Source organism: Duganella sp. SG902 (assembly GCF_013376005.1).
Lineage (GTDB): Bacteria > Pseudomonadota > Gammaproteobacteria > Burkholderiales > Burkholderiaceae_D > Rugamonas.
In genome coordinates, this window is record NZ_JABMJK010000001.1 from 114,462 (window position 1) to 345,147 (window position 230,686).

Annotated in this window: 179 protein-coding genes, 5 tRNA genes and 2 pseudogenes (2 of these 186 only partly in view); 66 read left to right on the forward strand and 120 right to left on the reverse strand. The window is 65.7% G+C overall.

All coding sequences use genetic code 11. The annotated features are described in order from the left end of the window. From FHW83_RS00485 to FHW83_RS00525, 9 genes are all read right to left on the reverse strand, one after another. Nucleotides 1-1,950, reverse strand: the 5' portion of a protein-coding gene (locus FHW83_RS00485; protein ID WP_176644421.1) for a glycoside hydrolase family 3 N-terminal domain-containing protein. Its footprint begins 429 nt before the window's first position; only the first 1,950 of its 2,379 coding nucleotides appear in the window; the start codon lies at nucleotides 1,948-1,950; its stop codon lies beyond the left edge, outside the window. 27 nt (nucleotides 1,951-1,977) lie between these two features. Continuing rightward, a complete protein-coding gene (locus FHW83_RS00490; protein WP_176644422.1) occupies nucleotides 1,978-3,117 on the reverse strand; it encodes a sugar ABC transporter permease in 1,140 nt (379 codons plus the stop codon). A 14-nt stretch (nucleotides 3,118-3,131) separates the two neighbouring features. Further along, nucleotides 3,132-4,658 carry a D-xylose ABC transporter ATP-binding protein gene (gene xylG / locus FHW83_RS00495; protein WP_176644423.1) on the reverse strand — a complete coding sequence of 509 codons (1,527 nt, stop codon included), beginning with the start codon at nucleotides 4,656-4,658 and terminating at the stop codon, nucleotides 3,132-3,134. A 9-nt stretch (nucleotides 4,659-4,667) separates the two neighbouring features. Next, nucleotides 4,668-5,672: a D-xylose ABC transporter substrate-binding protein gene (xylF, locus tag FHW83_RS00500; RefSeq protein WP_176644424.1), complete on the reverse strand. Its 1,005-nt coding sequence runs from the start codon at nucleotides 5,670-5,672 to the stop codon at nucleotides 4,668-4,670. 146 nt (nucleotides 5,673-5,818) lie between these two features. Continuing rightward, the gene (locus FHW83_RS00505; protein WP_176644425.1) at nucleotides 5,819-7,594 is read right to left on the reverse strand and encodes an IlvD/Edd family dehydratase; all 1,776 of its coding nucleotides are present in this window, start codon (nucleotides 7,592-7,594) and stop codon (nucleotides 5,819-5,821) included. An 8-nt stretch (nucleotides 7,595-7,602) separates the two neighbouring features. After that, nucleotides 7,603-8,478 carry an SMP-30/gluconolactonase/LRE family protein gene (locus tag FHW83_RS00510; RefSeq protein ID WP_176644426.1) on the reverse strand — a complete coding sequence of 292 codons (876 nt, stop codon included), beginning with the start codon at nucleotides 8,476-8,478 and terminating at the stop codon, nucleotides 7,603-7,605. Next, nucleotides 8,475-9,242 (reverse strand): SDR family NAD(P)-dependent oxidoreductase, encoded by a 768-nt coding sequence (locus FHW83_RS00515; protein WP_176644937.1) that lies wholly within the window; start codon nucleotides 9,240-9,242, stop codon nucleotides 8,475-8,477. The genes FHW83_RS00510 and FHW83_RS00515 overlap by 4 nt, the downstream gene beginning before the upstream one ends. A gap of 30 nt (nucleotides 9,243-9,272) precedes the next feature. Beyond that, on the reverse strand, nucleotides 9,273-10,460 hold the full coding sequence (locus FHW83_RS00520) for a fumarylacetoacetate hydrolase family protein (RefSeq protein WP_176644427.1): 1,188 nt from the start codon (nucleotides 10,458-10,460) through the stop codon (nucleotides 9,273-9,275). A 13-nt stretch (nucleotides 10,461-10,473) separates the two neighbouring features. Next, nucleotides 10,474-11,847, reverse strand: coding sequence for an enolase C-terminal domain-like protein (locus FHW83_RS00525; protein ID WP_218105901.1), 1,374 nt, complete (start codon nucleotides 11,845-11,847; stop codon nucleotides 10,474-10,476). A 111-nt stretch (nucleotides 11,848-11,958) separates the two neighbouring features. On the opposite strand from FHW83_RS00525, the gene FHW83_RS00530 reads away from it, so the two are divergent. From FHW83_RS00530 to FHW83_RS00540, 3 genes are read left to right on the forward strand one after another with little or no spacing between them, the layout of a single operon-like run. After that, a complete protein-coding gene (locus FHW83_RS00530; RefSeq protein WP_176644429.1) occupies nucleotides 11,959-13,170 on the forward strand; it encodes an SGNH/GDSL hydrolase family protein in 1,212 nt (403 codons plus the stop codon). Beyond that, nucleotides 13,167-14,873, forward strand: coding sequence for a glycoside hydrolase family 43 protein (locus tag FHW83_RS00535; RefSeq protein ID WP_176644430.1), 1,707 nt, complete (start codon nucleotides 13,167-13,169; stop codon nucleotides 14,871-14,873). Before FHW83_RS00530 ends, FHW83_RS00535 begins: the two co-directional genes overlap by 4 nt. A 36-nt stretch (nucleotides 14,874-14,909) precedes the next feature. Beyond that, nucleotides 14,910-17,744 (forward strand): glycosyl hydrolase 115 family protein, encoded by a 2,835-nt coding sequence (locus FHW83_RS00540; RefSeq protein ID WP_229223958.1) that lies wholly within the window; start codon nucleotides 14,910-14,912, stop codon nucleotides 17,742-17,744. 23 nt (nucleotides 17,745-17,767) lie between these two features. Here FHW83_RS00540 and FHW83_RS00545 read toward each other — a convergent pair whose 3' ends face one another. Further along, nucleotides 17,768-18,874 (reverse strand): endo-1,4-beta-xylanase, encoded by a 1,107-nt coding sequence (locus FHW83_RS00545; RefSeq protein WP_176644432.1) that lies wholly within the window; start codon nucleotides 18,872-18,874, stop codon nucleotides 17,768-17,770. Between the two features lie 77 nt (nucleotides 18,875-18,951). On the opposite strand from FHW83_RS00545, the gene FHW83_RS00550 reads away from it, so the two are divergent. From FHW83_RS00550 to FHW83_RS00575, 6 genes are all read left to right on the forward strand, one after another. Next, nucleotides 18,952-21,090, forward strand: a complete 2,139-nt coding sequence (locus FHW83_RS00550; RefSeq protein WP_218105902.1) for an alpha-glucuronidase family glycosyl hydrolase — start codon at nucleotides 18,952-18,954, stop codon at nucleotides 21,088-21,090. Between the two features lie 56 nt (nucleotides 21,091-21,146). Continuing rightward, entirely contained in the window at nucleotides 21,147-22,232 is a 1,086-nt protein-coding gene (locus FHW83_RS00555; protein ID WP_176644433.1) for a LacI family DNA-binding transcriptional regulator, read from the forward strand. Between the two features lie 15 nt (nucleotides 22,233-22,247). After that, a complete protein-coding gene (locus tag FHW83_RS00560; protein WP_176644434.1) occupies nucleotides 22,248-23,783 on the forward strand; it encodes a carboxylesterase/lipase family protein in 1,536 nt (511 codons plus the stop codon). A gap of 98 nt (nucleotides 23,784-23,881) precedes the next feature. Then, the gene (locus FHW83_RS00565) at nucleotides 23,882-26,227 is read left to right on the forward strand and encodes a M1 family metallopeptidase (protein ID WP_176644435.1); all 2,346 of its coding nucleotides are present in this window, start codon (nucleotides 23,882-23,884) and stop codon (nucleotides 26,225-26,227) included. Continuing rightward, the gene (locus FHW83_RS00570; protein ID WP_176644436.1) at nucleotides 26,227-26,706 is read left to right on the forward strand and encodes a DUF6702 family protein; all 480 of its coding nucleotides are present in this window, start codon (nucleotides 26,227-26,229) and stop codon (nucleotides 26,704-26,706) included. The genes FHW83_RS00565 and FHW83_RS00570 overlap by 1 nt, the downstream gene beginning before the upstream one ends. Next, nucleotides 26,648-28,720, forward strand: a complete 2,073-nt coding sequence (locus FHW83_RS00575) for a TonB-dependent receptor (protein ID WP_176644437.1) — start codon at nucleotides 26,648-26,650, stop codon at nucleotides 28,718-28,720. Before FHW83_RS00570 ends, FHW83_RS00575 begins: the two co-directional genes overlap by 59 nt. On the opposite strand, the gene FHW83_RS00580 is transcribed toward FHW83_RS00575, so the two are convergent. The 20 genes from FHW83_RS00580 to FHW83_RS00675 all read right to left on the reverse strand — a co-directional run bounded on the left by FHW83_RS00580 (nucleotide 28,717) and on the right by FHW83_RS00675 (nucleotide 52,949). Further along, entirely contained in the window at nucleotides 28,717-29,742 is a 1,026-nt protein-coding gene (locus tag FHW83_RS00580; protein ID WP_176644438.1) for an aldo/keto reductase, read from the reverse strand. The two genes, FHW83_RS00575 and FHW83_RS00580, sit on opposite strands and share 4 nt — an antisense overlap. 21 nt (nucleotides 29,743-29,763) lie before the next feature. Next, nucleotides 29,764-31,473, reverse strand: a complete 1,710-nt coding sequence (locus tag FHW83_RS00585) for a methyl-accepting chemotaxis protein (RefSeq protein ID WP_176644439.1) — start codon at nucleotides 31,471-31,473, stop codon at nucleotides 29,764-29,766. A gap of 85 nt (nucleotides 31,474-31,558) precedes the next feature. Beyond that, entirely contained in the window at nucleotides 31,559-33,142 is a 1,584-nt protein-coding gene (locus tag FHW83_RS00590; protein ID WP_373997160.1) for a rhodanese-related sulfurtransferase, read from the reverse strand. 569 nt (nucleotides 33,143-33,711) lie between these two features. Beyond that, the gene (locus tag FHW83_RS00595; protein WP_176644441.1) at nucleotides 33,712-35,040 is read right to left on the reverse strand and encodes an LLM class flavin-dependent oxidoreductase; all 1,329 of its coding nucleotides are present in this window, start codon (nucleotides 35,038-35,040) and stop codon (nucleotides 33,712-33,714) included. Nucleotides 35,041-35,052: 12 nt separating this feature from the next. Beyond that, nucleotides 35,053-36,054 carry an ABC transporter substrate-binding protein gene (locus FHW83_RS00600; RefSeq protein WP_176644442.1) on the reverse strand — a complete coding sequence of 334 codons (1,002 nt, stop codon included), beginning with the start codon at nucleotides 36,052-36,054 and terminating at the stop codon, nucleotides 35,053-35,055. Then, entirely contained in the window at nucleotides 36,044-38,533 is a 2,490-nt protein-coding gene (locus tag FHW83_RS00605; RefSeq protein ID WP_176644443.1) for a TonB-dependent siderophore receptor, read from the reverse strand. Before FHW83_RS00605 ends, FHW83_RS00600 begins: the two co-directional genes overlap by 11 nt. A gap of 18 nt (nucleotides 38,534-38,551) precedes the next feature. Then, complete coding sequence (locus FHW83_RS00610; protein WP_176644444.1) at nucleotides 38,552-39,544, reverse strand: ABC transporter substrate-binding protein; 993 nt, start codon at nucleotides 39,542-39,544, stop codon at nucleotides 38,552-38,554. Nucleotides 39,545-39,568: 24 nt separating this feature from the next. Further along, complete coding sequence (gene tolR / locus FHW83_RS00615; RefSeq protein WP_176644445.1) at nucleotides 39,569-39,991, reverse strand: protein TolR; 423 nt, start codon at nucleotides 39,989-39,991, stop codon at nucleotides 39,569-39,571. Between the two features lies 1 nt (nucleotide 39,992). Beyond that, nucleotides 39,993-40,772 carry a protein TolQ gene (gene tolQ, locus FHW83_RS00620; RefSeq protein ID WP_176644446.1) on the reverse strand — a complete coding sequence of 260 codons (780 nt, stop codon included), beginning with the start codon at nucleotides 40,770-40,772 and terminating at the stop codon, nucleotides 39,993-39,995. A 12-nt stretch (nucleotides 40,773-40,784) separates the two neighbouring features. Then, on the reverse strand, nucleotides 40,785-41,597 hold the full coding sequence (locus FHW83_RS00625; RefSeq protein WP_176644447.1) for a TonB family protein: 813 nt from the start codon (nucleotides 41,595-41,597) through the stop codon (nucleotides 40,785-40,787). 11 nt (nucleotides 41,598-41,608) lie between these two features. Further along, nucleotides 41,609-42,478, reverse strand: coding sequence for a class II aldolase/adducin family protein (locus tag FHW83_RS00630; RefSeq protein ID WP_176644448.1), 870 nt, complete (start codon nucleotides 42,476-42,478; stop codon nucleotides 41,609-41,611). 14 nt (nucleotides 42,479-42,492) lie between these two features. Beyond that, nucleotides 42,493-43,428 (reverse strand): D-isomer specific 2-hydroxyacid dehydrogenase family protein, encoded by a 936-nt coding sequence (locus FHW83_RS00635; protein ID WP_229223959.1) that lies wholly within the window; start codon nucleotides 43,426-43,428, stop codon nucleotides 42,493-42,495. A gap of 39 nt (nucleotides 43,429-43,467) precedes the next feature. After that, the gene (locus FHW83_RS00640) at nucleotides 43,468-44,571 is read right to left on the reverse strand and encodes an LLM class flavin-dependent oxidoreductase (protein WP_176644450.1); all 1,104 of its coding nucleotides are present in this window, start codon (nucleotides 44,569-44,571) and stop codon (nucleotides 43,468-43,470) included. Then, nucleotides 44,568-45,803, reverse strand: coding sequence for an acyl-CoA dehydrogenase family protein (locus tag FHW83_RS00645; RefSeq protein ID WP_176644451.1), 1,236 nt, complete (start codon nucleotides 45,801-45,803; stop codon nucleotides 44,568-44,570). Before FHW83_RS00645 ends, FHW83_RS00640 begins: the two co-directional genes overlap by 4 nt. Before the next feature lie 2 nt (nucleotides 45,804-45,805). Next, on the reverse strand, nucleotides 45,806-46,642 hold the full coding sequence (locus tag FHW83_RS00650; RefSeq protein ID WP_176644452.1) for an ABC transporter ATP-binding protein: 837 nt from the start codon (nucleotides 46,640-46,642) through the stop codon (nucleotides 45,806-45,808). A 3-nt stretch (nucleotides 46,643-46,645) separates the two neighbouring features. Then, nucleotides 46,646-47,422 (reverse strand): ABC transporter permease, encoded by a 777-nt coding sequence (locus tag FHW83_RS00655; protein WP_176644453.1) that lies wholly within the window; start codon nucleotides 47,420-47,422, stop codon nucleotides 46,646-46,648. A 109-nt stretch (nucleotides 47,423-47,531) separates the two neighbouring features. After that, nucleotides 47,532-48,446: a LysR family transcriptional regulator gene (locus tag FHW83_RS00660; RefSeq protein ID WP_176644454.1), complete on the reverse strand. Its 915-nt coding sequence runs from the start codon at nucleotides 48,444-48,446 to the stop codon at nucleotides 47,532-47,534. Nucleotides 48,447-48,495: 49 nt separating this feature from the next. Next, entirely contained in the window at nucleotides 48,496-50,856 is a 2,361-nt protein-coding gene (locus FHW83_RS00665; RefSeq protein ID WP_229223960.1) for a TonB-dependent siderophore receptor, read from the reverse strand. Nucleotides 50,857-50,884: 28 nt separating this feature from the next. Beyond that, nucleotides 50,885-51,346 (reverse strand): RidA family protein, encoded by a 462-nt coding sequence (locus tag FHW83_RS00670; protein WP_176644455.1) that lies wholly within the window; start codon nucleotides 51,344-51,346, stop codon nucleotides 50,885-50,887. 40 nt (nucleotides 51,347-51,386) lie between these two features. Further along, nucleotides 51,387-52,949 (reverse strand): flavin monoamine oxidase family protein, encoded by a 1,563-nt coding sequence (locus FHW83_RS00675; RefSeq protein ID WP_176644456.1) that lies wholly within the window; start codon nucleotides 52,947-52,949, stop codon nucleotides 51,387-51,389. Between the two features lie 213 nt (nucleotides 52,950-53,162). Here FHW83_RS00675 and FHW83_RS00680 point away from each other — a divergent pair, with 213 nt between their 5' ends. Further along, nucleotides 53,163-54,101, forward strand: a complete 939-nt coding sequence (locus FHW83_RS00680) for an aliphatic sulfonate ABC transporter substrate-binding protein (RefSeq protein WP_218105905.1) — start codon at nucleotides 53,163-53,165, stop codon at nucleotides 54,099-54,101. Nucleotides 54,102-54,370: 269 nt separating this feature from the next. On the opposite strand, the gene FHW83_RS00685 is transcribed toward FHW83_RS00680, so the two are convergent. Together FHW83_RS00685 and FHW83_RS00690 are read right to left on the reverse strand one after the other, a co-directional pair. Beyond that, a complete protein-coding gene (locus FHW83_RS00685) occupies nucleotides 54,371-55,195 on the reverse strand; it encodes a phosphate/phosphite/phosphonate ABC transporter substrate-binding protein (RefSeq protein WP_176644457.1) in 825 nt (274 codons plus the stop codon). Next, nucleotides 55,192-56,136: a fatty acid desaturase gene (locus FHW83_RS00690; RefSeq protein WP_176644458.1), complete on the reverse strand. Its 945-nt coding sequence runs from the start codon at nucleotides 56,134-56,136 to the stop codon at nucleotides 55,192-55,194. The genes FHW83_RS00685 and FHW83_RS00690 overlap by 4 nt, the downstream gene beginning before the upstream one ends. A gap of 139 nt (nucleotides 56,137-56,275) precedes the next feature. Here FHW83_RS00690 and FHW83_RS00695 point away from each other — a divergent pair, with 139 nt between their 5' ends. From FHW83_RS00695 to aroQ, 3 genes are read left to right on the forward strand one after another with little or no spacing between them, the layout of a single operon-like run. Continuing rightward, a complete protein-coding gene (locus FHW83_RS00695) occupies nucleotides 56,276-57,877 on the forward strand; it encodes a carboxylesterase/lipase family protein (protein WP_176644459.1) in 1,602 nt (533 codons plus the stop codon). Nucleotides 57,878-57,896: 19 nt separating this feature from the next. Then, entirely contained in the window at nucleotides 57,897-59,204 is a 1,308-nt protein-coding gene (locus FHW83_RS00700; RefSeq protein WP_176644460.1) for an MFS transporter, read from the forward strand. A gap of 2 nt (nucleotides 59,205-59,206) precedes the next feature. Next, a complete protein-coding gene (gene aroQ / locus FHW83_RS00705) occupies nucleotides 59,207-59,638 on the forward strand; it encodes a type II 3-dehydroquinate dehydratase (RefSeq protein WP_176644461.1) in 432 nt (143 codons plus the stop codon). A 139-nt stretch (nucleotides 59,639-59,777) separates the two neighbouring features. Here the strand turns inward: aroQ and FHW83_RS00710 are convergent, their stop codons facing one another. The 9 genes from FHW83_RS00710 to FHW83_RS00750 all read right to left on the reverse strand — a co-directional run bounded on the left by FHW83_RS00710 (nucleotide 59,778) and on the right by FHW83_RS00750 (nucleotide 70,551). Continuing rightward, nucleotides 59,778-60,647 carry a sugar phosphate isomerase/epimerase gene (locus FHW83_RS00710; RefSeq protein WP_176644462.1) on the reverse strand — a complete coding sequence of 290 codons (870 nt, stop codon included), beginning with the start codon at nucleotides 60,645-60,647 and terminating at the stop codon, nucleotides 59,778-59,780. Next, nucleotides 60,644-61,513, reverse strand: a complete 870-nt coding sequence (locus FHW83_RS00715) for a VOC family protein (RefSeq protein ID WP_176644463.1) — start codon at nucleotides 61,511-61,513, stop codon at nucleotides 60,644-60,646. The genes FHW83_RS00710 and FHW83_RS00715 overlap by 4 nt, the downstream gene beginning before the upstream one ends. Next, entirely contained in the window at nucleotides 61,494-62,372 is an 879-nt protein-coding gene (locus FHW83_RS00720; RefSeq protein WP_176644464.1) for a shikimate dehydrogenase, read from the reverse strand. The genes FHW83_RS00715 and FHW83_RS00720 overlap by 20 nt, the downstream gene beginning before the upstream one ends. Before the next feature lie 104 nt (nucleotides 62,373-62,476). After that, nucleotides 62,477-63,154: a TetR/AcrR family transcriptional regulator gene (locus FHW83_RS00725; RefSeq protein WP_176644465.1), complete on the reverse strand. Its 678-nt coding sequence runs from the start codon at nucleotides 63,152-63,154 to the stop codon at nucleotides 62,477-62,479. A gap of 38 nt (nucleotides 63,155-63,192) precedes the next feature. Beyond that, the gene (locus FHW83_RS00730; RefSeq protein ID WP_176644466.1) at nucleotides 63,193-64,254 is read right to left on the reverse strand and encodes an alpha/beta hydrolase; all 1,062 of its coding nucleotides are present in this window, start codon (nucleotides 64,252-64,254) and stop codon (nucleotides 63,193-63,195) included. A gap of 15 nt (nucleotides 64,255-64,269) precedes the next feature. Next, the gene (locus FHW83_RS00735) at nucleotides 64,270-67,206 is read right to left on the reverse strand and encodes a TonB-dependent receptor domain-containing protein (RefSeq protein ID WP_176644467.1); all 2,937 of its coding nucleotides are present in this window, start codon (nucleotides 67,204-67,206) and stop codon (nucleotides 64,270-64,272) included. Nucleotides 67,207-67,359: 153 nt separating this feature from the next. Next, on the reverse strand, nucleotides 67,360-68,544 hold the full coding sequence (locus FHW83_RS00740) for an ABC transporter substrate-binding protein (RefSeq protein WP_176644468.1): 1,185 nt from the start codon (nucleotides 68,542-68,544) through the stop codon (nucleotides 67,360-67,362). Between the two features lie 19 nt (nucleotides 68,545-68,563). Continuing rightward, nucleotides 68,564-69,523, reverse strand: a complete 960-nt coding sequence (locus FHW83_RS00745) for a PDR/VanB family oxidoreductase (RefSeq protein ID WP_176644469.1) — start codon at nucleotides 69,521-69,523, stop codon at nucleotides 68,564-68,566. Next, nucleotides 69,520-70,551, reverse strand: coding sequence for an aromatic ring-hydroxylating dioxygenase subunit alpha (locus FHW83_RS00750; RefSeq protein ID WP_176644470.1), 1,032 nt, complete (start codon nucleotides 70,549-70,551; stop codon nucleotides 69,520-69,522). The genes FHW83_RS00745 and FHW83_RS00750 overlap by 4 nt, the downstream gene beginning before the upstream one ends. Nucleotides 70,552-70,650: 99 nt before the next feature. On the opposite strand from FHW83_RS00750, the gene FHW83_RS00755 reads away from it, so the two are divergent. Genes FHW83_RS00755 through FHW83_RS00765 form a run of 3 tightly spaced genes read left to right on the forward strand, consistent with a single transcriptional unit; the run spans nucleotide 70,651 to nucleotide 72,108 of the window. Next, nucleotides 70,651-71,133: a MarR family winged helix-turn-helix transcriptional regulator gene (locus tag FHW83_RS00755; RefSeq protein WP_176644471.1), complete on the forward strand. Its 483-nt coding sequence runs from the start codon at nucleotides 70,651-70,653 to the stop codon at nucleotides 71,131-71,133. Nucleotides 71,134-71,188: 55 nt separating this feature from the next. Beyond that, nucleotides 71,189-71,644, forward strand: coding sequence for a cache domain-containing protein (locus tag FHW83_RS00760; RefSeq protein ID WP_176644472.1), 456 nt, complete (start codon nucleotides 71,189-71,191; stop codon nucleotides 71,642-71,644). A 14-nt stretch (nucleotides 71,645-71,658) separates the two neighbouring features. Next, a complete protein-coding gene (locus tag FHW83_RS00765) occupies nucleotides 71,659-72,108 on the forward strand; it encodes a cache domain-containing protein (protein ID WP_176644473.1) in 450 nt (149 codons plus the stop codon). A 94-nt stretch (nucleotides 72,109-72,202) separates the two neighbouring features. Here FHW83_RS00765 and FHW83_RS00770 read toward each other — a convergent pair whose 3' ends face one another. The 7 genes from FHW83_RS00770 to FHW83_RS00800 are packed head-to-tail and all read right to left on the reverse strand — an operon-like array spanning nucleotide 72,203 to nucleotide 78,125. Further along, nucleotides 72,203-72,904 (reverse strand): ABC transporter ATP-binding protein, encoded by a 702-nt coding sequence (locus FHW83_RS00770; RefSeq protein ID WP_176644474.1) that lies wholly within the window; start codon nucleotides 72,902-72,904, stop codon nucleotides 72,203-72,205. After that, nucleotides 72,897-73,655, reverse strand: coding sequence for an ABC transporter ATP-binding protein (locus FHW83_RS00775; RefSeq protein WP_176644475.1), 759 nt, complete (start codon nucleotides 73,653-73,655; stop codon nucleotides 72,897-72,899). Before FHW83_RS00775 ends, FHW83_RS00770 begins: the two co-directional genes overlap by 8 nt. Then, entirely contained in the window at nucleotides 73,652-74,683 is a 1,032-nt protein-coding gene (locus tag FHW83_RS00780) for a branched-chain amino acid ABC transporter permease (RefSeq protein WP_176644476.1), read from the reverse strand. Before FHW83_RS00780 ends, FHW83_RS00775 begins: the two co-directional genes overlap by 4 nt. Continuing rightward, complete coding sequence (locus FHW83_RS00785) at nucleotides 74,680-75,546, reverse strand: branched-chain amino acid ABC transporter permease (protein WP_176644477.1); 867 nt, start codon at nucleotides 75,544-75,546, stop codon at nucleotides 74,680-74,682. The genes FHW83_RS00780 and FHW83_RS00785 overlap by 4 nt, the downstream gene beginning before the upstream one ends. 59 nt (nucleotides 75,547-75,605) lie before the next feature. Further along, entirely contained in the window at nucleotides 75,606-76,808 is a 1,203-nt protein-coding gene (gene pcaF, locus FHW83_RS00790; protein ID WP_176644478.1) for a 3-oxoadipyl-CoA thiolase, read from the reverse strand. Between the two features lies 1 nt (nucleotide 76,809). Then, on the reverse strand, nucleotides 76,810-77,463 hold the full coding sequence (locus FHW83_RS00795) for a CoA transferase subunit B (protein ID WP_176644479.1): 654 nt from the start codon (nucleotides 77,461-77,463) through the stop codon (nucleotides 76,810-76,812). Continuing rightward, a complete protein-coding gene (locus FHW83_RS00800; RefSeq protein ID WP_176644480.1) occupies nucleotides 77,460-78,125 on the reverse strand; it encodes a 3-oxoacid CoA-transferase subunit A in 666 nt (221 codons plus the stop codon). Before FHW83_RS00800 ends, FHW83_RS00795 begins: the two co-directional genes overlap by 4 nt. 133 nt (nucleotides 78,126-78,258) lie before the next feature. Between FHW83_RS00800 and FHW83_RS00805 the strand changes: the two genes are divergently transcribed. Further along, nucleotides 78,259-79,086, forward strand: coding sequence for an IclR family transcriptional regulator C-terminal domain-containing protein (locus FHW83_RS00805; protein ID WP_176644481.1), 828 nt, complete (start codon nucleotides 78,259-78,261; stop codon nucleotides 79,084-79,086). A 37-nt stretch (nucleotides 79,087-79,123) separates the two neighbouring features. Here FHW83_RS00805 and FHW83_RS00810 read toward each other — a convergent pair whose 3' ends face one another. Then, nucleotides 79,124-80,215 (reverse strand): porin, encoded by a 1,092-nt coding sequence (locus FHW83_RS00810; RefSeq protein ID WP_176644482.1) that lies wholly within the window; start codon nucleotides 80,213-80,215, stop codon nucleotides 79,124-79,126. Nucleotides 80,216-80,345: 130 nt separating this feature from the next. Between FHW83_RS00810 and FHW83_RS00815 the strand changes: the two genes are divergently transcribed. Both FHW83_RS00815 and FHW83_RS00820 read left to right on the forward strand, forming a co-directional pair. Further along, nucleotides 80,346-81,521 carry an ABC transporter substrate-binding protein gene (locus FHW83_RS00815; protein ID WP_176644483.1) on the forward strand — a complete coding sequence of 392 codons (1,176 nt, stop codon included), beginning with the start codon at nucleotides 80,346-80,348 and terminating at the stop codon, nucleotides 81,519-81,521. 62 nt (nucleotides 81,522-81,583) lie between these two features. After that, a complete protein-coding gene (locus tag FHW83_RS00820; RefSeq protein ID WP_176644484.1) occupies nucleotides 81,584-81,790 on the forward strand; it encodes a hypothetical protein in 207 nt (68 codons plus the stop codon). Here the strand turns inward: FHW83_RS00820 and FHW83_RS00825 are convergent. From FHW83_RS00825 to FHW83_RS00860, 8 genes are all read right to left on the reverse strand, one after another. Continuing rightward, nucleotides 81,787-82,530, reverse strand: coding sequence for a Crp/Fnr family transcriptional regulator (locus FHW83_RS00825; protein WP_176644485.1), 744 nt, complete (start codon nucleotides 82,528-82,530; stop codon nucleotides 81,787-81,789). The two genes, FHW83_RS00820 and FHW83_RS00825, sit on opposite strands and share 4 nt — an antisense overlap. 111 nt (nucleotides 82,531-82,641) lie before the next feature. After that, the gene (locus FHW83_RS00830) at nucleotides 82,642-83,613 is read right to left on the reverse strand and encodes a hypothetical protein (RefSeq protein WP_176644486.1); all 972 of its coding nucleotides are present in this window, start codon (nucleotides 83,611-83,613) and stop codon (nucleotides 82,642-82,644) included. 69 nt (nucleotides 83,614-83,682) lie between these two features. Beyond that, complete coding sequence (locus FHW83_RS00835) at nucleotides 83,683-83,928, reverse strand: hypothetical protein (RefSeq protein WP_176644487.1); 246 nt, start codon at nucleotides 83,926-83,928, stop codon at nucleotides 83,683-83,685. Between the two features lie 92 nt (nucleotides 83,929-84,020). Continuing rightward, nucleotides 84,021-84,893 carry an alpha/beta hydrolase gene (locus FHW83_RS00840; protein ID WP_176644488.1) on the reverse strand — a complete coding sequence of 291 codons (873 nt, stop codon included), beginning with the start codon at nucleotides 84,891-84,893 and terminating at the stop codon, nucleotides 84,021-84,023. Next, a complete protein-coding gene (locus FHW83_RS00845) occupies nucleotides 84,883-87,984 on the reverse strand; it encodes a glycosyl hydrolase family 28-related protein (RefSeq protein ID WP_176644489.1) in 3,102 nt (1,033 codons plus the stop codon). The genes FHW83_RS00840 and FHW83_RS00845 overlap by 11 nt, the downstream gene beginning before the upstream one ends. 4 nt (nucleotides 87,985-87,988) lie before the next feature. Beyond that, on the reverse strand, nucleotides 87,989-89,356 hold the full coding sequence (locus FHW83_RS00850) for a gluconate:H+ symporter (protein WP_176644490.1): 1,368 nt from the start codon (nucleotides 89,354-89,356) through the stop codon (nucleotides 87,989-87,991). A gap of 3 nt (nucleotides 89,357-89,359) precedes the next feature. Then, nucleotides 89,360-92,350 (reverse strand): TonB-dependent siderophore receptor, encoded by a 2,991-nt coding sequence (locus FHW83_RS00855; RefSeq protein WP_229223961.1) that lies wholly within the window; start codon nucleotides 92,348-92,350, stop codon nucleotides 89,360-89,362. A 44-nt stretch (nucleotides 92,351-92,394) separates the two neighbouring features. Beyond that, complete coding sequence (locus tag FHW83_RS00860; RefSeq protein WP_229223962.1) at nucleotides 92,395-92,892, reverse strand: gluconokinase; 498 nt, start codon at nucleotides 92,890-92,892, stop codon at nucleotides 92,395-92,397. A gap of 320 nt (nucleotides 92,893-93,212) precedes the next feature. On the opposite strand from FHW83_RS00860, the gene FHW83_RS00865 reads away from it, so the two are divergent. Continuing rightward, nucleotides 93,213-94,496 (forward strand): MFS transporter, encoded by a 1,284-nt coding sequence (locus tag FHW83_RS00865; RefSeq protein WP_176644491.1) that lies wholly within the window; start codon nucleotides 93,213-93,215, stop codon nucleotides 94,494-94,496. A 171-nt stretch (nucleotides 94,497-94,667) separates the two neighbouring features. Here FHW83_RS00865 and ligK read toward each other — a convergent pair whose 3' ends face one another. From ligK to FHW83_RS00880, 3 genes are read right to left on the reverse strand one after another with little or no spacing between them, the layout of a single operon-like run. Then, nucleotides 94,668-95,351 (reverse strand): 4-carboxy-4-hydroxy-2-oxoadipate aldolase/oxaloacetate decarboxylase, encoded by a 684-nt coding sequence (gene ligK / locus FHW83_RS00870; RefSeq protein ID WP_176644943.1) that lies wholly within the window; start codon nucleotides 95,349-95,351, stop codon nucleotides 94,668-94,670. Between the two features lie 11 nt (nucleotides 95,352-95,362). Continuing rightward, nucleotides 95,363-96,388 carry an amidohydrolase family protein gene (locus FHW83_RS00875; protein WP_176644492.1) on the reverse strand — a complete coding sequence of 342 codons (1,026 nt, stop codon included), beginning with the start codon at nucleotides 96,386-96,388 and terminating at the stop codon, nucleotides 95,363-95,365. A gap of 11 nt (nucleotides 96,389-96,399) precedes the next feature. Further along, nucleotides 96,400-97,512, reverse strand: a complete 1,113-nt coding sequence (locus tag FHW83_RS00880) for a 4-oxalomesaconate tautomerase (RefSeq protein ID WP_176644493.1) — start codon at nucleotides 97,510-97,512, stop codon at nucleotides 96,400-96,402. 118 nt (nucleotides 97,513-97,630) lie between these two features. On the opposite strand from FHW83_RS00880, the gene FHW83_RS00885 reads away from it, so the two are divergent. The 4 genes from FHW83_RS00885 (at nucleotide 97,631) to FHW83_RS00900 (ending at nucleotide 102,704) form a co-directional block, all read left to right on the forward strand. After that, nucleotides 97,631-98,836 carry a LysR family transcriptional regulator gene (locus tag FHW83_RS00885; RefSeq protein ID WP_176644494.1) on the forward strand — a complete coding sequence of 402 codons (1,206 nt, stop codon included), beginning with the start codon at nucleotides 97,631-97,633 and terminating at the stop codon, nucleotides 98,834-98,836. A 131-nt stretch (nucleotides 98,837-98,967) separates the two neighbouring features. Further along, nucleotides 98,968-100,302, forward strand: a complete 1,335-nt coding sequence (locus tag FHW83_RS00890; RefSeq protein WP_176644495.1) for an aromatic acid/H+ symport family MFS transporter — start codon at nucleotides 98,968-98,970, stop codon at nucleotides 100,300-100,302. 12 nt (nucleotides 100,303-100,314) lie between these two features. Further along, nucleotides 100,315-101,598 (forward strand): gallate dioxygenase, encoded by a 1,284-nt coding sequence (locus tag FHW83_RS00895; RefSeq protein WP_176644496.1) that lies wholly within the window; start codon nucleotides 100,315-100,317, stop codon nucleotides 101,596-101,598. 20 nt (nucleotides 101,599-101,618) lie between these two features. After that, complete coding sequence (locus FHW83_RS00900; protein WP_176644497.1) at nucleotides 101,619-102,704, forward strand: porin; 1,086 nt, start codon at nucleotides 101,619-101,621, stop codon at nucleotides 102,702-102,704. Between the two features lie 3 nt (nucleotides 102,705-102,707). Here FHW83_RS00900 and FHW83_RS00905 read toward each other — a convergent pair whose 3' ends face one another. After that, nucleotides 102,708-103,412, reverse strand: a complete 705-nt coding sequence (locus FHW83_RS00905) for a siderophore-interacting protein (protein ID WP_229223963.1) — start codon at nucleotides 103,410-103,412, stop codon at nucleotides 102,708-102,710. Between the two features lie 32 nt (nucleotides 103,413-103,444). Here FHW83_RS00905 and FHW83_RS00910 point away from each other — a divergent pair, with 32 nt between their 5' ends. Then, the gene (locus FHW83_RS00910; protein ID WP_176644499.1) at nucleotides 103,445-103,897 is read left to right on the forward strand and encodes a MarR family winged helix-turn-helix transcriptional regulator; all 453 of its coding nucleotides are present in this window, start codon (nucleotides 103,445-103,447) and stop codon (nucleotides 103,895-103,897) included. A gap of 83 nt (nucleotides 103,898-103,980) precedes the next feature. Here the strand turns inward: FHW83_RS00910 and FHW83_RS00915 are convergent, their stop codons facing one another. After that, on the reverse strand, nucleotides 103,981-105,741 hold the full coding sequence (locus FHW83_RS00915) for a glycoside hydrolase family 2 protein (protein WP_176644500.1): 1,761 nt from the start codon (nucleotides 105,739-105,741) through the stop codon (nucleotides 103,981-103,983). Nucleotides 105,742-105,984: 243 nt separating this feature from the next. Here FHW83_RS00915 and FHW83_RS00920 point away from each other — a divergent pair, with 243 nt between their 5' ends. The 6 genes from FHW83_RS00920 (at nucleotide 105,985) to cphA (ending at nucleotide 116,756) form a co-directional block, all read left to right on the forward strand. After that, the gene (locus FHW83_RS00920; protein ID WP_176644501.1) at nucleotides 105,985-109,788 is read left to right on the forward strand and encodes an NAD(P)-binding protein; all 3,804 of its coding nucleotides are present in this window, start codon (nucleotides 105,985-105,987) and stop codon (nucleotides 109,786-109,788) included. A gap of 123 nt (nucleotides 109,789-109,911) precedes the next feature. After that, the gene (locus FHW83_RS00925; protein WP_176644502.1) at nucleotides 109,912-110,835 is read left to right on the forward strand and encodes a manganese catalase family protein; all 924 of its coding nucleotides are present in this window, start codon (nucleotides 109,912-109,914) and stop codon (nucleotides 110,833-110,835) included. Nucleotides 110,836-110,841: 6 nt separating this feature from the next. Beyond that, complete coding sequence (locus FHW83_RS00930) at nucleotides 110,842-111,762, forward strand: ZIP family metal transporter (protein ID WP_176644503.1); 921 nt, start codon at nucleotides 110,842-110,844, stop codon at nucleotides 111,760-111,762. 110 nt (nucleotides 111,763-111,872) lie between these two features. Then, nucleotides 111,873-113,270, forward strand: a complete 1,398-nt coding sequence (locus FHW83_RS00935; RefSeq protein WP_176644504.1) for an iron-containing redox enzyme family protein — start codon at nucleotides 111,873-111,875, stop codon at nucleotides 113,268-113,270. A gap of 5 nt (nucleotides 113,271-113,275) precedes the next feature. Beyond that, a complete protein-coding gene (locus tag FHW83_RS00940; RefSeq protein ID WP_229223964.1) occupies nucleotides 113,276-114,118 on the forward strand; it encodes a cyanophycinase in 843 nt (280 codons plus the stop codon). Further along, nucleotides 114,105-116,756, forward strand: a complete 2,652-nt coding sequence (gene cphA / locus FHW83_RS00945) for a cyanophycin synthetase (RefSeq protein ID WP_176644505.1) — start codon at nucleotides 114,105-114,107, stop codon at nucleotides 116,754-116,756. The genes FHW83_RS00940 and cphA overlap by 14 nt, the downstream gene beginning before the upstream one ends. A gap of 4 nt (nucleotides 116,757-116,760) precedes the next feature. On the opposite strand, the gene FHW83_RS00950 is transcribed toward cphA, so the two are convergent. From FHW83_RS00950 to FHW83_RS00960, 3 genes are all read right to left on the reverse strand, one after another. Beyond that, entirely contained in the window at nucleotides 116,761-118,812 is a 2,052-nt protein-coding gene (locus FHW83_RS00950; protein ID WP_176644506.1) for a Mur ligase family protein, read from the reverse strand. Beyond that, nucleotides 118,805-119,761 (reverse strand): methyltransferase, encoded by a 957-nt coding sequence (locus tag FHW83_RS00955; protein WP_373997151.1) that lies wholly within the window; start codon nucleotides 119,759-119,761, stop codon nucleotides 118,805-118,807. Before FHW83_RS00955 ends, FHW83_RS00950 begins: the two co-directional genes overlap by 8 nt. Before the next feature lie 63 nt (nucleotides 119,762-119,824). Continuing rightward, nucleotides 119,825-121,348, reverse strand: coding sequence for a PAS domain S-box protein (locus FHW83_RS00960; RefSeq protein WP_176644507.1), 1,524 nt, complete (start codon nucleotides 121,346-121,348; stop codon nucleotides 119,825-119,827). Nucleotides 121,349-121,479: 131 nt separating this feature from the next. Here FHW83_RS00960 and FHW83_RS00965 point away from each other — a divergent pair, with 131 nt between their 5' ends. The 3 genes from FHW83_RS00965 to FHW83_RS00975 are packed head-to-tail and all read left to right on the forward strand — an operon-like array spanning nucleotide 121,480 to nucleotide 125,350. Continuing rightward, entirely contained in the window at nucleotides 121,480-122,496 is a 1,017-nt protein-coding gene (locus FHW83_RS00965; protein ID WP_176644508.1) for a polysaccharide deacetylase, read from the forward strand. Next, on the forward strand, nucleotides 122,493-123,107 hold the full coding sequence (locus FHW83_RS00970; RefSeq protein WP_218105908.1) for a hypothetical protein: 615 nt from the start codon (nucleotides 122,493-122,495) through the stop codon (nucleotides 123,105-123,107). Before FHW83_RS00965 ends, FHW83_RS00970 begins: the two co-directional genes overlap by 4 nt. Then, a complete protein-coding gene (locus FHW83_RS00975) occupies nucleotides 123,107-125,350 on the forward strand; it encodes an acyltransferase family protein (protein ID WP_176644509.1) in 2,244 nt (747 codons plus the stop codon). Before FHW83_RS00970 ends, FHW83_RS00975 begins: the two co-directional genes overlap by 1 nt. A 1-nt stretch (nucleotide 125,351) precedes the next feature. Here FHW83_RS00975 and FHW83_RS00980 read toward each other — a convergent pair whose 3' ends face one another. After that, nucleotides 125,352-127,673, reverse strand: coding sequence for a glycoside hydrolase family 31 protein (locus tag FHW83_RS00980; RefSeq protein ID WP_176644510.1), 2,322 nt, complete (start codon nucleotides 127,671-127,673; stop codon nucleotides 125,352-125,354). A 168-nt stretch (nucleotides 127,674-127,841) separates the two neighbouring features. Here FHW83_RS00980 and FHW83_RS00985 point away from each other — a divergent pair, with 168 nt between their 5' ends. Then, the gene (locus FHW83_RS00985; protein WP_176644511.1) at nucleotides 127,842-128,957 is read left to right on the forward strand and encodes a mechanosensitive ion channel family protein; all 1,116 of its coding nucleotides are present in this window, start codon (nucleotides 127,842-127,844) and stop codon (nucleotides 128,955-128,957) included. Here FHW83_RS00985 and FHW83_RS00990 read toward each other — a convergent pair. Further along, entirely contained in the window at nucleotides 128,954-129,460 is a 507-nt protein-coding gene (locus tag FHW83_RS00990) for a hypothetical protein (protein WP_176644512.1), read from the reverse strand. The genes FHW83_RS00985 and FHW83_RS00990 overlap by 4 nt on opposite strands. Nucleotides 129,461-129,649: 189 nt before the next feature. On the opposite strand from FHW83_RS00990, the gene FHW83_RS00995 reads away from it, so the two are divergent. The 3 genes from FHW83_RS00995 to FHW83_RS01005 all read left to right on the forward strand — a co-directional run bounded on the left by FHW83_RS00995 (nucleotide 129,650) and on the right by FHW83_RS01005 (nucleotide 131,669). Next, nucleotides 129,650-130,102, forward strand: a complete 453-nt coding sequence (locus FHW83_RS00995) for a hemerythrin domain-containing protein (protein WP_176644513.1) — start codon at nucleotides 129,650-129,652, stop codon at nucleotides 130,100-130,102. Between the two features lie 67 nt (nucleotides 130,103-130,169). Continuing rightward, nucleotides 130,170-130,364 (forward strand): hypothetical protein, encoded by a 195-nt coding sequence (locus FHW83_RS01000; RefSeq protein ID WP_176644514.1) that lies wholly within the window; start codon nucleotides 130,170-130,172, stop codon nucleotides 130,362-130,364. A gap of 120 nt (nucleotides 130,365-130,484) precedes the next feature. Continuing rightward, the gene (locus FHW83_RS01005; protein WP_176644515.1) at nucleotides 130,485-131,669 is read left to right on the forward strand and encodes an ABC transporter substrate-binding protein; all 1,185 of its coding nucleotides are present in this window, start codon (nucleotides 130,485-130,487) and stop codon (nucleotides 131,667-131,669) included. 1 nt (nucleotide 131,670) lies between these two features. Here FHW83_RS01005 and FHW83_RS01010 read toward each other — a convergent pair whose 3' ends face one another. The 5 genes from FHW83_RS01010 to FHW83_RS01030 form a co-directional block, all read right to left on the reverse strand. Then, nucleotides 131,671-132,630, reverse strand: coding sequence for an AEC family transporter (locus tag FHW83_RS01010; RefSeq protein WP_373997152.1), 960 nt, complete (start codon nucleotides 132,628-132,630; stop codon nucleotides 131,671-131,673). A 2-nt stretch (nucleotides 132,631-132,632) separates the two neighbouring features. Continuing rightward, nucleotides 132,633-133,004, reverse strand: coding sequence for a cupin domain-containing protein (locus tag FHW83_RS01015; protein WP_176644516.1), 372 nt, complete (start codon nucleotides 133,002-133,004; stop codon nucleotides 132,633-132,635). Nucleotide 133,005: 1 nt separating this feature from the next. Next, nucleotides 133,006-133,461 carry an FKBP-type peptidyl-prolyl cis-trans isomerase gene (locus FHW83_RS01020; RefSeq protein ID WP_176644517.1) on the reverse strand — a complete coding sequence of 152 codons (456 nt, stop codon included), beginning with the start codon at nucleotides 133,459-133,461 and terminating at the stop codon, nucleotides 133,006-133,008. 98 nt (nucleotides 133,462-133,559) lie between these two features. After that, nucleotides 133,560-134,165, reverse strand: coding sequence for a response regulator transcription factor (locus FHW83_RS01025; RefSeq protein WP_176644518.1), 606 nt, complete (start codon nucleotides 134,163-134,165; stop codon nucleotides 133,560-133,562). Nucleotides 134,166-134,258: 93 nt separating this feature from the next. Further along, nucleotides 134,259-137,192 carry a sensor histidine kinase gene (locus FHW83_RS01030; protein ID WP_176644519.1) on the reverse strand — a complete coding sequence of 978 codons (2,934 nt, stop codon included), beginning with the start codon at nucleotides 137,190-137,192 and terminating at the stop codon, nucleotides 134,259-134,261. A gap of 139 nt (nucleotides 137,193-137,331) precedes the next feature. On the opposite strand from FHW83_RS01030, the gene FHW83_RS01035 reads away from it, so the two are divergent. Then, nucleotides 137,332-138,228 (forward strand): alpha/beta fold hydrolase, encoded by an 897-nt coding sequence (locus FHW83_RS01035; protein WP_176644520.1) that lies wholly within the window; start codon nucleotides 137,332-137,334, stop codon nucleotides 138,226-138,228. Here the strand turns inward: FHW83_RS01035 and FHW83_RS01040 are convergent. Together FHW83_RS01040 and FHW83_RS01045 are read right to left on the reverse strand one after the other, a co-directional pair. Continuing rightward, nucleotides 138,221-140,410: an ATP-binding protein gene (locus FHW83_RS01040; protein ID WP_176644521.1), complete on the reverse strand. Its 2,190-nt coding sequence runs from the start codon at nucleotides 140,408-140,410 to the stop codon at nucleotides 138,221-138,223. The two genes, FHW83_RS01035 and FHW83_RS01040, sit on opposite strands and share 8 nt — an antisense overlap. Before the next feature lie 3 nt (nucleotides 140,411-140,413). Continuing rightward, nucleotides 140,414-141,808 carry an amino acid permease gene (locus tag FHW83_RS01045; protein WP_373997153.1) on the reverse strand — a complete coding sequence of 465 codons (1,395 nt, stop codon included), beginning with the start codon at nucleotides 141,806-141,808 and terminating at the stop codon, nucleotides 140,414-140,416. A gap of 212 nt (nucleotides 141,809-142,020) precedes the next feature. Between FHW83_RS01045 and FHW83_RS01050 the strand changes: the two genes are divergently transcribed. Continuing rightward, a complete protein-coding gene (locus FHW83_RS01050; protein ID WP_176644522.1) occupies nucleotides 142,021-143,694 on the forward strand; it encodes a sodium/solute symporter in 1,674 nt (557 codons plus the stop codon). Between the two features lie 54 nt (nucleotides 143,695-143,748). On the opposite strand, the gene FHW83_RS01055 is transcribed toward FHW83_RS01050, so the two are convergent. The 10 genes from FHW83_RS01055 to FHW83_RS01100 all read right to left on the reverse strand — a co-directional run bounded on the left by FHW83_RS01055 (nucleotide 143,749) and on the right by FHW83_RS01100 (nucleotide 159,961). Then, nucleotides 143,749-144,198: a cache domain-containing protein gene (locus FHW83_RS01055; protein ID WP_176644523.1), complete on the reverse strand. Its 450-nt coding sequence runs from the start codon at nucleotides 144,196-144,198 to the stop codon at nucleotides 143,749-143,751. A 66-nt stretch (nucleotides 144,199-144,264) separates the two neighbouring features. After that, nucleotides 144,265-144,684: a bacteriohemerythrin gene (locus FHW83_RS01060; RefSeq protein ID WP_176644524.1), complete on the reverse strand. Its 420-nt coding sequence runs from the start codon at nucleotides 144,682-144,684 to the stop codon at nucleotides 144,265-144,267. 119 nt (nucleotides 144,685-144,803) lie between these two features. Further along, on the reverse strand, nucleotides 144,804-147,011 hold the full coding sequence (locus FHW83_RS01065) for an OsmC domain/YcaO domain-containing protein (protein ID WP_176644525.1): 2,208 nt from the start codon (nucleotides 147,009-147,011) through the stop codon (nucleotides 144,804-144,806). A 142-nt stretch (nucleotides 147,012-147,153) separates the two neighbouring features. Next, entirely contained in the window at nucleotides 147,154-149,091 is a 1,938-nt protein-coding gene (locus FHW83_RS01070) for a glycoside hydrolase family 97 protein (RefSeq protein WP_218105910.1), read from the reverse strand. Between the two features lie 106 nt (nucleotides 149,092-149,197). Then, complete coding sequence (locus tag FHW83_RS01075) at nucleotides 149,198-150,562, reverse strand: alpha-L-fucosidase (RefSeq protein WP_176644527.1); 1,365 nt, start codon at nucleotides 150,560-150,562, stop codon at nucleotides 149,198-149,200. Between the two features lie 9 nt (nucleotides 150,563-150,571). Then, nucleotides 150,572-152,083, reverse strand: coding sequence for a tryptophan halogenase family protein (locus tag FHW83_RS01080; protein WP_176644528.1), 1,512 nt, complete (start codon nucleotides 152,081-152,083; stop codon nucleotides 150,572-150,574). A 9-nt stretch (nucleotides 152,084-152,092) separates the two neighbouring features. Continuing rightward, nucleotides 152,093-155,092 (reverse strand): TonB-dependent receptor, encoded by a 3,000-nt coding sequence (locus tag FHW83_RS01085; protein WP_176644529.1) that lies wholly within the window; start codon nucleotides 155,090-155,092, stop codon nucleotides 152,093-152,095. A gap of 114 nt (nucleotides 155,093-155,206) precedes the next feature. After that, nucleotides 155,207-156,400 carry a DNA-binding transcriptional regulator gene (locus FHW83_RS01090; RefSeq protein WP_176644530.1) on the reverse strand — a complete coding sequence of 398 codons (1,194 nt, stop codon included), beginning with the start codon at nucleotides 156,398-156,400 and terminating at the stop codon, nucleotides 155,207-155,209. A gap of 24 nt (nucleotides 156,401-156,424) precedes the next feature. Then, on the reverse strand, nucleotides 156,425-158,653 hold the full coding sequence (locus FHW83_RS01095) for a glycoside hydrolase family 3 C-terminal domain-containing protein (RefSeq protein ID WP_176644531.1): 2,229 nt from the start codon (nucleotides 158,651-158,653) through the stop codon (nucleotides 156,425-156,427). 123 nt (nucleotides 158,654-158,776) lie between these two features. Beyond that, a complete protein-coding gene (locus FHW83_RS01100; RefSeq protein ID WP_176644532.1) occupies nucleotides 158,777-159,961 on the reverse strand; it encodes an AraC family transcriptional regulator in 1,185 nt (394 codons plus the stop codon). Between the two features lie 399 nt (nucleotides 159,962-160,360). Between FHW83_RS01100 and FHW83_RS01105 the strand changes: the two genes are divergently transcribed. Continuing rightward, entirely contained in the window at nucleotides 160,361-162,463 is a 2,103-nt protein-coding gene (locus FHW83_RS01105) for a beta-galactosidase (RefSeq protein WP_229223967.1), read from the forward strand. Here FHW83_RS01105 and FHW83_RS01110 read toward each other — a convergent pair whose 3' ends face one another. Then, the gene (locus FHW83_RS01110; RefSeq protein WP_176644534.1) at nucleotides 162,464-163,402 is read right to left on the reverse strand and encodes an esterase family protein; all 939 of its coding nucleotides are present in this window, start codon (nucleotides 163,400-163,402) and stop codon (nucleotides 162,464-162,466) included. Nucleotides 163,403-163,435: 33 nt separating this feature from the next. Then, a complete protein-coding gene (locus FHW83_RS01115; protein ID WP_176644535.1) occupies nucleotides 163,436-164,800 on the reverse strand; it encodes a glycoside hydrolase family 27 protein in 1,365 nt (454 codons plus the stop codon). Between the two features lie 175 nt (nucleotides 164,801-164,975). On the opposite strand from FHW83_RS01115, the gene FHW83_RS01120 reads away from it, so the two are divergent. Next, entirely contained in the window at nucleotides 164,976-166,514 is a 1,539-nt protein-coding gene (locus tag FHW83_RS01120; protein ID WP_218105912.1) for an alpha-L-fucosidase, read from the forward strand. Nucleotides 166,515-166,523: 9 nt separating this feature from the next. Here FHW83_RS01120 and FHW83_RS01125 read toward each other — a convergent pair whose 3' ends face one another. The 6 genes from FHW83_RS01125 to FHW83_RS01150 all read right to left on the reverse strand — a co-directional run bounded on the left by FHW83_RS01125 (nucleotide 166,524) and on the right by FHW83_RS01150 (nucleotide 172,024). Beyond that, nucleotides 166,524-167,768, reverse strand: a complete 1,245-nt coding sequence (locus FHW83_RS01125) for a CaiB/BaiF CoA-transferase family protein (protein ID WP_176644536.1) — start codon at nucleotides 167,766-167,768, stop codon at nucleotides 166,524-166,526. Then, a complete protein-coding gene (locus FHW83_RS01130) occupies nucleotides 167,768-168,946 on the reverse strand; it encodes an acyl-CoA dehydrogenase (RefSeq protein ID WP_176644537.1) in 1,179 nt (392 codons plus the stop codon). Before FHW83_RS01130 ends, FHW83_RS01125 begins: the two co-directional genes overlap by 1 nt. A gap of 195 nt (nucleotides 168,947-169,141) precedes the next feature. Beyond that, a complete protein-coding gene (locus FHW83_RS01135; protein ID WP_176644538.1) occupies nucleotides 169,142-169,735 on the reverse strand; it encodes a malonic semialdehyde reductase in 594 nt (197 codons plus the stop codon). Between the two features lies 1 nt (nucleotide 169,736). Beyond that, complete coding sequence (locus FHW83_RS01140) at nucleotides 169,737-170,282, reverse strand: cupin domain-containing protein (RefSeq protein WP_176644539.1); 546 nt, start codon at nucleotides 170,280-170,282, stop codon at nucleotides 169,737-169,739. Between the two features lie 11 nt (nucleotides 170,283-170,293). Beyond that, nucleotides 170,294-171,406 (reverse strand): alcohol dehydrogenase catalytic domain-containing protein, encoded by a 1,113-nt coding sequence (locus tag FHW83_RS01145; RefSeq protein ID WP_176644540.1) that lies wholly within the window; start codon nucleotides 171,404-171,406, stop codon nucleotides 170,294-170,296. 36 nt (nucleotides 171,407-171,442) lie between these two features. Next, nucleotides 171,443-172,024 (reverse strand): amino acid synthesis family protein, encoded by a 582-nt coding sequence (locus tag FHW83_RS01150; RefSeq protein ID WP_176644541.1) that lies wholly within the window; start codon nucleotides 172,022-172,024, stop codon nucleotides 171,443-171,445. Between the two features lie 183 nt (nucleotides 172,025-172,207). On the opposite strand from FHW83_RS01150, the gene FHW83_RS01155 reads away from it, so the two are divergent. From FHW83_RS01155 to FHW83_RS01175, 5 genes are all read left to right on the forward strand, one after another. After that, a complete protein-coding gene (locus FHW83_RS01155) occupies nucleotides 172,208-173,059 on the forward strand; it encodes a fumarylacetoacetate hydrolase family protein (protein ID WP_176644542.1) in 852 nt (283 codons plus the stop codon). A 29-nt stretch (nucleotides 173,060-173,088) separates the two neighbouring features. Beyond that, nucleotides 173,089-173,640: a VOC family protein gene (locus FHW83_RS01160; RefSeq protein WP_176644543.1), complete on the forward strand. Its 552-nt coding sequence runs from the start codon at nucleotides 173,089-173,091 to the stop codon at nucleotides 173,638-173,640. Beyond that, entirely contained in the window at nucleotides 173,637-175,067 is a 1,431-nt protein-coding gene (locus FHW83_RS01165; RefSeq protein WP_176644544.1) for an aldehyde dehydrogenase family protein, read from the forward strand. Before FHW83_RS01160 ends, FHW83_RS01165 begins: the two co-directional genes overlap by 4 nt. A 27-nt stretch (nucleotides 175,068-175,094) precedes the next feature. Beyond that, nucleotides 175,095-176,699 (forward strand): bifunctional 3-(3-hydroxy-phenyl)propionate/3-hydroxycinnamic acid hydroxylase, encoded by a 1,605-nt coding sequence (locus FHW83_RS01170; protein ID WP_218105917.1) that lies wholly within the window; start codon nucleotides 175,095-175,097, stop codon nucleotides 176,697-176,699. A 112-nt stretch (nucleotides 176,700-176,811) separates the two neighbouring features. Next, nucleotides 176,812-177,513 carry a GntR family transcriptional regulator gene (locus FHW83_RS01175; protein WP_176644545.1) on the forward strand — a complete coding sequence of 234 codons (702 nt, stop codon included), beginning with the start codon at nucleotides 176,812-176,814 and terminating at the stop codon, nucleotides 177,511-177,513. 1 nt (nucleotide 177,514) lies between these two features. Here the strand turns inward: FHW83_RS01175 and FHW83_RS01180 are convergent, their stop codons facing one another. The 6 genes from FHW83_RS01180 to FHW83_RS01205 form a co-directional block, all read right to left on the reverse strand. Beyond that, complete coding sequence (locus FHW83_RS01180; protein WP_176644546.1) at nucleotides 177,515-177,958, reverse strand: cache domain-containing protein; 444 nt, start codon at nucleotides 177,956-177,958, stop codon at nucleotides 177,515-177,517. After that, nucleotides 177,955-180,384 carry an RND family transporter gene (locus tag FHW83_RS01185; RefSeq protein ID WP_176644547.1) on the reverse strand — a complete coding sequence of 810 codons (2,430 nt, stop codon included), beginning with the start codon at nucleotides 180,382-180,384 and terminating at the stop codon, nucleotides 177,955-177,957. Before FHW83_RS01185 ends, FHW83_RS01180 begins: the two co-directional genes overlap by 4 nt. Beyond that, nucleotides 180,384-181,472 carry a YCF48-related protein gene (locus FHW83_RS01190; protein ID WP_176644548.1) on the reverse strand — a complete coding sequence of 363 codons (1,089 nt, stop codon included), beginning with the start codon at nucleotides 181,470-181,472 and terminating at the stop codon, nucleotides 180,384-180,386. The genes FHW83_RS01185 and FHW83_RS01190 overlap by 1 nt, the downstream gene beginning before the upstream one ends. A gap of 19 nt (nucleotides 181,473-181,491) precedes the next feature. Next, on the reverse strand, nucleotides 181,492-182,859 hold the full coding sequence (locus tag FHW83_RS01195; protein ID WP_176644549.1) for a DUF1329 domain-containing protein: 1,368 nt from the start codon (nucleotides 182,857-182,859) through the stop codon (nucleotides 181,492-181,494). A gap of 18 nt (nucleotides 182,860-182,877) precedes the next feature. Beyond that, entirely contained in the window at nucleotides 182,878-184,533 is a 1,656-nt protein-coding gene (locus FHW83_RS01200) for a DUF1302 domain-containing protein (protein ID WP_176644550.1), read from the reverse strand. Between the two features lie 179 nt (nucleotides 184,534-184,712). After that, nucleotides 184,713-185,603: a LysR substrate-binding domain-containing protein gene (locus FHW83_RS01205; protein WP_176644551.1), complete on the reverse strand. Its 891-nt coding sequence runs from the start codon at nucleotides 185,601-185,603 to the stop codon at nucleotides 184,713-184,715. 131 nt (nucleotides 185,604-185,734) lie between these two features. Between FHW83_RS01205 and FHW83_RS01210 the strand changes: the two genes are divergently transcribed. Further along, nucleotides 185,735-186,484 carry an electron transfer flavoprotein subunit beta/FixA family protein gene (locus FHW83_RS01210; protein WP_176644552.1) on the forward strand — a complete coding sequence of 250 codons (750 nt, stop codon included), beginning with the start codon at nucleotides 185,735-185,737 and terminating at the stop codon, nucleotides 186,482-186,484. A gap of 30 nt (nucleotides 186,485-186,514) precedes the next feature. Then, nucleotides 186,515-187,447 carry an electron transfer flavoprotein subunit alpha/FixB family protein gene (locus FHW83_RS01215; protein WP_176644553.1) on the forward strand — a complete coding sequence of 311 codons (933 nt, stop codon included), beginning with the start codon at nucleotides 186,515-186,517 and terminating at the stop codon, nucleotides 187,445-187,447. Between the two features lie 38 nt (nucleotides 187,448-187,485). On the opposite strand, the gene FHW83_RS01220 is transcribed toward FHW83_RS01215, so the two are convergent. Further along, nucleotides 187,486-189,408 (reverse strand): NPCBM/NEW2 domain-containing protein, encoded by a 1,923-nt coding sequence (locus FHW83_RS01220; protein ID WP_229223968.1) that lies wholly within the window; start codon nucleotides 189,406-189,408, stop codon nucleotides 187,486-187,488. After that, nucleotides 189,408-191,366 (reverse strand): sialate O-acetylesterase, encoded by a 1,959-nt coding sequence (locus tag FHW83_RS01225; RefSeq protein ID WP_176644554.1) that lies wholly within the window; start codon nucleotides 191,364-191,366, stop codon nucleotides 189,408-189,410. Before FHW83_RS01225 ends, FHW83_RS01220 begins: the two co-directional genes overlap by 1 nt. Nucleotides 191,367-191,548: 182 nt before the next feature. Between FHW83_RS01225 and FHW83_RS01230 the strand changes: the two genes are divergently transcribed. Further along, nucleotides 191,549-193,858, forward strand: a complete 2,310-nt coding sequence (locus FHW83_RS01230) for a glycoside hydrolase family 31 protein (protein WP_176644555.1) — start codon at nucleotides 191,549-191,551, stop codon at nucleotides 193,856-193,858. 6 nt (nucleotides 193,859-193,864) lie between these two features. Here the strand turns inward: FHW83_RS01230 and FHW83_RS01235 are convergent, their stop codons facing one another. Further along, on the reverse strand, nucleotides 193,865-194,788 hold the full coding sequence (locus tag FHW83_RS01235) for a LysR family transcriptional regulator (protein WP_176644556.1): 924 nt from the start codon (nucleotides 194,786-194,788) through the stop codon (nucleotides 193,865-193,867). Nucleotides 194,789-194,897: 109 nt separating this feature from the next. On the opposite strand from FHW83_RS01235, the gene FHW83_RS01240 reads away from it, so the two are divergent. From FHW83_RS01240 to FHW83_RS01255, 4 genes are all read left to right on the forward strand, one after another. Continuing rightward, the gene (locus tag FHW83_RS01240; protein ID WP_176644557.1) at nucleotides 194,898-195,986 is read left to right on the forward strand and encodes a porin; all 1,089 of its coding nucleotides are present in this window, start codon (nucleotides 194,898-194,900) and stop codon (nucleotides 195,984-195,986) included. Between the two features lie 18 nt (nucleotides 195,987-196,004). Next, nucleotides 196,005-196,796: a substrate-binding domain-containing protein gene (locus tag FHW83_RS01245; RefSeq protein WP_176644558.1), complete on the forward strand. Its 792-nt coding sequence runs from the start codon at nucleotides 196,005-196,007 to the stop codon at nucleotides 196,794-196,796. Between the two features lie 22 nt (nucleotides 196,797-196,818). Beyond that, the gene (locus tag FHW83_RS01250; RefSeq protein WP_176644559.1) at nucleotides 196,819-198,099 is read left to right on the forward strand and encodes an MFS transporter; all 1,281 of its coding nucleotides are present in this window, start codon (nucleotides 196,819-196,821) and stop codon (nucleotides 198,097-198,099) included. A 94-nt stretch (nucleotides 198,100-198,193) separates the two neighbouring features. Further along, entirely contained in the window at nucleotides 198,194-200,605 is a 2,412-nt protein-coding gene (locus FHW83_RS01255) for a sialidase family protein (protein WP_229223969.1), read from the forward strand. A 65-nt stretch (nucleotides 200,606-200,670) separates the two neighbouring features. Here FHW83_RS01255 and mqo read toward each other — a convergent pair whose 3' ends face one another. Next, nucleotides 200,671-202,386, reverse strand: coding sequence for a malate dehydrogenase (quinone) (gene mqo / locus FHW83_RS01260; protein WP_176644560.1), 1,716 nt, complete (start codon nucleotides 202,384-202,386; stop codon nucleotides 200,671-200,673). A gap of 396 nt (nucleotides 202,387-202,782) precedes the next feature. Here mqo and FHW83_RS01265 point away from each other — a divergent pair, with 396 nt between their 5' ends. After that, nucleotides 202,783-203,532, forward strand: coding sequence for an SDR family NAD(P)-dependent oxidoreductase (locus FHW83_RS01265; RefSeq protein WP_176644561.1), 750 nt, complete (start codon nucleotides 202,783-202,785; stop codon nucleotides 203,530-203,532). Nucleotides 203,533-203,564: 32 nt separating this feature from the next. Here the strand turns inward: FHW83_RS01265 and FHW83_RS01270 are convergent, their stop codons facing one another. Next, nucleotides 203,565-204,518, reverse strand: a complete 954-nt coding sequence (locus tag FHW83_RS01270; RefSeq protein WP_176644562.1) for a LysR substrate-binding domain-containing protein — start codon at nucleotides 204,516-204,518, stop codon at nucleotides 203,565-203,567. A gap of 86 nt (nucleotides 204,519-204,604) precedes the next feature. Between FHW83_RS01270 and FHW83_RS01275 the strand changes: the two genes are divergently transcribed. From FHW83_RS01275 to FHW83_RS01290, 4 genes are all read left to right on the forward strand, one after another. Next, on the forward strand, nucleotides 204,605-205,444 hold the full coding sequence (locus FHW83_RS01275; protein WP_176644563.1) for a transketolase: 840 nt from the start codon (nucleotides 204,605-204,607) through the stop codon (nucleotides 205,442-205,444). Continuing rightward, nucleotides 205,441-206,439, forward strand: coding sequence for a transketolase family protein (locus FHW83_RS01280; protein ID WP_176644564.1), 999 nt, complete (start codon nucleotides 205,441-205,443; stop codon nucleotides 206,437-206,439). Before FHW83_RS01275 ends, FHW83_RS01280 begins: the two co-directional genes overlap by 4 nt. Before the next feature lie 95 nt (nucleotides 206,440-206,534). Continuing rightward, a complete protein-coding gene (locus FHW83_RS01285) occupies nucleotides 206,535-207,863 on the forward strand; it encodes an MFS transporter (protein WP_176644565.1) in 1,329 nt (442 codons plus the stop codon). Nucleotides 207,864-207,966: 103 nt separating this feature from the next. Next, entirely contained in the window at nucleotides 207,967-209,061 is a 1,095-nt protein-coding gene (locus tag FHW83_RS01290) for a porin (protein ID WP_176644566.1), read from the forward strand. 19 nt (nucleotides 209,062-209,080) lie between these two features. Here FHW83_RS01290 and FHW83_RS01295 read toward each other — a convergent pair whose 3' ends face one another. From FHW83_RS01295 to FHW83_RS01305, 3 genes are all read right to left on the reverse strand, one after another. Next, entirely contained in the window at nucleotides 209,081-210,580 is a 1,500-nt protein-coding gene (locus FHW83_RS01295) for a glycoside hydrolase (RefSeq protein ID WP_176644567.1), read from the reverse strand. Then, nucleotides 210,577-212,097 carry a tryptophan halogenase family protein gene (locus tag FHW83_RS01300; protein WP_176644568.1) on the reverse strand — a complete coding sequence of 507 codons (1,521 nt, stop codon included), beginning with the start codon at nucleotides 212,095-212,097 and terminating at the stop codon, nucleotides 210,577-210,579. The genes FHW83_RS01295 and FHW83_RS01300 overlap by 4 nt, the downstream gene beginning before the upstream one ends. A 132-nt stretch (nucleotides 212,098-212,229) precedes the next feature. Beyond that, the gene (locus tag FHW83_RS01305) at nucleotides 212,230-215,085 is read right to left on the reverse strand and encodes a TonB-dependent receptor (RefSeq protein ID WP_176644569.1); all 2,856 of its coding nucleotides are present in this window, start codon (nucleotides 215,083-215,085) and stop codon (nucleotides 212,230-212,232) included. Nucleotides 215,086-215,410: 325 nt separating this feature from the next. On the opposite strand from FHW83_RS01305, the gene FHW83_RS01310 reads away from it, so the two are divergent. Next, on the forward strand, nucleotides 215,411-216,535 hold the full coding sequence (locus FHW83_RS01310) for an efflux RND transporter periplasmic adaptor subunit (RefSeq protein ID WP_176644570.1): 1,125 nt from the start codon (nucleotides 215,411-215,413) through the stop codon (nucleotides 216,533-216,535). 12 nt (nucleotides 216,536-216,547) lie between these two features. Continuing rightward, nucleotides 216,548-216,694: pseudogene (locus tag FHW83_RS01315) on the forward strand (efflux RND transporter permease subunit); the annotation flags it as partial. An 88-nt stretch (nucleotides 216,695-216,782) separates the two neighbouring features. On the opposite strand, the gene FHW83_RS01320 reads toward FHW83_RS01315, so the two are convergent. The 3 genes and pseudogenes from FHW83_RS01320 to FHW83_RS01330 all read right to left on the reverse strand — a co-directional run. After that, on the reverse strand, nucleotides 216,783-217,289 hold the full coding sequence (locus FHW83_RS01320; protein ID WP_176644572.1) for a hypothetical protein: 507 nt from the start codon (nucleotides 217,287-217,289) through the stop codon (nucleotides 216,783-216,785). A gap of 50 nt (nucleotides 217,290-217,339) precedes the next feature. Next, nucleotides 217,340-217,777 carry a hypothetical protein gene (locus FHW83_RS01325; RefSeq protein ID WP_176644573.1) on the reverse strand — a complete coding sequence of 146 codons (438 nt, stop codon included), beginning with the start codon at nucleotides 217,775-217,777 and terminating at the stop codon, nucleotides 217,340-217,342. Between the two features lie 229 nt (nucleotides 217,778-218,006). Continuing rightward, nucleotides 218,007-218,199, reverse strand: a pseudogene (locus tag FHW83_RS01330) (IS5/IS1182 family transposase); the annotation flags it as partial. Between the two features lie 274 nt (nucleotides 218,200-218,473). Here FHW83_RS01330 and FHW83_RS01335 point away from each other — a divergent pair. The 4 genes from FHW83_RS01335 to FHW83_RS01350 all read left to right on the forward strand — a co-directional run bounded on the left by FHW83_RS01335 (nucleotide 218,474) and on the right by FHW83_RS01350 (nucleotide 224,959). Next, the gene (locus tag FHW83_RS01335; protein ID WP_176644574.1) at nucleotides 218,474-218,881 is read left to right on the forward strand and encodes a hypothetical protein; all 408 of its coding nucleotides are present in this window, start codon (nucleotides 218,474-218,476) and stop codon (nucleotides 218,879-218,881) included. Nucleotides 218,882-218,955: 74 nt separating this feature from the next. Further along, nucleotides 218,956-220,287, forward strand: coding sequence for a TolC family protein (locus FHW83_RS01340; RefSeq protein ID WP_229223970.1), 1,332 nt, complete (start codon nucleotides 218,956-218,958; stop codon nucleotides 220,285-220,287). Continuing rightward, nucleotides 220,284-221,825, forward strand: coding sequence for an efflux RND transporter periplasmic adaptor subunit (locus FHW83_RS01345; RefSeq protein ID WP_176644575.1), 1,542 nt, complete (start codon nucleotides 220,284-220,286; stop codon nucleotides 221,823-221,825). Before FHW83_RS01340 ends, FHW83_RS01345 begins: the two co-directional genes overlap by 4 nt. Continuing rightward, the gene (locus tag FHW83_RS01350) at nucleotides 221,822-224,959 is read left to right on the forward strand and encodes an efflux RND transporter permease subunit (protein WP_176644576.1); all 3,138 of its coding nucleotides are present in this window, start codon (nucleotides 221,822-221,824) and stop codon (nucleotides 224,957-224,959) included. Before FHW83_RS01345 ends, FHW83_RS01350 begins: the two co-directional genes overlap by 4 nt. A 13-nt stretch (nucleotides 224,960-224,972) precedes the next feature. On the opposite strand, the gene FHW83_RS01355 is transcribed toward FHW83_RS01350, so the two are convergent. After that, a complete protein-coding gene (locus FHW83_RS01355) occupies nucleotides 224,973-225,602 on the reverse strand; it encodes a cation transporter (RefSeq protein WP_176644577.1) in 630 nt (209 codons plus the stop codon). Between the two features lie 72 nt (nucleotides 225,603-225,674). Here FHW83_RS01355 and cadR point away from each other — a divergent pair, with 72 nt between their 5' ends. Continuing rightward, on the forward strand, nucleotides 225,675-226,085 hold the full coding sequence (cadR, locus tag FHW83_RS01360; protein ID WP_176644954.1) for a Cd(II)/Pb(II)-responsive transcriptional regulator: 411 nt from the start codon (nucleotides 225,675-225,677) through the stop codon (nucleotides 226,083-226,085). A gap of 78 nt (nucleotides 226,086-226,163) precedes the next feature. On the opposite strand, the gene FHW83_RS01365 is transcribed toward cadR, so the two are convergent. From FHW83_RS01365 to recO, 10 genes are all read right to left on the reverse strand, one after another. Further along, nucleotides 226,164-226,239 (reverse strand) — tRNA-Gly (locus FHW83_RS01365). Nucleotides 226,240-226,249: 10 nt separating this feature from the next. Beyond that, nucleotides 226,250-226,323, reverse strand: a tRNA-Cys gene (locus FHW83_RS01370). 55 nt (nucleotides 226,324-226,378) lie between these two features. Continuing rightward, nucleotides 226,379-226,454 (reverse strand) — tRNA-Gly (locus FHW83_RS01375). Nucleotides 226,455-226,501: 47 nt separating this feature from the next. Beyond that, nucleotides 226,502-226,577, reverse strand: a tRNA-Gly gene (locus FHW83_RS01380). Between the two features lie 70 nt (nucleotides 226,578-226,647). Further along, nucleotides 226,648-226,723: transfer RNA gene (locus FHW83_RS01385), tRNA-Gly, on the reverse strand. An 86-nt stretch (nucleotides 226,724-226,809) separates the two neighbouring features. Then, nucleotides 226,810-227,391 carry a CDP-diacylglycerol--glycerol-3-phosphate 3-phosphatidyltransferase gene (gene pgsA, locus FHW83_RS01390; protein WP_176644578.1) on the reverse strand — a complete coding sequence of 194 codons (582 nt, stop codon included), beginning with the start codon at nucleotides 227,389-227,391 and terminating at the stop codon, nucleotides 226,810-226,812. 96 nt (nucleotides 227,392-227,487) lie between these two features. Then, nucleotides 227,488-229,341: an excinuclease ABC subunit UvrC gene (gene uvrC / locus FHW83_RS01395; RefSeq protein WP_176644579.1), complete on the reverse strand. Its 1,854-nt coding sequence runs from the start codon at nucleotides 229,339-229,341 to the stop codon at nucleotides 227,488-227,490. Nucleotides 229,342-229,443: 102 nt separating this feature from the next. After that, a complete protein-coding gene (gene acpS / locus FHW83_RS01400; RefSeq protein WP_176644580.1) occupies nucleotides 229,444-229,839 on the reverse strand; it encodes a holo-ACP synthase in 396 nt (131 codons plus the stop codon). Beyond that, complete coding sequence (pdxJ, locus tag FHW83_RS01405) at nucleotides 229,836-230,597, reverse strand: pyridoxine 5'-phosphate synthase (protein ID WP_176644581.1); 762 nt, start codon at nucleotides 230,595-230,597, stop codon at nucleotides 229,836-229,838. Before pdxJ ends, acpS begins: the two co-directional genes overlap by 4 nt. 13 nt (nucleotides 230,598-230,610) lie before the next feature. Continuing rightward, nucleotides 230,611-230,686 carry the 3' portion of a DNA repair protein RecO gene (gene recO / locus FHW83_RS01410; RefSeq protein WP_176644582.1) on the reverse strand. 749 nt of this gene lie beyond the right edge of the window, so the window shows 76 of its 825 coding nt (coding positions 750-825); its start codon lies beyond the right edge, outside the window; the stop codon is at nucleotides 230,611-230,613.

A 230,686-nucleotide genomic window follows, 5' to 3' on the forward strand; every position in this document is an offset into this window, starting at 1 on the left:
GTGGTTGTAGAAGATCGGCAGCTGGCCAACGCCGCGCGCGATCGACACCGGCAGTTTGCCGCCCGGGTTGGCGCGGCCGAACAGCAGGTCGGCGGCCGCGTTGCCGGTCTCCTGGCCCATGTACCAGCCTTCGATAATCGCATCGGCCTTTTCCGCCAGCAGGTTGATCGACAGCGGACGGCCGTTCAGCAGGAACACCACGGTCGGTTTGCCCAGCGCGAAGATCGCACGCGCCAAATCGTTCTGCTGGCCCATCAGGTCCAGCGACTCGCGGTCGCCCAGGTGGGTGTCCGCCCAGGCTTCGCGACTGGTCTGCTCGTTGTCGCCCAGGACCATGATGATGGTGTCGGCCGATTTGGCCGCTTCCACCGCGTCAGCAATCAACTTGGCATTGACCGCCGGGTCGGTGAACTTGATTTCATCCTGGCCCCAGATACGGCTTTCGGTGATGCGCACACCTTCCGAATACGCCAGCGTGAAGCCCTGTGCCTTGGCTTCCGCCTGCAGGCCTTCGTAGATGGATACCACGTGGCGCGGAATGTCCGAATACCCGCCGATCGGCGTGTCCTTGGCGTGGGTGCCGAGCAGCAGCACCTTGCCGACCTTCTTGCCGTCCAGCGGCAGCAGGCCCTTGTCGTTCTTCAGCAGCACCGGGGTGCGGGTCGCGGCCAGACGTGCCAGGGCGACGGCGTCCTTGGTGGCGGTGAGGCCGTCGGCGGCCTTGGCGTCCACATAAGGATTCTCGAACAGGCCCGCTTCAAACTTCATGGTCAGCACGCGACGCACCACGGCATCAATTTCGCTTTCGGTGATGCGTCCCTCCTTCACCAGATTGCCCAGTTCCTTGAAGCCCTTGCCGTCCGGCGTCTCGATATCGACACCTGCCTTGAAGGCGCGATAGCCTGCCTCCTTGTCCGAATCCACCAGCTTGTGGCGCGTCACCAGTTCAGCCACGGCCATATAGTCCGACACGGTCAGCCCCTTGAAGCCCCACTCCTCGCGCAGCACCTTGTGCAGCAGCCAGTGGTTGGCGTGCGACGGCACGCCACCGATCTCGTTATACGACGGCATCACGGCGCCGACATTGGACTCCTTGATCGCGCGCTCGAACGGCGGGAAGAACTCCTCGCGCAAAGTGCGCTCGGTGACTTCGGCCGGCCCTGTGTTGGTGCCGTTTTCGGGCTGGCCGTGGCCCGTCATGTGCTTCAGCGTGACGAACACCTTGTCCTTGGCCAGCTTGCGGTCGGTGCCGGCGAAGCCGAGAATCGCCGCCTTGCCCATTTCGCCGCAAACGTAGGGGTCTTCACCAAAAGTCTCCTCGATGCGTCCCCAGCGCGGTTCGCGCGCAACGTCCACCACCGGCGCCAACGCCAGATGGGAACCCGCGGCGCGCATCTCGCGCGCCGCCACGCTAAAGATTTTAGTGGTCAGATCGGTATCGAAGGAGGAGGCGATGCCGATCGCCTGAGGGAAGCTGGTCGCATGGCGGGCGACGTAGCCGTGCAGCGCCTCTTCATGCATGAACATCGGGATGCCGAGGCGGGTCTGTTCCATCGCCCATTTCTGAGCCGCGTTGACATAGGTGGCCGTCTCCAGCGGGGTGCGGTTGAGCACCTGGCCGTCATCGCCGGCGGCGCCGGCGCCCTGCCCCAGACGGCGGTCCGATGGACGCGCCAGCATGCCCATACCGTGCGGGAATTCCTTCTGCGCCTTGGCGGCGACGAACTCGCCCTTGTCATCCTGAATTTTGACCTTGGTCAGCCAGGTGCAATGCAGCTGCATGATCTTCTCTTCCAGCGTCATGCGGCCGAGCAGATCGTCGACGCGCTTTTCTACCGGCAGCGCGGCGTCCTTGTACGGCGCCTTGGCTGGCGCGGCGATCGCCGGCAGCACGGTGAGGCCGGCCAGGCCGGTCATGGAGGTCAGGAACTGCCTGCGATTGTTGGTCATGCATTGTCTCCTTGTAGGATTATTCTCTTATCGTTTGCCTGCGCGGGTGCTGACGTCCACCCATACCGCCAGCGTCAGGATGGCGCCCTTGACGATCATCTGCCAGTAAGTGTCCACGTCCAGCATCGACATGCCGTTGTCCAGCGAGGCCATCACCAGCGCGCCGATCAGCGCGCCGTGCACGGTGCCCGACCCGCCGCGCATCGAGGTGCCGCCGATGAAGCAGGCCGCGATCGCATCCAGCTCGCCGGAGGTACCGGCCGATGGCGAACCGGCCGCCAGGCGCGCCGTGTTCACCAGCCCGGCCAGTGCGCACATCAGGCCCATGATCCCGAAGATCCACAGCTTGATCGATTTGACGTTGATGCCCGACAGGCGGGTCGCCTCCATGTTGGAACCGACCGAGTACACACGGCGGCCGAACACGGTTTGCGTGGTGACGTAGCTGAAGATGCCCAGCAGCGCCAGGAGCAGCAGTACCGGCAGCGGAATGCCCTCGTACGAATTGAAGGTGATGACGAAGGCCGCCAGCACCACGCCCAGCATCGCCAGCTTGGCGGCATCACGCCACATCGGCGCCACCTCCAGCGCGTGCGCGGCGCGGCTGCGGCGCTGCGCGATGATCAGGTACACGGCCACCACGAACAGCAGGAAGCCCAACGCAATGCCCAGCGTCGGCGACAGGTAGGCCTGGCCGATGTAGACCATGTCGTCCGATACCGGCGCGATGGTGGTGCCGCCGGTCACGCCCAGCACGATGCCGCGATACGCCAGCATGCCGCCCAAACCGACGATGAACGATGGGATGCCCAGATAGGCGGTCAGGTAGCCGTTGAACAGGCCAATCACCAGGCCCACCACCAGCACCACGATCAGCGTGAGCGGCAGCGGCAGATGGTGCGTCACATCCAGCACCGCCGCCACGCCGCCCAACAGGCCAAGCAAGGAGCCGACCGACAGGTCGATCTCGCCGGCGATGATCACCAGCGACATGCCGCAGGCGACAATGCCGGTGATCGCCATCTGGCGCATCAGGTTGGATAGGTTGCGCGGCGTGACGAAGCCACCCTCGGTGTGATAGCTGAAGAAAGCCCAGATCAACGCGACCGCGATCAGCAGGGCCAGCATCTTGTACTGCGTGAACAGCTGTTTTAAATTGAATTTCATTGTTCGTCCTAATTTCAGTGCGCCTGGTCCAGCGCAGCCGCCAGTACCGTTTCCTGGCTCAGATTGTCGTTGACGAAATCGCCGCGCAGCTTGCCCTCGCCGATCACCAGCACGCGGTCGGAAATGCCCAGCACCTCGGCCAGTTCCGACGACACCATGATGATCGACATGCCCTCCTTGGCGAGGTTGAAGATCAGCTGATAAATCTCGAACTTGGCGCCGACGTCGACGCCGCGCGTCGGTTCGTCGAGGATCAGGATCTTCGGCTTGGTCAGCAGCATCTTGGACAGCACGGCCTTCTGCTGGTTGCCGCCCGAGAGGCCGGTAATCGGCAGGAAGGGGCTGGAGGTTTTCAGCTTGACGCTCTTGATCTCCTGGCGGATGGTCGCCAGTTCGGCTTCCTGGTCAATACGGGTGGCGCGCGCGAAGTCCTTCAGCACCGTCAGCGTCATGTTGTGGCCAACGCCGAGGTCCGGCACGATGCCGTGATGCTTGCGGTCCTCCGGCACCATGGCCAGGCCGTTGCGGATCGCCTTCACCGGCGTGCTGGTATCGAGCTTGACGCCATTGAGATAGACCTCGGCCTCGCTCGGCCCCGGATAGGCGCCAAAGATGGCCGACACCAGCTCCGTGCGCCCCGCTCCCACCAGGCCGGCGATGCCCAGCACCTCGCCCTTGCGCAGCTGGAAGGAGATATTGTCCACGCGCTTGCGTTCAGGGTTGTCGGCGTCGTAGCAGGTGACGTTGCGGGCTTCGAAAATCACCTCGCCCGGCGTGTGCTCGCGTTGCGGATACAGCTGCGTCATCTCGCGCCCCACCATCTGCGCGATGATGCGGTCGATATTCATCTCCGACATCGGCGTGGTGGCGATATGCTGGCCGTCGCGGATGGTGACGATGGTGTCGCAGATCTCCGCCACCTCATCCAGCTTGTGCGAGATGTAGACGCAGGTGACGCCCTTGGCTTTGAGCGAATGGATAATATTCAGCAGCACCTTGATCTCGGCCGCCGTCAGCGAGGACGAGGGCTCGTCGAGAATCAGCAGACGCGCGTTCTTGTTGAGCGCCTTGGCGATCTCGATCAGCTGCTGGTGGCCGCCGCCGTACTGTTTCACTGGCAGCACCACGTTCACATCGTTGATGTTCAGCTCTTTCAGCAGTTCCTCGGCGCGGCGGTTCATGGCGGCATAGTCCATGCGTCCGCCCGGCAGCGTGATCTCGTTGCCGAGGAAGATATTCTCCGCCACCGACAATTCAGGCACCAGCATCAGCTCCTGGTGGATGATGACGATGCCGGCCGCCTCGGTCTCGCGGATCGACTGCGCCTGCAAAGGCTTGCCGTCCCAGATAATCTCGCCGTCCCAGGTGCCGTGCGGGTACACGGCGGACAGCACTTTCATTAACGTCGACTTGCCGGCGCCGTTCTCGCCGCACAAGCCGGCGCATTCGCCGGCTTTGAGCTTGATGTCGATGCCGTTCAGGGCGCGCACACCGCCAAATTCCTTGACGATGTTGCGCATTTCCAGAAGATATTCGGCCATGCTGATTCCTTAATTGGCGGTCAGCTGGGCCTTGGTGTAGAAACCGTCGTCAGACAGCACGTTCACGTTGGCCTTGGTCAGCGCGATTGGCGCCAGCAGCAGCGTGTTCACGTTCTTCATGCCGTTGTTGTAATTGGCGTTGAAGGCGGGCGTCTCGTTGCGCACCAGCTTGACCGACAGGCGTGCGGCTTCGGTGGCGATCACCTTCAGCGGCTTGTAGACGGTCATGGCCTGGGTGCCGGCGATCACGCGCTTGACGGCGGCGAGGTCGGCGTCCTGGCCGGAGACCGGCACCTTGCCGGCCAGCTTCTGCGCGGCCAGCGCCTGGATCGCGCCGCCGGCGGTGGCGTCGTTCGATGCGACCACAGCGTCGATCTTGTTGCCGTTGGCGGTCAGCGCGTTTTCCACGATGGACAGCGCTTCCGACGCGCTCCAGTCCTTGGTCCATTGCTTGCCGACCACCTTGATGTCGCCCTTGTCGATCAGCGGTTGCAGCACTTTCAGCTGGCCCTCGCGCAGCACCTTGGCGTTGTTGTCGGTCGGCGCGCCACCCAGAAGGTAGTAGTTACCTTTCGGCTTGAGGGCGACCAGGCTGCTGGCTTGCAGTTCGCCGACCTTGGCGTTGTCGAAGGAGATGTAGGCGTCGATATCGGCGTTGAGGATCAGGCGGTCGTAGGACACCACCTTGATCTTGGCCTTCTTCGCTTCGCGCACGGCGTTGTTCAGCACCGTGGCGTTGTAGGGAACGATGACCAGCACGTCCACGCCGCGCGAGATCAGGTTCTCGATCTGGGCGATCTGGCGCTGCTCGCTGGCGTCGGCCGACTGCACGTAGACCTTGGCGCCCAGCTTCTCGGCTTCGGCCGTGAAGTAATCACGGTCGCGCGCCCAGCGTTCCAGGCGCAGGTCGTCGATCGAGAAACCGATCTTCGGGTTCTTGGCGTCGGCCATGGCGCTGCCGGCGCCGAGTGCCATCATGGCGCCGAGTACGGCGCTAACTACAATCTTCTTCATTTAATCGTCTCCTTTTAGTTGTTCTTGCCACCGTCGTCCCGGCGCACGCCGGGACCCATGCTGACTGTGCTTCGCATTCAGCTTTCTATGGATTCCGGCCTGCGCCGGAAGTCATTTCGCCCAGTGGGCGGAATGACCCGGTGGTACTAGTGGTTGTGGCGCGCCAGTTTGTCGCCCACGCCCTGATACTTGAGCGCCAGCTCCATGCAGGCGCCCGTTTCCATCTGCCCAACGGTGGAGCGGTACAACTCCTGCCACGGGGTCTGGCTTTCCGGCACCGGCGGGATGCCCTCCGCCTTGCGCCTGGCCAGTTCCTCGTCGCTGACCAGCATATTGCAGCTGCCTTCGTTCAGGTCCACGCGCACGATGTCGCCGGTGCGGATGTAGGCCAGCCCGCCGCCCACCGCGCTTTCCGGCGAGGCGTTCAGGATCGACGGACTGTCCGAGGTACCGGACTGACGGCCATCGCCCAGCGTCGGCAGCCAGTTGATGCCGCGCTTGATCAGTGCATCCGGCGGTTGCATGTTGACGACTTCCGCCGAACCCGGCCAGCCGATCGGCCCCGCACCGCGAATCACCAGCATGCAGTTCTCATCGATGTTCAGCGACGGATCATTGATGCGGTTGTGGTAATCGCCCGAACCATCGAACACGATGGCGCGCGATTCGAAGATATTCTCCTTGCCCGGCGTGCTCAGATAACGCTGGCGGAATTCCGGCGAAATCACGCTGGTCTTCATGATGGCGAAGTCGAACAGGTTGCCCTTCAGGACGAAGAAACCGGCGTCCTCCTTCAACGGCGCGTTGAACGGATAGATCACTTCCCGGTCGTTGGTCTCGCGGCCGACCAGGTTTTCCTTCATGCTCTTGCCGGTGACGGTCAGACGATTGGAACGCAGCTTGCCGTTCTGCTCCAGTTCCCACATCACGGCCGGCACGCCGCCCGCGCGGTGGAAGCGCTCGCCCAGGAATTTGCCGGACGGTTGCATGTTCAGCAGCAGCGGCACCTTGTGGCCGTATTCCATCCAGTCGCTCGACTTCAGCTCGACGCCGGCGTGGCGCGCCATGGCGACGATGTGCTGCTGGGCGTTGGTGGAACCGCCGATGGCGGCGTTGACCACAATCGCGTCGAGGAAGGCGTCGCGGTTCAGGATCTGCGACGGACGGATGTCCTGCTTCGCCATCTCGACGATGCGCTTGCCGGTTTCGTAGGCCATCTGGCCACGCTCGCGGTACGGCGCCGGAATCGCCGAGCAGCCGGTGAGCGACATGCCCAGCGCTTCCGCGATCGCGTTCATGGTCGATGCGGTGCCCATGGTGTTGCAGTGCCCCGCCGACGGCGCCGAGGCGGCGGCGATCTGCAGGAACTTCTCTTCGTCGATCTTGCCGGCGGCCAGCTGCTTGCGGCCTTTCCAGATCGCCGCGCCGGAACCGACCAGCTCTCCATCGAGCCAGCCGTCCAGCATCGGACCGCCCGACAGCACGATGGCCGGAATGTCGATGGTGGCGGCGGCCATCAGCTGCGACGGCGTGGTCTTGTCGCAGCCGGTGGTCAGCACCACGGCGTCGATCGGATAGCCGTGCAGGATTTCGACCAGGCCCATATACGCCAGGTTGCGGTCGATGGCGGCGGTCGGACGGCGGCAGTTTTCAAAGATCGGGTGCAGCGGGAACTCCATCGCGATGCCGCCGGCGTCGCGGATGCCGTCGCGCACGCGCTTGGCCAGCTCCAGGTGGATGCGGTTGCACGGGCTGATATCGCTGCCCGATTGGGCGATGCCGATGATGGGACGGCCGGAACGCAGTTCCTCCGGCGTGATCCCGTAGTTCATGAAGCGCTCGAGATACAGCGCGGTCATATCGATGTGGTCCGGATTATCGAACCAGTCCTGCGAGCGGTAGCGACGCGATTGGGTGCTCATAGAGTTGCCTATTCTGGTGTATACAGATGTTGCAGTTGTCCCGGCGTGGCCACGCGGAAGCTGAATACGCCGCCGGCCAGCGGCTCGCGGCTCAATTCTTCTTCCGTCAGGCCTTTGCGGGCCGTGGTTACAAAGACGGTGCGCAGATCCGCGCCGCCGAATGCAACCTTGGTGATATTCGAACACGGCATGGCCACGGTGTCCAGCAGCTCGCCCGATGCCGCGTAACGCTCGATGCGGGCGCCGGCGAACAGGCCGACCCACAGCGCGCCGTCGGCGTCCACCGCCGTGCCGTCCGGGTAGCCGCCGCCTTCGATGCGCACGAACACGCGCTTGTTGGACAGGTTGCCGCTGTCGTCGATGTCGAAGGCGTAGATGGTCTTTTCCAGCGTGTCGGTGTGATAGAACGTGCGGCCGTCCGGGCTGACGCAGGGACCGTTGGTGATGACGTAGCCGCCGTCCTTGTGCTGGAGGCCATCGTCGGCGCTCAGGCGGAACAGCGAGCCGCTTGGCGCCACCTCGGCGTTGTCCATGGAGCCGAACCACAGCGCGCCATGGCGGTCCACGTAGCCGTCGTTCAGGCGATTGCCCGGCAGGTCGGCTTCCAGTTCCTGGATGGTGGTCAGCTCGCCGGTCTCGAACGAGAAGCGCTCGATGCGGCCCGGCAGGCCGCACACGAAGTCGCCGCCATGCATGGGCAGGGCGAAGCCCACCTCCGCCGGCACGGTCCAGCTTTGACGGCGGCCGCCATCCTCCGCGCAGCGATGGATCGCGCGCTGCTTGATATCGACGAAGTACAGCGCCTTGTCCTCGGGGTGCCACACCGGGCCTTCACCCAGGGTCGCGCCCAGCGACCAGATGCACTCAGGCTGATAGAGATTCATGCTCCATACCATCCGGCGTCTACGAAGTAATCACGGCCGGAGCAGCGCCGCGCGTTGTCGGAGGACAGGAACAGCACCATGGCGGCGATATCTTCCGATTCCACCGGCTCATGCAGGCACTGTGCGTCGAGGATGGCCTGGCCGCCCTGCTCGTCGTGCCACAGCGCCTTCTGGCGTGGCGTCAGCACCGAACCGGGAATCACGCAGTTGACGCGGATGCCGTCCTTGCCCAGGTCGCGCGCCAGGCCGCGGGTCAGGCCTTCGATGGCCGCCTTGGCGGTCATGTACAGCGTCAGGTCCGGCAAGGCGAGGTGCCACGAGATCGAACCGAAGTTCAGGATTACGCCGCCACCGGCCTTCTTCATGCCCGGCGCCACGGCTTGCGCGCAGAAGAACTGGTGGCGCAGGTTGACGGCGAAGCTGTCGTCCCAGTACTTGGCGGTGACGTCCTGCACCTGGTGACGGTGATCGTTGGCCGCGTTGTTGATCAGGATTTCAATCGCGCCGTGATCCTTCTCGATCTGCGCGATGACCTTTGACAGCGCGTCCAGGTCGGTGAGGTCGCAGTGGAAGAACACCGGCGGGAACTTGGCGTCCTTCATGCTGGCGGCCAGCTCTTTCGAAGCCTCGACCACGATGTCGATGAAGAACACCTGCGCGCCCTGTTTCACGAATGCGTCCACAATGCCCGCGCCAATGCCGGTGCCGCCGCCAGTGATCAGAACTCGCTTGCCGGCGAGGTCCGGGTAGGTGGCGTAGACCAATGGTTGCCCCATCTTTTTCTCCTGTTTATTTTAGTTGAGCAGGCCGCGCTGGGCCAGGTTGCGATACAGTGCACGCACGCCAAACGTCCATGGCGCGACGGCGTCGCTGCGATACACGTGGTTGACCAGCATGCCGAGCGACGGGCTGCTGATGCTGACGCGGTCACCCAGCTTGTGGGTGAAGCCCGCGCCCGGCGCGCCACGGTCCTTGATCGGCGAGAACATGGTGCCGAGGAAGAGCATGAAGCCGTCCGGGTATTGGTGGTGCGCGCCGCTGGTTTGCGCCACCAGATCCAGCGGATCGCGGCTGATTTCGCGCATGCGGCTTTCGCCATCCAGGCGGAAACCATCTTCCGCGCCTTCGATCACCAGGCGCAGTTCCGCGTTGCGCACGGTGTCGATGGTGAAGCGTTCGTCGAACAGGCGGATGAACGGGCCGATGCCGCAGGAGGCGTTGTTGTCCTTGGCTTTACCCAGCAGCAGCGCGCTGCGGCCTTCGATGTCGCGCAGGTTGACGTCGTTGCCGAGCGAGGCGCCGACGGCTTGCGCGCGGCTGTTCACGGCCAGCACGACTTCCGGCTCGGGGTTGTTCCATTTCGATTCCGGGTGCAGGCCGACGTCGGCGCCAAAGCCCACCGCCGACATGGGCTGCGACTTGGAGAACACCTCGGCGTAAGGGCCGATGCCCACTTCCATGTACTGCGACCAGGCGCCGCGCGCGATGAACTGCTGCTTCAGCTTTTCCGCCTCCGGCGAACCTGGCTTGATGGCCGACAGGTCGGCGCCGATATCCTTGAGCAGCGACTTGCGCAGCTCATCGGCCTTGGCCGGGTTGCCGCCGGCCTGTTCCTCGATCACGCGCTCCAGCAGGCTGACGGCGAAGGTCACGCCGCAGGCCTTGATGGCTTGCAGATCATTGGGGGCCAGCAGGCGCACCGGCGCATCCTGGTCGCCGCCGAGGGCGGCCTCGATCAGCTCCTCCACGCGGCCCAGCGATTCGCCTTGCGCGGCATGGGCGAAAGCCACCACGTCGTCGCGGTCCAGCAGGTCGGACACGGTGGGTACATGCGCGGTGATGTCGAATACTTCGCCTTTGCGCACCACCACCACGCTCGGGCCGTTGACGTCGTTGCGCCATACGCGGCCGACCAGCAGTGCGTCGGGCAGATCGGCGGGCAGGTGCGCCAGCGCGGGCGCGTGTTTCAGGGTATTTTTCATGGGGTCTCCTTTTTTAACGTCCCAAGCTTGGCTTCTTAGGGGAGTAGGTCCAGCCGGGTACCAAATAGCGCATCGCCATCGCGTCGTCACGCGCCGTGGTGGCGACTTTCTTGTACAACTCATGTGCCGCTTCGATGCGGTCCATATCGGGTTCGATGCCCAGGCCCGGTGCTTGTGGCACCTTGACTTCACCGCCGATGATTTGCAGCGGCTCGCGGGTCAGGCGTTCCTGCCCTTCTTGCCAGATCCAGTGGGTGTCGATCGCGGTGATCCTGCCCGGCGCGGCGGCGGCGGCGTGGGTGAACATCGCCAGCGACACGTCGAAGTGATTGTTCGAGTGCGAGCCCCAGGTCAGGCCCCAGTCGTGGCACAGCTGCGCCAGGCGCACCGAACCCTCCATGGTCCAGAAGTGCGGATCGGCCAGCGGAATATCGACCGCCCCCAGCAAATGCGAATGCGCCATCTGACGCCAGTCGGTGGCGATCATGTTGGTGGCGGTGGGGATGCCGGTGGCGCGGCGAAATTCCGCCATGATCTCGCGTCCCGAGTAGCCGTCTTCAGGGCCGCACGGATCCTCGGCGTAGGCCAGCAGGTCGCCGCGGCCCTTGCATAGTTCGATGGCTTCGCGCAGCGACCACGCGCCGTTCGGGTCCAGCGTCACGCGCGCATCCGGGAAGCGCGCCTTGATGGCGGCGACGGCTTCCATTTCTTCGGCGCCTCGCATCACGCCACCTTTCAGCTTGAAGTCGCGGAAACCGTATTTTTCCACCGTAGCCTCGGCCAGCTCCGCGATGGCGGCAGGCGTCATGGCCTGTTGATTGCGGCGCGCGTGCCACCCGGTGGCGCCCTGCCCGCTCTGGTATGGCAGGTCGGTGCGATTGCGGTCGCCGATGTAGAACAGGTAGGCCAGCATCGGCACGCTGTCGCGCTGCTGGCCGGCACCCAGCAGTTCGCACACCGGCATATCCAGATGTTGGCCCAGCAGATCGAGCAGCGCCGCCTCGACGGCGGTGACGACGTTTTCCAGCCGCAGATTGATTTCGTGCGGCTGCTTCAAGACGGCCGCCTCGGCGGCGTCGGTGACCTGATGCTGGCCGTTGATCGAGGCGCGCAGGATATTCAGGGTACGGTGATAGCGGCCGATCTCCGAGCCGACCACCAACGGCACGGCGTTTTGCAGCGCGCGCAGGATGCCGGCGCCGCCAGGTACTTCACCCATGCCGGTGCGCCCCGCGCTGTCTTTCAACAGCACCAGATTACGGGTGAAAAACGGCGCGTGCGCGCCGCAGAGATTGAGCAGCATGCTGTCGTGACCTGCCACGGGGATGACGCGCATCTCCGTTATCGCCGGGCTGCCTGCTCCCGGCGTTTTTGTTGCATGTACCATCTCTTTACCCTAAAATGAATAGCGCTAACATTTTATGAGTGTGAAGGATTTATGCGACCAAGTCAACACGCTTTACGCAGCTGTCTGGGCGCCGTGCTTACGGCTTTTCTGATGAATGCCACAGCTGCGAACCCGGGATCGCACTGGGTGGCGAGTTGGGGTGCGGCGCAGCAAATTCCCGAACCGGCGAACCAGTTGGCGGCCGAACACTGGCGCGATGGCAGTATCCGCCAGATCGTGCATCTCACTCTGGGCGGCAAGCAGTTCCGGGTGCGCGTCAGCAACGCATACGGCACTGCACCATTGGTGCTGGAGGCGGCCAGCGTGGCGCTGGCGCAAGCGCCTGGACAAACTGGCGTCAACGCCCCTACCCTGCGCCCGCTGACCTTCGATGGCCGGACCTCCGTGATGATCCCGGCCGGCACGGAATACTATAGCGATACCGTCAGCATGGAACTGAAACCGGCGGCCGACCTGGCGGTTTCCCTCTATTTCAAGGAGGCGCCGGCGCAGCAGACCGGCCACGCGGGCGCGCGCACCACCACTTTCCTCGCCAAGGGCAACCGCGTGAATGACGCGTCGTGGGACGACGCCGGCGATGGCCTCACCAAAATCACGCGCTGGTATGCGCTCAGCGACGTGGAAGTACAGGCCCCACGCGGCGTCGGCGCGCTGGTGGCCATTGGCGACTCCATCACCGACGGTTACGGCGTACCGCCTGATACCAATACCCGCTGGCCGGACGTGCTGGCGGCGCGCCTGCGCAACGAGAAGCTGACGCTGGGCGTGGTCAACGCAGGTATCGGCGGCGGCCGCATGCTGCGTGACGGCCTTGGCCCCAACCTGGCGGCGCGCTTCGATCGCGATGTGCTGGCGCGCGCCGGCGTGACGCACGCGCTGGTGCTGATCGGCGTGAACGACATGGGCAGCCAGCACCGCAATACGCCCGATACGCCGGCCGACCGCCAGCGCCTGCTGGCGGACCTGAAACTGGCGCACCGCCAACTGGCGGAACGCGCGCGGTCGCACGGCGTCTGTCTGATCGGCGCCACGGTAACGCCGTACGTCGGCAGCGATTACTATCATCCAGAACCGGAGAACGAGGCCGATCGGCAGGACCTGAACAACTGGATACGCACTTCGGGCGTGTTCGACGCGGTGGCGGACTTCGACGCGGCGCTGCGCGATCCAGCCCGGCCGGATCGCCTCAAGCCGGTGTATGACTCCGGCGACCATCTGCACCCATCGCTGGCAGGCTACCGCGCGCTGGCGGAAACCGTGCCGCTGGCGGCATTACGAAAACAATGTGGAGACAACAAATGATCGGTTCCCGGCTGGCGGCACATGCCGCCTCGCACATCGCGGCACTCGCAGCGACGCTTCCCGCCACGCGGCCTTCCGCGCCACCCGGGCTGCGGCCCGCCACCTCGCCGCTCTCGCGCGCCGCGCTCTCCGCGTTGCTGGCGGCGGCCTCGCTAAGCGCACCGGCGCTCGCGGCGCCAGCCGCGACCTACACCAATCCGGTGCTGAGCGGCTTCCACGCCGATCCAAGCATTTGCCGCGTTGGCGGCGACTACTACCTCGCGACCAGCAGCTTCGAATACTTCCCGGGCGTGCCGATCTACCATAGCAAGGACCTGGTGCACTGGCTCCAGATCGGCCACGCGCTCACGCGCGCCAGCCAGCTGAATCTGAAGAAGACCCGCAGCTCGCAAGGCATCTACGCTCCCACCCTGCGTTGCCATGACGGCGTGTTCTACATGGTCACCACCAATATGGAGGGCGGAGGCGCCTTCTACGTCCACACCAAGGACCCCGCCGGCGAATGGTCGGAACCGGTATGGCTGAACGATCCAAGCTTCGCCATGGACCCTTCCCTGTTCTTCGATGACGACGGCAAGGTCTATTACACCCGCCACGGCGGCGGCGAACGTGGCGGCGTCTATCAAGCCGAGATCAACCTGAAGGCCGGCAAGCTGCTGGAGCCACCGCGCCTGATCTGGTCCGGCACCGGCGGCGTGTGGCCGGAAGGGCCGCACCTGTACAAGCACGATGGCCAGTACTATCTGATGATCTCCGAGGGCGGAACCTCGTACAATCACAGCCTGACCATGGCGCGCTCCGCATCGCCGTGGGGACCATTCACCGCCAACCCGGCCAATCCCATCCTCACGCACCGGGGGCATCCGGAGCTGCCGCTGCAAGCCACCGGTCATGGCGATCTGGTACAAACGCCGGAAGGCAAATGGTGGATGCCGCTGCTGGGTATCCGTCCGGTCGAACAACGCCATCACCTGGGTCGCGAAACCCTGCTGACGCCAGTCGAATGGAATGAGCAAGGCTGGCTCACCGTGAACAAGGGCCGCCCGCTGGCGGTGGAAATGTCGGCCGAGGGACTGCCACCGCTGACGCCATGGCCTGCGGAACCAGTGCGCGATGACTTCAGCGCGCCCAAGCTAGGCCTGCAATGGACGCAGCTGCGCGGCCCCGGCGATGGCCTGTGGTCGCTGAGCGAACGCCCCGGCTACCTGCGCCTGAAAGGCAGCGGTGTCACCATGAACGACATAGCGCAACCGGCTTTCATCGCGCGCCGCCAGGAGCATATGCGCATGCGCGTATCGACCCAGCTGGAGTTCGAACCAGCGGCCGCCACGCACGCCGCAGGCCTGGTGCTGCGCCAGAACGAAAACAATTACTACGAGCTGCGCGTCACCGGCACGCCTCAACGCAAGCTGGAACTGCTGGCTCGCGCGCGCGGCGTCACCACATTGCAGGCCTCGGCCCCGCTGCCGCCCGGTCCCGTCGTGCTGCAGGTGGAATCATGGGCGGACCGTTATGAATTCAGCTACAGCGGCGCGGGCGTCCCGCTCAAGCAAATCGGCAGCGTGCCAACCGCCGCGCTGTCGTCGGAATCGGCGGGCGGATTCACCGGCGTCTTTATCGGCATGTATGCCGAAGGCGCGCGGCAGCAAGCCATGCCGCCCGCTGATTTCGCATGGTTCGACTACCAGCCACTGGAAAAATAAAACGATATGAGACAACGCATTCTTGCTGCCGGGGCCATGCTATTGGCCCTGCTGACGCACGCCCTGCCCGCCCAGGCGCTGGGCCAGAAGAAACTGGCCTGGTTCGACTCCCCGCCCGCAGATGCGGTGGCGCTGGCCCGCGATGGCCAGGCCGCCAAGCTGTATGTGGATCCAGCCGACTATCCCGGCGTGGTACGCGCGGCCGGCGACCTACAGGCGGATATCGCCCGCGTCAGCGCCGCCAGGCCGGCGCTTGAAACGACAGGCGCGCCGGCCGGCAAGGACGTGGTCATCATTGGCACGCTCGGCAAGAGCGCGTTGATCGATCAGCTGGTGGCGACCGGCAAGCTGGATATTTCGGCCATCAAGGGCAAATGGGAAGGCTGGCAGGTGCAAACCTTGCGCAATCCGCTGCCCGGCGTGGAACGCGCGCTGGTGATCGCGGGCAGCGACAAGCGCGGCACCATCTACGGTATTTATGAAATGTCCGAGCAGATCGGCGTCTCGCCGTGGAACTGGTGGGCCGACGTGCCGGCGGCAAAGCACGCCAGTGTGTACGCATCGGCCGACGCCGCGGTGAGTGACGCGCCGGTGGTCCAGTATCGCGGCATTTTCCTGAACGACGAAGCACCGGCGTTGACCGGCTGGGTCAAGCAGCACTATGGGAGTTTCAATCACCAGTTCTATGCGAAGGTGTTTGAGCTGATCCTGCGCCTGCGCGGCAATTACCTGTGGCCCGCCATGTGGGGCGAAGCCTTCTACGATGACGATAAGCTGAACGGCAAGACCGCCGACGACTACGGTGTCGTTATCGGCACCTCGCACCACGAGCCGATGATGCGCGCGCACGACGAGTGGCGCCGGTACGGCGGCGGCCAGCACTGGGACTACAACCGCAGCGGCGATGCGCTGCGCGAATTCTGGACCCAAGGGCTGCGCGTGACGCAGGGGCAGGAGAAAGTGGTCACGCTGGGCATGCGCGGCGACGGCGATGAACCGATGTCGCGCGACGCCAACGTGTCGCTGCTGGAGCGCATTGTCAGCGACCAGCGTGCCATCATCGCCAAAGAGATCAATCCGGACGTCACCAAGGTGCCGCAGCTGTGGGCACTGTACAAGGAAGTCCAGGACTACTACGAGAAAGGCATGCGTGTGCCGGATGACGTGATGCTGCTGTGGTGCGACGACAACTGGGGCAATATCCGCCGCCTGCCGACGCAGGAGGAACGCAAGCGCGCCGGCGGTGCGGGCATCTATTACCACTTCGATTACGTCGGCGGTCCGCGCTCCTACAAATGGATCAATGTCACGCCGCTGCCCAAGGCGTGGGAGCAGATGCATCTGGCGTGGCGGTATCAGGCCAACCGCATGTGGATCGTCAATGTGGGCGACCTGAAGCCGATGGAAGTACCGATCGAGTTCTTCCTCACGTACGCATGGAACCCCGCCGCCTGGCCGGCGGAGCGCTTGCCGGACTATCTGAAGCTGTGGGCGGCGCGCGAATTCGGCGCCGAGCATGCCGACGACATCGCCGACATCGTCGCCAAATACGCCAAGTACAACGGCCGACGCAAGCCGGAGCAGCTGGAACCGAACACCTACAGCCTGGTGAACTATAACGAGGCCGCCCGCATCGTCGATGAGTACAAGGCGATCGCGGAGCGTGCGGAGAAGATCAATTCCGCCCTGCCGGCGGACAAGCGCGACGCGTTTTATCAGCTGGTGCTGTACCCCGTGAAGGCCAGCGCGGTGGTGGACGAGTTGTACGTCTCGGCCGGCTTTAACCGCCTGTATGGCATGCAGGGCCGCGCATCCACCAATGACCTGGCGGCACGGGCGCGCTCGCTGTTCGCGGAAGACGCGGAGCTGGTGCGCCGCTATCACGAGGATATCAGCGGCGGCAAGTGGAACCACATGATGTCGCAAACCCACCTGGGCTACACCTATTGGAACCAGCCGCCGCGCAATGTGATGCCGCCAGTGACCGAGATACAGGTGCCGAAGGCGGCCGACATGGGTGTGGCGGTGGAAGGCAGCGAACAAGTCTGGCCAGGCCCTGGCGGCGACGCGCTCGCGCTGCCGGCGCTGGATGTATTCGAGCGGCGCGGCCGCTTTATCGACATTTTCAATCGCGGCCAGCAGCCGTTTGACTACCAGGTCACCGCCAGCGAGCCGTGGATCACGCTGGACAAGCCTGCCGGCCAGGTGACACGCGAGCAGCGCGTGGCGGTGAACGTGCGCTGGGCCGACGTGCCGGATGGCGTGCGTACCGCGTCGCTGACCATCTCGGGTGCGGGCGGCAAGACGGTGGTGAAAGTCCCCGTGCGCAAACCGGCCGGCGCGGCGTCGCTGAAGGGCTTCATCGAAACCGGCGGCGTGGTGGCGATGGAGGCGGAGCACTACACGCGCGCGGTGCCGGCCGGCCAGCGCACCTGGTTGAAGGTGCCGGACCATGGCCGCACTTTGTCCGGCATGACGGTGGCGCCGGTGGATGCGCCGGCCGACGCGGCACCCGCGATGCGGCTGGAGTATGAGATGCAGTTGTTCAGCGCGGGCAGGTTCGAGGTGCAGGCCACGCTGGCGCCGACGCAGAAGTTCCAGCCCGGCCAGGGCCTGCGCTACGCGGTTTCATTTGACGATGAGGCGCCGCAGATCGTCAATGTGCATGCGGATGGCAGTGAAAAAGCATGGGAGCGCAGCGTGTCCGACGGCGCGACGGTGCTGGCGTCGCGCCACCAGATCGACAAGCCGGGCAAGCATACACTCAAGTTCTGGGCATTGGATTCGGGGCTGGTGCTGCAAAAACTGGTGGTCAACACCGGCGGCCAGAAGCCGAGTTACCTCGGCCCTCCGGAAAGCCCGCGCCAGTGAGTACATATAAGTGCTAAAAGGCGTCAGGCGCGCGCCGGCATGGCGTTGATGGCGGCGGCGATCGCGTCGCGCAGCGGTTTGGCGCGCAGTTCGGCGTCAAACGGCGTGGGCCGCATTTTCTGCCCATCGGTGCGCGGCGCCTCGTCCCAGCCCTGCAGCCAGCTGACATGGTCCGCCATGCCCCACAGCAGAAAGTCCTTGCACTGCCGGTAGCTGAACGTCACGTCGAGATAATCCTTGGCCAGCGCCGCCACACCGGCGTCGCGGGTCTTCACGTCGGCCGGCAGCTTGCGGTCGTTGACGTCAAACTCCGTGATCAGCAAATCCAGCCCCATGCCCGTGACCTCGTCCAGGAACTTGCGCCAGTCCTGCTGATAGCGCGTGCCGCTGCTCTCGTCCCATGAGCCAATATGGCTCTGCAAACCCAGCGCATGCACCGGCGTGCCGCGCGATTTCAGGTCGTGCAGCAGCTTAAGCACACCGGCGCGGTGCTTGGCGCTACCCTCGTCGCCGCGCATGTAATCGTTGTAGACCAGCTGCGCCTTGGGCGCGCGCTCCGCCGCCAGGCGGAACGACAAATCGATCTGCTCGACCGCGCCCATGCGCTCGGTGAACACGTTCGCGCGCAAGCCGCCGGTTTTCGGATCGACCGCCTCGTTGACCACGTCGTAACTATGAATGGCGCTACCAAAGTGATCGCAGACGGTGACGATATGCTTGCGCAGCAGCGCCTCGGCCGCCTTGCCCGGCTGCGCCCCGAAGTCATACTCATTGACCCACTTCGGCAGCCATTTGGCCTCCTGCCAGACCAGATTATGCCCGCGCACCAGCATGCCCTGCTCCTTCGCCCACGCGTACATGGCGTCCGCCGGGCCGAAGTTGTACTGGCCCTGGCGCGGTTCCAGCGCCTGCCACTTGCCCTCATTCTCCGCCACCAGCATATTGCATTCGCGCGCCATCAGCGCCTTGTAGGCGGGATCGTGGAAGTAGCGGCCGCCGATCGCGTTGCCGACGTTGAGGCCTTTGCGTTTGCCCACTACCTTCAAGGGTTCCGGCATGTCGGCGGCGTGCAGCGGCGCTGCGCTGGCGGCGGCCATCATGGCCATGAAGCTGCGGCGGGAAAATTTCATTTTGTCTGTCTCCTTGTTGGAATTGTTCGCTAACATCGTGGCATAATGAAATGGTTACGCTACCATAAAACGGAGACATGATGCGGTTTTTCCTTCCTGCGGCCCTTGCGGGGTTGCTGCTGTCGCTTGCCGCGACGGTATTCGCGGCCGACGAAGACGGCTATGATTTGTGGCTGCGCTACCGCCCGCTGGAGCGCGCCGCACAGACGACCCTCAAGGCGCAAACGCGCAACATCGTGCTCCCCGGCGCGCCGACACCGACCACCGACGCCGCGCTGGCCGAACTCCAACGCGGCCTGAAAGGCATGCTGGGTCAGGCCCCCGCCACCGCCGCCACGACCGTCGACGGCAGCCTGCTGCTCGCCACGCCCAGCCGCCTGCCTTCGCTGACCGCCGCCGACGCCGCGTTGCGCGCCGACCTGGCCGCGCTGGGCGACGAAGGCTACCTGCTGCGCCAGACCCGCGTGCATGGGCACAAGGTCACGCTGGTCGCCGCCAACAGCGACATCGGCCTGCTCTACGGCGCCTTCGCCTGGCTGCGCGGCGCTGCCATCGGCGGCACGGCGGCGGCCAGCTCCGCGCCCAAGCTGCAACTGCGTCTGCTGAATCACTGGGATAACCTGGACCGCAGCGTGGAGCGCGGCTACTCCGGCCAGTCGATCTGGGACTGGTGGGGCCTGCCCGAGATCAAGGACCAGCGCTACACCGACTACGCGCGCGCCAACGCCTCGCTGGGCATCAACGGCACGGTGCTCAACAACGTCAATTCCAAGCCGGAGGTGCTGACCGCCTCCTTCATCGCCAAGACCGCCGCCGTGGCGGACATCCTGCGCCCTTACGGCATCAAGGTCTACCTGTCGGCGCGCTTCTCCACGCCGCTGGAACTGCACGAGACCAGCACCGCCGATCCATTGGCGCCGGAGGTACAGCAATGGTGGAAGAACAAAGCCGACGAAATCTACAAGGCCATCCCCGACTTCGGCGGCTTCCTCGTCAAAGCCAATTCCGAGGGCCAGCCCGGCCCGCAGGACTATCACCGCACCCACGCCGACGGCGCCAACATGCTGGCCGCCGCGGTAGCGCCGCACAAGGGCATCGTCATGTGGCGCGCCTTCGTGTATGCGCCCAAGGGTGCGCACCTGGCCGACGACCGCGCCAAGCAGGCCTACGAGGAATTCAAGCCGCTGGACGGCAAGTTCGCCGCCAACGTGCTGGTACAGGTGAAGAATGGCGCCATCGACTTCCAGCCGCGCGAGCCGTTCCACCCGCTGTTCGGCGCCATGCCGAAAACGCCGCTGATGATGGAATTCCAGATCACCAAGGAGTACCTCGGCTACTCCACCGACATGGCCTACCTTGGTACCATGTATGAAGAGACGCTGGAATCGGACACCCATACTGGCAAGACCGTTGCGCAAACCCTGAGCGGCATGGCCGGCGTGGCCAACATCGGCAGCGACCGTAACTGGTCCGGCTCCCATTTCGACCAGGCCAACTGGTACGCCTACGGCCGCCTCGCATGGAATCCGCAGGCCAAGGCCAGGGACATCGCCGCCGAATGGGCCGCCCTCACCTTCAGCCCGGACCGGCGTGTGGCAGGCCCCATCGTCGACATGATGATGATCTCGCGCGAAGCGGTGGTGAACTATATGACCCCTCTCGGCCTGCATCACATGATGGGCACCAGCCACCACCACGGCCCGGCGCCATGGGTCGATAATCTTGAGCGGCCCGACTGGAACCCGGTCTACTACCACCGCGCGGACCGCAACGGCATCGGCTTCAATCGCACCGCCAGCGGCAGCAACGCGCTGGAGCAGTACGCACCGGAGATCGCCCGCCAGTACGCCGATCCGCGCACCACGCCAGAACAACTGCTGCTTTGGTTCCACCATCTGCCATGGGACTACGCGATGCCTTCCGGCCGCACCCTGTGGGCCGAATTGTTGGCCCGATACGACAAGGGCGTGGCGGACACCCGGCAGCTGCATGCGCGCTGGGTGGCGCTCAAGCCGCTGATCGACGCGCGTCGTTACGCGGACGTCGAACAGCACCTCACGCGCCAGATCAACAACGCCGTTCTGTGGCGAGACGCCTGCGTGGCCTACTTCCAGTCGGTGTCCGGGCTGCCGCTGCCGCCCGGCGTGCAGCCGCCGGCCCATCCGCTGGAATACTACAAAGCCCTGCGGTATCCTTATGCGCCGGGTCGTGGTTAAGCCCCGCTTGTGGTAAAGTCCGGGACTTAACCCAGCTTTATACTGATTGAGGACAGATGACGAAAACTAAGGTGAAACCGGCGCCAGTACCGGCCGTGCAGAGCCGCTCGCAGGCCCCAACCATGGCCGATGTGGCCAAGCTGGCAGGCGTATCCCCGATGACGGTGTCGCGCGTGATGAACGGCGACACCAACGTCCGCGAAAAAACCCGCAGCCGCGTCGACGCGGCCGTCGCCGCCCTCAACTACGTTCCCAACCAGGCCGCGCGCCGCCTCGCCGGCTCGCGCCCGATCCGCGTCGGCTTCCTGTACTCGAATCCGAGCGCGGGCTACCTGAGTGAATTCCTGGTCGGCCTGCTGAACCAGGCCAGCCCGAATAATGTGCAGCTGGTGGTGGAAAAATGCGAGGCTGATGAACACGGCGTCGAACAGGCGCGCCGCCTGATCGCCAACGGCGTGGACGGCATCATCCTGCCGCCGCCGCTGTGCGACGTGCATAACCTGATCGACCTGATCGCCGCGTCGGGCACGCCGGCCATCACCGTGGCATGCGGCCAGCCCGACCCGCGCGTGGGCGGCGTCAGCATCGACGACTACCAGGCCGCGTATGCCATGACCTGCCACCTGATCGCGCTGGGCCACCAGCGCATCGGCTTCGTCATCGGCCATCCGAACCAGAGCGCCAGCGCGCGCCGCCTGGCCGGCTTCAAGGCCGCCATCGCCGAAAAGAACGCGCAAAATGCGAAGGAGCTGATCGTCCAAGGCCTGTTCACCTATCGTTCCGGCCTGGATGCGGCGGAGCAGCTGCTGGGCATGGAGCAGCGCCCGACCGCCGTCTTCGCCAGCAACGACGACATGGCTGCCGCCGTGGTGGCGATCGCCCATCGCCTCGGCCTGGACGTGCCGGGCGACCTGACCGTGGCGGGCTTCGACGATACCGCGCTGGCCACCACCATCTGGCCCGAACTGACCACCGTGCGCCAGCCGATCGCCGACATGGCCGAAAAAGCCGTGCAGATCCTGGTGCGCCTGATCCGCGCGCAGCGCAACGGCACGCCGGAGGCCCCCGAACACGTCGTCATTGAGCACGCACTGATACGCCGCCAGTCCGATGCTGCCCCACGTTTGCGGCCCAAACATTAAAACCATATCGAGACAATGAACAAACTCCCCGTGCTGTTGATCGCCGCTAGTGTTATTTCCTCTTCCGCCTACGCAGCAACCAGCAGCACGCCGCGCGCCGCCACCGCCACCGGCGTGGTGAGCGGGGTGCAGGAAGCTTCCGGCGTGAAGTCGTTTAAAGGCATTCCCTACGCGGCGGCGCCGGTCGGCAAGCTGCGCTGGGCGGCGCCGCAGGCGGCGGCTAAGTGGAAGGGCACGCGCAAGGCCGATCGCTTCGCGGCGCCCTGCATGCAGCTGCCGCTGTTCAGCGACATGGTGTTCCGTTCCGACGGCGTGAGCGAGGACTGCCTGTATCTCAACGTCTGGACGCCGGCCAGGTCGGCCAAGGAAAAGCTGCCGGTGCTGGTGTACTTCTACGGTGGCGGCTTCGCGGCCGGCGACGGCTCGGAGCCGCGCTACGACGGCGAGAGCATGGCCGCCAAGGGCATCGTCACGCTCACCGTCAACTACCGCCTGAACGTGTTCGGTTTCCTGGCCCATCCCGAGTTGAGCAAGGAATCGCCGAACCAGGCCTCCGGCAACTACGGCCTGATGGACCAGGCGGCGGCGCTGCAATGGGTGAAAAAGAACATCGCGGCCTTCGGCGGCGATCCGTCGCGTGTGACCATCGCCGGCGAATCGGCCGGTTCATTCTCGGTCAGCGCGCAGATGATCAACCCGCAAGCCAAGGGCCTGATCGCGGGCGCCATCGGCGAAAGCGGTTCGCTGCTCAGCGCCATGGGCCTGGCGCCGCTCAGCTTCGCGGAGCAGGTCGGCGCCACCTTTGCGAAAGACGCCGGCGCGCCGACGCTGGCCGAGCTGCGCGCGCTGCCGGCGCAGCTGCTGCTGGACGCCACCAAGAAACCCGGCACCTGGTTCTCCGCCATCGAGGACGGCTACGTGATTCCACGTTCGCCGGCCGCCATGTACGCCGCCGGCGAGCAGGCCAAAGTGCCTTTGCTGGCGGGCTGGAATTCGTACGAAGGCCACTACAAGCAAATCCTGGGCGACGCCGAACCGACCGCCGAGAACTTCGCCGCCGCGCTGCAAAAGCTCTACGGCGACCAAGCGGCCGCCGCGCAGCAAGCCTACAGCGGCGACGTGAAGCAGGCCGCGACCGAACTGGCGAGCGACCGCTTCATCGGCTACGGCACCTGGAAGTGGATCGACACCCACGCCCGCACCAGCGGCAAGCCGACCTACCGCTATTACTACACCCGTCCGCGCCCGGGTCAGGAGGGCGCAGGCCATTCGGTGGAGATCGAGTACGCCATGGGCAACCTGGCCGGGAATAAAGTCTATGCATGGACCGACGATGACCGTGCCCTGTCGGCGCAGATGCAGAACTACTTCGCCAACTTTATCAAGACCGGCAATCCTAACGGCGCCGGCCTGCCGGAATGGCCGCAAGCCAGCGCCGGCGCGGGCTCGCGTCTGATGAAGCTCGACGTGCCGTCCACCGCCATCACCGCGACGGACGATGCACACTACCAGTTCCAGGAGGCGTTCCACGCGGCCCAGGCCAAACGCTGAAACCAGTTTAATTTTGCGTTTGTATTTTATTGTATCCGCAGGTAATCGTATGAAAACCTGCTATACAATTTATCCTCTTATCCAGAGGAAACAGCTACATGCGCAGAAAAATTGGCTTCCTGGCCCTTTGCCTGACGGTGTCCGCCTACGCGGCGGAACCCTTCGACGACAAATTCCGTCAACTCGACGAAATCCTGCCGACGCCTAACGTCTACCGTACCGCCTCCGGCGCGCCGGGCCACGCCTACTGGCAGCAGCGCGCCGACTACACCATCAGCGCCACGCTGGACGAAGCCAGGCGCGCCCTCACCGGCAGCGAGCAAATCACCTATCACAACAACTCGCCCGATACGCTGAGCTATCTGTGGGTACAGCTCGACCAGAACATCTACAAAAAAGACTCCGACGCCCGCATGATGCTCACCCAGCCTTCGCGCGAGGCGTGGGCCAAGGCGACGTCGCCGGAGGATGGCTACAAGTTCGAAGGCATGCGCGGCATCCTGGCCGGCCGCGAGTTCGACGGCGGCTTCAAGATCAAGAGCGTGGCCACCAACGGCCAGCCGCTGAAGCACGTCATCAACCGCACCATGATGCGCATCGACCTTCCGACGCCATTGAAGCCGGGCGAGAAGTTCGTCTTCAATATCGACTGGTCCTACAACATCAACGAGCAGCAGGTGCTGGGCGGCCGTTCCGGCTACGAGCACTTTGAGGAAGACAAGAACGATCTGTTCGAGATCGCGCAATGGTTCCCGCGCATGGCGGCCTATTACGATGTCTACGGCTGGCAGCACAAGCAGTTCCTCGGCACCGGCGAATTCACGCTGGAATTCGGCGACTATGACGTGCAGCTGACCGTCCCCGCCGATCACGTGGTGGCCTCCACCGGCGAGCTGCAAAATCCGAGCGATGTGCTGAGCGCGGCGCAGCGCGAACGTCTGGAAAAGGCGCGCACCGCCAGCGCGCCGGTGCTGATCGTCATGCAGGAGGAAGCCACCAGGGCCGAGAAGTCGCGCAGCAACGCCAGCAAGACCTGGCACTTCAAGGCCAGCAACGTGCGCGATTTCGCCTGGGCCTCCAGCCGCAAATTCATCTGGGATGCGCAAGGCTTCAAGAAGGATTCCACCAACGTGATGGCGATGTCCTACTATCCGAAGGAAGGCAATCCGCTGTGGGGCAAATACAGCACGCAGGCCATCATCCACACCATCGACAAGTACAACAAGTACAGCTTCGACTACCCGTATCCGACCGCGATTTCGGTCAACGGCCCGGTGGGCGGCATGGAGTATCCGATGATCTCCTTTAACGGTCCGCGCCCGACCAAGGACAAAAAGACGGGCGAGCTGACCTGGTCGCAGCAGACCAAATATGGCCTGATCGGTGTGATCATCCACGAGGTGGGCCACAATTACTATCCGATGATTATCAACTCGGACGAACGCCAATGGACCTGGATGGACGAGGGCCTGAACACCTTCGTGCAGTACCTCGCCGAACAGGAATGGGAAGACAAATACCCATCGCGCCGCGGTGAGCCGCGCAACATCGTCGACTACATGCGCAGCCAGGAGCAGGTGCCGATCATGACCAACTCGGAGTCGCTGGTGCAGGTCGGCCCCAACGCCTACGCCAAACCCGCCACCGGCTTGAACATCCTGCGCGAGACGATTCTTGGCCGCGAACTGTTCGACTACGCCTTCCGTGAATACGCGCAGCGCTGGAAATTCAAGCGCCCTACCCCGGCCGACTTCTTCCGCACCATGGAAGACGCCTCCGGCACGGACCTCGACTGGTTCTGGCGCGGCTGGTTCTACACCACCGATCCGGTGGACATCAGCATCGACGGCATCAGCGAATATGGCGTGAGCACCAAGGATCCTGAAAAGGAAAAGGCCTGGAAGAAGGCGCAGAAGGATGCGCAGCCGGTGTCGCTGTCCGACCAGCGCAACAAGGCCCTGCCGAAGCGCGTGGATGCGCATCCCGAGCTGAAGGACTTCTACAACGAGCATGACGAGTTCACCGTCACCAACAAGGACCGTAACAGCTACGCCGAAGCCATCGAGAAGCTGGAGCCGTGGGAGAAAAAGCTGCTGGACCAGGGCAAGCACCTGTACCTGGTGGACTTCTCCAACCTGGGTGGCATGGTGATGCCGCTGATCCTGGAGATTGAACTCAAGAGCGGCAAGAAGTACATCGAGCGTATTCCGGCCGAGGTATGGCGCTACAACTCCAAGAAGATCACCAAGTTGATCGTCACCGACGAGCCCATGGTGGGCCTGACCCAGGACCCATACTGGGAAACCGCCGACATCGACACCTCCAACAACGCGTGGCCACGCAAGGTTACCCAGTCCCGCCTCGAACTGTTCAAGACCGAGCGTGACAAGAATAACCTGATGCGCGACTTTAATACGCCGCTCAAGAAGGACGAGAAGAAGTGATGATGCGCCTCGTTTTAGCTGTGCTGCTGGCATGCGCCGGCGGCGCCCATGCCCACAACTTCCACACCGGAATCGCGGACATCAGCTACAACGAACGCACTGGCGGCACCGAGATCGTGCACACCTATACCTCGCACGATCTCGCCGCGCTGCTGACCAATCTCTATGGCCGCCAATTCGACCTTGGCCGCGCCGACAGCGAGGCGCCGCTGCGCCGTTATGTGGAAAAACAGTTCACCATCGCCGGCCCGGACGGCGCACGCCTGCCCTTGCAGTGGGTCGGCGTGAAGGTGGATGCCGACAGCGTCGTCATCTTCCAGGAACTGCCCAGTGCGAGGCTGGCGAAAGGCAGCCGCATACACAACGCTTTGCTGATAGACTTCCTGCCGTCGCAAAAGAACACCGTTAACCTGCAAACCGATGGCAAGACCAGAACGCTCTTCTTCGATCAAGACCACATCGATCAAATCGCCCCTTAAGTACGCGCTGTTGCTGGCATTGGGTGCCGCGCACGCGGACGACCAGATCCTGCAAAAAGTCCTGGTGGATGGCTCGCGCACCAGCCAACTGGGCGTGGCCGATGCCGCCAGCGCAGGAACGGTCACGCAAGCGGAGCTTGCGGCGCGCACGGTGTATCGTCCCGGCGAGATGCTGGAGGCGGTGCCGGGACTGGTGGTCAGCCAGCATAGTGGCGAAGGAAAGGCCAACCAGTTCTACCTGCGCGGTTTCAATCTCGATCACGGCACCGACCTGCGCACCACGGTGGACGGCATGCCGGTCAACCAGCGCAGCCACGCGCATGGCCAGGGCTGGAGCGACCTGAATTTCCTGATCCCGGAACTGGCAGTGCGGCTCGATTACAAGAAGGGCCCCTACTCCGCCGAGGAAGGCGACTTCGCATCGGCAGGCACGGCGTCGGTGGCGTATGCGAATCGCCTGCTGCAAGGTGTGGCCAGCGTCTCGGCGGGGCAGCATGGCTATGGCCGCGCGCTGCTAGCCAACTCGGTGGAAACGCAACGCGGCAGCCTGCTGTATGCCGTCGAAGCGATGCACAACGACGGCCCGTTCACGCGCCCGGACGATTATCAGAAACTGAACGCTGTGCTGCGCTACAGCGAGGGCTATGCCAATAACGGCTTCAATGTCAGCCTGATGGCCTACAAGGCCGACTGGAACTCCACCGACCAGATTCCACAGCGCGCCGTGCGGGATGGGCAGATCGGCCGCAACGACACCATCGACGATACGGACGGAGGCAAGGCGCACCGTTACAGCCTGTCCGGCGCGTGGCGGCGCACGGCGGAGGACAGCGCGTCCAAGGTCAACGCCTACATCATCGCCAACCAACTGGACTTGTGGTCCAACTTCACCTACTTCATGGACGATCCCGTGCATGGCGATCAGTTCGCGCAGCCGGACAGGCGCGTCACCAGCGGCTTGAATGCATCGCATAGCTGGCACCATCACACCGAAACCGGCAACAGCGAAACCACGGTCGGCGTACAGCTCCAGAACGATAATATCTTCAACGGCTTGTACAGCACACAGGCGCGCCGTACGCTGTCCGTGACGCGGCAGGATCACATCGTGGAATCCAGCGCGGGCCTGTACGTGGAGAACAACACGCGCTGGAACGCGGCCTTCCGTACCATGGCAGGCGTGCGGCTGGACCGCTATCGCTTCGACGTGCAAAGCGGCCTTGCGGCCAATTCCGGCAAGGCTAACGACCATCTGGTGAGCCCGAGCCTGAGCATGATCTACGGGCCATGGCAAACGGCCGAGGTGTACGCCAACTTCGGCAACGGCTTCCATAGCAACGATGCGCGCGGCACCACCATCACCATCGATCCGAAGACCGGGCTGGCGGCCGACAAGGTGACGCCGCTGGCGCGCTCGCGCGGCATGGAGCTGGGCGCGCGCAGCTCGTGGCTGCCCGGTTTGCAAACATCGCTGTCGTTGTACCGGCTGGACTTCGACTCGGAGCTGGTCTACATAGGCGATGCCGGCGCGACCGAAGCCGGCCCGCCAAGCCGCCGCTATGGCGTGGAATTCTCCAATTACTACAAGGCGCTGAAATGGCTGTCGGTCGACCTCGACCTGGCCTACGCGCGGGCCCGTTCACGCGGCTATCAGGAGGCGGGCAGCTACATTCCGGGCGCGATTGAAGGCACCGGCCAGCTGGCGCTGACGGTGGACGATGGGGGCCCGTATTCGGGGTCGCTCAAGCTGCGTTACTTTGGTCCGCGTCCACTGATTGAAGATAACAGCGTGCGGTCCAAATCGAGCATGACGCTGAACGGGCGTTTCGGCTGGAAGATCCGCAAGGATCTTGCGCTGGAGCTGGAGGCCTTCAACATCACCAACCGCCGCGATTCCGCCATCGATTACTACTATGCGTCGCAGCTCAAGGGAGAAGCGGCGGCCGTCGCCGACATCCACTTCCACCCCATCGAATCACGCTCATTGCGGGCGACGCTGATCAGGAACTTCTAGGCGCCGCGCTCGTTCAACATGGCGAAGTCGCGCTGGTGCCATACCGGATATGCCGGCGGCACATCGCTGGCCTGCTCCAGCAGCGCGTTCTGCTCCGGCGTCAGCGACCAGCCGGTGGCGCCGATGTTCTCGATCAGCTGCTTTTCGTCGCGCGCGCCGATGATGACGTTGGAGACGGTTTTCTTCCCCAGCAGCCAGTTGAGCGCAATCTGCGGAATCGACTTGCCGGTCTGTTCGGCCACCACATCCAGCGCGTCAATGATGCGGAACAGGCGATCCTCCTCAAAGTGCGGCCCGGTGCCGGCGATATCATGCGCACGCGTGCCCGGCTTGGCTGGCTGGCCGCGACGGATTTTACCGGTCAGCTTGCCCCACCCCAGCGGGCTCCATACCACCGCGCCCACGCCCTGGTCCTCCGCCAGCGGCGCCAGCTCCCACTCATAATCGCGGTTCAGCAGCGAGTAGTAAATCTGATGCGCGACGTGGCGCGGATAGCCGTAACGATCCGCCGTGGCGAGGGATTTCATCAAGTGCCAGCCGGAGAAATTGGAAGCGCCGATGTAGCGCACCTTGCCGGCGCGGACCAGTTGATCCAGCGTGGACAGGGTTTCCTCGACCGGCGTGTTGTAGTCCTGGCCGTGCAGTTGCAGCAGATCGATGTGATCCACCTGCAAGCGCCGCAGGGACTTGTCGACCGCCTCCACGATGTGCTGGCGCGAGGAGCCATAGTCATTGGGTCCCTGGCCGGTGGGGAAAGTGACCTTGGTCGAAATCAGCAGGCGATTGCGCTTGCCCTGGATGGCCTCACCAAGAATTTGCTCGGCCAGGCCGTCCGAGTACACATCAGCGGTATCGAACATGGAGACGCCATGCTCCAGGCAGACGTCGATCAGCCGCGCGGCGCCATTCGAATCCGTACTGCCCCAAGCCTTAAAGAAGTCGTTGCCGCCGCCAAAAGTCGCCGTGCCAAAACTCAGCTCCGGCACGCGCAAGCCGGATTTTCCAAGACGCTTGAAATTCATCGATAAACTCCGTAGAGGGTATTAAAACTCTTCCCACTCGTCGCCGGAAGAGGCTTCCTTGCGCGTTTGCGGCGCGGGCTTGGCGACCGGCTTGGCGCGCGGGGTCTTCGGCAGCACGGCGACGGCCGCGCGGCGCGGCGCCGCCGCAGGTGCCGGCGCCAGCGCTGGGGCGACATAGGCCGCGTGCGTCGCGTTGATCCTGAATGCGCTGACCACCTGCTCCAGCTTGTCCGCCTGGTCGCGCAACAATGTCGCGGCGCCGGCGGTCTGCTCCACCAGCGATGCATTCTGCTGCGTGGTCTGGTCCATTTCCGTGACCGCGCGATGCACCTGCGCGATGCCGTCGTTCTGCTCCTGCGTCGCGGCGCTGATTTCACCAACGATGTCCGTCACCTGCTTGATGCTGGAGACCACTTCGCGCATGGTGCTGCCGGCCTGCTCCACCAGCTTGGTGCCCGATCCAACCTTCTCCACCGAATCATCGATCAGCGCCTTGATTTCCTTGGCGGCAGCCGCCGAACGTTGCGCCAGATTGCGCACCTCGGTCGCCACCACCGCGAAGCCCCGGCCCTGTTCACCCGCGCGCGCCGCTTCCACCGCGGCATTCAGCGCCAGGATATTGGTCTGGAACGCAATGCCATCGATAACCGAAATGATATCGACAATCTTGCGCGAGGATTCGTTGATGGATCCCATGGTCACCACCACCTGCTCCACCACCGAACCGCCCTGCGTCGCCACCTCGGACGCCGAACGGGCCAGCTGGTTGGCCTGGCGCGCGTTGTCCGCGTTCTGGCCTACGGTGGACGTCAGCTGCTCCATGCTTGCCGCGGTCTGCTCCAGCGCCGCGGCCTGCGACGCGGTGCGCTGCGACAGGTCGCCGGTGCCGGCCGCGATCTGCTGCGAAGCCGCTCCCACCGCGCTGGTGGAAGCGCGCACCGTCTCGATCACACCCGCGATTTGCTCCAGCAGCTTGTTGAACGCCAGCGCCGTGTGGCCGATTTCGTCCATGCGCTCCACCTTGATCTGGTGCGTCAGGTCGAGCGACTGGCTCACGTCTTCCAACGTGCCGCGGATCGATTCCAGGCTGCCCTTGATGGTGACATACAGCTGCCATGCCAGCGCACCGGTCACCAGCACCGCCAGCACAATCACCGTCACCAGCAGACGGAAGGCGAAGTTGTACGCGGCCACGCTCTCCTCGCGCACTTCTTCGATCAGCTTATTGTTATAAGCGATATGGTCGTCAAACGCTTTTTTGACGGCGGCCGCCGACGTGGCCAGCGGCGTTCCGGGCTGCAGCGTCGCGCGCACCGCGTCCATGTCGCCGGCATGCGCGCCGGCCAGGAACGGTATCAGCGCCTGGCGATAAGCCGCCATCGCCGCCTTGTCGGCTTCCAGCATCTTGCGATCGGTATCGTCGACGATGCGCTCCTTCTCGTACAACGCCACCACTTCGTCAAACTTGGCATGCGCATCGTTGTACGCCTTGTCCAACGCGGTTTTATCCGGCAGGTTGGAAAACACCGACAAGCGATAACCAGCCAGACGGCTATCAGCCAGATAGCCCTTGGCCATATTCAAGCCGGCGATGCTGGGAATCAGGTTGGTTTGTACTTTGTCCAGCCGCTGCTGCGCGCGCGACAGCTGGGTGAGGCCGGCGGCGCCGACAAAGATCAGCGCCACCAGGGCCAACGACAGGGTTAATATCAGTCGCTTCGTAATCGTCATTGTGACTTTTCTCATGTAAGTGGAGGAGATTCGGCCGTCTATGCGGCCTCAATCCAGTATAACTTATGAGAAGTCGCCGTCGAAGTCAAACGACGTGAAAACCGTGCGTGCCGTCGCGCCCAAGCTGCTCCACCAGCCCAAACTCCCAATCCAGATACGCCTGCATGGCTTCCGCGCAGTTGTCCGTGCCCTCATACGGCCGACGATAGCGGTCAATCAGCGGTGACGCCAGCCGCGCGGCGCCCGTTTCCACCGGCTTGCCGGTCGCAATCCACGCCGCAGTGCCGCCCGCCAGCACCACCACCGGGAGCTTGGTCAAGGCACGCAGATCGGCCACGACATAACGCGCAAGCAGGCTGCTGCCGCAGGTCAGAACGTAGCGCTGCACGCCTTCCGGCAGTTGCGCCAGCGCCGCCGCCAATTGCGAGCGCAGCGCAAACCACGCGCCGGGAATATGCCGCTTCTGATAATTGACGCCGGACGTGAAGTCCAGCAGCGCGATCTGCTGCGGCGCTTCTTCCAGCCACTGCGCCAGCGTTTCGACACTAATCTCCTCCACTTCCGGCTGCGGCGCCACCTCGTCCTTCCACGCACCGGGGACGCTGAAGTCTTCGGCCTGCAAGCCATCGACCACGTAGACGTCGTTGTTCATCTGCCGCAGCCAGTGCGCGGTGAGATTGGCACGCACGCCGTCGCTGTCGGCCAGCACAATGCGCGCGCCGCGCACCGGTGCGAACTGCTCGGTTTCCTGCACCAGCTGACCACCCGGCGCGGAGCGAAAGTGCGGCAGATGTCCATCACCATACTCGCCCGGGCTGCGCACGTCGAAGAAATAGTTGGTGCGGGCACGGTCCTCATACAGTGCCTTCAGCTGTGAGCGATCCAGGCGTGCCACGCCGGCGCGCTCGGCCAGCGCCCGCGCATCGCGCGCCGCCGTCTGGCGGTTGGTTTCCGACGCCGGCGGATAGCTGCGCGACTGGCCATGTTCCAGTTCCTGTTGCGCCAGCGTCCAGCCGATGGTGCCATTGCGCAGCGCCGAGACGGGATTCGGCACGCCGGCGTTAATCAGCGACTGCGTGCCGATGATGCTGCGCGTACGTCCGGCGCAATTGACGATGATGCGGGTCGACGGGTCCGGTGCAAGCTCGCGCGCGCGCAGTGCCAATTCCGCACCCGGCACGCTGATGCTGCCGGGGATGTTCATGGTCTGATATTCGTCGTAGCGGCGCGCGTCCAGGATGACGATGTTCTCGCCCTTGTCAATCAAAGCTTTCACCTCCGGCGCGGACAGCGATGGCGTGTGGCGTTCATGCTCCACCAATTCGCCAAATGACTTGCTGGGCACATTCACATCGCGGAACAACTCGCCGCCCGCATCGCGCCAACCGGACACGCCACCTTCCAGCAGCGCCACGTTGGTATAGCCCAGTTGATGCAGCCGCAAAGCCGACGGCAGCGCCAGGCCCTCGCCGTCGTCCAGCACCACGATGGGAACGTCCCGGCGCGGCAGCTTGGTGTAGGCATCGATCTCGATGCGGCCGTACGGGAAGTTGGCGGCGAACAGCGGGTGCGCCTGCGCGTGCGGATCCTCCTCTCGCACGTCGAGCAGCGCGATCTCGCGGCCGGCCAGCAGCTCGGCCCTCACCTGCTGGTAGCTGCGATACGGAATCCGCGGCGTGTAGCCGGAGCGGAATGGCTTGACCTGCCCATCCAGCGTGTAAACGCTGCGGTCCACCGCGCCGATATCCGCGCCATACACGTGGATGCCCACCGACACACGGTCGCTATAGGCGTTGTAGACCTGATGGATATCGCCCAATGTCGGCGACACCGCCACCACGTCGCCGGTTTCCAGCCGCTGCGGCTCGCCGTGCCGTTCCAGCTTGCCGTCCGCCGTGCGGCGGAAATCGTGCGAGATCTCCGCACCGCGCAGCAGGCCGATCAAACCCCATACGGTGTGGTCGTGAATCGGCGTGGACTGGCCGGGTCCCCAGACGAAACTGACCACCGAAAAGCGCGCGGCAGGGTCGCGATACAGCAAGTACTGGCGATAGAACTGTGGATGCGGCGCCGCCGCTTCCGGCGGCAGCCAGTCGTCATGCGCAATCAGTTCGCGCAGCAGCGCCGAGCCTTGCTCGACGATCCGCGCCTCCTCCTGCCCGATCACACGTTCCAGCTGGGTGACGAAATGCCGCAGCCGTTGCGGCAAATGCTGTGTTTCACTCATGTGTATCCTCCTTACGCGGCCTGGCGGCGTGCGGCGGTGTTCCGGTTCTCCGGCACCTCGATGCCAAGATTACCACGTAAGGTGCTGTGCTCATACTCGCGCCGGAACAGGCCGCGCTCCTGCAGCACCGGCACCACTTCGGCCACGAAGGCATCCAGCTGGCGCGGCAGCGACTCGAACAGGATGAAGCCGTCGGCCGCGCCGCCGTCGAACCAGCGTTGGATGGCGTCCGCCACCTGCACGCCGGTGCCGACGAATTCGCGGCGCGGGCTGGCGTAGCGCAGCGCGGTTTCGCGCAAGGTCAGGTTCTCCTCACGGGCGACGCGGATAATGCGTTCGGACGAACTGCGGTTACTCTCCGCGCCGTATTGGGCGATGTCCGGGAATGGACCATCCAGCGGGTACTGGGTCAGGTCGTGTTCATTGAACGATCGGGCCAGCGCGACCAGCGCGTCTTCGATGCGGATCAGGCCCACAGCCTCCTTGTACAGGCGTTCAGCATCCTCCTCGGTGCGGCCAATGATGGCGCGCAGGGCGGGCAGCACGTTCAGGCGCTCGGGCGCGCGGCCAAAGGCGGCGGCACGCTTCTTGATGTCGGCGTAATAGGCTTGCGAAGCCTCGAACGACGAGTTCTCGGTGAAGAAGGCGTCCGCGTAACGGGCCGAGAAATTGCGGCCGTCCTCCGACGCGCCGGCCTGGAAGATCACCGGCTGGCCCTGCGGCGAGCGGCTGATGTTGAGCGGGCCGCGCACCGAAAAGAACTCGCCCTTGTGGTTCAGCGTATGCAGCTTGGATGGGTCGAAGAACTGGCCGCTGGCCTTGTCGCGCACCAGCGCATCGTCCTCCCAAGAGTCCCACAGGCCGCGCACCGTTTCAAGATGTTCGGCGGCGATACGGTAGCGCACTTCGTGCGGTGGGTGGGTCGGCTTGCCGTAGTTCTCGGCGCTGCCGGACAGCCACGAGGTCACAACGTTCCAGCCGGCGCGGCCCTTGCTGATGTGGTCCAGCGACGCGAATTGGCGCGCCACGGTGTATGGTTCGCTGTAGCTGACGGTGAGCGTGCCGACCAGGCCAATGTTCTGGGTGGCCGTGGCCAGCGCGGACAGGATGGTCAGCGGTTCGAAGCGGTTCAGGTAGTGCGGACTCGATTTCTCGGTAATGTGCACGCTGTCCGCCACGAACAGAAAATCGAACTTGCCCTGCTCCGCCAATTTCGCCTGGCGCAGGTAGAAGTCGATATTGGTACTGGCCGTTGGATCGGCGTCAGGGTGGCGCCAGTCGCCCCAGCCGGGACCAACGCCGTGCAGGATAAAGCCGAGTTTCAGTTGTCGTTTGCTCATGGTGATGCTCCTTTAAATGGCTGGGCGGAACAGGCTGGCGTCCACCAGCTTGCTCGCGTCTACCCGGCGTGGGAATAATTTAGCTTCGTAAAAGGTGTCCGCGACCTCCTGCAACTGGCGCACGATTTCGCCGTCGACCGCGCGCAGCTGCGGTTTGTCGCGGCTAACCGCGAGTTGCGCCACTTCGGGTGGGAGGCCAGTCAGGCGCTGGAACACGGCGCCATATTCTTTCGGATGAGCGTTGGCCCAGACGTTGGACTGCGCGAGCCGTTGCAGGACGTCGGCCAGCGCCGCGCGCTTGCCCGGGTCGGCCAGCGCGGCGTCCGAGGCGGCGATGACGCCGATGCCGGAGTTGATGCCGACACCGTTGCGCAGCACGCGCGCACCGCGCAGTTCCGCCGCCGCCTGATAGGTGCCAAAGGTGGCCCAGGCCTCCATCTTCCCGCTGGAGAAGGCGACCGCGGCGTCGCTCGGCAGCAGGAAGCCGGTGTTGACTTCATCCGGCTTCAATCCCGCTTCGCGCAATGCGCCGAACAGAAGGAAGTGGGCGACACTGCCACGCGCCGAGGAGACGATGACATTGCGGCCTTTGAGATCGGCCACGGTCCTGACGGGCGAATCGGGCGGCACCAGTATCGCCACCGCCACCGGGGAGGAGACGCTGGCCGCCACCACCTTCACGCGCGCGCCGCCGGCCGCCGCCGCCAACGCCGGCGTGTCGGCCGCCATGGCGGTGTCCACGTCGCCGGAGACCACCGCCTCAAACAACGGTGCGGCGCCCTGGAAGCTGGCCCACTGAATTTTGTACGGCACGTCTTTCAGCACGCCGGCCGCTTCCGCCTTGGTCTGCAGCAGCCGGACCTGATCGCCCAGCACCAGCGTGACTTTCGACAGATCCGGCGTGGCCGCACTGGCGGCCTGCGGCTCGGCCGTCTTGCCGCAAGCCCCCAGCAACGCCGCCGCCGGCAGCATGGCGAGCAGGCGGCGGCGCGCGTGATTGGCGTCAGAAGGCATAGGTCACCTTGCCATAGTAGTACGCGCCGCTGGGTGCGAACGGCGCCGGACCGTACACAAAGCTGTTGCCGCCCGAGTTGGCGTCGCCCGGACCGTTCTTATCCGGCTTGGTGTCAAACAGGTTGGCGGCGCCGATCACCAGCTTGGTCTTTTTGGTGATGGCGTAACTCAGGTCCAGATCCGTCAGCCACTTGGCGCCGAAGTGATAATCCTTCGATCGATCCGCCGTCGTCTGCCACAGGTAAGAATCGTAACGCGTGGTCTGCACGTTCGCCTCGAAATCGCCCAGGAACCAGCGCGCCGACAGAATCACCTTGGTCTTCGGCGTAGCGCTCAAGTCACCAATGCCGCCGCCCGCGGAATAACCAAACCACACCGAGCTGCCGCCCGGGTTCGCACCCAGCGCGGTAATCTGCGACGGCGTGGCATTGATCTTGGTGACCGTGGTGCGGTTCCAGTTGACGGCCGCGCCCCAGCGCACCAGGCCATAGCTGCCGTAATCGCTGGTGATGTCGGCCACCAGGTCGGCGCCACGCGTGCGGGTGTCTACCGCGTTGGCGAAGTATTGCACCCACTCCGTGCCGGTCAAGCCAGCAGCGATCAGCGTCGGAGCAAACGCCGGACCGAACATATAGCCGGTGCGGACGATACGGTCCTTGACCTTGACCTGGTAGCCGTCCAGCGTGACGTTGATGTTATCCGCAGGCTTGAGCACCAGGCCGATGCCGAAGTTGACCGACTTCTCGGGATCCAGGTCGCGCGCGCCGAACTTGTGGGCCAGATCCGAGTTATTGCGCAGCAGCTTGGACAGGCTGGGCCCCACCTCCCCCGTCACGGGATTGATGTTGGTGCGGTTGTCGGTCTGCGAATAGCCGATCTGCGTCAGCGAAGGCGCGCGGAAGCCAGTGCCCGCCGTGCCGCGAATCGCGAACTTCGGCGAGAAATCGTAGCGGCTATTGATCTTGCCGCTGGCCGTATTGCCCGCGCTGTCGTCGTAATGCTCGGCGCGCACCGCGCCATCGACGAACCAGTCCTCGGTCGGGTAGAAGCCAATGTCGTTATAAATCGCCAGCACCGTGCGGCGGATGCTGGTCGCATCGGCAGGCGACAGCGCCACGCCGGCCTGCGCGCCGACAGCCGCCGGTTTTCCGACGTTTGGATTGCCCTCCTGGTCGCCGGCCTTGAAGATATAGCCACCGTTCTTGTAACCCAGCGGATCGCCGGCAAAGGTCTCAAAGCGCTCGACGCGCTGCTCCAGGCCCCACGACCACTGCAGCGGTTTCTTCCAGCCGATATCGACCGCGCGCGTGAAGTCCTCATTGGTGGTCCACTGCTCGAACTGGTAGGTGGCCAGGTTATCGAAGCTGATCGGCGAGGACGGGCCGAGCGAAGGGTTCAACGTCAGGTTGCTGTACTGGCGGGCGCGGTTGCGGCCATAGCCGGTGCTGATATCCCAATTCCAGCCGGCCGCCTTGCCGCGTGCGCCGAGGTTCAACTGGTAATCGTAGGCGCTCATATTATTCAGCGCGAAGTACCCGTCGGGGAAGATCTGTGCGATGGTCGCCAGCCCGTTAGGACGGCGGAAGTTATTCCCCGCCACCGTGTTGCGCGTACCCGCCGTGCCGAAAGCGTACAACGTCACGTCGGCACTGTAGGGCTTTTCAGCGTTGAAAGCCAGATCGTAGGCCTCGATGCCAGGATCGCCGTTGTGGGCGCCGTCGCGGTTCCAGGTCGCGTTTTTGGGATTGGACGCCGGCGAATACGCCACCAGATTGGTCGATGGGAAGTTGTACCATGCCTGCCCGCGCTTGCGCAGCGCCGCGCCGATGTGCAGGAAGCCGTCCTCCCCCAGCGCGAAGCCGGCATCGCCCTCCAGCTTCTTGTTCGACAGATCGCCCTCCGCGTCTTTGAGACGGCCGTAGCTGGCCGAGATTTCGCCGCCATGATTACCGGTCTTGAGGATCACGTTCACCACGCCGGCCACCGCGTCCGAGCCGTATTGAGCGGCGGCGCTGTCCTTCAACACCTCGATATGATCGATGGCGCTGAGCGGAATGGTGTCCAGATCGATGGCGTTGACGCCGCTGGTGTCGCCGCCACCGTTGGTCAGCAACGCGCTGTTGTGGCGCCGCTTGCCGTTCACCAGCACCAGCGTGTAGGCTGGTCCGAGGCCGCGATTGCTCACCGGCCGCACCACCGAGTTCACGCCGGCCTGGTTGGTGCCGAAGTTAAACGACGGTAGCAGGCGCGCCAGCGCTTCCGCCAGTTCGGCGCGGCCGGTGTGGATCAACTGCTCGCCGCTGATGACGTCCACCGGTGCCGGGCTGTCGGCCACGGTGCGGGCCTCGCCACGCACGGCGGTGGTCACCACCACGTCCTGCACCTGGCCGACGCTGGTCTGCGCCAGCGCCGGCGCGCCGATGGCCATCAGCGCCAGGCTCAGTGGCGTCAACGCGATCTTCTTCGAATAGTGCTGCATTCAATATCCCTCTCTTTATCAGGTCAAATATTTTGCGAAACTGGCGTCCCATATCGGGCGCACGTCGATGCGGCGGGCCAGCAGGCCCGCATCCGCGAATACGTCCGCCACTTTTTGCTGTGATTTGATGGCCGCGTCGTCCACCGGTATCAATTTATATGGCTCGCTGCGGTTCTTCACTTGATTGAGGAAGAACTGGGGCGGTACACCGGCGATCTGGCCGCTGCGCGCGGCCCACTTATCCGGATTGCGATTGATCCAGTCATAGACTTTCGCCACGCGCTGCAGGTAGTCGCCGATGGCCTGGTTCTTGGCCGGATCGGCGATCGCCTGGGTCGAGGCGCTGATGACGTAGTTCCCGGACAGGTAGCCCTTGGCGGTGCGCAGCACGCGCGCGCCTTGGCTCTTGGCGAATTCCACCACCAGCCCGTAGATAATCCAGGCATCGAGCTGACCGCTCTTGAAGGCAGCAAGACCGTCCTGCGGCAGCAGCGCCACCGGTTCGATATCCTTGAAGGTCAGCCCGTTCTCCTTCAACAGCTGGATCAGGAAGTAGTGCGAAGTGGTGGAACGCACGTAGCCGATACGCTTGCCCTTGAACTGCGCGGGATTGGTGATGATCGAGTTCTTCGGCACCAGCACCACCTGGTTGTTGACGTCACCGCGCAGCACGGCGATGACTTTCATCGGCGCGCCGCCCGCCACCGCGAAGATGGGGGGAATCTCGCTCATGCCGCCGAAATCGAGCGAACCGGAAGACAAGGCTTCCACGATCAGGTTACCGCCGGCGAATTCCGCCACCGCCGTCTTGTACGGAATGTCGGCCACACCGGCCTCGTTGAAGTAGGCGCTGTCGCCGCCCTTGTAGGTGCCGACACGCAGCGTCACGTCACGCAGCTGCACCGCCGTGGCGCGGGTGGCGTTGCTCCATCCGGCCAGCAAGGCCGCCATGCCGACGCCATTGCGCAGAAACTGGCGGCGAGCGCCGCCCTTCGAAGTGATCGAATCCATCATCCAGCCTTTGTAGAAAGAGGTTTAGTGCGCGGGTTGTTCCGATACCAGCGCGATGCGGGCGTAGCCGGCGTCGTTGAGCGTGCCCATGGTCTGCACTATGCGTCCGTAGGCCAGCGCCTGATCGCCGCGCAGGTGAATGCGGCGCTCCTTGTCGCCTTCCGCTTCCTTCGCCATCAGCGGCAGCAAGGTGTCCGGCGTGGCGGCGGTCTGGTTGACATAGACCGTGCCTTCGGCATTGATGCTGACCACGATCGGCGGCTTCGGTTCCTGCAGCGGCTTGGCGTTGGAGGTCGGCAGGTCCACCTTGACGCCGGCGGTCATCATCGGCGCGGCAACCATGAACACGATCAGCAGCACCAGCATCACGTCCACCAGTGGCGTGACGTTGATGTCGCTGACCGGTGAAGGACGGCTCACAGGGCCGGAGGAAAGACGCACACCCATATCAGCCCCCCTGCGCCGACAGCGGCTTGACGTTGTTGGCGGTACGCTCGGCGTGCGATACATCGACGTTTTCCACCTGGGAGTCGCCCGCCTCCAGCTGTCGCGACAGCTGCACTTCCACCAACCCTACCAGGGTGGCGATGCGGCTGGCGTAGTTATTCAAGTCCCCCGAGGCGCGGTTGTAAGCCACCACGGCGGGAATGGCGGCAACCAGACCCAAGGCGGTGGCGAACAAAGCCTCGGCGATTCCCGGCGCGACCACGGCAAGGCTGGTGTTGTTGCTGGCGGCGATGCCCTGGAAGGCATTCATGATGCCCCACACGGTGCCGAACAGGCCGACGAACGGCGCCACCGAGCCCACCGTCGCCAACACGGACAGGCCGCGCTGCAACTGCTCGATCTCGACGCTGCTGGCGATCTGGCCGACACGGTTGATGCGTTCTTTCAGGCTGTCGCGTCCAGATTCGCTGGTGTGCAGCTGCTGGCGATGCGTGGTATGCCATTCGTCGACAATGGCATGATAGATGCGGGCGAACGGGTCTTGCGCCTGCTGTTTCAGTTCCTGTGCCAGCTTGCCCAGCGAGCGCTGGCCCGCCAGCGCGGCGGTCCAGGTGATGGCGTTGCGGCGCAGGCGGGCGAAGCGCAGCAGTTTGTCGACGATGACGCCCCAGCTGATCAGCGAGGCCAATGTCAGCAGAACGAGGATGGATTTGACGATAATATCGGCCTGCTCGAATAATTCGAGGGGTGTCAGGGTGGCGGCGACTTGGGTGGCACTCATGGCGTTTCCTCTTCAGTTAATTTTGAATACGATGTTCCCGGCCAGCAGATAGCTGCTGCCGCCCAGATCGGGCAGACGCGGGAAAGGCGCGGCGCGGCGGATGGCTTCGCGCGCCGCTTCGTCCAGGGCTTCGACGCCGGATGACTGGATGTCGAAGCCCACCAGCGAGCCGTCCGGGTTGAGCGTGAGGCGGTAGCCGACCTTGCCCTGCTGGCGGCGCATCTTCGCTTCGCGCGGGTAGTCGGCGTTACGGTTGATGCGGGCGTAGACCTGGTTGACGTAGTCGGTCGGGATACCTTCGGTGCTGATCTGCCTTGGCGCTGCCGCTTGCGGCGCGGCCGGCGCTGGCGCCGGTGGAGCCGGCGTCACCGGGCCAGGCGGCGCGGCCTGCACCGGCGGCGTTGGCGGTGTGTAGGCCTCCGCCTGCGCCGCCGAGGTCTCCACCGTTTTTGGAACCGGCAGCGGTTGCGCGGCTGGCTTGGACGGCGCCAGCGCCACCTGCTTGTCCTTTACCGGTTCCGGCTTGGGCGGCGTCAGTTCCTGCTTGGGCTCGGGCTGGATGCGGATCAGCTCCACCACCGGCGGCGTGTGCGGCGGCTTGACTGTGCCGCTCGACCAGCCCCAGATCGCCACCAGCGCCGCGCCGTGAATCGCCAGCGTGGCGACGGCGCCCGGACGGCGCAGCCAATGCCGCCCATCCCCTGCTTCCAGGTATGACGTCGCGCTGCCCGCGCCATAAGCCGCGGCTGCGATGGTTCGGCCGTGTGCGACGCTCAGCGGCGCGGCGACTGCGGTGTCTTTTAGCGATAGCGTGGCGCTGGACATGGCGATTCTCCTCAGTCAAATAAATCCGGCTCTTCACGCGTGATGACGTCCCACAGCGGTTGGAAGCTGAACCAGCCGCCCGCCTCGGAACCCATCTGCGTCGACGTGTGCAGCGCCACCTCGTGCGGAATCGGCCGCGTGACGCCGGCCGCCTCGGACAGCAACTGCGCCTGCGCCGCGTTCTCGAACGCGATGTAGCGCCAGACCGCCGATTCGACCGACGCGCCGACCGTCAGCAGACCGTGGTTTTGCAGGATCACCGCTTTGCGCGGGCCCAGCGTCTCGGCGATGCGTTGGCCTTCGCTGGCATCCAGCACCACGCCGCTGAAATCGGTGAAGATGGCGTGATCCTGGTAGAACGCGCAGGAATCCTGCGTCAGCGGCTCCAGCAAGCGCCCCTGCGCGGCGAACGCCTTGCCGTACAAGCCATGCGAGTGCGCCGCCGCGATCACGTCGGGCCGCGCCTTGTGCAGCTCCGAATGGATGGCGAATGCCGCGCGGTTGAGCAGGCCGTCGCCCTCCACCACCTTGCCGTCATGGCTGACCAGCAGCAGGTCCGAGGTGCGCACATGGCCGAAGTACACGCCGGCCGGGTTGACCCAGAAGTGATCCGGAAATTCCGGATCGCGCGCCGTGATGTGGCCCGCACCTCCCATGTCGAAGCCATAGCGGGCGAACAGGCGGAACGACACCGCCAGCCGCTCCTTGCGGTGGCGCCGCCGCGCCTCGAAACCTTCCGGTTCCGGCGGCTGGGCGAAAATGATGTTGCCGTTGGCATCGCGCGGCGCGCCGTAGATGGCCGGACGCGGATACTGCTTGCCGACCGTGCGCAAATGAGGGCGCGACAAGGGCGCGGAATACAGTGGTGCGGAGCTGCTCATATGAAGTCCTTGTGTCAGTAGCCGCGCGCGGTGTCCACCACGTCGGTCAGTGGTTGGCCGCTGCGGAAGCGGTCCAGGTTCAGCACAAACTTGTCGATCAGTGCGGGCACGATCTGGTCGGTGCTGGGCGAAATATGCGGCGACAGGCGCACGCGGGGATGGCGATAGAACGCATGGCCGGCCGGCAGCGGCTCGGGGTCGGTCACGTCCAGCGTGGCCAGCGCCAGCTTGCCCTCGTCCAGCGCATCCAGCAGCGCCTGATGGTCGACCAGGTTGCCGCGCGCGATGTTGATGAGATGAAGATTCGGTCTGGCGTGCGCCAGCGCAGCGCGGCTGATCGCGTGGTGGGTCTCCGGCGTGGATGGCGCGGCCAGCACCAGGTGGTCGGAACGGGCCACCAGCTGTTCCAGCGTATCCACCCGTTCCACACCCGCCACCTCAAACGGCGCGTCGGAACGGCGCAGCGCGATCACCTTGATGCCGAGCGCCAGCGCGCGCTGCGCGAGCGCCTGACCGATGGAACCGAAGCCGTACAGGCCCAGCGTGGTGGCCTGCACCAGCCCAAGCTGGATGCGGCGCCAGTCGCTGGCCTGCTCCAGCCAGATCTCCGGCACGCGCTTGGCGGCGGTGAAGATCGCCGCCAGCACATATTCAGCGATGGCGATCGACGCCGTGCCGCGTGCCGACGTCACCACCGGGCCGTCGAACAGCCAATCCGGGTAGTAATCGATGCCGACCGACGCCAGTTGCACCCACCGCACATCGCTCCAGCCCCGTGGCGCGGGAACGGTGCGCAGCGACTGGCCTTTCGGCGCGGGCAAGGCAAACAGCACATCCGCGCCCGGTGGCAGCTCGGTCAACGGACCGGGCGCCACGTCGCGCACCGCCAGGCCGGTGCGCTGGGCCAGCAGCGCGTTGACCTTGGGGTCGAACTGGCTGGCTACGATCAAATCACTCTTCACTGCACTCATCGCTGTACTCCGTCGTTCTCAAGCCGCCAGGCGTTTTTCCTGGGTCTCGCGTTCCGCGATCGCGGCGCGCACCAGCGGGATCAGCTCACGGCCGTATTGCAGCGCGTCCGCGATCGGATCGAAGCCGCGAATCAGGAACGTGGTCACGCCCAGTTCCCAATACTTGAGCAGCGCATCGCGCACCTGTTCCGGCGTGCCTACCAGGCCGGTCGAGTTGCCGGCGGCCTTGGTCAGGGCGGCGATGCCGGTCCACAGGCGTTCGTCCACCACATTGCCCTTGGCGACGGTTTCCAGCAGACGTTGCGAACCGGCGTTCTGCGGATTCTGCGGGCGCACGCTGAAGAACTGGTTGCCTTTCACGCGTTCGGTGGCTGCGGCCAGTATGGCGTCCGCCTTGGCCCAGGCCTTTTCCTCGGTCTCCGCCAGCACCGGGCGCAGCGACAGGCTGAAACGGATCTTGTCGGCGCGGCCATGCTTGGCGGCGGCGGCACGCACGCGGCTGATGGTCTCCTCCACCTGCGCCAGCGATTCTCCCCACAGCGCGTAGACATCGGCGTGCTTGCCAGCGACTTCGATCGCGGCTTCCGAGGAGCCGCCGAAGTACACAGGAATATGCTGGTTGTGCAGCGGACGCACGCCGGCGTTCTGTCCCTTGAAGCGGTACAGCGGGCCTTCGTGGTCGAAAGGACCTTCCGAAGTCCAGGTCTTCTTCACCACGTCCAGGTATTCGTCGGTGCGCTTGTAGCGCTGGTCGTGATCGAGGAAATCGCCATCGCGCTGCTGTTCGGTGTCGTCGCCGCCGCTGATAACGTGGACCGCCAGGCGGCCGTCGCTGAAGTGATCCAGCGTGGCGAACTGGCGTGCCGCCAGCGTCGGCGCCACAAAGCCGGGACGGTGCGCCAGCAGGATGCCCAGCTTGTCCGTCTGCGAAGCGATGTACGACGCAACCTGGAAGCCGTCCACCGAAGCGCTGCTGTGCGCCACCAGCACACGGTCGAAACCCGCGTATTCATGGGCACGGGCGACCGCGCCAAGATAGCTCTTGTTGACCACAGGGCCATGCGGCAGCACGGTTTCAGTCACTTCCTGGGTGGCGCTAAAGCCGATAAATTCGATACTCATGATGCGTCCTTTGCAGTAATGGTTGAGATGCCGGCCACGCCGGAGAGAGAAGCTTTTCTGGCGGCGCGTGCGGCGAAGGCGGCGCGCCCGCTGTTAATCAGGATGGTGTCGTTTTGCGGCGTATGGATGCGTGAACACAGCACGTCGCGGTAATGGCGTTCCAGCGGATTGGCGCGCGACAGGCCTGGATTGCCGCTCAGCTCAATCGCCTTTTCCACCACCTGGATCGCGGTGTTAGTGACCAGGTATTTGATGCGGAACGCGTCGGCCGCCGGTACCGCTCCGTTGGCGGCTGAATCGAGCAGCACGCGGTTGGAGAACAGCAGCGCATCCAGCTGCCCCAGCGCCTCCTGAAAGCGCGGCAGGCTGGATAAGGGCGCGCCAAGGTTGGCCGGCACACGATCCTCCAGCCAGCCGGCCAGCCAGTCGCGCGCATTGCGAGCCACCGCGTCGTAGATGGCGGACAGCAGCACGGACATCCACAGCAGCAGCGACGCGTCCAGTTCCGGCGCGGCGCTGGCCGGTGATACTTCCACCGCGTGCTCCAGCGGCACCAGCACGTCGTCGAATACCACCTCGTGACTGCCGGTGGCGCGCATGCCGAGGTGGTCCCAGGTTTCGATGATGCTGATGCCCGGCGTATCGCGGTGCACCAGCCAGCTGCCAACCAACGGCTCGGCATCGTCGCTGCGCGCCCACACGCCCAACCAGGTCAGGCGCGGAATGCCGGTCGAGTAGATCTTGCGTCCGCTGATGCGCCAGCCTTCAGGCGTGCGGCGGGCGACGGTGCCCGGCAGGCCGCCGCGCGCGGGCGTGCCCAGTTCCGGCTCCACGCGCAAGGCGTTGATCAAGGCGCCGTCGCGCAGCGTGTCTTCCACCACGCGGTGCAGCAGGTGCTGCGGCCATTTGGCCTGGCGGCCGGAGGCATGGTGCAGACACTGCATGGTCAGCACCAGGGCGGTGGACGGTTCGCCGCGCGCCACGGCGGCGATCACGCGTGTGGTCTGCGCCAGGTTGGCACCAAGGCCACCCAGCGCGCGCGGCACGGTCAGGCCAAGCAGGCCCAATTCATGCAGGCGCTCGAAATTCCGGTGCGGGAAGCTGCCGTCACGGTCATGCTGTTCGGCGGTGGCGGCAAATTCGGCGGTCAGCGTTTCCAGCAGCGCGGCGAATTCCGGGCTGTCCAGTTGATGGCTGTGTTCTGCGGTGGGCAAGCGGAGGACGGAAGTCATGATCAGATCGAGAAGTTACTGAAGTTGAATGGCGTGACGATGGGCGTGGGCGTCTCCGGCTGCGCCGCAGCCGGCGGTTCGTCGATCTCAACCCCCAGCAATTGCAGCAGCTGCGTGCGCACTTTCTGGAATTGCGGCGATTCGGCGCTGCGCGGCCGCTGCTGCGTGATCGTGATGTCGGCGGCGATACGGCCCTGCTCCAGCACCAGCACGCGGTCCGCCAGCAGCACCGCTTCGTCGACGTCGTGCGTCACCAGCAGGACGGACGGGCGGTGCTGGCGCCACAGCGAAAGGATCAACTGATGCATGCGGATGCGGGTCAGCGCATCCAATGCGGCGAACGGTTCGTCCAGCAACAACAGCTGCGGCTCACGCACCAGCGCGCGCGCCAGCGCCACGCGCTGGGCTTCACCGCCGGAGAGCGTGGTCGGCCAGGCATTCTCGCGGTGCGCCAGCCCCACTTCCGCCAGCGCGGCACGGGCACGCTCACGCGGCCGGTCGATGCTCAACCCCAGGGTGACGTTGCGCCATGCGCGCTTCCATGGCATCAGGCGCGGCTCCTGGAACACGGCAGCGCGCGCGTGCGGCACGTCCAGCGTGCCGGAGCTGATGCGGTCGAGTCCCGCCAGGGCGCGCAGCAGCGTGGTTTTGCCGGAACCGCTGCGGCCCAGCAGGGCCACGAATTCACCGGCGCGGATATCGAGATCCAGGTTATCGAGGATGGTGTTGGCGCCGAAGCGCTTGCTCAGCTGGCGCGCCTGTACAGGGCTGCGCGGCAAGGCCGGCGCGTCATCGCGGTGTGCCTTCTGGCGCGGCAAATTCAAAGTCAGAGAAGGCATGCTTTAATCCTTGATGAAAGTAGGACGCCAGGCCAGCGCGTAGTGTTCGATGCCGCGTACCAGCAGGTCGGTGGCGAGGCCCAGCAGGCTGTAGACCATCAGGCAGACCACGATAACGTCGGTGCGCATGAAATCGCGGGCGTTGTTGATCAGGTAGCCCAGGCCGGCGGTGGCGTTGATCTGCTCCACCACCACCAGCGACAGCCAGCTCACACCCAGCGAGTAGCGCAGGCCTATCAGAAAGGACGGCAAGGCGCCCGGCAGGATCACGTGCACGATCTGCTGCGGGTAACTCAGGCCAAACAGGCGCGCCGCCTCCACCAGCTTGGAATCGACGCCGCGAATGCCGCTGTACAGCGACAGGTACATCGGGAAGGTGGTGGCGTAGGCGATCAGCGTGATCTTGGTGAATTCACCGATGCCGAACCACAGGATGAACAATGGCACCAGGCCAAGGAAAGGCACGGTGCGCGCCATTTGCATGCTGGAGTCCACCGCCACCTCGCCCTGGCGCGACAGGCCGGAGATCAGCGCCAGCGCGGTCCCCAGCGGCAGTGACACGGCCATGCCGGTGAGGACGCGCTGCAGCGACACCAGCACATTGCTGCCGATTTCGCCGTTGGCGGTCAGCTCGCCGAGGGTGATGAAGATTTGCGACGGCGCCGCCAGGATACGTTCCGGCAGCACGCCGGTGCGGGAAGCGATCTCCCACAGCGCCAACAAGACCAGCGGTCCGAAGGCACGGCGGAAGACCTGCGTTTGAAGCGTTGAAACCGACATGTTTGCATCCCTATCGAAGCAGTTAAAGCTAGTATAGGGAGCAAATAATTATGATAAAACTAATCGTTTCAACTATTGATATATGATTTTCAGGAATAATCCTGAGCAATCATCTTGCGACAATTTTGAGGGGAGATTCGGCGAACGCGTGCTGCACCGCCTGCGCGAAGAAGTCGATCGCATGCTGCACCGGGCCCGGTTGCAAAGGCTGCACCAGCCAGATATCCAGCACCGGCTTGAAGTCGGAAACGTTGACAATGTCGAGGTGAGCGCGATGGCGGCTGCGCTCCAGGATGGGGCGCGGCATCAATCCCAGTCCGATACCGCTGGCCGCCAGCCCAAGCTGGAGATCGGTGCCGAAGGTCTCCAGATTGATCTTGAACGACAGTCCCTGCTCCGCCAGCGCGCGGGCCAGACCGGCGCGGAAGCCGCAACCGTCGGGGTTGAGCACAAAACCGGTGCTGTAGATGTCGCGCAGCTTGTAACTACGCTTCGGCATCGAATCCTTCCTGGCCACCACCACCAATTCGATGCGTCCCAAAGCCCGCCCCGTCAAGCCCTCAGGCAGCACCTTGGTGGCCGGGAACAGGGCCACCGCCGCATCGATCTCCGCGTTGGCTACCCGCTCCACCAGTTGCGAGCCCCATCCGGACGACACTTCCGTATGCAGCTCCTTGAAAGTGCGGTTCAGCTTTTGCAGGGTATCGAGCAGCACCACGTCGCCGATGGTCTGGATCACGCCGATGCGGAACACGCCGGTCGGCGCATGGTCCGCCTGCACCATGGCGCGCAGGCGGTCGACTTCCTGCAGCACGCGGCCGCATTGGTCGAACACCTGGCGTCCCATGGCGCTGGGCTTGGGCGGCTTGACCGTGCGGTCCAGCAGCTCCACGCCCAGCGCGTGCTCCAGGTTCTGCACGCGCCGCGTGATGGCCGACTGGGTCAGCCCCAGGGCCTCGGCCGCGGCGCTGACCGACTGGTTGCGCACCACGGCCACGAAGGCGCTGATGTCATCTATTTTCATGTCGTTATCGAGGTAAGCCATACGAAAAACAGACGTCATCTTAACAGCATCAGAACTTGTAGCTGGCGCGGACGTAGTAATACGAGCCGTTGAACGGTATCTGGGCCGACGCCGTGTCGTACTGATACACGCCGAGGTAGCGGCTGATGGCTGGCACCTTGCTGGGATAGACATCAAATAGATTGTTGGCGCCAACGGCCAGTTGCAGCTTCTTGGTCGCCGCATAGCGCACTTCGAGATCCGTGATGGTTTTCGGCGCATTCTCGATGTGGTTGAACACCGAGGTCGAATAGATATTCGGTCCGGAATAGAAGGTCGCCTCGGTGGCGGTCTTGCCGTAGCGGGTGGCGTGCAAGCTGATACTCAGCGCATCCCTGGTCCAGACGCCGCCGACGATCAACTTGTTCTTCGGAGTAGCAGTGGTCAGGTAGCCGATCTGCTGGGCGTTGAGCAGGGTTTTGCCATTGCCATCGATACCGACCTTGGTCACCTTGCTGTTGTTGATATTGGCGCTGGCGTCCCAGTCGATGCGGCCGCCGTTGGCGAAGTTGGTCGGATAGTTCAGCACCAGGTCCACACCCTGCGTGCGGGTGTCGACGCCATTCGCGAAGTAGCTGGCGCTGACGGAGGACAGGCCGCTCGGCAGCGAGATGCCGGCGCCCGTCAGCGCGGCAATCGCCACCGCGCCGCTGTAGGTGCCCCCCTGGACGATACGGTCGCGGATATCGATGCGGTAGGCATCCAGCGTGATGTGCAGGTTATCGACAGGTTCCGCCACCAGACCCAGATTGTAGCTGCGCGATTTTTCAGGGCGCAGCGGCGTGGCGCCCAGCTTGCGCGCCGCATCCGAGTTCACAGCCAACTGGCCGCCGGCGGTGGTTGGCGACACGGCCAGGCTGGTGTAGTACTCCTGCGCCAGCGACGGCGCGCGGAAGCCCGTGCTGGCGGTGGCGCGCAAGGCCACCTTGGGCGTGAACTCATAGCGGGTCGACAGCTTGGCGTTGCGGGTGCTGCCGGCATCGCTGTAATGTTCGTAACGGCCGGCCAGTTCACCCTCCCACTCCTTGGTGAACTTGGTGGAGAAGTCGGCGTAGGCCGCGCCGATATTGCGCGAGTGCTTGCCGGCGCTGACCGGCGACAGGCCTGGCAAGGCCTGCGCACCGCTGCCGTAGTACGAGGCCGGATCGCCGGCGCCAATCTCATAGGTCTCGCGGCGGAACTCCGCGCCCAGCGCCACGCTCAACGGCGCCGCCAGCCCGGCGTCGAAGGAGCGGGCCAGGTCCCCGTTGGCGGCTTGCTGCGTGTTCTGGAACTGCGACAGGTGGAAGCTGGTCGGCGTGGCGCCGGTGGCCGCATACAAATCGGTGTTGGCCGAATCGACCATGCCGATCTTGACGTTGTCGCTGCCGTAGGTGGCGCTCAAGTCCCAGCGCCAGCCGCCGAGATCCGTGCCCTTGATGCCGGCGGTGATGCCGCCGTCGGTCTCGTTGCTGGTCTCCACTGGCGTGAAGCCGTTCGGGTAGATTTTGGGCAGGCGGTTCGGCAGGCGATAGTTCTGGTAGCTGCCGCCGGTGCGGTGCGCCACCGTGCCGAAGGCGTACAGCTCCACGTCCTTGCTGAGCGAGATGCCGGCGTTGGCGCCGAAAGATTCGCGGCGGATGTAGGGGTCGCCCAGCGTCTTGTTGGCGAAGGTGCCGGTGCGTTCGTCCGGGCCGCTGCGGAAGCTGTGCTCATGGCGGCGGTACTCCGCGCTCAGGTGCAGGAAACCGTCTTCGCCCAGCGTAAGGCCGGCGTCGGCCGCGCCACCCAGGGTGAAACCGTCGCCACGCGAGTATTCGCCGCTGGTCGCGGTCACGCCAGCGCCACTGCTGCTGTTTTTCAGGATGATGTTGATCACGCCCGCGATCGCGTCCGAACCGTATTGTGCGGCGGCCCCGTCGCGCAGCACCTCGATGTGATCGACCGCGCTGACTGGAATCAGGTCCACGTCCACTGGCGTAGCGCCCTGCTGCGAGCCAGGATCGGCGGTGATATTGGCCGAGGTGTGGCGGCGCTTGCCGTTCACCAGCAGCAGCACGTGGTTAGGGCTCAGGCCACGCAGCGTCAGGGCGCTGGTCAGGTTGGCGGCATCGCCGGTTTGCGCGAGGCGATTCACGGAAGGCAGCAGCTTGACCAGCGCGTCACGCAGGTCGGTCTGGCCGGTGCGCTGCAAGTCCTTGGCGCTGATGACGTCAATGGGGCTCAGGCTTTCGCCGGCGGAGCGTTGGATGTCACGGGTGCCTGTGACCACCACGTCCTGGATGGCGCCGGCGGCGGCGGGTGTGTTGGAGATGGCATCAGCGTCGACAGCCCATGCGGGCGACGCGGCGTACAGAAGGGAGATGGCGATGGCTATTTTCGTGTGCTTCATGCGGGAGGGCTCCAGTTTCGGTTGAGTTTTATTTTTTGACGCGGGCGGCGATCAGGTCGATTTCCACCAGCGCGCCGGGCAGCGGCAACGCGGCCACCTGCAGCGCGGTGCGCGCCGGTTTGTTCGGTTGTTCGGCGGTGCCGAAGAATTGGCCGAACGAGGCGTTCAAGCCCTTGAAATCGAGCTTGTTATCGAGCTTGGGGTCACCGACCAGGAACACGCGCAGCGACACCACGTCCGCGAAGGTCAGGCCCTCGTTGGCCAACGCGGCTTTCAAGCGCGTGAGCACGGACTGGGTTTGGGTTTGTGTGTCGCCGTCGACCGATTCCGGCAGCACGCCGCTGAAATAGACGGTTTCCGCACCGGCAGGCACTGAGACCGCCACCGAGATCGGGAAGTTGGAGTTGGGGATGGGGGTGCGCTTGATCTGTTGCGCGTGGGCGGAGGAAGCGGCGATCAACAGTGCGGCGAGCAGTAATTTGGTTTTCATGGCAAGTCCTTTCATCAGAGTGCGCGAGGGCGCGGAATCATCAAGCGGCAACGCGGCCGGCGATGGCGGCGACGGCGTGGTGGGCGGACAGCGCGGCGCCCTCCTGCCAGGCGCCGATCTGGCTCAGATATTCGCCGGCGAAGTGCACACGGCCTTCGGGTTGGTTCAAACGGGTATACTCCTTTTCCGCCGGCGTGGCCCAGTGCACCCACGAGCCCAGGCTGTACGGCACCTTGTGCCATGCGACGCTGACCGGATTTTTCAATTCCGCGCCACGGCCAGGATGGACGCGGTCGATCACGCCGCGCGATGACGCGAACTGTGCGCTCAATGGCTGTGCCGTGAAGTCGCGCGCGTTCTGGCCGATGTTGTAGCAGCCCACCAGCACACCGGTCTTCTTGTGGAAGCCGCCGCTCGGATACCAGATCAATGAGGTTTCGTGCTTCACCACCGAGATGCCGCCGTAGATCTGCGCGTCGGTCTCCCAGAAGCGGCGCGACTGCCAAGCGATCTTGCTGGCGGTATCGTAGTGGACGTTACTGATGGCCTGTTTCACCTCGGGCGAGAAGTTGGTTTCCACCTGTGCCAGCACCGGCAACGGGAAAGTGACGATGGCGTAATCGGCCGACAGTGTCCTCAGCTTGCCGCTAGCGCGGTCGCGCACCACTACATCCACGCCCTTGTCCTTGTTGGTGATCGATTTCACCTCGGTGTTCAGGCGCGAGATGTCTTTCAGGCGCTGGTGGAAGGCGTGCGGGATGCGGTCCATGCCGCCCACTGGTTGCAGCATGGTCGGTTGGAAGATCAGCAGCTCGTCAAAGATCAATGCGGTCCACAGGTCGGGATCGAGCAAGGCTTCCAGCGGCAGCGGATCGTTGCGCTCCCCGACTTTCCCGGCGGCGCCGGGATAGACCTTGTAGCCGGAACGTTCGCTGCCCTTGAACTCCGCCTGCGGCGTCAGGTCGCCGTAGACCTTGAGGAATTCCACCAGTTTGGCGCGGTCTTCGACACTCAGTTCCTGATCCAGCGCGCCCTTGCTGGTTGCCTTGGCCAGCAGTTCGGAGATGTGCCCACGCACGTCGTTGACGGCGCGGCGCAGCTGGATCGGCTGGCCGCCCTTGGCCGCATCCGGCAGGAAGTAGGCGCTGCGGCTGGTGTTCACCTCCGCCTCCAGCTCAACGCCGAATTCGCGGCAGTAGCCGAGGATGGTCTGGTGATGGCTCGGCAGACGCGCCGGGCCGGCATTGAAGTAGTGGCCCGGCTCAAAGTCCGCCACCTGTGTGCTGCCATCGTTGAGTTCTATGCGCGTCCCATTGCGGATGGTCCAATTACGGCCACCGACGCGGTCGCGCGCTTCGATCAACTGCACTTGATAGCCAGCCTTGCGTAATTCGTACGCCGACACCAGGCCGGCAATGCCGGCGCCCAGCACCAGCACCTTGATGCCCTTGCCCGAGCCGGGGGCCAGTTGCAGCGCGGGCGCGTCGCCAGCGGCGGCGATGCCAGTGGCGCCAAGGCCTAGTGTGGTCATGGCTGCCGCAGCCGCCGCGTAGCCACTGGTGGCGGCAAGCTGCATCAGGAATGTCCTGCGTGTTACGGTCATAGATCGCTCCATATCGGTGAGTTTGAACCGATCTTATGACGCGCCAACATTATGTATAAACTAATTCTTTATCATATTGAAATATGAAATTTGTGAATAATGTGTTTTCATCGGCGATATGTGCTTGCGCTATATTCAAAGTCGAAAGCATTCGTTTCAATCGCTGGCGGCGGCGTCGTACCATCGTGGGATAACCATCTTCAGGAGCCGATCATGCAACGCCGTACCATGCTGTCCTTGTTATCCCTGCTGCCGATCGCGTCGTGGGCACAAAAAGCGCCCTCCACGCTGCGTATTGGCTATCAGAAGTCATCCACCCTGCTGACGGTGCTGAAAGTACGCGGGCAACTGGAGCAGGACCTGGCGCCGCTGGGTGTGAAAGTGACGTGGCATGAATTCTCCAGCGGCCTGCCGTTGCTGGAGGCCTTGAATGTGGGCGGAGTGGACCTGAGCGCCGACGTGGCCGATACGGTGCCGGTGTTCGCACAGGCGGCCGGCGCGCAGCTGACTTACTTCGCGCAGGAAGCGCCCTCGCCTTCGGCGCAAGCCATCGTGGTGCGCGCGGATTCACCGATCAACAGCGTGGCGGACTTGAAGGGCAAGAAGATTGCCGTCACCAAGGCCGCCGGCAGCCACTATTTGCTGATCTCCGCGCTGGACAAGGCGGGACTGCGCTTCAAGGACATCGAGCCGGCTTACCTGACGCCAGCCGATGGGCGCGCGGCGTTTGAGCGCGGCAGCGTGGCGGCCTGGGTAACGTGGGATCCGTACCTGGCCGGCGTGCAGAACCAGTCGCAAGTGCGTGTGCTGGCCGACGGCCGTAACGTGGCGGATTACCAGCGCTACTATCTGGCGTCGACGGCTTACGCCACCGCACATCCGGAAGTGCTGGCGGTGGTGTTCGAAGCCTTGCGCAAGACCGGCAAATGGGTCAAACAATCGCCCAAGGAAGCGGCGGAGCTGCTGGCGCCAGCGTGGGGCCTGGACGCGAAGACGGTGGAACTGGCCAACAGCCGCCGCAGCTACGCCGTGAGGCTGGTGCTGAAGGATGCGCTGGGCGAACAGCAACGCATTGCGGACGCGTTTTACGGCGAAGGCCTCCTGCCCCGCAAACTCGACGCCACCGCAGTGCCGCTCTGGCGCTTGCGTTGATTCGCGATCAGGAACTCATCAGCCGAGTGGGAACTTGGGGCGTTGTCGCCCCTCCTCGTGGGCTCAAGGCGCAGCGCGATGACAGCGTCCAGGATGTCGTCCCTGGCTTTGAAGTGGTGATAGAAATTCCCCGCGAGATCCAAATGCCGCTAAGTTAAGGCTTATTGGACCGCAAACTGATGAGCCGTCATTCCCGCGCAGGCGGGAATCCATAGGGCGCGTGGTCATAAGTTCAGCATGGATTCCCGCCTTCGCGGGCATGACGACTCTTAACTTGGCGGCATTACCGCGCGATCCCCACTGAATAATGCAGGATACCCCGCTGCGACAGCTTCGGACTCCAACTGGGCGATGCGGTTGTAATCGGCATCGGGACGATGCTGGAAGGCTTTGATGCGAACCGCCGTCATGTGCTCGCGCAGTCGCGGGCTGGGTGAGAGCAAGGCGCGGCGCAGGTGTAACCGCACCTCATCCGGCACGCTGTGCGCGGTAATCAGCGGCAGGCCAGGTGAGGATGCGGAGTATTGCAGGATCTTGATGCCCTGGATGATGTCCGGCAGTTCGCCGCGCAGATAGCCGAAGGTGACGCAGTCGATGGCGGCGATGTCAGCCTCCTCTTCACGTACCGCGCGCAGGCTGGCGACGTGACTGCCAGTCCATTTCACTCTGCCGAAGAAGCGGCCGTCGCGCGCCAGTGGCGCCGCCGCGTGCCGCAGCACGTTCATGCCGCTGTTGGAGTGCTGGTCGTTGACGGCAGCGGTCAGGCCACGCGCTTCGGCCAGCGACTTCACGCCATCCACAGCGCGGGTGACGATGACGCTGGCGTAGTTGCTGCCATCGCAGCCGGGAAAATCAAAACACGGCGTTGCCAGCAAGGTCGTCACGCCGCGCAGGAAGCTCACATAGGGATAACCGCAAGTCTGGCCGACCAGCAGGTCCGGGCGGCGCCACAGGGCCGGCAGCTCCGGTTCGCGCAGCAGCTGCGCTTCATCGCGCACGCCAGCATCGACCAACAAGGTCGCCAGCAACGCCTCGTACTCCCGCTGCAGGCGCGGGGTGACGTTATACATCGGCAGGGATACGGTCCAGTTCATGGCATGCGAGGGTGTACAGGGGCGTCGATGGGATGGAAGCCGTAGCGGCGCATCAGCTCACCGTAACCGTCGATCTGGAAGCCGCCGCTGCGCGCATTATAAGCCTCGCGCCGCGCACCATACACGCGCGGCAGCAGATACCACGGCAGCGATGGCAGATCGTGGTGCACCAGATGCAGGTTATTGTTCAGGAACAGGATGCGGAACACCAGGCCGGCGTCATTCAGCACGATGCGCTGCTTGTGGTCTTCGGCCGGGCGGTGTTCATAATAGGAGCGTATCATCGCCAGCGATTGCGCCGGATACGAGATCGCCAACAGATACCACAGCGCCGACACGCCAAACGCCGCATCGATCCACCACAACAGGGCCGCTAGCATCGACAGGTGGCGCAGCCATACGCCGGCATCGCGCCAGTCGCCGCGCGCAAGCTGGTGTGCCGCACCGCCCCAGGTGGTGGCGATCGCCAGCGCCGGCCCGATCGCCAGCCGGCCCCAGAACGTCTTGTTCAGCCAATGCAGCGCGCGCAGCGGGCGGCTCATGGCCTGCCACTCGGCGAGCGACACATAGGTGCTCTCGGCGTCCAGCTCCGGCAGCGTGAGGTCGAAATCGTTGTGATGGCGCAGATGGCTCTCGCGGTAAATCTCGTACGGATACCACACCGCCAGCGGCGCATAGCCGAACACGCGGTTGAGCCACGGCCACCGCGTGGGATGGCCATGGATCAGCTCATGCTGGAGCGACATGTACCAGGCGCACCACCACACCATCATCAGCGTGGCCGGCACGGCGCCCAGCAGCGGCCAACAGGCCAGCGTAGCGAGCCAGCCGCCATAAATCACCACGATCAGCAGCCATGTGGGCCATTCGCCGCGCCACAATGGGCGGCTGCGTTCCGTCGTCACTTCCTTCCGCTGTGCGTCATCGATCCAAGCTTGCATATACAAATCTCCTACGGCCGAGTATATGCAGGTGCCCAAGCGGTGGAAACGAATTTAAACAAGTTTTCTTATGCAGATTCTGTGGAATTAACTAAATAGTTAGTGTATTCTGTTTTGAAAACCTATAAGGAGACATGGCATGAAATACATGGCGATCGTCGGCATGGCGCTGGCGGGCGTGGCATCGGCGCAAACGGTGACCATCGACAGCGGCAGGATCGAGGGTGTGACGCTGCCCTCCGGCGTGCGGGCCTGGCTGGGCGTGCCCTTCGCCGCGCCGCCGGTGCGCGAACTGCGCTGGCGCGCGCCGCAGCCGGTGACGCCATGGCGCGGCGTCTACCACGCCGACCGCAAGGGACCGGAATGCATCCAACTGTTGCGCCGCAAGGACATCAACCACTACTTTGGCGAAGAAGCCACCAGCGAGGATTGCCTGTACCTCAACGTCTGGTCGCCGGCCAAGGCCAGGGCTTCGGCCAAACTGCCGGTGATCGTCTTCATACACGGCGGCGGCTTCACGGTCGGCTCCAGCGGGATGGCGCTGTACGGCGGCGAGAACGTGGCCGCGCGCGGCGACGCGGTGTTCGTCAACATGAACTACCGGCTCGGCATCCTCGGCTACATGGCGCACCCCGAACTGACCGCCGAATCGCCGCAACACGCCTCCGGCAATTACGGCTTCCTCGACCAGATCGCGGCGCTGCGCTGGATACAGAAGAATATCGCGCGTTTCGGCGGCGATCCCGCGCGCGTGACCATTTCCGGCCAGTCCGCCGGCGCGGCGTCGGTCGGCACCCTGCTCGCCAGCCCGCTGGCCAAGGGCCTGTTCCAGCGCGCGGTGCTGATGAGCGGCGCGGGCGTCAGCAATAACGCGCCATCGCTGGCGGAATCCGAGAAGACCGGGCTGGAAGTACAACAAGCCGTCGGCGCGGCCTCGCTGGACGAAATGCGCCAACTGCCCGCCGATAAAGTCTTCGCCGTGCAGCGCGACTTCCAGTTTGGCGAATCCGGTTCGGTTTCGGTCAAGCCTAACATCGATGGTTACGTCCTGCCCGACACTATCCCCAACATCTACGCCACCGGCAAACAGAATGACGTGCCGGTGATGGCCGGCTTCACCGCCGACGACATCAGTTTCAGCCCGCTGCGCGGCGTCTCCACGCTGGCGCAGTTCCGCGCCACCGCCACCGCGATGTACGGCGACCGCGCGCAGCGGTTCCTCGACCTTTACCCCGCCACCACAGATGCCGAGGCGGCGCACATGAGCCGCCTGTACAGCCGCCAGGCCATGATCGAGAAAGGCACGCGCGCACTGGCGCTGTCGCAGAAGGCTACCGGCAAGGCCCCGTTCTACATGTTCCTGTTCTCGCACGTACAGCCGTTTAATCCGGCGGTGCGGGTGAAGGACAATCCGCAGGGCGCGTATCACACCTCCGATGTGCCTTACTGGTTCCAGACACAGGACGCGCTCAACATGTTTCGCCCTACCCGCAACTGGCAGCCCTATGATCGCGCGCTATCCGCGCGCATGATGGACAGCCTGCTGGCGTTCGCCCGCAAAGGCGATCCCGCAACACCGGCCACGCCGTGGCCCCAATGGCGGCCGGACAGTGCACAATACGTGGAGTTCGGGGCCAGCGTGACCGTGCAGTCAGAAGACACGGCACAGATGGAGTTCCAGAACCAGCCCGTCAACATCACGCCGGGCGGTTCGCCGCTGCCGCGTGGTACGCGCGACTAAAAACTACGGAGACCGCAGTATGAATCACACCACGGCGACCTACGCGGGAAATCCCGCGGCGCGCACCCGCACCCGCTTCACCATGCTCGCCCTGCTGGCCATCGGCACCGTCATCAACTACATGGACCGCACGGTGCTGGGTATCGCCGCGCCGTTGATGACGCAGGATCTGCAGATCAACGCCGCGCTTATGGGGCTGGTGTTCTCGGCCTTCTCATGGACCTACGCGCTGGCGCAGATACCGGGCGGGATCTTCCTCGACCGATTCGGCAGCAAACTGACCTACTTTCTGGCGCTGACATTCTGGTCCATCTTCACAGGACTGCAAGGCGCGGCGGTGGGCTTAAAGTCGCTGCTGCTGGTGCGCTTCGGCCTTGGCGTCAGCGAGGCGCCCTGCTTCCCCGTCAACAGCCGCGTGGTCGCCACATGGTTTCCGCAGCACGAACGGGCGCGCGCCACCGGCATCTACACCGTGGGCGAGTATCTAGGCCTTGCGTGTTTTGCGCCCAGCCTGTTCTGGCTAATGCATAACTTCGGCTGGCGCGCGCTGTTCGTGGTGGTGGGCGCGGTAGGCGTGCTATTCGCGCTGGTGTGGTGGCGCGTGTACCGCGAGCCCAAGGACTCCACCACCGTCAACCAGGCGGAACTCGATTACATCGCGGCGGGCGGCGGGCTGGAAGAGTCCAAGACCGAGAAGACCAAGTTTGCGTGGAGCGATGTGATCAAGCTGCTGCGCATCCGCCAGATCTGGGGCGCCAGCCTTGGGCAGTTCGCGGGCAATACCACGCTGGTGTTTTTCCTGACGTGGTTCCCGACCTATCTTGCGACCGAGCGGCAGATGGGATGGCTCAAGGTCGGCTTCTTCGCGGTGCTGCCATTCCTTGCCGCCGCGGTGGGCGTGATGTTCGGCGGCTGGGTGTCGGATTGGCTGCTCAAGCGCACCGGTTCGGCCAACGTGGCGCGCAAGCTGCCCATCATCTGCGGCTTGATCGGCGCGGCCAGCATCATCGGCGCCAACTACGTTGACAGCGACGTGGCCGTGATCGCGATCCTGTCCTTCGCGTTCTTCGGTCAGGGCATGGTGGGGCTGGGCTGGACGCTGATCTCCGATGTCGCGCCCAAGCACTTGATGGGGCTTACCGGCGGCATCTTCAACACCTGCTCCAACCTGGCGGGCATCGTGACGCCGCTGGTCATTGGCTTCATCATCAGCGCCACTGGATCATTCTTCTACGCGCTGGTGTACGTGTGTGCGGCGGCGGTGGCCGGATTACTGGCGTACGTGTTCGTTGTCGGTGACGTGCACCGGGTACAAATAGAGGACTGAGAATGAAAATTTTGCTGCTACACGGGATCAACCTGAACATGTTCGGCAAGCGCGATCCCGCGCAGTATGGCACCGTCACGCTGGCCGAAATCGACCAGCGAGTGCAGGCGCTGGGCATCGAACTGGGTGCTGAAGTGGAGAGTTTCCAGACCAATCACGAGGGCGAAATGTGCGAACGCATCCACCGTGCGCACGAGGAAGGCTTTGATGCCGTGATGATCAACGCCGGCGCGTGGACCCACTACAGTTACGGCATCCGCGACGCGCTGGCGATTTTGAAGGTGCCGATCGTGGAAGTACACATGTCCAACGTCCACGCCCGCGAGCCATTCCGGCACGTCTCCGTGTTTGCGGACATAGTAAAAGGACAGATATGCGGTTTTGGCGCTGACAGCTACCTGCTGGCACTACGCGCAGCCATCTCCGCCGTCTAAAATTCGGGGTCAGCTCTGACATTCGGACAGTCAGATAGCTTGTTTGATCTGCGTCAAGACGCGATTTTAGACGTTTTGGCGTATTGATCGAGATCAAATAATATGTCTGGTTGTCCGAATGTCAGAGCTGACCCCGAATTTATAGGGTTGCGCCGCGGATCTGGAGGCTGCGGCGCAGCACCTGGTCGGTGACCCATTTGGCCGAGCGGCGGGCGCGTTGGGCTACCAGGTCGGGCGCCATTTGGAGGTAGTCGTCGTTGAAGACTTCGAAGCTGTAGTCGCCGCGATAGCCCGCACGATCAAGGCGGCGCACAAGGTCCGACAGCTCCACCGAATGCTCCCCTTCGCCGGGGAATACACGCAGGTGGCGCGCGGTTTCCAGGCGTTCTTCCGATGAGCGAATTTCGCGCCACATGAAGTCCGAAAGCTGCACCATGGCGATCTTGGACCACGGGATCAGGTCCACCGTGTCATATGCCGCGCCATTGGCCAGCATGTGGAAGGAGTCGATCACCACGCCCAGGTTGGCGTGATCGGCACGTTCCACCGCTTCCCACGCCACTTCGTATTCGCTGACATTGCGCCCCCACGACAAGGCCTCGAAACCCACCCGAACGCCCAGCGGCACCGCCAGCGTCGCCAGCTTGGCCAGGTCGCGCGCGATCTTGTCCAGATCCCCGCTCGCGTGTTTGGAGGTCGATGAACACACCATCAATAGTGGCGATCCCACCGCCTGGCAGATTTGCAGCATGCTCTTGGCGATGTCCACCTTGTAGTCGTGCAGCGTGCCGCTGAGGCCTTCGTAGTCGCGCATGACCTGGATGCCGGTCACGCGGATGCCGCTCTCGCGCACCAGCCTCACCGCCGCCTCCAGCCCGCCCGGATAGTTCACCAGGTCCTTGGCCCATAACATCAGTTGCGAAAAGCCGGCGCTGCGCGAGGCCTCCAGCTTCATCTCCAGCGTGCCGGCCAGCGTGATGGTGTCCATGCCAAAGTTACTCAGGTTCATACGCCCTCGCTGTGGACCAGTTCAAAACTGACGCTGCCCTTGAACAGCTGGGTCAACGCGCCCTTTTCGCACGGCTGCACCGGCGGCCGATCGACAAAGGTCACGCCGCGCTCCTGCAAGGTACGCACCGCGCCCATCACGTCGCGCGTGCCGAAGCCGACGCGTATCAATTCCTCATCCCAGTGACCATCATCGCTGCCGGCCGGCGGTTCGATCAGTTGCAGGTAGAAGCGCTTGCACGGGCTTTCCAGCAGCGTCCCTGATGGCAGCACGCCCTGCACCACGCCTTGCGGAACCACGCGGAAGCTCATCAGGTGCTGGTAGAAGTCGATCCACTGCGCCGTGCGGTCGCGGCGGATGGCTTGCACCACGCCGAAGAAGCCCATGTCCGGCACCACCGGCTTGGGCAAGGGCTGCTCGCTGATCTTGAAGTCGACGTCGTAGATTGAGAAGTCCTGGTAGCGGTCGACGAAGTACAGCACCGAGTCGCCGGCGCCATGCACGCCGGGGATGTTCAGTTCCATCGCGCCGGCCCGCGTGGGAATCGCCCACGCGCCGCGCGCCAGCGCGTGCTGGTAGGCGGCGCCCGCATCGCGCACGCGGAAGGCGATGGCGGACAAGGTGGTGGTGCCGCGGTCGGCGTCGGCCACCGCCCACGCCACCGGATCGGCGTTGACGACGATGTTCATGCCGCCCTGCCGGTACAGCACCACTTCGCGCGAGCGATGGCGGCCGACCTGCACGAAGCCCATGGTCTCCAGCACCGCACCCAATGCCAATGGCTCTGAGGTGGCGTATTCCACGAATTCGATGCCGTCCAAGCCGAGCGGGTTGCTTGGCAGGGGATTATTTTCCTGAGTCTTCATTTGCTTGCAGCTCCTTGAAGTGCTGTTGCATGCGTGAGGCGTCGGGCTGCACGCCGGTGAACAATTCAAATGCTTTCACGGCCTGGAACACGGCCATGCCGCCGCCGGTCATGGTGCGGCAGCCCTTGGCCTGCGCCGCTTGCAGCAGCGCGGTTTGCAGCGGGAAGTAGACAATCTCCGACACCCACTGGCCGGGCCGCAGCAGCTCGGCCGGCAGCGGCAGGCCGGGATGCTTGGCCATGCCGGTTGGTGTGGCGTGGATCAGGCCATCCGCCACGCGCATCGCCGCTTCCAGCTCGGTGCAGGCGACCGCCCGACCTTCACCGAAACGCTTGTTGAGCGACGCAGCAAGCGCCTCGGCGCGGCCTTGGTCGGCGTCGACGAGACGCAGGGTTTTCGCGCCCATCATCAGCGCGGCGTGCGCCGTGGCGGCGCCTGCGCCCCCGGCGCCCAGTTGCACCACTTCGCCCATCGCCACGTCCGGCAGGCTGGCCTTGAAGCTTTCGGCAAAGCCCCACCAGTCGGTGTTGTAGCCGGTACGCTTGCCGTCCTTGAACACCACGGTGTTGACGGCGCCGATCGCGCGCGCGTCGTCACACAGCTCATCCAGCAGCGGGATGACGTGCTGCTTGGCGGGATAGGTGATGTTCAGGCCGGAGAAGCCCAGCAGCTCGGCGGCGTCCAGCAGTTCCGGCAGCTGCTCGACTTTGAGGCCCAGCCGGTCCAGGTCCAGCAGTTGATACAGGCAGTGCATGCCGTTGGCGGCGGCCTCGCGCTCGTGCATGGCCGGCGTGAGCGAGCGGCCGATGCCGGCTCCGATCAGGCCCAGCAAGATACGGCGTGGTGCGGTAAGGGACATAGGTGTTATTCCGATCAGGTCTGGTTGACGATTCATACTACACTAACCAGTTAGTTAAATTCAAGTTAAAAACAGTCTTGTTTCGGCTGTTTTGCGACATCGGGTCAGTGGGCGCGCACGTAGCGCAGGATCATGTCGATCACCGCCTCGCGGCGCTTGGCGTGGACATCGGCCGCCTTGAGGTCGCGGCCGAAGATAAAGCTGAAGGTGTGCTGGTTGGAGACGTTGTAGAACGACAGCGCGCTGATCGACATGTGCAGGTCGACCGGATCCACGTCCGGACGGAACACGCCCTCAGCCACGCCGCGCGCGCACAGGCCTTCCAGCAGGCCGATGGCGGGCTTGTTAATGGCCTTGAGCGCCGGGATCTTGCGTATGTATTCGCCGTTGTGGATATTCTCGGTCATCACCATGCGGATGAACTCCGGATGCTGGGCGTGGTAGTCGAAGGTCGATCCCACCAGCGCGCGCAGCGCCGGCACCGGCGGCAGCTCGTCCAGGTGGAAGCCGTGCTCGATCTGGCGGAAGCGCGTGTAGCTCTCCTCCAGCGCGGCCACGTACAGCCCTTCCTTGTTGCCGAAGTAGTAGTAGATCATGCCCTTGTTGGCGCCCGTCTCCGCCGCGATCTCGTCGATGCGCGCACCGCTTAACCCCAGCCGCGAAAACTCCTGGATCGCGACGTTGAGGATGCGGCTGCGCGTGCCATCTTCGTCGGCTGGCGCCGGCGCCGCCGCTTTCTTGCGCGGCGCCTTGCTTGCAGGTTTGGTTATTTTTGCTGTCATGGCATTATTCTAACCGAACCCCAAGCACGCGCCACACCTCATCGCCCCAGATACCTGTCATAGAACCTTGCGGTGATTTCGTACAGGTCGCGCGCCTCGGGATAGTCCGGATTGGTCATGAAACCATGGCCCAGGCCATCGTAGATCAGCAGCTCGGACGCCACGCCCGCCTTGAGCAGGCGCCGGTGCCCGTAGGCGGCGGAGCTCATGGCGAAGTCGCGCGTGCCGGTGGCGAAGATCGTGGGCGGGAATTTGGCCAGCACCGCCAGGTCGTTGGCCGGCGTGACGGCCGGATCGTCAACGCTGACGTTGTCCAGGTACGATGGTCCCGGCGGCATGGCGATGCTGGCTCCCGTCGCCAGCCCCGCGAATACGGCCGAATCGCCCTCCATGAAGCGCGCGCCCAAACCGGCGCAATACACGCCGATCACGCCGGGCGCCGGCAAGCCGGCCTTCTGGAACGATGCTACGCTTTGCGCCACCAGCGCGCCGCCAGCCGAGCAGCCCACCAGTCCGATGTTGGCCGGCTTGTAATCCTTCAGCACCGCCTGATACACCTTGGTGAAGTCCTCAGTCGCCGCCGGGAAGCGGTACTCCGGTCCCTGCCGGTACAACAGCGAGATGACCTTGAAGCGCCCCACCGCCGACACCGGAATGCTGATCAACAGGCCGTTGGCGCGGATGCCGGTGCGGAAGCCGCCGCCGGGCGCATTGATCATGATGCGGTTGCGGTTAGCTTCCGGCACGCCGCCCTTGGGCGTGATGACGGCCACCGAAATGCCATTCAGCGTGGTTTCCTCCACGTCGACCGGGTACAGCTCGCGCATGTGCCGCACGTTGGGCTGCAGGGCCGCGTTCATGGCCTTGCGCAGCTCCGCCATGTCCGTGGCATCAGGCGGCTTGGCGGCGCCCGGCCCTTCGGTCGGCCGGCTACGCCGGATGATCTCCTGCGAAGCCGGGCTAAGGATGTTGGACAGCTCGATGGCCGCCTCGCGCACATGCGCTGTGCCGGCGGCGTCCACCGTCACCTGTTTCTGCGCCACCGCCGGCAGCGCCATGGTGCAGGCGGCCAGCAGCACCACCAGTCTGGATGATTTCATAAAGTCCCCCATGGATCAGAACTTGGTGCGCACGCCCAGGTAGTACGAGCGGCCGATGATGTCGTAGGTCGACGCCAGCGTCAGGTTCTGGTTACCCGGCACATACGCGGGATCGCGGTTGAACAGGTTGTTGATGCCGGCGCGCAGCGTGACGTTCTTGGTCAGCGAGTAGCGCACGCCAAGGTCGAAGATGTCGTACTTGGCCACGCCGGCGGTCGGGCTGGCGGGACGGGTCACGGTGGTGACGTCGTCCATCGCCGGGATATGGCGCCAGCGCAGATTGCCGGAGAAGGCGCCCAGATCGTAGCGGAAGGTGACGGTCGACTGCCACGCCGGACGAATCACCGTATCCACCGTGCCCTTGAATTCCTTGATGGCGTCACCCGGCAGCGCCTGCGACTGATAGCTGTTGGTGAAGCTGACCGCCGTGTTGATGTTGAAGGTGCCCGCGTCCTTGGACAGGCCGACCGCCGACAGCGGGAAGCGCCAGTCCAGCTGCACATCCACGCCGGAAGTCTTCAGCAGGCCGAGGTTCAGGTACGGCGCCGACACTTGCGTCAGCAGGCCGTTGGCGTCGCGCGAGATCAGCTGGCAGAACGCGTTGGCGGCCGAATAGCTCGGATTGGAACCATCGAGGTTGTAGCATTTGTTGAGCGCCGACGCCGCTGGCACCGCCGAAATGGTGTCCTTGATCTTGATGGTGTAGTAGTCGATCGAGCCGCTCAGCTGCGAGAACAGCGGCCATGGCAGCTGCGGCGTGAACACCAGCCCCAGGGTGCGCGTATCGGCGACCTCCGGCTTCAGGTTCGGATTGCCGGAGGAGACGGTGGACGTGGCCACGGTCGGGAAGGTGTAGCTGTCGACCACATTGGACGGCACGCCGGTGGCCACGCACAAGGCGCGCAGTTGCGCGGCATTGGCGCCGGTGCGGGCGGCGGTGCGCACGTCGCAAGGCTCGCCGCCGTTAGGCGGGCTACCGAACTGCACCTGGTTGCCGCTGGCGGCGCTATACAGCTCCCCGATATTGGGGGCGCGGATGGCGTGCTGGATGCCGCCGCGCACCAGCCAGTTCTTCACCGGCGTCCATTCCAGTTCCACCTTGTAGGTGCCGGCGTTGACGCCGGTATCGTAGTTGGAATGGCGGTAGCCCGGCGTGATGCCCAGCGACTTGGCGAACGGCGCGTCCGCCAGCAGCGGGATGCGCAGCTCCAGCGCCACTTCCTTCACCGAGGTCCGGCCCGACGAGCGCTGCGACGCGATCACCGCCTCGATGTTTTGCGCCGCCAGTTGCGAATCCGGCACGTAGTCGTAGGTGTTCTTGCGGTAGTTGGCCGATGCCGAGAACTGCATCTCGCCGGCCGGCAGCGTGGCCAGCGTGCCTTGCAAACTGGCTTCGGCGATGCGCTGGCTCAGGGTTTCGCGGCTCAGCGCATTGGTGGAGATGTAATTGCGGCACGCGTCCGACAGCGAGCGCGAATTCGCGTCGCCAAAAGGATTGAAGCCGCCCGCGCAGATCGAGGCGCCGCCGTCCTTGGCGTTCAGCAGTTCCTGCACGCGCGAGGTCAGCACCGCGTTGAACTGGGTCTGGTCGTGCACCGTACGGTCAGCCGAGACGTAGGCGTCCCAGCTCCAGTCGCGGAACGGCAGATCGCCGCGCGCGCCGACGATCAACTGGTCGACCGTATAAGCCTCGTCCCACTGCTTGTTCGGCACCCCGACAAAGCGGCTATTCCACAGGAACGGCGCGGTCGGATCGGGACGCGAAGCCAGGATGGTTTTCAGGTCGGCCGGGACGAAGGGATTGGACAACGGCACCAAGGTGTTGGCGCCCTGCCCGAACTGCGTCAGCGTGCGGCCGGAATTGGTGTGCGCCACCGAGCGCGTATGCAGGAACTGGGCATAGCCGGTCAGCTCGGGCGTGAAACGGTAGTCCAGTTTCTCAAACAGGCTTTCGCGGCGCAGGCCATTCAGCAGGTCATTCTGGATCAGCACCGGCATGCGCACGTTGCCGCCGATGATGGCGTAGGCGCCGCTGGTGACGCCCTGGTAGTTGACCGCGCCGCTCTGGCTGAACAGCGTGCCATTGTCGTTGAAGCCGAGGTTATTGGTGCGCGGGACGGTGGCGCTCACGCCGTATTTGGAGAATACGCTGTTGACGGCGGCCTGCGTCGGCAGGTTGTTGGCCGCCGGCAGATAGGTGCTGGTGCCCAGGTAGCTCGACGGCACGCCCAGCGCGAAGAACGGCCGCGCGCGGCCCGGCAGGCTTTCGCGATCGTCATAGCTGACCGAGAACAGCGAGAAGCCCTTGCCCTCATCGAATTCGGTGCCGGCCGTGAGCGACGGGCTGACTTTGCGCAGATCGCCCTTTTGCGAGTTTCCGTACTGGACGTCGAACACGATGCCCTTCATCTTGCGCAGCGATTTGAAGTTGATCACGCCCGACATGGCGTCCGAACCGTAGACAGCGGAGGCGCCGCCGCTGATGGTCTCGATGCCGTCGATCACCGCCTGCGGCACGGTATTGATGTCTACCTGGCCGAAGGCGCTGGCCAGCGGCAGGCGGCGGCCATCCAGCAGCACCAGGTTGCGGTTGTCGCCCAGGCCGCGCAAGTCCAGCGTGGCGCGCGCGCCTGTGCCCTGCCCGCCGGTGGCGGCGGTGCCGGACGGCGTGAACTGCGGCAGCTGGTTCAGCGTCGCTTCCAGCGTGACGTTGCCGCTTTCCTGCAGCACGTCCTTGGTGGTGGCGACGATGGGGCTGGGCGAGGTGTAGTTGCGGGTGGCGATGCGCGAGCCGGTGATCACCACCGATTCCATCTTCGGCATCTCCTCGACCGCCGGCATGGGCGGCGCTTCCGCCGCGGTCTGCGCCTGCGCGCTGATCACGGCGCTAAAACCGAGCACACTGCTCTTCAGGGCGAAGCCTTGCCACGCACCGATGCGAATCTTGTTCATCTGCTGTCTCCGTCGTTGTGGTTGTTTTTTTGATCCTGAGCAGACATTACACTAACTAGATAGTTAACTTCAAATAGATTCTTTGCGCGGGCCATAAAAAAATCGCGCCGCACAGGTGCGGCGCGATGCTTGCGTGTTTATTCCACCACAGATTTATACGCCGGGATCGCGCACTTTCTCGACCTGGTCGAACTCCACGTTGAACCATGCGCCGCCCACCGCTTCCGCCTTGCGGATGTAGACCGTCTGCACGATGTCGCGCGTGGCGGCGTCGATGCTGACCGGGCCGCGCACGCTGGTCCAGGCCATGCCCTTCATCGCCGCCAACAGTTTGTCGCCGTTGCTGTCGCCGCCCGTTTGCTTCAGCGCCTGGTACAGCAGGTGCATGCCGTCGTAGGCGCCGACCGAGTGGAAGTTGGGGCGCATGCCCTTGTTTGCCTTGGTGAAGGCCTCGACGTAAGCCTTGTTCTCCGCCGATGGGTGCGCGGCCGAGTAATGGTGGCTGCTCACCACACCCGCCGCCGCGGGGCCGATGCTGGCCATCAGGTCGTCGTCCAGCACGTCGCCGGTGCAGATCAGGCGAATGCCGGCGGCGGCCAGGCCACGGTCGGTGAACTGCTTGAGCACAGCCGCGCCCTCGCCCGACGGGACGAACACGAACAGCGCGTCCGGCTTCAGGTCCTTCACCTTGGCCAGGAACGGCGCGTAGTCCGGGTTGCGCAGCGGCGCGCGCAGGCTGTCCACCACCTTGCCGCCCGCTTCGGTGAAGTCCTTGACGAAGACCTTCTCGGCGTCCAGACCGGGGCCGTAGTCGCTGACGAAAGTCACCACGTTCTTGATCTTGTTCCTGCCGGCCCATTGCGCCATCGGCGCGGTGACCTGCGCCAGCGTGAAGCCTGTACGCACGATGTAGGGCGAGCGTTGCGGAATCACCGAGGTGGCCGCGGCCATCACGATCATCGGCACCTTGGCCTGGGTGGCCACCGGCGCGGCGGCGAACGCCAGCGGCGTCAGGCCGAAACCGGCCAGCACCTGCACCTTGTCGCGCGAGACCAGTTCCTGCGCCAGCCGCTTGGTGACGTCCGGCGCCACGCCGCCATCGTCCTTCAGGATGATTTCGACCGGACGGCCGCCCGCCACACTGCCGTTCTGCTGCATGTACAGCTTGACGGCGGCCTCGATCTGGCGGCCGGTGGAGGCGAACGGACCGGACATCGGCACGATCAGGCCCACCTTCAGCGGCTCGGCGGCATGGCTGATGGATGGCAGCACGCCCGCCGACAGCGCGGCCGCGCCGAGCAGGATGTGGCGGCGCTGGCTATTGATATGTTCAGTCATGGGGTCTCCTTTTCTCTTTTTATAAATCCAGCAGCAGGGTGGCGCTCCTGGAACGCGAACAGCAAGGGGTAAACTGGTCGTTGGCGGCCTGCTCTTCCTCGGTGAGATACAGGTCGCGGTGGTCCGGCACGCCGTCCAGCACGCGCGTGAGGCAAGTGCCGCACACACCCTGCTCGCAGGATGCGGGCACGAACACGCCGGCGTCGGACAGCACCTGCAGCACGGTGCGGCCGACGGGAACGGTGTAGCACGCGCCGTTCGACGCCAGCTTGACGTCGAACGGCTGGTCGCCCTCCACCGGCGCGCCGGCGGCATCGGCGCCGAAATATTCAAGGTGCAGCTGGTTCTCGGGCCAGCCCAGCGCAGCGGCGCTGGCCTTGACGTAGCTGATGAAGCCCGCCGGCCCGCAGAAGTAGATATGGGTGCCGCGCTCCAGCCCCGCCAGCAGCGCCGGCAGGTCCAGCGGCCGCGCGCTGTCGTGATGGAAGCGCACCTGCGCGGCGTAGGGTGCGTTCAGGATGCGGTCGCGGAAGGCGGTGCGCTCGGGGGAGCGGGTGCAATAATGCATCTCGAACGGCGCCCCCTGCGCCGACAAGGTCTCCGCCATCGCCAGCAGCGGCGTGACGCCGATGCCGCCGGCCAGCAGCAGGCTGCGTGGCGCATCCACCAGCGGAAAGTGGTTGCGCGGCGCGCTGATGGTCAGTTTCGCGCCGGCCTGGATCTGATCGTGCATGGCCCGCGAACCGCCGCGCGAGGAAGGATCGCGCAGCACGCCGATCACGTAGCGGTGGCGCTCATGTGGCGGATTGCACAGCGAGTACTGGCGCACGATGCCGGGCGCCACGTGCACGTCGATGTGCGCGCCCGCCGTGAAAGCTGGAAGCTGCGCACCGTCCACGCTCACCAGCTCATAGCTGCAGATGTCCTCAGCCTCGTTGGCGCGGCGCTCCACGCGCACTTCCAGCAGTTCGGTGCTCATGCCGTCTTCTCCTGCTCCAGCCATTGGTCAAGGATGCGGCGCGACTGCACGCCGCCGGCGTCGATGTTCAGCATCAGCAGCTTGCGCTCCGGGTGGCGCAGGATGTTCTGCTGCTGCTGTTCCAGCATCTCGCGGTCTTCAGCGAAGATCTTACCCTGTCCTTCACGGATGGTGGCGGTCAGTTCCTTGTCTTCCGGCTTGAAGTTGCGCGCCATGCCCCAGAAGTACCAGTGCGAGGTCTCCGTTTCCGGCGTGATGAAGTCCACCACGATGCTGGAAGCCTTGTGTTCCGGCGCGGCGTCGTAGCCGCCCTTGCCCGCGTGCGCCACGCCGACTTCAATCATCACATGGCTGGGCGGCGAGAAGCGGCAGATCTGCCAGCGGTCGACCGGCACGTCGTCCGCCAGGCCGTTGCCGCGCAGGGCCGCGCGCCAGAACGGCGGCGCCATGATGTTTTCCATGTAGCGGCTGGTGATGACCTGCTCGCCCTCGACCCGCGTGTTCACCGGCGCCTCGTCGATCTCCTTCTGGCCGATGCTGGACGCGTGCACATAGGTCTCGTGCGTCAGGTCCATCAGGTTGTCGATCATCAGGCGGTACTCGCAGTTGATGTGATACAGGCCGCCGCCATAGGCCCACTCGGGATTGTCGGCCCATTCCAGGTGATGGATCAGCGCCGGATCGGCCTTCTCCTTGTCGCCGGTCCAGACCCAGATGAAGCCATAGCGCTCCTCCACCGGGTAGCTGCGGATGCACGGGAAGCCGCGCACGCGCTGCCCCGGCATGCTGACCACCTTGCCGTCGCAGCCCATCTCCAGCCCGTGGTAGCCGCACACCAGCTGCCCTTCGCGCACAAAGCCCAGCGACAGCGGCGCGCCGCGATGCGGGCAGAAATCCTCCACCGCGGCCACCTTCCCTTCCGCGCCGCGATAGAACACGATCTTCTCGCCGCAGATGGTGCGGCCCAGCGGCTTGCCGTCGATTTCGTCCGGCGTGCAGGCCACATACCAGGTATTTTTCGGGAACATTCTGTCTCCTTGTGCTTTAATATTCAGTACACTGAATGTAGTACAGTACAGGCGCGAAGTAAACCACTTTAAATGCGGCACCGCACAACCGAGAACCCCATGCCAGAAACCGAAAGCCAATTAATCAACCTGTATGAACATCCGGGCCACTTGCTGCGCCGCGCGCAGCAAATCTCGGTGTCGATTTTTTACGACGAAATGGGCACCGAGCTGACGCCGGTGCAGTACGCGATGCTGCGCAACCTGGCGGCGCAGCCGGGCATCGACCAGGTGTCGCTGGCTGCCGCCACCGGCATCGATACCTCGACCGGCGCCACCGTGTGCGCGCGCCTGGAGGAGAAAGGCCTGTTGGAGCGCAAGGTGATACCGACCAACCGCCGTCAGCGCGCGCTGACCATCACCGCCGAGGGCGAGCAGCTGCTGGAGGCCTTGATCCCCGGCTCGCAGCGTCTGCGCCGGCGCATCCTCGCGCCGCTGACCGGCCCGGAACAATTGCAATTCATGGAACTGTTGACCAAGCTGGTACAAGAAAACAACGAACAAAGCCGCGCACCGCTCGCGCCGCGCGACACAGTGCGCTAGCATAGGTCTTGCCGGAACACCGGCGTGCTGGCCACATAAAACACAGGAGACCATAATGAAATTCACCCAGTTGACCGCTGCCGTTGCGCTGGTGGCGATGTCTGGTGCATACGCCCAGGAAGCCGAACGTGCCGCAGCCATGGCGCTTGCGGACAAGGCGGTTGCCAATATTCAGAAGAAGGGCGTGGAAGAAGCCTGCAAGGACTTTGTCGATCCCAAGGCGGGCTATATCCAGGGCGACGTATATGTCGTGGTGCAGGACATGCAATGCAAGATGGTCTGCCACGCCACCATCCCGCGCATGAACGGCAAGGACATGATCGAGCTGAAAGACGCCAACGGCAAGTACTTCACCAAGGACATGCGCGCCGTGGCCATGTCGGGCAAGCCTGGGTGGGTTGATTATGTGTGGCCGAATCCAACCTCGAAAGTGTTGGAGCCCAAGTCGGCGTATGTCCGCAAGGCGGATGACAAGTACATGGTAAGCGTTGGCATCTACACCAAAAAATAAATCAGGGGGATATCATGAAACTCAGTCATTTGACCGCCGCCCTTGTGCTGGCTGCCGCCCTGCCTGCGTTTGCGCAGGACAAACAGGAAGCCATCGCGCTGGTCGACAAGGCGGTGGCCAACATCCAGAAAAAAAGTATCGAAGACGCGTGCAAGGATTTCGCCGATCCGAAAGGCGGCTATATCCAGGGCGAGCTGTACGTGTTCGTGTACGAGGCGAACGGCTTCATGAAATGCCATGCCACGAATTCCAAGCTGAACAACAAGGACATGAACCAGCTGCGCGACGCCAACGGCAAATACTTCTCGAAAGAGATGCGCGACCTGGCCATGTCGGGCAAGACCGGCTGGGTGGATTATGTGTGGGTCAATCCAGTGAGCAAAGAGCTGGAGCCGAAGTCCTCCTACGTGAAAAAGGTGAACGACAAATATTTCGTTGGCGTGGGCATCTACACCAAGAAGTAAGCCACGTCGTTCCGGCGAAGGCCGGAACCCATGGAACATATGCGCTGTGTTATCGCATACGTTCTATGGGCCCCGGCCTTCGCCGGGGCGACGTTCAGGCGACAGCGACCAGTTTATCGAGCTTATCGCCGTCCGCCAGCAAGCTGGCGCTGTCCGAGTCGTGCACGATGCGGCCGCGATCCAGCACGATGGCGCGCTGCGTCAGCGACAGCGCCAGGCGCGCATGCTGCTCCACCACGATCACCGACATCCCCTCCTCCTGCACCAGCTTGCGAATCACGCGCACCAGCTCCTGCACGATGATCGGCGCCAGGCCCTCCATCGGCTCGTCCAGCAGCAGGATGCGCGGATTGGTCATCAGCGCGCGCGCGATCGCCACCATCTGCTGCTCGCCGCCCGACAACTGATTGCCCATGTTGTTGCGGCGCTCGAACAGGCGCGGGAAGAGCTGATAGATCTTCTGCAGATTCCACGGCCCGGGACGCGCCACCACCGTCAAGTGCTCCTCCACCGTCAACGATGGGAACATATGGCGCTCCTGCGGCACCCATCCCAGCCCCGCGCGCGAACGTTTGTGAGTCGACACCCGCGAGATGTCGCCGCCGGCCCAGCGGATGCTGCCCTTGTGCAGGCGCGTGAGACCCATCAGCGTCACCAGCAAACTGGTTTTGCCAACACCGTTACGGCCCAGCAGCGCCAGCGAATCGCCTTCCTTCAGCGTGAGCGACACGTCTTCCAATACGATGGACTCGCCATATCCGGCGGTGACCTTATCCAACACCAGCAGCTCAGTCATGTTCCGACTCCCCCAGATAAACTTCCTTGACGCGCGGGTCGGCGGCGATTTCCGCCGGCGTGCCCTCGGTCAGCACCTTGCCGCCCACCAGCACCGTGATGCGGTCGGCGAAGCGGAACACCAGTCCCATATCGTGTTCGATGAACAGCACCGTCACATCGCGCGGCAGCTGCGCCAGCACTTCGAACAGCTCCTTGCTCTCGGCCTGCGGGATGCCGGCCGCCGGCTCGTCCAGCAGCAGAATGCGCGGCTTGGTCGCCAGCGCCAGCGCGATCTCCACCAAACGCTGCTTACCGTAAGCCATGCTGCGCGTGATGCTGTTGGCCTGGTCGCTCAACTTCAATGTGGCCAGCAGCTCCATCGCTTCCGAGATCACTTCCGGATGATTGGCCACCGTCTTCCACCACACGTTCTGCAGACCGCGTCGCTCGCTGATGGCCAGAGCCACCGATTCCAGCACCGTCATGCCGGCGAACAGGGTGTTGAGCTGGAAGGTGCGCGTCATGCCGCAGTGGACGCGCTCATGCTGCGGCAGATGCGTGATGTCGTCCCCGCCCAGATACACCTTGCCGCTGCTTGGGCTGAAGGCGCCGGTCAGCAGGTTGATGAAGGTGGTCTTGCCGGCGCCGTTAGGGCCGATCAGCGCGTGGCGCGCGCCCGGCTCGAAGGTCAGCGACACGTCGCTGTTGGCGACGAAGGCGCCCCACTTCTTGCTCAGGCCTTCGGTACGTAAAGTGATATCGCGGCTCATGGCTGCTCCTTGCGTTGAGGTTTCACCAGTTGCAGCAGGCGTTCCAGGCCACCGAGGATGCCGCCGCGCGCGAACAGCACGATCAGCACCAGCAGCAGGCCGATATAGAACTGCCAGTAAGTCGGATTCAGGCCGGCGATGTAATCCTGCGCCAGCATGAACACCGCCGCGCCAACCAGCGCGCCGTACAGGCGGCCGGTACCGCCCAGCACCAGCATGATCACCAGTTCGGCGGAACGCGGGAAGCCCAGCGAATCGAGGCCGACGAACTGCGTGGTCTGCGCCAGCAGCGCGCCGGCCAGGCCGGCGATCACCGCGCCCAGTGTGAACACGGCCACCAGGCGGCGATTCACGTTCACACCCAGCGACGGCATGCGGCGCACGCCTTCGCGGATGCCGATCAGGCTCAAACCGAACGGCGACTTCACCACGCGGCGCAGCACCGCGAACACGATGAACAGCACGGCAAAGCTGTACCAGAAGGCGACGTTGCCGTTCAGGTCAAACTCGAAGGTGCCGAACAGTTTACCGACCATCATGCCGGACAGGCCGTCCACGCCGCCGGTGATGAAGGCGGCCTTGTTGGCCGCTTCGAACAGCATCAGGCCTATGCCCAGCGTGACCATCAAACGGGTCAGGTCCTGGCCACGCACCACCAGGAAGGCGGTCAGCAAACCGGCCACGCCGGCCACCACGCCGCCGGCCAGCAGGCCGCTCAGCGGTTCGCCCCAGCCATGCACCGACAGCAGGCCGGCGGTGTAGGCGCCCAGCCCGAAGAAGGCGGCGTGGCCCAGCGAGACGATGCCCGCGTAGCCGAGGATCAGGTCGAGCGACACCGCGAACAGGCCGACGATCATGATCTGGCTGATCAGCACCAGATAGCCGGGGAAGGCGAAGTACGCCGCGATCGGCAACAGCCAGAAGACGATTTCCAGTGGCTGCCAACGGTCGTTGGGCAGCTTGGGCGCGGGAAGGATGCGGGCAGCTTGGGACACGGTCTTGGTCTCCGTTTCAACAAAGGCGTTCATGCTTTCCTCCGCATCAAGCCAGCGGGGAACAGGATCAGCAGCACCACCATCAGCGCGTAGATCACGAAGGCGCCGATCTCCGGCACATAGTATTTACCGGCGACGTCGAACACGCCGAGGATCGCGGCCGCCAGCAGCGGCCCCTTGATGGTGCCGGCGCCGCCCACCGCCACCACCAGCAGGAAGTAGACCATGTACTTGACCGGGAAGGTCGGATCGAGGCCCAGCACGTCGATACCCAGGCCGCCGCCCAGGCCGGCCAGGCCGGAGCCCAGCGCGAAGGTCAGGCTGAACACCAGGCTGACGTTGATGCCCAGGCCAGCCGCCGCCGTTTGATTGTCCACCGAGGCGCGGATCTGCGCGCCGAAGCGGGTGCGCTCGATCAGCAGGCCCAGTGCGATGGTCACGATCACCACCACGCCGATCAGGAACAAGCGGTACGAACCAACGTCAAGACCCAGCAGCGACACCTGGCCGCGCAGCCAGTCCGGCAGCAGCACCGGCTGCTGCGTCGGGCCGTAGAAGTAAGTGGCGGCGGCCACCGACATGAAGGTCAGGCCGATCGAGAACAGCACCTGATCCAGGTGGCTGGCCTTGTACAGGCGGCGATACAGCAGGCGCTCCAGCACCAGCCCCACCAGCGCCGAGGCGATGAAGGCCAGCGGCAGCGAAGCCAGGAACGGCACGCCAAAGCGCGACAGCAGCGACACGCTCACATACCCGCCCAGCATCGCGAACGCGCCGTGGGCGAGGTTAATGAAGTTCATCATGCCCATCGTGACCGACAGGCCGACACTGATCAGGAACAGCAGACTGCCGTAGGCGATGCCGTCAAACAGCACGCCGGCGAAATTGGCTAGCATGACTGCCTCCCGCTTTGATTATATTTGTTCATATTGTCTCCACTACTCTTCTTTGCAACTTACACTTTTTCGATAATCATCGCAATTCCCTGCCCCACGCCGATACACATGGTGCACAACGCGTAACGGCCACCGCTGCGGTGCAGCTGGTAGGTCGCGGTGGTCACCAGGCGCGCGCCGCTCATGCCAAGCGGATGGCCCAGCGCGATCGCGCCGCCGTTCGGGTTGACGCGCGGGTCGTCATCCTTCAGGCCCAGTTCACGCAGCACGGCCAGCCCCTGCGCGGCGAATGCCTCGTTCAATTCGATCACATCCATCTGGTCCAGCGTCAGGCCGGTCTGGCGCAGCAGCTTTTGCACCGCAGGCACCGGGCCGATGCCCATCACGCGCGGCGCCACGCCGGCGGTGGCCATGCCGACGATGCGCGCCAGCGGCTTCAAGCCGTGCTGTTTCGCTGCCTCGCCGCTGGCGACCAGCACCGCGCAGGCGCCGTCGTTGATGCCGGAGGCGTTGCCGGCGGTGACCGTGCCTTCCGGGCGCACCACGCCTTTCAGCTTGGCCAGCGCCTCGGTGGTGGTGGCGCGCGGATGCTCGTCCTGCGCGAACACCACTGGATCGCCCTTCTTCACCGGCAGCGTCACCGGCACGATCTCCTGCTTGAATACACCGGCCTCGATGGCGGCGGCGGTCTTGCGCTGGCTGGCCAGCGCGAACGCGTCCTGGTCGGCGCGGCTGACGCCATAATCGGCGGCGACGTTTTCGGCCGTCTCCGGCATGGTCTCGGTGCCGTAGACTTCCTTCAACGCCTTGTTGACGAAGCGCCAGCCCATGGTGGTGTCTTCGATCTTGGCGCTGCGCGAAAAGGCGCTATCGGCCTTGCCCATGACGTAAGGCGCGCGCGTCATCGACTCCACGCCGCCGGCGATAATCAGGCTGGCGTCACCGGCCTGGATCGCGCGCGCGGCGGTGCCGATGGCGTCCATGCCCGAGCCGCACAGGCGGTTGATGGTGGTGCCGGGGACTTCCTGCGGCAGGCCGGCCAGCAGCAGCGACATGCGCGCCACGTTGCGGTTGTCCTCACCCGACTGGTTGGCGCAGCCGTAGAACACATCGTCCACCTGGTCCCACTGGACGCCGGGATTGCGTTCCTTCAGCGCGCGCAGCGGAATCGCGCCCAGATCGTCGGCGCGCACGTCCTTCAACGCGCCGCCGTAGCGGCCGATGGGGGTGCGGATGGCGTCACAGATAAATGCTTCGGTCATTTCATTGTCCTTTCAACAGCGGCGCGCCGGTGGCGGCCTGCAATTCCTCAAACGTCAGGCCGGGCGCCATTTCGCGCACGCGCAGGCCGTCGGCGGTGACGTCCAGCACCGCCATGTCGGTGTAGATGCGGTTGACGCACGCCACGCCGGTCAGCGGGTAGCTGCATTCAGCGACGATCTTACTCTCGCCGGTCTTGGTCTGGTGTTCCATCATGACGAACACCTGCTTGGCGCCCAGCGCCAGGTCCATGGCGCCGCCCACCGCCGGAATCGCGTCCGGCGCGCCGGTGTGCCAGTTGGCCAGGTCGCCCTTGCCCGACACCTGGAAGGCGCCCAGCACGCAAACGTCCAGGTGGCCGCCGCGCATCATGGCGAAGGAATCGGCGTGATGGAAGTAGGCGCCGCCGGTCAGCAGGGTCACCGGCTGCTTGCCGGCGTTGATAAGGTCATCGTCCTCCTCGCCCGGCGCCGGCGCGGGGCCCATGCCCAGCAAGCCGTTCTCCGAATGCAGGAAGACTTCGCGGTCGGTCGGCAGGTAGTTGGCGACCTTGGTCGGCAGGCCTATGCCGAGGTTGACGTAGGCGCCTTCCGGGATGTCCTGGGCGACGCGGGCAGCCATCTGGTCGCGGGTATAGCGCGCTGTTTGATTACTCATGCCGATTCCTTCACCACGCGTTGTACAAAAATGCCCGGCGTGACGATCACTTCCGGATCCAGTTCGCCCAGCGCCACCACATCCCGCACCTGGGCGATGGTGACCTTGGCGGCCATGGCCATGATGGGGCCGAAATTGCGCGCGGTCTTGCGGTACACCAGATTGCCCCAGCGGTCGCCGCGCAGGGCCTTGATCAGCGCGAAGTCGGCGTGGATCGGCGACTCCAGCACGTAGTGGCGGCCGTTGATCAGGCGCGTCTCCTTGCCCTCGGCCAGCAGCGTGCCGTAGCCGGTCGGGGTGAAGAAGCCGCCGATGCCGGCGCCGGCGGCGCGGATGCGCTCCGCCAGGTTGCCCTGCGGCGTCAGTTCCAGTTCGATTTCGCCGGCGCGGTACAGCGCGTCGAAGTGATGCGAATCGGTCTGGCGCGGGAACGAACAAATGATCTTGCGCACGCGCTTGGCCTTGAGCAGCGCGGCCAGGCCGGTCTCGCCGTTGCCGGCGTTGTTGTTGACGATGGTGAGTTCTTTCGCGCCCTGCGCGATCAGCGCATCGATCAGCGCCGACGGCATGCCGGCATTGCCGAAGCCGCCGATCATGACGGTGGCGCCGTCATGGATGTCCGCGACCGCCCGCTCCAGTGATTCAAAAGTTTTATCGATCATATCTGCTTTCCAGTGCATGTTGTGCGATAATCGAACTAATGATTGATTACCGCACACCCAGTGTAGAACTTGCGCCAGCCCCGGTCAAGAAAAAAACGCCAATTGAACCTGATGACTGCATTAAAATCACGCCATGTCTAAAGCCACCCCACTTACCGACGCGGACGACGACCGCGAGCCCACCATCGCCGAGCAGATCGACGCGATGACCGACCCCAGCTTCATGACCTCCCTGGCGCGCGGCCTGGCGGTGCTGCGCGCCTTCAGCGACGCGCGCAAGCCCCAGACCATCGCCAGCATCAGCCAGAAGACCGGCATCCCGCGCGCCGCCGTGCGCCGCTGCCTGCACACGCTGCGCGAGCTGGGCTACGTCGACGCGGAACTCAACAACTTCTCGCTGCGGCCCAAGGTGCTGACGCTCGGTTACTCCTACCTGTCGTCGACGCCGTTGACGGTGTCGGCCCAGCCCTACCTGAACAACATCAGCCGCGCGCTCAATGAATCGAGCTCGCTGGCGGTGCTGGAGGATGGCGAAATACTGTACGTGGCGCGCGCCGCGACCTCGCGCGTGATGTCGGTGGCGCTGAATACCGGCAGCCGCCTGCCCGCCTACTGCACCTCGCTGGGCCGGGTGATGCTGGCGCACCTGCCGCCGGACCAGCTGGACGCCTACCTGGAGCACACCCGCCTGCGGCCGATGACGGTCAACACCATCGTCAACCCGAAACGGCTGCGCGAAGTGCTGGCGGGCGTGCGCCGCGACGGCTACGCCATCAACGATGAGGAACTGGAACTGGGGCTGCGTTCGATCGCCGTGCCGGTGCGCGGCGCGTCCGGCACGGTGCTGGCGGCGCTGAACGTGGGCGCGCAGGCGGCGCGCGTCAGCGTGGATCAGCTGCAGCACGAGTTCCTGCCGGTGCTGCAACGCGGCGCGCAGGAGTTGGCGGTCCTGCTGCCATAAACGTCGTCCCGGCCTGCGCCGGAACGACGTGCAAGTATCAGAAGGTGTGGCGAATGCCCGCCATCACGCCATTCTGCGATTTGCCGGCGCCAACCGAACCGCCGGCATCCAGCGCCACCGCCGACAGGCCCGAGTTCTTCATGCGGCCCACGCCACCATACACGGCGGTGCGTTTCGAGAAGTAGTAGGTCGCGCGCGCGACCAGCATGGTGGCATCGTCGCCGCTGCGCTTCACATCCTTGCGCGCCCACTGCGCATCCAGCGTGGTGAACGGCGTCACCGGATAGCTCACGCCGAAGTAGTACAGATCCGACTCGGTCAGGCCGGTGGCCGCGCGCGTGGTGCGGTCGATGACGCCGCCGCCCAGCTTGGCCTCGCCCACCTTCACATAACCATTGGCGGTCACGCGCTTGTCGCTGTTATTGCTGCTGGTCAGACCGGCCGCCGCGCCGGTATTGCCGTACAAAATGTCATACGACATATTCAGGCCGTACGCGGCGGTCTCGTAACCGAACAGGCCGGTCACCTGGCGGCAGGCCTTGGCGTTGCCCGCCACCTCGCCCGGGCAGCCGGTGGCGGCCGGGCCGCCGGCGCTGGAGGCGTCGCGGCCGGTGCTGTAGGTGGCGCCGATCACGAAGTTGTTGAAGTTGCCGAAGTAGCCGATGGCGTTGTCGCTGCGCGCATTCGGCAGGTAAGGGTCGATGCTGCCGATGGCGAACAGGTTGGGGCCCATCACGTCCGACTTCAGACCGGAGATGTAAGTCATGTTGACCTGGCGGCCCAGGGTCACGGTGCCGAAGTCGCCCTTCAGGCCAATGGTGGCCTGGCGCCCGAACAGGCGGTTGCCCTGCCCCATGGTGCCGGTATCGACCGCCAGGCCGGCTTCCAGCGTGAAGATGGCCGACAGGCCGCCGCCCAGGTCTTCCGTGCCGCGGAAACCGATACGCGACGGGAACGAGCCGGTCAGCGACGGCATGCGGGTGACGCTGTCGCCGGCGGCGTTGACATTGGTGACGCGTTCGATGCCGGTATCGAGCAGGCCGTACACGGTTACGTTGGATTGGGCCATGGCGGCCGAGGCGCCGACGGTGCACAGCAGCGCTACGGCGCCACGAATGGTGTTTTTCATTCCTAGTCTCCTGTTGTTTTAATGATGTGCGATTATCGAACAATCGGTTGTTAATCGCACATAGATTGGATACTATGGTTGCCACGGTATATTGTCAATCACCGGACACAGAACAACACAGGAGACAGGCATGAAGATGAAAAAATTAGTGAAAATAGCGACACTTGCAGCATTCACCCTGGCCGCGACGCCGGCCGCGTGGGCGCTGGACACCATCAAGGTCGGGGTGATCGCAGCCTTCTCCGGTCCGTTCGCGGACTACGGCAAGCAAATGGAGGGCGGCATCAAGGCCTACATGGCCCAATACGGCGACACGGTCGCCGGCAAGAAAATCCAGATCATCGTCAAGGACACCACCGGCCCGGCGCCGGAAGTGGCCAAGCGCCTGGCGCAGGAGCTGGTGGTGCGCGACAAGGTCGACTTCCTGGCCGGCTTCGGGCTGACCCCGGAAGCGCTGGCCGTGGCGCCCATCGCCCAGCAGGCCAAGAAACCGATGATCATCATGAACGCGGCCACCTCGGTCATCACCACCAAGTCGGACTACGTGGCGCGCTTCTCGATGACGCTGCCGCAGATTTCCGCGCCCATGGCCACCTGGGCGGTGAAGAACAAGATCAAGAAAGTGGTCACGCTGGTGGCCGACTACGGCCCGGGCATCGACGCCGAGACGGCCTTCAAGAATGAGCTGGTCAAGGGTGGCGGCACGGTCACGGAGGCCATCCGCGTACCGCTGCGCAATCCGGAATTCGCGCCGTTCATCCAGCGCATCAAGGACGCCAAGCCGGACGCGGTGTTCATCTTCGTGCCGGCCGGCGAGCAAAGCATCGCCTTCATGAAGGGCTACCGCGAGCGCGGCCTGGCCGAGGCCGGTATCAAGGTGATCGCCACCGGCGACCTGACCGACGACCACGTGCTGCCGGCCATGGGCGACGCCACGCTGGGCGTGATCACCACCTTCCACTATTCGGCCGCCCACAAGTCGCCGGAGAACGCGGCCTTCCTGAAAAGCTTTGCCGCCACCAATCCGGACGGCGGCCGCCCCAACTTCATGGCGGTGGCGGCTTACGACGGCATGGCCGCCATCTATGAGGTGACGCGCAAGCTGAATGGCAAGATCGACGGCGACAAGGCGATGGAGATCCTCAAGACCATCAAGCTGAATAGCCCGCGCGGTCTGATCGCCATTGACCCGGCCACCCGCGACATCGTGCAGACGGTGTATGTGCGCAAGGTGGAAAAGGTCGGCAACGAGGTCTACAACGTGGAATTCGATCAGTTCGCCAACCAAAAGGACCCAGGCAAATAAAGCCTTCCTGTAGGTGAGACAGCGTACAGCCGCGGCAACGTGCGGCGGGCAGAATCACCTGCATGGATACGCAAACGACAAACCGCCCCCGCCGCAAATTCCACCCCGCCGCCTATGCGATGCACAGGCAGATGCTGGCGGTGCGGCGGACGATGGCGGCGGCTACGGTGGAGGAATCGCAGGCGGCGGCGCGCTGGGCGCAGGCGTGGTATCAGCTGGTGCAGCGCAAGCTGGATCAGCTCCAGCAAGCGCCGCGCTATCTGCATTAGGAGGGGGAATAGCAACCGCCGGCGCGGCGTTCCATGCCGTGGCGGTCGAGGATGATGACGGTGCCGCGGCGGTATTCGATCAAGCCCTCTTCCTGCAGCTTGCCGGCGCAGCAGGTAATCGATTCGCGCCGCACGCCCAGCATGTTGGCGATCATCTCCTGCGTTACTTTCAATTCATTGGACAGCGAACGGTCCAGGCGCTCCAGCAGCCAGCGGCACAGGCGCTGTTCGATGCTGCCGTGGCGCACGCCGGCCACGGTCTGCGCCAGCTGCGCGAACAAGGCGCTGGTGTGGCGCATCAGCTGCTGGGCCAGCGCGCCGCCGCTGAAGAAGGCCTGGCGCAGCACGGCGGACTTGATGCGGTAGCCATAGCCGGCGCTCTGCACCACGGCGCAGCAGTTGGCGCGCTCGTTCTCGTACATGGACACGCCGACCACGCCCTCGCGTCCCACCACGGCCACCTCGGCGGCGCCGCCATCCTCGGTGACGTACTGCAGCGAGACGATGGCGTTGGTCGGGAAGTAGGCGTATTCCATCATGTCGCCGGTATCGAACAGGTGCTTGCCGGCTTCCAGCGGCACCAGGTCGAGGTGGACGAACAAATCGAGCAGTTCTTCACGCGACAGCGCGCGCAGCAGTTCATTCTGTTGGGCGCCGGTCAGGCTGATGGCGGGCGCGGCGGTTTGCTGCATCGCGCGTGGGATGCTGGCGGAAACGGATGTCTGTTTGGCTGCGTACATATCGTGCCTCATCAATATGGGTATCGGATGAACAGCACTATATCGCCGCGATGCGTGGCCGATTATAGGAGCACATACAGGCCTTATGTAGGTTGGGAACATAGTAGTTTGTCAGCCTGATCCTACGCTCAACCATCGCGTCGCCAGCGTCATGCCACGCTCGTACAGGGGCAGGCGGACGCGTCCCGCGCGCGGCAGCGCCACTTTGGCGGCCGCCGCCCGGTCGGCCCGCAGCAGCAGGGCCGGCAGATTCAGGCCCGCGCGCTCGGCATACAGCACGGAGTTTCCAAATTGAGGACTGAACTTCAATATGAAATAGCTATCGCGCGCGGGATCGTAGCGCAGGTCGAGTTGGCCGGCGCCGCTGTAGCCGCATGCCGCGACCAGGCGCTCGACATACTCACGCACGCGCCGGCTGGGATAAAAGGTATGGCCGCGCCGCGTGTGGCGCAGCACCGCGCAGGCCGTCAGCCTGCCCCGCCATGCGAGGAAGGACGCCGCCACCTTCCAGCCCGCCACGCAGGATTGGGCCATCAGCGGAAAGCCGTCCGCCAACCGGCCGTGCGCAACGGCGCGCTCCAGCGCCGCGTGGTCGGCGTGCCGTTGGACGCTTGCTTCGCCGGCCGGCGGCATCGTCACGATGGGATACACCAGGGAATGCGCCAGCAACTGGCCGGCATCGGCCAGCAACTGGCTATCGGGAGCGGGAAGATCGAGGTCCCGCAGCTGGCGCGCGAGGCGCCATCGATCGGTCAGCGTGGCAAGATGCGCCAGGAGCGGGACGGCGCAGTCGGGCACGCGCTCCTGCGCCAGCAACTGTGCCGTGGGGCCATCGGCGGCGACCAGGGTTTCGATGCGCGCGCCGTCACACACGGCGCGCACCTGTGCCGGGCCGCCGCGCCACGGCAGGTATCGGCGGCAATCGGTGGTGCAGCGCATGGGGGACCACGCGGAACGGCCCAGAACCACGGGCGCATGGCCGGCGCGGCGCAGGCAGCGCGCCACCGACCATGTCAGCGTCGGCTCCGCGCCCACCACCAGCACGGCTGGAGAGGCAACACGCATGACGAATTCCTTGTCCAAAAACTCGTCAACAGCGTAACTGCCCAGTATGCGCGTTGTTAGATGTATGTCAAACGTGCGGGAGTTTCTTTATGGAATGAACTTGTTCATGCGCGAGCCCTCCTCGATCAGGCGCTCATCGCGCACCCGCAGGCGGCCGGGGTTGCGCCGGTGCTCCGGTTCGGAAATAACGCGCTTGATCACGCTTTCCAGCACACCCCGATGGCTGAGATATTCGGCCGCGCTCTCGGGGCCGACCTGGTCGGCCAGCGTGATGCCGGCCTCAACCACCTCGGACGATTGATAGTCCGGGCGGAAAGTTTGCGTGGTAGACATCGCTGCCTCCTGAATGGACAAAATCCAATTCTGGAATTCTACCGCAGTGATCGCCGTGCGGTAACTCACTTAGTGGCAGCGGCGCAACTCTGCTACGGCGCCGGCACGCCTTGCGGAGGCAGGCCGTTACGCGGAATCAACCAGCCACCATCGCTGAGCCAGTCATGCAGGCGGTCCGGCCAGTGGGCGTCGGAAAGCCGTTCGGAGCGCTGGCCCATGTTGAAGGCGTGGTCGGTGTCGGCGTACAGGTGCAGCTCGGCCGACACGCCGGCCGCGACCAGCTGCTGATACAGGTTGAGCGCCGGCGGCATGCAGCATTTGTCGTTGGAGCCGGCCACGATGAAGGCCGGCGGCGCGTTCTGCGCCGCCCTGGCCGGCGAACCCAGCGGGCCGGGATAGACCAGCACCTGGAAATCCGGCCGCGCGCTCAGCTTGTCGATGGCGTCCTGCCTGGCCGGCGGCGGCGGCTCCGGGTTGTCGGCCACCAGCGAGACCAGCTCGCCACCGGCCGAGAAGCCCATGACGCCGACCCGCTGCGGATCGACGTTGTACTCGGCCGCATGCGCGCGCACCCAGCGCACGGCGCGGCGCAGGTCGGCGGCGGCGTCGTTTTCGATCGAGTAGCCGGAACCCTGATCGCGCGCGAGCCGGTACTTCAACACAAAGGCCGTCACGCCGACGCGGTTGAGCGACCTGGCCGCGACCATGCCCTCGTTCTGGAACACCAGCATGCGGTGGCCGCCGCCAGGCACGATCACCACCGCCGCGCCGTTGGCGTGGCGCGGATTGGCGCGCGCCACCGTCAGCGAGGGATCATGGATATTGCTGACGTAGGTGTTGTCCACCTTCTCCGGCTCGTTGTGGCGTTTTTCCGCGCCCGGCGCGCCGTTGGGCCAGAGTTGCAGCTGCTGCGCGCCGGCGTGCGCGCACAAGGCCATCAAGAGGCAGGCGAGTTTATTGCGCATCGAAGCCTCCCGCCGCGTACAGCGAATGGTGGGTCAGGATAAACAGGGTGCGCTTGTCGGCGCCGCCGAAGATCAGCTGCAGCGGGCGCTCCGGCACGTCGATGCGGCCGATCTCCTTGCCGTCCGGCGCGTAGACGAACACCTGGCCGTTGGCCACATAGACATTGCCCTTGCCATCCACCGCCGCGCTCTCGCCGCCGCGATTGGCCGCCAACTTGAGGTCCGTGATGGCGCCGCCGGCGCCGATCACGCCGCTGAAGGTGCGGTTCTCGGAACCGTTGGTGAACACCACGCGGCCGTTGGCGCCGGCCGAGACCAGGCCGTGCGTGTCCAGCGTGTCGGAGAAGCGGTAGCCGAGATGGTCGTTCGGCCCCTGCTTGAACACGCGGTAGGCCGGCAGCACCAGGCTGCCGTCGGGGGAGACGTACTCGCGCTTCTTCGGCAGCGCCACGTCGCGGGCGAACATCTCGGCCAGCGTGGTGAACTCGTAGGTGTCGAAGTTAAGCTGATCGCGGAACTCGCCGTTCTGCCAGAAATTGACCGGCACCACCACACGGGCATTGGCGTTGGCCTTGGCCGCCGTCGGCTTGATGATGGTGATCGGTCCCGCAGGCTGCTCCGGATTGAAGGAATACACCGTGCCTTCAGGCCCGAAGGAGGACACCACCATGATGGCGCCGCTCTTGTCGATGGCGAGGTTGACCGGATCCAGCGGCGCGTCGCGCACCACCGCTAGGCCGCCCTCTTTCGACCAGCTGTAAATGCGGTTGAAACGGCGGTCGACAAAATACAGCTTGCCCTTGGCATCCACCGCGGCGCCGGCGATCGAATAGAAATCGCCTTCCAGCTTCTCCACCCTCGCCGCCGCGAACGGGCCGGCCGGCGCCGGCACCGGCGCGGTGGTCGCGAAGATGGCGGCCGCCGGGCCGGTCGCCGGGCGGGCGGCGCCGGCGGCATTGGCTGCGGTGGCCGGGCCGATGTCCAACACCGCGAACTCGTGCTCGCGCACTTCCTGTTTGTGGGTCAGGTCCTGCAGCGTGTTCTCGAACGGGTACTTGCTGGCGCGCAGATAGGTGTCGCAGCCGTTGTCGTCGCAGGTGGCGTAGCCGCTTTCCGCGTTGACGTGCACGTTGCGGAAGCGGATATCGCCCGAGTTGGTCATCTTCACCGCCGACACGGCGGGCTTGATCGAACGGGTGACGCGGTAGGCGTGGTAGTTGGCGAAGGTGATGTTGCGCGAGTTGCGGATCTCCAGCGACACCGCGTCCATCCCGTCGCGCACCTCCTGCTCCGTTTGCGGCGCGAGGAACTCCCAGTTCTCCACGTTATCCAACACGATCTCGGCGCGAATGTGGTGCTCGGCCGAGAGCTCATACACCTTGCCCGGCGTTTTGGTATTCGAAACGTAGAAACCCGCCTGCGCGAAAGTGCTCGGCGACCAGCACGCGATAAACGTGCCGCCGCCGCCATCGGTCACCCAGATGCTTGGGTATTGGCGGTCCCAGTGCGCGGTGGGATCGAAATTGGCCGACTTCTGGTACGGATCGCGGCGTTTGCCGTCGTAAAGGCGCGTGCCGTGGCCGCCCTGGATGCGGATGTCATCCACCAGCGACTCGGCGCCGGCCTTCCACAGCAGCGCCGTGGCGCGCGGATTGACTTCGCCGGTGGCCAGGCCGAAACCGGTGACGATGGCGTCGCCGCCCTTGGCGCTTTCCAGCAGCGCCTTCGGACCGTCCGCGCCGGCGTAGGCGGCCGCGCCATTCGGCAGCACCAGCTGCGTCACGCCCGGGTGCAGGCCGATCAGCACCGTGTCCGGCTTGAGGCGGATGGTGTCCTGCACCATGTAGAAGCCTTGCGGCAGATAGACCACGCGGCTGCTGTCGATGGCCTTCTGGATAGCGGCCGTGTCGTCGGTCACGCCGTCGCCCACCGCGCCGTAGTTGCGCACACTAGCCCACTGCTTTGTGGCGGGCAGCGTGCGCATCACCGGCGCGCGCGGCGCCGGCAAGGCCTTCAACGCCGCGCCCTTGACGTTGGTGGCGAACTTGCCCACGCTGCCGAGGCCCGGCAGCATCAGGCCGTAATTGAATTCGCTGATCTGGTAAGTCGGCCCGTAGCCGGCCACGGTCTTGCCGCTGTCGCGGAAGCGCGCGAACACCGGCGTGTTCTTCGCCACCGCGTTGTCAAAGCCGACCTGAGTGTAGACGTTGTCCTCGTTGCTGATGACGACAGCCGCCTTGGAGACATTCTCAAAGCGCACGTCCTTGCCCCACAACCAGTCGCCATAGCCACGGCTGATCTCAATCCCCACCGGCGTGTTGCGGATGGTGGTGTTGACCAGCGTGAGGCCGGCCTCGTGGCCGCGTATCGCCGCCTCGCGCTGACCTTCGAAGGTGGAGTCCATCAGCGTGTACTGCCAGGCGGGCGAAGTCTTCTCGGTCAGGATGCCGTACCGGCCGCCGTAGAACTTCAGGTCGAAGCTCTCGTTGCCGACCATGTACACGCCCGCCAGGCCGGAACCGATGTGGAAGTCCATGTGGCTCAGGTAGGAGTGCTGCGCCGTGCGCAGGCGCACCGCGGCGGCGGCCGGATTGCCATCGCCTATCTCGAAGTCGACGTTGCTCATCGCCGAATAGAACGTCGACGAATTCGCGTCGCGCACGTTTTCGCTGTACGGCACCGCGCTCTTGACCGGGACCGGCACCTTGCCGACCGTGTACTGGTCGCCGCCGGTGAACACCACCATGTTGGCGACGCCTTTCTGGAAGCCCGGCGTGTTCGCGCCCAGCAGCAGCACCGGCCGCGTCGGGCCCACGCCGTACAGGCGCACCGCCAGCGGCACCAGCAGCGAACGGCTGATGAGGTAACGGCCGGACGGCAGGAATACCACGCCGCCCTCGCCCTTGTTGGCGGCGGCGTTCAGCGCCTCCTGAATGGCGGCGGTGTCGTCGGCGCGGCCGTCGCCAACCGCCTTGACCTTGATCGCGCGCGGATCGTCCGGCATGGTCTGGTAGGCTGAAATCGACGCGGCCTGCACCAGCAGGGGCGCGGCAAATGCTGCCGCAACCAGCATATTCAAAATTGGTTTCATCTGTTTATCCTATAAAGGCAGAAAGAATCAATACGAAAACAAGTCCGAACACGCCGACCAAGGTCTCCATCAGCGTCCACGAACGGAAGGTGTCTTTCAAGGACAGCCCGAAATACTCCTTGAACATCCAGAAGCCGGAGTCGTTCACATGGCTGCACATCAAACTGCCGGCGCCGATCGCCAGCACCATCAAGCTCGGATCGATGCCCGAGCCCTGCACCACCGGCGCCACGATGCCAGCCGCCGTCAGCCCGGCCACGGTGGCGGAGCCGAGACAGATGCGGATCAGGGTCGCGACGATCCAGCCCAGCACCAGCGGCGGCACCGGCAAGGCACCGAGCTGCGTGCCCAGTTGCGCGCTGACGCCGGAATCCACCAGCACCTGTTTCAGCGCGCCGGCACCCGCGATCACCAGCAGGATGGGCGCGATGTCGCGCATGGCGTCCTGCGCGCCGGCCATCAGCACCGGCAGCTTCTGGCCGCGCGCCACGCCCAGCGTGAACACCGCCACCAGCAGGGCAAGCAGCATCACGATCATCGGATTGGCCAGGAAGGCCACCAGCGATTTCAGCGCCGGATCGGCGATCGGCAGCATGCTGGCGCCGGTGGCGGCGGCCAGCAGCCAGACCGGCAGCAGCGCCGTGGCGAAGCTGTTGAAAACGCCCGGCAGTTCGGCCTCGTCGCGCAGGCCGGCGCGGAACATCGGCGCCGGCTCGGCCTGGATGCGCTTGAGCGTCAGCGCGAACACCGGGCCGGCGATGATCAGCGTCGGCACCGCCACGATCAAACCGTAGAACAGCGTGCGGCCCATATCGGCGTGGAACTGCGCCACCAGCGCGGTCGGCGATGGATGCGGCGGCAGGAAGCCGTGCGCGATCGACAGCCCGGCCAGCAGCGGAATCGCCAGCGCCACCGCCGGCCGGCCGCTCTGATACACCAGCGAGAACACCAGCGGCACCAGCAACACGAAGCCGACGTTGTAGTAAAGCGGAATGCCGGCCACGAAGCCGGTCAGCGTCAGCGCCACCGGCATGCGCGCGGAACCGAACACGCCGATCAGGTAACTGGCGATGCGCTGCGCCGCGCCGCTGTCGGCGATCAGCTTGCCGAACACCGCGCCGAGACAGACAATCACGATCAGCGACCCAAGCAGGTCGCCGATGCCCTTGTCGATGGACTTGGGGATGCTCTCCAGCGGCACGCCGAGCAGCAGCGCCGCGATCAGCGCCGCCGCCACGAACGCCAGCAGCGGCTGCACCTTGGCCCAGGCGATCAGCAGCGTGAGCGAACCGACCGCCAGTGCCACGGCAATCAGCGCCCACGCCGCAGGCGTCACTCCGAAGAGCGCCGCCAACGGAGTGGTGATAGTCATCGCTTAGAAGTTGTAGCGCAGGCCGACACGGTACACACGGCCGATCACATCGTACAGGGCCGGATTGATGCCGAAGCTCAGATTGGCCTGTGGCGCCGCAGCCGGATCGACGTTGCCGATGTTATCGATCTTGAAGAAGGCCGTGGCCTTGTCCGAGAACTTCCAGGTGCCGCCCAGGTCCACGTAGAAGGCGCCCTTCATGTGGTTGTTGTAGATGGTCGGATGGATCACGGTCGATACCGGGCAGTTGGTCTGGCACTCGATAAACTCGTTGCTGTACTTGCCGCTGCTGATCCAGCGCTCGCTCAGCGTCAGGCTGTATTTATCGGTATCCCACGACTGCGACAGCAGGCCTTTCCAGCGCGGCGTGCTGCCCAGGTTATTACCGGCGCCTTCCGACGGAATGGTGCCCACCACGCCCGGATCGGTCAGGAAGCTGATGTTACGGGTGACCAGGCCACGCACGGTGAAGCGGCCCGGCAGGTTCCAGTCCTTCAGGTTCAGGCGATACGAGGCTTCCAGGTCGTAGCCTTTGCTGTGCAGTGAAGCCAGATTGAAGGCTTGCACGGTCACGTAGTTATTGATCGGGATGGCGTTACCAAGCGACATGGCGCCGCAGATTTCCTTGTTACCGGCCACGCACAGATCCACTTCCTGCTGCGCGGTCAGCGACGAGATCACGCCATTGACCTTGATGTCGAAATAGTCGACCGAAGCGCTGAAGCCCGGCGCCCAGCTCGGACGATCCAGCACGATACCGAAGATGTTGTTACGGGCGATTTCAGGACGCAGCTTGGTGTTACCCACGGTGCGCTGCTGGATGGTGACGGTATTGCCCTGGTACTGCACCACGTTGTTCACCACCACGGCGGCCGCATACAGTTCGCTCAGGTTCGGCGCGCGCACGTCTTTCGAAGTGACCGCGCGGAAGCGCAGGCCGTCGATGCCGGTCTTCCAGTTGGCGCCCAGCTTCCAGCTTTCCACGTGGCCGGAGGTGCTGTACTTGGTGTGGCGGTCGGCGATGTTGACGTTGGCCTCGCCCCAGGTGGCCGATTTCAGCACCGGCACGTTCAACTCCAGGTAGGCCTCCTTCACGTTATAGGTGCCGGAAGCGTTGTGGTAGTTACCTGCGTACCAGTTGTTGCCCACGGTGGAGTTCAGGATCGGGTCGGCCGGATACTGCGCGGTGTTCGGGCTGTCCGGGAAAATGCCGTTGCCATATGGGTCGCCGTTGACACGGTACGACTCACGGCGCCACTCGGCGCCGGTCGCCACCGCGATCGGGCCGGCCCACGATTCGAACGCCTCGCCGTTGATGTTGAAGCTGCCGACGTCCTGCTGCTGGCGGGTGTGCTGCTGCGGGCCGTTCTCCGGCGCCACGTAGCCCCAGGCGGCGGCGCTGACCGGCACATTGCCGATGATGTTGAGCGGCACACAGCCCGAGGCGCGCGCCACCTCGTTGCGGCAGACGATGCTGCCGTCGGCCAGGCGCACCGCATCGATGGCGGCGTTGTAGCGGGCATTCAGCGTCATATCCTTGACGATGATGTCGGTGAAGTTAATGCCGCGTTCCACGTAAGCGTCATAAGTCCACTCTTTGCCGAAGGCCGGGAAGCGGCCGTTGGCGCCCAGCGTCAGGCGGCGCATCTCGCGGGTCGGATGAACGTTGATGTTCTCCGGGAAGATGGCGTTGGCCGTACCGTACTGGAAGCTGGTGATGTTATTCGCCGCGCACGCCGCCACGATCGAAGCTGGCAGATAAGGATTCGAGCACTGGATGGTCAGGTTGGCGTTCTTGGCCGCGCCCGGGTTGGGCGAAAACGCCGACTTCACGCGACCGAAGTTGGCGGTCATGTAGATCTCGTGATCCGGGTTGATGTCGAAGCCCACGCGGGTATAGCCCACCTGGCGGGTCAAGTCCATCGCCAGGTTGGTGCCGGCGCCGACGCTGCCGCTCAAATCACCGCCGATACAGAATGGATTGACGCAGCCGGTCACCGCGCCGGTGCCGGTCGGTACGCCATTCGAGCCATACTGGAACTGGTACGGCTGACCGTTGACGCCAAACGCCGTGCCTTGCAGCGGGCCGTTGGTAATCAGGCCGTACTTCGCGTACTGGTACTGCTGCGCGTGTTCGATCACGGTGTACTGCGGCTTGCCGTCGTTGGTCGCGCTCAGCGGACGGATCTGGTAGGCCGGGTTCTTGTACCAGGTACGGCCGTTGGGACCGACCTCGCCAAAGCCCGGCGACTCGATGCCCTTCTCGCGGCCATACTCCACGCTCGCCGTAACGTGCAGGCGGTCGTCCATGAACGCCTTGCCGAAGGCCGCCTGCACCGTGCCGTTCTTGTCGTCGTGATAGGTGGTCTGGCCGCCTTCGACGTTGAACTTGAAGCCTTCGAATTTCTTATCGGTGACGAAGTTGACCACGCCGCCGATGGCGTCCGAACCGTAGGAAGCGGACGCGCCGCCGGTCACCACGTCAACGCGCTTGACCAGCAGTTGGGGGAACTGGCTGACGTCCGTCACGCCGGTGACGTTGGCGCCGACCACGCGCTGGCCGTCCAGCAGCGTCAGCGTGCGGATCGGACCGAGGCCGCGCAAGCTCAGGGAGCTAAGGCCCTGGATACCGCTGCTGGTGCTGTTGGTACTGGTGGTGCGGCCGGTGCTGCCTTGCAGCGCGGGCAATTCGGCGATCGCGTTGAACAGGTTAGGCTTGGCGGTCTTGGCCAGGTCGTCTGCGCTCAGCATCGTGGTGGGCGTGGGCAGCGTGAAACCGCGCGCCGAGATGCGCGAGCCGGACACGGTCACCACGTTATCGACCTTGGCTTCAGGTTCGGTGGCGGCCGCCGGCGCGGCCTGGGCCTGATCGGCTTGCGCATCGGTGGCCGCGGCGGCTGCCTGCTGGGCGTGGGCCGCCGAGATGGCGATCCAGCTGCAGGCGCTGGCCACGGCCAGGCGCATGATGGTGTTACGGGTAGCGAGTGTAGTCATTGTCAGTCTCCGTCTAGTTATTGTGATTGCTTTGTGATTACTGCTTACTGCTCCGCCCTGATCCGGATGACCAGATCGTCGGGCGGTGTTTCGATATCCAGCGTGATGCCCGCCTCGTCGCCTTGCAGCGGTTCCAGGTCGTGGAACTGGCTGTCCAGCAGTGAGGGCGGCATATAGTGGCCGACGCGCGCCCGCATGCGCGCCTCGATCAGCGCTTTCGGTCCATTCAGGTGGGCGAAGCGCAGCGCCGGGTCGCCCTGGCGCAGCAGGTCGCGGTAGCGGCGCTTGAGCGAGGAGCAGGAGATCACCAGCCCCTCGCCGCGCTCGCGGGCGGCGCTGATTTGCGCCTGCAGGGCCAGCAGCCAGTCGGCGCGGTCCTCATCGTTGAGCGGTACGCCGGCCGACATCTTGGCCACGTTGGCAGGCGGGTGAAACTGGTCGCCCTCGACGAACGGCGCGCCGTTCGCGGCCGCCAGCGCCTGTCCGACCGTGCTCTTGCCGCAACCGCTGACGCCCATGACCACCCAACGGATACTCTGCATCCAATGCCTCCAAGATTAGTTAGCGCTAACATTCCCACTCGAAAGAAACAGGCACCAAAGAACAGCACCTATCAAATCAAAACGGGGGAAGATTCGCAGCACTAAGATAGCGTTATCATTTACATCGACTTTAGCCTACCGTAGAAATTTGTAAAGACATATCCGTGCTGCGCCGCAATATATCCAAACCATGAAACCGCCGGCCCGGCCCTTGCCAACTCCCGGTTGCGGCGGCGCAACATAAACCGCTGCACAAAAGCCACACTTCGGGTGCTATGCTACGTCTGCCCTCACTTGATCAACCCAACAAGAACAACACAATGCACAACAACGAGACCATCCGTCCGCTGACGGGCCAGGACTACAAAACCCTGTCGCTGGCCGCACTGGGCGGCGCCCTTGAGTTCTACGACTTCATCATCTTCGTCTTCTTTGCCAACGCCATCGGACAATTGTTCTTCCCGGCCGAAATGCCGGACTGGCTGCGCACCCTGCAGACCTTCGGCATCTTCGCGGCCGGCTACGTGGTGCGTCCGCTGGGCGGCATCGTCATGGCGCACTTTGGCGACCTGCTGGGGCGCAAGCGCATGTTCACGTTATCGATCCTCATGATGGCCGTGCCGACGCTGGCCATCGGCCTGCTGCCCACCTACGCCAGCATCGGTCTCGCGGCGCCGCTGCTGCTATTGTTGATGCGGGTGTTCCAGGGCGCGGCGGTGGGTGGCGAAGTGCCGGGCGCGTGGGTGTTCGTATCCGAGCACGTACCGGCGCGCCACACCGGCTACGCCTGCGGCGTGCTGACGGCCGGCCTGACCTTCGGCATCCTGCTTGGATCGCTGGTGGCGACGGGCCTGAACACCGCCTACAAACCGGACGAAGTACTGGCCGGCGCATGGCGCATCCCCTTCCTGCTGGGCGGCGTATTCGGGCTGGGCGCGATGTACCTGCGCCGCTGGCTGCATGAAACGCCGGTGTTTGCCGAAATGGCGCAGCGCAAAGCGCTGGCGGCCGAGATGCCACTGAAAGCCGTGCTGCGCAGCCATCGCGGCGCGGTGACGGTATCGATGCTGCTGACGTGGATGCTGTCGGCCGGCATCGTGGTGGTGATCCTGATGACGCCGGCCCTGCTGCAAAAGGTCTACCACATCGACGCGCGCACCTCGCTGGTGGCGAACACCGTGGCGACGCTGGGACTGGCGCTGGGCTGCGTGGTGTATGGCGTGCTGGCCGACAAGCTAGGTGCCAAGCCGGTGTTGTTCGTCGGCGCGCTGCTGCTGGCGATCTGCACCTACGTGTTCTACACCACGCTGCGGGCGCAGCCGGAACTGCTGTTGCCGCTGTATGGCGTGACCGGCTTCTGCGTCGGCGTGGTGGGCGCGGTGCCGTGCGTGCTGGTGCAAGCGTTTCCGGCGCAGGTGCGGTTCTCTGGCTTATCGTTCTCCTACAACCTATCCTACGCCATCTTCGGCGGCCTGACGCCGGTGGTGGTGACGCTGATGCTGAAGAGCGACCCGCTGGGCCCGGCGTGGTACGTGATCGGCGTCTGCGCGATCGGCATGCTGACCGCCCTCTTCATCCGCCCCGCAATTCGGGGTCAGCTCTGACATTCGGACACGCAGCACTCATCATTGATAGAGATCAAAATGCTTTATCAAAAATTGCTGTTCAAATGTGCGAAGCAATTAACAGCGCAGTTTTAAGATTTTCAGATCTGATATTGATACGCCTCAAACGTAGTGCTTGCGTGTCCGAATGTCAGAGCTGACCCCGATGTTTTAGTCGATGTATTTGAGGCCGGCCTGTTCCAGCGGGCCGCGCATGTGGTACATGTCCAGACCCAGCACGCCCGCCGCCAGTTTGGCGCGTTTCTCGCCTTCGAGGTCTTCGCGCTTTTGCGCGACGGCGGCCACGCGGGCAACATCAGCGGCAGGCACGATGACTACGCCGTCATCGTCGGCTATCACGGCGTCGCCCGGGTTGACCAGGGCGCCGGCGCACAGCACCGGGATGTTCACGGAGCCCAGCGTGGCTTTGATGGTGCCCTTGGCGCTGATGTTTTTGCTCCATACCGGGAAGCCCATCTCGGTCAGGAAGCGCACGTCGCGCACGCCGGCGTCGATGATTAGCGCTTTCGCGCCGCGTGCCTTGAAGCTGGTGGCCAGCAGGTCGCCGAAATAGCCGTCGCTGCATTCGGCGGTAATCGCCGCCACCACGATGTCGCCCGGCTGGATCTGTTCCGCCACCACGTGCATCATCCAATTGTCGCCCGGGTGCAGCAGCACGGTGACGGCGGTGCCGGCCGCCTGCGCGCCGGCGTAGATTGGACGCATGTACGGCTTGAGCAAACCAACACGCCCGATCGCTTCGTGCACGGTGGCGCTGCCGAATCGGCCCAGGTGCTCGACGTGCTCACGCTCTGCACGCACGATGTTGCGCTTGACGATGCCCAGTTGGTTGATCAGTGGTGTGGTCATAAGCCTTTCTCCTTCAGTACGCGGTCCAGGCGTGGGAAGACGCGACGCGCGTTGCGTTCAAAAATGTCGGCGCGGTCGTCGGCGCTCAGGTCGGCCGCTTCGATGTAGCGCTTGGTGTCGTCGTAGTAGTTGCCGGTTTCCGGATCGATGCCGCGCACCGCGCCGATCATTTCGGAGGCGAACAACACGTTCTTCACCGGCATGACCTTGGTCAGCAGGTCAATCCCCGGCTGGTGATAGACGCAGGTGTCGAAGTAGATGTTGTTCAGCAGGTGCTCGCTCAGCGGCGGTTTTTTCATTTCCTGCGCCAGCCCTCGGAATCGTCCCCAGTGGTAGGGCACGGCGCCGCCGCCATGCGGGATCAGGAATTTCAGCGTCGGGAAGTCCTTGAACAAGTCGCTGGTCAGGCATTGCATGAAGGCGGTGGTGTCGGCGTTCAGGTAGTGCGCGCCGGTGGTGTGGAAGCATGCGTTGCAGCTGGTGCTGACGTGGATCATGGCGGGGATGTCGTGCTCCACCATTTTTTCGTAGATCGGATACCACGAGCAATCCGACAGCGGCGGCGCGCTCCAGTGGCCGCCCGATGGATCGGGATTCAGGTTGATGCCGACCATGCCGTATTCCTTGACGCACTTCTCCAGCTCAGGGATGCAGGTGGTGGGATCCACGCCCGGCGATTGCGGCAGCATGGCGGCGCCGATGAAGTTATCCGGGAACAGCTGCGCCACGCGCGCGCACAGTTCGTTGCAGATCGCGGCCCAGGTGGCGCTGGTGTTGAAATCGCCAATGTGGTGGGCCATGAAGCTGGCGCGTGGCGAGAAGATGGTCAGGTCGGAGCCTCGCTCTTTCATCAGGCGCAGCTGGTTGGTTTCGATGGAGTCGCGCAGTTCGTCGTCGCTGATTTTCAGATCGGCGGTTTTCGGCCCGAGTTCGGGCGTGTTCAGGTTGGCGATTTGTTTGTTGCGCCATTCCTCCAGCGCTTTAGGCGCGGTGGTGTAGTGGCCATGGCAGTCGATGATCATGGATGGTCCTTTTAGAGATGGGCGGGAACGAGGACTTCGCCGCGCATGATGGGGCGGGCGGTGCGCAGCAGCGCGGCGCGCACGACTTGCCCGGATTGGTCGGTCTCCAGTTCGACGCTGAATTCGCCGCTGGGATGTTCAATCGAGAGTGTCTGGCAAGCCTGGTCCTTGGTGCTGGCGATGCCGCCGGCGATGGAACCCGGCAGCACGCACGCCGTGGCCACCGTCACCGCCGCCAGTACGCCGATGGAGTCGTGGCAGACGTGCGGGATGAAGCAGCGCGTGCTCACCGCCCCGCCGTCCCTCGGTGGCGCGAGCAGGCACATTTTCGGGTAGTTCTTTTGGGCGACGTCGCCAAGGCCCATCAGCGGGCCGGCCGCCAGGCGCAGTGCCTCAAGCCGGGCACGCAGGGCGTCGTTAGCCGTCAGTTCGGCGGCGCTCTCGTAGCCGGTGATGCCGAAGGCGGACGCGCGCACCAGCACCATCGGCATGCCGTTGTCGATCAGCGTGGCGTCGACCGCGAACGGCGCGGCGGCGGCATCGACGTTGATGCGGTCCAGCGCGCGGCCGGTTGGCAATAGCGACGGACACACGGAACCTGCGGTGTCGAGGAAGTTGATGCTGATCGGCGCCGCCGTTCCCGGTACACCGTCTATGCGCGCGCCGCCAGCGTATTGCAACTGGCCGTGCGGCGTTGGCATGGTGACGTCGCACTGCATGCTGGTATTCAGCGTCAGGATGCGCGCGGTGGTGACGCCCTCCGCGATCGGCAGCAGCCCGCGCTCCAGTGCGAACGGCAGCACCGCCGCCAGCATGTTGCCGCAATTGGGTGTGACATCCACGGTGTCGCTATCCGGCTGCAATTGGGCGAACAAAAAGTCCAGGTCCACGCCCGGCGTCGCGCTGCGGCGGACGATGCCCACCTTGCTGGTCAGCGGATGCGCGCCGCCCAGGCCATCGATCTGGCGCGGATCGGGCGAGCCCATGGCCGCGAGCAGCACCCGATTGCGCGCGGCCGTGTCCACCGGCAGGTCGGACTCCAGAAAGAAAGGACCACGCGATGTACCACCGCGCATCAACATGCAAGGCACGGCGCGCTGGTCGGAGGCTGGATAGTGGCTCATGGTGACGGATTGTTAAGAAGTGTGAAGCCACAAGTATCCGTTCCGGCTACATTCGCGTGGTTGCGTTGTGGGCCCTGATTTGTTCTAATCTGCTTATTGCGGCCCACTTCACCTGCTTATGTTCCTGGTCAGCCTGCGTCACCTTCATGCGTTTAACGCCGTCGCCGCCAGCGGCGGCATCCGACGCTCCTCGGAAAGCCTGTACCGCGCCTCCTCCGCCGTGGCGCGTTCGGTCGCCGCGTTGGAAGAGAGCCTGGACGCCCAGCTGTTCGAGCGCAAGGGACGCGGGATGCTGTTGACCGCCGCCGGCGACGTGGTGCGCAAGCGCGCCGACCGCATCGAGGCCGAGCTGCACGCGGTGCGCGAGGAGGCCGTGCGCCTGCGAGACCGCAATGGCGCCAAGGTCGGCGGCATCGAGGCGCTGCTCAATGAGCGCAGGCTGCAAGCGGCATCACTGCTGGCGGAAGTGCATCACATGCCAAGCGTGGCGCATGCGATGGGCGTGTCGCAATCGGCCGTAAGCCAGGCCATCGCCCGGCTGGAGGATATGTTGGGACAACCGCTGTTCCTGCGCACCGCGCACGGCATGGTGCCCACCGACGCGGGCCGACGCTGGACCGAATCTTTCGACCGTGTGCTGGCCGAGCTGCGCCACATACCCGAAGATATCGCCGCGCTGGCCGGCGTGGTGCTGGGTGTGGTGACCATCGGCGCGCTGCCGCTGGCGCGTTCGCAGTTACTGCCTGTGGCTATTTCGTCAGTGTTGAAACGCCACCCACGACTGCAAATCCGTTCGCTGGAGAGTCCTTACGAAGAGCTGACCGCCAGCCTGCTGAGCGGCCGGATCGATTTTATCGTCGGCGCACAGCGCGCCGGTGGCGGCGATGCGTTCGAGTCACGTTCGCTGTTCGAGGACAAGGCGGCGCTGGTGGCGCGCGCCGGTCATCCGCTCAGCAAGCGCGCCCGGCTCACGCTGGACGATCTGGCCGGTTTTCCTTGGTGTTTATCGCGCAGCGGCACGCCTTTGCGGGAATCGTTGGTGCAGTTCTTTGAACGCCAGGGCAAGCAGGCGCCCTCGCCCGCCGTGGAAACCGGCGATCTGGCGCTGCTGCGCGGCCTGCTGCTGTCGAGCGATATGCTGACGGTGTTATCGGCGCATCAACTGCATCACGAGGTACGCACCGGCCAGCTGGTGGTGCTGCCGTTTGACATGCCGGGAATGGAACGAAGCATCGGCGTCACCACTCGCAAGAATGCCCATCTTTCCCCCGGCGCCTACGCGCTGCTCGCGGAAATCGAGGCGATAAGCCATAACTGGCGATAAGCAGATTGAAACGGTTCAGCAAGCAATAGCAATACTCTCCCTCCTGTCCAAACGTACACTGGTGAAGCGGTGGCAGTGACTGCCGCCTTTACATCACTTTACACAAAGCCAAAACCAAGACAGGAGACTTAATGAATATCGGACAAACGCTCGACGTCCGGGCGCACATCAACAGCCGCAAAATGAGCGGCTACCAATGGCTGCTGCTCGCCCTCTGTTTCCTGATCGTCGCCACCGACGGCATGGACGTGGCCATCATGGGCTTCCTCGCGCCGGCCATCACCAAGGAATGGGGCATCTCGCGCGCCGCCTTCGGCGTTGTGATGAGCGCCGCGCCGATCGGCCTGGCCATCGGCGCGATCCTGGTCGGCCCGATGTCGGACCGCTTCGGCCGCAAGAAGCTGCTGATGACCTCCGTCGCCTGGTTCGGCGCCTTCAGCGTGTTGAGCGCCTTCGCCAACGACGTCACCACGTTGTCGCTGCTGCGTTTCCTGACCGGCCTCGGTCTCGGCGCGGCGATGCCCAACACCACCACCCTGCTGTCGGAATACGTGCCTGAGCGTTCGCGCTCGACGCTGATCGCCATCATGTTCACCGGCTTTAATCTCGGCTCGGCGCTGGTCGGCTTTGGTGCGGCCGCGCTGCTGCCCGATTACGGCTGGCGCGCGGTGCTGATCGCCGGCGGCGCGATTCCGCTGGCCTGCCTGCCGGTCTACCTGCTGCTGGTGCCGGAGTCGGTGCGCTTCCTGGTGGTGCGCAAGTTCCCGGCCGAGCGTGTCGGCCGCACGCTGCGCCGCGTGGTCGGCGGCGAGGTGCCCGCCAACGCCCAATTCACCATCAGCGAGCCGCAGGTCACAGGTTCGCAGCCGGGCAAGGTACTGTTGTCGGCTGCTTATCGCGGCACCACGCTGTCGCTGTGGGGCACTTACTTCATGGGGCTTCTCGTGATTTACCTGCTGAGCGGCTGGCTGCCGACCATGATCAAGGATGCCGGCCTGCCGATCGAACGCGCCGCCAACATCACCGCGCTGTTCCAATTGGGCGGCACCGTGGGCGCACTGCTGGTAGGGTACTTCATGGACCGCATCGCGCCAAACAAGGTGATCTCGCTGGCCTACGTCGGCGGCGCGGCGTTCATCCTGTGCCTGTCCGCAGGCAGCGTGGAATCCTCGCTGTTCCAGCTGTTCGTGCTGCTGGCGGGCTTCTGCATGAGCGGCGCCCAGACCGGCCTGAATGCCTACGCGCCGTCGTGCTACCCGACCGTGGTGCGCGCCACTGGCGTCAGCTGGATGCAGGGCATGGGCCGTTTCGGCAGCATTTTCGGCTCCTTCGCCGGCGGCGTACTGCTGTCGATGGGCTGGGGCTTCAGCGCGGTGATCGCCATCCTGGCGGGACCGGCCACGCTGGCGGCCATCTTCATCATCATGAACAAGCTCGGTCAACGCGCGGCCGCAGTGAAAGCTTAAACAGGAACCATCATGGCCAACATCATCGGCGCCATCGCCTCTTCCCACACTCCGACCATCGGCTTCGCGCTGGACGCCAACAAGCAGCAGGACGCCGCGTGGGCGCCCATCTTCAAGGCTTACGAGCCTGTGCAACAATGGCTGGCGGAGAAAAAGCCCGACGTCATGCTGGTGACCTACAACGATCACGTGACTTCGTTCTTCTTCGACCATTACTCGGCTTTCTCGCTGGGGATCGGCGAGCGCTACCAGCCAGCTGATGAAGGCGGCGGCGCGCGCAAGCTGCCCCCCGTCGCCGGCCATGCCGGCCTGGCGCGCCACATCGGCCAGTCGCTGATGGCGGACGAATTCGACATGTCCTTCTTCCAGGACAAAGGCCTGGACCACGGCTGCTTCTCGCCGCTCTCCATCCTGTGGCCGCATGAGCAGGAATGGCCGGGCAAGATCGTGCCGCTGCAAATCGGTGTGCTGCAATTCCCGGTGCCGTCGGCGCGCCGCTGCTACAAGCTGGGCCAGGGACTGCGCCGCGCCATCGAAAGCTATCCTGAGGACCTTAACGTGGTGCTGGTCGCCACCGGCGGCCTGTCGCACCAGGTGCACGGAGAGCGCGCGGGTTTCAACAACACGCCATGGGACCATCAGTTCCTCGACCTGTTCGAGAACGATCCTGAAACGCTGCTCAACATGACTCACGCCGACTTCGCCCGCCTCGGCGGATGGGAAAGCGCCGAAGTGGTGATGTGGATGGCCATGCGCGGCGCCATGTCGGACCAGCTCAATTGCGTCCACCGCGAGTACTACCTGCCGTCGATGACCGGCATCGCCGTGGCGCTGTACGAAAACGCCGCATCGGCCGACAAGTCGCTTAACGCGGCGGCCATCGAAGCCCATCGCGCCCACATCGGCCACCAGACCAGGGGCGTGGAAGATTTACCGGGCACCTACCCGTTCACGCTGGAGACCAGCGTGCGCGCCTACCGCATCAACAAATACCTGCACCAGCTGGTGAAGCCGGAGTTCCGCGCGCAATTCCGGGAGACGCCGGAAGCGACCTATGACGCGGCCGGCCTCACGCCGCAAGAGCGCGACCTGATCACGCGGCGCGACTGGCGCGGCATGATCCAGTACGGCGTGATCTTCTTCCTGCTGGAGAAGCTGGGCGCGGTGGTTGGCGTATCCAACCTGCACATCTACGCCGCCATGCGCGGGCAGTCGCTGGAAGACTTCCAGAAGACCCGCAACGCGCCGGGCGCGCTGTACTCGGTCGGCTCCAGCGCCGCCTGGGACAAAAAATAAACACAAACGAGGAGACCAAAATGCAGAAAACCATCTATGCCGCCATGGCGGCAGCCCTGACCGTGGGCGCGGCACAGGCACAGAGCAATGTCACCATGTACGGCATCATCGACGCCGCCGTGGAGACCTACACCAACGCCGACGCGGCCGGCAACAGCGTGACCCGCATGCCCAGCCTGGGCGGCGGCATGTTCCCTTCGCGCCTCGGCTTCCGCGGCACGGAAGATCTGGGCGACGGCCTGAAAGCCATCTTCCAGCTGGAGAACGGCTTCGCGCCGGACACCGGCACGCAAGGCCAGAACCGCCTGTTCGGCCGCCAGGCCTGGGTGGGCCTGCAAGGCAAATGGGGCCAGCTGACGTTTGGCCGCAACTACAACATGCTGAATATCTCGACCTATGACGTGGACATCATCGGCCCTTCACAGTACGGCCTCGGGTCGCTGGATTCCTTCATTCCGAATGGGCGCAGCGACAACTCCATCGCCTATCGCGGCACCTTCAGCGGCGTGACCGTCGGCGGCACCTACAGCCTGGGCCGCGACACCTCGACCGCCGGCGGTCCGGCCGGCACCAGCTGCGCCGGCGAAAGCGCGGCCGACGCCACCGCCTGCCGCGAGTGGTCCGCCCTGCTGCGCTACGACGGCAACGGCTACTCGCTGATCAGCGCCTATGACCGCATCTACGGCGGCGCCGGCGCGGCCAATGGCTTGAACAGCAGCGCCAAGACCGACAGCCGCGCCCACGTCGCCGCCTTCATCAAACAGAATGACTGGAAGCTTGGCCTGGGCCTCATTACCCGCAACAACGAGGGTTCGGCCACCCAGCCACGCAGCAACCTGGTCTACCTCGGCGCGGCCTACAACGTGACGCCGTTCTTCACCATCGACGGCCAGATCGCCAAACTAGATTACCGCGCGACCAACAACGATACCTCGCAGTTCCTGATACGCGGCGTGTACAACCTGTCCAAGCGCAGCGCGTGGTACGTGGCAGCGGGCCGCATCAGCAACGACGGCACGGCGGCGCTGGCGCTCAGCGCCGGCGGCTCGGTCGGCGCCGGCATGAACCAGACTGGCCTCATCACCGGCATCAAGCATTCCTTCTGATCTTTACAGATCCTCGTGGTGGCCGGAAGCGCCCTGCTTCCAGTACGCCGAGATACGGGCCGCCTCGCGCGGGTGGCCCTTGTCCACAAACACCGCGTCGCGCACCTGCGCGGCCACCGACGCTTCCCCCGCGAACCAGAAGAAGCCTTCGCCCGGCGGCAGTTGCAGCGCGCGGATGGCTTGCAGCAGCGTCGCGCTGTCGACATAGCGCTCCAGTTGCACCTGCGCGGCGCTGTCGAACGTCAGCGCCGCCGCTTCCTCGCCGCACACCAGCACCTGCACCCTGGCGTCCGCCGGCAGTTCCTCCAGGCGGCGGCGGATGGCTGGCAATGCGGTCGCGTCGCCGGCCAGTACGTGCCACTCGTAGTCCATCGGGATGATCATCGAGCCGCGCGGGCCGCCGAACACGGCGATCTGCCCCGGCGCCGCCTGGCGCGCCCAATCCGAAGCCGCGCCGGTGGCGTGCAGCGCGAATTCCACCACCAGTTCGCGCGCGTCGTTGCGGTAGCTGCGCGGGGTGAAGTCGCGCCGCTCCTCCTCGCTGATCAGGAATTTCACATGGTCGTCGTAGGAAGCCGAGACGAAATCGTGTAAGGTCTCGCCTTTGAATGTTACGCTGACGTAGTTCGGAGCCAGATGCCGCACCTTCACCACTTCCAGTTCTCGCCGTTTGAGTTCGTGTCGTACACGTTGAATGCGATTTGCCATCATCTGCTCCTTAGTTGATAATGTCACCTATTATGACCAAACAAGTTAATAAAGTCAACCAATCGGAGCAGGTGTTCGACGCCATCCATTCGATCATGCATTTGTACCGGGCGCGCCAGCTGCGCGGCTTGCGCGATACGCCGCATGAGTTGACCCACATGGAGTACAAGGCGCTGGGCTTTTTTGCCCGTCATCCGGGAGCGACGCAGGGGGATCTGGTGGCGCACTCGGGGCGCGACAAGGCGCAGCTGGCGCGCTTGCTGAAAGGCTTGCGCGACAAGCAGTTGCTGGATGCGGAGGCCGACGAGAACGACCGCCGCATCACGCGTCTCAAGCTCAGTGACGAGGGCCGGCGCATTTTCAACAGCCTGCACGATCTGGGCGTGCAGGCTTCCAGCGCGGCGGTGACGGGCATGAGCGCGGAACAGCTGGCGCAATTGCAGGCGCTGTTGCAGCAGATACGCCAGAACCTTGAAACGGATTAGCGTCATCGTCATTCCGGCGAAGGCCGGAATCCATACATACTCAGCATGGATTCCGGCTTTCGCCGGAATGACGAGGGTGCTTGCTACAGGGGCACGTTGCGCGTGGCGGCGCTGATCTGCTCCAGCGGCACCTTGGGCGAGCGGTCGGCGTTCAGCAGGCCGTTGGTCTCCTGGAAGGTGTCGGCGAACTGCGTGTAGCAGAAGCCGCTGAACATCACCGTCTCGTTCACAACGTGCAGCAAGGCGCGGTAGCGCTCCAGATAGGTGGCCGCGTCGCCTGCGCGCGAGTAACCCCAGGTATGCCCTTCCGGCGCGTTCGGATCGTAGGCGATGCCGCCAAACTCGGTCAGCACAATCGGCTGGCCCCGATGCGGGAACCCATCCAGCGTCAATATACGGCCGCCCGGACGGCGCTGATCGAACAGCTGCCGCACCGGATCGTTGACCGCATAGCGCGCACCCAGCTTTTCCGGGTCGCCGTCATAATCGTGAATGCCGAGGATGTCGGTGGCCGACGCTTCCCAGCCATCATTGCCGATCACCGGCCGCGTGCCATCGAGCATGCGCGTCAGGTGGTACAAGGCCTCCACCGCGTTGCGGTGCGCCTGCGTCGAGGTCAGGTTGGGCACGCCCCAGGACTCATTGAACGGCACCCACACGATCACGCACGGGTGACTGTAATCGCGCTCAATCACCTCGGTCCACTCCTTGACCAGCCGCGTCATCGAGCGCGCGCCGAAGGCATAGGCCGACGGCATCTCGCCCCACACCAGCAAGCCCAGCCGGTCGGCCCAGTACAGGTAGCGCGGGTCCTCCACCTTCTGGTGCTTGCGCACGCCGTTGAAGCCCATGGCCTTGGCCAGTTCGACGTCGCGCCGCAGCGCGTCGTCGGAAGGCGCGGTCATCAGCGACTCCTCCCAGTATCCCTGGTCCAGCACCAGCCGCAGGTGATACGGCCGGCCGTTCAGCATGAAGCGGTCGCGGTTGATCGCCACCGAGCGCAGCGCGGTGTACGAGCGCACCACGTCCACCACCTCGTCGCCGTGGTACAGCGTCAGCTCGGCGTCCAGCAGCGTCGGCCGCTCCGGGCTCCACAGCAGGTCGTTGCGCGAATCGTCGATGCCGGGGTCGGACAGCACGATCTTGCGGTTGGCCTCCTGCCCCACCAGCAGGTAGCGGTCGGCCGCCAGCAGCACGCCGTTGTGCAGCAGCCGCACCTGCACCGACAACTGCTGGTCGATGTCGCCACCGGCCAGCACCTCGCAGCCGATCTCGAAGTTGTCGAACATCGGCGTCCAGCGCAGCGAGCGGATGTAGGTGCTCGGCAGAGGCTCCAGCCACACGGTCTGCCAGATGCCGGTGGTGCGCGGATACCAGATCGAGTGCGGCTCCAGCTGCCAGTCCTGCTTGCCGCGCGGCTTGGCCAGGTCGCTCGGGTCGTCCTCGGCGCGCAGCACCAGCGTCTGCTCGCCCCCCTCCACCAGCGCGTCGGTGATGTCGGCGCGGAACGGCGTGTGGCCGCCCTCGTGCTCGGCCACCAGCACGCCGTTGACCCACACCTGCGCGCGGTAGTCGACCGCGCCGAAGTGCAGCATGGTGCGGGCGCTGCGCTGGTCCAGCGTGAACACGCGGCGATACCAGCACACGCTGTGGAAGCCCTGGTCGCCAATGCCGCTCAGCTCGCACTCGGGCGCGAACGGCACCTCGATGCGGCGGTCCCAGGCGATGTCGTCGCCGGGATTGCGGTAGCGGCGCGCGTCGTCGTAGGTGAAATCCCAGCTGCCGTTGAGACACTGCCATGCGTCGCGCTGCAATTGCGGACGCGGGTATTCGAACTGACTCATCCTTCACCCCATGCTCGGAATCGGTAGTGCGTGCATCGTAACAACGATTAGCACAAACGGCCGGCATCATGCAATTCCGCGCGGAAAAGTGTGGCGCAAAAACCGTCTTGCTTAACAGTATTGGACACGAAGAACACTGTGAACATTGCTAGCATGGTTTAACAGTTCCGGTCGGCATCGTCATCGCGCGCCAGCGAGCCCGACCATAAGAATCCAGCGGCGCGCATCACCTGGAGCGACCTCATGTCGTCGAATTGCGCGCCGTTCGCCAGCTACTGGCAAGCCGGATACGAAGGGGCGGACCACGTCAACCACGCGGGGCGCCCGCAGGATATGAACCTGGTCACCGGCCACCTGGACCAGGCCGACGGCGACTATGCCCTGCTGCGGCCGTTCGGCATCCGCACGGTGCGCGAATCGGCCGGCTGGCGGCTGTGCGAACGCGACGGTCAATTCGATTTCAGCATCCTCGATAGCCGCCTGCAAGCCGCCGCAAAACATGGCCTGCAGGTGTGCTGGACCTTCTGCCACTACGGCTGGCCGGACGACGTCGACATCTACGGCGAAGAATTTGTGCCCCGCTTCGTGCGCTACTGCACCGAACTGGCGAAATATTTATCGCCGCACGTCGGACCGGCGCCGATCTACTCGCCGATCAACGAAATCTCGTTCCAGAGCTGGGGCCTGTCGGTGCATATGTTCCGCTGCAAGAACATGCACGACCCGCGCGCCGGCGAGGCAGGCAAGCGCCAGTTGGTGCGCGCCAGCATCGCCGCGATCGACGCCATCCGCGCCATCACGCCTGGCGCCCGCTTCCTGCAATGCGACCCGCTGATCCACGTGATCGCCCCGCCCGACCGCCCCGACTGGCGCGAGCAGGCGGCTGGCTGGCGCGCCTCGCAGTTCGACGCCTGGGACATGCTGTGCGGCCGCCGCGAGCCCGAACTGGGCGGCGATCCGCGCTATCTCGACCTCATCGGCGGCAACGTCTACCACAGCAACCAGTGGGAGAGCGGCACCAATCTGCGCCTGTGGTGGCACCTGGACGACCCGCGCCGGCTGCCGCTCAACCAGGCCCTGATCGAACTGCAGCGGCGCTACGAGCGGCCGCTGCTGCTGGCCGAGACCAGCCACGTCGGCAGCGGCCGCGGCGTCTGGATCCGCCAGATGGCCGAGCAGGCCGCGCTGGCGGTGCAGCACGGCGCCGACGTGCGCGGCGTCTGCCTGTACCCGGCCATCGACCGTCCCGACTGGGACAACCCCGACCACTGGCACCGCAGCGGCCTGTGGGACGTTGACCTGCACAGCACGCCGCCGCTGGCGCGGCTGCCGGTGCCGGCCTATGCCACCGCGCTGCACCAGGCGATCCGCCTGACCGACCATTTGTGTCCATCACCAACCACTAACAGCCCGCACGGGCAAAGGGAGAGCGCTATGCAAACCATGATTGTTTTCTGTCACCTGCGGTGGGACTTCGTCTATCAACGCCCACAGCACCTGCTGTCGCGCCTGGCCCAACACTACCGCATCCTGTTCGTCGAGGAGCCGGTGTTCGACGAAGGCCCGGCCTTCATGAAGACCTCGACCCCGGCGCCCAACATCACCGTGTGCCAGCCGCACACGCCGGTGCAGGCGCCCGGCTTCCACGACGACCAGATCCCGCTGCTGCAGCCGCTGCTGGCCCAGCTGCCCGGCTATAACGAGCAGCCGCTGGTGTGGTTCTACACGCCGATGGCGCTGCCGCTGCTGCCGCCCCACGCCGGACTGGTGATCTACGATTGCATGGACGAGCTGTCGGCCTTCAAGAACCCGCCCAAGCAGCTGCTGCAGCGCGAGACCGCCCTGCTCAAGCGCGCCGACCTGGTGTTCACCGGCGGCCCCAGCCTGTACGAGGCCAAGCGCAGCCGCCACGACAACACCCACTGCTTCGCCAGCAGCGTCGACGCGGTGCACTTCCACCAGGCGCTGGACCGCAGCAACGGCCATCCGCTGCACGGCGACATCCCGCACCCGCGGCTGGGCTACTACGGCGTGATCGACGAGCGCTTCGACGCCGGCCTGATCGCCGCCATGGCCGACGCCCATCCGGAATGGCAACTGGTGCTGGTGGGGCCGATCGTCAAGATCGACCCGGCCTCGCTGCCGCAGCGCCAGAACATCCACTACCTCGGCCAGCAGTCCTACCAGGTGCTGCCGCAGTTCCTGGCCGGCTGGGACGTGTGCCTGCTGCCGTTCGCGCTCAATGAGGCGACCCGCTACATCAGCCCGACCAAGGTGCTGGAGTACATGGCGGCCGAGCTGCCCTCGGTCAGCACCGCCATCACCGACGTCGAGCGGCCGTATGGCGACATCGTCGCCATCGGCCACGACCACGCGGAGTTCATCGCCCACTGCGAGGCCGCGCTGGCGCTCGACGCGCGCCAGCGCGACGAGCTGGCGCGGCGCATGCGCGCGGTGGTCGAGCGCACCTCGTGGGAACACACGGCCGAGCAGATGCACGCGCTCATGCGGCGCACGCCGCCGGGCGCTGGCGCCACGGCCACACCGCCGGGCGCCGCGGCCGGCGTGACTGGCGTGGCCGGCATGACTGGCGCGGCCGGTGGCGCCGCGCCGGCGGCCAGCATCAACGCCAAGCGCGCCGCGCCGGTCGGCTGCGTGATCATCGGCGGTGGCCCGACCGGCCTGTCGGCGGCCTACCACCTGGGCGCCGACACCGTGCTGCTGGAGCGCCACGCGACGGTCGGCGGCTGGTGCCGCTCGATCAAGGACAAGGGCTTCACCTTCGACTACGCCGGCCACATCATGTTCTCCAACGACCCGTACGTGCTCAAGCTGTATGACATCCTGCTCGGCGACAACCAGCATTGGCAGATGCGCGAGGCCTGGGTGTACAGCAAGCAGGTCTACACGCGCTACCCGTTCCAGGGCGCGCTGTACGGCCTGCCGCCGGCGGTCATCAAGGAGTGCATCGTCGGCGCCATCGAGTCACGCTACGGCCTGGCGGGCGGGGCGCCGCGCTGCGACAGCGAGGCGGTCGAGGATTGCTGCGCCGACGGCACCGCCGATGTCGCCAACAGCGACGCCGGCAGCGCCGTGGCGCAGACCGAGAACTTCGAGAACTTCATCTACCGCGTGTGGGGCGCCGGCATCGCCAGGCATTTCGCCATCCCCTACAACAAGAAGATCTGGACCGTGCCGCTGAAGGACATGGAAACCTCGTGGCTGGGCGGGCGCGTGCCGCTGCCGGACCTGGGCCAGATCATCGAGGGCGCGCTGGAGCCGGTGGCCAAGCCGATGGGGCCGAACGCCCGCTTCGGCTACCCGCTGCGCGGCGGCTTCCAGGCGCTGATGAACGGTTTCCTGCCGCACATCCGCGGCAAGATCGAGCTGGACGCCAACGTGGTGCAGGTGCTGCCGCAGGAGCACACGGTGGTGCTGGCCGACGGCCGCCGCCTGCCCTACGGCAAGCTGATCAGCACGATGCCGCTGCCGCAGCTGGTGCAGCGCTGCGGCGACGCGGTGCCGGAGGCGGTGCGCAAGGCCGCGCAAGGCTTGCGCCACGTGTCTATCCGCTGCGTCAACATCGGCGTCAACCGCGCCGGCATCACCGACAAGCACTGGATCTACTACCCCGAGGACAGCATCTTCCACCGCATCTTCGTGCAGGGCAACGCCAGCCCGGAATGCAACGCCCCCGGCGGCTTCGGCTTCACCTGCGAGATCTCGTACTCGCCGTGGAAGCCGCTGCCGGTGGACGGCGAGGAGCTGATCCAGCGCTGCATCGCCGATTGCATCAAGGTCGGCTTCATCCGCGCGGATGACGAGGTGGTGGTGGCCAACCAGGTCGACATGCCGTACGCCTACGTGGTGTACGACCACGCGCGCGCGCACAACGTCGCCACCGTGCGCGAGTGGATGGAGCGGCACGACATCGTGCTGGCCGGCCGCTACAGCGAGTGGGAGTACTACAACTCCGACCACGCCTTCCTGGCCGGGAAAAAGGCCGCCGAGCGGGTGCGCGACGCCAAGGCGGTAAAAGCTGGTTAAGCCCATCCATAAATGGCGGTTGTTCGATGCCGGTGCTGTCTTACAGCGCGTCAGCACCGGCGCCGATACGCAAGCCGCATCACGCCGCCTAAGATGGACCTTCAACCACCAAGGAGGATCGCCATGTTCGCTCATAACAAACGTCTGCAGTACACCGTGCGCGTCAGTGAAACCAACCCCGGCCTGGCCAACCTGATGCTGGAACAGTTCGGCGGCCCGCAGGGCGAACTGGCGGCGGCCTGCCGTTACTTCACGCAGGCGCTGGCCGAGGACGACCCGGGCCGCAAGGACATGCTGTTCGACATCGCCACCGAGGAGCTCAGCCACCTGGAGGTGATCGGCAACATCGTGGTCATGCTGAACAAGGGCGCCAAGGGCCGGCTGGCCGAGGGTGTGGACGAGGAAGGCGAACTGTATCGCGCCATCACCGGCGCCGGCAACGACAGCCACGTGACCCAGGTGCTGTATGGCGCCGGCGCGCCGCTGGTCAATTCGGCCGGGGTGCCGTGGACCGCCGCCTACATCGACACCATCGGCGAGCCGACCGCCGACCTGCGCTCCAACATCGCGGCCGAGGCGCGCGCCAAGATCGTCTACGAGCGCCTGATCAATCTCACCGACGACCCCGGCGTGAAGGAGGCGCTGGGCTTCCTGATGACGCGCGAGATCGCCCACCAGAAGTCGTTCGAGAAGGCGCTGTACGCGATCCAGCCCAACTTCCCGCCGGGGAAAATGCAGGGCCGGCCGGAGTTCAGCAGCGTCTACTTCGACATGTCGCAGGGCGGGCCCGAGGTGCGCGGCTCGTGGAACGACGGCCAGAAGTGGGACACCGTGAGCGACCGCGAGCAGCAGTTCGCGGTCGATGGCGGCGACGGCTCGGCCAGCGTGGCGCTCGACAACGAGGAGGAGGCGCTGCTCAACCAGATGGCCGCGCGCACCATGTCCGATCCCGAGGCCGATCCGCTGACCGGCGCCGAGCTGGGCGAGGCGCTCAGCGAGCTGGACGCCATCGAGGGCCAGGGCGGCAGCGCCAGCCTGACGCGGTAAGCGCCCATGCACAGCCCTCCGCTGCGGCAGCCGCCGGCCAACTGGCGCACCTGGCTGTCGCGCCGTCGCGGCCGGGTGCTGGCCGGCGCCGCCATCGCGCTGGCCGGCCTGCTGCTGTTGCTGCGCGATGGCGCGCTGCTGCTGGCCGACCTGCCGCCACCGGCGCGCATGGCGCTGGTGGGCGGCTGCTGGGCCGCCGCCGCCACCGCCGCCGGCACCCTGCCGATCCTGCTGTCGCACAACTTCTCGCAACGCAGCTATGACGCCGCGCTCGGGCTGGGCGGCGGCATCATGCTGGCCGCCACCTCGTTCTCGCTGGTGCTGCCGGCGCTGGCCGCCAGCCGCGCGGGCGGCGCCGGCGCCATCGACGCCAGCCTGACCGTCGGCGGCGGCATCCTGCTGGGCATGGCGCTGGTGATGCTGCTCGGCCATCTGGTGCAGTCGGACCGGGTGCTGCAGGACGCCAACGCGCGCGCGCCACAGGCCATGACGCGCGCCTGGCTGTTCGTGGCGGCGGTCGCCATCCACAACCTGCCGGAGGGCGTGGCGATCGGCGTCGGCTACGGCGGGGTCGACGCCGCCAAGGCCCACACGCTGGCCACCGGCATCGCCATCCAGGACATCCCGGAGGGCCTGGTGGTGGCGCTGGCGCTGCGCGCGGTCGGCTACGGCCGCGCGTTCTCGGCGCTGCTGGGCGCCGTCTCCGGCCTGGTCGAGCCGCTGGGCGCGGTGGCCGGCGCGCTGCTGATCGAGGCCAGCACCGCCTTCCTGCCCTGGGGCCTGGCCGGCGCGGCCGGCGCCATGCTGTACGTGATCTGCCACGACGTGGTGCCGGAGGCGCAGCGCCACGGCCACTGCAACACCGCCGCCGGCTCGCTGGTGGTCGGCTTCATCGTCATGATGGTGCTCGATACCGCGCTTTCCTGACATTTCCTGTCGGCCTTATCTTACGCCCACACAAGAGTAGCACCTATGCAAGGGCGGACTGGCGCCGTTGATAATTTTATCCACGACAACCAGCCTTCGACAGGATTTCCATGCTACAGCTAGCACTCGCCGTCCCCGCGGCCGCCACCGGCGCCGCCGGGATCTACCACGCGCTGCACGCCGGCCCGCCGGACGCCGCCACCCTGGACAGCGCGCGCGGCTTCCTGGCGCAGCGCCTGCAGGCGGCGCGCCAATTGCGCCACGACCTGCCGGCCAGCCCGGCGCAGCTGGCGTCGTGGTCGGCCGGCCGGGCGTTCACGGTCGGCATCGAATACCAGGCCTACCTGCAGGCCCGCCGCGAAGGCGCGCCGCGCCGCTACTTCGGCAACCAGTCGCACGCGCTGTACTTCCTGCGCCATGTGGCGCCGACCAAGCTGGTCGACGGCGCCTGGCTGTACGGCCTGCTGGCGCGTTGGGACGATCCCGACTTCCGCTCGCTGATCCAGACCTACCTCGAGGAGCTGGGCGACGGCGTGCCGGAAAAGAACCACGTGCTGCTGTACAAGAAGCTGCTGGCCGCCCACGACTGCGACGACTGGCAACAGCTGCCCGACACCTATTTCGAGCAGGGCGCGATCCAGCTGGCGCTGGCCTATGACGCCGAGCGCTACCTGCCCGAGATCATCGGCTACAACCTCGGCTACGAGCAATTGCCGTTGCACCTGCTGATCACCGCCTACGAGCTCAACGAGCTGGGCATCGATCCCTACTATTTCACGCTGCACGTCACGGTCGACAACGGCAGCACCGGCCACGCCCACAAGGCGGTGCAGGCGCTGCTGCAGCTGCTGTCGCGCTTTGGCGACCACCCGGCCACCTGGCAGCGCATTCAGGACGGCTACCGCCTCAACGACCTGGGCGCCTGCACCACCTCGGTGATCGAAGGCTTCGACCTGCAGGCCGAGCTGGTCGACATTCTGGCGGCCAAGAGCCACACCGGCTGCAATATGCACTCCGACTATTGCCGCCTGGCCGGGCGCAGCATCAACGAATGGCTGAGCGACGCCGCGCAGATCCCCGACATGCTGACCGAACTGGAGAACGCCGGCTGGATCCAGCGCGGCCAGGCGCCCGAGCACAGCCGCTTCTGGCGCCTGATCCAGAGCGAGCGCGCCGAGATGTTCGGCGTGTTCAACGCCTATGAACAGCAGGTGCTGCGCGACTGGATCGTCAGCCCGGCGCGCGTGCCCAGCTACCGCGCGCGCCAGCGCACGCTCGACACGCTGGGCCTGCACCACGCGCGGCGCCAGGGCGGGCCGCGCGGCATCGTGCGCCACCACGGCGCCGACGACGACACCAACCCGCTGCGCCGGCTGGAGCAGCAGATCGCCACCCTGGGCAGCAAGCAGGCCGCCATGCAGCTGCTGCAAGGGCTGATGACGCCGGCCCAGCATCACCGTCCGCTGGGCCTGATGGCCACGCGGATGTATCGCCAACTTATCGATTGAAGACCATGAACGAAACCGGAAGTTTGATGATTATCGGCGGCGGTGAGGACAAGACCGACGCCAAGGATATCCTGCAGAAATTCATCGCGCTGGCGGGCGGGCCGCAACAGCCCATCGTCGTCATCACCGCCGCCAGCAAGGTGCCCAACGACGTATGGGAAATGTACCGCGCGGCCTTCGAGGCGCTGGAGGCGAGCCACGTCAGCCATGTGCGCATCAACCATCGCGGCGAGGCCGAGGACGAGGGCCTGGCGCAGCGCATCGCGCACGCGCGCGGCATCTTCATGACCGGCGGCGACCAGAAACGGCTGGTCACCTTCATCGGCGGCACGCGGCTGGAACAGGCCATGCGCGGCGCCTATGAAAATGGCGCCTGCATCGCCGGCACCAGCGCCGGCGCCTCCGGCATGTGCACCCACATGCTGGCCGAGGGCAAGGCCGAGCTGGCGCCGGAAAAAGGCGCGGCGCGGCTGGGCGCTGGGCTGGGCTTCGTCACCCGCGTCATCATCGACCAGCACTTTTCCGAGCGCCACCGCATCAACCGCCTGCTCAGCGCAATCGCCCAGAGTCCATTCCTGCTGGGCGCCGGCATCGACGAGGACACCGCGCTGATCGTGCATGGCGACGGCGTCGAGGTGGCCGGCCAGGGCAGCGTGACCGTGGTCGATTGCCGCCACGCGCGCAGCAACGTGGCCGACATCGCGGCCGGCGCCGTGCCGCACATGCTGGACGTGCGCCTGCACCTGCTGCCATCGGGCTGCCGCTTCACCAGCGCCGACCAGGAAGGCGCGCTGGCCGACTTCATCACCTATTTAACCGACAGGACTTCAGAGCATGATCATCGTTAAACAACACGTGTTACGCGGACCGAATTTGTATTCCAACCAGCCTTGCCTGCTGACCGTGATCGACCTGCAGTCGATGCAAGAGCGCGACAGCGCCACCATTGAAGGCTTCACCCCGCGCCTGCTCGAGCTGCTGCCGTCGCTGTACGACCACCGCTGCTCGGTGGGCCAGTATGGCGGCTTCGTGCAAGCCTTGCAGCATGGCGCCAACCTCGCGCACGTGGTGGAACACGTGACGATCGCGCTGCAATGCCTGGCCGGCACGCCGACCTACCTAGGCCGCACGCACGCGGTCAGCGACGCGCCGGGGCAGTACCGCGTGGTGTGCTCGTTTGAGCTGGAGCAGGTGGCGGTCGAGGCGTGCGAGCTGGCGCTATCGCTGGTGCACGGCCTGGCCAGCGGCGCCGCCGGCCTGCCCGAGCTGCTGGAGGACGGCGTGACGCGCCTGCGGGAGACCGCCGAGCGGCACGCCATCGGCACCAGCACCGGCGCCATCCTGCGCGCGGCCGCGCGGCGCGGCATTCCCTATCACCGCCTGACCGAGGAGGCCAACCTGTTCCTGCTGGGCTGGGGCGCGCAGCAAAAACGCCTTCAGGCGACCATCACCGGCGACACCGGCCACATCGCGGTCGGCATCGCCTCCGACAAGCAGCTGACCAAGGCGCTGCTACAGGAAGCCGGCGTGCCGGTGCCCGAAGGCGTCAGCGTGCGCACGCTGGAACAGGCGCAACGCGCGGCGCGCGAACTCGGTGGCCTGGTGACTGTGAAGCCGCTGGATGGCAACCATGGTCGCGGCGTCACCACCCGCTGCGGCACGCCGGAGGAGGTGCAACTCGCGTTCGAACGCGCGCGCGAGCATGGCCGCACCATCATCGTCGAGCGCTACATCCCGGGCGACGATTACCGCATCCTGGTGGCCGGCGAGCGCGTGGTGGCGGCGGCGTTGCGCCGCCCCGCCGCCGTGGTGGGCGATGGTGTGTCGACCGTGCGCCAGCTGGTGGAGCAGGAAAACCGCAACCCGGCGCGCGGCGAGGGCCATACCAACATCCTGACCCGCATCCCGCTCGACGGCCACGCCGAGACCACATTGGCCGCGCAGGGCCTGGACTTCGACAGCGTGCCGGCGCGGGGCCGGCGGGTGCTCATGCGCGGCAATGCCAACCTGTCCAGCGGCGGTACGGCGGAAGACGTGACCGGCCGCCTGCCGCCGTCCACCGTGTCGATGTGCGTGCGCGCCGCGCACAAGATAGGGCTGGACGTGGCGGGCATCGACCTGGTGTGCGCCGACATCACGCAAACCCTGGATGGCCGCAACGGCGCCGTGATCGAGATCAACGCGGCGCCCGGCATCCGCATGCATGAATACCCGAGCGCCGGCGTGCCGCGCGACGCCGGCGCGGCGATCGTCGATTCGATGTTCGGCCAGCAGGACGGCCGCATCCCGGTGGTCGCCATCACCGGCACCAACGGCAAGACCACCACCACGCTGATGATCGACCACGTGCTGCGCCAGGCCGGCATCGTGACCGGCTGCACCACCAGCGAGGGGGTGTTCCTCAACGGCGAGGAGATCAAGCGCGGCGACTGCAGCGGCTACTGGTCGGCGCGCACCGTGCTGTCGGCGCCCGAAGTCGAATTCGCGGTGCTGGAGACGGCGCGCGGTGGCATCCTCAAGCGCGGCCTGGCGTTCGACCGCTGCGACGTGTCGGTGCTGCTCAATGTCACCGAGGACCATCTCGGCATGGACGGCGTCGACACGCTGGAGCAGCTGGCGGCGGTGAAGGCGGTGGTGGCGCAGGCGGCGTCCAACGCCGTGGTGCTGAACGCGGAGGACGCGCTTTGCCGCGACATCGGCGAACGGCTGGACAGCGCGGTGGAGCGCATCTACTTCAGCTGCGACGCCGATCACCCGGCATTGCGGCGGCACCTGGCCAGCGGCGGCCGCGCGACGTGGCTGCAGGATGGCGCCTTGATGGCGTCGGACGGCGGCGACCGGCCGGTGCGCCTGCTGGCGGCGGCTGACATGCCGTCCACCATGGGCGGCTGCGCGCGCCACAACATCGCCAACGGCCTGGCGGCGGCGGCGGCGCTGATGGCCTGCGACGTCGGCAACGGCGCCATCGCGTCCGGCCTGCGCAGCTTTGTCTCGGACGCGCGCCACAATCCGGTGCGTGGCAACCTGTATGACGTCAACGGCGTGCAGGTCATCGTCGACTTTGCCCACAACCCTGCGGCCTTCGCGGCGCTGGCCAGCACCGCCCGCGCCATGACGCAAGGCCGCACGGTGGCGGTGGTGACCTCGCCCGGCGACCGCCGCGAGCGCGACTTCCAACAGGTCGGCGGCATCTGCGGCGCCGGGTTCGACATGGTGGTGTTCTACGAATGGGACAGCGAGCACCGTGGCCGCGCGCCCGGCGAACGGGCCGCCATGATGCTGGCGGCGGCCAACGCGGCGCGAGGCGGCGAGGCCGGCGCCGTGCTGGAGGCGGAACCGGCGCAGGCGCTGCGTCTGGGCCTGTCGCACTGCCGTCCCGGCGATGTGCTGGTCTACGCCTGCGGCGCCTCGGTGTCGGAACTGGTGGAGGCGCTGCGTCCGATGGACCCGGTCAGCGCCGCGCGCATCGACGCGACGCTGGTGTAACGATTCAGGCGGCGGGCGCCGCCTGTTGCGCCAGCCGCTCGGCGGCCGGCGCGTCGATGGCGTGGATCGCCTCGATCAGCGTGGCCACCTCGGTGCCGCAAGCGAACACCATCACGTCGCCCGGCAGGCAGGCCCGGTACGCCACCTGCACCGCCACGTCGGCGGCGGGATAGGTGCTGACCGCCGTGCCGGAGGCGGCGCCGCCAGCGGCGCGCGCGCCGGCGCTGATCAATTCCGCCGCGCCGCCCTGCGTCCGTCCCCTGCCCTGCGACTCATACACGTACAACTGGTCGAAATGCGCCGCGCAGGTGGCGCCGGTACGGACCAGGTCCTCGTCGCGGCGGTCGCCCGGCGCCGTCACCACCGCCAGCACGCGGCCGGCGGGACCGGCCAGCCCGCGCGCCAGCGTCGCCACGGCCGCATACGCCGCCGAGTTGTGCGCGTAATCCAGCACGATGTGCACCGGCCCCAGCTCGAACACGTTCGAGCGCAGCGGATTGGTGGCCGCATCCGATTCAAAGCTGGCCAGCGCCGCCGCGATCTGCTCCACGCTGAAGCCGGCCGCCACCAGCGCCGCCGTCGCCGCCATGGCGTTGGCGGTGTTATAGCGCGCCAGCCCGCCGCAGGTGGCCGGGATGTGGACGGCGGCGATCACCCGCTGCCGCACCCGCCGCTGGCCCAGCATGATGATGTCGTTCTCCAGCCACACCGCGTCGCCGCCCTGCTCCAGCTGCGCCAGCAACACCGGGTTATCGGGCCGCATGGAGAAATAGATGGCGCGCGCGTCGGGCGCCAGCCTTGATCGCGCGGCGACACAGTGCGCGTCGTCGGCGTTCAGCACCGCCACACGGGCCGCCTCCACCACCAGCGATTTCACGCGCGCCAGCTGCTCCACCGTGTGCACACCGTCCAGCCCCAGATGGTCGTCCGAGACATTCAACATGACGCCCACGCTGCAGCGGTCATACGCGAGGCCGCGCTTGAGCAGGCCGCCGCGCGCCGTCTCCAGCACCGCGAACTCGGTCAACGGCGACGCCAGCAGGCTGCGGTGCGACCAGTAGCCGGTGCAATCGCCTTCGGCATACAACTGACCGTCGAGCGTGATGCCCTGGGTGCTGGCGCAGCCGGTGCGATAGCCGGCCAGTTGCACCGCATGCGCGATCATCAGCGTGGTGGTGGTCTTGCCATTGGTGCCGGTGATGCCGATCACCGGGATGCGCGCCCGCGCCGGGTCCGCGTGCAAGGCCTGCGGCAGCATGCGTTGTTCGCCGCTGGGCGGGACCGCGCCCAGCACCGCATCCACCGCGTAGCCGCGCCGCCCCGGCAACAGGTCGACCTGCGCGTGCGCCAGCCCGAGGGTGGCGGCGGCGCGCTCGCACAGCTGCCGCACCGGCACCGTCGCGTGCCGGGCCACGCCGTCCATCACCTGCACCCGCAGCCGCTCGCCGGGCTGGCGTTGCGGCTTATGGAAGTCCTCGGCCGGCACCGGCAGCTGCGCCTCGATCAGCAGGGAGCGCATCAACTGCCGCCGCTGCAGCAAGGTGTTGCCGAGCAGCCGGTTGTCGTCGCCGGCATCGTCCACGTACCGCCACTGGCGGCTGCCCCATCCCAGCCGCAGCAAGCCGCCATGTTCGCTGATGCGCTGCACCGGCACACCCAGCGCGGCCGCCTCGCGCGCCAGCGCGCGGGCGCCGGGCGGCAGCTGCATCGCCGTCGCCAGCGCGCGCAACTGGCCGACCGCCGACGCCACGTCCGGCACGGCCCCGCGCGCGGAGGCGGCGATCAGATCCGCCGCCGCCTTGAGCGCCGCCTGGCCCAGGTGCTCCAACGCGTACTGCACCACCACACGCCAGCGCGATGGCACGTCGTCGGCTGGCTCGGCATGCATGAACTCCACCGTTTCGCCACAGGCCTGCTGCAGGTAGCGCGTGGTGTAGGCCAACTGCCAGCCGGCGTCCGGCAAGGCCGATTCGATCAGCGCGACCAGGCACGGGCTGCGGCTGTACAAATTGGCGCCGCGCAGCAGGCGTTGTTGCAGGATGCGCATCTCATTCATCCCCGGCGTCCTTTGCCGCCACCAGCCACACGGCGGCGATGCGCTCGGTCCCCGCATAGGCCGGGGTTTCCAGCTCCTCGCCGAAGACGTCGGGATCGATCTCCTCGTAGGTCCAGCGCAGGCCAGCCTCGTCGAGCAGCGCGGCGGCCTGGCGCAGGAAGGGATCCTCGCCGTCGGTGATGGCCACGCCGGTGTACAACCACAGGGCGCCGCCCATGCTCAGTCGGGCGATGGCCGCCTGCACGATCTGCAGCGACAGGCCGGCGCCCAGCGCGCCGCCGCCATGGCGGTAGGCGCGCTCGCCGGGATCGAGCAGGTACGGCGGATTGGCGACGATCAGGTCGAACTTGCCGTCGAGGTGATGCAGCAGGTTGCTGTGGCAACTGCGCGCGTTGTGCACGCCGGCCAGACGGATATTCAGGTCGGCCAGCGCCACGGCGCGCTCGTTGATGTCGGCGGCGATCACCTCCGCCTGCGGGAAGCGGCGCGCCAGCGTGATGGCGGCCGCGCCGCTGCCGCAACCGATATCGACGACGCGCCGCACCAGCTGCGGCGCCGGCGTCTGCTCCATGGCGCGCACGAAGCGGCAGGTGTCCGGGCCGAAGAACACGGCGTCCGCCTGGGTGGTCGGATAGGCCGAGTGGAACAGCCATTCGCCGGCCAGCGTGGACATGCGCAGCGTGCTGCGCAACAGCCCCTCCGAGGTCTCCAGCACGCCGGCCGCGCGCATGCGGCCCAGCAGTTCGGCGTCGATGGCGGCGGAGGTGAACGGCCGGTTCCAGCCGAAGATGTCGCGCAGCCCGGACGCCTGCGGCGCATGCGGGCGCGCCAGCACGCGGGCCTGCGTCAGCGGTGTCACGGTGGTGAATCGATAATGGCGGGCGCGCAGCGCGGCGCCCAATTCCAGCAGCGCTTGCCGCTGGGCGGGTGGGATGTGGTACGGGATCACGGACGCTCCTGTAAAACATCCATACTGACGCACCCGGTACGCGCACTGGGTGCGCTGCCGCACTTATAACACTTTTAATGTGCGAATCAGGTCGCTCAGGCGGTACGGCTTGGCGATCAGCTCGAAGTTGCCGATGTCCGGCATCTGGTCGCGCAGCGCGGCCTTGACGTAGCCGGAAGCCAGCACGATCTTCAGCTCGGGGAATTCGCGCCGCGCGATCTTGCCCAGCTCCACACCGCTCATGCCCGGCATGACCACGTCGCTGAACAGGATGGCGATGTCCGGCTGCTGGCGCAGCGTTTCCAGCGCCTGCGCGCCATTGTCGGCCGACAGCACCTCGTAGCCAAGGTGGGTGAACAGGCCGATCGCGGTCTCCAGCAGGTCCATCTGGTCATCGACCAGCAGCACCTTCTCGGCGCGCGCCACGGTTTCATCGGTCTCGCCCGACGCCGGCACCGCGGGGAAGTACAGCGACACCACGGTGCCCACGCCGACGTGCGAATCGAGCGTCAGCGCGCCTTCGCACTGCTGCATCATGCCGTACACCTGGCTCAGCCCCAGGCCCGTGCCCTTGCCGATCTCCTTGGTGGTGAAGAAGGGTTCCAGCGCGCGGGCCATGGTTTCCGCCGACATGCCTTCGCCATCGTCCTTGACCATGACGCGGATGTAGTGGCCGGCCGGCAGCCGCTCCACTTCGGCGTCCGCCAGCTTGACGGCGTCGATATCGACCAGGACTTCGCCGTCGTTCTTCATCGCGTCGCGCGCGTTGACCACGAGGTTGAGCAGCGCCGATTCGAACTGGGTGGGATCGATCATCGCGCGCGGCAGGTCGGGCGCGATGTGCAGGTGCAGCTGCATGTCGTCGCGCAGCGCGCGCCGCAGCACCGCCTCGAACGAACGGATCACGCGCGAGACGTCGTGCGCCTCCTGCCGCAATGGCTGCTGGCGGGCGAAGGCCAGCAACTGCTGGGTGAGCGAGGCGCCGCGCTGGGCCGCGCGCGACATGGTGTCCACCGACTTGGCGATGGCGGCGGGATCCTTGGACATGCGCAGCAGTTCCAGCCCGTTCATGATCACGCTGAGCAGGTTGTTGAAGTCATGCGCGATGCCGCCGGTCAGCTTGCCGATGGCCTCCAGCTTCTGCGACTGGAACAGCGCCTCGCGCGCGCGCTCCAGCTGCTCGGCGGCGACGCGGCGCTCGGTGATGTCGCGCGTGATCTTGGCGAAGCCCAGCAGCTCCCCCTTGGGATCGACGATCGGATCGATCACAACGCTGGCCCAAAAGCGGCTGCCGTCCTTGCGCACGCGCCAGCCCTCGTCCTCGAACTTGCCGGTGGTGCGCGCCACCTCCAGCGCCCATGCCGGCCGGCCGCGCGCGCGGTCCTCGTCGGTATAGAACATGGAGAAATGGCGGCCAATGATTTCTTCCGGCGGGTAGCCCTTGAAACGCTGCGCGCCGGCGTTCCACGTGACCACCGTGCCGTCGGGCGACAGCATGTAGATCGCGTAGTCGGTCACGCCCATGATGAACTGGCGAAACCGTTCCGCTTCTATCGCATCGACACTGGACAAGGCACTTTGCTGCATGGTTATCCTTCATGGCTGGTTGATTCATTTTACTTGAGCGGCAGCGGTTCAGGCGCACTTCTTGATCAAGCGCATGCCGGCGGCGTTGGCGATGCTTACACTGGTTCGATCGCCGTCGCCGAGGTGCCGTCATGCGCGTCTGTTTCACAATCGATACGGAGTTCAGTATTGCCGGGGCTTTTGCCAATCCGACAAGGCAGCCGGTGGGCGTGCCGATGGTGCGCTGCGATGTCGATGGCCGCTCGCAGGGACTGGCGTTCTTGCTGCACTGCTTCCGGCGGCACGGCATGCAGGCGACCTTCTTTATCGAGACGATGCAGCGCCATTACTTCCGCGATGATCCGATGTGCAAGCTCGCGCAAAGCATCGTTTGTCATGGACACGAACTGCAATTGCATGTGCATCCATGCTGGTCGGTGTTCCAGCACGCGGACTGGCGCCAGCGGGTCGCGCGCGCGCCGCGCCAGGACGACCTGGCCGGACGCGCGCTGGATTCCACCATCGGCTTGCTACGCGAAGAACAGCAAGCATTTGCGCAGTGGGGGCTGCCGCCGCCGCAGGTGTTCCGCGCGGGGAGCCTGCAGCACGACGAGAATCTGTATCGCGCGCTGGCCGCCGCCGGCATCCCGTTCAGTTCCAATATCGGTCTCGGTGTCTATGACAGCGGCCTGGCGGACTACCAGTTGCTGGCGGGCCGCCACATGCGGCATGGTGTGCTGGAGTGTCCGGTACTGACGTTCGCCGACTGGCCCGGGCACCGCAAGACGGTCTCGGTGTCCGGCACCAGCTTCGCCGAGATGCGCGGGCTGTTGGAGCAAGCCTATGCGGCGGGACTGGAGCTGGTGGTGATCCTCAGCCACCCGTTCGAGTATGTGCAAAGTCGCGGCGACGGTTTCCATCTGTTGCGGCGGCACGCTGTGAATCAATCGCGGCTGGAGCGGCTGTGCGCTTACGTGGCCGCGCATCCGCAACGCTTCCAGGCCGGCGGGCTGGCGGCGGCCGCCGCGCAACCGTTGACGCCAGCGTCGTCGCGCAATCCACTGCTGCGCGGCCGCCCGTGGCATACCGTCGCCCGCCTCGCCACGCAAGTGATGTATGACCGTTACGGCCAGCTGCTGCTCGCCGCCCGGCACGCGAGGCAGCCATGATCCGCGGCGCAACCATGCTGGCCCGCGCCGCCGCCAGCGCCGTGCGGAGGATGGTGGCGCGGCAGGAGCAACGCTACGGCACCTGGCGCGGCGCGGTGCGCCTGCTGCTGGCACTCACCGCACTGCGCTGCGGACTGCTGTCGGCCTTCCGCCTGCGCCAGCCGCAGCCCGTGCGGCGCGTGGTGTTCGTCTGCCTCGGCAACATCTGCCGCAGCGCCTACGCCCACCGCGTGGCCGCAAGCGTGGGCATGCCGGCGGCATCGGTCGGACTGTCCACCTGCACCGGCGCCGCTTCCCCCGATTGTGCGCTGCGCGCCGCCCGGCGCGGCGGCCTCGATCTCGGCACGCACCGCGCCACCGACCTGCGCGACTTCGACATCCAGCCCGGCGACCTGCTGGTGGCCATGGAAATCCGCCACGCGCGCGAACTCCGGCGCCGCCTGGCCGGCCGCGACGACATCCAGATCGTCCTGCTGGGCCTTTGGTGCGCGCCGCCGACGCCGCACCTTCACGACCCATATTCCCTGTCCGACGCCTACTTCGACCACTGCTTCGCGCGCCTGCGCCAGGCGGTCCTGGCCCTGCACCACACATTGAAACGGAGCGCCTGATGAACCGTTCATTCTCCATCTACCTCGACCTGGTGCGCGTGGCCAGCGCGCTGCTGGTGGTGCTGTACCACTCGAACCTTCGCCTGCTCAGCGTGGACAAGCTGCCGCTCAGTGACCATGGCCACGCCGCCGTCATCGTCTTCTTCGTGCTGTCCGGCTATGTGATCGCCCACATCACCGCCACGCGCGAAACCACACCACTCGACTACTGGGCCAGCCGGCTGGCGCGCCTGTACTCGCTGGCCCTGCCGGCGGTGTTGCTCACGCCCGTGCTGGATCTGCTGGGCGAAGCCATGGCGCCGCAGTTCTACGACGGCCGCACCACCCACGACCTGGGCTGGCTGCGCATCCTCGCCAGCCTGGCCTTCCTGAACGAGACGTGGACGCTGTCCATCATGTCCTTCTCCAACGTGCCCTATTGGTCCTTGTGCTATGAGTTCTGGTACTACGTGCTGTTCGCCATCCTCGCCTTCACGCGCGGACGCAAGCGGCTGTTGTACGCCAGCGCGGCGATGATGCTGATCGGCCCCAAGATCCTGCTGCTGGCGCCAGTGTGGGCCACCGGCGTGCTGCTGCAGCGCTGGAACGCCTTGAAGCACGTCGGTCGCCGCCCGGCCGCCGCCCTGCTGCTAGCCTCCTGCGCTGCTTATGTCCTGTTCCATGCGTACGGCCTGACCGAGGCCGGCAGCGCGTGGCTGCGCCAGTTAATCGGCGCGCATTGGCACCAGCAGCTGGCGTTCTCGCGCTACTTCATCACCGACTACCTGCTCGCCCTGATCGTGGCCTGCCACTTCATCGCCGTGCGCGCGCTGTCGCCGCCGCTGCAGGCCGTGGCGCCACTGGTGCGCGCGGCCGCCGCCTGCACCTTCAGCATCTACCTGCTGCACCAGCCGCTGATCCAGTTCTACGCGGCGCTGTTCAATGGCGATCCCTCCGGACCGGGCTTCTACCTGCTTACCATGGCGGCGGTATTCGCCAGCATCATCGCCATCGCCGTGGCGACGGAGCGCCAACGGCATCACTGGCGCCACTGGATACGGCGCATGCTCGCACCGCCCACGCCGCAGCCGCTGCCGGCCGTGGTACTCGGCATCGACACGCCGATCGGCCTTGCCATCATCCGCGACCTGGGCCGGCATGGCGTGAAGGTGCATGGCATCGCGCGCGGCGAGGGAGCGCCGGGACTGGCCTCGCGCTACCTGCATCGCGGAATCCTGCGCGCCGACGACGTGCCGGCCCAGTTACGCCGCCTGGCCGACGAGATCGGCTCGGCGGCGCTGTTCGCCATCTCGGAAACAGACATCATGACCCTGAACCGCGCGCGCGCCGAACTGCCCTCCTATCGCTTCATGTTCCCCGACGCGGCGCGCATGGAGCGCGTGCTGCGCAAGGACCTGACCTATGCCGCCGCCGCGACCGTCGGCGTATTCGTGCCGCGCACATGGCATCCGGCCAGCATCGAGGACTGCGCGATGGCGGCGGCGCAAGTACGTTACCCGGTGGTGCTGAAGTGGGCCGATCCCAACGCCATGATCCCGCTGCTGCGGCAGGCCGGCCTGGCGCTGCAAAAGCTGCAGCATTGCGCCGACGCGCCTGCGCTGACGGCATGCCTGCGCCGGTACCAGCCGCTCGGCCGCTATCCCATGGTGCAGGAATACTGCGCGGGCCATGGGCTTGGGCAGTTCGTGCTGATGAAGGATGGCAAAGCGTTATACCAGTTTCAGCACCAGCGGCTGCACGAGTGGCCGCCGGAGGGCGGCACCTCGACCCTGTGCGTCTCGCTGCCGCCGGAGCGTCACGCGGAGTTGATGCGGCGCTCGGTGGCGCTGCTGCGCGAGCTGGCGTGGGAAGGCGTGGCGATGGTCGAGTACCGCTACGATTCCGCGACCGGGCGCGCCGCGCTGATGGAGGTGAACGGACGCTTCTGGGGCAGCTTACCGCTGGCTTGCCAGTCCGGCGCGCACTTCCCATGGTATTGCTACCAGGCGTATGGACTTGGGCGGGAGGTGGCCGCCACACCGTATGCGGCAAACGTGCGATGCAGGTATATGACGGCGGAGACCAAGCGCCTGCTGCGCGTGCTGTCGTGGCGCGAACTGGCCGGCTACCTGTTGGAGTTTGTACGGCCCCGCTCGGGCTACTTCGTGTTCGACTGGCGGGATCCGATGCCGCTGTGGCGCGACTTGCGCCACAGCGTGCTACAGCGGGTGCGGGAGCACCGCTATCTGGCCAAGGCCAAGTGACTTACTTGCCGATCACCGTGACCTTGGCGGAACCGCCGCCACTCAGCTTGCCGGCCGCGTCGTCCCATTTCAGGACGGTGACGGTCGACTTGCCCTTCTCGTAGTCATAGCTCACGCCATCGTCGTCATACAGGCGGAACTCGCCGTTCTTGCCCGGATAGACGTTGATGTCGGCGATGGCCTGCTTGGTGGCGGTGGATTGCACCTCGGCGCCGATCGGCACGATCGAACCGGCTTTCACGAACACCGGAATCTGATCGATCGGCGCGGCCACTTTCACCCAGCGGCCGCCGGACAGCTTCTCGTTGGTCCAGAAGTTATACCAGTCGGCGCCGGCCGGCAGGTACACGTCCTTCTCGGTCTGGCCCTGCTCCGTCACCGGCGCCACCAGGAAGGCCGGGCCGAACATGTACTGCGTGCCGATATTGGCCACGTTCGGATCGTTGGCGAAGTCCATCCACAGAGGGCGCATGAACGGCGCGCCGGTATCGTGCGTGAACTTGGCCTGCGAGTAGATGTAAGGGATCAGCTGATAGCGCAGCGTGTCGAAGCGCGCCATCACCGCCTCCGCCTGTTTGCCGAAGGCCCAGATCTCGGCCGCCTTGCGTTCGCCGTGCAGGCGCAGCGTCGGCATGAAGGTGCCGTACTGGAACCAGCGCGTCAGCAGCTCCGGGTAGTCGTGGTAGTTGCCGACGACGTCGCGCGCATCGGAAGGATCGAGCAGCGGCGGCTTCACGGCCGACGATTCACGCGGCAGGTTCTGCCAGCCGCCGATGTCGTTGCCCCAGTAGGCGATGCCGGACGCGGTCATGTTCAGGCCAGTCGGCACCTGGCGCGCCAGCGCTTCCCAGGTCGGATGGATGTCCGAGGACCAGAACAGCGCGCCGGTGCGCTGCGAGCCCAGATAGGCGGCGCGCGACAGGATCAGTACACGCTTGTTCGGCTTCCACGCGCGCATGTTCTCGGCCACGCCCTCCACGTGCAGCAGCGGGAACAGGTTGTGGTAACGGTCGCCCGAGCCGATCGAGTAGAAGAAGCCGCTCGGCACCAGATCTGGCTCGGTCTCGTCCAGCCACGGGTAGTCGAAGCCCTGCGACAGGATGTTGTCGCGCGCCTTCTCCCAGAACCACTTGCGGGCGGCCGGGTTGGTCGGGTCGATCAGGCCACCGGTGCGGTCGGAGCGGAACGGCAGGCCGTCCACGGTCTTGCCGTCCTTGTCCTTCAGCAGGTAGCCCTTGGCGTCCAGCTCATTGAAGTAGCGGCCCGAGGTCTCGTAGCGCGGCCAGATCGAGATGATGGACTCCATGCCCATGTCGTGCAACTGCTTGTTCATGCCTTTCGGGTCCGGGAACTGGGCCGGATCGATGTCCATCTGGCCCATGCGGGTCCAGTAGAACCAGTCCACCACCATCACGTCCAGCGGATACTTCTTCTGGCGGTAGGTGTTCGCCACACGCAGCACTTCCTGCTGGCTGTCGTAGCGGGCTTTCGACTGAATCAGGCCGAAGGCGGATTTCGGCGGGATCGGCGTCTTGCCGGTCACGCGCGCGTAGCCCGAGTAGATCTCTTCCGGCGTCGAGCCGGTGATGATGAAGAAGCTCACGCGCTCACCCACGTTCGACTGGAACGCCGTGCGGCCGTTCACGCCGGCCACGAAGCGGGTGGCGGACGGGTTGTCCCACACGATGCCGTAGCCCTTGGACGACACCATGAACGGCACGCACACGCTCTCGCCGGCCGGGGCGTCATACCAATGCTTGCAATCGAGGACGCGGCCGCGCAGGTCCAGCGCGCCCAGCGACTCCTGGTTCTGGCCCATGCCGTAGTAGTGCTCATCGCGCGCCACGGAGAACGAGGCTCCAACCTGGAAGGTCTTCTCGGTGTTGACGGTTTGCGGCGACATCTCCCAGCCGTTCATGCTGACGATTTGCTCGCCCTTGGCGTTCAGCACCTGCAGGCCGACCGGCGCCAGCGACGGCGCGAAGTATTTCTGGCCCTGGGTCGGCACCGATGGCGGCGGCGCCGGATTCACGCGCACCGTCATGGCGGAGGAAGTGAAGACATCGACGTCGCGGCCGCCGCCGGTGTGGCGGAAGGCGCTGTTGTCGCTGTTCTTGGGCAGGATGCCGTAGCCTGGGCCTTTCAGCACCTCGGCCTTGTCGACGGCGATGGTGACGTGCACCACGTTCGGGCCGTAGGCTTCAATCGACACAAAGGCGCCATCGCGGTCCAGGGTGGCGATCGGCGCGGCGAATGCGGTTGCGGAAAAGGCGAAAATCGATGCGAGCGCGGTAAATACCGGCGTATGGGCGAGCAGTCTCATAATCCTCTCTTATCGTGGAGATGTGGCGAGCATTGTGCGTCTTCATTTTCGAAATATCAATTACGAAAATCACCAAGTGCGGCTATGAAAAGAGTGATGCAACGAACAGAACCCGCCGCGCCGCCAGCCTAGCATGGTGCACTTTAGCCCATCTGACAGGAGAGCGGTTTGAATATCCAACGCTATCTCGCGCCATTTTCCAATGTGGACGGTGAAGAGCTGCTGCTGGCGGCCGGCGCCACCGTCGTCACCTTCGTGGCGATCTACACCTTCCTGCGCCTGCTGCGCAAGCGGCTGTGCCGCCACGACGAAGCCGGCCGCTCGGACCGGCCCATGGTGCAGTTGCTGAAGGAAACGCTCAACCGCACCAGCATGCTGGCGGTGCTGGTGATCTCGCTGCTGGTCGGCCTGAAAACGCTCGAACTGACGCCGCTGTGGGAGGAGCGGCTGGGCCATCTGTGGTTCATCGTGCTGGGACTGCAGCTGGTGATGTATCTCGACCGCGCCGCCACGCTGGGCGCGCGCCGCTACTTCCGCAACCATGCCGAAACCCCGGACTCCCCCACCACCGTCGCCCACACCCTGATGGTGTGGGCGCTGAAAACCACGGTGTGGGTGGTGTTCCTGCTGGCCGCGCTGTCCAACCTGGGCATCAACGTGTCCGCGCTGGTGGCCAGCCTGGGGATAGGCGGCATCGCCGTGGCGCTGGCGGTGCAGAATGTGCTGGGCGACCTGTTTGCCTCGCTGTCGATCGCGGTCGACAAGCCGTTTGAAGTCGGCGACGCCATCGCCATCACCAACGTCTCCGGCACGGTGGAACATGTGGGCCTGAAGACCACCCGCATCCGCTCGGACTTCGGCGAGCAGATCGTCATCGGCAATGGCGAACTGCTGAAGAACGTGGTGCGCAACTACAAGCGCATGCAGAACCGCCGCGTGCAGTTCTCGCTGCGCATCAACCCGTCGACGCCGGCCGCGCTGGCGGCCAAGGTGCCGGACGCGCTGATGGCCGTGATCAGCCGCCAGCCGGACGTGCGCGCCGACCGCGTGCATCTCAAGTCGGTGACGCAGGACGCGCTGGAATTCGAGCTGGTGTTCTACGTGCTGAACTCCTCCTACCTCAACTACATGAACGCCCAGCAGGCGGTGTTGCTGGGCGCCCTGGAAGTCTTCAGTGAGCTGGGCGTCGATGCCAGCGCGCCGACCCGCCGCCTGCAGTTCGAACAGGGCGCGGCCAACGAAATGATGCAGCCGGAGCGCCGGCAGCAAACACGCCCGCATTAAGGCTTGAGCTTTTCGTCCTCCGCCTGGGCTTCTTCCATGGCGTCGGGCTCCAGTTCCTCCGCCGAACGGTTAAGATGCACGAACACGCCCCATGCCGCCAGCAGCACGCCGACGCCGGCCACCAGCGCGGCCACGTAGAGCAAGCCGCTGGCATCCTCGTGCACGGCGCGGAAGGTGGCCACCAGCGCCTCTATCGCCAGCGCCACCACGACCACCACGAAAAAGCGCGACAGGAAGCGGCGCACGCGCGTGGGCGCGCTGATATCGGCGTCGCGCACCACTTCCTCCTCGATGATGGTCTCGGCGATCTGCAGCGCCACCACGGCGGCGGCCACGATGCCGATCGCCTCGATCACCTCCTGCGCGGCGGCCAAGCCGCTGCCGGCGTGCGCCGCCTGCCAGCCCAATTGCGCGCCGACGACGATCAGGAACAGCGCCCCGGCCGCGAACAGCAAGGCGATCATCGCGTGCACCACGCCAAAGGCCAGCATCAGGTGTTTCATGGTCAGCTCCGTGGAATTGTTTGGCGCATTGTAGAGCCCACGCCGCGCGCCGATTGTGCGCCAGTGCACCATGCCGCCGTCGCCAGCGTCTGGGTGGCGGCGATAAGCGTGAAATTCTTGATCTGAATCAAAGTTTTGTTGCATAAACGAATGGCAGAATGCACCTGGCTTAATCAAGGACAAACCAAGATGTACAAGATTTCGACGTATCTGGATCAGGATCACCGCCGCTGTGACGAGCAATACGCGGTGGCCGAATCGGATGTCAACCTGCGCAACTGGGACGCGGCGCGCAAGCACTTCGATGTGTTCATCAGCATGTTCGACTGCCACCTGGACAAAGAAGAGCGCGTGCTGTTCCCGCGTCTCGACCACGCGCTGGGCAATGGCTACGGTTCCTCGGTGGTGATGCGCCAGGAGCACCGGCAGATGCGCATCATGGCGGCGCGGATGCGGAGCGCCATCGACCGCCGCGACTACGACGCCTTCCACGAACAATCCGCCCATTTACGCGCGCTGGTGCGCCAGCATCATTTGAAAGAGGAACGCCTGCTGCATCCGCAAGCCGACCTCCTGCTGGCGGACCAGGCCGAGGCAACCATCGCGGCCATGGACAACCTTTACCACGTCGAAGCCGCATGACGACCGCCTTGTACATTGCCGGCGCCGCGCGTTCAGCGAGTGCCCACACCATCACGAGAACCCCATCATGAAGCCCACCCTCAGTGTCACCATCAACCGCCAAGGCGCCCGCATCCACCGCATCATCGACGACATCACCTACCCCACCCGCACCAGGAAGCCGGAGATCCGCCGCGACCCGATGGTGGCGGCACTGTTCGGCGCCGCCTCCGCGCCGAAAGAGACCGGCGACGCCAATTTCCGTCCCAAACCGCGCGGTTGACAGGGCGGCAACCGGCGGCTCCAGGCAGTTGACATACAATGTGGCCACGGCCACACTGTATGCATGCTTACCTCCTTCTTTCGATCAGGTTGGGCGAAACGCCTGCTGTGCACAGCATTGATGCTGCCCGGTGCCGGCGCCGCCGAGAGCCTGGTAATCGATTACGTGGTTTCCAACAGCCCGCAGCGCAGCGCGTGGATCGGCATCATCGAGCAGTTTGCCGCCGCCAACCCGGACATCCAGATTTCGCACCACGGCTATCCGCAGGAGCAGTACAAGCGCGACTTCACCGCCCGCCTGCGGGACAAGCCGGCCGACGTGGCGTTCTGGTACGCCGGCGAACGGTTGCGCGACGCCGCAAAAAACAAACTGCTTTCCCCGCTCGACGCCGACATGGTGGCGCTGCTGAGAAAGCAGAAATTTGTCGCCAACGCCATCGAGGGGACGCGCGTCGATGGCGAGGTGTATGGCTTCCCGCTGTACTACTATGCCTGGGGCTTCATCTATCGCAAATCGCTGTTCGAACGGGTGGGCGTGCGGCCGCCGGCCACCTGGAACGAGTTCCTGCAAGTGTGCGAACAGCTGAAGGCGGCGGGCGTCACGCCGCTCGGCCTGGGCGCGAAAAACGCGTGGCCGGCGGCCGGCTGGTTCGACTATCTGAACTTGCGCATCAATGGCCTGGACTTCCACCACAAGCTGCTCAACGGCGACGCCCGTTTCACCGACGCGCGCGTGCGCGAGGTGTTCGATACCTGGGGTGAGCTGCTGCGCAAGGGCTACTTCCTGCAGGCGACCATGGACCAGGACTGGGACCGCGTGCTGCCCTACCTGTACCGCAACCACGTGGGCATGATGCTGACGGGGAGCTTCGTCGCCGCGCGCTTCCCGCGCGCCATCGCGGCCGACATCGGCTTCTTCGCCTTTCCGGCGCTGACACCGGGCATGCCGACCTACGAGGAAGCGCCGCTGGACGTGCTGGTCCTGCCGGCCAACGGGGCCAACCCCAAGGCGCGCAAGCGTTTCCTGACGCATCTGGCGGAGAGCGGCGCGCTGCGGCGCATCGCGGACGCCGATCAGACCCTGCCCGCCAAAGCCGGCACCGGCTCGGCCAACGTCATGCTGGCCGACACCACCAGCGCCACCGTGGCCTCGGCCGCCGGACTGACCTACTTCTTCGACCGCGACGCCAAGGCGGAACTGGTGGCGCCGGCGTACGAGGGCTTCCGCCAGTTCCTCAAGGCGCCGCACGACACCGAGCAGGCGGTCCGCTACATCGAACAAGCGCGCCGCAAGGAACCGCTGTGATTCAAGCCGGATGCACGATCCACATCCACGCGCTCAACGTGAAGAAGGAAGTCACCATGCAGATCAGCAGCGCGGCGGCGCTGCGGTCGGCCTCCCCGTAGGCCTGCGCCAGGATGGGGTAAATGCTCAGCATCGGCATGGCCGCCATCAGCAGCGCGGCCGCGCGCAGATCGGGCGCCATCGGCACCACGCCCAGCAACGGCAGCAGCGAGGCCACCAACAGCACGGCCAGCGGATGGCCGATGAGTTTCGCCGCCACCAGCGGGATCACGCGCTGCCAGCCGCTGGTGAGCGACAGGCCAAACAGCGTGCCGCCGATCGCGAACAGCGACACGCTGCCGCTGGCCTGCGCGAACAGGTTCACGGTGCGCACCACCGGCTGCGGCAGCTTCACCTCCGCCAGGCTGACGACCAGTCCCGCCATCACCGCCAGCACCAGCGGATTGCGCGACAGCCGGCGCACCGATTGCCAGGCGGCCTGGCGCCAGGTGCCCCCGCCGCCGTCACGCGCGCTTTCCGCCAGCGCCAGCAGGATCGGCAGCATCACCAGGTTCTCAACGATCACGTTCAGCCCCAGCGCCACGCCGGCCACCGGCGCCACCGTCAGCATCAGGATGGGGAAACCGATAAAGCTGCTGTTGGAGCAGGACACGCCCATGGCCAGGAAGGTGGCGCGGGTGCGGTTCAACCCGCCCAGCCGGCGGCCGGCCGTGTAGGCCAGCGCCAGCATCAGCAAGGAGCCGATCAAATAGGACAGCAAATACGCGGGATGCAGGATCTCGCCGATGCGGCGCTGCGCCAGCGCGTTGAAAATCAGCGCCGGCAAGGCCAGGTTGAGCACGAACTTGCCGAACACCTGCATGTCGGTGCGGGCGAAAAGGCCCATGCGCGTCGCCAGGTAGCCGGACAATACGACCAGGTAAATCGGCCCGGTGATCGCGAGAATATCGAGTAAAACCACAATTAACCTTCGGCGGGACGGTCGACGATGACGTAATGCTTTTTGACCGGTTCGACCACCTCGAACACGCCCTTGAAGTTGGCCGGGATGACCATGGCGTCGCCAGGTCCGGCCTCGGCGGCGTGGCCATCCTCGTCGATCACGCGGCAGCGTCCTTCCAGCACGTAGAAATATTCATCCTTGTGCGGCCCGAAGGCGATGCGCCAGCTGCCGCGCTCACACGCCCAGACACCGGCCATCACCGCGCCGCTGGCACTGGTGTAGTGATTCCACGTGGTGCGCAGCGGATTGCCCACCAGCCGCCGCTCGGCGCGCGGATGGTCATGCTCCGGCGTTGGCGACTGCAGGCGGAATTCAGTGATGGCGGGCTTCATCTCAGCGCACGTCCAGCAGCTCGACGTCGAAGATCAGGGTGGCGCCCGGCGGGATCGGGCCGGCGCCGCTGTCGCCGTAGCCCATGTTGGCCGGCACGATCAGCGTGCGCTTGCCGCCCACTTTCATGCCTTTGACGCCTTCGTCCCAGCCCGGGATCACCTGGCCGGCGCCCAGCGCGAAGCTGAACGGGCCGCGTCCGCTGGACGAATCGAACTGCGCGCCGTGCGTTTGCGGCGCGTTCGGCTCGTACAGCCAGCCGGTGTAGTGCACCACGGCGGTGGCGCCGGCCACGGCTTCCTTGCCCTCGCCGGTCACGGTGTCGATCTTCTGGAATGGCACGGCGGCGGCCGACGCGGATGCCGAGGCCGAGCCGGCCGCCGGCGCCTTGGCGCGCTCGCAGCCGGCCAGCGTCATCAGGGACAGGCCAATCAGGCAGGTGGAAAGCAGTCGTTTCATATTGTTCTCAAGGTCGATGGGGCCCTGAATATAGGGCAAACCCTCGAGCTTGTCGATACCCGGACGCGACAAATCGCTGGCGCGGCGGCCATCCGGGCCTAGTTCGCTTCCCAGTAACCGCGCCGCAGGGCGATCATCACGGCGTGGGTGCGGTCGCGGGCGTCGAGCTTTTGCAGGATGGTTTTCATGTGGGCCTTGATGGTGTCCTCGCTCAGGCCGAGGCTGGCCCCGACCCTCTGGTTGGAGTTGCCCTCGGCGACCGCGCGCAGCACCTGGATCTCGCGCTTGCTCAGGGCGTCGTCCTGGAAGCTGTTGGCCAGGGTGCAGGCGATTTGCGGCGGCAGCATGCGCTGGCCGGCGTGCACCGCCAGGATGTAGTCGCTCAGGTCGGTGCGCGCGAGGTTCTTCAGGATGTAGCCGCTGGCGCCGGCCTTGAGCCCGCGCGTCACCTGCACGTCGCCACTGTAGGTGGTCAGGATGATGATGCGGGCCTTGGGATTGAGGTCGAGGATCGCGGTGGTGGCGTCGATGCCGTTCAGGCCCGGCATCTGCAAGTCCATCAGCGTGATGTCGGGGCGGAACTGCTGGTACAGCGCGACCGCGTCCCTCCCGTCGCTGGCCTCCGCCACCAGCGCGAAACGCGGATTGGCCGCCAGTACGGCCGCGATGCCGCTGCGCAGCAAAGGATGATCATCGGCAATCATCACACTGATTCTGTCGTCGCCCCGGCTCAACATGGCTATGCTCCTTGGTTATCCCGCGCGAGCGTATCACCGGCGGCGCCGGATTTCATCACCCTATCGGGTATAGGCCAGCGCGGCCGGCAACACCAGTTGCCATTCGGTGCCGCCGCCCTGCTCGCTGCGCAAGACCAGCCGCGCCTGGATGCGCGCCGCGCGTTCGCCCATGCCGCGCAAGCCCCAGTGGTTCTGGCGGCCGCCATCGCGCACCACGTCCGCCGGCAGGCCGCGGCCGTCGTCGCGCACGACGCAGCGGAATTCCAGCGTGCCGTACTGGAGCTCGACATCGATGTGTTGGGCCTGCGCGTGGCGGTAGGCGTTGGCCACCGCCTCGGTCAGGATGGCCAGCGCCTCCTGGTACATCGCCGGCTCAAGCTCGCGCGCCGTGCCGCGCACGCTCAGGCGCACCGGATTGGCGGCGTCCGGCCGCAGGCGCGCGGCGGCGACCCGCACGGCGTCGGCGAAGTTCAGCGTGTCGATCTCCTCCTCGCCGCGCAGGTCGCGGATGCGGCCCCGGCCCTCGTCGACCACGTCGTCGGCCTGGCGCAGCGCGGTTTCCAGCTGCTGGCGCGTGGCGTCCATCGGCGGCAGCCGCATCACGGCCGCGTGCACGTGCAGTATCAGGCCCTGCACCGATTGCAGCAAGGTGTCGTGCAGCTCGCGCGCGATGCGTTCGCGCTCGCTGACACGCTCCCGCAGCCGGCTCGCCATCCGCCGCCGCAGGCGCTGGATGTGCCAGCGGTAGGCCAGGTAGGCCATCGCCAGCAGCAGCACCGCGCACAGCGCCCTGAACCACCAGCGCTCGGTCAAGGCCGGCGCGATGGTGAAGCGCAGCACGCTGTCGCGCCCGCTCCACTGGCCGTTGTAATCGGAGGCCATCACGCGGAAATGGTAATCGCCGGCGCCGAGGTTGCTGTAGAAGGCGCTGCGGCGCGCGCCGGCCTCCTGCCATTCCTCGTCGACCTCGTCCAGGCGATAGCGGAAGCGCAGCTTCTCCGGCATGGCCAGCGCCGGCACCGTGTAATCGATCTGCAGGGCCGAACGGCCGGCGGCGAAGTGGACGTCCGCCAGCGCCGACCGGCCCTCCCCTGGCGCGCCGATGGTCTTGATGATCACCGGCCGCGCCGGCGCCGACGGCAGCGCCGCCGCCGGGCGCAGCCGGAACACGCCGGTCGAGCGCACCACCCACAGCCATCCATCGGACGACAGCACCAGCGACGGCGACGGCGAGACGCGCGGCGCGGCGCCCTCCAGGCCGTCGCGCTGGTCGATGCGCTCATAGCGCGGGCGATAGGCGTGGTCCTGCCGGAAGCGGGCGATCTCCGCCGCCGGAATGCGGAACAGCGCCGTCAGCCCGTTGAGCCACAGGTCGCCGTTGTCCAGTTCGACGATGCCGGATATGCCGTCGAAATTCTCGCCGTCGGCGCCGCACAGCTTGACGAAGCGGTCCTGTTCCAGCAGCGCCAGCCCGTCGTCGCCACCGGCCCAGACATGGCGGCCGCGCGGATACAGCGCCATCACCAGCCCGATGTTCAGTCCCTCCGCCGCGCCATAGCCGCGCCAGGCGCCGCCATCGGCGTGCAGCACCTGGTTGGCGTACCCGCCCAGCCAGACGCCGGTGGCGTCCGAGCGCGCCATGGTCGTGACCTCGCCGACGTTCCCGACTTTTTCCCAGTCGCCGCCGGGCTGGCGCCGGTACAGGCCGTGCCGCCTGAGCGCCACCAGCAGGCTGTCGTCGCGGTCGGCCAGCACGCCGGTGACCATCACCCCGGCGATGGCCGGCGGCAAGGCGACGGTGCGGCTGTCGCGCCCCTGCACCCGGCGCAGCGCGCCAAACGACGCGGCCCACAGCGCGCCATCGGCGGTGCGGGTGTAGCCGGTCACCAGATCGCTCCAGCCCTCGCCGCCGGCCGGCCACAGCGGCGCGGCGGCGGACGGCCCGTCATCCGTGGACGACACATGGTAGGGGCCGATCCAGGCGCCGCCCCGCGCGTCGGCCATGATGGCGCCGCCGATGGCGCGCTCCGGCAGCGCGATCCGCGTCAGGCGGCCGCCGCGAAAGCGGTCGATGCCATTCGAGGTGGCGCTCCACACATTGCCCTCGCTGTCCTCGAACAGCGCGCCCACCGCGCGTCCGCTCAGGCCATGCGGCGGCGTGGTGCCCGAGACACCCCGCGCGGTGCGGTATTCCAGCCCGTCCTTGAGTCCCACCCAGAGGTCGCCTCGGCGGTCGAACAGCAAGCTGGTCGGATCGCCCAGGTGACTCCACCACGACGGCGCCCTGGCTTGCGGCCCGGCCAGCAGGTTGAAGCGGGCACGCGCGGCGTCCCAGCTCACCACGCCGCCATCGGGCAGGTTGAACAGCACGCCGGTGCCGCTGTCGACCGCCGCCCTGGCGAACTGGCTGGCGCCGGGACGCAGGAAATACACGCCGCCGTCGCCCTGCGCCCACAGCACGCCCTGGCGGTCGCGCATCAGCGTCTTGAACCAGCCATCTGGCAGGCCCCACGACGCCGCCGGCGCCTGCCAGCGCTCGTTTTCCAGGTAGAACATGCCCTTCGCCGTGGCGGCCCAGGTGCGGCCGTCGCCATCGCGCTCGATGCCCCACACGGCGCGCCGCGGCAGGCCGTCGCGCTCGCCGTAATTGCGGATGCGCCCGTCGCGCAGCAGGCCGGCGCCGCCGGTGCGGTAGCCGATCCACAAGGCGCCGTCGGCCATGGCGTTGACCAGGCTGACGTTGCGGGTCAGCAGCGGGGCGTTGGCTGGCGCGAACTGTTCGAACTGGATGCCGTCAAACCGATACAGGCCGGTCGGCCCGCCCAGCCACAGCCAGCCGTCCGGCGTCTGGGTGATGGACAGGACCATGGGCGGCGCGCCGTCGCGGGCGGTCCAGCTGGTGTGGTGCAGATTGATGGCGGGAAGCGGCGCGCGCGCCAGGCCCATGGCCGGAAGCAGACAGCACGACAGCAGCGCGAGCAACCAACGTTTCATGGGAAATACGAGCGGTCAGGAATTGTTATTCGGAATTTTTCTACCACGGCAAATATTGTATAGAAAGAATTCACCCGATAGTGGGTATATCGGGGCAAGCCGCATGGCTATCCTGTGCGCTCAACCAAAGGAGATCATCATGTTGCGCACTTTTACCAAGCTGGTCTGGATAGCCCTGCTGTTCTTTTCCGCCACGGCCCGGGCCGAGGCGCCCAAGAGCCAGTTCGCCGAGGTCAACGGCGTGCGGCTGCACTACCTGTCGGCCGGCAAGGGCGACCCGGTCATCCTGCTGCACGGCTACACCCAGTCCAGCCACATGTGGCTGCCGCTGATGGCCCAGCTGTCGAAGGACCACCTGGTGATCGCGCCCGACCTGCGCGGCTTCGGCAAGTCCGGCCTGCCGCCCGGCCCCTACACCAAGTCGGTGATGGCGCAGGACGTGCACGCGCTGGCGGCCAGCCTCGGCGTCAAGTCGGCCAAGGTGGTCGGCCATGACATCGGCCTGATGGTGGCCTATGCCTACGCCGCCCAGTATCCGCGGGAGGTCAACAAGATCGCGCTGATGGACGCCTTCCTGCCCGGCGTCGGCAACTGGAAGGATGTCTGGCTGCTGCGCGACCTGTGGCACTTCCATTTCTACGGCGAGACGCCGCTGGCGCTGGTGCAGGGCCGCGAGCGCACCTACTTCGAGCACTTCTGGAACGATTTCGCCGCCGACAAGACCAAGTCGCTGAGCGAGGCCGACCGCAAGTTCTACGCCGCCGAATACGCCCAGCCGGGCCACATGAAGGCCGGCTTCGAGGTGTTCCGCGCGTTTGCCCAGGATGCCGAGGAATTCGCCGCCTACGCCAGGACGCCGCTGACGATCCCGATGCTGGTGCTGACCGGCGAGAAGGCCTCCGGCGAATTCCTGATCCAGCAGGCGCGCCTGGTGGACAGCAACGTCGAGGGCGTGATCATCAAGGGCAGCGGCCACTGGCTGATGGAGGAAGCCACCGCCGAGGTGGTGCCCAAGCTGGTGCAATTCCTCAAATAAGCTGCAGCCCGGCCAGCGCCTGCTCCAGTTCCTGCCCGAGCGCCGCCAGTTGCGGCGCCACGGCGTCGAGCTGGCCGGCGTCGGCCAGCTTTTCGATGCGCGCGCAACGCGTGTGCACGGCGTCGGCGCCCAGGTAGGCGGCCGCGCCCATCAGGCTGTGGGCGGCCAGCGCCACGGCGCCGGCGTCCCCTGCCGCCAGCCCCTGCCGCGCCACCTCCAGCAGGCGCGGCCCCTCGCCGAGGAAGGCCGCGCGCATGGCGCGGTACAGCTTGTCGTTGGCCTGCGGCTGCGGCACGCCGGCGGGCGGCGGCGGCGCCACGCCAAACATGGCGTCCAGCTCGGCCAGCGCCGGGCGCTGCCCCTGCGCCGCGCGCAGTTCGCCGATCAGCGGCCGGCCGCGCGCCTGCAAGGCCGCCAGCTGGCGCGCGATCTCGGCGTGCAATTCATGTTCATCGATGGGCTTGGCCAAGAAGCCGCTGGCGCCGGCCGCCAGGAAGCGCTGGCGGTCCTCGGCGGTGGCGTTGGCGGTCAGCGCGATCACCGGCAGGGCGGCGTCGCGCACGCCGTCCAGGCCGGCGCGCAGGCGCTGCAGCGCGGCCAGGCCATCCATGCGCGGCATGCGGCCATCGAGGATCACCAGGTCGTAGTCGCGCGCGGCCAGTTCCTCCAGCGCCGCCACGCCATCCTCGACCAGGGTGATCAGATGCCCCATCTCGCCCAGCAGCTCGCGCAGGATGATCTGGTTGGTGCTGCCATCCTCGGCGCACAGCACGGCCAGCCGCGCCGCGTGCGGCCGCAGCGGCGCGGCCGGGCGCGCTGGCGCCGGCGTGCCGCGCGCCAGCGGCAGGCGCACACGGAACACGCTGCCGACGCCGGGCTCGCTGCTGGCCTCGATATGGCCGCCCATGGCGGCCACGATGTTCTTGCAGATCGCCAGCCCCAGCCCGGTGCCGCCATACTTGCGCGCGGTGGCGGCGTCGGCCTGCTCGAACTTCTGGAACAGCCGGCCCAGCGCCTCGGGCGCGATGCCGATGCCGCTGTCGCGCACGCTCAGCACAATGCCCTGCCCGGCCTGCTCGGCGACGCTGACGCGCACCTCGCCGTGCTCGGTGAACTTGATGCCGTTGCCGACCAGGTTGACCACCACCTGGCGCAGCCGGGTCGGATCGCCGCGCCACCAGGCCGGCAGCGCCGGGTCCAGCTCGGCGATCAGCGAGATGCCCTTGGCCTCGGCGCGGTCGGCCAGCAGGTCGACCACGTCGCGCAGCAGCGTGGCGAGGTCGAAGTCCAGCGTTTCCAGCGGCATCTTGCCGGCCTCCAGGCGCGAGAAATCGAGGATGTCGTTGATGATCTGCAGCAGCACCTCGGCGTTGCTCAGGCTCAGGCGCAGCTTGTCGTGGGTGTGCGGCGCCAGCCCGCTATCCTTGAGCGCCGAGCGCAGCATGCCGATCACCCCGCCCAGCGGGGTGCGCACCTCGTGGCTGATCATGGCCAGGAAGTCGCTCTTGAGCTGGCTGGACACCTCGGCCGCGCGGCGCGCCGCCAGCGCTTCGGCGTTGCGCGCGTGGATGGCGCGCTCGCGCACCAGCGCGCCGGCCAGGCCGTGCAGCAGATAGGTGCAGGACACGCTCAGCACCGCCGCCACCAGCAGGAAGTTCAGGCTCAGGATGGCCCAGTGCGCGAGCGGGCTGAGCGACACCACCGCCATGCCCGGCTCGATGCCGCCCAGGTAGCCGGCCAGGAACAGCGTGGCGCCGCACCCCAGCAGCGCCAGGGTGGCGGCGCCGGCGCCGATCAGCACGGTGCACAGCACCGGCACCGCCAGCAGGTAGATCTGCGACAGCGGCCCCAGCGAGAACAGCAGCACCACCGCGATCAGGTAGGCGATCGCCAGCAGCGCGCCGGCGCGCCAGCGGTAGGGAATGCCGCGGCGGAAATGCAGGACCGCCGTGCCGGCCAGCGCCGCCACGTCCGCCAGCGCCAGCGGCCAGTGCCCCTGGCGCACGCTGCCCCACATGCTGGGCAGCACCGCCAGCAGGCCGAACCAGAACGCCACCGCGCACAGGCCGTCGAGCAGCCGGCTGCGCCAGTCCTGCAGGTCGTGCTCGCCCTGCGCGCGCGCTTGCATGCGGCGGTACAGGGCGGCGCGCCAGGCGCCGCGGGGCAGGCCGTCCCTCGACACCGGTCAGCGCGCCGGGTTGAGCGCCGAGCGGTGGCGCGCGTAGCTGAAGTACACCACCAGGCCGATCGCCAGCCAGACCATGAAGGCGATCCAGGTCACCGCGCTCAGGAACACCATCAGCGCGCCGCAGAACAGGATGGCCAGCGCCGGGATCAGCGGCACGCCCGGGCAGCGGAACGCGCGCGGCAGGTCGGGACGCCGCCTGCGCAGCACGATCACCGCCACCGACACCAGGCAGAACGCGGCCAGCGTGCCGATATTGGCCAGTTCGCCCAGCACCTGCAGCGGCACCAGCGCGCCCAGCAGGCCGAACACCAGCCCGACCAGCCAGGTGGCCACGATCGGCGTGCCGGCGCCGTTCAACGCCGACAGGCGCGCCGGCAGCAGGCCGTCGCGCGACATGGCGTACAGCACCCGGCTCTGGCCGAAGGCCATCACCAGGATCACGGTGCTCATGCCGAGGATGGCGCCGAGGTCGACGAAGCCGGCGAACCAGTTCTCGCCGGCGAACTGCAGCGCCAGCGAGACCGGATGGTCGACGCCCTTGAACTGGGCGAACGGCACGATGCCGGTCATGATGCCGGTGACGATCACGTACAGCACGGTGCACACGGCCAGCGAGCCGATAATGCCGATCGGCAAGTCGCGTTTGGGATTCTTCACCTCCTCGGCGGCGGTGGTCACGGCGTCGAAGCCGATGAAGGCGAAGAACACCAGCGCGGCCGCGCTCATCACGCCGTTCACGCCGTACGGCATGAACGGCTGCCAGTTGGCCGGCGCCACGTGGCGCGCGCCCACCAGGATGAACAGCAGCACCACGCCGATCTTGACCACCACCATGATGTTGTTGATGCGGGCCGACTCGCGCACGCCCAGCGACAGCATCACGGTCAGCACCATCATGATCAGGAAGGCCGGCAGGTTGAAGAAGGTGGCCACGCCCGGGATGGCGCCCGGCGCGGCCGACAGCGCCGCCGGGATGTGCAGGCCGAAGCCGCCCAGCAGCGACTGGAAATAGCCCGACCAGCCGACCGACACCGCCGAGGTCACCAGGCCGTATTCGAGGATCAGGTCCCAGCCTATCATCCAGGCGACGATCTCGCCGAGGATGGCGTAACTGTAAGTATAGATGCCGCCGGCAACCGGCAGTATCGAGGCGAATTCCGCGTAGCACAGGGCGGCGAAGCCGCAGGCGAACGCCGCCACCACGAACGACAGCGCCAGCGCCGGGCCGGCCGTGGTGGCGCCGCTGCCGGTCAGCACGAAGATGCCGGTGCCGACGATGGCGCCGATGCCCATCAGGACCAGGTCGATGGGCCCAAGGACCTTCTTCAATCCCCCCGGCGTGGCGCTGGCCGCGCGCATGGCGTCGAAATCCTTGGTTCTGAAAATACTCACTGCCGCCTCCATTGCTTGTTAAAACTGCACTATCTTGTCAAAGCGCGGCAGTATGACACAAACAGGCGGTCTTGGCCGCAAAGCGCGCGCCGCCGCGCGCCGCGCCGGCGATTATGAATTTCACCAACCAGCACAATAATTCTTCCGCAAGTGCGCTGCCGGGCCCGCTCTTGGGCAATAATGCGGACCGGGTTCTTTACTGTGAGCTATTCATGACCGCTTTTTCGACTCTCGATACCATTGTTTTCCTGGTGTATTTCGTCCTCGTCGCCGGCTACGGCCTGTGGGTGTACAAACGCCGCCAGAGCAACTCCGGCCTGGCCTCGCACGACTACTTCCTGGCTGAAGGCTCGCTGACGTGGTGGGCCATCGGCGCCTCCCTGATCGCCTCCAACATCTCCGCCGAGCAGTTCATCGGCATGAGCGGCTCCGGCTACCGCATCGGCATGGCGATCGCCGTGTACGAGCTGATGGCGGCCGCCACGCTGGTCATCGTGGCGGTGTTTTTCATGCCAGTGTATCTAAAACACCACATTTACACGATGCCGCAATTCCTTGAGCAACGCTACGGCAAGGCGGTGGCCACCACCATGGCGCTGTTCTGGCTGGGCCTGTACGTGGTGGTCAACCTGACCTCGATCCTGTACCTGGGCGCGCTGGCGATCAGCAGCCTGTCAGGCATCGCCCTGCTGCCGTGCATGCTGTTCCTGGCCGTGTTCGCCGCCATCATCACGCTGGGCGGCATGAAGGTGATCGGCTACACCGACGTGGTGCAGGTGACCTGCCTGGTGATCGGCGGCCTGGTGACCACCTGGCTGGCGCTCGACATGGTGGCGGCGCTGGCCCAGGGCCACGGCGCCCTGAAGGGCCTGACCGAGCTGTACGCCAGCACCCGCGACCACTTCGACATGGTGCTCAAGCGCGACAACCCGAACTATATGGACCTGCCGGGCCTGTCCATCCTGCTGGGCGGCATGTGGATCGTCAACCTGAACTACTGGGGCTGCAACCAGTACATCACCCAGCGCGCGCTGGGCGCCGACCTGCCGACCGCGCGCAAGGGCCTGCTGTTCGCGGCCTTCCTCAAGCTGCTGATGCCGGTGATCGTGGTGCTGCCGGGTATCGCCGCGTTCGCGCTGGACCGCTCCGGCGTGCTGGGCGACGCCATGCGCCAGGGCGGCGAGCTCAATCCCGACCGCGCCTACCCTATCCTGCTGGGTCTGCTGCCGTCGGGCCTGAAGGGCGTGGCCTTCGCCGCCCTGACCGCCGCCGTGGTGGCCTCGCTGGCCGGCAAGGCCAACTCCATCGCCACCATCTTCACGCTGGACATCTACAAGAAGCTGTTCAACCGCGAGGCCAGCGAGCAGCGCATGGTGTGGATCGGCCGCCTGACCGTGGTCGCGGCCATGCTGCTGGCGGTGCTGATCGCGCCGCTGCTGGGCATCGACAAGCAAGGCGGCTTCCAGTACATCCAGGAATACACCGGCTTCGTCTCGCCGGGCATCCTGGCCATGTTCCTGATGGGCTTCTTCTGGAAACAGACCACCTCCGGCGCGGCCATGTTCGCCACCGTGGGCGGCCTGATCGGCTCGATCATCCTGAAGTTCCTGCCGACCATGACGGACCTGTCCTTCCTGGTGCCGATCGGCTTCGCCAAGGCCAACGCGGCCGGCGTGGCGGAAATCCCCTTCCTCGACCGCATGTTCATCGTGTTCTTCGTGGTGGTGGCCGGCATGGTGCTGATCAGCAAACTGTCGCCGCAACGCGGCGCCGACAGCAAGGGCCTGGAGATCGACACCTCGCTGTTCCGGGTCGACCGCGGCTTCGCCTTGGGCACCGCCGTGATCGTCACGGTGCTGGTGGCGGTGTACGCGCTGTGGTGGTAAGCGCCTGAAGTGCGCAGGGCCCGCCGCCGAACGGCGGGCCCTGCTGGAGGGCCGCTACTTGCCCTTGTAGATCCCCGCCTCGAGGATCACGTCGCCATTCTTGACGAAATACGTGCTTTTCTTTTCGATCTCGCCGGTTTGCGGATTGTTGTAGCGATAATCCACCCAGCCCTTGCCCTCCGACTGGGCGCGGTCAATAATCTCCTTCCTGAATAATTTCCCGTCAGCATCCGGCAGCGGCACGGCGTTCTTGCCGACCAGGCGCGGATTGGTGGGGTGGGCCAGCTGCGTGCCGTCGAGCGCGCGCACCGTCAGGTAGGTCTGGGGAGTCACGAATTCCGGATTCTTGGCGTTGACCTCCTTGATCAGGGCCTCCTTGCCATGCTTTTTCAGGTAGGCGGCGCCCTTGTCGACCATGGCCACCGCGACGGCGGCGTCGTCCGCCGCCTGGACCAGCGGCGCGGCCAGCGCCATTGCACAGACGATTCCAGCGATGTATTTCATGTCATCCTCCTTTGGTAGTGTGCGTCCCTACCTTAGAGCAAAATCGTGCCGTGCTCAATAGCCGGCTCAAGCCGTGCCGCCGCCCTCGCCGGCGTGGGCCTCGGCCCTGGACCGGCCGGCCAGCTGCAGCGCCAGCGCCAGCGCGGTGTCGGCGGTGGCCAGATGCATCTCGAACCAGGGCAGCACCAGGGCGGCCACCCGGCGCCCGGCGGCGATGTCGCCCGGCGCCAGGCAATGCAGCGTGGCCAGCACGCGCGCGTGCTGCTCGCGATGCGAGCGCAGCGCCGGATAGTCGATCGCCTCCATCAAGCGCTCCTCCAGCCGGAAATCCTCCTCCAGCGCGGCGACCAGCTCGGCCAGGCCGGCCTCGAAGGCGGCGTCCGGCATCGCCTGCAACAATGCGACCTGTTCCGTCAGCGCCTGATGCGCCTCGTCGAACAGGGGAATCCCGAGCGCCATGTCGGCGCGCCAACCCATCGTCTCCATCACCTCTCCCCGTCCCGCGCCATGCGGTAGCAAACCATTATGGTTGCGCCGGCTCAAAGCTGTCTTTGATCTGGATCAAGCACAGCCGCCGGCGGCGCGGCGGGATGGCGACCGGGGATTCAGGCCTTCGCGCGCGCGGCCCAGCGGGCGCGCGCCGCGTGCAGCTTGCGGTAGCTGTCCAGCAGGCGCTGGTGGCGCTCCAGGCCTTCCAGCCGCATGCTGGTCGGCGTCAGGCCGTGGAAGCGCACGCTGCCGTCCACCGAGCCCAGCACCGCGTCCATGCGGGCGTCGCCAAACATGCGGCGGAAGTTGACCACGTAGTCGTCCAGTTCCAGCTCGTCGTCCAGCACCACCTCCAGCACCGCGTTCAGGGCCTGGTAGAACAGGCCGCGCTCGACGGTGTTGTCGTTGTACTGCAGGAAGGCGCCCACCAGCTCGTGCGCCTCCTCGTGCTGCCGCAAGGCCAGGTTGATCAGCAGCTTCAGTTCCAGCACGGTGAGCTGGCCCCATTCGGTGTTCTCGTCGAACTCGATGCCGATCAGGGTGGCGATGTCGCCGTACTCGTCCAGCTCGTTGTTTTCCAGCCGGTCCAGCAGCGCCGCCAGTTGCTTGTCGTTGAGGCGGTGCAGGTTCAGCACGTCCTCGCGGAACAGCAACGACTTGTTGGTGTTATCCCAGATCAGGTCCTCCACCGGATAGACTTCCGAATAGCCCGGCACCAGGATGCGGCAGGCAGTCGCGCCCAGCTGGTCGTAGACGGCGGTGTAGACTTCCTTGCCCATGTCGGCCAGGATGCCCAGCAGCGTGGCGGCTTCCTCGGCGTTGGCGTGGTCGCCCTCGCTGGTGAAGTCCCACTCGACAAATTCATAGTCGGCCTTGGCGCTGAAGAAGCGCCACGACACCACGCCGCTGGAATCGATGAAATGCTCGACGAAGTTGTACGGCTCGGTCACGGCCTCGCTGGCGAAGGTCGGGCACGGCAAGTCGTTCAGGCCCTCGAAGCTGCGGCCCTGCATCAGCTCGGTCAGGCTGCGTTCCAGCGCCACCTCCAGGCTCGGGTGCGCGCCGAACGAGGCGAACACGCCGCCGGTGCGCGGGTTCATCAGCGTCACGCACATCACCGGGTACTGGCCGCCCAGCGAGGCGTCCTTCACCAGCACCGGGAAGCCCTGCTCCTCCAGTCCCTTGATGCCGGCCACGATGCCCGGGTATTTGGCCAGCACGTCCCGCGGCACGTCCGGCAGCGCGATCTCGCCCTCAAGGATCTCGCGCTTGACGGCGCGTTCGAAAATCTCCGACAGGCACTGCACCTGCGCCTCGGCCAGCGTATTGCCGGCGCTCATGCCGTTGCTGGCGTACAGGTTTTCGATCAGGTTGGATGGGAAATACACGGCTTCGCCATCCGACTGGCGCGTGAACGGCAGCGCGCAGATGCCGCGCTTGGCGTTGCCGGAATTGGTGTCGATCAGGTGCTTGCCGCGCAGCTCGCCGTCGGCGTTGTAGATGGCCAGCGTGGTGTCATCCAGCAGGCCGGCCGGCAGCTTGTCCTTCGCGGCGGGCTTGAACCATTTCTCGTCCGGGTAATGCACGAACTCGGCGTTGGCGATGTCCTCGCCCCAGTAGGCGCCCGCGTAGAAGTGATTGTTGCTGATGCGCTCGATGTATTCGCCCAGCGCCGAGGCCAGCGCGCTTTCCTTGGTCGCGCCCTTGCCGTTGGTGAAGCACATCGGCGAGTGGGCGTCGCGGATGTGCAGCGACCACACGTTGGGCACGATGTTGCGCCACGAGGCGATTTCAATCTTGATGCCGAGGTCGGCCAGCAGGCCGGACATGTTGGCGATGGTCTGCTCCAACGGCAGGTCTTTGCCGAGGATGTAGGTGCTGCTGTCGGCCTCGGGCCTGACGGTCAGCAGCGCTTGGGCGTCGGCGTCCAGGTTGGCCACTTCCTCGATGATGAAGTCCGGTCCTTCCTGCACCACCTTCTTCACGGTGCAGCGGTCGATCGAGCGCAGGATGCCCTGGCGGTCCTTGTCGGAGATGTCTTCCGGCAGCTCGACCTGGATCTTGAAGATCTGCTTGTAGCGGTTTTCCGGGTCGACGATATTGTTCTGCGACAGGCGGATGTTCTCGGTCGGGATGTTGCGGGTGTTGCAGTACAGCTTGACGAAGTACGCGGCGCACAGGGCCGACGAGGCCAGGAAGTAATCGAACGGGCCCGGCGCCGAGCCGTCGCCCTTGTAGCGGATGGGCTGGTCGGCAATCACCGTGAAGTCATCAAACTTGGCTTCGAGACGGAGTTTATCGAGGAAGTTGACCTTAATTTCCATGAGAGGTGTATTGCCTTAAAAATCAAAGGGTTAGAAGTGTAACACAGTTCTCCCTCTGACTCTGATGCCGTCATTCCCGCGCAGGCGGGAATGACGGCTCATCGGTTTGCGGTCAAAAAAGGCTTAACTTAGCGGCACCCTCTCAAGGCGCCGGCTCCAGCAGCACCACGGCGCCGCCGGCCAGCGCCAGGCGCAGCGACAGCACGTCGGCCGGCGTCACCTCGCGCCGCGTATGCCGCAAGGCGTTGGGCTGCTCGCCGTCCTCCCACAGCGTGGCGCGGTAGCGGCCGGCCGGCAGGAAATCCAGCGGCACCTGGATCGCGCCCGGCTGCGCGGACGCCGTCATCGCGCCCAGATACCACGCCTTGCCCTGGCGCCGCGCCAGCAGGATGTCCTGGCCCGGCTCGCCGGCCAGGAAGCGCGTCTCGTCCCAGGCGGTCGGCACGCGCCGGATGAAGTCGAAGCCGTCGGCGTCGCGGTAGGCGTCCGGGTCGTCCGACACCATCTGCAGCGGGCTGTCGTACACCACGTACATGGCCAGCGCCTGGCCGCGCGTGGTCTGGGTGAACGGCAGCACCGCGCGCACGCTGTAGCTGGCCGGGGTGCCGTTGCGGAAGCCGCCCGGCGTGTAGTCGATCGGCCCGGCCAGCATGCGCGTGTACGGCAACATCAGGTTGTGTTGCGGCGTCACGCGCTTGTCCATCTTGTTCCATTCCGCGCCCAGCACGCCTTCCTGCGTGATGAAATTGGGATAGCTGCGCTGCAGCCCGTCCGGCACGTAGGCGGCGTGCAGGTCGAGCAGCATGTGGCGTTTGGCGGTGGCCTCGGCCAGTTGCCGGTAGAAGGCCACCATCTCCTGGTCGTCGCGGTCCATGAAATCGATCTTGACGCCCTTGATGCCCCAGGCGGCGTAGGTGTCCAGCACCTGCTCCACGCGCGGCGCCACGTGCTCCCAGTGCGCCCACAGCAGCAGGCCGACGCCCTTGCCGGCGGCGTAGCGCACCAGCGCCGGCATGTCGATGCCGTCGGCCGGACGGGTGATGTCGGTGCCCGGCAACGCGATCCAGGCCTGCGCGCCGGTGCCCGAGGCCCAGCCGGCGTCGATCAGGTAGTACGGAAAGCCCGAGGCGGCGGCAAAATCGATGTAGCGGCGGTAGCTGTCCATGCTGGGCGGCATGCCCTCCAGCGGGCCGGACCACCAGTCCCAGGCCGCCTTGCCGGGGCGTACCCAGCTGAAGTCGCCGCGCGGCGGCGGGTTCAGGTTGCCGATCAGTTGCGAGGCGATCAGGTCGCCGTTGCGGTCGCCCAGCATCACCACGCGCCAGGCGGTGCTCAGCCCGGATTCCGACACGAACGCCGGACCGGCCCGCTTGGGCACGGCCGACAGCCGCACCCGCATCGCCGGCCCCTCGCGCCACAGCGAGGCGCCGGTATAGCCGCCCAGGTCGGCCTGGGTGATGGCGAAGGTGGTGCGGCCGGAGGCCACGGTGCAGACCAGCGGCACGTCGTAGCCGGCGCCCTCGCGCAACTGCGACCAGCGCTGGCGCGCGAACTCGGTCTCGTGGGCGCCGTTGGCCACCGTCGCCAGGCAGGATGGATCGCCGGCCGGCACGAAGGCGGTGCGCTCGCCGCGCAGGCGCACCGGCCCGGCGCTGTCGAGCCGGTAGCGGAACGCCACGCCGTCGTCGTAGGCGCGCACGTCGAGCAGCAGGCGGCGCCCGGCCGCGCCGCTTTCACGGAAGGTCAACGTGGCGCCGCGATAATGGTCGCGCGCGCTGGCGGCCTTGGTGGCGATCAGCGGAATGGTGCGGTCGACCGTGCTGTCGGCGCGGCCTTCCAGCGCCAGTGCCGCCAGTTGCGGGGCGTCGTCCAGCTCCAGGCCCAGCGGCGAATCGGCGATCACCGCCTCGCCCAGCCGCGCGACCGAGAACCGGCTGGCGTCGGCGGCGATGCGGATGGTGGTGCGGCCGTCGGGCGAGGTCAGCACGGCGTCGGGGCCGGCGGCGGCGCGCGCCGTCAGCGCCAGCAGGCACAGCCCGGCCAGGGCGGCGCGGCGGCGGATAGCTTCAATTGGTCGCAAAGTTGCTCTCCAGATGTTTGGGATGCAGGGTGCCATTCAGGAAATCGGCGTGCGCGGGCATGCGCGCCATAGTGGCGGACGATGCGCCGCACCGGCGCCGGCCGGTTCATGGCACGGCCACGGTGTTGAGCGCGCTAGCCGGCCCATCCAGTTCCAGCGCGACGATGGTGTCGATGGCGTCGCGCTGAGCCGCCGGCAGCGTCAGCGCGATGCCCTGCCCGTCCTGCTTCCATTGCACGGCGCCGCCGGTCAGCGCGGTGGCGCGCAGCACCTTGGCAGGGATCGCCGGCAGCACCAGCTTGTCCTGCACCCACTTCAGCACGTGCACATAGATGGTGTTGCCGTGGTGGGTGGACGCGCCGTAGTCGCCGGGCAGGAACGGCCCGCCACGGGTGGCGTAAATGCTGTTGCCATACTTGCCCAGCCAGCCGCCGATCTCGCGCAGGCGCTGCGCCTGCACCGCGTCGATACGGCCATCGGGGCCGGGGCCGACGTTGAGCAGCAGGTTGCCGTCGCGGCCCACCACATTGACCAGCAGGCGGATGTAGTGCTCGAGCGGACGCGGCACCATGCCCGGCTGGTAGCCCCAGGCGCCGGCGATGGTGCTGCACAGTTCCCACGGCTTTTGATTATCGAACGCGCCCAGCGCGCCCTCGCCCTCGCGCGAATGGAAATCCTCCCGCATGTCGGCGCGGCCGTTGATCAGAATGTCGGGCTGCTGGCGGCGCAGCATCTCGTACACCTGCTGGTGGCCCCAGTCGAAGCCGCCCTTGTAGTGCTTGCCCCATGGGCGCTTGACCCAGTTGGCGCCGGCTTCCGCACCGCCCCAGTCGCCGCCAAAGCTGAGCCAATCCGCCTCGCCGCCATCGAACCACAACACGTCGATCTTGCCGTAGTTGGACAGCAGCGCCTTCATCTGGCGATGGTATTGCTCGCGCATGGCCTCCGCGCTGGCGCGCTGCAAGTCCGGGAAGAAGAAGCCCGGATAGCGCCAGTCCAGCGGCGAGTAATACAGGCCCACGCCCAGCCCGGCCTGGCGAGCGGCTTTCACGTACTCGCCGACGAAATCGCGCTGGGCGGCGGTGGTCACGCTGGTGAACGGGTTGGCGCCATCGTCGAACATGGCGAAGCCGTCATGGTGGCGCGAGGTGAACACCATGTATTTCATGCCGGCCGACTTGGCCAGCCCGGCCCAGGCGTTGGCGTCGAACGCGGTCGGATTGAACTGCTGCGCCAGCTTGGCGTACTGATCGACCGGGATCTGCTCGTTCCACTGCACCCATTCGCCGCGTCCGGGGATCGCATACAAGCCCCAGTGCACGAACATGCCGAAGCGCGCCTCGCGCCACCAATCCACGCGGTCCTGTCCAGCCGCCACGGCGGCGGTGGGGGCCATCATGGCGACACCCAGCGCCACCACGGCGCATGCCGCCCGCAGGCGGCGCGCATAACGTTTGCAAACTGTTTTCAATCTGACTCCTCAAGCGGCGGCGGTGCCGATCTGTTTTGCGATGAAGGCGGCATGGCCGGGCATGGCGCCGGCCGCGCGCTGGATAGTATCGCGCATGCGCGTGAAGTGCAGGTGCAGGGCCTGCTGGTCCATCAGGTCGATCAGCGGATCGCCAGCCTGCGGCGTCACGCCCAGGCCCATCAGGATGGACACATGCGACGACACCGAGAATCCCTGCTGGTCGTAGATGACGACGCGCCCGCTTTCGCGGAACACCTCGATCTGGTGGCGCAGCGTGTCGGGCACCGGCATGTTGGCGCAGTAGCGCCAGAACTCGCTGTCGTCGCGCTGCGTGACCTTGTAGTGCAGGATCACGAAGTCGCGCACGTACTCGTAGCGCTGCGCCACCAGCCGGTTGAACTCCTCCGCCAGCGCCGGGCGGAAGTCGCGGTCCGGGAAGTATTGCAGCAGCCAGCCGACCGCGTTCTCGATCATGTTGATGCTGGTCGATTCCAGCGGCTCGAGGAAGCCGCCCGACAAACCGATCGCCACGCAATTCTTGATCCACGATTTGCGCCGGCGGCCGGTGGTGAAGCGCAGCTGGCGCGGCTCGTCGAGCGCGCGCTCGTCCAGCCCCGTCAACAGCACGCGCGCCGCCTCGGCGTCGCTGATAAAGCTGTTGCAGTACACATGGCCGTTGCCGGTGCGGTGCTGCAGCGGAATGCGCCAGGTCCAGCCGGCGCTGCTGGCGGTCGAGGTGGTGTACGGCGTCAACGGTTCCACCCGCGCGCACGGCACGGCCTGGGCGCTGTTACAGGGCAGCATGGCGCTCCAGTCCTCGTAGCCGGCCTTGTACACGCCCTCGATCAGCAGGCCGCGGAAGCCCGAGCAGTCGATGAACAGGTCGCCCTCGACGCGGCGGCCATCGGTCAGGCGCACCGCCGTGATGAAGCCGGTTTCCGGATGCTGGTCGACGCCGTCGATGGTGGCTTCGATGCGTTGCACGCCGCGCTCCATGGCGTACTCGCGCAGGTAGGCGGCGTACAGGCTGGCGTCAAAATGGAAGGCGTAGGAATAGCCACTGGTGACCGTGCCCTGCTCTCCATACGGTGGAATGAAACGGTTGGCGCGCGCCATGGCGGTGGTCATCGACCACGCCTCGTACGACGGCATGTCAGGGAACTGGCGCGCCAGGTGCAGCCAGTACAGATACGCCGGCCGGTTGTCGATGGCCGGGCCGAAGTCGCCGAAGCCGTGGAAGAAACGGTTGCCGCGATGGCCCCAGTCCTTGAACTCGATGCCCAGCTTGAAGGTGGCCTGGGTGCGGCGCACGAAGTCGGCGCCGTCCAGGCCCAGCGCCAGGTTGTAATAGCGGATCGAGGGCAGCGTGGCCTCGCCCACGCCGACCGTGCCGATGTCGGCCGACTCGATCAGCGTGACCTGGCACGACTTGCCGAGGCGTAGCGCCAGCGGCGCGGCGGTCATCCAACCCGCCGTGCCGCCGCCCACAATGACAATCCTTTGAAGTGCCTTGTCGGACATGTCAGGCCATCAGAAGTTGTAGTGCGCCTGCAAGGTGAAGCTGCGGCCGGTGTAGAACGCGCCCTTCTCCTTGAAGCCGATGTTCTGCTGCATGTACTGCTTGTACAGCGCATTGGTCAGGTTGCGCGCCTCGAAGGCCACGCTCAGGTCCTCGGTCACCTTGTAGTGGATGCCCATGTCGAGCTGGCCGTAGGCCCCGCCCCACACCGGCAGCGCATAGTTGACCGACGAGATCTGGCCTTTGGTGGCGCTGTTCGGGTTGGCGTCGACGCCGTCGCTGCCGTTGGCGCCGTAGGCGTTGGCGGCCTGCAGGTACTTCGAGCGCCAGCTGTAGGCCAGGCGCGCCGACACCGGACCGCGGTCGAACAGCAAGGCCAGGTTGTAGGCGTTCTTGGACATGCCGGTCATCGGCAGGTTGGTGGCGTTCAGCACGCGGCCATCGGTGTCGCAGCCGCCGATGTTGGCCGCCAGCGAGGAATCGAGGTCGCCCTTCGGCGTGCACCAGACGCGGTTGAGCGGCTTGTACATGCGCATGCGGCTGTCGATATAGGTGTAGTTGCCCGACACGCCGAAGCCATTCATCCAGTCCGGCAGCTTGTCGAAGTACTGCTGGTAGCCGATCTCCAGGCCGGTGGCGCGGCCCTTGGCGCCGTTGACCGGCGACGTGATCAGGAAATCGTGCCCCACACCGGCGGTGTCCTTCAGCGTGACCGAAGTGGTCTGGCCGATGATGATGTCCTTGATCTGCTTGTTGAACAACGCCACCGTGAACGAGCTGCTGCGGCCGAAGTAGTACTCGCCGGTCAGGTCGAAGTTGTTGGACAGCGTCGGCTTGAGCAACGGGTTGCCCTTGGCGGTGCCGGTGTAGTCGATCGAATCCAGCACCGGCAGGCCGCCAGGGTCCTGGTGGGTGTGGACGTTCTGGTTGAGCGTGGTGTAGGTCTGCATCTGGTAGAAGTCCGGCCGCGTCATGCCCTTGGACAGGGCGGCGCGGAACTGCAGCTGCTCGCTGGTCTTCATGCGCAGATTCAGGCTCGGCAGCACGTTGTTGTAGCTGTTGTCGAAGTCCTGGCGCTGCGATTGCGCCGGGATCACCGGCACGCCGATCACGGTCGAGGTCGGCGGCGCGAACAGCTGGTAGCCGCCGGCCGTCATGTCGGTGTGCACCACGCGCACGCCGACGTTGCCGTCCACCGGATACTGCCATTTGTCGAAGCCGAAGCGCAGCTGCGCATAGGCCGCCTGGGTGCGCTCCTTCTGCTCGTTCAGGCCGGTGGCGTCGCCATACGGCGCCGGGGTCCACGGTGCCTGGGTGCACGGCGTCTTGCACACCAGCTGGGTGTAGTTGTGCAGCTTGGCGAAGTTGGTCGGCACGTTGCCGGTCATCGCCATGTCCGGCACGATCACGGTCGGGATGCCGAATTTGCCGCCGAAGAAGTTGGAGAAATTCTGCGTGGTGGTATTGCCGGCGAAGCGAGGATCGTTCAGGTAGGCGAACTGGCTCAGCGGCTGCCACGAATCGCCCACCGCCCATGGCTGGCTGATCTGGGTCCACTCGGTGTCATGGGTCGAGCGGGTCAAGGCCTCGCGCTCGGTGGCGCGCAGGCCGAAGCGCACGTCGTTCAGCACCGGATCGTCAAACGTATACTTGGCGTCGATGCGGCCGGTCTTGAGGGTGGCGTCGGCCTTGTCGCGGTGCTCCTGGGTGAAGCCCCAGTACCAGTTGGCCGGATTGACCAGGGCCGCGCGGTCGCTGTCGTCAAACGTGACGCGGATCGGCGAGGCGCCCAGGTTCAGCGTTTCCTTCGGGATGAAGCCGCCCAGGCCGACGGTGTTGTCGTAACCCTCGGTGGTGGCCTTGACGTATTGCAGGTCGGTGCGCAGGGTCCACTGGCTGGAGGCGCGCCAGGCCAGGTTCCACGAGATGTCGCGGGTGTCGGCGGTGCGGCCGGTGGCGCGCGCGGCGCTGCCGATGTTGACGCCGCCCTCGCTCGGATCGCGCAGCACGCCGGTCAGCAGCGCCCCCTGGTCGTCGAAGGTGGCGCCCGGGTCCAGCGTGGTCACGCTGGCCTGGCCGGCCTGGAAGAAGCCGTTCTCGGTGGTGCTGATCTTGTACCTGGAGCGGAAATAGGTCAGCGCCGACGACAGCGTGTCCTTCTTCCACTGCAGCGCGCCGTACAGGCCGTCGCGGTCGCGGTTGAAGTCATTGGTGGTGAAGCCGATGCCGCCCGGCGCCCAGCGCGTCTTGCCGCTGGTGTCGCCCACCACGATGTTGTTGCGCGGGATGTAAGGGCCGACCGACAAGCCGTCGCTGCGGGTGTTGATGCGCGAGTGCGCCAGGTCGATCAGCGCGCCAAACTGGCCCAGGCTGGTGTCCCAGCGGTCCGACAGCATGCCGGAGAACGAGGGCGAAGTCTTGCCGCGCAGGTCCGAGCGCGCCGCCTCCACCGACAGGGCGCCCTTGCGGCCCTTGAAGTCGAACGGCAGCGCGGTGCGCAGGTTGACCAGGCCGCCGATGCCGCCCTCGATCTGCTCGGCCGACGGGTTCTTGTAGACGTCGACGCCGGCCATCAGCTCGGGCGGCACGTCCTCGAAGCTGAGCGAGCGGCCGCCGTTGGCCGAGAACGAGTCGCGGCCGTTCAGTTCCGAGCGCACGTAGCTCAGGCCGCGGATCGACACGCCGGTGCCCTCGGCGGCGAAGCGCTGGATGCCGTCGCCCACGCCCTGCTGCGGATCGACGCGGTTCATGGTGCGGTCGATGGTGACGCCGACGATGCGCTGCAGCACCTCGGTCACCGATTTGTCGGGCAGCTTGCCGATGTCGTCGGCCACCACCGAGTCGACGATCTCGTCGGCGTTCTGCTTGATCTTTTGCGCCGACTCCAGCGCGGCGCGCTGGCCCACCACCATCACGGTGGTCGGCTCGGACTGGGCAAACGCCATGCCGCTGGTCATCAACGCCAGCTGCGCCACGCCAAGCGCGATGGCGGTCTTCTTAAGCTGTTTCACTTGATCGTCTCCGAATATTTTTATGGACTAGGTTCATGGATTGTAGGAACAGCACCTGTCACTCACAATTATGAAAAACGTTAAAACAACAGACAAAATTCGCCAGCGGCGGCCTTAACCGCAAGCGAGCATGCGCTCTCCCAGCGCGCGCTCGCGGTAGGCGCGCGGCGTGCAGCCAAGCTCGCGCTTGAACACCAGGTGCAGGTACTGGATCGACGTGAAGCCGCTGCCCAGCGCCACCTCGGCGATGCTGCGCTCGCTCTCGAGCCCGGCCTTGGCGGCGTCCAGCTTGTAGCGCAGGATGACGTCGTGCACGCTGCAACCGAGCTCGCGCCGGAAATAGGTTTCCAGCGACGAGCGCGACACGCCGACATGCTCGGCCACCTGGTGGGTCTTGATGCCCTGGCAGGCGTACTGGCGGATGAAGTGGCGCGCGCGCATCACCTGCGGATGGCGGATCACCTGGTGCTGGCTGGAGGCGGCCGACTGGACGCCGGCCGGCGGCACCAGCACGCGCGGGCTGTCCAGCTGCACGCCGTGCAGCATGCGGTCGAGCAGGCTGGCGGCGGTGCGCCCCATTTCCTGCGCGCCCTGGATCACCGAGCTGAGCGGAATGCGCGTCAGCATGCGCACCAGCGGGTCGTTGTCGATGCCGATCAGCGCCACCTGCTCCGGCACCTCGATGCCGGCCAGCAGGCAGGCCTGCAGCAGCTGGCGCGCGCGCGCGTCGTTGACGGCGATGATGCCGATCGGCTTGGGCAGGCTGCGCAGCCAGTCCACCTGGCCGCGCACCGCCTCGTCCCATTCCTGCACGCTGGTCTCGCAGCCGCGGAAGATCTCGGCCGACATGCCGTCGCGCGACATCAGGCCGCGGAAGGCCTTCTCGCGTTCCTGGGCCCAGCGGTTGTGCGCCGACTCCGGCAGGCTGAACATGGCGAAGCGGTGCAGGCCGGTGTCCACCAGGTGGTTGTAGGCCGCCTTGATCAGCGCGCAGTTGTCGGTGGCCACGTACGGCACGCCGGCCGGATAGTCGTCCGGGTCGGCGTACGAGCCGCCGACCGCCACCACCGGCACCTTGCAGCGCGCCAGCGCGTTGGCGACCGCCGGATCATCCATGTCGGCGATGATGCCGTCGCCCTGCCAGTGCTCGATGCCGCCCAGGCGCAGGCGGAAATCCTCCTCCAGAAACAGTTCCCAGGTGGTGCGCCGGCTGGACAGGTAGGCGGCGATTCCCGAGATCACTTCACGGTCGAATATCTTGTTCGCGTTAAACAGCAGCGCGATCCGATGGGCTTTGCTGGTCTTCATGATGCATGTCTCCTCCTTTTTGTTTTATCTCGGCAGGGGCTTGCCGTTCACGTCGTAGCTGGCCTCCCGCAGACGTACCACCACGCTGGCGGCCGGATCGGCGCCAGCGTCGGCAGCCAGCGTCAGGCGATAGTCGCCGGCTGCCACTTTCCAGCGCTTGCTGGCCGAGTCATACATGGCCAGCAGACGCGGATCGATCGTGACCGTGGCGGTCGCGCTGGCGCCCGGCATCAAGTCCACCTTCTTGAAACCGGCCAGGCGCTTGGGCGCTTCCCATTGCGCGCCGAGCGGCGCCACATACACTTGCGCCACTTCCTTGCCGCGCAGCTTGCCGCTGTTGCGCACCGTGAACGACGCGCTCAGCACGTCGCCGTTGACGCTGGCGCGCAGGCCGGACAGGGCGAAGCTGGTGTAGGACAGGCCATGGCCAAACGGGAACAGCGGCTTCATGCCCTTCAGGTCGAACCACTTGTAGCCGACCGCCGCGCCCTCGTGATAGTCGATGTCGAAACGGCGGTCCTCGACCTGCGGATAGCCATCCAGCACCGGGCGCGGCAACTGCTCCACCGAGGCCGGGAAGGTGGCCGGCAGGTGGCCGGACGGATTGACCTCGCCAAACAGCACGCTGGCGATGGCCTCGCCGCCGCTGCTGCCCGGATACCAGGCCTCCAGCACGGCCGGCACCTGCGCCAGCCACGGCATGGTGACCGGGCCGCCGGTCTGCAGCACAACCACCGTACGCGGGTTGGCGGCGGCCACCGCCGCGATCAGCGCGTCCTGGCCCTGCGGCAGCGCCAGGTCGGGCACGTCGAACGCCTCGCCGGTCCACTGGGTGGCGAACACCAGCACCACGTCGCTGTCGCGCGCCAGCGCGGCGGCGGCGGCCGGATCGGCGCCGTCGGCGTAGCGCACCTGCGCCTGCGGCAGGCGCCGCTGGATGGCTTTCAGCGGCGACGATGGGTAATACATGACCGGTCCCGGCCAGGTCTTCGGCTCCAGCCCCGGCACGGCGTTGCCGCCCTCCGGATACACCAGCGAGGAGCCGCCGCCGGCCAGCACGCCGCGGTCGGCGTAGCCGCCGATCACGGCCACGCGTTTGACGCCGCGCGCCAGCGGCAGCACGCCGCCCTGGTTTTTCAATAGCACCATGCCGTCCTGGGCGTCGCGCAGCGACACCGCCGCGTTGGCCTTGGCGTCGATCGGCGGCGCGGCCGGCGCCTCCACCAGCCCGTGCGCGAACATGGCGTACAGCACGCGGCGCGCCATGTCGTCCAGGCGCGACTGCGGCACCCAGCCGTTGAGCACGGCTTCCTTGAGCGGCGCGGCGAAATAGTCGGCCAGGTCGAACGGCATGCCCGATTGCTGGTCGAGACCGGCGTTGGCGGCCGGTATGGTGCTGTGGGTGGCGCCCCAGTCCGACATCACCCAGCCCTTGAAGCCCCAGTCCTGCTTGAGCACCTCGCTCAGAAGGTAAGCGTTTTCGCAGGCGTGCACGCCGTTCAGGCGGTTGTACGAACACATGACGGCGCCCGGCTGGCCCTGCTCGTTGGCGATCTGCAGCGCCAGCAGGTCGGACATGCGCGAGGCCGCCTCGTCGATCTTGACGTTGAGCGTGGTGCGGCCGCTTTCCTGGTCGTTCAGGGCGAAATGCTTGAGGGTGGACACCACGCGGTTGGACTGGATGCCGCGGATCTGCGCGCCGACGATCTGGCCGGCCAGCAGCGGGTCCTCGCCGGCGTATTCAAAGTTGCGGCCGTTGCGCGGCTCGCGCATCAGGTTGACGCCGCCGGCCAGCATGACATTGAAGCCGCGCGCGCGCGCCTCGGCGCCGATCATGGCGCCGCCGGCGTAGGCGCCGTCCAGGTCCCAGGTGGCGGCGGTGGCCAGGCCCGACGGCAGCGCCGTGCCCGGCCGCGCGTTCGGGCCGGCCTGGCTGGCGACGCCGAGGCCGGCGTCGGTTTCCCACAGGTGGGGGATGCCCAGCCGCGGCACGCCGTAGACGAAACCGGCCGACTGATTGTGCGACTCGGGCGGCCGCGTGTATTTTTTCGACTCCATGTCGGAGCCGAGGTAACCGAACACCAGCTTGAGCTTCTCGTCCTGCGTCATGGCGGCCAGCGCCAGCTCGGCGCGGCGGTCCGGACTGAGCCGGGTATCGCTCCATGGATGGGCCGTCTCCGCGGCCGACAGGGTGGTGCAGCACATGGCCACGATGGCCGGCCACATCCGGATTATTGTATTTTTAAAACGCATGCGTCTCCTCGGATGGCAACAGATAAACTATCTGAAGGATAGTGAGATCCGTCGCGCCGAAGTAACGCTGAGAGTGAAATTGCTACTAAAAACCCGTTTGTTTTATTTTTTCGGACATTAATGTTAGCCCGGTTCCGCCGCCTCCTCCACCGTCGCCACGCCCCGCTTGCAGGCGTCGCGGAAGGCCTTGGGGGTGCAGCCGTATTCCTCCTTGAACAGCTTGTTGAAGTACGAGACATTGCCGTAACCGACCGAATAGGCGATCTCGGCCACGGCGGCCGACTCTTTCTCCGCCAGCAGCCGCGCCGCCTCGGTCAGGCGCAATTTGTTGACGTAGCCGCTGAAGGTGTACCCCAGCTCGGCCTTCAGCAATTCCCCCACCTTGGTCCGGTTGACCCCGGTTTGCTCGACCACGGTGTCGAGCTCCAGCGCGGGATCGGCGTATTTGCTGCCGATAAACTGCAGGATGGCGGTTTTTTCCTTGTCGCGGTGCGGTTCCAGCGACAACTGCTGGTAGGCGACAAACGGCAAGTCCTTCTGCAGCCGCTCGCGCACGTCCTCGGTCAGCACGCCGGCATGGCGCAGGAAGAACCACAGGCCGAAGCCGCCCCAGGCCAGCGACAGCGTCACCGCCAGCAAGCCCAGGTAGCGGTAATCGCGCCCCTCCAGCTCCAGCGCGCTGACCTCGACCGCCATCGGCTTGCCGCGCGGGCTCTGGAAGGTGCTGCCGATGGTCAGCTTGGTGACCTTGTCAAGTTTATACGACTGGCGCGACAGGTCGAGGTTGACCAGGTAAAACCACCAGTGCGGCGTTTCCAGCCGGGTCAGGTCGATCTCGACCTTGGACTCGTTCTTATTACAGGAAAAGTACGCCAGCGACGGCCGGTAGTTCAGATATTCCTTGCCCGGGATGACGCGCTCGAAGGTGTAGGCGCTGAACATCAAGGTGTTGGCCGGCGAGCATTTGACCCGCAGCGCGAGCGCGCTGTAGCGCGACAGGTCAACGTGGGTGGGCTTGCCCTTGCGGTCGCGGAACACCAGTTCGATCGCCGCGAACGGCTGCTCGGCCTTGTCGGAAATGCTGAACTCATACTTCAAGCGTTGCGGATCGTCCTGGATGTTCACGGTGGCCGGCCCGCCGGGGCGCGCCTCCCAGCTGGGCACCGGCTGCCACGGCAGCGGGCTGCCCTTGATCGGCAACATCGGCACCAGCAGATAACTTTGCGCCAGACAGAAGTAACTGAACAGCAGGCTGGCGACCAATAAACACAAGCACGCGATCAGCGCTTTTTTATAAAATGCATACATGCGGGCGATTCTACGCGTACGCGGCAGGCAAGACAATGCGTGAATCCAACAGAACTATTGTTGTCGCGCACACAAAAAAAACGGGCGGCCGAGGCCGCCCCAACTGCCGCTGGACGACAGCATTGCGAACAATGGAGAGTCGGCATGCTTACTGAAAACGGCCCGTTGCGCCGTAGCAGTGACACCATTGTGAAAGCAGCGCCGCCGTCCCGCAATTCTCAAAAACGCCAAATCGCGACATGAAAATGCGCAAGCCGCACGCGGCCGCGCGGGAATGATACAAATCGTACGCCCCCTCGGTAAATTTCATAATTGCCAATCCGGCACGCTCCACCGCACAATCATCCACTCTGCCACCAGAGAGGAAAAATTCCCATGCCAACAAGGAGACTACGGCAATTGGTCCTGTCATGCGCGCTTGCCGCGTGCCTGGCCGCCCATGCCGACAACACCACCCCGCCGCCCTTCCCCACCGTGCTGTACGGCGCCGCCTATTATCACGAGTACATGCCCTACGAGCGGCTGGACAAGGACATCCAGATGATGAAGGCGGCCGGCTTCAACGTGGTGCGCCTCGGTGAATCGACCTGGAGCCTGTGGGAGCCGGAAGACGGCCGCTTCGAGTACGCCTGGATGGACCGGGTGGTGGACGCCATGGGCAAGGCCGGCATCAAGGTCATCATGGGCACCCCGACCTATTCGATCCCGGCCTGGATGGCCAAGCAGCATCCGGAAATCCTGGCGCGCAAGTTCAACGGCGTGCAGAACACCTACGGCATGCGGCAAAACATGAACACCGACGCGCCGGCCTACCGCTTCTACGCCGAGCGCCTGATCCGCAAGATCGCCGCCCGCTACAAGGACAATCCCAACGTGATCGGCTGGCAGGTGGACAACGAGACCGCCAGCTACGGCGCCGCCAACGACGACGTGTTCGTGCGCTTCCAGCACTACCTCGAAAAGAAATTCGGCACGCCGGAAAAGCTCAGCCAGGCGTGGTTCCTCAACTACTGGGGCCAGGACCTGCACAGCTGGGTCGACCTGCCGCGCCCGGACGGCGCGCAAAGCACCGGCTACAAGCTCGAGTGGTCGCGCTGGAGCCAGATGCGGGTAACCGATTTCCTGCACTGGCAGGCGGCGCTGGTGCGCGAGTGCGCCTCGCCGCGCCAGTTCGTCACCCACGACTTCGCCGGCTCCATGCACGGCGACGTCAGCGAGGAGGCGGTCGCGCGCCGCCTCGACATCCCGGCCGTCAACATCTACCACTGGGGCACCCAGGACCAATACAACGGCGCCGGACAGACGCTGGACGCCGATTTCACGCGCTCGCTCAAGCGCGGCAACTTCCTGGTGACCGAGACCAACGCCCAGACCACGGACTGGAGCTCGTCGTTCCAGTATCCGCCGTATGACGGCCAGTTCCGCCAGGACGTCTACACCCACCTGTCCAACGGCGCCAACATGGTCGAATACTGGCACTGGGCCTCGATCCACGCCAACCAGGAAACCTACTGGAAAGGCGTGCTGTCGCACGACCTCGAGCCGAACCGCGCCTACGCCGAGATGAGCCACACCGGCAACGAGCTGAAAAAGATCGGCGCGCGCCTGGTCAACCTCAAGCTGAAAAACGAGGTGGCCATCCTGTGGAGCCGCGATTCGCTCAACGCCGTGAACGACATGCCGTTCGCCAAGGAGAGCCAATGGGGCAACGGCGGCAGCAAGGCCGACTATGGCTCGCTGGTGCGCCAGATGCACCGCGCGCTGTACGACCTGAACGTCGGCACCGACTTCGTGTTCCCTGAAAGCGGCGATTTCTCGGCCTACAAGGTGCTGATCGTGCCGGCGCTGTACATCGCCGACGACGCACTGCTGCAGCGCATCCGCGACTACATCCGCAACGGCGGGCGCGTGGTGATGACCTTCAAGAGCGGCTTCGCCAACGAGAACGCGGCCGTGCGCTGGAGCATGGCGCCCGGCCCGCTGCGCGAGGCGCTGGGCTTCCACTACCAGGAATTCTCCAACCTGGCGCAGCCGCTCAAGCTCAAGGACGACCCCTACCAGGCCGGCGCCGACAACCAGGTGCGGCACTGGGCCGAGTTCCTGCAGCTGGACACGGCCAAGGGGTTGGCGTATTACGACCATCCGTTCTTCGGCCGCTGGCCGGCGGTCACCAGCAACGACTACGGCAGCGGCAAGGTGGTGTACCAAGGCACGTATCTGTCGGACAAGCTGCAAAAGTCCGTGCTGCAATCGGTGCTGCGGGAGCGCGGCCTGATCGGCCCGGACCAGCAGCTGCCGCCGCAGGTGCATACGCGCAGCGGCGTCAACGCGCAGGGCCGCACCGTGCGCTACTACTTCAACTACTCCGGCGCGGCGGTCAGCTTCAGCTACCCCCACCAGCCCGGCACCGACCTGCTCACCGCGCGCCAGGTGCGCGCCGGACAGGAACTGAGCCTGCCACCGTGGGAGGTGGCGATTATCGAGGAGGACGCGGCGCGCTGATCACGCGCCGGGCCCGGCGGCCGGACGAAACAGCTGCCGGGCGTAGTGGTACAGATTGTTCGCCCAGCTCGGGCGGTCATGGCCGTGCTCATCCACGTTCCAGACATGCGGCACGCCCTGCTGGCGCAGGGAGCGGTGCAGGTCCCGCGACACGCCCAGCAGGCTGTCCTGGTTGCCGCAGGAAAGATACAGCAGCCGCAGGCGGCTGGCCGCAGCGGCGTCCGGCACCAGGGCGGCAGCCGGCCGGGTATTGGGGGCGGCCGAGAAGGCGCCGACCCAGGCGAAGGTGTCCAGGTGGCCGAGGCCGATGTTGAGCGCCTGCCCGCCGCCCATTGACAAGCCGGCGATCGCCCGCTGTTCACGCACCGCCAGGGTCGGATAGGCGGCGTCGATGGCGGGTATCAGGGTCTCCAGCAATTCAGATTCAAACCGTTCGAAGCCGGCAATGTGCTCCGGCATGAAAGTACGCTCGGCCGGCGGCGGCCGGTCGTCCGCCAGCGCGCGTCCGTTGGGCATGACCACGATCATCGGCAGCGCCTGGCCATCGGCCAGCAGATTGTCGAGGATGGCCTGGGCACGCACGTAGCCGCGCCACTCGTCCTGGTTGCCGGCGATGCCGTGCAGCAGGTACAGCACCGGATAGCGCCGTTGCGCCGAATAGCCGGGCGGCAGATAAATATTGGCGGTGCGCCGGGTGCCGGTCACCGGCGAATCGTAGCCGAACGCCACCACCGTGCCATGCGGCCGGCCGGGATGCTCGTCGGCAAAGCCGGCCGGCGCGGCCGGAAAGGCGCGCACGTCGTCGGCGGCCAGCGCCAGCGGCGGCGCCGGCCGCGCCGGACGTTCGGGGTTGACCGCTGGCGGCGCGGTCTGGCAGCCGCACAGCGCGGCCAGCACGGCGAGACGGATCAGGACGGAGGCGCGCGTGGTGGCAGGCATGGGATGTCTCCTCGCTTGTGACGGATGAGCCGCTCAGGCCGTCAGGCGCAACAGCACGCTGGCGTGCGGCGCCAGCACCTGGCGGATGGCGCCGCGCACCGGCGCGCCGTCCTGCCGGCGCCACAGGTCGCGCAGCGCCACGGTGCGGTCGCCGAGGTCGAGGCGCGACAGGTCGAACTCGATGGTCGCCGGCGCGTCCTCGGTGTTGAACAGCGCCAGATAATGCGCGCCGCCGGCGCCGGGCGCGCGCGCGCTCCAGATGCGCGTGCCCGGATCGGCGCGGTGCGGCCGGTTCTGCTGGCTGTTCTGGTTCACCGCCAGCACTTCCGGATTGGTCAGCAGGGCCAGCGTGGCGGCGTCCAGGTGGCGCAGGTCGCCGCCCATGATGAGCGGCGAGCGCGCGATCGACCACAAGCTCATCAGCGTTTGCTGTTCGTCCGGCGTGAACTTGGTGTCGCGCGAGCCCATCGCCAGCCGCCCCAGCGGCAGCATGTCGGCGTCCGGCCAGGCGTTCGGGCCCATGACGGGATTCCAGTTTTCCAGACGCTGGAACTGCTCCTTCAGCAGTTTCCACTCATCCCAGAAGTCGTCCGAGATGCGCCACATCTGCGCGTAATGCGGCACGTGGGCGGCCCACTTGAGGTCGGTCTCGCCGGGCGACAGGCTGAGCGTGATGTCGCGCCCGCTGGCCTGGATGGCCTTGTGCGCGGCCTCGATCTCGCGCCAGTTCTTGTCATACGGGCGCGACATGTCGTCCATCTTGATGAAGTCCACACCCCACGAGGCGTACAGCTTGAACACGGAGTCGTAGTAAGCCTGCGCGCCCGGCTTGGTCATGTCGACGCCGTACATGTCGCCATTCCACTCGCAGATGGAACTGGTGTCGGCGATATCCTGCGCGCGCCACTTGGTGCCCAGGATCGGCGTGTTCAGGCGCACCGCCTGGCGCGGGATGCCGCGCATCAGGTGGATACCGAATTTCATGCCCATGCGGTGGATCTGGTCGGCCAGCCCCTTGAAGCCCCGGCCCTGGACGGCCGAAGGGAAGCGGTTGGGCGCCGGCAGCAGGCGGCCATACTCGTCCATGGTCAGTTGGGCGTCCTTGCGGTACTCGTAGCCGTTGGCGTTGGCCTCATACCACTGGATGTCGACGGTGAAGATGTCATAGCCGGACGGCAGCAGCTTGTCGGCCATGATGCGGGCGTTTTCCAGCGCCTGCGCCTCGGTGATGGTGGTGGCGAACGAATTCCAGCTGTTCCAGCCCATCGGCGGCTTCGGCGCCAGCGGCTTGCGCGCGGCGGCCTTGGAGGTCGCGGCCAGCGCCGCATGCGGCAGGGCCAGGGCGGCGGCGGCGGTGATGGAAGAGGCCAGGAGCAGGCGGCGCGGCAGATTGATCATGTGAATGAAAGAGAGGTTGAGTTGCCCAGCATCATAGCGCGGCGCGCGCACGAACAGCGTTTATGAAAGCAGCCAAAGCAGGCAACGAAATTTCACACCCGCGCCCGCACGACTTGCCCGTGTGGCCGATACTACTTAACCTAGAGGCACAAACCATTATTCTGGAGACCCGCCCATGCCCAACCGCCGCGCCGCGCTGCTCGCGCTTGCCGCCCCCATGCTCGCCCTGCACCTGCCGCTCCACGCCGCCGACGCCGAACAGGCGCCGGCGCAACTGACCACCGTGCCCGGCCCATTCCGCGCCGACGCCGGTTCGCTCAAGACCTACCAGGCGCCCGCCTGGTTCCGCGACGCCAAGTTCGGCATCTGGTCGCACTGGGGGCCGCAGTCCGTGCCGCGCGCCGGCGACTGGTACGCGCGCAATATGTACGTCTATGGCAGCGATCAGTACAAGCATCACTTGGCGAAGTACGGCCACCCGTCCAAGTTCGGCTACAAGGACATCATCCCGCTGTGGAAGGCGGAAAAATTCGACCCCGAGGCGCTGATGGCGCTGTACAAAAAAGCCGGCGCGCGCTACTTCGTCAGCATGGGCGTGCACCACGATAACTTCGACCTGTGGGACTCGCGCTACCACGAATGGAATGCCGTCAAGATGGGCCCGCGTCGCGACATCGTCGGCGACTGGCGGAAAGCCGCGCTCAAGGCGGGCCTGCGCTTTGGCGTGTCGGAACACCTGGGCGCCAGCTACGGCTGGTTCGCCACCAGCCATGGCTACGACCAGATCTGGCCGATGCTGGGCGTGGCCTACGATGGCGCCGATCCCAAGTATGAATCGCTGTACCACCGCCCGCACAACCAGCCCTATCGCAACAGCGCCAGCTGGTACACCACCGACAAGCGCTTCCAGCAGGAATGGTTCAACCGCATCACCGACCTGGTCACGCGCTACCAGCCGGACCTGTTGTACACCGATGGCGGCATCCCGTTCGGCGCGGTCGGCCGCACCCTGATCGCCAACTTCTACAACGCCAGCATCGCCAACCACGGCGGCAAGCTGGAGGCGGTGTACGACCACAAGGACATCGGCTCGGGCGAATTCATCCGCGAGGCCGGCGTGCAGGACGTGGAGCGCGGGGTGATGGAAGGCATCAATCCGCTGCCGTGGCAAACCGACACCTCGATCGGCGACTGGTTCTACAGCGAAGGCTACAAGTACAAGACCACCACCGAAGTGGTGCACATGCTGGCCGACATCGTCAGCAAGAACGGCAACCTGCTGCTGAACGTGGTGCAGTATCCGGACGGCAGCCTGCCGCCCGAGCCGCAGCAATTCCTCAAGGAGATGGCCGCCTGGATGGACGTCAACAGCGACGCCATCTACGGCACCCGCCCGTGGAAGATCTTCGGCGAGGGCCCGACCAAGGCCGCGGCCGGCCACTTCCAGGAAAACACCGCCTACACCGCGCAGGACATCCGCTTCACCACCAAGGATGGCGCGCTGTACGCCATCACGCTGGGCACGCCCACCGGCGCCGTGCGCATCCAGTCGCTGGGCCGCAAGGCGGGACTGGAGCCGCGCCCGGTGAAGGCGGTGACGCTGCTGGGCAGCGCCACCCCGCTGCGCTGGGAACAGGGCGACGACGCGCTGACCATCCAGCTGCCGGCCACGCTGCCGAGCGCGATCTCGTCCAGCTTCCGCATCAGTTTCTGATCGGGCGCGCTACACGATGTTTTGCCGCCGCAGCGCTTCCACCTGGGCGGCATCCATGCGCAACCATCCGGCCAGCACCGCGTCGGTGTGCTCGCCCAGCGTGGGCGGCGCTTGCCGGTACTGCACCGGCGAGGCCGACATGCGGATCGGATTGGCCACCAGCGGCACCGTGCCGGCCTGCGCATGCGGCATCTCGACGCGCAGGCCGCGCGCCCGCACCTGCGGATCGTCAAACACCTGATCCAGCGTGTTGATCGGGCCGCACGGCACGCCGGCCGCCTCCATCGCCGTCACCCACTCGGCGGTGCCGCGCCGCGCGGTCACCGCGCTGATCTGCGCCACCAGCGCCTCGCGGTGCCGCACCCGCGCCGGATTGCTGGCGAAGCGCGGATCCTCGGCCCATTTCGGCTGGCCGAGCACGGCGCAGAACCTGGCGAACTGGCCGTCGTTGCCCACCGCGATGATCATGTGGCCGTCGGCGGTGGCGAAGTCCTGGTAAGGCACGATGTTCGGATGGGCGTTGCCCATGCGGCCCGGCGCCTTGCCGCCCACCAGATAGTTGGCGGCCTGGTTGGCCAGGCAGGCCACCTGCACGTCCAGCAGCGCGAGGTCGATGTGCTGGCCCTCGCCGGTGCGCTCGCGGTGCGCCAGCGCCGCCAGCACGGCCACCGAGGCGTACAGGCCGGTCATCACGTCGGTCAGCGCCACGCCCACCTTCTGCGGCCCGGCGCCGGGCGCGCCGTCCGGGCGACCGGTCACACTCATCAGGCCACCCATGCCCTGGATCAGGAAGTCATAGCCGGCGCGCGCCGCGTACGGCCCGGTCTGGCCGAAACCGGTGATGGAGCAGTAGATCAGGCGCGGATTGATGGTCCTGAGCGTGTCGTAATCCAGCCCGTACTGCGCCAGCCCGCCGACCTTGAAATTCTCCAGCAGGATGTCGGCCTCGGCGGCCAGCTCGCGCACCAGTTGCGCCCCCTCCGGCCGGCCCATGTCGATGGTGACCGAACGCTTGTTGCGATTGGCGCTCAGGTAGTAGGCCGACTCCGACGTCGGCTGGCCCTGCTCGTCCGGCAGCCACGGCGGGCCCCAGGCGCGCGTGTCGTCGCCGGCGCCGGGGCGCTCGACCTTGACCACGTCCGCCCCCAGGTCCGCCATCAGCTGGCCGGCCCACGGACCGGCCAGCACGCGCGACAGGTCGAGCACGCGCAGGCCGGCCAGCGCGCCCGAAGGCAAGGTCGGCGGCGCGGCCATCAGAACGCCGCGATGCCGGTGATGGCGCGGCCGAGGATCAGCGCGTGCACGTCGTGGGTGCCCTCGTAGGTGTTGACCACCTCGAGGTTGACCAGGTGGCGGGCCACGCCGAATTCATCGCTGATGCCGTTGCCGCCCAACATGTCGCGCGCCATGCGGGCGATGTCGAGCGCCTTGCCGCAGGAGTTGCGCTTCATGATGGAGGTGATCTCGACGGCGGCCGTGCCCTCGTCCTTCATGCGGCCCAGGCGCAGACAGCCTTGCAGCCCCAGCGTGATCTCGGTCTGCATGTCGGCCAGTTTTTTCTGGATCAGCTGGTTGGCGGCCAGCGGCTTGCCGAACTGCTTGCGGTCCAGCACGTACTGGCGCGCGCGGTGCCAGCAATCCTCGGCCGCGCCCAGCGCGCCCCAGGCGATGCCGTAGCGGGCGCTGTTCAGGCAGGTGAACGGGCCTTTCAGGCCGCGCACCTCGGGGAAGGCGTTCTCTTCCGGACAGAACACCTCGTCCATCACGATCTCGCCGGTGATCGAGGCGCGCAGGCCGACCTTGCCGTGGATGGCCGGCGCGGTCAGGCCTTGCCAGCCCTTTTCCAGCACGAAGCCGCGAATCTGCTTGTCGTCGTCCTTGGCCCAGACCACGAACACATCGGCCACCGGCGAATTGGTGATCCACATTTTGGCGCCGCTGAGGACGTAGCCGCCGTCGACCTTGCGCGCGCGCGTCATCATCGAACCGGGATCGGAGCCGTGATTGGGCTCGGTCAGGCCGAAGCAGCCAATCCACTCGCCCGAGGCCAGCTTGGGCAGGTACTTGCGGCGCGTGGCCTCGTTGCCGAACTCGTAGATCGGCACCATCACCAGCGAGGACTGCACGCTCATCATCGAGCGGTAGCCGGAATCGACGCGCTCCACTTCGCGCGCCACCAGGCCGTAGCAGACCGAGCTCAGGCCGACGCCGCCGTACTCCTCGGGAATGGTCACGCCCAGCAGGCCCAGCTCGCCCATCTCGCGGAAGATCGCCAGGTCGGTGTGCTCCTTGCGGAACGCTTCCAGCACACGCGGCTCCAGCCGCTCCTGGCAGTAAGTGCGGGCGGAATCGCGCACCATGCGTTCGTCTTCGGTTAGCTGCTGCTCCAGCAACAAAGGATCGTCCCATTGAAAAGCAGCTTTCTTATGCATTTGGCTCATTCCGAACTCGCTATGTGATTGTCGATGCACCTAATTTACATGGGCGTGGTGGCGCTCGCAAACGATTTGTTCGCACTGATCTGTGCGCAAAACGCACTTGTGGAAACAGGCGGCCCAATAGCGATATTCCGCGCCGGGCCAGAGGCCGGGAGCGGAATATCGAGGGTGGAAGAAGGGAAACGGCGCCTACAGCAGCGTGCAGGCGTCGTCGAAGGACAGTCTGGGGTGACGTGGGAACAGCGCGGCGGGATCGCCGTAGCCGAGGCCGCACAGGAAGTTCACTTTCAGCGTGGTGCCGGCAAAGAATTCCTGGTTGACCAGGTCGGCGTTGAAGCCGGACATGGGGCCGCAATCGAGGCCCAGCATGCGCGCGGCGATCATCAGGTAGGCGCCTTGCAGCGTGCCGTTGCGGAACGCCGTGCTTTCGCGCAGCGAGTCATCGCGCTCGAACATGGCGCCCGCCTCCGGCCGGTGCGGGAACAGCTTCGGCAGCTGCTGGTGGAAGGCGGTGTCGTAGGCGATCACCGCCACCACCGGCGCCCCGGTCACCTTGTCGACATTGGCCGGCGCCAGCGCCGGCACCAGCCGCCGCCTGGCCTCCGGGGTGCGCAGGAACAGCACCCGCAGCGGCGCGCAGTTCATGCTGGTCGGGCCCCAGCGCAGCAGGTCGTACAGCTCGGCCAGCAGCGTGTCCGGCACGCCGCGCGGCAGCCAGCGGTTCTGGCTGCGCGCGGCGCGGAACACCAACGTCTGCATGGCATCGTTGACGCTGACCGCCATGTCAGCCGCCCCGGCGCGCCGCGCCCATCATCACGAACGCCACCCGTACCGGCTTGTCGGTCTTGTTGCGCCAGGCGTGGCGGGTGCCGTTCTGCACCACGATGTCGCCGGCCTTGAGCAGGCGCTGGGCACCGTTGTCCAGCTCCAGCCAGATCTCGCCGTCGAGCACGAAACCGTAGTCGATGGTGTCGGTGGTGTGCATGCCGGGGCTGTCCTGCTCGAACACGTCGATCAGGCCCGGCAGCATGGCCCCCATCTCGGCGCCGGCCGCCGCGAAGTCCATGTCCGGGCTGGCCATGACGGCGTCCGGCTGGAAGTCCACCACCAGCAGGCTGGAGGCGCCCGGCGCCGGCAGCAGCGAGCCGCGCGCGGCGGTCAGGTCGCCGCCGGCATGCGGCACGCCGGCGGCCGGCGCCGTCTGCCAGACCTGCGCGAACGCGTGGCCGGGTATGTGGGCGAAGCTGTGCGCACGCGGCGCGTCGCCATCGTCCACGAACACCGACCGGCCCTGCGCGTCGTGACCGGTTACCACCCGTCGTATCTTCATGGCCGCGCTCCTTATGGGCAGATGACGAAATTGCTGAAGCCGCCATTGCGGTTCTCGATGCCGCCGATGGCTTCATTGATTTGCTCCAGCGGGAAGGTATGGTGCTGGAACACCGACAGGTCGACCACGCCGGCCTCCGCCAGGTCGGCCATCTCCTGCCCTTGCGCGGTGGTGAACCAGGCAGAGCCGACCAGGGTGATGTCGTTGTCCATCAGGTAGTGCAGGTTGACCGGCACGTCGCCCGCCACCGCGCCGACGTTGACCAGCTTGCCGCCGCGGCGCAGCGTCCTGAGCGCGTCCAGCATCGGGCCGTGGCTGGCGCCGGGGCCGAGCGCGTCGATCACCACGTCCACGCCCTCGCCTTGCGTGACGTCCCCGGCCCATGGCTGCATCGAGCCGTCGTCCAGCGAGTGCACCGAGATGCGCTCCGGCGCCAGCGCCTTCACGCGCGCCAGCAGCTCGCGGTTGCGGCCGGTGCCGAGGATGCGGCGCGCGCCCAGCGCCAGCGCGAACAAGGCGCCGCCCAGGCCCAGCGTGCCGCTGATGCCGTTGATCAGCACGGTCGAGCCGGGGCCGACGTTGGCGGTGCGCAGCGCGCGGTAGCAGGTGCCCAGATAGCCCAGGCGCGCGGCCTGCTCGAACGGCATGCTGTCGGGGATGCGCACCAGGCTGTACTGCGGCGCGCTCATGAATTCGCACAGGCCGCCGTACGGATACTGGTCGTAGATGCGCTGCGAGCGCTCGGAGAAGCCGAAATAGCCGTTGAAGGTGTAGTGCGAGCAGGCGGTGGTCTCGCCGGCGCGGCAGTTGCGGCAGGCGCCGCAGTAGCGGGCCGGATTGACGTACACGCGGTCGCCCGGCTTGAAGCCGATCACCTGCGAGCCGACCGCCTCCACCACGCCGGCCGGGTCGAGGCCGAAGATGGCCGGCAGCTTGGGCAGCGGCAGATGGGGGAACCAGTTGCCCCAGTTGCTCAGCACGTTGCCGAGGTTGGGCACGATGCCGCAGGCCTTGACCGCCACCAGCACGTCGGTGGGGCGCACTTCCGGCACCGGGATCTGTTCAATCTTCATCGGCTCGCCAACGGCGTGCATGCGGGCCGCGCGCATCATTTTTGTCGTCATGATTGTCTCCTGATAGTTGATTTATTTTATCTAGAATTAACGCAGACCATCTTCGCCGCGCACCTCGTCCGCCGCCAGGCCGCCGATGCGGGCGTGGATGCGGCCGCCGGTGGCCATCGCCAGGCCGAACACGATCTCATCGCGGCGCGGGCCGTCCCACAAGGTCATCTCCGCCACGCCGAAGTGGCTGCGCACGTAGGCCGCCTGGATATGCCCGAGCGGCATCACCAGCCGGGTGCCGGCGCCGCCGATGGTCTTGGCGGCCGGCACGATGGCCTTCGGCCCGCCCAGCGCTTCACGCATGGCCCAGCCGCCGGCCTCGTGCCACACGGCGCCGTGCTCCAGCTCGCCATCCTCGCCGACCACGGCGCCCTTGCCGTAGGCCTGCACCGCTTGCGGGCCGCCGAGCGCCGCCAGCAGCCGCGCCGACAGTTCCGCGCCCAGTTGGCGCAGCTCCTGCATGAACGGCATGAGGTCGGGCTCATAGCGGCCGGCATAGGGGTTCTTCACCACCGCCATGGCCACCGCCACGCGCAGCGGCGTCGCCAGCCGCGGGCCGCCCTCGTGCCAGCACTCCTCGACATCCAGTTTGTACTTCCGAACATTCACCAGCGACATCTACAACCTCCAGTCAACACCGTTATCCGGGCCGGGCGCCTATCGCCGTCCCCATGCGATAAATTATACACAGCGATCATTTTTGTGCAAACTAAATATTTTTATGCACAAAATTAAGAATTGATCCTATAATCGGTCCGACCGCAGCAAAGTCTGGCCCCATTCCATACAGAGGAGAACCGCATGAAACTGATATCGTACCGACGCGCGGGACGCGCCCACTACGGCGTCGTCATAGGCGACGGCGTCAATGAACTGACCGACCGCGTGGCCGGCGCCGCCGACCTGAGCGCCCTGCTGGCCAACCCGCATCTGCTGGCGCAGGCGCGCCAGATCGCCGCCGCCGGCAAGACCGACTACCCGCTGGCCAGCGTGACGCTGGAGCCGGTGATCCCCAAGCCGGGCAAGGTGGTGTGCGTGGGCATCAACTACGTCGAGCACGCCCACGAGGCGGGCCGCAAGATCGGCCAGTACCCGGTGATCTTCCAGCGCTACAGCGAAACCCTGATCGCCCACGGCGCGCCGCTGCTGCGCCCCAAGGTGTCGACCAACTTCGACTTCGAGGCCGAGCTGGCGGTGGTGATCGGCAAGGGCGGCGCCCATATCGATCCGGCCAACGCCATGGAACACGTGGCCGGCTACACCTGCTTCAACGACGCCAGCGTGCGCGACTGGCAGTTCCACACCCACCAGTACGGCATGGGCAAGAACTTCGCCGGCACCGGCGCGCTCGGCCCGTGGCTGGTGACGGCCGACGACATCCCCGAGTACCGCGAGCTGACCGTCAGCGGCCGCCTGAACGGCGAGCAGCTGCAGTCGGGCAAGCTGTCCGAGCTGGCGTTCGACATCCCCGCGCTGATCGCCTACATCTCGCAGGCGCTGCCGTGGAACCCGGGCGACATCCTCGCCACCGGCACCCCGAGCGGCATCGGCTTCAAGCGCAATCCGCCGATCTTCCTCGAGGCGGGCGGCGTTTTCGAGGTGACCATCCCCGGCATCGGCACCCTGTCCAACCCGGTCGTCGACGAAGCCTGATACGCTACCAACACAACAGGAGACCCAGCATGTCCAAACTTCCGCGCATCCAATACACCCACACCGGGATTTTCTGCGTCGACCTCGAACGCATGGTCGAGTTCTACCGTTCCCGCATCGGCTTCATCGTCAGCGACCAGGGCGTGGCCTCCACCGGCCACCGCCTGTTCTTCATGACCCAGGACCCGGAAATCCACCACCAGCTGGTGCTGTTCGACGGCAAGCCGACCGGCCTGCCGTTCAACCCGATCAACCAGCTGTCGTTCCTGATGGATTCCATCGACGACCTGTGCACCTACTACCGCCAGCTGCAGGAGTTCGGCATCACCGGCATCGAGCAGGTCGACCACGGCAACGCCTGGTCGCTGTATTTCAAGGACCCGGAGGGCAACCCGATCGAGATGTACGTCGACAGCCCGTTCTACACCCACCAGCCCTGCCGCGAGCCGCTCGACCTGTCGCAAACGCCGGCGCAGATCGTGGCGCGGACCGAGGCCATGTGCCGCCGCCGTCCCGACTTCATGACGCGCGAGGCCTGGATCGCCGCCACCCGCGAAAAGATCCGCCTGCAGCGCGTATGAAGCCCAACTACATCGGCGGCGCGTGGCTGGACGGCGCCAGCGCGCGCGACAACCTGAACCCGTCCGACCTGTCCGACCACATCGGCCACTACGCCCACGCCGACGCCGCCCAGGCGCAACAGGCCATCCAGGCGGCGGCGCGGGCGCAGGCCGGGTGGGCGCACAGCGGCATCCAGCTGCGCGCCAGCGCGCTCGACTTCATCGGCGCCGAACTGCTGGCGCGGCAACAGGAGCTGGGCACGCTGCTGGCGCGCGAGGAAGGCAAGACGCTGGCGGAGGCGGCCGGCGAAGTGGCGCGCGCCGGCCACATCTTCAAGTTCTACGCCGGCGAGGCGCTGCGCCTGCGCGGCGACAAGCTGGCCTCGGTGCGGCCCGGCGTGGAGGTCGAGGTCACGCGAGAACCGGTGGGCGTGGTCGGTATCATCACGCCATGGAATTTCCCGATGGCGATACCGGCTTGGAAGATCGCCCCCGCCCTGTGCCACGGCAACGCGGTGGTGTTCAAGCCGGCCGACCTGGTGCCCGGCAGCGCCTGGGCGCTGGCCGAGATCATCAGCCGCGCCGGCCTGCCGCCGGGCGTGTTCAACCTGGTGATGGGGCGCGGCAGCGTGGTCGGCCAGGCCATCATCGAGGCGCCCGCGGTGCGCGCGGTCAGCTTCACCGGTTCGGTGGAGACCGGCCGCCAGTTGCTGCTGGCCACCGCCCAACGCCAGGCCAAGGTGCAGCTGGAAATGGGCGGCAAGAATCCGCTGCTGATCCTCGACGACGCCGACCTCGACACCGCCGTGCATTGCGCCGTGCAGGGCGCCTACTATTCCACCGGCCAGCGTTGCACCGCCTCGTCGCGCTTCATCGTCGAGAAAGGCATTTACCCGGCCTTCGTGCGCCGCACCGCCGAGGCGCTGGCGGCGCTGCGCGTCGGCCACGCCCTGCATGCCGACACCCAGATCGGCCCGGTGGCCGACGCCGGCCAGCTGGCGCAGAACCTCGACTACGTGGCCATCGGCCGGGCCGAGGGCGCGCGCCTGGTCACGGGCGGCGAACGCCTGTCGCGCGAGACCGACGGCTACTTCATGCGCCCGGCCCTGTTCGCCGACGCCGAGCCGTCGATGCGCATCGCGCGCGAGGAAATCTTCGGCCCGGTGGCCTGCGCCATCCCGGCCGACAACTATGAACACGCGCTGGCGATCGCCAACGACACCCCGTTCGGGCTGTCGGCCGGCATCTGCACCGGCTCGCTCAAGCACGCGACCCACTTCAAGCGCCACATGCAAAGCGGCATGGTGATGGTCAACGTGCCGACCGCCGGCGTCGACTACCACGTGCCGTTCGGCGGCACCAAGGGTTCCAGCCACGGCGCGCGCGAGCAAGGCACGCACGCGGCGGAATTCTTCACCAGCGTCAAGACCGCGTACACCATGGCCTAGGCGCCGCAAGCACAACTGGAGACAACAATGAATATCGATGTGGATGTACTGATCGTCGGCATGGGACCGGTGGGCGCCGTCGCCGCCAACCTGGCCGGCAAATGGGGCCTGAAGACGCTGGCGGTCGACAAGATGCTGGAAATCTACGACAAGCCGCGCGCCTTCGGCCTGGACCAGGAGGTGATGCGGGTCTTCGACAACATCGGCATCGGCGAGCGGATCGCCGCGCACGTGATGCCTTACCGCACCTCGGAATACCAGACCACCGGCGGCGCCGTGCTCAAGCGCATCGCGCCGGCCGGCACGCCCTACCCGCTGGGCTGGGCGCCCAACTACGTGTTCTCGCAGCCGGCGGTGGAGGGCGCGCTGCGCGCCAACCTCGCCAGCTTCCCGGAGGTGAGCGTGGAGCTGGGCACCGAGGTGCTGTCGGTCGAGCAGAACGGCGACGTCGCCAGCGTGCTGCTGCGCGACCGCGACGGCCGCGAGCGCCGCGTGGGCGCGCGCCATGTGCTGGCCTGCGACGGCGGCACCAGTCCGCTGCGCACCAGCCTGGGCTTGCAGATGGAGGATCTGGAGTTCGACGAGCCGTGGATGGTGGTCGACGTGATGGTGACGCCGGAGGTGGCGGCGCGCCTGCCGGCCGTCAACATCCAGTTCTGCGAGACCGCGCGCCCCTGCACCTACATCGTCGGCCCCGGCCTGCACCGGCGCTGGGAATTCATGATCAACGACGATGAAACGCCGGGCGCCATCCAGCAGCCGGAGGCGATCCGCCAGCTGCTGTCGCGCTGGATGGCGCCCGGCGAATACGAGCTGTGGCGCGCCTCGGCCTACCGCTTCCACGCGCTGATCCTGAAGAAGTGGCGCGAGGACAATCTGTTCTTCCTCGGCGACGCCGCCCACATGACGCCGCCCTTCATGGCGCAAGGCATGTGCCAGGGCATCCGCGACGCCGCCAACCTGGTGTGGAAGCTGGCCATGGTGCGGCAGGGACTGGCCGCGCCGGCCCTGCTCGACACCTACCAGCAGGAACGCCTGCCGCACGTGCGCCAGACCACGCTGGTGACGCGCGAGCTGGGCCGCGTGATCTGCGAGCGCGATCCGGCCAGGGCCGCCGAGCGCGACGCCCGCATGCTGGCCGAGATGGCGGCCGCCAGCGGCCCCACCGTGCGTCAGTCGCTGATCCCCGGCCTGGGCGCGGGCCTGCTGGCCGCGCAGGACGCCACCGGCGCGCGCGGCCTGCTGTTCCCGCAACCACGGGTGGACGACAGCGAGGGCCGCAGCGGCCTGCTCGACCGGTTCACCGGCGCCCGCTTCGTGCTGGTGGCGGCGGCCGGCGCCAGCGTCACGCCGCTGCTGGAGGAAATCCGCAGCTGGGACAGCCTGGACGCGCTGCCGCTGGCCGTGGTCACCTTGTCCGACAGCGGCCAGCCGCCGCTGCCGCCGTACGGCGTGCGCGAGCATGACGGCGTGCTGCGCCAGTGGATGACGGCGCATGGCTGCCAGTACGCGCTGGTGCGCCCGGACCACTACGTGTACGGCGGCGCGGCCGGCCTGCGCGAAGGGCTGGACCTGCTCAAGTCGCTGCGGCTGGCCCTGGGTGGCAACCTGATCGCCGCCCTGACGTTCTAGGCGCCGCCAGCCGCGGTACCGGCGCCGGATGCGTCCCGCATCCGGCGCTTTTATTTGCATTATCCGTATTTTATGCATAAAATACGGATTACTAGTCTTCAGGATCACACCCATGGAACACTTCTCCGCTGAACCGGCATCCGGCGCCTCGCTGATCGAGGTCGCCCTGCAGAAGATGAAGCATGCGATTGTCTGCTGTGAGCTGCCGCCCGGCTTCAAGCTCAAGGTCGACGCACTGTCCAAGGAATACGGCATTTCCAGTTCGCCCATCCGCGAGGCGCTCAACCGCCTGGCGCAGGAGGGCGTGGTGACGGCCAGCGACAACAAGGGCTTTCGCGTGGCGCCGATCTCGGTCAGCGACTTCCAGGAGATCACCCGTTTGCGCCAGCTGCTGGAATGCGAGGCGCTGAGCGACGCCATCACCTATGGCGACGATGAATGGGAGGGCAATGTGCTGGCGGCCTATCACCGCCTGGGGATCACGGAGAAGCGCCTGGGCGACGGTCCGGTGGCGCTGGACGACGACTGGGCCGCGCGCCACAAGAATTTCCACTTCATGCTGTTTTCGGCCTGCCCCTCGGGGCTGCTGCTGAGCATGGTCGACTCGCTGTTCGACCGCGCCGAGCGGTATCGCCGCTTCTCGGCGCTGCATCGCCAGACCGAGCGCCACAAGAGCAACGAGCACCAGCTGCTGATGGACGCGGCCCTGGCGCGCGACAAGGACAAGGCCATCGGCCTGCTGCGCCATCACATCGGGCACACGCGCGACAGCGTGACCGAGGCCATCCAGCGCCAGCAGGCCACGCTGCAGTAGATCAGTTGTACACGCCGGTCAGCACGATGACGTCGCCAACGCGTTCAAAGTAGGACGAGCGCGACGCCATCGATTTGGTCACCGGATTGAGCCAGGTGAAATCCACCCAGCCGCTGCCCTTCTTTTTGGCCAGCTCGATTTCCTCGCGCACGAAGGCCTTGCCGTTGACGTCCTTCAGTTCCAGCAAGGCCTTGCCGACCAGTTTGGGATTGCCGCCATCGGCCAGCAGCACGCCGTTCATGTCCAGCACCACCACGTACAGCTCGCCGTTGACGAACTGGCCCTGCGGCTTGTTGAACTCGGCCAGCGCCGCCTCCCTGCCCTGCTGCTTGAGGTAGGCCACCGCCTTCTGGACGAAGCCCACCGCCTCGTCCTTGCTGGCCGCCATGGCCGGCGCCTGGCACAGCGCCGCCAGCAGCAACAATGGGATATAACGCGCTTTCATACCGCCTCCTTGAGTAATTGGCCGTTGCTTGCAGTGGCCGCCGCGCCGGCGCGGCGCGCCGGACGCAACAGGAAGTGGGCCAGCGCCGGCAACAGGATCAGCGCGCCCAGCATGTTCCAGATGAACATGAAGCCCAGCAGGATGCCCATGTCGGCCTGGAATTTGATCGGGGAGAAGCCCCAGGTCGCCACCGCGATGCCCAGCGTGACGCCGGTCAGCACCACCACCTTGCCGGTGAACAGCAGCGCGCGGTAGTAGGCCGCCGACAGGCTGGCGCCGCGCCGCAGCTCGACCAGCATCACCGACACCACGTACAGCGCGTAATCGACGCCGATGCCCACGCCCAGCGCGATCACCGGCAGGGTGGCGACCTTGACGCCGATGCCGAGGCCGACCATCAGGGCCTCGCACAGCACCGAGGTCAGCATCAAGGGCAGCACCGCGCAGACCACCGCGCGCCAGGAGCGGAAGGTGACGAAGGCCAGCACGATCACCGCCGCATACACCCACAGCAGCATCTCGGTATTGGCCTTCTTCACCACGATGTTGGTGGCCGCCTCGATGCCGGCGTTGCCAGCCGCCGACAGGAACTGGATGTCCTTGCTGTTGTTGGCCGCCGCGAAGGCCTCCACCTCGCGCACCACCGAGTCCAGCGTGTCGGCCTTGTGGTCCTTGAGGTAGATGTAGACCGTCAGCAGGTCGCAGTTCTGGTTGAGCAGTTCACGCGGGGCGCGGGTGGTGATGGCGTTCAGCATGTCCTGCGAGCGCGGCAGGTCGAACCACTTGAGGCTGCCCTCGTTCATGCCGGCCGAGGCGCGCTTGCTGAGCGTGGCGTAGGAGTTGGTCGACTCCACCCCGGCCAGCTGCTGCAGGCGCCACTCCAGCGCCTCCACCTGCGCCAGCGTGCCGTAGTTGGCGCACATGTACTGCGGCGTGCGCACCATGACCACGTAGTTGTCGCTGCTGGCGGCGTAGTGCGCGGCCATGAAGGCGCTGTCGCGGTTGTAGCGCGAGTTGGCGCGCAGCTCCGGCGCGCCGGGATCGAGGTCGCCGATTTTCAGGTGCATGCTGACCGCGCCGCCGGCCGTGGCCAGCACCAGCGCCACGCCGATGGCGATGGTGGCCCAGCGGCGGCCGGTGAAGCGGTCGAGGAAGGCCCACAGGCGATGCTTGCGCGGCGCGCCGGCGGCGTCCTGCCCGCCCTCGTCCTGCAGGCTGCGGCGCGCGGCCGTGGCGCTGACGCCGGTGTAGGACAGCAGCACCGGCAGCAGGATCAGGTTGGTGAAGATCAGCATGGCCACGCCCACGCTGGCCGAGATGGCCAGGTCGTGGATGACCGGTATGTCGATCACCATCAGCACCGCGAAGCCGACCGCGTCGGCCAGCAGCGCGGTCAGGCCGGCCAGGAACAGGCGGCGGAAGGTGTAGCGCGCCGCCACCAGCCGGTGCGCGCCGCGGCCGATGTCCTGCATGATGCCGTTCATCTTCTGCGCGCCGTGGCTCATGCCGATGGCGAACACCAGGAACGGCAGCAGCACCGAATACGGGTCGAGGTCGAAGCCCAGCAGCGGCAAGGCGCCCAGCAGCCACAGCGCCGCCACCAGCGAGCACGACACCACCAGCAGGGTGCTGCGCACGCAGCGCGTGTACCACAGCAGCACGGCGGTGCAGATCGCCAGCGCCACGCCAAAGAACAGCAGCACCTGGCGCATGCCCTCGATCAGGTCGGCCACCACCTTGGCGAAGCCGGTGATGTGGATGCGCACGCCCTGCGCCTCGTACTTGGCGCGCAGTTGCTCCAGGCGGGTGCCGAGGTCGGCGTAGTCGATGCGCTGGGTGCCGCTGGTTTCCAGCAGCGGCACCACGATCACGCTGGACTTGAAGTCCGGCGCCACCAGCGAGCCGATCTCGCCGGAGCGCTCGATGTTGGCGCGCAGCTCGTCCAGCCTGGGCGGCGAGCCGTCAAAGCCGTCCGGGATCACCGGACCGCCGTCCAGGCCCTCCTCGGTCACGCCGATCCAGCGCACCGACGGCATCCAGATCGATTTCATGAACGAGCGGTCGACGCCGGGCAGCAGGAACAGTTCGTCGCTGAGCTGGCGCAGCGTTTCCATGTAGCGTGCGTCGTAGATGGTGCCGTGCCCGCTTTCAACGGCGATGCGCAGCGTGTTGCCCAGGCCGGCAAGGTCGGCCTTGTGTTGCTGGTAGTTTTGCACGTAGGGATGACGTGCCGGGATCATGCGTTCGAAGCTGGGGTTGAGGCGCACGCCGAGCGCTTGCCAGCCCAGCACGGCGGTGGCCAGCACGAACAGGATCAGCACCACGACGCGGTGGTTGAACAGCAGGCGTTCAACCGCCGAGCCCGAGCGCGGATCGAATTGATCGAGATTGGCGATCACCGGGTGATCGGGAGCGGAGGTATGCATCACTGGCCTTGTGGAGATGGAAGGGCGATCTTGGTGACGCCGCGCACGCCGGAGACGAACAGCGTGCCGTCGGCGCTTTGCACGGCGCCGGTGAGCGGCGCGCCGGTGGCGCCGGCCTGCGGCTGGAAGCTGCGGCCGCCGTCGGTGCTGCGGAACAGGCGGCCCGTTTCATCGGTCAGCAGCAGGCTGCCGTCCTGGAGGCGCAGGCCGGCGGTCAGCGACTGGGTGGTGGCGATGTCGCTTTTGCGCCAGGCGCCGCCGGGCGTTTCCGACCAGTAGACATTGCCGCGCATGCCGAACACCACGGTGCGCGGGCCGGCCGCGATGGCGCCGAAGTAGGTGCCCTCGTACGGCGTGGCCAGCGCGCGGAAACTGCGGCCGCGGTCGGACGAGTAGAACACCGCGCCCTGTTCGCCGGCGATCACGCAGGCGTCGCCATCGGCGGCGATGGCGTACAGGTGCTTGGCTTTCGGATTGTCGAAGCGCTCCAGCGCGGCGCGCCAGGTGGCGCCGCCGTCGCTGGTGGCCAGCGCCAGCCCGAAGGCGCCGATCAGCAAGCCGTTCCTGTCATCGAAAAAATGAATGTCGAAGAACGGCTTGCTGGGGCCTTCGGCCACCAGCCGTTCGGCGTCGGCCTGCGCGCGCGCCGGGTCGGCGCCAGGGGGCAGCCGGCCCTCGCTGACCGCCGTCACCACCAGGCGGGCGGCGGCGGTGCCGTCGAGGTGTTTGGTCCAGCTCTTGCCGCCGTCGCCGGTCCGCAGCAGCACGCCGCTGTGGCCGACGGCCCAGCCGTCCTTCTGGTTGAGGAAACGGGCGCCGACCAGCGACACGCTGACCGGCACCGCCGCCTGCCGCCAGTGGGCGCCGGCGTCGTCCGAATACAGCACGATGCCGCGCTCGCCCACCGCGACCAGGCGCGCGCCGGCCTGCGTGATGCCAAGCATGACCGCGCCGGCCGCCTTGGCGCTTGGCGCCGACGGCCGTTCCAGCACATCGGGCACCGCCCATGCCGGCATGGCGCCGATCACCAGCAGCGCCGCCGTCACCCTGGCGGCGGCCACGCGGCCCACATGAGAAATCAGTTTCATGACCACTCCTCCGGCGCGCCTAGCGGCTGCCCTTGGCCGCCAGGTTCTCCGGCGTGAAGTAGCTGTCGTTCCAGCGCGGCACCTGCTTGTACTGGTAAGCCTTTTCGACCGGCAGGTTGCCCAGCACATAGGTGTTGGCCAGCAGGTTGTACAGGCCGAAGGTCTGCGACACCGAGCCCGGCACGTCCGGCATCGCCATCGGCAGCGTGTAGCCGACGCGCCACAACTGGCCCTGGGCGTCCCACATATCGGCCAGCACGGCGGTGTAGGTGTCCTCGTCCAGATAGAAGCGGCGCTTCGGCACCGCGTGGCGCTTGCCCGCCGCGACGGTGGCCTCCACCTCCCACACGCGGTGCAGCTCCCAGCGCAGATGGTCGGGGTTCAGGTGCTGCGGCCCGAGCAGGTCGGCGGCCTTGACCTGCCAGGTGCGGTTGGTGTTGTAGGGAATGTAGATTTCCTTCTTGCCGATGATTTTCCAGTCATAGCGATCCAGCCCGCCCGAGAACACAAAGGCCTCGTCGAAGTAGAACGCGCCCGAGGCCACGCTGTCCGGCGTGTCGTAGCCGAGGGTGGGCGCCTTGCGCGTGCGGCGCTGGCCGACCAGGTATTGCCAGGCCTGGCGGCCCTTGTCGGCGTCCACCGTGTCGCGCAGCAGGATCGACTCGCCGGCCTTGAACGGCGGCCCGTAGGTGACCAGCATCAGGTTGTTGTAGTCGCCCTTGAAGGTCTCCAGCGAACCATCCTTGAACCAGTACGGCGACTGCACTTCGCTCAGGCCGTCCGAGGCCATGGTCGATTTGCCGTCCGAGGTGGTGACGAACAGGCGGAACAGCATCGAGCTGGCCTGGCCCTTCCACGACAGCATGTGATTCCACATCAGCTCGTTGCCGGTCTTGGGGATGGGGAAAGGAATGCCGCCGTAGCAGCCCTCCAGCGACTGGCCGTTGTCCCTGGTTTTGCAGCGGGTGGCGTTCTTCAGCGTGTTGTCGTAGGCCCACTGCGGCATGGCGGCGGTGCGGTGGGTCGGGTAGACGTCGATGCGGTAGCTCGGATACTTCCTCATCAGCGCCTTGACGCCGTCGGTCAGCTTGTCCGCGTACTGGTCCATGTTCCTGGCGCTGATCGAGACCACCAGCTTGTCGCCGGCGTAGGGATCGGGACGCTGGTCGCCATCCTTGTAGCCGGCCGGCACCTTGGTGTAGCCGCCGTCCCAGGGCGGAATGGTGCCGGCCTTGTTGCCGGCCTTCTCCGCGCCCACCGGCGTCAGTTCGCCTTTGAGCTTGCTGGCTTCCTCGGCGCCGACCGCCGCCATGGCGCCGCCCTGCGCCACGGCCAGGCCCAGCAAGATGGAAGTCAGCGCGCCGCGCTTGATGGTGTGGTGATTCATATGTGTCTCCTGCTGAAATTAGAATGTGCTTTGCAACGAGAACGAGATGAAATCCCGGTCCTTGCTGGTTTGCTGGTACTGCAGCACGGTCTGCTGCGGCGGCACGTTGGGCGTGATGAACGTGCCCTGCGCGCCCATGAAGTGCACCAGGTTGACGGCGAACTTGAACTGCTTGCGGTAGTCAAAGGTCGCGCCGATGCTGAAGTCGCCGCCATGCTCGGCGCCGCCGGCGAAGCGCAGGCCGGTCGAGGAGCGGCCGCTGAGGGCGTAGCCAAGGCCGATCGGCACGCTCAGGTCCACGCCGGGCGCCACCTGGTAGTACTCGGGCGTGAACAGCAGGCGCACGCCGGAAGCGTCGCGCGTGCTGCGCGGATCGAGCGCGCCCGGATTGGCGGTGGTGCTGAGGCGGCGGTTCCAGGCCAGCTCGCCCAGGATGGAGCCGCCCTGCCACAGGCCGCCGCCGTTGAGGACGTAGATGGCCGACAGGTTGGCGTGGGCGGTATTGCCGACCGCGTAGGCGGCCGTGCCGGGCGTGTTGCCGGCGCCGAAGGCGACCACCGGATCGCTGACCAGCGGCGCGTCGCGGCGGGTGGAAATTTCCGCCGCCACGTTGGCGCCGGCCAGCGTGGTGCTGGCGCTGACGCCGAAGGCCTTGATGTCCTGGCCGTACACCTGGCGGTAGGTGCCGACCGATGGCAGCGCCGGCACGGCGGCCGGCGTCAGGTACAGGTTGAAATCCTTGTCGTGGTAGCGGGTCAGGTAGACGCCGAACTCGGCGATCTCGCTGTCCGGACGGAAGCGCAGCTGCACGCCGCCCTGCCCGCTGTTCTTGGGCTTGATGTCGTCGACGCGGTCGAAATACACATGGGCGAACGAGCCCGGCGCGAAGAAGCGCTCGGCGCCGGCGCCGACGTAATCGGCAAACGAGAAATAGCTGCCCGAACCGGGAATGCGGTTGGCGCGCCATTCGAACTGGTAGTAGCCGCCCACGGTGACGTTGGGCGACAGCTGCAACTGGCCGGACAGCTGGTTCACCGGCATCAGCAATTCCTTGAACTGGGTGCCGGGCACTGACAGCAGCTTGATCACGTCCACCGGCGCCTGGCCGGCCGAGATGCCGTTATCGCCAAAAAACAACGTTTCGCCGTACAGCACCGTGTGACGGCCGAGGCGCACGCTGGCGGCGGCGCTGCCGACGTCGAAGCGGCTGTAGACGAAGGCGTCGAGCAATTCCGCCTTCTTGCCGTGCAGCTTGCGGGTGCTATCGGTGAACTCGTTGCTGCCCACGCTGAGCTGGCTGGCGGTGCCGGCCGAGTTGTTGTCGTTGCGGCGGTTGTAGACGCTGTCGTACCAGGCGGCGCCGGAGATCCGCAGGCCGGAATCCTTGTAGCCGAGGTCCAGCTCCGACAGCAGGTCCACCCGGTTCGAGATCAGGCCGGTGCTGAAGTTGCGGTCGCCATCGTCGGTGTTGGCGTCGACGATCAGGCCGGGCGCCGCGCTTTTCAGGCGGAAGGCGTTGCTGTATTTGACGGTGTTGTCCCAACGGACCTTCACATCCGGGTTGCCGGATTCGATCTCCACCGCCCAGCCGCTGGCGGCGGCGGTTTGCAGCGCCGCCGCCACGGCGGCGGCGGCCAGGCCGCGTCGCGGCCGGTATGGTGCCCTGGTTGTCATGCTTGTCTCCTTTATAGCGGCTCGGACCGCGGTTGTTGTGGTGATTTTTTGTGCACGCGAGCTTATTATGCATGAATATATTTTTTGTGCATAGTTTATTATTTTGAGCACGAATAAAAAAAGGCAGCCATCTGGCTGCCCTTTGCATTTCGATACTCTTGCGCGTTGCGTGCGCCGGTCTAATCCAGCCCCATGGCCGCGCTGTATTCGCGCGCCTGCCGCTCCAGCCAGGTGCGGAACACGGCCAGCGCCGGGTTGCCGGCCTTGTTCTCCGGGTAGATCAGGTAGTAGGAGCGCTCGTTCAGGTACTGGTGGCTGACCGCCTGCACCAGCACGCCGCGCCGCAACTCGTCCTCCACCAGGAAGCGCGGGATCAGCGCCACGCCCATGCCATGGATGGCCGCCTCGGCCAGCATGGAGAACAGCTCGAAGCGCGGCCCGGACATGTCGTTGTCCACCTCCATGTGGCGCGAGGCGAACCAGTCGCGCCAGGCATACGGCCGGGTGCTCTGCTGCAGGAGCGTGTGGCGCCGCCAGTCCACCCTTCCCAGCGCCGGGCTGCACACGGCGATCAGGTTCTCGCGCATCAGGAACAGGCTGTCGCTGCCGGGCCAGCTGGACTGGCCGGCGTAGATGGCCGCGTCGAACGGCGTGTCGTCGAACATGAAGGGCTGGGTGCGCGCGCTGAGGTTGATGGTGATTTCCGGATGCTCGGCGGCGAAGTGCGGCATGCGCGGCAGCAGCCACTTGGTGGCGAAGGTCGGCACCACGCCCAGCTCCAGCGTGCCGCCCTGCCCGCCCTTGGCCATCAGGGCCAGCGTGTCGCGCTCCACCTCGTCCAGCCGGGCGCTGATCTGGCGGCTGTAAATCAGGCCGGCCTCGGTCAGCGCCACGCCGCGCCGGCCGCGCCGGAACAGCTTCAGATCAAGGAACTCCTCCAGCGCGCCGATCTGGCGGCAGATGGCGCTTTGCGTCACGGCCAGTTCATCGGCGGCCTTGGTGAAACTCTGGTGACGCGCGGCGGCTTCAAATGCCGACAGGGCGGCGGTGGACGGTATCTTGCGGCGCATGCCTGCGGCCTCCTTTTTAGAAGTGCGTTTTACGCACAATTTGGTGCGAACAAATCGTTTGTGAGCTTGATTTTTCGATTGTACATTAGCTTCGCAAACTGATTAACGCTCACGAAATGAGGGTAACGCACATGAAGGTTTTAGTCGCGGTGAAACGCGTGGTGGACCACAACGTCAAGGTCCGTGTCAAAGGCGACGGCAGCGGTGTCGACCTGGCCAACACCAAGATGTCCATGAACCCGTTCGACGAGATCGCGGTCGAGCAGGCGGTGCGCATGAAGGAGGCTGGCGTCGCCAGCGAGGTGGTGGCTGTGTCGTGCGGCCCCATGGCCAGCCAGGAGACCTTGCGCACCGCCATGGCGCTGGGCGCCGACCGCGCCATCCTGGTCCACAGCGACGCCGAGCTGCAGCCGCTGGCGGTGGCCAAGCTGCTCAAGGCGCTGGCCGAGATGGAGCAGCCCAGCCTGATCATCACCGGCAAGCAAGCCATCGACGACGATTGCAACCAGACCGGCCAGATGCTGGCCGCTCTGCTCGACTGGCCGCAGGCGACCTTCGCCTCGACGCTGGAGATCGACGGTGCGCACGCCCGCGTCAGCCGTGAGATCGATGGCGGACTGGAGACCCTGCGGCTGGAACTGCCGGCGCTGGTGACCACCGACCTGCGCCTGAACGAGCCGCGCTACACCACGCTGCCCAACATCATGAAGGCCAAGAAGCGCCCGCTTGACATCGTCACGCCGGCGGACCTGTCGGTGGACGTGGCGCCGCGCCTGACCGTGTTGTCGATGGCGGAACCGGCGAGCCGCAACGCCGGCGTGGTGGTGCCCGACGTCGCCACGCTGCTGGCCAGGCTGCGCCAGGAAGCCAAAGTGCTGTAGTTTCTTCTCCCCACCTCACAGGATAATCCCATGACCGCTCTCGTCATCGCAGAACACGATCAACACGGCATCAAGGCCGCCACCCTCCACACCGTCAGCGCCGCGCTGGCCTGCTGCGCCGAGGTCCACCTGCTGGTCGCCGGCGCCGGCTGTTCCGCCGCCGCTGCGGCGGCGGCCGGCATCAGCGGCGTCAGCAGGGTGCTACTGGTCGACGCTCCCCATCTGGCCGATGGCGGCGCCGAGAACCTGGCGCGCCAGATCCTGGCGCTGGCCGACGGCTACAGCCATATCCTGGCCGCCGCCACCGCGTGCGGCAAGAACGTCCTGCCGCGCGTGGCCGCGCGCCTCGACGTGGCGCAGATTTCCGAGATCAGCCAGGTGCTGGCGCCGGACACGTTCGCGCGCCCCATGTACGCCGGCAACGTGATCGCCACCGTGCGCTCGGCCGACGCGGTCAAGGTCATCACCGTGCGCGCCACCAGCTTTGAGCCGGCGGCGCAAGGCGGCGGCAAGGCAACGGTCGCCATCCTGCCGGCCAGCGCCGAGGACAGCCGCGCGCGCCTGGTGTCGCGGCAGACCGTCGCCAGCGGCCGGCCGGAACTGAGCGGCGCCGCCATCGTGGTGGCCGGCGGCCGCGGCCTGGGCTCGGCGGAAAACTTCAAGCTGCTGGATCCGCTGGCCGACCGCCTGGGCGCCGCCATCGGCGCCTCGCGCGCGGCGGTGGACGCCGGCTACGTGCCCAACGACTGGCAGGTCGGCCAGACCGGCAAGATCGTCGCGCCGCAGCTGTACATCGCGGTCGGCATCTCGGGCGCCATCCAGCACCTGGCCGGCATGAAGGAGTCGAAGACCATCGTCGCCATCAACAAGGACCCGGAGGCGCCCATCTTCGCGGTCGCCGACTACGGCATCGTCGGCGACCTGTTCGACATCGTGCCGCGGATGGCGGCGGCACTGGCATAAGCGGCGAGGCGATCACGCGGCCGGGGCGCGCGCAACACTCACCTCGACAGCAGCGCCGCCTCGCCCCAGCTGACCGGCAGTTGCTCATTGACCGCCGCCGCGCCGCGCGCCACCAGTTCGATCAGCTTGACGCCGGTGACGTCGGCACTCAGGGTCTGTGCCGCCTGGCCCCAGCGCTGGGGCTTGCTGGTGGCCAGCAGCTTGCCGTCGCCGTAGATCATGAAGGTGACGCCATGCGCGCGGTCCTGCGCGGAGTCGTCCACGCCCACCTCCGCGCTCACGCGGCGATAACCCTGATTGCGCACCTCCAGCCGCGAATTGGCCAGCACGCCGATGCCGGCGCCGTAGGTCTTGCCGGCGATGCGCAGCGTCTGGCCGTACGGCGTGCTGTCGGCGCGCGCGCCGCCCCAGCCGGCGTACATCGGCCGCTCGCCGGCGCCCTTGGTGCCGCTCCAGCCGGCCGACGAGCGGAAGATCGACGGATCGGCTTGCGGCCGGACCACGCCGTCCACCGCCGGGTTCACGCTGCCCGGCAGCTCCGACAGATACAGGCCCTGTGCCAGCGCCCGCGTGCCCTCGACGCGGAAGATGCGCGTCTCGCGCGGCGCCACGCGCACCTTGGTCTCGTTGGTGAAGCTGGTTTTCTCCTTGCTCCAGAGGTCGGTCAGCGTGACCGGCGCATCCTTGCGCAGCTTCAACTGTTCAGCGGTGAGGTCGGCCTCCATCGGCGTCAGCCCGCGATTGAAGATGACCACCGCCTTCTGCCCCGAGGCCAGCTGCTTGACCAGGATTTGCAGATCGTCGGCGTCGTACGCCAGCGTGGCCTGGTTGCCGGCCGGGTCCTGGTTGAGCGCGATGATGTCGTCATTGCCGACGATGTCCATCAGCGGCTGCGCCATGGTGCGCAGGTCGGCGCCGATCATCAGCGGCGCGTTCAGCATGGCCCACAGCGCGAAATGCGAGCGCGCCTCCACCAGGTGGCCGGCGTCGAAGTCGCCCTTGCCGATGTACAGCATGTCGGGGTCGTTCCAGCTGCCCGGATGGGCGTACAGTTCGCGCCGCAGGGCGCTGTCGAAGTTGGTCAGCATGCGCGCCCAGGCGGGCGTGATGTCGTCGCTGGTGCGCGAGATGTTGCCGTAGTTCTTGCCCCACGCGCGCACGTCGGCCGCGCCCCACACGCACAGCGACAGCAGATAGTCGCCATCGGGATTGCTGCGCTGCAGGGCGCGGTTGATCTCGGTGAACTCGGCCTGCACGGCCGGGATGTTGCTGCGGCTGACCGATTGCAGGTCCAGCACCGGCGCCAGCGCGCGGTACTGGCCCGAGCGCACTTTCGGGCTGTCGGCGCCGTAGGCGCGCAGGCCGCAGCCGTCGACCTTGATGAAGTCGAAGCCCCAGTCGCTGAAAAACAGCGCGATGTCCTGGTCGACGTGGCCGTACAGGCCGACCTCGCGCTCCAGCACGCTGCCCTTGGGCAGGTCGGTGTCGTCGCCGGAATAGGCCTGGGAGCAGGTGTTGCGGCCGAGGTCGGAATAAATGCCGGCCTTGAGGCCCATCGCGTGCAGCTTGTCGGTGAACGGCCGGAAGCTGCTGGCGCCGCCGCCCGTCGAGGACGGGAAGCGGTCGGGCCGTATCACCAGCCGGCCGTCGGGCTGCTGGCGCCGCAGCGCCCAGCCGTCGTCGATGTTGATGTAGCGGTAGCCGCTGGCGGCCAGGCCGCTGTCGACGATGCGCTGGGCCGAGCCCAGTATCTTGGCCTCGTCGATATCGGTGCCGAAGGCGTTCCAGCTGCTCCAGCCCATCGGCGGGGTGGCGGCGCGGCCGGCGGTGTAGGCGCTCCAGCGCCCGCCCGGCGCCAGCGCGTCCGGCGCCGCCTGGACCGCGGCCGCCGCCAGCCACAGGGCGACCAGGGCCGCGCCCGGGCGCAGGCGCGGCGCTGTCTTGTCATGCATCAAAGTCATCAGCGCACCTCCAGCTCAAACGGCGCGGCCGGCAGGTCATCGCCGCTGAACAGGTTGACGAACGGCGCATCGGCCCAGGCGTAGCGCACGCGCGTGGCGTCCGCCGTGGCGGCGCCCGGCAGGCGCACGGTGTCGCCGGCCGCGCGCGCGTCGACGTAGCGGCAGGTGGCGCCGGCGCACACTTCGAAGCCGATCGCGCGGTCGGACGAATAGGTGACCAGGCCGCCGCCGGTGTCGCGGAAGGTGACGACCAGGTCCTGGCCGTCGCGCCGGGCCGACACCGCGTACGGACTGCCGGGCGCGCCCTGCCCGCCATAGGCCACCACGCGCGCCGCGCGCGCCAGGCGTTCGCCGACCAGCGTCTTCTGGGTCGGGTGGATGTCGAAGCGGTCGCCCACGTCCAGCGTCACCGCCAGTCCCGCGTGGGGGTCGGCCGCCACGCTCGCGGCCTGCGCCGCGCGCAGCTCGGCCCAGCCGGACTGGCCGGGCGCCTTGGCCGGGGTGCCGAACGCGGTCAGTTGCGCGATCATGAACGGCAGCGCCGGCTGCTCGAAGCGCTGGCGCCAGTCGCGCATCAGCATCGGCAGCAGCGTGCGGTATTCCTGCGCCGCGCCGGCGTTCGACTCACCCTGGTACCAGGCCGCCAGCTTGAACTTGTAGCCGACCAGCGGCGCGATCATGCCGTTGTACAGCGTGCTCAGGCTGGTCGGCACGTCCCACGGCGCCGGCGGCACCGACAGGCCCTTCAGCGGGCTGCCGCGGCGCACCTTCCAGGCGGCCGGCAGCGCGACCGACTTGCCATCGGACAAGCCGATGGCGCGGTTGGCCGGCTGGCCCGACAGGCCACCGCCCTGCCCGCCGCTGAGCACGCGCATGGCGATCACGTTGCGGCCCGGCTTGAACACGCCGGCCGGCACGTCATAGTCGCGCCAGATCCACGGCGTGCTGGAGCCGCCCACGCGCACGCCGTTAACCCAGGTGGTGTCGTAGGTGTCGACCGGCCCCAGGTGCAGCTGGTTGGCCTTGCGCGCCTGCGCCGCCGTCAGCGTGACGGTGGTGCGGTACCAGGCCACGCCGTCGAAGTCCTTGAAATCGGCCAGGCCGCTGTCCTTCCATGATCCGCTCGGGGTGACGGACGGCCAGGCGGCGTCGTCGAACTCCGGCGCGCGCCAGGCGCGCTGCGCGGCGGCGGCCGGGTCGTGCGCGTCCCACCAGGCGTCGTTGCGCGCCTCCTCGGCGCGCATGCCGGCGGCGCGGTCGGCGCCGTATTGCGCCACGGCGGCCACGCCGGCCCGGTAATCGTCCAGCGTGGCGAGCGACTCGCCGCCGATCCAGCTCTGGATGGTGGTGCCGCCCCAGCTGGCGTGGATGAAGCCGACCGGGATCTTGTAGCTGGCCTGCAGCGAGCGCGCCATGTAGTAGCAGACGGCCGAGGTCTTGCCCACCGATTCGGCGGTCAGCGGCGTCCACGCGACCTTGCCCGCGAGTTCTTCCTGCGGGGTGGCGGCGCTGGTTTTCCGCACGTTCAGGTAGCGCAGGCGGTCATTGCGCGCGCCCCAGGTAGCGCCTATGGCGTTGGTCGAGGCGTTGACGGCAAACTCCATGTTGGATTGGCCGGAGCACAGGTAGACGTCGCCGATCAGGATGTCGCCGCGGCTGACGGTGCGGCCGCCGGCGCTGGCTTTCAGGGTGTAGGGGCCGCCGGCCGGCTGCGGCGGCAGGGCGACGCGCCATTTGCCGCGCGCGTCGGCGCTGCCGGTGACGGTCTGGCCGGCCAGGGTGACGGTCACCTCGGCGCCGGCGCCGGCCGTGCCCCACACGGCCAGCGGCTGGTCGCGCTGCAGCACGGCGTGGTCGGAAAAAATGCGCGCCAGGCCCAGTTCGGCGGCCTGCGCCGGCAGGCACGAAAAAGCGGCGGCCAGCGCCAGCAGGCGCGCCGCCTTACGGTTTGTCTCCATCGTGATTCCTCATCATTGTTTTATTCAGCGATGGTGCGATTTTGCGATGTTGCCATGGGCCGGGCAATTACGAAAATCACCAACTGGCCGAACATAATTGATGAAAAATCGCGCCATCGGTGGCGGCGCGGCGCCGAATCGCTAGAATCCCGATTCCGTTACCTTTCATTTAAGGAATTATCATGACGAAATCCCTGCTGCGCGCCGCCGTCGCGCTCGCCCTGTCGTCGCTGTGCGCGGCGTCCCTGCCCGCCTACGCCGAGGCGCCCGCGCCGGCCGTGCAGGCCGCCACCCAGGGCGCGCGCGGCCTGCTGCTGACGACGGCGCAGGGGAGGTTGCGGATCGAGCCGTGGAGCGACCGCATCGTCCACGTGCTGGCGGGCCCGGCCAGCGGCTGGGATGGCAACTACAACCCGGCCGTGATCGCCCAGCCGGGCAAGGTGGACTGGCGCGTGACGGAAACGCCGGAGTACTACCAGCTGGCCACGCCGGCCCTGCAAGTGCGCGTGGCGCGCGACAGCGGCAAGCTCAGTTTCCTTGACGCGCAAGGCAAGCTGCTGCTGGCCGAGTCCGGACGCGACATCCGCCAGGACGGCGTCACCCAGGGGTTTGACTATTCCGGCCCGGTGTTTGGACTGGGCCAGCACCAGAACGGCAAGTTCGACTATCGCGGCAACACGGTGCGCCTGCAGCAGGTCAACCGCGACGTCGCGGTGCCGCTGCTGACCACGCCGGACGGCTTTGGCATCCTGTGGAACAACGCCGCCGTCACCGAGGTCGAAGTCGGCCTGCCGGCCGGCCACCACCCGGTCAGCATCCGCTCCGAGGCCGGCCAGGGCGTCGATTACCACTTCATCCTCGGCCCGGAACTGGACCAGGTGGTGGCCGGCTACCGCGAGCTGACCGGCCGCGCGCCCATGATGGCGCGCTGGACCTGGGGCCTGTGGCAATCCAAGGAGCATTACAAGACCCAGGCCGAGCTGCTGGGCGTGGCCGCGCGCTACCGCCAGATGAAGGTGCCGCTGGACGCCGTGGTGCAGGACTGGCAGTACTGGCAGCCGGGCGCCTGGGGCGACCATCAGATGGACCCGGCGCGCTTCCCGGACCCGAAAGGCATGGTCGACCAGTTGCACGCGCAGAACGTGCACGCCATCATTTCGGTCTGGGCCCGGTTCGACGCCGGCACCCGCAACGGCGCCGAGCTGCAGGCGGCCGGCGCCATGTATCCCACGCTGTACAACAACGTCTACCCGGCGGGCAAGGGCTACTGGTATGACGCCTACGCGCCGGCCGGCCGCAAGCTGTACTGGGAGCAGATCAGCCGTTCGCTCGGCAAGGCCGGCTGGGACGGCTGGTGGCTGGACGCCAGCGAGGCCGAACTGGGCGGCTGGCCGGGCCAGATGCGCGAGGTGACCACCGCCGCCGGTCCGGGCAAGCAGGTGTACAACGCCTACCCGCTGCTGCACACCAGCGCCGTGTTCGAGGGCACCACGAAAGACGCGCCGTCCAAGCGCCCGTTCATCCTGACCCGTTCGGCCTACGCCGGACAGCAGCGCAACGCCGCCCTCACCTGGTCCGGCGACACCATGGGCACCTGGGAGGTGTTCCGCATGCAGCTGCCGGCCGCGCTCAACTTCACGCTGAGCGGCATCCCCTACTGGTCGGCCGACATCGGCGGCTTCTTCGGCGGCGATCCGGCCGATCCGGCCTATGCCGAGCTGTACACGCGCTGGTACCAGTTCGGCGCGTTCAACCCGATGTTCCGCGTGCACGGCACCGGCGAGTCGAAGGAAATCTGGCGCTTCAACGCCGCCACGCAGAAAATCCTGCGCGACACCACGCAGCTGCGCTACCGCCTGCTGCCGTACATTTATTCGGCCTCGTGGGACGTCACCAGCCGCCACGGCACCATGATGCGCGCGTTGGCGATGGATTTCCGCGCCGACGCCCAGGCCGTCGCCACCGGCGACCAGTACATGTTCGGCAAGGCGCTGCTGGTGGCGCCGGTGATGACGCCCAACACCGACGTGCGCACCGTCTACCTGCCGGCCAAGACCGACTGGTTCGACTTCCACACCGGCAAGCGCTACGCCGGCGGCAAGGTGGTGGCGGCCAAGGCCGATATCGCCACCATCCCGCTGTTCGCGCGCGCCGGCAGCATCCTGCCGCTGGGCCCGGACGTGCAATACGCCGACCAGAAGAGCGAGCAGCCGATCGAGCTGCGCGTCTATCCGGGCCAGGATGGCAGCTTCGAGCTGTATGACGACGCCGGCGACGGCCCAGGCTACACCAACGGCGAATACGCCACCCGCCGCCTCAGCTGGAACCAGGCTGGCGCCAAGCTGTCCATCGCGCCATGGCAGGGCGGCTTCCCCGGCATGCGCCGCGAACAGGCTTTCGTGGTGCGCTGCGCCGCCGCCCCGGCCAAGCCGGGCGTGCGCGTGGTGGCCGGCGCCACCGCGCTCGAGGTGGCGTTGCCGGGCTGCCGCTAGGCCGGCTCACGCCGGCGCGGCGGGACGGCGTTTTTTCTTGGGCAGGGCCGCGGCCAGCATCTCGAACAGGGTGCGCGCGGCCGGCGACATGCTGTGGTTGCGCTTGCTGATCAGGCCCAGGGTGCGCTGGATCGACGGGTTCACCAGCGGCACGCCGACGATGCCGTCCGGCCGTCCCGGCAGCACCGACAGGCCGGGCACGGCCGCCACGCCCATGCCCGCCTCGACCAGCGCCAGCACGCCGGAGACGTGGTTGACCTCGCAAAAAATCAGCGGGTGCTTTTCCACCCCGGCCAGGGCGGCGTCGATCACGCTGCGGTTGCCGCTGGATTTGGCGACCGAGATGTAGCGCTCGCCCACCGTATCCTTCCAGCTCAGCGTCTTGCGGCGCGCCAGCGGGTGGTCGCGCCGCATGGCCAGCACGTAGCGCTCCACGTAAATCGGCTCGAACACGATTTCCGGATCTTCCGCGCCGGTGAAATTGATGCCGAAATCGGCCTCCCCGGCCAGCACCAGGTTCAGCACGTCCTGCGCGCTCTCGTCGTGCACGCGCACGCGGATGCGCGGGAAGCGCGCGCTGAACTGCTTCAACACCTCCGGCAGGAAATGCCACACGGCCGACGGCACGCAGGCCAGGGTCACCGTGCCGGTGCGGTGAGCGGCCAGGTCGGCCACGCCCAGCACCGCGTCCTCCAGGCCGTCGAGCGCGGTGCGCACGTTCACCAGGAAGGTCTGGCCCACGTTGGTCAGCTGCACGCGCCGGGTGGTGCGCTCGAACAGCTTGACGCCCAGCCCCTCCTCCAGCTTCTCGATGCGCCGGCTCAGCGCCGACTGCGACAGGAACAGGTCGGCGGCGGCCTGGCGGAAGCTGGCGCGTTCGGCCACAGCGACGAAGGCGTGCAGATCGTGCAAATCATAATTGATGCGCATGGTGCATTAATCCACGTAAAAATTGCGATTATCAAATTATGCCATTTGGCGCATCATCCCTCCACTCAACAACCAGCCTCATCAAGAAGGCCGTCCTCAAGGAGACAGCATGCGCCATTCCTGCGCCCTCACCGCCCTGCTCATCGCCAGCGGCGCCTGCCCGGCCCAGACCGGCATCAGCCTGTACGGCATCGTCGATGTCGGCGTGCGCGGCAGCAACGGCCTCGGCGCCAACAACACCCCCACGGCCGACCGTAGCGGCGCCGTCAGCAGCGGCGTCAATGAAACCAGCCGCTGGGGCCTGCGCGGCCGCGAAGCGCTGGGCGGCGGCTGGGCCGCGCTGGTGCGGTTGGAGGGCGGCGTCAACGCCGACACCGGCGCCTCGGCCAAGAGCGACCGCCTGTTCGACCGGCAGGCGTGGGCGGGACTGGAAACGCCCTACGGCACGCTGGCGGCGGGCCGCCAGACCAATCTGCTGTCGGACGCCCTGATCAGCGTCGATCCGCTCGGCAAGCGCGACGCCAGCTTCAACCCCAACGTCAACATCGCCGGCTTGAGCAACACCGCCTTCGGCACCCATTCCTTCGGCCGGCAGTACGGCCCCAGCGGCTACAACGACAACTTCTACCGCCTCGACAACACCCTCAAATACACCGCCACCATCGGCTCGTGGCAGGCGCGCGCCGCCTGGTCATTCGGCGAGGTGGCGGGCGACAGCAGCGCCGGCTCCGCGCACGGCGTGGCGCTGGCCTATCAGCGGCCTGACTGGGTGGTGTCCGGGGCCACCTCGCAATTCCGCAGCCGCGAAGGCTTGCCGCTGGACGCCTGGACGCTGGGCGCGGCGCTGCGCGTCGACGGCTGGCAGTTCAAGGGCAATGCCGCGCGCAACAAGGCGGACACCGGCGCCGGCAAGACGGTCAGCCAGCGTGTGCTGTCGGCCGGCGTCAGCCGCGAGATCGTGGCCGGCCTGCTGGCCACCACCGCCTGGTACAGCGTGCGGCGCGAGGCCACCGGCCTGCGCGACGACGGCTTCGACCGCGCCTTCCTGTTTCTCGAAAAAACGCTGGCGCCACGCACCACCGCCTACGCCGAAGCCGATTACACCACCTGGCGCGGCGACGCCGCCGGCCAGACCGGCACCCGTCCCAACGACCGCCACGGCAGCGGCCTGACGGTCGGCCTCATGCAAAAGTTTTAACGCAAACAAGGAGTTCTTATGCGACCACATCACCTCAAACACGGCACGCTGGCGGCGCTGGCCGCCTTGGCGCTGACGCTGAGCGGCATGGCCCCGGCCGCCGAGCTGCGCGTCGTCAGCTCGGGCGGCTTCGCCCAGGCCTACAAGGACTTGTCCGCCCCTTACGAGCGCGCCAGCGGCGACCATCTGGTGTCCGCGTGGGGGCCGTCGATGGGCACGACCAGCAACGCCATCCCGGCGCGCCTGGCCCGGGGCGAGCCGATCGACGTGGTCATCATGGTGGGCGAGGCGCTCGACCGGCTGATGGCCGAGGGCCGCCTGGAACCGGGCAGCAAGGTGGTGCTGGCCGACTCGCCGATCGCCTGCGCCGTGCGCCATGGCGCGGCGCGGCCCGACATCGGCACCGTCGACGGCCTGCGCCAGGCCTTTCTGAGCGCGCGCCGCGTGGCCTATTCCGACAGCGCCAGCGGCGAATACATCAAGCGCCAGCTGCTCGACAAGCTGGGCATCCGCCAGCAGATGGAGGGCAAGGCGGCGCAGATTCCCGCCACCCCGGTGGGCGAGATCATCGCCCACGGCGAGGCCGATTTCGGCTGCCAGCAGCGCAGCGAACTGCAGCCGGTGGCCGGCATCGACGTGGTCGGCCTGATCCCGCCGGAGGTGCAGCTGCGCACGCAGTTCGCCGGCGCGGTGGTGCGCGGCGCCAGCCAGCCGCAGGCCGCGCGCGCCCTGCTGCGCTTCCTGGCCTCGCCCGCGAACGCCGCCGCCATCGAGGCCACCGGCCTGGAGCCGGTCACGGCGCCACATTGACCATTTTTTCAGAAAGCGCATCATGAACACGCACTCCACCGCCACCGCCCCCCGTCACGCCGCCACGGCGCCGCCACGCCAGCCCTCCAGGCTGGGCGCCGTCATCCGCGTCACCAGCGGCAACTTCATCGAGATGTACGACTTCTTCCCGGCCGCCAGCGAGTACGCGGCGCTGATGATGACCTTCGCCACCTTTGGCGCCGGCTTCTTCATGCGGCCGCTGGGCGCCATCTTCCTCGGCAGCTATATCGACCGCATCGGCCGCCGCAAGGGGCTGGTGCTGACGCTGGGCATCATGGCCTCCGGCACGGCGCTGATCGCCTTCGTGCCCGGCTACGCCACCATCGGCCTGCTGGCGCCGCTGCTGGTGTTGATCGGCCGCCTGCTGCAGGGTTTCTCGGCCGGCGTGGAGCTGGGCGGCGTGTCGGTCTATCTGTCGGAGATGGCCACGCCGGGCAACAAGGGCTTCTATGTGAGCTGGCAATCGGCCAGCCAGCAGGTGGCGGTAATCTTTTCCGCCGCGCTGGGCTATGGCCTCAACCACGCCATGCCCGGGGAGGTGATCGCCGACTGGGGCTGGCGCATCCCGTTCTTCATCGGCTGCTCGATCATCCCGGTGGTGTTCTACATCCGCCGCTCGCTGCAGGAAACCGAGGCCTACCTGGCGCAGAAAAGCCATCCGACCTTCCGCCAGATGATGCGCACCATCGCCGTCAACTGGCCGCTGGTGACGGTGGGCGCCATGCTGGTGGTGCTGACCACGGTGGCGTTCTACATGATCACCGTGTACACGCCCACCTTCGGCAAGAGCGTGCTCAAGCTGAGCACCGGGGACGCCCTGCTGGTCACCCTGTGCGTGGGCGTGTCGAACTTCATCTGGCTGCCGGTGATGGGGGCGCTGTCGGACCGCGTCGGCCGCTGGCCGGTGATGGTGGCCTGCGCGTCGCTGACGGCGCTGACCGCCTATCCGGCGCTGTCATGGCTGATCGCCAACCCCAGCTTCGGCCATATGGTGATGGTGGAACTGTGGCTGTCCTTCCTGTACGGCAGCTACAACGGCGCCACCATCGTCGCCCTGACCGAAATCATCCCGGCCCAGGTGCGCACCACCGGCTTCTCGCTGGCCTACAGCCTGGCCACCGCCCTGTTCGGCGGCCTGACGCCGCTGTTGTCGACCTGGCTGATCGAGGCAAGCGGCGACAAGGCGGCGCCCGGCTACTGGATGGCGGGGGCCGCCACCATCAGCCTGATCGCCACCGTGCTGGTGTACCGCGGCATCGTCAGGGAGCGTGCCGCGGGGTAATAAATTTCGTTCAGGGAATTGGCTTTTTTCGTAATTGCGACGCCAATGGGGCCTCCGTATGCTGCACCGATCACTATAAGTTTGGGAGGAGCAAATGCGTATCCGGAGACAATCGCCACACCTGAAAACGCAAGTTTTCCGCCTGGTCAGCTTGTCAGCCATGCTGGCACTTGCGGGCTGCGGCGGCGGCGGCGGCTCGGCGCCCGTCGTCGCGTCAGATACGGTGGTCACGCCGCCGACCACGACCACGCCGACCACACCCACCACGCCAACCACCCCAACCACGCCGACCACGCCCACCACCCCGACCACCCCGACACCGACGGCGGCCGCCACCTGGAACAGCGTGAAATGGGGCGGCGGCGGCTATGTCAGCGGCCTGATCTTCCATCCGACCACCGCCAACCTGCTGTACGCGCGCACCGACATCGGCGGCGCCTATCGCTGGAACCAGGCCGCGGCGTCCTGGACGCCGATCACCGACGGCCTGGGCTTCGGCGCCGCCGAGAGCAAATACCACGGCATCGAAAGCATCGCCCTCGATCCGAACAACGACCAGTTGGTCTACATGGCGACCGGCATGTACACGTTTGAAGGCAACGGCCGCCTCTACCTCTCCAGCGACCGCGGCGACCACTGGACCCACGTCGACCTGCCGTTCCCGGTGGGCGGCAACAACGGCGGCCGCGCCATGGGCGAACGCCTGATGGTCGATCCCAACAAACCCTCGACCTTGTTCTACGGCTCGCGCACGGCCGGCCTGTGGAAGAGCGTGAACTCGGGCCAGAGCTGGAGTCAGGTGACGTCGCTGTCCTCCGCCGTCATGACGCAGGACCAGGTCAACGCCGTGGGCGGCAGCGCGATGGGCGTGGAGGTGGTGGTGTACGACACCGGCACCAAGGGCGGCGGCACGGCCACCCCGACCATCTACGCCGCCATCGCGCCCGACTACGCCAGCGTGGCCGGCCTGAGCGCCAACCTGTACAAATCCACCAACGGCGGCGCCAGCTGGACCCCGGTGACGACGCCGGTGACCGGCTACCACATCCCGCACATGGTGCGCGCGGCCGACGGCATGTTCTACGTGGTGTTCACCAAGGACGCCGGACCGGGCGCCGGCGGCCCCGGACGCTTCTACAAGTTCGACGGCAGCAACTGGACCCTGCTCAAGAGCGAGGACCCGGCCGGCGGCACCAACTTCGGCCTGGGCGGCGTGTCGGTCCAGGGCAGCGGCGCGACCACCCGCATCGCGCTGGGCGTGACCAACTCCTGGGGCAACTGGGCCGGCCAGCAGATCGTGCAGCTGTCCGACGACGGCGGCAAGACCTGGCGCGAGATCGAGGCCACCATGCCGGGCGAGATCGCCTCCGGCTGGGTGGACGACGTCGAGATCGATCCATCCAACCGCGACCACATCCTGCACGTGCACGGCGGCGGCATCGTCGAGACCCGCAACGCCTCCTCGGCCACGCCAAGCTGGAGCGGCGCGATCACCAACATCGAGGAGACCGCCACGCTGTCGCTGGTGACGCCGCCGGCCGGCGCGCCGTACAAGTTCATCAACAGCGCCGGCGACATCGGCACCTGGCTGCAGACCGACCTGAGCGTCAAGCCGACCATGGGCCCGACCGCCAACTGGAGCAACGGCAACGCCGCCGACATGGCCTGGTCCGATCCGCTGTACATCGCCGGCGCCGGCGTGGCCAACTGGTCGGGCGCGGGCGGCTTCGGCTTCTGGTCCGGCGACGGCGGCAAGACCTGGTCGAACTTCGCCACCCTGCCCGCCGGCGCCCAGGCCAACACCGGCGCGGCCGGCAACATCGCGGTGCCCTCGCGTGGCAACATCATCTGGGCGCCGGCCAACTCGGTGCCCTCGTACAGCACCAACAACGGCGCCAGCTGGACCGCCACCAACCTGCCGGCGCTGGCCGTGGTCGGACAAAACTGGGATCGCGGTTACCGCCTGGCGGCGGACCGCAAGAATCCGAACAAGGTCTACGCCTACGATTCGGGCGGCGCGACGTGGGCCACGCCGGGCAAGCTGTACGTCTCCACCGATGGCGGCCACAGCTTCACGCTCAGCCAGGGCTCGGTGGCGGCCAACCTGGCGCCCAACGCCTGGGGGGCGACCTCGATGGCGGTCAACCCCAACGCCGAGGGCGACCTCTGGCTGGCCGACGGCAACACCGTGTACCACTCGCTCGACTCGGGCGCGACCTGGACCAAGCTCAACAACTTCGCCACCAGCGGCGGCACCTCGGGCGCCAGCCTGATCGCGCTCGGCAAGGCGGCGCCCGGCGCCAGCTACTCGGCGGCGGTGTACGTGGTGGGCGTGGTCAACGGCGTGTGGGGCGTGTACCGCTCCGACGATGGCGGCGCCAGCTGGACGCGCTTCAACGACGACGCCCACCAGTTCGGCGGCATCGGCGTGATGGCGGCGGACTGGAACAGCTACGGCCGGATCTACATCAGCGGCACCGGCCGCGGCCTGCTCTACTCCAACTGAGCGGTGAAATAGAAAAGGGCAGCCTCGACGGCTGCCCTTTTTTCATTGGCCATCGCCAGCCAGGATTACAGCGCGATGTCCGGCACTTTCTTCACCTCGCCCGGTTTTTCGGTGGCGGGGGCGGCCGGGGCGAAACCGTCCAGGCTGGGCGACGCGATCGCCAGTTGCAAGGTCTCCGCGGTGCTGGCCCATTCGGCCGCCAGCAGGTCCGGGTTGTCGTTCAGCTTTTTCCCGTAGGTCGGCACGATCTCGTGGATCTTGTCGCGCCAGGCGGCGGTCTTCATGCGGTCCGGGAAAACCTTCTCCAGCAGCGACAGCATGATGGCTGGCGAGGTCGAGCCGCCCGGCGAGGCGCCCAGCAAGGCCGACACCGAGCGGTCGGCGGACACCACCACCTCGGTGCCCAGCTTCAGCACGCCGCCCTGGCCCGGCACGTTCTTGATGATCTGCACGCGCTGGCCGGCCTGCCACAAGCGCCAATCCTCGTCCTTGGCCTCCGGCATGTAGCGGCGCAGCGCGGCCATTTTTTCCTCCTTGGACAGCTCCAGCTGCTGCGCGAGGTATTTGACCAGCGCGAATTCATGCATGCCGACCTGCAGCTGCGGGATGATGTTCGAGGGCGTGGTCGCCTTCGCCATGTCGAAGTAGGAGCCGTGTTTCAGGTATTTGCTGGACCAGGTGGCGAACGGGCCGAACAGCAGCACCGTTTTGCCATCCAACACGCGGGTGTCCAGGTGCGGCACCGACATCGGCGGCGAGCCGGTGTCGGCCAGGCCGTACACCTTCGCCAGGTGGCGCGAGGTGATCTGCGGATTCTCGGTCACCAGGAATTCGCCGCCCACCGGGAAACCGCCGTATTGCTTGGCCTCCGGAATGCCCGACAACTGCAGCAGCGGCAGCGCCGCGCCGCCCGCGCCGATGAAGATGTGGCGCGCGTCGATCGTGCGCACCTTGGCTTTGTCGCGGATGTCGAAGGCGGACACGCGCCAGCTGCCATCGTCGTTGCGCGTGATCGAGCGCACCTCGTGGCCGGTCGTAATCGTCACGCCGCGTTGGTTGAGGTGCTGGTAGAACTGGCGCGTGATCGCGCCCAGGTTGACGTCGGTGCCCAGCGGCGAACGGGTGGCGGTCACCACCTCCTCCGGCTTGCGGCCCTCCATCATGATCGGGATCCACTCCTTGATCTTGACCGGGTCGGTCGTCATTTCCATGCCGGCGAACAGCGGCGACGCCTTCAGCGCCTCGACCCGTTTGCGGATGAACTCGCGATTCTCCTCGCCAAACACCAGATTCATATGCGGCGTCGAATTGATGAATTCGCGCGGGTTGCCTAGCAGGCCCTTGCGCACCTGATGCGACCAGAACTGGCGCGAGATCTGGAAATTCTCGTTGATCTCGACCGCCTTGGAAATCTGCACCTTGCCCTTGTCGTCCATCGGCGTGTAGTTCAGTTCGCACAGCGCCGAGTGGCCGGTGCCGGCGTTGTTCCAGCCGTTGGAGCTTTCCTCCGCCACCTTGTCGAGGCGCTCGAACACTTCGAAGGTCCAGCTTGGCTCCAGCTCGGCCAGGTAGACGCCGAGGGTGGCGCTCATGATGCCGCCGCCAATCAGCAGCACGTCGACCTTGCGATCGGCCTTGTCGGCACGGAACTGGCCGCCGAACAGCACGGAATAGCCGCCCCACACCGCCGCGGCGCCGACCGCCGCCCCGATGAACTTGCGCCGGGAGAAACGCCGGCCCTTGGTGGCCGCTTCCGTATTGTTGTTATTGGATGGGCTCATGGATTTATCCTCTTAAAAAAACTGAAACGCCGGGCAACCGCGATCGGCAGCGATGGACGCTATTCGGCTCTGCTTGCCTGGGTGGCGGGCGCGGTACTGATCGTCCTTCTTGTGGACGATGTCTCCGGGTGACAGGAATGTTTTGGCGCATGCCAGCCGGCATGCAATTGTCTTGGCCGGCATATTAAATTGCGCCAGAACGCAAAACCATTGTGGTTAACCGAAGTTTGACCGAAATGTACCGGCAATTTGATGGATGAGGCGCACAAATGTGAAAAAGGCAAGCACCCGGGCGCTGGGATGAATTGTTTTCGCGCTCCCTTGAGATTTCCTCGTTTGTCCGCCCCGCCCGCTTCGGGGAACATGGCGTCACCACATGAACCTTTGGAGACTGACATGTTACTGAAAGATCGAATCGCCATTGTGACGGGCGGCGCCGGCGTGAACGGCCTGGGCTACGCGACCGCGCGCATGATGGCGGAACAAGGGGCGCGCGTCGTGATCCTCGACCTGGCGGCCAGCAATCCGGCCGGCGCGGCCGCCGAGCTGGGGCCGGAACACCTGGGCGTGGTGGCCGACATCACCGACAAGGAACAGTGCGAGGCCGCCGCGCGGGCGGTGCTGGCGCGCTACGGCCGCATCGACATCCTGTTCAACAACGCCGGCATCACCCAGCCGCGCAAGACGCTGGAGATTTCCGCGTCGGACTATGACGCCGTGCTCGACGTCAGCCTGCGCGGCACGCTGCTGATGTCGCAGGCCGTGCTGCCCGCCATGCGCGAGCAGGGGCAAGGCAGCATCATCTGCACCTCCTCGGTGTCGGCGCAGCGTGGCGGCGGCATCCTTGGCGGCCCGCACTACTCGGCCGCCAAGGCCGGCGTGCTCGGGCTGACCCGGGCGATGGCGCGCGAGTTCGGGCCGGAAGGCATCCGCGTCAACGCCATCACGCCCGGCCTGATCGCGACCGACATCATCAAGGGCAAGCTGAGCGAGGAGCGCAAGGGCGAGATCGCCGAGCAGATCCCGCTGGCGCGCCTGGGCCGGGCCAGCGACATCGCCGGCGCGGTGGTGTTCCTGGCCAGCGATCTGGCCGCCTACTGCACCGGCATCACGCTGGACGTCAACGGCGGCATGCTGATACACTGACCCGCCAGCCGCCAGCCGCCAGCCGCCAGCCGTCAGACAGCGCAGCGCCCGGTTGCTCTGGGCTGCGCTTCGAAGTCGGCGAAGCCCCGGATCCACTCCACCACCGTCCTCACCGCCTGCAGTCCATCCCTGCTCTTCGGCACCACCAGATGATGGGCCGTCGCCTCGACGGCCAGTTCGCCGAATGGACAGACCAGCCTGCCCTGGCGCAGGTACTCATGGACCAGCACCGTGCTCTCGATGCACATCCCCAGGCCATTCTCCGCCGCGCTCAAGGTCATGAAGGCGCGATCGAGGCGCAGGCCGCGCACCGGCCGGTCGCAGGCGGGCGCGAACCGCGCGATCCACGCGTCCCACGAGGTCAGCGACACGTCGTTCTGGATCAGGTAGAAGTTCTCGATATCGCTGGCCGGCAGCGGCAGCGTCCAGCCCTCCACCAGCTGCGGGCTGCACACCGGCAGATAACGCTCGCCGCGCGAGATCGGCTCCACGTTGACGCCGGCTGCCGCCGGCGGCCGGCCATACGTCACCGCCACGTCGACCCCGCTGTTGGAAAAGTCGGGCGCCTGGTGGACCGCCCACAGCCGCACGTCGATGTCGGGATGGGCGCGCAGGAAGGCCGGCAGGCGCGGCATGATCCAGATCGCCGCGAAGCTGGGCGCGCTCTGGATGGTCACCACCTGCTGGTGGCTGCCGCGATCGAGAATGGTGCGCAGCTCGTCGTCGATGTCGCCGAACGAGCGCCGGATCACCTCATACAGGCGGGCGCCTTCCGCGGTCGGCTCCACGCCGCGCCGCGCGCGCTCGAACAGCTGGGTGCCCAGCGCCTCCTCCAGCGTCTGGATCGAGTGGCTGATGGCCGACGCCGTGATCGACAGCTCCTGCGCCGCCGCGGCGAACGAGCGGTGCATGTACGCGGCCTCGAAGGCCTGCAAGCCCTTGAGTGAAGCCTTGCGCAGGGCGCGGTATCGCTGAACTGGTTTCATCTATCGCTAAAAATTACTCGCTATACGGTTCATCCACCTGATCCTACACTCGTCTGGTCAAACCACAAACCAGATTGGAGACAGTTATGCAGAAACCAGACTCCCTGCGGCAGGCGGCCTATCGCATCCGCCGCTACGCCCTGCGCATGGGCGAGGTCCAGGGCCAGGGCTACGTCGGGCAGGCGCTCGGCATGGCCGACATCCTGGCCGTCGCCTACCGGCACGCGCTGAATTATCGGCCAGATGAACCCGAATGGGAAGGCCGCGACCGCTTCCTGCTGTCGCACGGCCATTACGCGATCGCGCTCTACGCGGCCCTGCTGGAGGCCGGCGTCCTGCCCGAATCCGAGCTGGAGACCTATGGCAGCGACGACAGCCGCCTGCCGATGTCGGGCATGGCCACCTACACGCCCGGCATGGAAATCTCCGGCGGCTCGCTCGGCCAGGGCCTGTCCATCGCGGTCGGCATGGCGCTGGGGCTGCGCCAGAAGAACAACCCCGCCTTCGTCTACAACTCGATGTCGGACGGCGAGCTGGACGAGGGCTCGACCTGGGAGGCGGCGATGTCGGCGGCCCACTACGGCCTGCGCAACCTGATCACGCTGGTCGACATCAACAACCAGCAGGCCGACGGCCCGTCGGGCAAGATCCTCGGCTTCGAGCCGCTGGCCGACAAGTGGCAAGCGTTCGGCTGGTTCGTCCAGCGCGTCAACGGCAACGATATCGGCGCCGTGCTGCGGGCGTTCGACACCGCGCGCGACCACCCGCTGCCGCAACCGCGCGTGATCCTGTGCGACACCCTGATGGGCGCCGGCGTGCCCTTCCTCGAGCAGCGCGACAAGAACCATTTCATCCGCGTCGAGGCCGACGAATGGCAGCAAGCCATCGCGCTCCTCGATGCGCGGCACGCGGGAGAGCAAGCATGAACAGCACCATCAGCAAGCCACGTTTGACCACCTCGGCCATGATCGCGTCGATCGCCGCCGAAGGCCAGCGCACCCGCGGCGCGCCGTTCGGCAACGCGCTGGTGGCACTGGCCCGCCAGCGGCCGGACATCGTCGGCATGAGCGCGGACCTGGCCAAATACACCGACCTGCATCTGTTCGCCCAGGAATTCCCGCAGCGCTTCTTCCAGATGGGCATGGCCGAGCAGTTGCTGATGGGCGCGGCCGGCGGCATGGCCAAGGAAGGCTTCACGCCCTTCGTCACCACCTACGCGGTGTTCGCCGCGCGCCGCGCCTACGACTTCATCCATCAGGTGATCGCCGAGGAAAACCTGAACGTCAAGATCGCCTGCGCCCTGCCCGGCCTGACCACCGGCTACGGCCCCAGCCACCAGGCCACCGAGGACATCGCGATTTTCCGGGGCGTGCCTGGCCTGATCATCGTCGACCCGTGTGACGCGCTGGACACCGAGCAGGCGGTGGCGGCCATCGCCGAGCACCAGGGACCGGTCTACCTGCGCCTGCTGCGCGGCAAGGTGCCGCTGGTGCTGGACGAGTATGATTACAAGTTCGAACTCGGCAAGGCCAAGCTGCTGCGCGACGGCCGCGACGTGCTGATCATCTCCAGCGGCATCCTGACCATGCGCGCGCTCGAAGTGGCGCAGGCGCTGCGGGCCGACAAGGTCGACGTCGCGGTGCTGCACACGCCCACCATCAAGCCGCTGGACGAGGAAACCGTGATCCGCGAGGCGCGGCGCGGCGGCCGGCTGGTGGTGGTGGCCGAGAACCACTCGGCCATCGGCGGCCTCGGCGAGGCGGTGGCCGGCACCCTGCTGCGCGCGGGCGTGGCGCCGGCCTTCCGCCAGATCGCCCTGCCCGACGCCTTCCTCGACGCCGGCGCGCTGCCCACGCTGCACGACCGCTACGGCATCTCGACGCAGGCGATGGCGGCCAGCATCAAGTCCTGGCTGCGCTGACCGGCCGGGCCATCCGAACGCGCGGCATCCCCCCATCAAGGGCATCAAGACCCGGGGGCGGCCGCGAATAAAACGAGAATAATCTGGAGACAACAATGAAATCACCTTCCGTGTTACCCCCGGCGGCCGGCGCCACGGCGATCGGCGCCGGCGCCAGCGACTTCGAAGCGCGCACCTATGCCAAGGTCACGCGCAGGCTGGTACCCTTCCTCATGCTGTGCTACCTGGCCGCCTACCTGGACCGCGTCAACGTCGGCTTCGCCAAGCTGCAGATGCTGAGCGACCTGCGTTGGAGCGACACCGTGTACGGCCTGGGCGCCGGCATCTTCTTCCTCGGCTACTTCCTGTTCGAGGTGCCGAGCAACCTGATCCTGCATCGCTTCGGCGCGCGCCGCTGGCTGGCGCGCATCATGATCACCTGGGCGCTCATCTCGGCCAGCTTCAGCCTGGTCCAGTCGCCCACGCTGTTTTACGTGCTGCGCTTCCTGCTGGGCGTGGCCGAGGCCGGTTTCGCGCCGGGCGTCATCCTCTACATCACCTACTGGTTTCCGCAGGCGCGCCGCGCCAAGGTCATGTCGCTGTTCTTCATGGCGATCCCGCTGGCGAGCATCGTCGGCGCGCCGCTGTCGGGATGGATCCTCGAGGCCTTCTCGGGGGTGTACGGCCTGAAGGGCTGGCAATGGCTGTTCGCGCTGGAGGCGCTGCCCTCGATACTGCTGGGCATCGCTATCCTGTTCTACCTGGACGACAGCGTGGAGGCGGCCTCGTGGCTGACGCCCGAGGAGAAGCGCGTGCTGCAGCGCAATCTCGCCAGCGAGAACGCCGACAAGGTGGCCCACCATTCGGCCGCCGCCTTCCTGGCCGACCGCCGCCTGTGGCTGCTGACCGCGATCTACTTCTGCATCGTGATGGGCCAGTACGGCATCACCTTCTGGCTGCCGGCCATCGTCAAGAACGCCGGGGTGGGCAGCGCCGGCATGGTCGGCCTGCTGGCGGCGATCCCGTACGGCGTGGCGCTGGCCTGCCTGCCAATGATAGGCCGCAGCGCCGACCGCACCCGCGCCCGGCGCCTGCACTGCGGCGTGCCCATGCTGGTGGCCGCCGCCGCCCTGCTCGCCCTGCCCTTCACCGAGGGCGTCGGCATGGCGCTGGTCCTGCTGAGCGCGGCGGCGGCGGGCGCGATCAGCGGCACCTCGCAGTTCTGGACCCTGCCGACCGCCTTCCTGGGCGGCATGACGGCGGCGGCCGGCATCGCCACCATCAACTGCATCGCCAACCTGGCCGGCTTCTTCTCGCCTTCGCTGGTGGGCTGGCTCAACGACGTGACCGGCAAGCAAGGCGCCGGGCTGATGCTGACCTCGGCCGCCTTGCTGCTGGGCGCCTGCCTGCTGTTGCTGGTGCCGAAGCAGATCGTCGACCGCTAAACCTTCCCCCTTCCCGCACACACGAGCCGAATCCTCCGCGTCCCGCGCGGAGGCGGGACCGGCTTTGCCTGCGGCGATCGATTCAGAAAAAAAAGGAGACCTGATGAACACCCACACCAAACACCGGCGCCTTCTGATCGGGCTGCTCGGCGCGGCCACGGCCGCCAGCGGCGCGACCGTCCACGCCCAGAGCGCCGTCATTCCCTACGGCTTGATCGACATGGCGGTCGTACGCGAGGCCGGCGGCGCCGGCGGCGCGGCGACCAAACTGACCAGCGGCGTCAGCGTGGGATCGCGCCTTGGCTTCAAAGGCAGCGAAGACCTCGGAGACGGACTGTCCGCCGTGTTCGTCCTGGAGAGCGGTTTCCAGGGCGACACCGGCATCATGGGGCAAGGCGGGCTGCTGTTCGGACGGCAGGCCTACGTCGGCCTGAGCGGGAATTTCGGCACGGTACTGATCGGTCGTCAATACACGCCGCAATATCGCGTGGTGGCACTTGCCGATCCGTTCGGGTCGGGTTATGTCGCGGACAGCAAGAACATCGTCGCGACCAGCGGCAACTCGTTCAGCCGGATGGACAACGCCGTCAAATACCAGTCGCCGACGGTGGCCGGCGTGAGCCTGGAGCTCGCGGCCGCGCCGGGCGAGGTCTCGGGCGACAGCGCGGCCGGCCGCCAGTTCGGCGGCGCGCTCGCCTACGTGGCCGGACCGCTGCAGCTGCGCGCCGGTTACCACAACCGCAACAACGACACCGCCACGGTGAAAAACACCGAGAACGCCCGCAACGCGGTGGTGGCGGCCGTCTATGACTTTGGCGGCCTCCAGGCGCACCTCCTGTACAGCGCCAATCAAGGCCTGAACAGTTCGGTGCTGCGCAACACCGCCAATCCGTTCGGCCGCGCCACGGCGCCGCTGGCATCGACCAACAGCCGCGACATCCTGGCGGGCTTGACGGTGCCGTTCGGGCCGCACACCGTGCTCGCGTCCTACATCCACAAGGATGACCGGACAGCGCTGAACCAGGACGCCAGCCAGCTGGCGGTCGGCTACCGCTATACCTTGTCCAGGCGCACCAGCGTGTACGCCGTGCATGCCCGCATCGACAACCGGAATGGCGCCGGCTACACGATCGGCAACGCGAGCGAAGCGGGCAGCGGCAATCGCGGCACCAGCGTCGGCATCAGTCACGCATTTTGACGCGGGAGCAAATAACATCCTATTTTCGGGGCGTCGCAACGATAGTCACCACGGACATAGGGCGCGAATGCACGGATAAGCCAGCGGCGCATGATGCCGGTTTCAGCGTCGCGAAGCTTTCTTTTGCCTCCGTAATAAAAGTCTTGCATGTCCATTGGCCGCGTTTTGTGTCTGGCAGCCGGATGTCCAGCGTCCGCGAAATGATGCCTGGATTGACCACCACCATGACGACTTCATTCGTTTTCGGATTTTCCGCCACTAACGCATCCGGGTGATCTGATTTCAGGAACCGATAGCCCGGCCTGACGAATTTGGTGAAATGAGCAAACGCCCAGAATTTCTTCGTGAGCTGATATTCCGGCCGTGCCAGATTTGAGAAGTCAGCCTTGATTAATCCCCAGTTCGAGCTGCTCTTTGGGTCCGGAGAAGACTTGTTTTCTATCGCTTGCCATAGAACCCAGGCACGGGGGTTCATGCTGTGGATGTCGGTAACGATCTGCTGGGCCAGCGCAATGGCTGGACGCATGTCGTTGATGTCTTCACGCACATTGCTGGGCGATAGATCGACTTCCGACATCCACAACCGTTTTCCGGACGCTTCCGCAATATCCCTCACCCCACTTTTCCCGATCCATTCGTAGCTATGGACGTTGATTTGTCGGATGACAGCTTTCGCATCGGCTGATAAACCGGCCCAATCAACGAAGAACGTCTGCGGATTGGTTTCGTCCGGCCCAGAAATTTCGGTCCGCATTCCGTATTCGCTCAACACCTGAGCCAGCGCAATAAACATTCGCGACTGCGCTTGCGGCGACCAATGGGCGCCTTCCTGGGTGTTCTTGGAAAACCAATAGGGCGTATTGGGTTCATTGACCGGAGACAGTGTTCTAAAACGAATGCCATGCCGCCGCTCAAGCTCCGCTGTTACCCGCGCCAGATACCTGGAAAATTTAACTTCAAAACCTGGAATCAGGTTGTCCTCCAACCCATCGACGTTACCGGAGACCAAACCACTGCGGGTCATGAAGTATGGCGGAGAGTTTGAAAACGCCTCAAAAATCAATTCTTGCGGCGCTACCCGCGCTTTGATCGCGTCAAGCCACCAGCGCTGCCCTGTATCCGCAGACCAGTCCCAGGCATCCGCGGAGTCCGGATTCCAGTCTGTCCCGGATTGCCCAGCCGGCTTGCGCCAGAATCCGGGAACATCGCCACCGGGGCGCAGATACGAAGGTGTCTCGGGCGCATTACCGCCGCCAATGTTGTACCGCGCGATATTCAGCGCAAGACCGTCCCGTCCATAGAGCAAGTCGGCCAACTGGGTGCGCTGGGGCTCGGCGAATCTCCCTGTGACATGGGCAAACCAGCTCAGAGCGGTTCCCCATCCTTCAAACGGCGACCCCGGATGGCGCCGGTCGACATTCACAACGACGGACACCTGCGCCGGCTTTTCGTCCTTGTCCTCCGCATGCGCGCCGATTTGCAGGAAACACAGCGCCACTAATACGATACGGAAGATCATGGCTGCCCCTCTATCGAGGTAAGCTTCTTTTCTTTGATGTAGGTGGCATGATCCGAGAGCCGCGAGACGATTTGTTTAAAGTTGCGCGCGAGATTGCCGTACGCCGCCGCGAGCACCTTGTCGTCTTGCAGGGCCATCGTCGGCATGTAAGTCCTAGGTCGAATCCCCTGCCCCAGAAGGACCGAATGCCACGATGTGCTTTGGAACAGTTCTTCAGCGGCGAGGTTCAATTGTCCACGCTCGCGGAACAGCTCGATTCTCTCCCGCAGGCTGTCTGGTATCGGCATGGCTTTTACGTAGCGCCATAATTCCGAGTCGTCGCGTTCCGTGGCGTGGTAATGCAGGATGAGGAAGTCTCTGACATTTTCGATCTCCCGCATGGTGTCCCGGTTGAACGCCTGCGCGCACACCGGAGAAAAATCCGCATCCGGAAAATAGCGGATGAGCCGCTGGATGCTGGATTGAATAAATTGAATGCTGGTGGACTCCAGCGGTTCAAGAAACCCGCTGGCAAGCCCGATCGACACCACGTTCTTGTGCCAGGGCGTTCTACGCCTTCCCGCTGTGAACCTGATGCGGTTAACCGGTGCCAGCGGCGTTCCCTCCAATCCGTCCAACAGGCACCGCTCCGCCGCTTCATCGGTGGCGAATTCGCTCGAATACACCACACCGTTGCCAACGCGATGTTGCAAAGGTATCCGCCACTGCCAACCAAAAGGCCGGGCCGTGGATATCGTGTAGGGATTCAGCGCCAGCTTCCGCTCACAAGGCACCGCGCACGCGCGATTCATCGGCAACCAACGCGACCAGTCCTCATATTCGACACCCAGCTCCTGCCCAATCAGCATGGCACGCATGCCGGAGCAGTCGATAAACAAGTCACCCGAAACAAGCTCGCCCGACTTGAGCTTCAGACTCGTGATATGCCCATTCTCGGCGTCACGTTCCGCCGCCAGCATGTCGCCAATCTTGTGCCGCACCCCGCGCGCCAGGCAGAGACCCTTCAAATATTTCGCATAGCGGCCGGCGTCGAAATGATAGGCGGACTGAAGATGCTGCAGCGGATCGCCCGGCCGTTCAGACGCGGGCGCGAATACGTTGCCGCGAGCGGCCAGGGTACCTAGCGAGAACTCGGAAAAGTCAGGAACCTGCCCCTGCTCCTTCAAGCGCAGCCAGTACTGGAAGAAGTAGCCGATGTCGCGCTCCACCCCATACACGCCAAAGGGGTGGAAATACGTCGAACGTTCATTCAGCCAGCCGCGAAATTCAATACCGAGTTTGAACGTCGCCCCAGTGGCGCGCATGAACTCGGCCTCATCAACGCCTATCATTTGATGAAACGCGCGGATTGGCGGGATCGTCGCCTCTCCAACACCCACCGTGCCTATGACGTCCGACTCGACCACGCTGATCTCGACGGCCTGACCAAATGTGTGGGACAACGCGGCCGCTGTCATCCATCCGGCGGTACCGCCGCCAAGGATCACAACTTTAGTAATCCATTTATCCTTTACCATCACATCCCCTCCTTCGACCGCATGGCGGCTTGTTCTGATTGCTTACCCTCACAAGGCTGAAAAAAACGCGCCGCGGAAAGACGCGCGGCGCGTTCGCTCATGCCAGCTTTGCGCGGGGTAACCCGCGCGATGCTAGAAGCTCGCTTTCAGGGCCACGCTATATCGACGGTCGTTGAGTTGCCACAACAAACCGCCCGAGGGGCGCGTGACGTACGTATGGTACATAGAGTTTTTCAGATTAACGGCGTCCGCTGACAACGTGAAGACCTTGTTAATCTGATAGCTCACCGAGGCATCGAGCGACGAATAGGGTGCCGCATACTGGTTTGCACCGAACACACCACTACCATTGATTTGGTCAAGGTAAGCGGAACGCCAGTTGTACGCGATACGGGCCTGGATCGGGCCCTGTTCATAGAGCGCGATCAGGTTGTAGCTGTTCTTGGACAGCTTCGGCAAGGGGACAAGGGACCCAGGACTGAGCTCAACTTTTGAGTCGACATAGGTATAGTTGGCCTGCACGCCAAAGCCTTTGAACGGGTCGGGAAGGAAATCAAAGAATTGCGTGAAGCCAGCCTCAATGCCTTTTACCGTTCCCTCACCCAGATTAATGCTGGTGCCGATATCGTACACGACGCCACCGAAGTTCATCGCTTGGATGCCGCTGGCCTGGTAACCCTTGATATCCTTCTTGAATACACCCAGGAACGCCATATTGGCGGTGCCCCAATAATCTTCCGCCGTCAAGTCATACGAAGTCGCGGTCATGGGCTGCAAGAACGGATTACCGGAACTGCCGGTGGGGCGTCCGTTGGCGTCGTACTGCGAGGGGATGTTCGGATTCAGCTGGACATGGGCGGCCATATCGCTAAAGTTTGGCCGCGTCATCGTCTTGCCATAGCCAAAGCGGATCTGCAACTCGTCGTTCAGGTGCAGGCGCGTGTTGAGGCTGGGGAGTACATTCGAGTAGCGATTATTGAGAACGGCCGCGTGTGACCCGGCGCTATCCTGGACATAGCCAATCGAAGTCTGATCGGTCCTGACAAATCGAACCCCGGCGGTGCCATCGAGGGCGTAGCCGAATACGTCTGCGCCGAAGTCGCCCGTCAGGAACAGGGACCGCGTCTTTTCATGTTGCTCATTGATGTCCCCTGGGGCAAACGACGTAGAGAAGGTATACGAATTTGGCTTCCCGGCGAATAACTGCGCGTAAGTCTGGACGGTGCGATTGAAAACGCTTGAGTTGGGATCGGCGTACTCGGGGAACACGGCGACAGGGAAACCAATGCCCGGCTTCATGAAGTTGCTGGCAGGCCCGGCGTAGGCGAGATTCGGATGCTGAGCCACCGGAATAAGCGGGCACGCTCCCCAGCTAGGGTTGGTGCCCGTATCATTACAGACGCCGGTGTTGTTCCAGTTGCCCCGCAATAGCACCTTGGTGTCGGCCAGGCGAACGCCGGCGTGCAGCTTGCTAAAGAAATGATCGCCAACGTCGTAGTCGAAATCCTGGCTGAGAGCCGACATGTGCAGCTTGTCGCGGTCGATCGCATTGGCAAGCCACTCATAATTCCAATTCTTCGGATCGCCAAAACGTGCGTACGGGTTGCTCGGGTTGGCCGGATCAACGATGGAAAACACGGGGATCTTGCCGCGCACGTCGAAGGCCAGGTTGAGATTGGGAATATTGGCGACGCTTCTGTTTTCGTTATCGTACAGCTTGATCGAGTCGCCGTTGCGGTCGGCCTCGTAGGCGGCGCTTTCATAAGCGAAATCAGTCTTGGACTTGAGCTTGTCCGAGATGCGCCACTTAAGGTTCACGGCGGATAAGTTGGTGCGGTTGCGCACTTCCTGGTCAAACCGCGAGGAAGAGAAAATTTGCGACGCCAGGGTGCCGCTCGTGGCGCTGCCATCCGCGCCCCAAGTCCATGTGGAACCGGCCGCCGCGCGCGGGTCACTGTTCTTGTCGTCGCCGTAGATGTATTCCCCGCGACGGATAAACTTATAGTTCGAATAGAGATTTTGCGCCGTGAACAGCATGTCGTCGTTCACCTGCCATTGGTAGGCGAGCGCCACACCCTCGCGCTTTCGGCTGCCTGAGTCCTGGTACATCTCGAAGGAAGTCGGCACATAGAGTTCCGACAGAGCCCCCTTGTTTGGCATCGAATTGAAGGCCGCGACCTTGGCCGCCGAGGGGACTTGGGTCGGGTCGTTCGAGCATTTCCCAACCGTTGCGGTAAGACAGTGCTGCTGCTGTTGCAGAACCGCATCCTGGCGATAGTAGGTCTCACTTACCGTCGCATTCACCAGGATGCCCATGCGGCCGGCACCGGTGTCGAAGCGCCGGCTCAAAAGCCCCGACCCCGCCGGTGAGGACTTGCGAATCCGGTCGTAGTAATTAGACTTGAGCGTAATAACGTTGATGTCTTCCTTCGAGTCGAATGGCAGTCGCGTGCGAATGTTGACCACGCCGCCGACACCACCTTCGATCAAGTTGGAGGCCGCGTTCTTATAGACGTCAACCCCGGCCATGAGTTCAGAAGGAAGCCCTTCCAGATCCGGCGCCCGACCGCCGTTGGCGGTAAAAAAGTCGCGTCCGTCGATCAGGTTGCGGACCTGTGTGATGCCGCGGATCGTGATCGCGGGCTCGGTGCGATGGTCGTAATCCGTGCCCCCCTCACCATAGCGACGCTGGATCTGCACCCCGGCGACACGCTGCAACGACTCGACGGTATTCACGTCCGGCAGCTTGCCGATATCGGTTGCCTGGATCGAATCGACTATCTGATTCGAGTCCTGCTTGAGATCGCGCGCCGACTTCAACGCTGCCCGCTGCCCCGTGACGACCACGGTGTTCGAGCTATTCGCGTCCTCGCTTGCCTTGGCGGCGGCGCCCTCTTGCGCGTGCGCGGCCAATGGCCCTGCCATTGCGAGCGCGCACGCTTTGGCCAAGACCGTTTTTTTAATCATTTTTCTATTACCGTTTCGCATAGCTACGTCTCCCTTAATAGTTTTTATGAAGTAGTGCCTCAACAGGTACGAATTGTTCGATTCGGCGCCTCCGCGCCCGTCTCCTCCCGACGATTGAAATACTTGATTGCCCTAAAACCAGTTGAACTAATAATGTGCGCCAGTAAAGTCTATCAACGTCAATCATGTGACTGGTATGATGCTTTTCACACAAGCTATTGCGTTTTCGTATATCAAAGCCGCCTCAAATGGAGTCGCCCCCCCCCTCCACACAATCTCCACACTACCGCCATAGGACCGCAAAACCCGGCAAGTAACATCGCCTTTTATTTGAAGGGGGAGGAATATGGATCTCAGGTACTGGCCGCTGATGACAGCCGCGCTCATGCTGGCGGCTTGCTCGGGCCAAACGGAACAGGCGGCCACCGAGCCGCCGCCCCCTGTCGTCACCGTACTGCCGGTTGAACTCAGCCCGGTGACCCTCACCGATGAACTGCCCGGCCGCGTCACGGCTTACCGCACGGCCGACATCCGGCCGCAAGTCGGCGGCATCGTACGGCGCCGGTGGTTCGAACAAGGCGCCGAGGTGCGCGCCGGCCAAAAGCTGTTCCAGCTGGACCCGGCGCCGCTGAAGGCGGAATTCGATGCCGCCGCCGCGTCGCTGCAGCACGCGGTGGCGACGCTGGCGCGCGCCGAGCGCCAGGCCGAGGGTCTGCAGCCGCTGATCGGCGCGGACGCCATCAGCCGCCAGACCTACGACGACGCCGTCTCCGAGCGCGACCTGGCCGCCGCCAACGTCGCGCAGGCGCGCGCCACGCTGGAGCGCAAGCGGCTCGACCTGTCCTTCGCCACCGTGCAGGCGCCGATTGCCGGGCGTATCGGCCAGGAACTGGTGTCCGAGGGCGCTCTGGTCGGCCAGTCCGACGCCAACCCGATGGCGCGCATCATGCAAATCGACAAGGTGTATGTCGACGTGCGCCAGCCGGCCTCCATGCTGGCCTCGCCGCACGCGCTGCGCACGGCCGGCAGCCGGACGGTGGTGATCCTGTCGCCCGACGGCCAGCCCTATCAGGCGGCGGCCAGGCTGCTGTTCAGCGACCTGAACGTCGACGCCGGCACCGGCGACGTCACCGTCCGCATGCTGGTCGACAACAAAGACCGCACGCTGCTGCCGGGGATGTTCGTGCGCGCCCGCATCACCCGCGCCGATCCGGACCAGGCGCTGCTGGTGCCGCAGCAGGCGGTGCAACGCCGCGCCGACGGCAACCCGACGGTCTGGACGCTGGACAAAACCGGCAAGGCCAGCCAGCGCGAAGTCGCCGTGGGCGAAGTCATCAATCACCACTACCTGGTGCGCAGCGGTCTGCGTGCCGGCGAGACGCTGGTGGTCGAGGGTCAGGAGCGCTTGCAGGAAGGATTGCATGCGAAACAGCATTTGTGGAAGCCGCCCGCGCGCTCCGCACAACGATAAGGACCAGAGCTCATGTCGCAGTTTTTCATACGCCGCCCCGTGTTCGCGTGGGTGGTGGCGATCTTCATCACCTTGTTTGGCCTGATCGCGCTGTCCAGCCTGCCGATAGCGCGCTTCCCATCGGTGGCGCCGCCCAGCGTGTCGATCTACGCCAGCTATTGCTGAGGTTTGACAGGGCGCGAAACGACCGAAATGGCGGCGGACTCGTCTTTATCGTCAGCCATTGCAAAAAATGTGGCCTTTTGCTTTAGAGCTGGAACGATCGCATCACGCCGCCGGCGTCCTCGACCCGCAAGGTGTGGGTGGACTCGTCAAGCGCGATCCTCGGTGCCGGCGTCTTGTACCAGTTAAGCCAGTTCGTCACGCTGGCCGTCGATTGCGCCCAGTCCAGCGTGCTGATGTCCTGCTTCAGCAATTCCCGTCCGGAACGCGATAGCACGATTAGTTGATACTGGTTCAGATACTTGATATTCGACAGCCCGACGATGTACTGTGAATCCGCTGAGATCCAGAGGTAGGTGATGGCGGGGACTGCCTTGTCGAACAGTTCCTTGCCCGACGTCCGATCGACAGCCCGCAAGGAGGACAGGTGCGTTGGCGTGCTCCAGTCGTGGTGATGCTCGACGGATAACGTATCCGAGGTCTTCTTCAGGTCCAGTATCCCGCGATACGCCGCGCGGTCCGCCAAGGCGGGAGGGGCGAGCAACACGAAGAACGTGGCGGCCAACCAGGTCGAAATTAATGTCCTCATCATTTCACCTTTTAAGTTTTAGAACATCGGTAAATGGTGCGCGGGCATGGCGATCAACTCGTGTGTTCGGTCGAATTGGTCAGGGTGACGGTACCATTTTCGCTGGTGTAGGCATCACGCGTTGGCTCGCCTAGCTGGTTGGCGATGACCGTTTCTTTCTGCGTTGCGTACGCCTCGCTCTCGGCGGAAGTAGCGGTAAGGTTCGGATCCATGGAGTGAGCGATTTCATGCGCCAATCCAAGCGCTGCGGACTGCACGCCGACCACGCCATTGTTGGATACCGCCAAGCCGGAATTTGGGTCCCACGATACGCCTGGCATGCCATAACTGTCGTTACCATTGTGAACGATGTTGATCGTCAGTCCGACGCTGGCGTTCAGGGCGCTGAGAGCCTCTGGACTCTGCGAAAGATAATTCAAAGCCAGGTTAAATTTTGCGATATCGTCCGCTGTGGCGCCTTGCAAGTTGAAGTCGGCAGAGGTCAGTGGCATGGTAATCCTTCATCGGAAGTAGGCTGGGGAATGGATTTCTCATCCTACATGCCAAAGAAATAATGCATATTTCGAAATATTGCAAACTTGGATCTTTTTTGTAACGGAGCATGTCTCGGTGTCGCCGCGCGCGCCAACTCAGGGGCATTCATTTTGAAACGTCTTCTTAGAGAGGCTTAGCAGGCTGCTGAAATATCCCTCGGATTCAGCGGCCCTTAGCTCTTGATGCCGTCACCATGGCATTGGCGATGAGGCCGTGCCGGTTATCGCTCAGGGTGTGGCTCATGTAGCGCAGCTCACTGGCCGTATTACCTTTGGCGAGACTCGGGATCTGTCCTGGACTGGTGCGTGTCGTTGCCGCGCAGCTCGCCTTTGAAGCTGCCGCCATCACCATGGTCTTGGTCGTCGTTATCTTTACGCACAAGGGGGAGTTTTTTGAAGGAGGTCATGAAGCGAGCATAGAACTCGCACGGCAAACGATCAACGGCAAATAGGCCGTCTCACACGCGGTCTACCACGTTTTTCGTGTGGTTTACACTGCGTTTGAGACAGCTCAATTGAACGTAAGTCTTTGAATTTATGGGGGCGAGGATCGGAGTCGCATTGACCTTCCTCCTATGGTAAGCTCTAAACTGCTGACAACAATGGCTGGTCATCCTCCATTGAGATGAGTAAAGATACAATTAACACCGATTAATGAAAATCTCCCGTCCCTCACGCGTTCTGACGGCAATCGTCGCGATCATCAGCCTACTGTATATGCAGTTCGCTGTGGCGTCCTACGTTTGCCCAGGCCAGCAGATGGGAGGTTCCAGCGTTACCAAGGCTGCGGGCACGATGGCTGTCGACATGCCTAACTGTCAGGGCATGGATGCGACGCAACCTGGGCTTTGCCACCTGTATGGACACGATGTCGCCTCCAAACAGTCGCTCGACAAGACGCCGATGCCCGACGTGCCGCCTTTTGTGCAGGCCGAACTGCTTTTGAGCTTGCAACTTACTGATGCCGTCATCGTTCATGTAAATTCTCATCAGGTACCCGTGGCTCTATCCCGCGCCACCGCTCCCCCCATAGCAATACGCCACTGCTGTTTCCGCATTTAATACTCCACATCGCTTAGTCCGTCACCGCCCGCCGCTTGCGCGCGCGGTGTTGTCTATCGCATCCTGGAGATATCATGCTATTCCCGCTTTGCGCGCGTTTCGGCGCGCGAATTTCCGGCCATCGGCTCATACCGAAGGCCATGCTTACCCTATCGCTGCTTGTGACGGTTCATGACGCATTAGCGGCGCCCCAGCCCCTGACTCTCGGCGAAGCCCAGCAACGGGCGGTCGCCCGCTCTCGCCAATTGGCAGCGCAAAATCAGGCCATCGGCGCCGCGAATGAGATGGCGATCGTCGCCGGCCAACGGCCCGATCCGGTGCTGAAGGTCGGCGTTGACAATCTGCCTGTGAGCGGTCCTGACCGCCTCAGCCTCGGCAACGACTTCATGACCATGCGCCGCATCGGCGTCTCGCAGGAACTGACCCGCGCCGACAAACTGCATTGGCGTTCAGCCCGCTATCAGATCGAAGGCGATAAAGCGCTGGCACAAAAGGACGTGACGCTGGCAACGATTCAGCGCGACACCGCCATCGCCTGGCTGGAGGTGTTTTACACGGAACAGATGGCCGGTGCGGTCTCCGCCCAGGCGAGCGTGTCGCGCCAGGAAATCGAGGCCGCCGAAACCGCCTACCGGGGCGGGCGCGGGAACTCGGCCGATATCCTCGCGGCCCGCGCCGCCCTGCTCGCCCTTGATGACCGCGCCAGCGAGATCACGCGCCGCCAGCGTGCCGCCCGTACCATGCTGGCGCGATGGACTGGTGAAGAAACACCGGTCGCCGGCGAGCCGGATCTCGATCGCATACGCCTGGATCCAGCATCGCTCGATACCGCTCTGGCCCATCATCCCGAGATCGCGGTCTTGAACAAGCAGGAAAATATCGCGCAAGCCGATGCCAATCTGGCACGAGCGAATCAGCGCGCAGACTGGAGCGTCGAAGTCGCGTTCCAGCAGCGTGGCTCCGCCTACTCGAACATGGTGTCGGTGGGTATTTCGGTACCGCTGCAATGGGACCGGAAGAACCGCCAGGATCGTGAACTTGCCGCCAAGCTCGCCTTGGTCGAGCAGACAAAAGCCGAGCGCGATGAAATGCTGCGCGAGCATGTTGCAGAGACCCGCAGCCTGATCATCGCCTGGCAGAGTGGCCGGGAGCGGCTGGCCCGATATACCCGCGAGTCATTGCCGCTGGCCGCCGAGCGCAGTCAGGCAGTGTTGGCAGCCTATCGCGGCGGAAAAGCGACCTTGGCAGAAGTGCTGGCCACGCGGCGCGGCGAAGTTGATGTCCGCCTCCAGTCGCTCGAGGTGGCGCTGGAGACAGCACGCCTGTGGGCACAGCTGAATTTTCTCTTTCCCGAAGGCGGCGCTATCGAGCACTCCGCCGCCAACAGCCATCAGGAAGCCAAATGAAAAACAAGAACATCCTCTCGGCGATCGGCGCCTTCGCCATCGTGGCCAGCGGACACGGCATCTATCAGTTTGGCGTCCATCAAGGCATGCGGTCGGCGCCAGAACATGACAACGCGGCACCGCCTGCCGGCGCTACCGGTAAGAAGCCGCTCTATTGGCACGACCCGATGGTGCCGGGGCAGAAGTTCGACAAACCCGGCAAATCGCCATTCATGGACATGCAGTTGGTGCCGGTCTACGCCGACGGCGATGCTGACAACGGCTCCGTCAGCATCAGCCCGCGCATCCAGCAGAATTTGGGCATCCGTACCGCCGTTGTCACGGCCGGCCAACTGCCGTCTGCTGTGGTCGCGGTTGGCAGCGTCGCGTACAACGAGCGCGATGTGGCGCTGGTGCAGGCCCGCAGCAATGGATTTATCGAGCGCCTGTATGTGCGCGCCGCGCTCGATCCCGTCAAGCGGGGACAGCCGTTGGCCGAGTTGTATATTCCCGATTGGATCGCGGCACAGGAGGAATTCCTCGCGGCCCGCCGCATGCAAGGCGGCGACACCGCCTCTTTGGTCGATGGAGCGCGCCAGCGTATGCGCCTGGCTGGCATGACCGACGGGCAGATCCGGCTGGTCGAATCGAGCGGCAAGGTGCATCCGCGCGTCATCATATCGGCGCCCGTTAGCGGCGTGGTCTCGGAGCTTGGCGCCCGCGAAGGCATGACCGTGGCGTCCGGAGCGCAGCTGTTTCGCATCAACGGCCTTTCCACGATCTGGGTGAACGCGGAGGTCCCCGAGAACGCGGCAGCCAAAGTGCGCCCTGGCGACGCCGTCGAAGCACGCTCGCCTGCACTGCCGGGAAGCGTTTTCAAAGGAAAAGTCGGCACGTTGTTACCGGAGGTGGATAGCGCGACGCGCACGCTCAAGGCGCGTATCGAATTGGCCAATCCAGGTGGGCAAATGGTTCCCGGCATGTTCGCCACAATTACCTTCGCATCCAATGGAGGCGCCGACGTATTGCTGGTGCCATCTGAGGCGGTGATCCAGACCGGCGCGCGCAGCGTCGTGATACTGGCGCAGGACGGTGGCAAGTTCCAGCCGGTCGATGTCGAAATCGGTAGTGAAAGTAATGGACAGACCGAGATTCGCAGGGGATTGAGCGCCGGCCAAAAGATTGTTCTGTCGGGCCAGTTCCTGCTCGATTCCGAGGCCAGCCTGAAGGGCACGACGAGCCGCATGGGTGACACGCAGCCCGCAGGGGCTACATCGGCGTCAATCCATCACGGTCAGGGCAAGGTCGAACGTATCGGCACGGACGAGGTCACCATTTCCCATGGCCCGATCTCCAGCCTCCAGTGGGGCGAAATGACGATGGGCTTCAAGACGCCACCTTCGGGCCTGCCCCGCAGTGTCGCTGTGGGCGACCAGGTGGCCTTTGACTTCAAGCCGAGTCAGGGCGGCGGCTTCGAGATCGTCGCGATTTCGCCAGTCGCTGATAAGTCCATGAGCGGCATGAAAATGCCTGCGGCGCCGACGGGAGCGAAGAAATGATTGCAAAGCTGATCCGCTGGTCGATTGCCAACCGCTTCTTGGTCTTGCTGGCCACTGTCTTCATCGCTGGCTGGGGGCTATGGTCGCTGACGCGCACGCCGCTCGACGCGATTCCGGATTTATCCGATGTGCAGGTGATCATCCGCACCACTTATCCGGGCCAGGCGCCGCAGATCGTCGAGAACCAGGTGACCTATCCGCTGACCACTACCATGCTCTCTGTGCCCGGCGCGAAGACAGTGCGAGGCTACTCCTTCTTCGGCGACTCGTTCGTCTACACCCTGTTTGAGGACGGCACCGATCCCTACTGGGCCAGGTCGCGCGTGCTTGAATACCTGAACCAGGTGCAATCGCGTCTGCCCGCGCAGGCCAAGACAGCGCTTGGCCCCGACGCCACCGGCGTGGGCTGGATTTACGAGTACGCGCTGGTCGACCGCAGCGGCAAGCTTGACCTTTCGCAGCTACGCGCCTTGCAGGACTGGTTCCTGAAGTTCGAGCTGAAAGCGTTACCCAACGTTTCCGAGGTGGCCAGCGTGGGCGGCATGGTGCGCCAATACCAGATCGTGCTTGATCCCGCCAAGCTGCGCGCCTATGCCATCCCGCACGGCAAAGTGATCGAGGCGGTACAGCGCGCCAATCAGGAAAGCGGCGGCGCGGTGATGGAGCTGGGCGAGGCCGAATACATGGTGCGCGCTTCAGGCTATCTACAGTCGCTCGACGACTTCCGCAAAATTCCGTTGATGACCACAAGTGCCGGGGTATCGGTACGCCTGGGCGATGTCGCCCGCGTGGAACTGGGACCGGAGATGCGGCGCGGGATTGCGGACCTTGATGGCGAAGGTGAAGTCGCCGGCGGCGTGATCGTCATGCGCTCCGGGAAGAACGCCTTGGACACCATCGAAGCCGTCAAGACCAAGCTGGCCACATTGAAATCGAGCCTGCCTCCCGGCGTTGAGATCGTCCCGGTGTACGACCGCTCCAATCTGATCAAACGCGCGGTCAACAATCTGGAGCATAAGCTGATCGAGGAGTTCATCGTCGTGGCGCTGGTCTGCGCGATCTTCCTGTTTCATATTCGCTCGGCACTGGTGGCCATCGTATCGCTGCCGCTGGGCATACTGATCGCTTACATCGTGATGCATTACCAAGGCGTGAACGCCAACATCATGTCCTTGGGCGGGATTGCGATCGCCATCGGCGCCATGGTGGATGCTGCGGTTGTGATGATCGAGAACGCCCACAAGCACATAGAGTCATGGAATCATGCGCATCCCGGCCAGAAGCTGACCGGAGACGCCCATTGGAAGGTGATCGGCGACGCTGCGGCCGAAGTCGGCCCTGCCCTGTTCTTCTCGCTGCTGATCATCGTACTCTCCTTCATACCCGTATTTACGTTAGAGGCGCAGGAGGGTCGTCTGTTCGCGCCTCTGGCCTTCACCAAGACCTATTCGATGGCGGCGGCGGCCGGCTTGGCGGTGACGCTGATCCCGGTGTTAATGGGCTACCTGATCCGGGGGCGCATCCCGGATGAGCAGAAAAACCCGTTGAACCGCTGGTTGATCGCGCTTTATCGGCCGTTGCTGGAAATCGTGCTGCGCCATCCGAAAGCCACGCTGGTCACGGCCGCTGTGATCGCGCTCCTGACGATCTGGCCGATGTCGCGCCTGGGCGGAGAGTTCCTGCCACCGCTGGATGAAGGCGACCTGCTGTACATGCCTTCCGCCTTGCCCGGCATCGGCGTCGGCAAAGTGGCGCAGCTGCTTCAGCAGACCGATCGTTTGATCAAAACCGTACCGGAAGTGCAAACCGTGTTCGGCAAGGCGGGACGGGCCGAGTCGGCCACCGATCCGGCACCGCTGGAGATGTTCGAGACGACCATCCAGTTCAAGCCGCGCGACCAATGGCGGCCCGGCATGACCACCGATAAGCTGGTCGAAGAACTGGACCGCATCGTCAAGGTGCCGGGACTGTCCAATATCTGGGTGCCGCCGATTCGCAACCGCATCGACATGCTGGCCACCGGCATCAAGAGCCCGGTCGGCGTGAAGGTTGCCGGCACGGACCTGCGGGAGATCGACCGCGTCACCGGCGAAATCGAACGCGTCGTCAAGCATGTGCAGGGCGTCTCGTCGGCGCTGGCCGAACGGCTCAACGGCGGTCGCTACGTCGATATCCGTATCGACCGCGACGCGGCGGCGCGCTACGGCCTGAATATCGCCGACGTGCAAAGCATCGTGTCGAGCGCGATCGGCGGCGACAACGTTGGCGAGACTGTCGAGGGTTTGCAGCGCTTTCCGATCAATGTGCGCTATCCACGCGAGGCGCGCGACTCGGTGGAGAAATTGCGCGAGCTTCCAGTCCTGACCGAGCGTGGCGCGCTGATTCGACTCGGCGACGTGGCCACGATCCGGATCGACGACGGGCCGCCCATGCTCAAGAGCGAGAACGCACGCCTGTCGGGTTGGGTGTACGTTGACATCCGGGGGCGCGATCTGAGCTCCGCAGTGCGTGAGATGCAGCAGCTGGTCGCCAAAAAGGTCGTTCTGCCAGCCGGCTACTCTGTGTCATGGTCCGGGCAATTCGAATACCTGGAACGCGCCACCGCCAAGCTCAAAATCGTCGTGCCGACGACCCTGCTCATCATCTTCGTGCTGCTGTATCTGACCTTCGGGCGTGTCGACGAGGCGGCGCTGATCATGGCGACACTGCCATTTGCGCTGGCCGGCGGCATCTGGTTGCTGTGGGCGTTAGGGCACAACCTGTCGGTCGCCAGCGGCGTGGGCTTCATCGCCCTCGCGGGCGTGTCGGCCGAATTTGGCGTGATCATGCTGCTTTACCTGAAACACGCGTGGGAAGCCCGGTTGCAAAAGGCTGCTACAAGCGAGGCCGACCTGCTTGACGCCATCCGCGAGGGAGCTGTGCTGCGTGTGCGACCGAAAGCGATGACGGTCGCCGTCATCATCGCCGGGCTGGTGCCGGTCATGATCGGCTCCGGAACCGGCTCCGAGGTCATGCAGCGTATCGCGGCACCGATGGTGGGGGGCATGATCACGGCGCCCCTATTGTCTATGTTGGTCGTGCCAGCGGTCTATCTACTGATACGCCGCAGATCCATCCGCACGGCGCCGGGCTAGGCATCCGGAAATATCACGCATGTTGTTTTTCTAAGCTGCGCATTTCTTCTCGGGCGCGACCGATCACCTCGCGCGCCGAGGTCAGTCCCAAGATCGCCATAATCGAGGCCACCACAACGTCCGGCCAAGCCCTGCCGGTACCGAACACGCCCAGCGCGGCGAGCAAGACGGCGAGGTTGCCGATCATGTCGTTGCGCGTGCAGAGCCAGACCGAGCGCATGTTGGCATCGCCCTCGCGGAAGGCATACAGCAGCCAAGCCACGACGCCATTGGCGGCAAATGCCAGGGCGCCCACCGCGCCCATCGTTTCCGCTGCCGGCGTATTTCCGCCGACGCCAGCCCATAACGCGCGAACCAGCACTATCATTCCAAATGTTCCCATGACCAGGCCCTTGGCATACGCCGCGCGGCTACGCCACACGGCCGCCATTCCCAGTACGAACAGTGAAACACCGTAGTTGGCGGCGTCCCCCAGGAAATCCGCAGAGTCAGCCAGCAGCGACGCAGAATGTGACTGCAAGCTAGCAATAGCCTCAACCAGAAACATGCCAGCGTTGATAATTAGTGCGATCCACAGGACTTTGCGATAGCGCGGGTCGGGTGCGCGGCCGGACTCACAAGAGCCGGAGCAACAATCAGCCATGACAACCCCCTGTTCAAAACTGCATTAGAATCCTTGTAGCTACTACAAGGTCAAGGGGAAACTGTGGCGAATTTGAAAATAGGCGAGCTAGCAATCCGCAGTGGCTGCCAAGCAGAGACCATTCGATACTATGAACAGCGCGGCTTGCTCGATGCGCCGACGCGGTCGGCAGGCAACTACCGGCTTTACGGCAGCGCCCACGTGGAGCGGCTAACCTTCATCCGCCGCTGCCGAGGACTGGATATGTCACTCGATGAAGTGCAGTCGCTGCTGGCGCTCCAGGATGATCCGGAGCAGCCCTGCTGTGGTGTGAACGAGTTATTAGACGAGCACATCGCTGAGATCCAGCGCAAGATGAGCGAGCTGCAGACATTGCAGACCGAGTTAGTTCGACTGCGCTCCCGCTGCCAAAACACGGTACTCGTAAAAGAATGCGAAATTCTGAAGGATCTTGCGATGCCCAGTCCTGCGTGCGGCGGGTGAGAGCAACGTCGGATTTGGGCGAGCCCTAGCGCTTGCGAAAGCAAAAAGGGCAGCCCGCTGGGCTGCCCTTCTACATTTTGGAGCGGGAGAAGAGTCTCGAACTCTCGACCTCAACCTTGGCAAGGTTGCGCTCTACCAACTGAGCTACTCCCGCTTAGGAGCTTTGGAGGCGAGGATCGGAGTCGAACCGACCTAGACGGCTTTGCAGGCCGCTGCATAACCGCTTTGCTACCTCGCCAGAGGAAACATTTACTACGAGATAACAGCTGGTTACGCGCTGCAATCCGAAATTCTGGAGCGGGAGAAGAGTCTCGAACTCTCGACCTCAACCTTGGCAAGGTTGCGCTCTACCAACTGAGCTACTCCCGCATGGAGTGTTACCACTTTTACTACTTTGCTCTAGTTCCCGGAGAAACTGGAGCGGGAGAAGAGTCTCGAACTCTCGACCTCAACCTTGGCAAGGTTGCGCTCTACCAACTGAGCTACTCCCGCATTTCGAGTCCAGCATCATAACAGGTGACTGTTGTTTTTGCTAGTACTACTTGTTTTCGATGACGTCGCCTGGAGCGGGAGAAGAGTCTCGAACTCTCGACCTCAACCTTGGCAAGGTTGCGCTCTACCAACTGAGCTACTCCCGCTTTGCTTCGTCGTCATCAACAACAGGCCAGCATTATAGAGGTTCTACAGAGCCTGTCAATGCCAAATGAAAATATTGTTTATTCCATTACAGCTGGCCGGATTTTTCCTTGATCAATGGCCAGGCCAGACGCAGGTAGTAGAACATCGACCACACGGTCAGCACGGCCGCCACCTCCAGCAGGCGCGCGCCCCAGAACTGGCTGTCCAGCGCGCCCCACAGCACGTCATGGAACAGCAGCAGCGGGATGGCCGTCATCTGCGCCGTGGTCTTGATCTTGCCCAGCGAGCTGACCGCCACCGATTTGGAGGCGCCGATCTGCGCCATCCACTCGCGCAGCGCCGAAATGGCGATCTCGCGGCCGATGATGATGAAGGACATGACGGCGTTGGCCCGATCCAGCTGCACCAGCACCAGCAAGGCGCCCGCCACCATCAGCTTGTCCGCCACCGGGTCGAGGAAGGCGCCGAAGGCCGAGGTCTGATTCCAGCGGCGCGCCAGGAAGCCGTCGAACCAGTCGGTCACCGCCGCCACGATGAACACCAGCGTGGCCGCCAGATTCTGGTCCGCCACCGGCAGGACGGTGGTGGGCAGGTAGTACACCCCCACCACCAGCGGAATCAGCGCGACGCGCAACCAGGTCAACAGAATCGGAATATTGAAAGGCATAAGCTCAAAATAAAGTGCGGGCTTGAAAATTTGTAATGCGCCGCTAGTCTACCTTGCCCCCGCGCTTTAAACCAGCACCGCAGAGGCCACCGGAGCTTAATGCAACTGTTTGTAGATCTCCTCGGCCAGGGCGCTGGAGATGCCCTCCACCGTCTTGAGGTCCTCCACGCTGGCGCTCATCACGCCGCGCAAGCCGCCGAAGCGGGCCAGCAGACGCTGACGGCGCTTGGCGCCGATGCCCTCGATCTCCTCCAGGCGCGAGGTCTGGCGGGTCTTGGCGCGCTTGGCGCGCATGCCGGTGATGGCGAAGCGGTGCGCCTCGTCGCGGATCTGCGCCACCAGCATCAGCGCAGCCGATTCCTTGCCCAGTTCCTGCGACGGCCGGCCGTCGACGAACATCAGTGTCTCCAGGCCGACGCGCCGCCCCTCCCCCTTGGCCACGCCGACGATCAGGCTGATGTCCAGTCCCAGTTCGGCAAACACCTGGCGCGCCATTTCGATCTGGCCCTTGCCGCCGTCGATCAGCACCACGTCCGGCATGACGCCGTCGCCGTTGGCGACTTTCTCGTAGCGGCGGTACAGCACCTGGCGCATGGCGGCGTAATCGTCGCCCGGGGTGATGTCGTTGATGTTGTAGCGGCGGTATTCGCCGTTCTGCATCTGATGGTGATGGAACACCACGCACGATGCCTGGGTGGCCTCGCCCTGGGTGTGCGAGATGTCGAAGCACTCCACGCGCAGGGTGTCGAGATCCTCCACTTCCAGCTGCAGCGCCTCGACCAGAGCGCGCGTGCGCGATTGCTGCGAGCCCTGCTCCGACAGCAGCCGCGCCAGCGAGATCTCGGCGCCCTTCTGCGCCAGCTCCAGCCATTTGCGGCGCTGGTCCTGCGGCTGGAACACCAGGTTGATGCGATGGCCACACTGCTCCTGCAAGGCCTGGATCAGCGCCGGGTGGTCGAATTCGATGTTCAGGATCAGGGTGCCGGGGATGAATTTATCGGCGTAGTGCTGCGCCAGGAAGGCGGCCAGCACTTCGACCTCGATCGCGTTCTCCGCGATCGCCTCGGCGTCGCCGACGTGGGTCGGGAAGTAGGCGCGGTCGCCCAGGTGGCGGCCACCGCGCACCATGGCCAGGTTGACGCAGGCGCGCCCGCCCTGCACCAGCACGGCGATGATGTCGACGTCGGCGTCGCCGGTGGTTTCCATGCTTTGCTGGTGCAGCACGCGCGACAGCGACTGGATCTGGTTGCGCACCGCCGCCGCCTGCTCGAATTTCAAATCGGCCGCGTAGGCGTGCATTTTCTTTTCCAGGTCTTCCAGCACTTCGGACTGGCGGCCGCGCAGGAAGCGCGCGGCGTTTTCCACGTCGAGCAGGTAGTCTTCCCTTGAGATCAGGTTCACGCACGGCCCGCTGCAGCGGCCGATCTGGTTCAGCAGGCATGGGCGGGTGCGGTTGGCGAACACGCTTTCCTCGCAGGTGCGGATCTGGAATACCTTCTGCAGGATCTGCATCGATTCCTTGACCGCCCACGAGCTGGGGAAAGGCCCGAAGTACTGGTTTTTCTTGTCGACCGAACCGCGGTAGTAGACCATGCGCGGCGCGTCGCCGCCGGTGATCTTCAGGTAGGGATAGGATTTATCGTCGCGGAACAGGATGTTGTAGCGCGGGCTCAGGGCCTTGATCAGGTTGTTCTCGAGGATCAGCGCTTCCGCCTCGCTGTGCGTGACGGTGGTTTCCAGGCGCGCGATGCGCTCGACCATCATGGCGATACGCGGGCTGCTGAGGTTTTTCTGGAAGTAGCTGGACACGCGCTTTTTCAGGTCGCGCGCCTTGCCGACGTAGAGGACCTTGTCCTCGGCGTCGAAGTACCGGTAGACGCCCGGCAGATTGGGCAGCTTGGCCACGGTGGCCAACACTTGTTCGCGCGGATCGCTTGCTTCTTCAGTCACTTTTCACCTCTGGCCCTAGCGTCGTCGTCCCGGCGAAGGCCGGGACCCATGCTGAGCATGCGTTCTATGGATTCCGGCCTTCGCCGGAATGACGTACGTGGCTTAGTTTGCTTGTTCGACGATGACGAAGGCGACGGCGTAGTCTTCCTCGTCGCTGACGGTCACTTGCGCCGACAGCTTGTTCTTTTCCATGAATTCCTTCAGCACGCCGCTGCACACGATCACCGGCTTGCCGCTCGGCGCGTTCAACATCTGCGCTGCCGGCCAGGTCATCGGCATGCGCATCCCCAGGCCGATGGCCTTGGAGAACGCCTCCTTGGCGGCGAAGCGCGTGGCCACGAAGCGGATGCCGCGCGCCGGATGCTTGGCCTTGCGCGCCAAATACTTTTCAAACTCCTGCGGCCCGAGGATCTTCTTGGCAAAGCGATCGCCATGCCGAGCCAGCGCCGCTTCGATGCGCGGGATCTTGCAGATGTCGGTGCCGATCCCGTAGATCATTTGCGCGCGCCGAGACGGGTGGAGACCATGATGGCCTTCATTTCGCGCACGGCGTTTTCCCAGCCGACGAACACCGAGTGCGCGACGATGGCGTGGCCGATGTTCAGCTCCGCGATTTCCGGAATGGCGGCAATCGCTTGCACGTTGGTGTAGTGCAGACCGTGGCCGGCGTTGACTTTCAGGCCTTTGCTCACGCCGTACAGCACGCCGCGGCGGATGCGTTCCAGCTCGGCGGCCTGCTCGGCGCCTTCGGTGTCGGCGTAGCGACCGGTGTGCAGTTCGATCACCGGCGCGCCAATGGCGGCGGTGGCATCCATCTGCGCTTCCTCGGCGTCGATGAAGAGCGACACGCGGATGCCTTCGGCCTGCAGCTGCTTCACCGCGCGCTCGACGGCATTGTAGTTGCCGGCCACATCGAGGCCGCCCTCGGTGGTGACTTCGGTGCGCTTTTCCGGCACCAGGCAGACGTCGGCCGGCTTGATCTTGCAGGCGAAGTCGATCATTTCCTGCGTCACGGCGGCTTCCAGGTTCATGCGGGTCAGCAGTTGCGGCGCCAGCGCGATCACGTCGGCATCCTTGATGTGGCGGCGGTCTTCGCGCAGGTGCAGGGTGATGCAGTCGGCGCCGGCCTGCTCGGCCAGCAGCGCGGCGCGGATCGGGTCCGGGTATTTGGTGCCGCGCGCGTTGCGCAAGGTGGCGACGTGGTCGATGTTCACGCCAAGGTCGATGATGGTGCCGGATGGTTGCAGGAAGCTCATTGTTCTATTCTCGTTATAACTGTGACAGATCGATCAGGATCTGGCGGGTGTTCAGCGGCGCGCCGTTCAGGTGGTGCGCGACCAGGAAG

What these genes read in the sequence shown, in the direction of transcription:
- FHW83_RS01150 (WP_176644541.1), bottom strand. Translation starts at nt 172,024, where the DNA reads ATGTCGCTGGTGAATGTTCGGAAGTACAAACTGGATGTCGAGGAGTGC.
- FHW83_RS01135 (WP_176644538.1), bottom strand. Translation starts at nt 169,735, where the DNA reads ATGGCGGTCAGCGTCAACGATGCCATGCAGACGTTGGTGTTCCGCGCC.
- FHW83_RS00990 (WP_176644512.1), bottom strand. Translation starts at nt 129,460, where the DNA reads ATGAAACACCTGATGCTGGCCTTTGGCGTGGTGCACGCGATGATCGCC.
- FHW83_RS00975 (WP_176644509.1), top strand. Translation starts at nt 123,107, where the DNA reads ATGAACCGTTCATTCTCCATCTACCTCGACCTGGTGCGCGTGGCCAGC.
- FHW83_RS00685 (WP_176644457.1), bottom strand. Translation starts at nt 55,195, where the DNA reads ATGAACTGGACCGTATCCCTGCCGATGTATAACGTCACCCCGCGCCTG.
- FHW83_RS01270 (WP_176644562.1), bottom strand. Translation starts at nt 204,518, where the DNA reads ATGAAACCAGTTCAGCGATACCGCGCCCTGCGCAAGGCTTCACTCAAG.
- xylG (WP_176644423.1), bottom strand. Translation starts at nt 4,658, where the DNA reads ATGGCCGAATATCTTCTGGAAATGCGCAACATCGTCAAGGAATTTGGC.
- FHW83_RS00775 (WP_176644475.1), bottom strand. Translation starts at nt 73,655, where the DNA reads ATGAGCCGCGATATCACTTTACGTACCGAAGGCCTGAGCAAGAAGTGG.
- FHW83_RS01175 (WP_176644545.1), top strand. Translation starts at nt 176,812, where the DNA reads ATGGAACACTTCTCCGCTGAACCGGCATCCGGCGCCTCGCTGATCGAG.
- FHW83_RS01245 (WP_176644558.1), top strand. Translation starts at nt 196,005, where the DNA reads ATGCGACCACATCACCTCAAACACGGCACGCTGGCGGCGCTGGCCGCC.
- FHW83_RS00855 (WP_229223961.1), bottom strand. Translation starts at nt 92,350, where the DNA reads ATGACTACACTCGCTACCCGTAACACCATCATGCGCCTGGCCGTGGCC.
- FHW83_RS00770 (WP_176644474.1), bottom strand. Translation starts at nt 72,904, where the DNA reads ATGACTGAGCTGCTGGTGTTGGATAAGGTCACCGCCGGATATGGCGAG.
- FHW83_RS00535 (WP_176644430.1), top strand. Translation starts at nt 13,167, where the DNA reads ATGATCGGTTCCCGGCTGGCGGCACATGCCGCCTCGCACATCGCGGCA.
- FHW83_RS00785 (WP_176644477.1), bottom strand. Translation starts at nt 75,546, where the DNA reads ATGCTAGCCAATTTCGCCGGCGTGCTGTTTGACGGCATCGCCTACGGC.
- FHW83_RS00895 (WP_176644496.1), top strand. Translation starts at nt 100,315, where the DNA reads ATGGCCAACATCATCGGCGCCATCGCCTCTTCCCACACTCCGACCATC.
- FHW83_RS00740 (WP_176644468.1), bottom strand. Translation starts at nt 68,544, where the DNA reads ATGACTGAACATATCAATAGCCAGCGCCGCCACATCCTGCTCGGCGCG.
- FHW83_RS00645 (WP_176644451.1), bottom strand. Translation starts at nt 45,803, where the DNA reads ATGACTTCCGTCCTCCGCTTGCCCACCGCAGAACACAGCCATCAACTG.
- FHW83_RS01225 (WP_176644554.1), bottom strand. Translation starts at nt 191,366, where the DNA reads ATGGAGACAAACCGTAAGGCGGCGCGCCTGCTGGCGCTGGCCGCCGCT.
- FHW83_RS01055 (WP_176644523.1), bottom strand. Translation starts at nt 144,198, where the DNA reads ATGAAATACATCGCTGGAATCGTCTGTGCAATGGCGCTGGCCGCGCCG.
- FHW83_RS00890 (WP_176644495.1), top strand. Translation starts at nt 98,968, where the DNA reads ATGAATATCGGACAAACGCTCGACGTCCGGGCGCACATCAACAGCCGC.
- FHW83_RS00675 (WP_176644456.1), bottom strand. Translation starts at nt 52,949, where the DNA reads ATGACCGTAACACGCAGGACATTCCTGATGCAGCTTGCCGCCACCAGT.
- FHW83_RS00905 (WP_229223963.1), bottom strand. Translation starts at nt 103,412, where the DNA reads ATGGCAAATCGCATTCAACGTGTACGACACGAACTCAAACGGCGAGAA.
- xylF (WP_176644424.1), bottom strand. Translation starts at nt 5,672, where the DNA reads ATGAAGAAGATTGTAGTTAGCGCCGTACTCGGCGCCATGATGGCACTC.
- FHW83_RS01165 (WP_176644544.1), top strand. Translation starts at nt 173,637, where the DNA reads ATGAAGCCCAACTACATCGGCGGCGCGTGGCTGGACGGCGCCAGCGCG.
- FHW83_RS00880 (WP_176644493.1), bottom strand. Translation starts at nt 97,512, where the DNA reads ATGAGCCACTATCCAGCCTCCGACCAGCGCGCCGTGCCTTGCATGTTG.
- FHW83_RS00815 (WP_176644483.1), top strand. Translation starts at nt 80,346, where the DNA reads ATGAAGATGAAAAAATTAGTGAAAATAGCGACACTTGCAGCATTCACC.
- FHW83_RS01020 (WP_176644517.1), bottom strand. Translation starts at nt 133,461, where the DNA reads ATGAAACGACTGCTTTCCACCTGCCTGATTGGCCTGTCCCTGATGACG.
- FHW83_RS00805 (WP_176644481.1), top strand. Translation starts at nt 78,259, where the DNA reads ATGTCTAAAGCCACCCCACTTACCGACGCGGACGACGACCGCGAGCCC.
- FHW83_RS00625 (WP_176644447.1), bottom strand. Translation starts at nt 41,597, where the DNA reads ATGTCCAGCGCCACGCTATCGCTAAAAGACACCGCAGTCGCCGCGCCG.
- FHW83_RS01320 (WP_176644572.1), bottom strand. Translation starts at nt 217,289, where the DNA reads ATGATGAGGACATTAATTTCGACCTGGTTGGCCGCCACGTTCTTCGTG.
- FHW83_RS01200 (WP_176644550.1), bottom strand. Translation starts at nt 184,533, where the DNA reads ATGACAACCAGGGCACCATACCGGCCGCGACGCGGCCTGGCCGCCGCC.
- FHW83_RS01185 (WP_176644547.1), bottom strand. Translation starts at nt 180,384, where the DNA reads ATGCATACCTCCGCTCCCGATCACCCGGTGATCGCCAATCTCGATCAA.
- FHW83_RS01130 (WP_176644537.1), bottom strand. Translation starts at nt 168,946, where the DNA reads ATGCATAAGAAAGCTGCTTTTCAATGGGACGATCCTTTGTTGCTGGAG.
- FHW83_RS00750 (WP_176644470.1), bottom strand. Translation starts at nt 70,551, where the DNA reads ATGTTCCCGAAAAATACCTGGTATGTGGCCTGCACGCCGGACGAAATC.
- FHW83_RS00760 (WP_176644472.1), top strand. Translation starts at nt 71,189, where the DNA reads ATGAAATTCACCCAGTTGACCGCTGCCGTTGCGCTGGTGGCGATGTCT.
- FHW83_RS01350 (WP_176644576.1), top strand. Translation starts at nt 221,822, where the DNA reads ATGATTGCAAAGCTGATCCGCTGGTCGATTGCCAACCGCTTCTTGGTC.
- FHW83_RS01115 (WP_176644535.1), bottom strand. Translation starts at nt 164,800, where the DNA reads ATGATCAATCTGCCGCGCCGCCTGCTCCTGGCCTCTTCCATCACCGCC.
- FHW83_RS00800 (WP_176644480.1), bottom strand. Translation starts at nt 78,125, where the DNA reads ATGATCGATAAAACTTTTGAATCACTGGAGCGGGCGGTCGCGGACATC.
- FHW83_RS00935 (WP_176644504.1), top strand. Translation starts at nt 111,873, where the DNA reads ATGCTACAGCTAGCACTCGCCGTCCCCGCGGCCGCCACCGGCGCCGCC.
- FHW83_RS00715 (WP_176644463.1), bottom strand. Translation starts at nt 61,513, where the DNA reads ATGAAGACTCAGGAAAATAATCCCCTGCCAAGCAACCCGCTCGGCTTG.
- FHW83_RS01345 (WP_176644575.1), top strand. Translation starts at nt 220,284, where the DNA reads ATGAAAAACAAGAACATCCTCTCGGCGATCGGCGCCTTCGCCATCGTG.
- FHW83_RS00755 (WP_176644471.1), top strand. Translation starts at nt 70,651, where the DNA reads ATGCCAGAAACCGAAAGCCAATTAATCAACCTGTATGAACATCCGGGC.
- FHW83_RS00545 (WP_176644432.1), bottom strand. Translation starts at nt 18,874, where the DNA reads ATGAAATTTTCCCGCCGCAGCTTCATGGCCATGATGGCCGCCGCCAGC.
- FHW83_RS00580 (WP_176644438.1), bottom strand. Translation starts at nt 29,742, where the DNA reads ATGAATTTCAAGCGTCTTGGAAAATCCGGCTTGCGCGTGCCGGAGCTG.
- FHW83_RS01155 (WP_176644542.1), top strand. Translation starts at nt 172,208, where the DNA reads ATGAAACTGATATCGTACCGACGCGCGGGACGCGCCCACTACGGCGTC.
- FHW83_RS00885 (WP_176644494.1), top strand. Translation starts at nt 97,631, where the DNA reads ATGTTCCTGGTCAGCCTGCGTCACCTTCATGCGTTTAACGCCGTCGCC.
- FHW83_RS00840 (WP_176644488.1), bottom strand. Translation starts at nt 84,893, where the DNA reads ATGCGCAATAAACTCGCCTGCCTCTTGATGGCCTTGTGCGCGCACGCC.
- FHW83_RS00940 (WP_229223964.1), top strand. Translation starts at nt 113,276, where the DNA reads ATGAACGAAACCGGAAGTTTGATGATTATCGGCGGCGGTGAGGACAAG.
- FHW83_RS00610 (WP_176644444.1), bottom strand. Translation starts at nt 39,544, where the DNA reads ATGGATTCGATCACTTCGAAGGGCGGCGCTCGCCGCCAGTTTCTGCGC.
- FHW83_RS01015 (WP_176644516.1), bottom strand. Translation starts at nt 133,004, where the DNA reads ATGAAGCCCGCCATCACTGAATTCCGCCTGCAGTCGCCAACGCCGGAG.
- FHW83_RS00525 (WP_218105901.1), bottom strand. Translation starts at nt 11,847, where the DNA reads ATGGTACATGCAACAAAAACGCCGGGAGCAGGCAGCCCGGCGATAACG.
- FHW83_RS00665 (WP_229223960.1), bottom strand. Translation starts at nt 50,856, where the DNA reads ATGAAGCACACGAAAATAGCCATCGCCATCTCCCTTCTGTACGCCGCG.
- FHW83_RS00700 (WP_176644460.1), top strand. Translation starts at nt 57,897, where the DNA reads ATGAATCACACCACGGCGACCTACGCGGGAAATCCCGCGGCGCGCACC.
- FHW83_RS00730 (WP_176644466.1), bottom strand. Translation starts at nt 64,254, where the DNA reads ATGAAATCATCCAGACTGGTGGTGCTGCTGGCCGCCTGCACCATGGCG.
- FHW83_RS00655 (WP_176644453.1), bottom strand. Translation starts at nt 47,422, where the DNA reads ATGTCGGTTTCAACGCTTCAAACGCAGGTCTTCCGCCGTGCCTTCGGA.
- FHW83_RS01285 (WP_176644565.1), top strand. Translation starts at nt 206,535, where the DNA reads ATGAAATCACCTTCCGTGTTACCCCCGGCGGCCGGCGCCACGGCGATC.
- FHW83_RS01280 (WP_176644564.1), top strand. Translation starts at nt 205,441, where the DNA reads ATGAACAGCACCATCAGCAAGCCACGTTTGACCACCTCGGCCATGATC.
- FHW83_RS00960 (WP_176644507.1), bottom strand. Translation starts at nt 121,348, where the DNA reads ATGCAGCAAAGTGCCTTGTCCAGTGTCGATGCGATAGAAGCGGAACGG.
- FHW83_RS01060 (WP_176644524.1), bottom strand. Translation starts at nt 144,684, where the DNA reads ATGGAGACGATGGGTTGGCGCGCCGACATGGCGCTCGGGATTCCCCTG.
- FHW83_RS01120 (WP_218105912.1), top strand. Translation starts at nt 164,976, where the DNA reads ATGCCCAACCGCCGCGCCGCGCTGCTCGCGCTTGCCGCCCCCATGCTC.
- FHW83_RS00825 (WP_176644485.1), bottom strand. Translation starts at nt 82,530, where the DNA reads ATGTACGCAGCCAAACAGACATCCGTTTCCGCCAGCATCCCACGCGCG.
- FHW83_RS00845 (WP_176644489.1), bottom strand. Translation starts at nt 87,984, where the DNA reads ATGAAACCAATTTTGAATATGCTGGTTGCGGCAGCATTTGCCGCGCCC.
- FHW83_RS00995 (WP_176644513.1), top strand. Translation starts at nt 129,650, where the DNA reads ATGTACAAGATTTCGACGTATCTGGATCAGGATCACCGCCGCTGTGAC.
- FHW83_RS00555 (WP_176644433.1), top strand. Translation starts at nt 21,147, where the DNA reads ATGACGAAAACTAAGGTGAAACCGGCGCCAGTACCGGCCGTGCAGAGC.
- FHW83_RS01145 (WP_176644540.1), bottom strand. Translation starts at nt 171,406, where the DNA reads ATGACGACAAAAATGATGCGCGCGGCCCGCATGCACGCCGTTGGCGAG.
- FHW83_RS00630 (WP_176644448.1), bottom strand. Translation starts at nt 42,478, where the DNA reads ATGAGCAGCTCCGCACCACTGTATTCCGCGCCCTTGTCGCGCCCTCAT.
- FHW83_RS00900 (WP_176644497.1), top strand. Translation starts at nt 101,619, where the DNA reads ATGCAGAAAACCATCTATGCCGCCATGGCGGCAGCCCTGACCGTGGGC.
- FHW83_RS00520 (WP_176644427.1), bottom strand. Translation starts at nt 10,460, where the DNA reads ATGAAAAATACCCTGAAACACGCGCCCGCGCTGGCGCACCTGCCCGCC.
- FHW83_RS01275 (WP_176644563.1), top strand. Translation starts at nt 204,605, where the DNA reads ATGCAGAAACCAGACTCCCTGCGGCAGGCGGCCTATCGCATCCGCCGC.
- FHW83_RS01250 (WP_176644559.1), top strand. Translation starts at nt 196,819, where the DNA reads ATGAACACGCACTCCACCGCCACCGCCCCCCGTCACGCCGCCACGGCG.
- FHW83_RS00765 (WP_176644473.1), top strand. Translation starts at nt 71,659, where the DNA reads ATGAAACTCAGTCATTTGACCGCCGCCCTTGTGCTGGCTGCCGCCCTG.
- FHW83_RS00600 (WP_176644442.1), bottom strand. Translation starts at nt 36,054, where the DNA reads ATGCCTTCTGACGCCAATCACGCGCGCCGCCGCCTGCTCGCCATGCTG.
- FHW83_RS00820 (WP_176644484.1), top strand. Translation starts at nt 81,584, where the DNA reads ATGGATACGCAAACGACAAACCGCCCCCGCCGCAAATTCCACCCCGCC.
- FHW83_RS01095 (WP_176644531.1), bottom strand. Translation starts at nt 158,653, where the DNA reads ATGCGTTTTAAAAATACAATAATCCGGATGTGGCCGGCCATCGTGGCC.
- FHW83_RS01190 (WP_176644548.1), bottom strand. Translation starts at nt 181,472, where the DNA reads ATGAAACTGATTTCTCATGTGGGCCGCGTGGCCGCCGCCAGGGTGACG.
- FHW83_RS00735 (WP_176644467.1), bottom strand. Translation starts at nt 67,206, where the DNA reads ATGAACAAGATTCGCATCGGTGCGTGGCAAGGCTTCGCCCTGAAGAGC.
- FHW83_RS00595 (WP_176644441.1), bottom strand. Translation starts at nt 35,040, where the DNA reads ATGAGCAAACGACAACTGAAACTCGGCTTTATCCTGCACGGCGTTGGT.
- FHW83_RS01050 (WP_176644522.1), top strand. Translation starts at nt 142,021, where the DNA reads ATGACCGCTTTTTCGACTCTCGATACCATTGTTTTCCTGGTGTATTTC.
- FHW83_RS00550 (WP_218105902.1), top strand. Translation starts at nt 18,952, where the DNA reads ATGATGCGGTTTTTCCTTCCTGCGGCCCTTGCGGGGTTGCTGCTGTCG.
- FHW83_RS01230 (WP_176644555.1), top strand. Translation starts at nt 191,549, where the DNA reads ATGACGAAATCCCTGCTGCGCGCCGCCGTCGCGCTCGCCCTGTCGTCG.
- FHW83_RS01255 (WP_229223969.1), top strand. Translation starts at nt 198,194, where the DNA reads ATGCGTATCCGGAGACAATCGCCACACCTGAAAACGCAAGTTTTCCGC.
- FHW83_RS00835 (WP_176644487.1), bottom strand. Translation starts at nt 83,928, where the DNA reads ATGTCTACCACGCAAACTTTCCGCCCGGACTATCAATCGTCCGAGGTG.
- FHW83_RS00875 (WP_176644492.1), bottom strand. Translation starts at nt 96,388, where the DNA reads ATGATCATCGACTGCCATGGCCACTACACCACCGCGCCTAAAGCGCTG.
- FHW83_RS00565 (WP_176644435.1), top strand. Translation starts at nt 23,882, where the DNA reads ATGCGCAGAAAAATTGGCTTCCTGGCCCTTTGCCTGACGGTGTCCGCC.
- FHW83_RS01170 (WP_218105917.1), top strand. Translation starts at nt 175,095, where the DNA reads ATGAATATCGATGTGGATGTACTGATCGTCGGCATGGGACCGGTGGGC.
- FHW83_RS01325 (WP_176644573.1), bottom strand. Translation starts at nt 217,777, where the DNA reads ATGCCACTGACCTCTGCCGACTTCAACTTGCAAGGCGCCACAGCGGAC.
- FHW83_RS00510 (WP_176644426.1), bottom strand. Translation starts at nt 8,478, where the DNA reads ATGAATCTCTATCAGCCTGAGTGCATCTGGTCGCTGGGCGCGACCCTG.
- FHW83_RS00915 (WP_176644500.1), bottom strand. Translation starts at nt 105,741, where the DNA reads ATGAGTCAGTTCGAATACCCGCGTCCGCAATTGCAGCGCGACGCATGG.
- FHW83_RS00490 (WP_176644422.1), bottom strand. Translation starts at nt 3,117, where the DNA reads ATGAAATTCAATTTAAAACAGCTGTTCACGCAGTACAAGATGCTGGCC.
- FHW83_RS00930 (WP_176644503.1), top strand. Translation starts at nt 110,842, where the DNA reads ATGCACAGCCCTCCGCTGCGGCAGCCGCCGGCCAACTGGCGCACCTGG.
- pcaF (WP_176644478.1), bottom strand. Translation starts at nt 76,808, where the DNA reads ATGACCGAAGCATTTATCTGTGACGCCATCCGCACCCCCATCGGCCGC.
- tolR (WP_176644445.1), bottom strand. Translation starts at nt 39,991, where the DNA reads ATGGGTGTGCGTCTTTCCTCCGGCCCTGTGAGCCGTCCTTCACCGGTC.
- acpS (WP_176644580.1), bottom strand. Translation starts at nt 229,839, where the DNA reads ATGATCTACGGGATCGGCACCGACATCTGCAAGATCCCGCGCATCGAA.
- cphA (WP_176644505.1), top strand. Translation starts at nt 114,105, where the DNA reads ATGATCATCGTTAAACAACACGTGTTACGCGGACCGAATTTGTATTCC.
- FHW83_RS00605 (WP_176644443.1), bottom strand. Translation starts at nt 38,533, where the DNA reads ATGCAGCACTATTCGAAGAAGATCGCGTTGACGCCACTGAGCCTGGCG.
- FHW83_RS01125 (WP_176644536.1), bottom strand. Translation starts at nt 167,768, where the DNA reads ATGGCCGCGCCGCCGACCTTGCCTTCGGGCGCGCTGGCCGGCCTGCGC.
- FHW83_RS01335 (WP_176644574.1), top strand. Translation starts at nt 218,474, where the DNA reads ATGAAAATCTCCCGTCCCTCACGCGTTCTGACGGCAATCGTCGCGATC.
- FHW83_RS00505 (WP_176644425.1), bottom strand. Translation starts at nt 7,594, where the DNA reads ATGAGCACCCAATCGCGTCGCTACCGCTCGCAGGACTGGTTCGATAAT.
- FHW83_RS00725 (WP_176644465.1), bottom strand. Translation starts at nt 63,154, where the DNA reads ATGACAGCAAAAATAACCAAACCTGCAAGCAAGGCGCCGCGCAAGAAA.
- FHW83_RS00850 (WP_176644490.1), bottom strand. Translation starts at nt 89,356, where the DNA reads ATGACTATCACCACTCCGTTGGCGGCGCTCTTCGGAGTGACGCCTGCG.
- FHW83_RS00660 (WP_176644454.1), bottom strand. Translation starts at nt 48,446, where the DNA reads ATGAAAATAGATGACATCAGCGCCTTCGTGGCCGTGGTGCGCAACCAG.
- FHW83_RS01210 (WP_176644552.1), top strand. Translation starts at nt 185,735, where the DNA reads ATGAAGGTTTTAGTCGCGGTGAAACGCGTGGTGGACCACAACGTCAAG.
- FHW83_RS00720 (WP_176644464.1), bottom strand. Translation starts at nt 62,372, where the DNA reads ATGTCCCTTACCGCACCACGCCGTATCTTGCTGGGCCTGATCGGAGCC.
- FHW83_RS00710 (WP_176644462.1), bottom strand. Translation starts at nt 60,647, where the DNA reads ATGAACCTGAGTAACTTTGGCATGGACACCATCACGCTGGCCGGCACG.
- aroQ (WP_176644461.1), top strand. Translation starts at nt 59,207, where the DNA reads ATGAAAATTTTGCTGCTACACGGGATCAACCTGAACATGTTCGGCAAG.
- tolQ (WP_176644446.1), bottom strand. Translation starts at nt 40,772, where the DNA reads ATGAGTGCCACCCAAGTCGCCGCCACCCTGACACCCCTCGAATTATTC.
- FHW83_RS00570 (WP_176644436.1), top strand. Translation starts at nt 26,227, where the DNA reads ATGATGCGCCTCGTTTTAGCTGTGCTGCTGGCATGCGCCGGCGGCGCC.
- FHW83_RS00810 (WP_176644482.1), bottom strand. Translation starts at nt 80,215, where the DNA reads ATGAAAAACACCATTCGTGGCGCCGTAGCGCTGCTGTGCACCGTCGGC.
- FHW83_RS00950 (WP_176644506.1), bottom strand. Translation starts at nt 118,812, where the DNA reads ATGAATGAGATGCGCATCCTGCAACAACGCCTGCTGCGCGGCGCCAAT.
- FHW83_RS01355 (WP_176644577.1), bottom strand. Translation starts at nt 225,602, where the DNA reads ATGGCTGATTGTTGCTCCGGCTCTTGTGAGTCCGGCCGCGCACCCGAC.
- pdxJ (WP_176644581.1), bottom strand. Translation starts at nt 230,597, where the DNA reads ATGAGCTTCCTGCAACCATCCGGCACCATCATCGACCTTGGCGTGAAC.
- FHW83_RS00670 (WP_176644455.1), bottom strand. Translation starts at nt 51,346, where the DNA reads ATGAAAACCAAATTACTGCTCGCCGCACTGTTGATCGCCGCTTCCTCC.
- pgsA (WP_176644578.1), bottom strand. Translation starts at nt 227,391, where the DNA reads ATGCCTTTCAATATTCCGATTCTGTTGACCTGGTTGCGCGTCGCGCTG.
- FHW83_RS01310 (WP_176644570.1), top strand. Translation starts at nt 215,411, where the DNA reads ATGGATCTCAGGTACTGGCCGCTGATGACAGCCGCGCTCATGCTGGCG.
- FHW83_RS00690 (WP_176644458.1), bottom strand. Translation starts at nt 56,136, where the DNA reads ATGCAAGCTTGGATCGATGACGCACAGCGGAAGGAAGTGACGACGGAA.
- FHW83_RS01215 (WP_176644553.1), top strand. Translation starts at nt 186,515, where the DNA reads ATGACCGCTCTCGTCATCGCAGAACACGATCAACACGGCATCAAGGCC.
- FHW83_RS01140 (WP_176644539.1), bottom strand. Translation starts at nt 170,282, where the DNA reads ATGAAGATACGACGGGTGGTAACCGGTCACGACGCGCAGGGCCGGTCG.
- FHW83_RS01080 (WP_176644528.1), bottom strand. Translation starts at nt 152,083, where the DNA reads ATGTCCGACAAGGCACTTCAAAGGATTGTCATTGTGGGCGGCGGCACG.
- FHW83_RS00860 (WP_229223962.1), bottom strand. Translation starts at nt 92,892, where the DNA reads ATGCAGAGTATCCGTTGGGTGGTCATGGGCGTCAGCGGTTGCGGCAAG.
- FHW83_RS01000 (WP_176644514.1), top strand. Translation starts at nt 130,170, where the DNA reads ATGAAGCCCACCCTCAGTGTCACCATCAACCGCCAAGGCGCCCGCATC.
- FHW83_RS01205 (WP_176644551.1), bottom strand. Translation starts at nt 185,603, where the DNA reads ATGCGCCGCAAGATACCGTCCACCGCCGCCCTGTCGGCATTTGAAGCC.
- FHW83_RS01110 (WP_176644534.1), bottom strand. Translation starts at nt 163,402, where the DNA reads ATGCCTGCCACCACGCGCGCCTCCGTCCTGATCCGTCTCGCCGTGCTG.
- FHW83_RS01100 (WP_176644532.1), bottom strand. Translation starts at nt 159,961, where the DNA reads ATGTATGCATTTTATAAAAAAGCGCTGATCGCGTGCTTGTGTTTATTG.
- FHW83_RS00585 (WP_176644439.1), bottom strand. Translation starts at nt 31,473, where the DNA reads ATGACGATTACGAAGCGACTGATATTAACCCTGTCGTTGGCCCTGGTG.
- FHW83_RS01180 (WP_176644546.1), bottom strand. Translation starts at nt 177,958, where the DNA reads ATGAAAGCGCGTTATATCCCATTGTTGCTGCTGGCGGCGCTGTGCCAG.
- FHW83_RS00780 (WP_176644476.1), bottom strand. Translation starts at nt 74,683, where the DNA reads ATGAACGCCTTTGTTGAAACGGAGACCAAGACCGTGTCCCAAGCTGCC.
- FHW83_RS01025 (WP_176644518.1), bottom strand. Translation starts at nt 134,165, where the DNA reads ATGATTGCCGATGATCATCCTTTGCTGCGCAGCGGCATCGCGGCCGTA.
- FHW83_RS01160 (WP_176644543.1), top strand. Translation starts at nt 173,089, where the DNA reads ATGTCCAAACTTCCGCGCATCCAATACACCCACACCGGGATTTTCTGC.
- FHW83_RS00980 (WP_176644510.1), bottom strand. Translation starts at nt 127,673, where the DNA reads ATGAGACTGCTCGCCCATACGCCGGTATTTACCGCGCTCGCATCGATT.
- FHW83_RS01240 (WP_176644557.1), top strand. Translation starts at nt 194,898, where the DNA reads ATGCGCCATTCCTGCGCCCTCACCGCCCTGCTCATCGCCAGCGGCGCC.
- FHW83_RS01090 (WP_176644530.1), bottom strand. Translation starts at nt 156,400, where the DNA reads ATGAAGACCAGCAAAGCCCATCGGATCGCGCTGCTGTTTAACGCGAAC.
- FHW83_RS01305 (WP_176644569.1), bottom strand. Translation starts at nt 215,085, where the DNA reads ATGCGAAACGGTAATAGAAAAATGATTAAAAAAACGGTCTTGGCCAAA.
- mqo (WP_176644560.1), bottom strand. Translation starts at nt 202,386, where the DNA reads ATGAGCCCATCCAATAACAACAATACGGAAGCGGCCACCAAGGGCCGG.
- FHW83_RS00560 (WP_176644434.1), top strand. Translation starts at nt 22,248, where the DNA reads ATGAACAAACTCCCCGTGCTGTTGATCGCCGCTAGTGTTATTTCCTCT.
- FHW83_RS00540 (WP_229223958.1), top strand. Translation starts at nt 14,910, where the DNA reads ATGCTATTGGCCCTGCTGACGCACGCCCTGCCCGCCCAGGCGCTGGGC.
- FHW83_RS01030 (WP_176644519.1), bottom strand. Translation starts at nt 137,192, where the DNA reads ATGAAACGTTGGTTGCTCGCGCTGCTGTCGTGCTGTCTGCTTCCGGCC.
- FHW83_RS00795 (WP_176644479.1), bottom strand. Translation starts at nt 77,463, where the DNA reads ATGAGTAATCAAACAGCGCGCTATACCCGCGACCAGATGGCTGCCCGC.
- FHW83_RS01220 (WP_229223968.1), bottom strand. Translation starts at nt 189,408, where the DNA reads ATGACTTTGATGCATGACAAGACAGCGCCGCGCCTGCGCCCGGGCGCG.
- FHW83_RS00640 (WP_176644450.1), bottom strand. Translation starts at nt 44,571, where the DNA reads ATGAGTATCGAATTTATCGGCTTTAGCGCCACCCAGGAAGTGACTGAA.
- FHW83_RS01005 (WP_176644515.1), top strand. Translation starts at nt 130,485, where the DNA reads ATGCTGCCCGGTGCCGGCGCCGCCGAGAGCCTGGTAATCGATTACGTG.
- FHW83_RS00530 (WP_176644429.1), top strand. Translation starts at nt 11,959, where the DNA reads ATGAATGCCACAGCTGCGAACCCGGGATCGCACTGGGTGGCGAGTTGG.
- FHW83_RS01290 (WP_176644566.1), top strand. Translation starts at nt 207,967, where the DNA reads ATGAACACCCACACCAAACACCGGCGCCTTCTGATCGGGCTGCTCGGC.
- FHW83_RS01065 (WP_176644525.1), bottom strand. Translation starts at nt 147,011, where the DNA reads ATGGAAATTAAGGTCAACTTCCTCGATAAACTCCGTCTCGAAGCCAAG.
- FHW83_RS00865 (WP_176644491.1), top strand. Translation starts at nt 93,213, where the DNA reads ATGCACAACAACGAGACCATCCGTCCGCTGACGGGCCAGGACTACAAA.
- FHW83_RS00970 (WP_218105908.1), top strand. Translation starts at nt 122,493, where the DNA reads ATGATCCGCGGCGCAACCATGCTGGCCCGCGCCGCCGCCAGCGCCGTG.
- FHW83_RS00910 (WP_176644499.1), top strand. Translation starts at nt 103,445, where the DNA reads ATGACCAAACAAGTTAATAAAGTCAACCAATCGGAGCAGGTGTTCGAC.
- FHW83_RS00650 (WP_176644452.1), bottom strand. Translation starts at nt 46,642, where the DNA reads ATGCCTTCTCTGACTTTGAATTTGCCGCGCCAGAAGGCACACCGCGAT.
- FHW83_RS01235 (WP_176644556.1), bottom strand. Translation starts at nt 194,788, where the DNA reads ATGCGCATCAATTATGATTTGCACGATCTGCACGCCTTCGTCGCTGTG.
- FHW83_RS00965 (WP_176644508.1), top strand. Translation starts at nt 121,480, where the DNA reads ATGCGCGTCTGTTTCACAATCGATACGGAGTTCAGTATTGCCGGGGCT.
- FHW83_RS01265 (WP_176644561.1), top strand. Translation starts at nt 202,783, where the DNA reads ATGTTACTGAAAGATCGAATCGCCATTGTGACGGGCGGCGCCGGCGTG.
- FHW83_RS00925 (WP_176644502.1), top strand. Translation starts at nt 109,912, where the DNA reads ATGTTCGCTCATAACAAACGTCTGCAGTACACCGTGCGCGTCAGTGAA.
- FHW83_RS00680 (WP_218105905.1), top strand. Translation starts at nt 53,163, where the DNA reads ATGCAACGCCGTACCATGCTGTCCTTGTTATCCCTGCTGCCGATCGCG.
- FHW83_RS00575 (WP_176644437.1), top strand. Translation starts at nt 26,648, where the DNA reads ATGGCAAGACCAGAACGCTCTTCTTCGATCAAGACCACATCGATCAAA.
- FHW83_RS00920 (WP_176644501.1), top strand. Translation starts at nt 105,985, where the DNA reads ATGTCGTCGAATTGCGCGCCGTTCGCCAGCTACTGGCAAGCCGGATAC.
- FHW83_RS00695 (WP_176644459.1), top strand. Translation starts at nt 56,276, where the DNA reads ATGAAATACATGGCGATCGTCGGCATGGCGCTGGCGGGCGTGGCATCG.
- FHW83_RS01340 (WP_229223970.1), top strand. Translation starts at nt 218,956, where the DNA reads ATGCTATTCCCGCTTTGCGCGCGTTTCGGCGCGCGAATTTCCGGCCAT.
- FHW83_RS01035 (WP_176644520.1), top strand. Translation starts at nt 137,332, where the DNA reads ATGTTGCGCACTTTTACCAAGCTGGTCTGGATAGCCCTGCTGTTCTTT.
- FHW83_RS01295 (WP_176644567.1), bottom strand. Translation starts at nt 210,580, where the DNA reads ATGATCTTCCGTATCGTATTAGTGGCGCTGTGTTTCCTGCAAATCGGC.
- FHW83_RS01300 (WP_176644568.1), bottom strand. Translation starts at nt 212,097, where the DNA reads ATGGTAAAGGATAAATGGATTACTAAAGTTGTGATCCTTGGCGGCGGT.
- FHW83_RS01195 (WP_176644549.1), bottom strand. Translation starts at nt 182,859, where the DNA reads ATGAATCACCACACCATCAAGCGCGGCGCGCTGACTTCCATCTTGCTG.
- FHW83_RS00745 (WP_176644469.1), bottom strand. Translation starts at nt 69,523, where the DNA reads ATGAGCACCGAACTGCTGGAAGTGCGCGTGGAGCGCCGCGCCAACGAG.